We start from the raw sequence: 227141 nt of genomic DNA on the forward strand, positions 1-227141 counted from the left end.
CGCCATGCCAAAGCTGCGCCCTGTGCGCATTGCGGCGGGGGTGTTGGGCGACGATGTGCCGGACGAGGATCTGATTGTCTCGCCTGAGCACCGCGTTCTGGTCAAAGGTGCTGTGGCTCAGGATTTGTTCAACACACCCGAGGTGCTGGTCGCAGCCAAGGATCTGATTGATGGCACAGGGATCACGGTAGATATGAAGCTGCGCGAAGTGACTTATGTGCATCTGCTTCTGGACCGGCATCAGGTGATGTGGGCCAACGGGGTAGAGACAGAGAGCTTCCATCCGGCTTCAGCTGCACTCAGCACATTGGATGAGGGTGACCGGGCGCGGCTGCTCGCCACGCATCCCGAGCTTGAGTTTGATCCGCATACCTACGGCAGCTTTGCCCGGCGCAACCTGTCCGCGTCAGAAGCGGCGATTCTCAGGCACGCAGCCTGAGTGCAGGTGCGGAACGCGCGGTCAGCTGTCCGCGCGGCTGTCGATCAATGCCTTGATGATGGATTTGGCGCTGTCGCTGTCCCATTTTGCGTCGCCGCGTAGGCGGGCGATCTCGCGTCCTTCGGGGTCGATGATCACACTGATCGGCAAGCCGAATATGCCCATCTGTGCAGCCAGTGCCTGTTTGGGGTCTTGGTGACGGGGCAGGCTATCAACGCCCGCTTCTTTGAAGAATTTGATGATGCCTTGCGGCGAGTTGCGGCCCGTGGCGATGGTCAGCACTTCAAAATCATCGCCGCCGAATTCCTTTTGCAATGCGTTCAGCTGCGGCATTTCCTTGCGGCAGGGTGCACACCAGGTGGCCCAAAAATTGACCAGCACATATTTGCCGCGCCAGTCTTCAAGCGTGGAGGTGCCTGCATCATCCGCCAGATTGAACGCCGCATCCGATGTAGATTCAGGCGTATCATGCACAACGAGTTTCTTCATATCACCGTCACGCAGGGGCAGAATGTCGGGGCCTGCGGCAAGGGCAGGGTTTGCACCTGCCAAAAGGGCCGTATACACGAGGCCGAATATTACTTTTCTCATCTGTCCCTCCGAGGGTTCTGACATGACTGATCACACGTCCAACAAAATGTGGGGCGGCCGCTTTGCCGCTGGTCCCGATGCCATCATGGAGGCAATTAACGCCTCTATCGGTTTTGACAAGCGCATGGCGGCACAGGACATCGCAGGCAGTCGCGCACATGCTGCGATGTTGGCCGCAACCGGCATCATCACTGATAGCGACGCCAAAGCGATCCGGGAAGGCTTGCTCACGATCTTGTCAGAGATTGAAGGCGGGACATTCGAATATTCCACAGCGCTTGAAGACATTCATATGAATGTCGAGGCGCGGCTGAAAGAGGTGATTGGCGAACCGGCGGGCCGGTTGCATACGGGCCGGTCGCGCAACGACCAAGTGGCGACCGATTTCAAGCTCTGGGTGCGCGATCAGCTCGATGCTTTCGAGGGTGGCCTCCTCGCGCTTATTCAAGCGCTCCTCGGACAGGCCGAGGCTGGTGCGGATTGGGTCATGCCGGGCTTTACCCATCTGCAGACGGCACAGCCGGTCACCTGGGGTCATCATATGATGGCTTATGTCGAGATGTTCGGGCGCGACCTGAGCCGGGTGCGCGATGCCCGCGCACGAATGAACGAAAGCCCTCTTGGTGCGGCTGCTCTGGCAGGCACGTCCTTTCCAATCGACCGGGAGATGACGGCGCAGGCGCTGGGCTTTGACCGTCCTGCGGCAAATTCACTGGATGCGGTCAGCGACCGGGATTTCGCGCTGGAGTTTCTGGGGGCTGCCAGCATTTGTGCCATGCACCTGAGCCGCTTTGCCGAGGAATTGGTGATCTGGTCGTCAGCCCAGTTTCGCTTTGTCGCCCTGTCGGACCGGTTTTCAACCGGGTCCAGCATTATGCCGCAGAAGAAAAACCCTGATGCCGCAGAGCTGATCCGTGCCAAAGTCGGACGCATCTTTGGCGCGAACACGGCGCTGATGATGGTGATGAAAGGTCTACCGCTGGCCTATTCCAAGGACATGCAGGAAGACAAGGAACAGGTCTTTGACGCCGCCGATAATTTGATGCTGGCGCTGGCCGCTATGGAAGGCATGGTGCGCGACATGACCGGACAGCGCGAGAACCTCGCGGCCGCAGCAGGCAGTGGATTTTCCACCGCGACCGATCTTGCCGATTGGCTCGTGCGGGTACTGGGACTGCCGTTCCGGGACGCGCATCACATCACCGGCGCGCTCGTTGGCATGGCCGAAACGCAGGGCTGTGATCTGCCTGACCTGACGCTGGCGCAAATGCAATCTGTGCACGACGGGATTACGGAGGATATTTTCGGCGTTCTGGGCGTGGAAAATTCGGTCAATTCGCGTATGTCTTACGGCGGTACAGCCCCTGCGCAGGTGCGCGCACAGATCAAGCGCTGGAAGGACCTTTTGGCATGAGATGGATTTTGGCTATGGGTTTGGGCACGCTCTGTGCGGCTTGTGGCGCTGACGGTGAGCCGGTTCAGCCCACACGGAATGCGACAATTACTCTATCGGATGCTGGCGTGTCGGGCGGGCTTGGACTTGGGATGACGCAAGGTCCCGTTTCGGTATCTGTAGGGTTAGGATTGTGAAAGGGCTACTTATCGCTGCACTTTTCGCCCTTGTCGCATGTGGTCCGCTGCCGCGTGCCGAGCGTAGCAACACAGATCCCGCATCGCGGCAGCAACCCAGCGTGGCAACACCTGGCGTACATGTCTCGGGTCATGCCACTGTCGGCGTTGCGAGGGCTTGGTGATATGTCGCCTTTGCGGATGATTTTTCTGGCGCTGGCCCTCTGGGGCGCGATCCATCCGATGTACTATTTCATCACCTGGTTCAACGCGAACGGCTACGACATCATGGCGATGGTGGATGCCTGGCACGCCAATACAGCGTCCAGCGGTCTAGTCTGGGATCTGACCATTGCGGCTGTCACCCTGACCGTCTGGATCCTGGCCGAGGTCGCCGTGCGGCGGAACTGGTTCGCCCTGATCGCGATCCCTGCAACCTTTTGCATTGGGGTTTCTTGCGGCTTGCCGCTCTATCTTTTTCTGCGGACTGCGCCCGTTAAATAGGGTGCACTACGGTATATAAGGCCAAAAAGAGAATGGATCATTTCCTTTATCGCGACGGTGCGCTCTACGCCGAGGATGTCGCCATCTCCGAAATTGCGGCGGCGGTTGGCACACCATTTTATGTGTATTCCACCGCAACGCTGTTGCGCCATTTTCACTTGTTTGATGATGCGCTCGACGGGATGGAGCACTTGGTCTGTTATGCGATGAAGGCCAATTCCAATCAGGCGGTTTTGCAAACTCTTGCGCAGGCAGGGGCCGGCATGGATGTGGTGTCTGGCGGAGAATACCGCCGGGCACGGGCGGCTGGTGTGCCCGGAGAGCGAATCGTTTTCTCCGGTGTGGGCAAGACGCGAGACGAGATCAGGCTGGCGCTGGAGGGGGGCATCCGGCAGTTCAATGTCGAGAGCGAACCGGAAATGGCCATTCTCGATGCGGTCGCACAGGAATTGGGCGTTGTTGCGCCGATCACGGTGCGGGTAAACCCCGATGTGGATGCCAAGACCCATGCGAAGATTGCGACCGGCAAATCCGAGAATAAGTTCGGCATTCCCATTGCCCGTGCGCGTGAAGTCTATGCAATGGCCGCTGCGATGCCGGGGTTGGATGTCATCGGTATTGATGTGCACATCGGGTCCCAGCTGACCGACCTCGCCCCGTTCGAGCAGGCCTACCTGAAAGTTGCGGAGCTGACCGAAACCCTCCGGGCTGATGGGCACCGCATCACGCGGCTTGATCTTGGCGGGGGCCTGGGCATCCCTTACGAGCGAAGCAACGCCGATCCACCGCTCCCTTCGGACTATGGTGCCTTGGTTCAACGGACGCTGGGCCATCTGGGCTGCGAAATCGAGATCGAGCCGGGACGCTTGATTGCCGGTAATGCCGGGCTGATGGTCAGTGAGGTGATCTATGTCAAATCAGGCGAGGGGCGCGATTTCCTAATCCTGGACGGGGCGATGAATGATCTCATCCGGCCTGCGATGTATGAAGCTTATCACGACATTATTCCGGTGATTGAGCCTGCACCGGGCGTGGCACCCGAGCCCATCGATATCGTTGGTCCGGTATGCGAATCCGGCGACACTTTTGCAAAGCAGCGCAATATGCCGCCGCTTGTTGCAGGTGACCTTGTCGCGTTCCGCTCGGCCGGAGCTTACGGCGCGGTGATGAGCAGCGAATACAACTCGCGGCCCCTGATCCCGGAAGTATTGGTGAAAGAGGATCAATTTGCGGTTATCCGCGCACGGCCCACCTTTGACGAAATGATAAATCGCGATACCATACCTGAATGGTTGTAGGGCTATTCTGCCCGGCAACTGATGGGAGCCAAACGGAATGAGCACTTTCACCCCGGATGACGTAGGCAAGTCCCTCAGCAAACTGCGGTGGCCGCTGCGCATGACGCAGACGGGTATGCTGGCCGAACAGGTAGTGCAGGCGCTCTGGCCCTTGCTGACGGTTGTCCTGTTAACGCTGGCGGCACTGATGCTTGGCTTGCAGGATTCCGTCATGGTCGAGGTCGTTTGGGCCGCTGCGGTGGTGCTTGCGCTTTGCGGACTTCTGTCGATTGTCTATGCCTTCCGGCGTTTTGAATGGCCCAACCGGGCAGCCGCGATGGAGCGGCTTGATGCGAGCCTGCCGGGGCGGCCCATTCAGGCGATGTTGGATGATGCAGCGATTGGTGGCGATGATGATGCGTCGATGGCCGTATGGCGGGCGCATAAATCACGCATGGCGGCGCGGGCAGCGCAGGCTGGGCCGGTGGCGGCTGATCTGCGGGTATCAGACCGGGACCCCTATGCACTGCGCTATGTTGCGGTGCTGGCTTTCGCGGTCGCGTTGATATTTGGATCGGTCTGGCGCGTCGGATCGGTGGTTGGCATGGCCCCGACGGGTGCCGGCTTGGCCAGTGGACCAGTTTGGGAGGGCTGGGCTGAACCGCCGCGATATACCGGACGTCCAAGGCTTTACCTGAATGACTTGGATGCAGGGCCGCTGGATTTGCCAGCCGGTACTTTGATCACGTTGCGTTTTTACGGTGATGTCGGAGCGCTGACGCTGGCCGAGACCGTGTCAGGCAGGACAGTCGATTTGCCAGCCGCATCCGATCCCGCACAGGATTTCGCGGTGGTACAAGAGGGCAGTATCGCCATTGAAGGGCCGGGCGGGCGGTCCTGGTCCGTGACGATGCGGCCCGATACCGCGCCAGAAGTTAATATTCTGGGCGAAGCAGAGGTAGCAGCCCTTGGGGAAATGCGCCTGCCGTTCAGTGCGCAAGATGACTACGGCGTCGAAGCGGGCGAGGCGCGCTTTGTGCTTGATTTGACGGCAGTCGATCGGCGGCACGGTTTGACCATAGATCCAGATCCGCGTGCGCAGATAACGGTGCCCCTGCCGACGCCAATCTCTGGTGACCGCGCAACTTTTGAGGAAAACCTGATAGAAGATTTCTCCAAACATCCTTGGGCGAACCTGCCTGTGAAGCTGACGCTGGCGGTGCTTGACGCCGCAGAGCAGCAGGGTGAGACGCTGCCGCAGGATATGGTCCTGCCCGGGCGGCGGTTCTTTAATCCGTCTGCCGCAGCGTTGATCGAGATGCGGCGCGATCTGCTGTGGTCCAAGGCCAACGCATCGCGCACCGCACAGATTTTGCGCACCATCGCTTTTCAACCCGAAGACGTGATCCGCAGTGAAACTACGGTGCTGCGTCTGCGCCAGATCATCGAGCGGCTGGAAATTCGAGCTCGTTTTGGATTGGACGATGATGTGCAGGACGATCTGGCAGAAGATCTTTGGGGACTTGCAATCGAGTTGGAAGAGGGTGTGCTGGCCGACGCGTTGGAGCGGTTACGCCGTGCGCAGGAGCGGTTGCAGGAAGCAATGAAAAACGGTGCCTCAGACGAGGAAATCGCAGAGTTGATGGATGAATTGCGCCGTGCGACCGAGGAATATATGCGCCAGTTGCAGCGCCAGCAGGCCGAGAATGGTCAACAGGACGGGGAGCAACAGCAGCAGCAGGGCGAGTCCATGCAAATGACGCAGGATGATCTGCAGCGTATGATGGACCGTATCCAGGAATTGATGGAAGAGGGCCGGATGGCGGAAGCTGCAGAGGCGCTTCAGCAGTTGCAGGAAATGATGGAGAACATGCGCGTTACCGAAGGCCAGCAGGGACAGGGAAGCCAGTCGCCGGGTGAACAGGCGATGGAAGACCTCGCCGATACGTTGCGCCAGCAGCAAGGGTTGAGCGATCAGGCGTTCCGCGATCTGCAGGAACAGTTCAATCCCGGTGCGCAGGCGGGCGAAAACCAGGGCAATGAAGGGCGTAACGGGGGCCAGGGGCGCGGCCAAAGCCACGAGGGCCAGAACGGTCAGGGCCAGGGCAGCGATCAACAGCAAGGTCAGAACCAGCAAGGTCAAAACCATCAGGGCGGCAATCAGCCGATGCCGGAAGGTGGCGAGCAGGGCGATGGATTTGGTAAAGGCGAAGAGGGCTTGGCACAACGTCAGGAAGCCTTGCGCGACGAATTGCGCCGCCAGCAGAGTAATTTGCCGGGACAAGGGACGCCGGAGGGCGATGCGGCACGTGACGCACTGGACCGTGCAGGTCGTGCGATGGATCAGGCCGAAGAGGCCCTGCGCAATCAGGATCTGGCCGAGGCCATCGACAATCAGGCACAGGCCATGGAAGCCTTGCGCGAGGGTATGCGATCGTTGGGTGAAGCGATGGCGCAAGAGCAGCAACAGGACCAGCAGCCCGGTCAGGGCACGACGGAATCCGATCGCCGGGCGGAAAACCGTGACCCGCTTGGGCGCGAACAGGGCACCAACGGCGCCACTGGTTCAGAAGGACCGCTGGCGCTTGGTCCGGATCGCGGTGCCCGTGCACGTGAATTGCTGGATGAGATACGCCGCCGTTCGGGAGAGACGGCACGCCCTGAAGTGGAGCGCGACTATCTGAACAGGTTGCTGGATCGTTTCTAGCGGGCGATGGCTGCGCAAAAGGCGTTTACGGATGTCAAGCGCAGGACCATGCGGTCACCACATGGTCTTTTCAGCACGTGACGCCCAAGCGCTGTCATAAGGCGCGCCGCCTTCCTCCCCGCTGGTCATCTCGGCAAGGATATCTCCGATAGAGGGCAGATCAGCGCGCCGGTCGACGCCCTCCCATATTCCGGCACGCATCAACGCACGGGCACATTGGCTGTAAATCTCTGAAATTGTAATGACGATCACGGTTGCGGGTTGGTGCCCGTTCTTCTCAAACCGCGCCCTGAGGGTATCATCATCCGTCAGGATAGCCGTTCCGTTCACCCGCACCACATTGTTTGAACCGGGTACGATGAACATGCAGGAGATGCGCCCGTCTTCCACAATATTGCGCAGCGAATCCAATCGGTTATTGCCCCGCCAGTCCGGCATAGCAAGTGTCCGGGCATCCAGTTCCGTGACAACGGGTCCATCGTCCCCACGCGGGCTGCCGTCTACGCCTTCCGGACCAACGGTGCTGAGTACGCAAAGCTGCGATGCCATGATCCATATGCGATAAAGCGGCGTCAGCTCGGTCGCAACCTTGCGCAGCGCAGGTGCACTGGGCTTGCCGTAGAGCGCATGAAGCGCCGCAAGATCGCTTATCTTATGCATTTGCCCGATACCCTGCTTCGGCCAGCAAAGCATCGGATTCCGTTTCGATGGTCTGTTCAAGGGTTTTCATAAAGGCATCTTTGCTCAGGCCCGGTGCAATGGGATCGAGAAACTCAACGACCGCAAGCCCAGGGCGGCGATACAGGCCCCTGCGCGGCCAGAAGTACCCTGCATTCGTTGAAACCGGCACGCAGGACTGGCCAAGCTGGTCATAGAGGATCGCCGTACCCACCTTATAGCTTACCTTCGCGCCGGGGGCGACGCGGGTACCTTGCGGATAAATCACGATCTGGCCCGGTTCGATCCGGCCGGCGTTCACATCCTGCATCATCTGCTGGATGGCCTTGCCGCGCTTGCCGCGATCCACGGCGATCATCTGCATCCGTTTGGTGTATTGTCCGATGACCGGTGTCCATAGAATTTCGCGTTTCATGATGAACTTGGCGCGGGGCAGGGCGTGAAAAATCATCATGATGTCCAGAAACGACTGGTGTTTGGCTGCGACCAGCACTTCACCATCGGGCACCGTTCCACGGATCTCGCAGCGCAGGCCAATCATCCAGCGCGCAGTCCACATGCACCAGCCTGCATAGGATTTGCAGGCGGCATAGGCCCCGGTTTTGGAGAACATGGCCCAGGGTGCAAAGAGCAGTCCGATGATCGGCATCGCAATGGTTGCCTGGATGATAAAGAGGATCGAGCGCACCCACTGCAGCATCATGCAAGCTCCTTTAACGTGCGTTTGGCCGCTGCGCGGGTCGCGGCAAAGGCGACACCGGCTGCCAGTAGAGGGATCAGCAAAGGCAGCAGCCAATGGCTTCCCTGAAACCCGAGACCGGTCAGAAATCCGCCCATGTCGGAGCCGCGCGGCATCAACAACATCGCAAGCATCCCCAGAACCGTGCCCGCTGCGGCTCCAGACAGGGCGCGCAGCGTGAAGCGGCGGATGAAAGCGAGGGCGATGTAATCATCGGTTGCGCCGATCAAGCGCAGGACAGAGATCACCTGCGCGTTCGCGGCCAGTGCTGCATTGGCCGCCAGTGTGATCATCGCGGCCACAGCTGCGGTGATCAGGACGATCGACACCCATCCAAGCAGCCGCAAGCGCGTCGCGGCTTCAATCAAGGGCTGGCGCCAACGGTTGTGGTCATCCAGCACCGCGCCTGGTACTTCTGCCGCGAGGCGCAGGCGTAATCCCGCAGGATCCATGCCATCGGTGTCTTCAATCACTTCGATCAATCGCGGCACCGGCAGGCTTTCCAGCGCCAAATCGTTGCCAAACCACGGGGCCAGCAGATCGCGTTGTTCCTCGTCGCTCAGGGCGCGGGCACTCGCGATGCCGCGTGTCGTCTCCAGTATACGCAGGGCAGCATCGGTCTGGGCTGAACGTTGGTCGAGTGGAGCGACGATCCGGATGGTGGCGGACCGGGCAAGCTCATCCCCCCAGCGATCAGCCAACCGCCCCGAAGCGAGCGACAGCGCCAAAGCAAAAACGGCCAGAAAGGCCATCGCGCCAGCAGCAAAGACCGTCAGTTGCGCCGTGAACCCTGATGGCGGCACCACCCGGTCCGCGTTCCGGTCCCCTGCCAACAACGCGCGGAGGCTTCCCACATTCGGCCTCACAGATCCGCCCCCGCCAGTTGTATCCGCCGGTTGGCAATGCGCAACACGCGGGCCTGCACATGCGCTTTTGTGGCGCGGATCAGGCTGAGGTCATGGGTGGCGATCAACACGGTTTTGCCCATTTTGTTTAGCTCGATCAGCAACCGCAGCAAGCGTTGCGACATGTCCCAATCCACGTTGCCGGTGGGCTCATCCGCGAGCACCACATCGGGTGACATAATCACGGCCCGCGCAAGTGCCGCCCTTTGTCTTTCGCCACCTGATAGTTCGGGCGGCAAGGCGTCGGCACGGTTGGTCAGTCCGACCCATGACATCAACTCGTCCAGATCATTGCCTGCGGCTTCCGCATGACGGCCTGAAACCGTCAGTGGCAAACCGATATTGTCCGTTACATTCAGATGGTCGAGAAATTTCACATCCTGGTGCACCACGCCAACCCGGCGGCGTACAGCCGTGATATCGTCACGGTCCAGCCCACGGACATCCGCGCCGAACAGCCGGACATGACCGGCCGTCGGAAGCAAAGCCCCGTAGCACAATTTCATCAAGGTGGTCTTGCCCGCGCCCGAAGGCCCGGTCAAAAAATGAAACGAACCCGGCGCAAGTTTCAGCGAAATGTCAGAGAGCAATTCCCCCCCGCCATAGCTGTACGCCACATTTTCCAGTTCGATCACAATCTTAACCCCAATATCACCGCGCCTGTTGTGCCTGAGCATCGTTGCGGATTCAATGCAGCACTTGGCGGCCATGGCAACAGTTAACGCTTTTCCCGCATGACTGTTGATCATATGCTACCTAAGGTGTGCACCATCCGTTGTGAGTGAGCGAAGAAATACCTGATGAGGCTGACCTGTCCCAATTGTGACGCCCAGTACGAAGTACCGGACGAGGTGGTCCCAACCGCCGGTCGAGACGTGCAATGTTCAAATTGCGGCCAGACGTGGTTTCAACACCATCCAGATAATGCGCCCCCCGAAGAAGACGAGGAAACGCTGACAGTCGATGCGCCAAGCGAAGACGAGGAAGTCTCTCCGCCGCCACCTCCCGCACCGCCCCCCTCTGTCGGGCCTGAGCGGCGACAGCTTGATCCGGCCGTCGCAGATATTTTGCGGCAGGAAGCCGAAGCCGAATTCGAAGCCCGCAAGCGCCGGCAGTCAACGCCACTGGAAAGCCAGCCTGATCTCGGCTTGGATACAGGCGAGCCAACACCGCCACCGCGGCCAGATATGGATGAAGACGACGCGGATCGTCGCGCCCTAGAGGCGAAAAAGCGCATGGCCCGGATGCGTGGCGAAGCGGAGCCCGCCGCAGAGGTCGCTGCAACCGCCGCTGCCATGTCCTCGCGCCGTGAGTTGCTGCCGGACATTGAAGAGATCAATTCAACCCTACGCAATGACAGCAATACCACCGGTGTAGATGCCGATGTGCGCGAGGGTCTGGGTGCCGGTGGACAGCGCAAAAAAAGCGGTGGCTTCCGCCGGGGGTTCATCAGCGTGGTGCTGATCTTTGTGGTACTGGCGCTGCTTTATATCTACGCGCCCAAAATGAGCGCAATGGTGCCTGCGCTAGAAGGCGTGATGACAGCCTATACAGGGTTTATCGATCAATTGCGGATATCATTGGCAAGGGGGCTCAGGGCCTTGCTGACCTGGCTGGACGTGGTGGCAAGCCAATCAGAAGGTTGATGCAGTGGCCCTTGTTCAAGGGCCACCACAGGGGCGATCACATGTGGATCGGTCCGTCGCCGCAGGCAAGGGCAGCTTCACGAACCGCTTCGGAATAGGTCGGATGTGCATGGCATGTCATTGCCAAATCCTGAGCAGAGGCCCCGAATTCCATCGCAACGCAGACTTCATGGATCAGATCACCCGCTGACGGCCCGATGATGTGAGCACCCAGAATGCGGTCTGTTTCCTTGTCCGCAAGGATCTTCACAAAACCGTCGCCCGCGAAATTTGCCTTGGCACGGGCATTGCCCATAAAGCTGAATTTGCCGACCTTATAGGCACGACCCGCTTCTTTAAGGGTTTCTTCCGTCTCGCCCACATTGGCGACCTCGGGGTGGGTATAGATGACGCCGGGGATCACGCCGTAATTCACGTGACCATGTTTGCCCGCAATAACCTCGGCCACGGCCATGCCCTCGTCTTCGGCTTTGTGGGCCAGCATCGGCCCTTCGGTCACATCGCCAATGGCATAGATGCCTTTGACGTCTGTTTGCCATTCCTTGGTGATGGCAATCTGCCCGCGCTTGGTCAGACGGATGCCAAGCGATTCCAGATCGAGGTGGTCGTGGTAGGGTTTGCGCCCTGTCGCCACCAGCACTACATCGGCGTCCAGCACATGTTCGCTGTCATCCTTGCGCAGCTTGTAATGGACTTTGGCCTTGGTCTTGCTGGCCTCGGTCTTTTGCACTGCGGCGCCCATGATAAATTCCAGTCCCTGCTTTTTCAGCATCCGCTGGAAGGTTTTCTGTACTTCGGGGTCCATGCCCGGCGTGATCGCGTCAAGGAATTCAACAACTGTTACTTCAGCGCCCAACCGCGAATAAACGCTGCCCAGCTCAAGCCCGATGACACCTGCACCGATCACCACCATCTTTTTCGGCACCTTGCCCAGTTCCAGCGCCCCGGTGGAGGTCACAACAACCTTTTCGTCAACCTCCACGCCGGGCAGGGAAGCGGCTTCGGAGCCGGTAGCGATGATGATGTTCTTGGCCTCGTGCACGTCGTCGCCCACCTTGACCCTGCCCGCCTCTGGCACCGATCCCCAGCCCTTCAGCCAGTCGATCTTGTTCTTTTTGAACAGAAATTCGATGCCTTTGGTGTTGGTGTCGATGGTGGACTGCTTGTAGGCCTGCATCTGCTTCCAGTCGACCGAAGGGCTTTTCCCCTTCAGCCCCATTTCAGCAAAGTTATGCTCTGCCTCATGCAGCATATGTGAGGCGTGCAACAATGCCTTGGACGGGATACATCCCACATTGAGGCAGGTGCCGCCCAGCGTGTCGCGCCCCTCGACGCAGGCGGTTTTCAGACCCAGTTGCGCACAACGGATAGCAGCGACATAGCCGCCGGGGCCGGAACCGATCACGATGACATCATAGCTGGACATGGGGTGTCTCCTTGGAATGTGTGTTTGCCCGCAGGGTAGGGGCGTCAGAATAGAGCTGCAAGCAGCATAAGGAAGGTCGCCACAAGGCCCGCGAACCAGATATATGAGCGGGCCGGTACCCAGCCCCGAACATAGGCCGGGACATAGAGGATGCGAGCGATCAGGTAGGCAAAGGCGCAGGCGGCCGTAAAACCGGAGCTTTGGCCAGTGGTGTGAATGACGAGAGCCGCGATGGCAAAGAGGATAAGCCCCTGAAAGTGGTTGTCGAAGGCGCGGCCCAGACGGGCGGTGCGCTGCGACATCTCGCGGGAAGGCTCCCGGTCGCGCGGCGACATGGTGTAGCCGGTGCCAAGCTCGAGGTTTGCGGGCACCGCGTAGAGCGCAAACTGCACGATCTGCAGAATAGCCGCGAGGGTTAAAGCGGTGAGTTCGGGGGTCATCACGTTACTTTTCTAGCTAACGCAGGGCGGGAGATTTTTCCCGCCCTGCGATTGAAGATCGGACGGGACACGTCCCGCCGTATTCTTACAAATCCATCAGCAACCGACGTGGATCTTCCAGCATCTCTTTGACGCGGACAAGGAAGGTCACCGCGCCTTTGCCGTCGATGATGCGGTGGTCATAGCTCAGCGAGATATACATCATCGGACGGATTACGACCTCGCCGCCAATCGCCATCGGGCGGTCCTGGATTTTCGCCATGCCAAGGATACCGGACTGCGGCGGGTTCAGGATCGGCGCGGTCATCAGCGAGCCGTAAACACCGCCGTTGGAGATGGTGAAGGTGCCGCCGGTCATGTCGGCCATCGTCAGCTTGCCGTCGCGGGCCTTCTTGCCCATCGTGTTGATGCCTTTTTCGATCTCGGCAAAGGACATGCTGTCGACGTCGCGGATCACGGGCACCACAAGACCTGTGGGCGTGCCAGCGGCGACACCCATGTGGACGTAGTTCTTGTAGATCACATCGGTGCCGTCGATTTCGGCGTTCACCTCAGGAATCTCTTTCAGGGCGTGGCAGCAGGCCTTGGTGAAGAAGGACATGAAGCCCAGACGGACGCCATGTTTCTTCTCGAAATCCGCTTTATAGGCGTTCCGGATCTCCATCACTTCGGTCATGTCGACCTCGTTGAAGGTGGTCAGGATTGCGGCGGTGTTCTGCGCCTCTTTTAGGCGGCGCGCCATGGTCTGTTTCAGGCGGGTCATCTTCACCCGTTCTTCGCGAGAGGCGTCATCGGCAGCAGAGGGCGCGCGCGGTGCCTGTTTGGCTTCGGGAGTGGAGGCGGCAGAGGTGCCAGCCGCGATCGCTTTGGCCACGTCTTCTTTCATCACGCGACCGTCACGGCCGGTGCCGGTCACCTGATCACGACTGATCCCCGCTTCGGCCATCGCTTTTTTCGCCGAAGGCGCATCCTCAACATCCTTGCCGGTGTTTTCGGACGCAGCGGCGGGGGCCGGGGCCATTTCCTGTGCCGGTGCGGCAGCAGCACCGCCCGCACCACCGGAAATTACGGCCAGCTTGCCATTGGCTTCGACCGTGGCACCTTCATCCGCGATGATTTCTGTCAGCGTGCCAGCGGCAGGCGCGGGCACTTCAACGCTGACCTTATCGGTCTCAAGCTCGCACAGCATTTCATCCTGCGCGACGGTGTCACCGACCTTTTTGAACCAAGTGCTGACTGTTGCCTCGGTCACGCTTTCCCCAAGAGTTGGCACCATGACGTCAACGGATTCACCGCCGCCGTCGCTACTGCTATCGGCACCCGTATCCCCGTCGGAGGCTTCGCGTGCGGCCTGGCTGCTCGAAGCTTCGTCCTCGGCGCTTTCGCGGCCTTTGGGCGCGGCTTCGTTCCCGCCATCTCCTTCCGAGATATTGGCCAAAAGCGCATCAACTCCGACGGTGTCGCCTTCTTCTGCAACGATGTCCGACAGGGTGCCGGCCACGGGGCTGGGAACTTCGACAGTGACTTTGTCCGTTTCCAGCTCGCAGAGCATTTCGTCGACAGCCACAGTGTCACCTGGCTTTTTAAACCATGTGGCCACAGTTGCTTCGGTTACGGATTCGCCCAGCGTGGGTACGCGTACTTCGGTCATTTCTTCGATCCTTCAAGTGTCAGCGCCTCATCAACGAGGGCGGCTTGTTGTGCTTTGTGCTGGCTGGCAAGGCCCGTGGCAGGCGATGCCGCGGTGGCGCGCCCTACGTAGATGGGGCGTGTATTCTTGGCTTTGATCCGACCCAGCACCCATTCGATATTGGGCTCGATAAACGTCCATGCGCCCTGATTTTTAGGTTCTTCCTGACACCAGACCATCTCGGCGTTCTTGAACCGCTCCAGCTCCTTCACTGCGGATTGCGCGGGGAAGGGATAGAATTGTTCGAACCGCATCAGATAGACATCGTCAATTCCGCGCGCGTCGCGTTCCTCCAGCAGATCGTAATAGACCTTGCCCGAGCACATCACCACGCGCTTGATCTTGTCATCCTTGACCAGTTTGGTGTCGGAATTGCCTTGCTGCGCATCGTCCCACAGCACCCGGTGAAAGCTGGAGCCGGTGGTGAATTCTTCGGCCTTGCTGACGGCCAGCTTGTGGCGCAACAGGGATTTCGGCGTCATCAACATCAGCGGCTTGCGGTAGCTGCGGTGCAGCTGGCGGCGCAGGATATGAAAGTAGTTCGCAGGTGTGGTGCAATTCGCCACGATCCAGTTGTCGCCGCCGCACATGGTTAGGAACCGCTCAAGCCGGGCAGAAGAGTGTTCCGGTCCCTGGCCCTCGTAGCCATGTGGCAGCAGGCAGACCAGACCGGACATGCGGAGCCATTTCGACTCCCCGGAACTGATGAACTGGTCAAACATGATCTGCGCGCCGTTGGCGAAATCACCAAACTGAGCTTCCCACAGGGTCAGCGCGTTGGGCTCGGCCAGCGAATAGCCATACTCGAACCCCAGAACAGCGTATTCCGACAGCATCGAGTCGATAACTTCGTATTCGGCCTGTCCTTCGCGGACGTGGTTCAGCGGGTAGTAACGCTCTTCCGTCTCCTGATTGATCAGGGCGGAATGGCGTTGGCTGAACGTGCCGCGTGCGCTGTCCTGCCCGGACAGGCGTACCTTGTAGCCTTCGGTCAGCAGAGAACCAAAGGCCAATGCCTCGGCCGTGGCCCAATCAAAACTGGTGCCAGATTTGAACATCTCGGCCTTGGCATCCAACAAGCGGCCCACCGTCTTGTGCAAGGGGAAGTCATCGGGGGCGGTTGTCAGCGATTTGCCAACATCCTTTAGCGTATCTTCTCCAATTGCAGTCTTGCCGCGCTGGTATTTCTTTTCTTTGGACCGGTCGAGGTGAGACCATTTGCCATCCAGCCAATCGGCCTTGTTGGGACGGTATTCCTTGCCCGCTTCGAACTCGTCGTTCATGCGCTTCTGGAAGTCGGCCTTCATGTCCTCGATCTCGCCCTCGGGCACCAGACCGTCCTTGACCAGACGCTCTGAGTAGAGGCTCAGGGTGGTCTTCTGGCCTTTGATCTTCTTGTACATGATCGGGTTGGTGAACATCGGCTCGTCGCCTTCGTTGTGACCGAACCGACGGTAGCAGATGATGTCGAGCACCACGTCCTTGTGGAACTTCTGGCGGAATTCCGTTGCCACACGGGCAGCATGTACAACCGCTTCGGGGTCATCACCGTTTACGTGGAAAATCGGCGCTTCGACCACCAGCGCGTTGTCGGTGGGATAAGGCGAAGAACGCGAGAAATGCGGCGCTGTTGTGAAGCCGATCTGGTTGTTCACAACGATATGCATGGTGCCGCCGGTCCGATGCCCTTTCAGGCCGGAGAGCGCAAAACACTCAGCCACAACGCCCTGACCTGCAAAGGCCGCGTCGCCGTGCAGCAATACGGGCATAACCGCCACGCGATCCTTGTCATTCAGCTGGTCCTGCTTGGCGCGAACCTTGCCCAATACAACGGGATTTACAGCCTCAAGGTGGCTGGGGTTCGCCGTCAGCGACAGGTGCACGGTATTGTCGTCAAATTCGCGGTCTGAGGAGGCACCAAGGTGATATTTCACATCGCCTGAACCATCCACATCTTCGGGTTTGAAGCTGCCGCCCTGAAATTCGTTAAAGATGGCACGGTAGGGTTTCTGCATCACATTGGCGAGCACCGAAAGACGCCCCCGGTGAGGCATGCCGATGACGATGTCTTTGACACCCAACTGACCGCCACGTTTGATGATCTGCTCCATAGCGGGGACAAGGCTCTCGCCACCGTCCAGACCAAATCGCTTGGTGCCCATGTATTTGACATGCAGGAACTTCTCAAAGCCTTCGGCTTCGACCAGCTTGGAGAGGATCGCCTTGCGCCCGTTCTTGGTAAAAGCGATTTCCTTGCCATATCCTTCGATCCGTTCCTTGAGCCATGCAGCTTCGGTCGGGTTCGAGATATGCATGTATTGGAGGGCGAAGGTGCCGCAGTAGGTGGCTTTGACGATACCCACGATCTGCTTCATCGTGGCGACTTCGAGCCCCAGCACGTTGTCGATAAAAATAGGCCGGTCCAGATCATCGTCGGTAAAGCCGTAAGCCTTGGGATCAAGCTCCGGATGTTCGCCCATATCGCGCATGCCAAGCGGATCAAGATCAGCGGCCAGATGGCCCCGGATGCGGTAGGCGCGGATCAGCATGAGCGCACGAATGGAATCGAGCACCGCCTGCTTCACTTGCGCGTCGCTGATAGAGACGCCCTTTTCCTCGGCCTTTGCCTTGATCTTTTTACCTGCTGCTTCCGCCTCGGCGGGTTCGGGCCAGATACCCGTCAGCGCGCCCATCGTATCGCCCGCCGGAGCAGGTGGCCAATCTGATCGCGCCCAGGATGGACCTGCCGCTTCGGCTTCTACCGCTTTGCGCTCATCGCCCATCGCTTTGAAAAAGACATGCCACGCCTCGTCTACCGACGAGGGGTCTGAAGCGTATCTGGCATAGAGCTGTTCGAGATATTCCGCATTGTCCCCTTCCATGAAGGAGGAGGCGTGGAAATGATCGTTGGCTGGTTGTTCGGTCATGGCGTCACCTTTGGCTGGGCGGGACTTTTATTACGAAGCGGGAACGGGCGCAGGCCCGAAGGCATTGGTTTCGGGCTGGGAGGGGCGGGTAAGCCACCATAGGAAGACAAGGCTTACGATCAGCTGAATGATGCTGATCACACTGAACAGCGCCATGCCGCCCATATCAGGCATCACGCCGGACGCCATCTCTGCCTCTGTCGGGAATGTAGGGGCGATCAGCATTGTCACAAGGCTCAGCCCGAACGGTATGGCAATATACCAGCCGGGACGTCCAGTGTCTTGCAACCTGCGAAAGCCAGCAGAGAGCATTGGACAGATGAACGCGAGTGCGAAGACCAGGTAAAGCACCCACCAGATCAACTGGGTGATGACGGCGCCGATCAAAAAGGCCAGAAAGAACCACCAATATTCAGACCGTGAAGCGCGGCCTTGAAAGCTCGCGTATTTCTCCATCAGGCAAGTTTTGATTGCAGTTGGGAAATCCATTGTCATCTTTTTCCCCTTTCTATTGGGTCAGGCTGGTTGTGTCACCGCTGCGGCGCAACGCGAAATAGTTGAACGCCAAAAACGGATAGTTGCGGTATCTGGCAAAGGTTGCCGCATCAATTCAAGCATCGCAGCTTTATCTGCGCTGGCCTCGATCATGGCGTGCTGACCCTTGGGGGCCAGTTCGGCCATGCGGTAATAGGCGGATCCCAAGTGGGCACCGGCATCCAGACGATCCCATTCGGGTTTGATCCGCTGTGCCATTACGGCGTCCATCATCGCATCCTCGCGCAACAAAGGCCCCAGCACTGGGTGTCGAATACCGCGCATTCGGCGCAGGCCGTTCCGCACACGCCCCGCGACCCCGGCCAAAGGCGAGGTCGCGACACGGTGCTTGAACCGCAAACTGGAGGACAATGTTGTCATCCAGCCCGCAGTCTGTCGCACAAAGGAAAGGCGGTGTGGCCCATAATTAGCCCTTTTCGATGGCTTCTTTGACGGCTTCGCCCAAGGTAGCCGGGCTGTCTGCAACCACGATACCCGCGGCTTTCATGGCTTCGATCTTGTCCTCGGCGCCGCCTTTGCCGCCCGCAACGATTGCGCCGGCGTGACCCATGCGGCGACCGGGAGGGGCCGTACGGCCCGCGATAAAGCCGGCGGTGGGCTTCCAACGGCCTTTTTTCTTCTCATCCGCAAGGAACTGTGCGGCTTCTTCTTCGGCGGAGCCGCCGATTTCGCCGATCATGATGATGGACTGCGTCTCGTCATCTGCAAGGAACATTTCAAGCACGTCGATGTGCTCGGTCCCTTTAATCGGGTCGCCACCGATACCAACGGCGGAAGACTGGCCATAGCCCAGATCGGACGTCTGTTTGACCGCCTCGTACGTCAGCGTGCCGGAGCGCGAGACCACGCCGCAGGAACCGCGCTTGTGGATGTGGCCCGGCATGATGCCGATTTTGCACGCATCAGGTGTGATAACACCAGGACAGTTCGGGCCGATCAGACGGGACTTCGATCCTTCCAGCGCACGCTGGACGCGCATCATGTCCAGCACCGGGATGCCTTCGGTGATGCAGACAATAAGTTGCATTTCGGCGTCGATCGCCTCAAGGATCGAGTCAGCGGCGAAGGGGGGCGGGACATAGATCACGGAAGCGTTCGCTTCGGTCACATGCTTTGCTTCGTGCACAGAGTTGAAGACGGGCAGGTCCAGATGCGTCTGGCCGCCTTTGCCGGGGGTCACACCGCCGACCATCTTGGTGCCGTAGGCAATCGCCTGCTCGGTATGGAATGTGCCTTGCGAGCCGGTGAGGCCCTGACAGATGACTTTGGTGTTTTCGTCTACGAGTACGGCCATTGCGCGTCTCCTTCTGGTATTCTGTTTAGTGCTGCGGGACGGGCGTTACGCTGCCCGGCGCGATTAATCGATGATGGGGCGGGAGCCGTCGTTCTTGTGACCGCCGTGATAGCCCGTGCCGCAGTGTTTATGCGCAGCGCAAGGCGTGGTGACATTGATGACGGTGATCTGCTGAATGCTGGTCACCTGAGCGCGGGGACGTACAGCCCCGGCACCGGAGGCAAGCCGCGACGTGCTGGGGTGCACCTCTTGCGGGCCGGTGCGGACGCTGTAGTCGCTGCCGCAGGCGGCGAGGCTGGCCAGCGCGAACGCGGTCACGGTCAGGCGAAGTGGTGTCATGGTCTGTCCCTTTGTCTTGGCTGCCGGTCACGCGCAGGTGCCGGGGTTCATTCATGTTCAGTTTGTGCTGTGTGACGGCGCCAGCCGCTCTACCAGCATAAAGGTCTCAAGCGTGTTTGCCGCGCCCCTGGTCGCCACATGCACAACGGCCACACGGCGGGGGTTCAGGCGACGGGCCGCAAGGAGCGTTGTGGTCGCAGTCTCGGTATAAGACGCCGGCAGATCGGCAGGCTGCAAGATTTTCTCGACGGCCAATCCGCGCACTGCGGCCGACGCGGCATTCTCTGCATGGTCTCCGGCAAAAGAAACCTCGCACCGTCGGTCTGTGCCGGGCGTCACGGCGCGGCCTGTGGCGGGGGAGGGGGCTGCGCTGGAGAAAGGATCAAGATCATAGAAATCATGATCCACGCCTTTTAGCGAGAAGGTTTCCCGCGCCTTTGCCGCAGTCATGTACGGCGAGAAACAGTGGTCTGCAAAAAGCTGCATCGCCATGCGGGCGGTAGTCGGCGCACTGCCAGCGTTTGCAACGCTGGCAGACACCAACGTAGCGACTGCGATGCCAAGGAGCTTAGAACAATGCATCATCATCCTCGACCAACTCATCCAGTGCCCGCACGATGATCAGACCTGCACCCATCACCAGCAACGACCGTCCAATCGAGCCGGTCATATTGCGTGGTAAGACCGCCGCCACACCGTCACGGGATCTGCGAGCCACTTTGGCGACGCCGCGGTCGCGGTGACTGCCGGTGTCGGGCTTGTCCGGCAGCGACAGCGCACGCGGCTGCCACCGACGCACAAGCAGGCCCATACCCAAAAGGGCAAGGCCAGCCAGAATAGGCGCGTTTGCAGGGGCGGGCTGTTCAGACACAGGACGGATCAGCCCTTGACCGCTTTGACGATCTTCTGCGCACCATCCTTCAGGTCTTCGGCGGCAATGACATCCAGACCGGAGTTGTTGATGATGTCTTTGCCCTGCTGGACATTCGTGCCTTCGAGACGCACGACCAGCGGCACCTGCAGGCCCACCTCTTTGACCGCAGCAACCACACCTTCTGCAATCACATCGCAGCGCATGATGCCGCCAAAGATGTTCACAAGGATGCCTTTGACCTGCGGATCAGACGTGATGATCTTGAACGCTTCGGTCACTTTTTCCTTGGTTGCACCACCGCCCACGTCGAGGAAGTTTGCGGGTTCCGCACCGTAGAGCTTGATAATGTCCATCGTGGCCATTGCGAGGCCCGCACCGTTGACCATGCAGCCAATCTCGCCGTCCAGCGCGATGTAGTTCAGATCGTACTTGGAAGCCTCAAGCTCTTTGGGGTCTTCTTCGGTGGTGTCGCGCAACTCGGCAATGTCATTGTGGCGATACATGGCGTTGCCGTCAAAAGAGACTTTCGCGTCGAGCACCTTTAGGTCACCCCCTTCGGCGACGATGAGAGGATTGATCTCGAGCATCTCCATGTCTTTTTCCATGAAGGCTTTGTAAAGCAGACCCATGAGGCCCACGCATTGTTTGACCTGCTTACCTTCCAGCCCCAGTGAGAAAGCGATGCGTCGGCCGTGGAATGCCTGATAGCCTGTCGCGGGATCGACAGAAAAGCTCAGGATCTTTTCAGGTGTGGAAGCCGCGACTTCCTCGATGTCCATGCCGCCTTCGGTGGAGCAGACAAAGGAGACGCGCGATGTCTGGCGATCGACCAGCAGGGCGAGGTACAATTCGGTCTCGATGCCGGATCCGTCTTCGATGTAGATGCGGTTGACCTGCTTGCCCGCGGGGCCGGTCTGATGTGTGACCAACGTGCGGCCCAGCATCTTCTTGGCCTGCTCGGCGGCTTCTTCCACGGATTTGGTAAGGCGCACACCGCCGGCCTCACCAGCATCGGCTTCCTTGAACTTGCCCTTGCCCCGTCCGCCTGCGTGGATCTGCGCCTTGACCACCCAAAGCGGGCCGTCCATTTCGCCAGCCGCAGTCTTGGCGTCCTCGGCCTTGAGGACGACACGGCCGTCAGAGACGGGCGCGCCATAGCTGCGCAAAAGGGCTTTCGCCTGATATTCGTGGATGTTCATGAAAACGGTCCCGTTTTTGTTCAAGTCGCCGAGCGTCTGTCCGGTGAGTCTTATGGTTCGGAGGAAGCTTTCAGGACTTTTCGTCACATTGCTAGGGTAAAGCGACATTTGTGATCACGCGGCGAAAACGTGTGATCACAAAGGGTTCATAATTTACATTTTCTTAGGGGAATCACGGGTTGCACGGCGCGCTTCTTGCCGGTAAATCCTGCAAAAATGCTGAAAATATGCGGCAAAACCGGGTAATTTTGCCGCAATCAGGGTGTAATTGCGGTTGCGCTAGATCGGCAGCAGCGCCCAATAGTCCAGGTCGAGCAGAACCTCAGGCAGGTATTTGCCATCTTCGCCGCGCAAGGCAAAAGCGTCACCGCCTTTGGTCGCGACCAGACGCAAACGGATCGCCCCCACGCCGGGCGCAGAGGTCTCGGCTTTGTCCAGTACCTCTGACCATGCGCGCACAGTGTCTCCAGCCAGACAAGGGTTGGCATGTGCGCCACCGTTCAATCCGACAATCATTTGCGCATTCGCGAGCCCGTTGAAGGACAGCGCCCGCGCCATAGAAATTACATGGCCGCCATAGATCAAACGGCTGCCATCTAGCCGCGCGGAGGTGTCAAAATGCACTTTCGCCGTATTCTGCCACAGCCGCGTGGCCATCATGTGCTCGGCTTCCTCGATGGTGACACCATCAACATGGTCGATCTTCTCTCCCACTTCATAGTCGCCCCAGCGGTGCGGTTCTCCGGCAAGGGTGAAGTCGTAGTTGCTGAAATCGAGGCCTTTCGGGATAACCAACTGATCCGGGCTGAGCGCCTTTGGCAGATCGGGTACAACCGTCTCGGGCGCAGGGGCATCCGCGTCGCGTTTGCGCACCATCACCCAGCGCACATATTCCAGCACCGCTTCATCATGTTGGTTCAGCCCAGTCGTGCGGACATAGACAACGCCGGTACGCCCATTAGAGTTTTGCTTGAGGCCAATCACCTCAGACTGGCTGCGCAGCGTGTCGCCGGGCCAGACAGGAGCCAGCCAGCGGCCCTGTGCATAGCCAAGGTTTGCTACGGCGTTCAAAGACACGTCCGGCACGGTTTTGCCAAAAACGATATGAAAAGCGATCATATCATCCAACGGGCTGAACGGCAGGCCGCAGCTTTGCGCGAATTGATCCGAGGAATAGAGCGCATGGCGCGCAGGGTAGAGCATGTGATAGAGCGCTCGTTCGCCCATTTTGACGGTACGCGGTACGGCATGGTGGATCGTTTCGCCGACGGTGTAATCCTCGAAGAAGCGCCCTGCGTTGGTCTTGGCCATCAGTGTTCTCCCAGTTTGGTGTCAGGTGAATAGGTGCCGGGGGCGTCTTTCGTTACGGCTTGCCCACACCGCATCACACCAGCGGCGTGATCCCATGTTTGCGTCGGCGTGCCGTACAGCTCCCAGCCCTTGTTGAGGGCATCGGTTACTTTGTGACAGAAGGCGGATGTGTCCTCTTCAGAGAGGAAGCGGAAAAGTTTCATAATTTCGGACCCAAAGGTTCAGGAAGGGAAAGGCCAGACGCCCAGCCAGGTGTGGATGGCAGTAACAATGGCGACCATGACAAGCGTGATCACCGCCAGCCGGATGTAAGTGGGGCGGCCCGCGTGCGCAGGTGGCACCCAATCGGGTTCGGCGCGGTTGATCAGGATGACGCTGCCCACTGCCCAAGCCAGAAGGCCACCGAACAACAGGATGGATGCCAGATCACCGTTCACCAGCAAATGCGCGATGGCCCATGTTTTAACCGCCAGCAATTGCGGATGGCGGGTCTTGTAGGCGGGCCATGCCTTGGCCCCTTTGGCGGCAGAAGAGCCGTAGATCCAGAATGCGATGATCATCAACAGGTTGTTAAGGTGCACCAAGAAGCCGGGCGGTTGCCAGATCGGAACAAAAGCTGCAGCGCGATAGCCGATGATCATCAGCACCAGCGACAGCACGATGGCCACCGCAATGATCCCCTTGCCCGGCTTGCCCAACGCGGCGCGCGAGTCAGGCGCGAGGCGCCTGTAATAGTGTGCGCCTGACCAAAGGATCAGGCCGAGGATCAAAAGCAACATATCAGGTCTCCGCGTTCAGGGCTGCGATTGCATCCAGCTTTGCCAGTGTTTCGTGTGCCGTGGCAACGTGCAAATTCTCGACGATCTTGCCGTCAACCACCGCAACCCCCTGACCGGAGGCTTCGATCTCTTCCAGCGCGGCGATCTGGCGACGGGCCAAATCGACCTCTTCTTCGGAAGGGGAGAAGGCGGCATTTGCCACATCGAGTTGCGCGGGGTGGATCACCGTCTTGCCATCAAACCCCATATCGCGGCCTTGATCGCATTCTACCTTATGTCCCTCATCGTCTTTGAAGGCATTATAAACCCCGTCGACGATCGCAATGTCATGCGCCTTTGCTGCCAAAACGCAAAGTCCAAGACCCGTCATCATCGGCAGACGGTCGGCGCGGTGGCGGGTTTGCAGGTCTTTGGCCAGATCATTTGTTCCCATGACCATAGCCTGCAATTGCCGGTGACCAGCGATGGCAGGCGCGTTCAACATGGCACCGGGGGTCTCCATCATCGCCCACAACGGTATATCGCCGACGATTTCGGCCAACGCCTCAAGGTCTGCGGGGCTTCCGACTTTCGGCAATAGAATCGCGTCGGCGTTCATCTTTGCCGCTGCCGCGGCATCTTCAATGCCCCAAGGTGTGTCGAGCCCGTTAATCCGGATCACCTTGTAGCGGTTGCCATAGCCGCCTTGCTCCAGTGCGGCGGCAAGGGTCGCCCGTGCGGCGGGCTTTTCATCCGGCGTTACCGCATCTTCAAGATCGAAGATGATTGCATCGCAGGGCAGGTTGCGTGCCTTGTCCAAGGCCCGGTCTTTGGAACCGGGGATATAAAGGACAGAACGCAGGGGCCGGGTGAGTTTAGACATGAGGTCATCCTTTGAGTCATAATGTTGCGCGCAAAGGGCCATTAATTGCGCAAAAGTTCAAGCCCAATCGCGCCGCAGCGCAGCAAATATCAAATTTGGACGGTCAGAGGGCGCGGCGTTAACCAATACTTCAGCCTCACGCCGCAGAGTGATCGCAGTTGCAGCCCAAGGGGAGCGCCGCGTCGGCAAGGCCGCCGGTCAAAGCGGTACGGGATGTGCAACCAATGTCATAACCTGGGCCACCCAGGTCCCGCCGGGAAAACCCGGGGTTGGTCCGAGGACCGTGGGTGCGGCCTTTCGAATGAAGGCATATAGGATGAATAGATTTGGTAAGAAGTTCAATCTGGGTGCGCTGACGGCGGCAGCTGTGGTGTATTTGATCACGACCTCTGATGTGGTGGCCCAAAACGGGCGCAACTGTGCTGCCCGCGAGACTGTGGTCGAACGACTGCATTCTGGCTATGGGGAGGTGCGGCAATCGGTTGGCCTTGGGGCCAACAACGCGGTGGTTGAGGTGTTCGCCTCTTCCGAAACAGGCACATGGACAATTACGGTCACGGCACCCGGTGGCCCCACCTGTCTGGTGGCTTCCGGTCAATCGTTTGAGGCCGTGACTGATGTGCTGCCCGCCAAGGGTTCGGACGCCTGACACCGTTCCGATATAGTAGTGACTGATCTTTTGAAGGCGGGCCGGTGGCCTGCCTTTTTTAATATCCAAATGTGATCCAGCAGCTCAGGTCAGCCCGTCCCAGATCAGCTTGCAACCGGTGACCATAAGCAAGACATAAGTAATGCCGAAAAACACCCGCTCGGGCACAAGATGGTGGGCGCGTACGCCGACCCATGTGCCCAATAGCGCAAAGGGGGCGAGCACCAGATTGGCCATGAACGTCTGTGCGGTGAACATCCCCAAGGCGGCATAGGGAATGAACTTCACGATATTCAGTATCCAGAACAGCAGCACCGTGCTGGCCTGGAACTGTGTCTTAGACAGCCCCCGGCTGAGCAAGAACACAGCAACCGGTGGGCCGCCTGCATGACTGATGAAAGTGGTGAACCCCGCGATGCAGCCGAAAAACACGCCTGCCCAGTCTGGCATGCGACTGCGTACCAGCCTGACCAGCCCGGTTGCCAGTGAAAGCTGCCACAGCACAAACCCTACTGATACGCCGCCAATCAGTAAACGGAGCAGATCCGGTGCGGCCACGCGGTAGAGCAGCGCCCCGGCCACGACCCCCGGCAGCCCGCCGATGACCAACAATCGCACGTCTGGAAGGCTCCATTTCCGCCAGTAGGGCTTTAACGACGTGACATCGATCAGCATCAGCATCGGCAGCATGATTCCGAGCGCCAGACCCGGCTCCACCACCAATGCCAGAATGGTGGCCGAGGCAAAAGCAGCACCCGACCCAAAGCCCGCCTTAGAGACCCCGGCAAACAGAACCGCAGGGCCGGCAACAAGAAAGAAGAACAAATCGAGATTGAGCATGTCTTAGATTATAGGGACGTAGATTTTTTCAGATTTTGCGGAACTTAGTCACTCACGCTTTGTTGATTATCCAGACGAGCGAATGGCGCTCGAAAGTGACTTAGGAGTATAAGATATGAAACGTTTTCTTAGCACAACAGCAGTTCTTCTGGCCCTGTCAGGTACCGCCTATGCGGACGCACATTCTTCCGGCATGGGAACTGTAACATTCGAACAAAGCGACTTCTATGCCTCTGATTTGATTGGCATGCGGGTCTATAATTCAGAGACCGAAATGGATGACGGCGCGATGATCGACGCCGGTGGCGAAAAAGAGTGGGATGACATTGGTGAGATCAATGACATCATCGTATCGCAGGATGGCGAAGTACGTGGTGTGATCCTCGGCGTCGGTGGCTTCCTTGGCATGGGCGAGCGCGATGTGAGCATCTCCATGGACCAGATCAATGTCGTTCAGCAGAACGGTGACATGGGCGACCGTTTCTTGGTCGTGAACACCACCAAAGAGATGCTGGAACAAGCGCCAGAGTATGAGCGCGACGACAACGACGACATGGGGGCAACTGACAACGCAGCTTCCACAACAATGGACAGCTCCGACAGCACCGTCGCGATGGACGAATCCAACGATGCAGAAGCAATGGAAGAATCTGAGAACGAAACCACAGCAACAGACATCGAAACAACGATGTCCGACAGCGACAATGCAACGGCAAACACCGATACTGCAATGGGCGACAACGACCTGATGCGCCCGACGATGACATACGACGGTTACTCGGACGCAGATACAGCTGAAGTTGAAAAGCTGACCGCTGAGCGTATCGAAGGTTCATACGTCTACGGTGCCAATGACGAGACAGTCGGTGAGATCGACACGCTCGTGATGTCCGAGGATGGCAAAGTGAACAGCGCCGTGATCAATGTCGGCGGTTTCCTTGGCTTGGGTGAAAAGCCGGTCGCCGTGGATTTTGAGAAAATCCAAGTGCTGCGCAACGAAGATGGTGACGAGTATCGCTTTTACATCGACAGCACAAAAGAGAAGCTGGAAGCGCTTCCAGAATACGAGAACTAGTCTTGTTTCTCTGACCTAACGAGAAAGGCCGCCCTTTGGGGCGGTCTTTTGCATTGGGGCGGTCCTGAACGACCGCGTGAGGCTGAACTTGCAGGCTTCCCAGCATTTCGCTATGCCCCTGCCAACGAAACCCTCACGGAGATATTACAATGGCCAGACCCAAAATCGCGCTGATCGGCGCGGGGCAAATCGGCGGCACACTTGCACATCTTGCTGCACTCAAGGAATTGGGCGACGTCGTTTTGTTCGACATCGCCGAGGGGACACCGGAAGGCAAAGCGCTCGACATCGCTGAATCCGGGCCATCCGCCAAGTTTGACGCAACCATGTCCGGCACGCAGGATTACGCTGATATTGCTGGTGCTGACGTTTGCATCGTCACCGCTGGCGTGGCGCGCAAGCCCGGCATGAGCCGTGATGACCTGCTGGGCATCAACCTCAAAGTCATGAAGTCTGTGGGCGAGGGCATTGCCGCACATGCGCCGGATGCATTTGTGATCTGTATCACCAACCCGCTGGACGCGATGGTCTGGGCGCTGCGCGAATTCTCCGGCATGCCGCATCACAAAGTCTGTGGCATGGCCGGCGTGCTTGATTCGGCACGCTTCCGCCATTTCCTAGCGACAGAGTTCAACGTCTCGATGAAGGACGTCACAGCCTTTGTTCTGGGTGGTCACGGTGATACGATGGTTCCACTGGTCCGCTATTCCACAGTTGCGGGTATCCCGTTGCCTGACCTGGTCAAAATGGGCTGGACCACGCAGGACAAACTGGACGCAATCGTTCAGCGTACCCGCGACGGTGGCGCGGAAATCGTTGGTCTGTTGAAAACCGGATCGGCTTTTTACGCCCCTGCCACCTCGGCAATCGAGATGGCGGAAAGCTATCTGAAAGACCAAAAGCGTGTTCTACCATGTGCCGCATATGTTGATGGTGCCTATGGCCTGAACGGGTTTTACGTGGGCGTACCCACGGTGATCGGTGCCGGTGGTATCGAGCGCGTGGTCGAGATCTCGATGGACAAGGACGAGCAGGCGATGTTCGACAATTCTGTCAACGCGGTCAAAGGTCTGGTTGAGGCCTGCAAAAGTATTGACGAAACGTTGGCCTAAGTCTCGGCCAAATAGACTACAGAACGCGCCCCGTTTTCGGGGCGCGTTTTGCGTTTAAAGATGGCAGCCGATGCTCTGCTGTGAAGGAAGATCGCTATGGTCCTGGGCTATGTACGAGATAGCCGCAATGCGCCAACGTGATCACAGACAGTGCGCATATGGGAAAAACGCGCAAATGCGCCCCGAGCAAAAGCATTAGATTTTAGAACATATCGGACGGGACGTGTGGGCCGGACTCCATGTGATCACACTGATCGCGGCTGTGATCACAAATTGGCGGACATTTTTAGCTTAGCCTGAATTTGCGGGAAAAACCCTGCAAAAGCATGCGGCAAATGTGCCATACCCCGTGACACCGGTGTAGAATCCGCTATGACTAATGCTAGCCAACGAAGCAACCACAGCCACCTAAAGGACCCTGCCATGGCCGATGTAAACCGGGGCAACCGTCCCCTGTCGCCACATCTTTCGATTTACCGACCGCAACTGACGTCAATCACGTCGATCCTGACACGGATTACCGGCAATGCGATGCTGATCGCAGCGTTGATGATTGTGTGGTGGTTTCTGGCTGCCGCCAGTTCCGCAGACTATTTCGCAATCGCGAACGGCTTTGTTACCAGCTGGTTCGGCGATCTGGTCATGTTCTTCTCGCTGCTGGGCCTGTGGTATCACACGCTCGCCGGGGTGCGGCATTTGATCTGGGACAGCGGATATGCGCTGGACCTGCCAACAGCTGAAAAGCTGGGCTGGGCCTGTTTGGTCGGATCTGTCGTCCTGACCATCATCACCGCAATCGCGATCCAGTAAGGGGCACATCATGGCATATTTGACAGATCGCAAACGCGCTGAAGGTCTCGGCTCTGCCAAGTCGGGAACGGCACATTTCTGGTCGATGAAGGTCAGCTCCGTTGCGTTGCTGATCCTGATCCCGCTGTTCGTCTTTACATTCGGTGCGGTACTTGGTGGTACCTATGAAGAGATCACCGCCTATTACAGCCGTCCTTTCCCCGCGATTGTCGCGGCATTGACGCTGGTTGTAGGCTTCAAACACTTCAGTGACGGGTGTCAGACGCTGATCGAGGACTATGTCCACGGGACAAGCCAGAAGGTCGCGATCATTCTGGTGACCTGCCTCAGCTATGGTGCTGCCGCGACGGGCGTTTTCGCCATCGCGAAGCTGGCACTCTAAATAATTCATTCCCACGGAGGGACTAAAATGGCCGCATATGATTATGAAACCCACGAATTTGACGTGGTTGTTGTGGGCGCCGGCGGGGCCGGATTGCGTGCGACACTCGGCATGGCAGAACAAGGGCTGCGCACGGCCTGTATCTCCAAAGTGTTTCCGACGCGCTCGCACACTGTTGCGGCACAGGGCGGCATCGCCGCCAGCCTAAGCAACATGGGTCCGGATAACTGGCAGTGGCATATGTATGACACGGTCAAGGGCTCTGATTGGCTGGGCGACACGGACGCGATGGAATATCTAGCGCGTGAAGCACCCAAGGCGGTCTACGAGCTTGAGCACTACGGTGTGCCATTCTCGCGCACTGAAGAGGGTAAGATTTACCAGCGGCCCTTTGGCGGGCACACCACGGAATTTGGTGAAGGCCCGCCGGTACAGCGTACCTGTGCTGCCGCTGACCGCACGGGCCATGCGATCCTGCACACGCTGTATGGGCAAAGCCTCAAGCAGAACGCGCAATTCTACATCGAATATTTCGCCATTGACCTGATCATGTCAGAAGACGGTGCATGCCAGGGCGTGCTGTGCTGGAAGCTGGATGATGGCACCATGCATCTTTTCAGCGCCAAAATGGTGGTGTTGGCGACCGGTGGCTACGGCCGCGCCTATTTCTCGGCCACTTCCGCGCATACCTGCACCGGCGACGGTGGCGGTATGACTGCACGCGCCGGCCTGCCATTGCAGGATATGGAATTCGTGCAGTTCCACCCCACCGGTATCTACGGCGCGGGCTGTTTGATCACCGAAGGGGCGCGGGGCGAGGGCGGATACCTCACCAACTCCGAAGGCGAACGGTTCATGGAGCGTTACGCGCCAACCTACAAAGACCTTGCCAGCCGCGATGTTGTGTCGCGCTGTATGACAATGGAAATCCGCGAAGGACGCGGCGTGGGCGAGAAGGGGGATCACATCCACCTGCACCTCAACCACCTGCCACCTGAAACGCTGGACCTGCGTCTGCCGGGTATCTCCGAATCCGCGCGCATCTTCGCCGGTGTCGATCTGACGAAAGAGCCGATCCCGGTACTGCCGACCGTGCACTATAACATGGGTGGAATTCCGACGAACTATTGGGGCGAGGTGTTGGCCCCGACCAAGGATAATCCCGACAATGTCTCTCCCGGTTTGATGGCTGTGGGTGAAGCTGGCTGTGCCTCTGTGCACGGCGCAAACCGTCTTGGCTCGAACAGCCTGATCGATCTGGTGGTGTTTGGCCGCGCCGCAGCGATCCGCGCCGCCAAGATTGTAGACCCCAGCACACCTGTCCCAACCCCGAACCAGCGCTCGATCGAAGCGGCGTTTAGCCGGTTTGACGGTCTGCGTTATGCCAAAGGGCATGTGCCCACCGCGGAACTGCGCCTCGAAATGCAGAAAACGATGCAGGACGACGCGGCGGTGTTCCGTACGGACAAGACATTGGCCGAAGGCGAAGAGAAGATGAAAGGCGTGGCAGGCAAGCTCGACGATCTGCATGTCACCGATACATCGCTGGTCTGGAACTCAGACCTGATGGAAACGCTGGAACTGACGAACCTGATGCCAAACGCGGTCGCCACAATCACTGCCGCGGCAGCGCGTAAGGAAAGCCGCGGTGCACATGCCCATGAGGATTATCCCGACCGCGATGACGAGAACTGGCGCAAGCACAGCCTGATCTGGTTCAAGGGCAATGAGGCCTCACTGGGTTTCCGTGGGGTGCACACGCAACCATTGACCAGCCACAACGAAGGCGGGATTGATCTGAAAAAGATCGCTCCGAAGGCACGGGTGTATTAATGGGCTGTTCTTTGAAAACCCTCGCCGGTGCTGCTTTGGCCACTGTCATCGCTTTCCCTGCTTGGTCCGAAGGTCATACCGATGAATACATCGGTGCCAAAGGGTACGTCGGGGAAAAAGGCTACGTCGGTGAAGTGGCTGCACCGCAGCCCAAAGTGCAAGTGACCTATACCACGCACCGCAAACGCCTGCGTCACGTCCAGCAGTTTACCGTGCCAGGTTGTCCTCCACGTTTTACCGGCCCGTTTCGCGGTACATTGTACTGTGTGAACGGGCGGCCGATGCCGTGAAGCAGGGCGTTGCCTGATATGAAGATACTTGCAGGTGCCATTCTTGTGCTGGCGCTCACGGCCTGCGCTCCAGTGCAACAGGCCGTGGACAATACGGCCCGCGCGGGGGCCAAAGGCGTGGTGACAGAGACGCTGGCAACCCGGTTCCCACAGGTGCCGAAACAACTGATCACGCCGTTCACGGACTGCATCATCGACAATGCCTCTGCTCTTGAAATCCGGGATTTCGCCCGCGCCGCTGTGGTCGGTGTGGACGATCAGACTGTGACGACGATCCGTACAGTCCTGTCGCGACCCGAAACCGCGCAGTGTTTGCAAGCCCGCGCCCTGAGCAGCGGGCTGGTCTGAACGATGAATGCGATGACGACACCCTCGTTTGACAGTGCCGATACCGCCCCCGGTGCCGATGCGCTGCGCGAGGTATTTCGGACAGCAGACAAGGCGACGCGGCAACGGCTTGTACCGATCCTGCCGCCTCAGGTGATCGAATTCGCGGGCGTCTCCATGTACGTGGATCCACGCGACAATTACACCGACCGGATGATCTGGCGTGACGGACTGCCGCCCGAAATCAAATCTCTCACGGCGCTGACTGAACTGGTCGAAGGGCGCGATGCGTTCATCCTTGATATCGGCGCGAATTCCGGTGCCTTCACCATTCCACTGGCCGCTGCCGCCGGACCGGGTAGCAGGGTTATCGCGTTTGAGCCAAGTCCGGTGATGATTGGCCGTTTGGGTCACAACGTCAGACTGAACAATCTGGGCGAGGTCGTGCGGATCGAAGGCTGCGCGCTGGGCGATGAGGCAGGTGAGGCGATCCTGAACTTTCGCGAACGGAACTTTGGACAAGCCTCTCTGCTGCCGATCAAGGAGCGCGTCCGCGACGGCGGCACATTGGTTCCGGTACGCCGGTTTCTGGATTACACAGGTGAGGCCGAAGGCCACGCAGTCTCTGTCCTCAAGATCGACGTGGAGGGGGCTGAAGTATCGGTGCTTGGCCCACTTCTGGATGCCGGCGGCTGGCTGCCCGACGCGATGCTGATCGAAACCGATCACGCCGAGGAATGGGATACCGATCTGGTGGGCCAGATCACATCATTGGGTTATGAAGTGAGACTTCAGGCCGAACAAAACACGCTGTTTGTCCGCAAGCGTGCAGCATAGATGAAACGGGCAAGCCTCTGCCCCAACCACGGAGAAGCGACATGGTTCAGCTGACACTCCCCAAGAACTCCCGCATGACAAGCGGTAAGACCTGGCCGAAGCCGGAAGGTGGAACCAATCTCAAGGAATTCCACATCTATCGCTGGAACCCTGACGACGGCAAAAACCCGGCGTTGGATACATATTTTGTCGATCTGGATACCTGCGGCCCGATGATCCTCGACGCGCTGATCAAGATCAAAAACGAAATTGACCCGACCCTGACGTTCCGCCGCTCCTGCCGCGAAGGTATCTGTGGTTCCTGTGCGATGAACATCGACGGGATCAACACGCTCGCCTGTACCTACGGCGTGGCCGAGGTCAACGGCGTGGTCAAGATTTACCCGTTGCCGCATATGCCTGTCGTCAAGGACCTGATCCCCGATCTGACGCATTTCTATGCGCAGCACGCCAGCATCCAGCCCTGGCTTGAGACGGAAACGCCAGAGCCGGCGAAGGAATGGAAGCAGTCTGTCGAAGACCGTGAGAAACTGGACGGCCTCTACGAATGCATCATGTGTGCCTGCTGCACCACCTCTTGCCCCAGTTACTGGTGGAATGGCGATCGCTATCTTGGGCCAGCAGCCTTGCTGCATGCCTACCGCTGGATCATCGACAGCCGTGATGAAGCCACGGGCGAACGTCTGGATGATCTCGAAGACCCCTTCAAGCTGTACCGCTGTCACACTATCATGAACTGCGCCAAAACCTGCCCCAAAGGGCTGAACCCGGCTGCGGCGATTGCCAAGATCAAAAAACTGATGGTCGAGCGTACCGTCTGATTGTTTTGCGTTCCGCCTTTGGCTGGCCACCGCTTTTCTACGGGCGAGGGCAGTCAAAGGCTGGACGGGGGCCTCTGCCGCCCCGTAGTCTCCTGATGAACAAGGGGACCTTATGACCGATAACGCATTCACACCCGATATCATTATTATCGGCGCTGGCCTTGCGGGCATGGTCGCAGCGCACGAGGCCGTGTTGCGCGGCCGCAAGGTATTGATACTGGACCAGGAAGCACCGCAGTCCTTGGGCGGGCAGGCATTCTGGTCGCTGGGCGGGTTGTTCATGGTCGATACGCCTGAACAGCGCAGGCTGGGCATCCGTGACAGCCGCGAACTGGCCCTTCGGGATTGGATGGGGTCGGCACAATTTGACCGACCGGAAGACAAAAACCCAAAGAAATACGCCGAAGCCTTTGTGGACTGGGCTGCGGGCGGCATGCGGGGTTGGTGTCATGACATCGGCATGCGCTGGTTTCCGGTTGTGGGCTGGGCGGAACGGGGCGGCGCGCAGGCCGCAGGGCACGGAAATTCCGTGCCGAGGTTCCATATCACTTGGGGGACGGGCACGGGCGTGGTGGCCCCCTTTGTCAAACGGATGACGCAATACGCTGCTGATGGCCAAGTGAAACTCGGTTTTCGCCGCCGCGTGACGGAGTTGCTGACCGCAGGCGGCGCAGTCACGGGTGTCCGGGGGGAGGTCCTTGAAGATACCAATGCGGCACGAGGGCAAAGTACATCACGCACCGCAACGGGCAGCTTTGAATATCATGCCGAGGCGGTAATCCTTGCCACGGGCGGCATCGGCGGCAATCCGGCAATGGTGCGCAAGAACTGGCCTGTCGACAGGCTGGGCAAACCGCCAGGCAAGATGGTCGCGGGGGTGCCGGATTATGTGGATGGCAAGATGCACGGGATTGCGCGCAAAGCGGGCGCAGGGCTGATCAACGAAGACCGCATGTGGCATTATTGCGAAGGGGTGAAGAACTGGAACCCGATTTGGCCGAACCACGGCATACGCATTCTGCCGGGGCCGTCCTCGATCTGGTTCGACGCAAAGGGTGTGCGGATGGAAGCGCCCTGTCTGCCGGGCTTCGACACGCTTGGCACCCTCAAGCGCATTCTGTCTGCGGGCGAGCACAGTTGGTTCATCCTCACGCAAAAGATCATTGAAAAGGAGTTCGCCCTGTCAGGATCCGAGCAGAACCCCGATCTGACAGAAGGCGGATGGATGGATGTGATCAAGGCCCGATTGGGCAAGGGGGCCACGCCCGCGGTCGAAGCTTTCAAGCGGGAAGGCGAAGATTTTGTTGTCGCAGATGATCTTGAAACGCTGGTGGCCGGCATGAACAAGATCACGCCAGAACACCCTCTGACCGTCGACGTCTTGCGCCCACAGATCGAAGCGCGGGATGCGCAACTGGACAATCCATTTGCCAAGGATGCACAGATCACCGCCATTCGGGGTGCCCGCGCGTATAAGGGGGACAAGCTGATCCGTACGGCGAAACCCCATGCCATCCTCGACAAGGCCAACGGTCCGCTGATCGCTGTGCGGTTGAACATCCTGACACGGAAATCACTGGGTGGAATACATACGGACATTGACGGCCGTGTGCTGACACCAGCAGGAGAAATTTTGCCCGGTCTCTTCGCTGCGGGCGAGGTTTGCGGCTTTGGCGGTGGCGGTTATCACGGTTACAACGCGCTTGAGGGGACGTTTCTGGGCGGATGTCTGTTCTCGGGCCGACGTGCGGGGCAAAACGCATGAAAGGTTCAATGCCATCCGATGCCCAAGCCCGCCGCGATATTGAGCCGGTGATTTGTTATCCGGTCGAAACGCTCCCGCAGCCTGATATGGCGCTCCTGCATGAAGCTCGCCAAACGCTGGCCAAGGTGGATGAAGTCATCGTGCCGCCCCGTGACGCACGCTGTTTTAGCGTGCCTGCCGGACATTTCTTTCGCATCACATCTGTTGAGGGGGCGCAGGTCGGTGATTTGAACCTGTGGAACGCGCATGATCTGAATGAGCGGTTCTATTCCGGCAAAACCCGCGCTCTGCATGGCACCCATATCACCACCGGAGAGCGTATGTGGTCCAGCTTTCCCGCGATGCGGCCGATGGCGACGATCACCCATGACACGCTGGGCTGGTACGGCATCGACGCCTATGGCGGATCGGTCCATGATGTGATTGGCACGCGCTGTGACCCATACACGCACCACTTGTTGAAGGGTGGGCAGTACCATCACTGCTGCCACTCAAATCTTACCCGCGCCTTGTCCGAGCATTTGTCGCTGCCGCTAACAGAGGCGGAAGCCCATGTGCACGACGTGCTGAATGTCTTTATGTGTACTGGTTTTACCCGTGATACGGGTCAGTACTTTATGAAGGCCAGCCCGGTTCGGCCCGCCGATTATCTGGAGTTCTTTGCAGAGATTGACCTGCTCGGCGGTCTTTCGGCCTGCCCCGGCGGGGATTGCTCTGCCGAGCATTCGTCGGATGTGGCGGCGTGCTTTCCTTTACAGGTCGAAGTATTCAAACCCGAAGCCGATTTGCTAAGCCAAATGAATGCATCGAGTCCGAGCGGATACGACAGAAGCCACGGCACCTGATACGCAGCGTTCACCCGCTTGCGAATGCGGCTTCCAACGCGATTTCGACCATATCGCCAAACGTCTTTTCGCGGTCTTCTGAAGGCAGCGCTTCGCCGGTTTGCAGGTGATCCGAAACGGTCAATACCGCCAGCGCCCGCCGTCCGTGCCGAGCCGCAAGCGTGTAGAGTTCTGCGGCCTCCATCTCGACCCCCAGAATACCGTGCCGGACCATCTGCTCGTCCAGATCAGGCCGCTCTGCATAGAACACATCGGAAGAATAGATGCCGCCCACATGGGTGGTCGTATCTCTCGCCTCAGCGGCAGTTACCGCCGCACGGAGCAGAGACCAGTCCGCCGAAGGCGCGTAGTTGATCTCGCGGAAAATACCGGAGGAGGGCGAGGTGATGGTGCTGGCGGTCATGGCGATGATCACATCGCGGATGCCCACATGCGGTTGCATCCCACCACAAGAGCCGATGCGGATAAGCGTCTGCGCATTGTAGCTGCTGATCAATTCGTTGGCATAAATCGAGAGCGATGGCATGCCCATGCCCGACCCTTGAATTGTTACCCTGTGCCCTTTCCAGGTGCCGGTAAAGCCAAGCATCCCGCGCACCTCGTTCACCAGTTTGGCATCGTCAAGGAATGTTTCGGCCGCCCATTTCGCGCGGTAAGGATCGCCCGGCATCAAGACGGTTTCGGCGATGTCATCCGGGGCGGCACCTATGTGAACTGTCATTCTATTCTCTCTCTAACGGTGTGGTGCATATGCAAATACACTCTGTGCGGGCCGAAAGTGCGAGGCGGAAAATCGCCTGTTGAGGGAGGCAATATGCATAGCCGCAACCAAAGGGAATAGTCGCCCCGCCACTTTGTCGAATCACCATTGGAATAAATGGCGGCGTTTGCCGCGCTTTATCCGGTAAACTGGTTAACAAGTATAACGGGAGCGGGTCAGATTTCCAGAGACTCTGGCGAAGCGCCTGCTGCGATCTGTTCTTTAAACCAATTTGGCTGACGCCCTTTTCCGGTCCAGGTCTGAGAGCTATCAGCTGGGTTCGCATATTTCGCGACAGATTTCACTTTCGGCTTTTTCGCCTTTGATTTCTTGGCCTTCGGCTTTGCCACGTCTTCTTCTGACAATTCGGATAGGGAATAGCCAAATTCGGCTGCTGCTTTTGCGGCGGCTTTTTTGGCTTCTCGCTTGTCGCGCGCTTCGGCATTTTTCAGCGCGCGCTTTACATCCATAAGATGTTTCTCAAGCTGCTTGCGGCTGAGTGTAGAAAGGTCGATTTGCATAGGTTCAATCCCTTTTTATGCAGATTATACTACAGGGAATTAACCATCCGCTAACGGATTAAAAGACGCAATTTCCCTCACAGCCACTGATCGGGATACAGGAGAGCCAATTCGGCAGCCTGATTTAACGGGTGCCTCGTTATTGTGCAGCGACTGCGGTTGGATCAGCCAAAACAACGATATCCTGCATGATCGTGTTCAGCTCGAAGTCCTTTGGCGTATAGACTCGCGCGACACCCATTGCTTTTAGCCGGGCGGCATCATCATCGGGAATGATACCGCCGACGATAACGGGGATATGGCCGAGGCCGGCGTCACGCATTTGCGCCATCAAGTCTTCTACCAGCGGAATATGCGAGCCGGAAAGGATGGATAGGCCAACCACATGTGCGTCATCTGCACGCGCGGCTTTCACAATCTCTGCCGGGGTCAGGCGGATCCCCTCATAGGCGATGTCCATCCCGCAATCACGAGCGCGTACCGCAATTTGTTCGGCACCATTTGAATGGCCATCAAGGCCCGGCTTGCCTACAAGAAACTTCAAGCGGCGGCCCAGCTTGTCGCTGACTGCATTCACCGCTTCGCGCAGATCATCCAATCCTTCGGTTTTGTTCGACTGGCCCTTGGCCACGCCTGTGGGGCCACGGTATTCGCCATGCACGGCCCGCATCTGCGCCGCCCATTCACCTGTTGTCACCCCGGCTTTGGCTGCAGCGACTGACGCGGGCATCACATTGCGCCCTTCCGCGGCAGCGGCCCTGAGCTCGGCCAGAGCGGCAGTGACCGCCGCCTCGTCGCGTTCGGCACGCCATGCGTTCAAGCGACCGATTTGGTCAGCCTCTACCGCCGGATCGACCACCATGATGCCGCCATCGCCGGTCATCAGTGGCGATGGTTCGCCTTGTTGCCACTTGTTCACACCAACGACGACAGTCTCGCCTGCCTCAATACGGCCCAGACGGTCCGAATTGCTTTCGACCAGGCGGCCCTTCATATAGTCGATCGCATCAATCGCGCCGCCCATGCCGTCAAGCAGCGCCAATTCTGCGCGCGCGCCGTCTTTCAATTCCTCGACTTTGGCATCGACCGCAGGGTTGCCATCAAACAGATCGTCGAATTCCAGCAGATCTGTTTCATAAGCCAGAATTTGCTGCATCCGCATGGACCATTGCTGATCCCAGGGGCGCGGCAGACCTAAGGCTTCATTCCACGCGGGCAATTGTACGGCACGGGCTCGGGCCTTTTTCGAAAGGGTCACCGCCAGCATTTCGATCAGAATACGGTAGACGTTATTCTCGGGCTGCTGTTCGGTCAGTCCCAGTGAATTGACTTGCACACCATAGCGAAAGCGCCGGTATTTCGGATCAGTCACGCCATAGCGGGTCTCGCAAATCTCGTCCCACAGATCGACAAATGCGCGCATCTTGCACATCTCGGTCACGAAACGGATGCCGGCGTTCACAAAGAAAGAGATCCGTCCTACGAGGGCAGGGAAGTCTTTTTCCTCGACGCGCGGGCGCAATTGATCGAGCACGGCGGTCGCTGTCGCGAGTGCAAAGGCCAGTTCCTGTTCGGGCGTCGCACCTGCCTCTTGCAGGTGGTAGGAACAGACATTCATCGGGTTCCATTTCGGAACATTTGTATAGCAATATTCGGCAACATCCGCGATCATCTTGAGCGATGGTGCAGGTGGGCAGATATAGGTACCGCGCGACAGGTATTCCTTGATCAGGTCGTTCTGAACCGTTCCCTGCAATTGCGAAATATCGGCACCCTGTTCTTCGGCCACTGCAATATAGAGCGAAAGCAACCAAGGCGCAGTCGCGTTGATCGTCATCGAGGTGTTCATCTGATCCAGCGGAATATCGCGGAACAGCATCCGCATATCACCCAGATGGCTAACAGGCACACCGACCTTGCCCACTTCACCCCGCGACAGAATGTGATCGCTGTCATAGCCGGTTTGCGTGGGCAGATCGAATGCCACCGAAAGGCCGGTCTGGCCTTTTGCAAGGTTCGAACGATAAAGCGCATTAGACGCTTCTGCGGTCGAATGACCGGCATAAGTGCGGATCAGCCAGGGACGGTCTTTGGTTTGGTTGGACATGGTCGGCTCCTTGGCTGGGCTGAATCAGAATAGCAATATTGTTGCGTTGATTGCTGTTTAGGCGACAGATTATGCCAATGTCAATTCGCCTTGCTGCATTGCGGCATGATGCGGCGGGATTGAATGCATGGCAATAGGGAGTAACGCGGTGCGACACCCCAGTGTGAGTGCGCATATCTGCCCTTATTTTGAGGCGATCCACCGGCTGACAGCCAGCGATATCGGATATTGTCCTGAGGCGCAGAGCCTGAAAAGATAAGCTATGACGCAAACCGTGCAGCTTCCGCTCTGGCTCTTTATTCTGATCATGCTCTTTGCGACCGTGACAGCGCTCAGCCACTTTCTTTTGCCCTCGGTGCGCTGGTTCTTTCGCCGTCGGTTGGAAAAAGCGGTCAAACGGCTGAACACGCGGCTGAAACGCCCGATTGAGCCGTTCAAGCTGGCCAGACGCTATGATATGATCCAGCGTCTGATTTACGACCCCGAAGTCACACGCGAAATTGTGAATTACGCCCGCACCCACGATGTGCCTGAAAACGTGGCATTTGAGAAAGCCCGCGTATATGCCCGCGAAATTGTGCCCAGCTTTTCTGCGTTTGCCTATTTCAGTTTCGGCATCCGTGTGGCGCGGCTGTTGGCGAAATCTGTTTACCGAATTGAAACTGCGCGAGGCAATGATGCGGTGTTCACCGCAATCCCCAAGGATGCCACCGTGGTCTTTGTGATGAACCACCGCAGCAATATGGACTATGTTCTGGTCACCTATCTCGCGGCCCGCGATACGTCGCTTTCTTATGCGGTGGGTGAATGGGCGCGGGTCTGGCCGCTCAGTTGGCTGATCAAATCGCTCGGTGCCTATTTTATCCGTCGCCGCTCGCGCGGGAACCTCTACCGCAAGGTGCTGGCACGATATGTCCAGATGGCCACGGCAGGCGGCGTCAATCAGGCGTTCTATCCCGAAGGGGGGCTAAGCCTGACGGGCAAGCTGCAGCCGCCCAAACTGGGGCTGATGTCCTATTTAGTGGAAGGGTTCGATCCGGAAGGTGCGCGAGATGTGGTCTTTGTCCCGGTTGCCATTAATTATGACCGCGTATTGGAAGACCGGGTGCTGATCGCCGCCGCTGAACGGGGCGACCGGCGGTTTGGCGCACGGATCACCGTGGTTGTTGGCTTTATCCTCCGCAAATTCTGGCAGCGGATGACACTACAGGAAACACGTTTCGGAACGGCAGCCGTCGCTTTTGGTGCGCCCCTCTCCCTGCGCGGCGCAGGGCAGGAGGCCGAAATCGAAGGGTTGTCAGAGGATTTGATGGGCCGGATAGCAAAAGCGATGCCGGTGCCAATTGTGCCGGTCATCGCGCATATTCTTTTGAAGGAAGCCGTAGCGCCCGATGCCTTGGGGGCGGAAGTGGCAAAAGTCTTTGATCGCGTGCCGCATGCGAACCGGGTTGTAGATGCCGAAGACATGACAGTCGAAGTCGACCGGGCGACGAAGGGCCTTGCAGACCGCGGCTTGATTGAAAAACAGGCGGGGCAATGGACCATTGCCGACGGTCAAATCTCGGTACTGACCTTCTATGCAAATTCGATTGCACATTTTATGCATGACGACCAGTCTGAGAATGCTGCGCCTGCACAAGAAATTTCTGCATCTGCTGGGTTATAAAATTTCAAAAAATGCGGGTCGGCGGTTGCATTGTTGCGTGTGTGGTCATATCCCACCAGTATAACTTCGCGATTCTGCATCGCGGCAATTGAGCAACGAACCCTTCAGGAGGCCCCCCATGGCACTCGACATCACCATTGCGCAGTATGACGCACCCGAAAAGGACCTCTATGAATTGGGCGAAATGCCCCCGATGGGCCATGTCCCCAAGCAGATGTATGCCTGGGCGATCCGCCGGGAGCGGCACGGGGAGCCGAACACGGCGATGGTCGAAGAGGTCGTGGACGTGCCGGAGCTGGACAGCCAGGATGTGCTTGTCCTCGTGATGGCGGCGGGTGTGAACTACAATGGCGTCTGGGCGGCCCTTGGACAGCCGATCAGTCCATTTGACGGCCACAGACAGCCCTACCATATCGCGGGCTCTGATGCTGCCGGCATCGTTTGGGCCGTGGGTGACAAGGTCAAGCGCTGGAAGGTCGGCGACGAGGTCGTAATCCACTGCAACCAGGACGATGGCGACGACGAGGAATGCAACGGTGGCGATCCTATGTATTCGCCCACGCAGCGCATCTGGGGCTACGAGACTCCGGACGGATCCTTCAGCCAGTTCACCCGCGTGCAGTCACAGCAGTTGATGCCGCGTCCCAAGCATCTGACCTGGGAAGAAGCGGCCTGCTATACGCTGACACTGGCCACCGCCTACCGGATGCTTTTTGGTCACGAGCCCCATGACCTGAAGCCGGGCCAGAACGTGTTGGTCTGGGGCGCGTCAGGCGGTCTTGGCTCCTATGCGATTCAGCTCATCAACACTGCTGGGGCGAACGCCATCGGCGTGATTTCAGACGAAAGCAAACGCGACTTTGTCATGGATCTGGGTGCCAAAGGCGTACTGAACCGCAAGGATTTCAATTGCTGGGGTCAATTGCCCAAGGTGGGCAGCGAGGAATACGCCACATGGTTTGCCGAGACGCGCAAGTTTGGCAAGGCGATCTGGGACATCACCGGCAAGGGCGTGAACGTCGACATGGTGTTTGAACACCCCGGCGAAAGCACATTCCCGGTTTCGACCTTTGTTGTGAAAAAGGGCGGCATGGTCGTGATCTGTGCGGGCACCACCGGGTTCAACCTGACATTCGACGTACGCTATATGTGGATGCACCAGAAGCGCCTTCAGGGCAGCCACTTTGCCCATCTCAAACAGGCATCAGCTGCCAATAAACTGATGTTAGAGCGCCGCCTTGATCCCTGCATGTCAGAAGTTTTCGCTTGGAACGACCTGCCGGAGGCGCACATGAAGATGATGCGCAACGAGCACAAGCCGGGCAACATGGCGGTGCTGGTGCAGTCGCCAACCACGGGTCTGCGCACGTTGGAAGATGCGCTGGACGCCCGCAAGTAACCTTTGATTGTTTTCGCTTTGGAAACCTCGCCCGCGAATCATTGAATTGGTTCGCGGGTATTTCTTTGCGGACATCCAGCTTCCTGCCAGTTCAAATAGTTAGAAATTCCGGTCTCGCCATTTTTGGGGAGTAGAAACCAGCGAATTTCTTGGAAAAAGCCCTACATGCTATAGTTGTGTTAATACTCTGTTAACTATTAAAGGGCGACTCTTGCTATGCGAAGTGACTGGATTTTGGACGTTCTGGCCGACCTGAAAACTTTTGCATTGTCGATGGATTTGCCCGGCCTTGCCGAGCAACTAGACGACACTGCCCTTGTTGCAATGGCCGAGATCGCTTCCCTTGAAGAGAGGCTGCAAGCGCAAGCAAATGGGCAAAACAAATCAACTGGAGTCCATTCTGGAGAGCTTGGAGCAAGCTGACGCTCTGGCAGGACTTCAAGAGGCCACTGAAGCACTGCAAAACCATTTCAATGTCGATCACATCGCCTACCATTGGGTCGATTCCGCGGGGGACCAATACGGCTGCGGTACATACTCTAAAGACTGGCAGGACCGCTACATCGCGCAGAACTACCAAAGGATCGATCCGGTGGTCATCGGCTGCTACCAGCGCTTTCATCCCGTTGACTGGAAGCAATTCGATTGGTCATCCAAAGCGGCGCGCGCTTTTCAACTCGAAGCAATCGAATACGGGATCGGCAATCAGGGATATTCTGTTCCGGTACGCGGACCCAACGGACAGTTCGCCTTGTTCACCGTAAACCATACCTGCGATGATGACGCATGGGCAAATTTTTCGGAAAACCACCGGCGCGAATTGATCCTGATCGCCTATTACCTAAATGAAAAAGCGCTGGAGTTTGAACCCGAACGTAGACCAGAGGCCGCGCAAGCGCTTAGCCCTCGCGAAGTGGACGCGATCACGCTGCTAGCCATCGGCTATAACCGCGCACAGGTGGCCAATACGCTGTCGATCTCGGAGCATACGCTGCGCGTCTATATCGAAAGCGCGCGGTTCAAACTTGGCGCGTTGAATACGACCCATGCCGTGGCCCGCGCTCTTAGCCGGGGCTTGATCGTCGTATAGGCGACTAGCAGGGCCTACCGCGACTTGTCCGCCTTTCCTGTTGCGCATTTATCCAGTCTTACGAACGCTGCCTTGCGCCCGCGTTAAGGGACGGCAAAGTAACTCTTTGGTCATACCTCAACCAGACCGGAGAGCCTTATGCTGCGTTACCTCAATGCCGATCAACTGCACCAGCATCCTGACCTTGCACGCGGCATGTTTCAAGACCGGGCGGACCAGTTCAAAGCCCGTCTGGGTTGGGAGGTGAGCGTTGATGCGGCGGGCGAGGAACGCGACGACTATGACGCAAAAAACCCGCTTTATGTGATCTGGGAAGAACCCGATGGCAGCCACGGCGGCTCGATGCGGTTTTTACCCACCACTGGCCCGGTTATGGTGAACGATCACTTTGGCGATCTGATCGAAGGACCGATCGCCAGCCCCCTGATATGGGAATGCACGCGTTTTTGTCTGCGGCGCGGCGCGGGCGCACATGTGGCGGCAGCGCTTATGTTGGGCGGGGGCGAAATCATGCAAGGCTTTGGCATCAAACACTTTGTCGGCGTGTTCGACGCGCGCATGGTGCGTATTTACCGGATGATCGGTTCCTCGCCCGAGGTACTGGGTAGCCAAGGCACGGGCCGCGACCAGATTTCCGTGGGCCTGTGGAATTTCACGGATGAAGCACAGACGCAGATATTAGCCCGCTCTGGTGTTACCCCTGAACAATCGCGGTTCTGGTTCGATCAGGCGATGGGCGGTTTTCGCCATCAGCCTTGGGCAAAAACCGCCTGAAAAGCGTCGATCCTGCTGGTCCCTGTGCAGCGCCTTGCGTAGACAGGGACCATGACACCTGCGCTCACTTATTCCGATGATCAGGCGACCGCCTATGATGGCGTGGCCGAAATGCTGCGCAGCGCGGGCATTGATCTGTCAGACAACCTCTTGATGCCGCCGTCCAGTGGGGCGGATCAGGTAATGGCCATCACGGGCAAGGCCGGATCCGGCAAGACCTTGCTGTTGGCCGAGCTGTACAAAGCGCTTGAGGCGGCGGGCGTCAACATCGTCTCTGGCGATTACGAAAGCCGCAAAAAGGGCGACAAGCGCACGCTGGCGATCCTGGCACCCACGAACAAAGCGGCGAGCGTTTTGCGCCTACGCGGGGTACCCGCGACGACCATTCACCGCATTCTTTATACACCGGTCTACGACCCCGAATACGAACGCATCGCTGAATGGCTGGCGGGTACCGGAGAGCGGCCCGTAGATGTCGAGGGCCTGACCGAAATTGCGCTGGATCGCGCGGCGGCGTTCTATGCGGGCAATAAATCCATCCCCGGTGCGCTGGCTGCCGCTGGCCTACGCGGATCGGACTTTATCACCGGCTGGAAACGCCGCGAAGAGCCGCTTGATATTGGCTTCGTCGATGAATCCTCCATGCTGGATGACAAGCAATTCGAAGACCTCAAGGAAATTTTCCCCACCCTGCTGCTCTTTGGTGATCCCGCACAGCTGGCACCAGTGAACCAGTCCGGCACCATGGTGTTCGAAAAGCTGCCCGAAAAACGCGTGATGAACCTGAACCGCATCTTCCGGCAGGACGCGGGCAACCCGATCCTTGATCTGGCCCATGCCCTCGCCGATCCCGATCTGGGATTCGAGCAGTTCGAGCGGATGGTCGAAGAGGCGAGCAAAAAAGATGATCGCATCGTCTGGGGCCAGCGGGTTGAAGTTGATCTGATGGCGCGCTCGCCCGTGCTGGTCTGGCGCAACGCTACCCGTATCCGATTGATCAACGCCTTTCGCAATGTACATGGTGCGCCCGAAGATGCGCTGCTGGCTGGCGAGCCGCTGATCTGTGACGGCATCGAGCTGCCGCTTAAACACCGCAAGAAACGGTTGGATCTTGAGGCGCGGGGATTGATCAAGGGCGCTCAGGTGATCTTTCTAGGCGACGGGCGCAAACCGGGTTTCAGCCGCCTGCATGTGATGGGGGCCGAAGACCCGCAGGTCAGTGCCGCCTCTATCGTGAAAATCGAAAAACCGGATGAGGAAGAACCATTTATCCCCTTCGCTGCACGCATGGGGGCCACATTCCTGCACGGGGCCGCCGTCACCATCCACAAGGCGCAAGGCTCGCAATGGGAAACGGTGCAGGTGTTTGCGCCCGACCTTTATGCTGCCGCCCGGATGGGCCGGATGGAAGCGGGTCAGGCGTTGTGGAAGCGGCTGGCTTACGTCGCGATCACCCGCGCCCAAGAGCGGCTGGTGTGGGTCGTGCGCAACCGATTGTCAAAACCCAGCGGACCTTTGCAGGTCGATGATCTGCGGGCCACCCCCGCAGCGCCGCTGACATTGGACGCCCCGGAAGCAGAGGATTTTCTATGAAAAGCATTATGATCACGGGCGCGAGTTCCGGCATTGGCCGCGCCACGGCAGAGGCATTTTTGGCGCAGGGCTGGCGCGTAGGCCTCATTGCGCGACGCGCGGATTTGCTGAATGAGATCGCAGCGGCGAACGAAAACGCGGTGGCCTTGCCCGCTGACGTCACCGATGCCGCCGCGATGCAGGCCGCTTATGACCGCTTTGGGTGGGTGGACGTGCTGTTCAATAATGCCGGCATGTTCGGCCCCAGCGCCCCGATCGACGAAATCGCGGTGGCGGACTGGGAACAAGTGATGCTGGTCAACCTGCACGGTATGTTCATCGCCGCGCGTCTGGCATTTGCGTCAATGCGCAAGACAGGCGGTGGGCGGATTATCAACAATGGGTCTATCTCGGCGCACACACCGCGCCCCGGATCCGTCTGCTATACGACGACCAAACACGCGATCACTGGGATGACCAAATCGCTGTCACTGGACGGACGCCCCTTTGACATTGCCTGTGGCCAGATCGACATCGGGAACGCAGAAACGGACATGGTCGCAGGACTGAAAAAGATCAGCCCCGAAACGGAAACGATGGCCGTAGAGCACGCGGTGAATGCGGTCCTGCACATGGCGGAGTTGCCGCCAGAGGCGAATGTTCAGTTCATGACCGTGATGGCGACAAAGATGCCGTTCATCGGGCGGGGGTAGGGGATCTTCCAGGGCCGCTCTGCGGACTTTGCGGCCGTTAGTCAGGTCTGAACCATTGTCCGCTTGCGTACTTCAGTAGCAGCTTCCGACTCGCAAAAAAGTGGTTTAGGATTCGTAGCATGGAACCATTTGCCTTAGCTATTTTCGCCGCCGCCCTCATTCTGAATGCCGGAACTCCCGGCCCCTCAATTGCCGCCCTTGTCTCACGCGTGATTTCGCGTGGCTGGGCTGATGTTGCGCCCTTTGTAGCCGCGATGTGGATCGGAGAAATCATCTGGTTGTCGTTGGCCATGGCGGGCCTTTCAGCATTGGCCGAGACATTTCACGGTGCGTTTTTGATCCTGAAGTACCTGGGAGTGGCCTATCTGATTTACTTGGCCTGGAAGATGTGGACCGAACCTGTGAACACTGACGAGAGTTCACTGCCTAAACGGCAATCGGCGGGGTCTATGTTCTTTGCCGGATTTGCGCTGACCTTGGGCAATCCGAAAATTATGGTCTTTTATCTCGCACTCTTGCCGTCACTGATTGATCTGACCCAACCGAGTTTGGGCCTTTGGGCGATAATTGCGGCAGTCACTGTTGCAAGTTTGGCTGCGGTTGATCTCTTTTGGATTGCATTGGCACATCACGCTCGCTCGTTTCTGAAAACGCCGAAGGCGATCAGGGTTGCAAACCGCGTCGGCGCGACTGCGCTCGGCGGCGCTGCGGGCGTCATAGCTTCAAGGTAATCGCATGGCGCTTGAAGGCATAGTCAGCAAACAAATCGCTTCTCTGACGTTCAAATTCGAGCCGCCATCGCCAATGGAATTCATCAAGTTCCGCGCGGATTGTGGTTGGGGAGAAATTGGAGAAGACACGGCGCAAGCAGCCTTGGACGCGAGCGTCCTCGACGTGACATGTCGGTCCGGCGAGGAGCTTGTAGGTTTCGCCCGCGTCGTGGGCGATGGGATTTTGTACTTCTACATTCAAGACGTCATCGTCAGTTCGGATTGGCGCGGACACAGGATCGGCCAAAAGATAATGAGCATCCTGATGAAACGCCTAGAGGAGCGTGTGCATGACGGTGCCACCATTGGTCTAATGGCTGCGGATGGGAAAGAGTCTTTTTATGAACACTTCGGGTTTCAAGCCCGCCCCACAGATCGCCTCGGCGCTGGCATGACCCAGTTTGTCAAAAAGAATAACTAACGTAAATATTCAATAGCTGCCATTCATGCTTCACGCAGCATCAGTAACTCTGGGCTCATTCCAGACATCTGCCAATTATCACCCTAAATGCGGAGCGCGTCCTACCAGACTCTACCGCCTGAAGGCCGTGAACACCGCTGATGCGCCCCAGCCTGCGGCAATTGCAATCGCCAGCGACATGAGGCCATAGAGAAACGCATTCTCCCGCGACAGCGCATAAAGCCAGCGTTCCATCCCTACCTTGCGCACGTAAATGCTGGTCTCGTATTGCGAGACGACGTCGCCGCCGCGAGTCAGGAAGATGCGTGTGGCGTAATCACCTTCGGTCAACGCGGCGGGCAATTCGACCGCGGTGCGGAAAAGGGTTTGTTCGTCCACGCTGACCGTGCCTTCGTTCAATTGATACTGGTCCGACGCTGACTTAATGCGGATCAGCGCGTCAGTGAAGCTTTCGCTGTCCATGATGTTCATCGGTGCCCCAACAGAGCGGATGGCACGGGGGATGGATACGCGGTGGCGTTGGTCCTCTGTCTCGGAAATGGACAGTCCCAACAGCGTACTGCTCGACACCGCATAGAAACTCGGTGCGCGGTCCACCTCAACGGCATCCACGTTGACCCAGATGCCGAACCGCTTTTCCTTCCGGCGCACGGTCACAGGCTCGGACGGGCCCGCTACGGTCACGATCACTTCCAGAGGCGCGCCGTCCGGAATGGTATTTTCACGCTTAACCGCACCAAAGATCAAAATCTCGGAGCCATCGAAATTGGTGTTGATCGATACCTGTTCCTTGCTCAGACCCAGCACGACCTCTTCAGCCAGCGCTGGCAGCCCATGCAACAAAGCACATGCGAGAAGCAGCCTCCGCATCAATGCCCCCCCGCCGCACCGAGCGAGTAGAGCTCGGTCGGTTGTACCAGCAGATCGAAGGCCAGTTTCCCGCAGACGGCCAGCACCATGATGGCCAGCAAAATGCGCAGCTGTTCGGCCTTCATCTTGACCCCGATGCGCGTGCCGACCTGTGCACCGATCACACCCCCGACCAGCAGGAGCACGGCCAGCACAACGTCCACGGTAAAGTTCGTGGTGGCGTGCAGCATCGTGGTAAAGGCAGTCACAAAAATGATCTGAAACAGCGAGGTGCCGACGACGACCTTGGTGGGCATGCCAAGCAGATAAATCATGGCCGGCACCATGATAAAGCCGCCGCCGACCCCCATGATTGCCGCAAGGATGCCTACGGCGATGCCGACGACAAGCGGTGGGATCACCGATATATAAAGCCCTGACACACGAAACCGCATCTTGAACGGCAACCCGTGGATCCAGTTGTGTTTCTTGCGGGGGGCGGCTTTGCCCTTTTTGGTGTTTCGGATGGCATTCAGCGATTCAATGAACATCAGCCCGCCGATGACACCCAGAAAGACGACATAGCAAAGCTTGACCAGCAGATCGACCTGTCCCTGCGCCTTGAGATAGTTGAAGACCATCACACCCAAGGCCGCACCGATCAAACCGCCGATCAGCAGAACGGTGCCCATCCTGAGGTCCACCGTCTTTCTCTTGAAATGCGCCAGCACGCCGGAAAAGGAGGACGCAACGATCTGGTTCGCTTCTGTCGCCACGGCCACCGCAGGCGGGATGCCGATAAAGAACAAAAGCGGCGTCATCAGAAAACCGCCGCCCACTCCAAACATACCTGAAAGAACACCCACCAGCCCGCCAAGCCCCAGGAGGAGGAAGGCGTTGACCGAAACTTCGGCGATGGGAAGGTATATCTGCATGGGTTCCCTTAGCTTGGGGTGGGGCTCAAATCAACGGGTCTGGGTGCCTTGCAGCATGCAGGACCGATGAGGCCCCGCAAACTGGTCTTATCAGCGTTCTTTGACATAAGCCTCGCCGCCTGCGCGGGGCGGAATGGCTTTGCCGACAAAACCGGCCAGAATAACCACGGTCATCACATAGGGCAGGGCGCCCAGCAATTGTCCCTGTACCTTGATCCCAATCACGGCTTCGATCACGTCGGGCCGCGTTTCGAGTGCGCCGAAAAGACCAAAGAGCAGCGTCGCCCAAAGTGCGTACCAAGGTCGCCATTTGGCAAAAATCAGCGCCGCAAGCGCGATAAACCCGCGGCCCGCCGACATGTCCTTGACGAACCCCGCCTGCAACGCGGTGCTGAGGTATGCGCCCGCGATGCCACACAAAACGCCACAGATCGCCACCGCGGCGTAGCGCAGGCCGACCACGGAAATGCCTGCGGTATCAACGGACGCGGGATTCTCGCCGACCGCCCGTACCCGCAGGCCAAAGCGCGTGCGATAGAGCAGCCACCATGTCAGCGGCACAGCGGCGAATGCCATGTATACAAGGACCGAGTGGCCCGAAATCAATTCCGCGTAGAACGGACCAAGATAAGGCACATCGGCCAGCGCATCGGCGAAGGGCAGGGTGATCCCCTCGAACCGCCCGCCGCCCATCAGCGAGGGCGTGCGCCCGCCCTGTTGGAACCAGTCTTGCGCGATAAGGACGGTCATGCCCGCGGCCAGAAAGTTGATCGCCACGCCAGAAATCAGCTGATTGCCGCGAAAGGTGATGCTGGCGAGACCGTGCAGCGCCGACAGCGCCAGCGACGCGCCGATGCCAGCAAGCAGACCCAGCCAGACGTTCCCACTAAGGGCTGCGATGGCCGCGGAGAAAAAGGCCGCCGCCAGCATCTTGCCTTCGAGCCCGATGTCGAAAATGCCTGCTCGCTCGCTGAACAGACCCGCGAGGCAGGCCAATAGCAAAGGCGTCGCAAGCCGCACGGTGGAATCGAGCAGTTGAATGAGCGTGAGATAATCCATTATTCCGCAGGCTCCACCGGTTTGCGCTCCGGCTTGGGCGCACGGGCGCGGCGGGCTGCAAGGAATAGTTTTTCCAAGGGCATGCGGACCATGTTATCCAATGCGCCCGTGAACAGGATGACCAGCGCCTGGATGACCACGATCAATTCACGCGGGATCGAGGTCCAAAGCGCAAGCTCTGCACCGCCTTGATACAGAAAACCAAAGAGGATCGCAGCGATGAACACACCCAGCGGATGCGAGCGGCCCATCAACGCCACGGCAATGCCAATGAAGCCCGCTCCTTCGGTGGAATTCAAAACCAGCCGCTCTGCTTCGCCCATGACGTTGTTGGTTGCCATCATCCCCGCCAACGCGCCCGAGATGATCATCGCGATCATGGTGATTTTTACCGGTGAGATGCCAGCGTATTTCGCAGCCGATTCAGAATGGCCGTAGGCGCGGATCTCGTATCCTAGTCGGGTGCGCCAGATCAGCAGCCACAGACCGAAACAGGCGGCGATGGCGACCAGGAGAGAGACATTCGCTGGCGCGGCTTTGGAAAAGGCGATGCCGACGGGGGCCAGCAGATCGTGCAGTGTCGGCAGGTTGGTCGCCTCGGGAAAGCGCTGTGTCGCCGGGTCCATCTGGCCTGCGGGGCGCAGAAGATTGACCAACACATAATTCAGCAAAGCTGCGGCGATGAAGTTGAACATGATCGTCGTGATCACGATGTGGCTACCGCGTTTGGCCTGTAACCACGCAGGGATCGCGGCCCAGATCGCGCCCAGCAATCCACCCATCATAATCGCGCCCAAAAGCGCCAGCGTCCAATGAGGCCACGGCACATAGAGGCAGGCAAGAGCCACCCCCAGCCCGCCCAGCATCGCTTGGCCCTCTCCCCCGATGTTGAACAAGCGCGCATGAAATGCGATGGCAACAGCCAGCCCGGTGAACATAAAGTTGGTGGCGTAGTAAAGCGTGTAGCCCCAGCCGTAGGTCGAGCCGAGCGCTCCCGTCACCATCAGCTTTGCCGCCGCAATAGGATCTTCGCCGATGGCGAGGATCACAAGTGCCGAGATGACGCCGGCCAAAAGCAGGGAAATGAGCGGCACGAGGATCACCTCGGCCCATTTAGGCATCACGTCCATGCGATGCCCTCCGCCAGTTTCGGCGTTTCAGAAAAAGTTTCACAGCAGCTACGATGACCAGTGTTACGCCAGAGCCGACAACAAAAGGATACCAACGGGTTTCGCTGGCGATCTTTGATGCTCCCGCGATGAGCTTGCAGATTTCCGCATCCATCCTGCGGTGCAATGCCTCGCGTTCTGCCGAAGTCATGGGGTTCGTGCTTCTGACGCTCCATCAAATACACACCTACACTACCGAGATTTCAATTAACGAAAGGTGAAACATGAGTGTCATACCTCCTTCGACGCATTGCCATGCACATGCGCCAAATTGGCCTCGACCTCTGCCACGCTATGCGGCGCATCGGTGTCCGTGATCCCCGCCATCAGCAACCCTAACTCTTTCTCGTCGGTTTGATCGGGCAGACGTTCTCCCATGATCTGACCATCGAACATTACCGCAATCCGGTCGCTCAACGCCAGAATTTCCTCCAATTCGACCGAGACCAACAAGATCGCCTTGCCCTGATCCCGAAGAGCAACGATTTGCTGGTGGATGAACTCGATCGCACCGATGTCCACGCCGCGGGTGGGTTGGCCGATCAGCAGCAAGTCGGGGTTACGCTCGATCTCGCGGGCCAGAACGATCTTTTGCTGGTTCCCGCCGGAAAAATTCTTGGCCGCAAGTTTGGGGTTTGGGGGGCGCACATCGAAACGGGCCATCTTGTCAGCGGTGTCTTCGCGGATGGCGGCATTGTCCATCAGCACGCCAGCCCGGTAAGCGGGGTCGTGATGATAGCCAAAGGCGGTGTTCTCCCAAGCCTGATACTCCATGATCAGACCCTCGCGCTGTCGGTCTTCGGGCACATGGGCCACACCACGGCCGCGTCTGGATTGCCCGTCCGAATGGCGTCCTGTCAAATCAAGCGGTTCGCCCAGCAGGCGCACATCTCCTGTCGCGTTTTGATAGCCGCCCAGCACCTCGAGTAGCTCTGACTGGCCGTTCCCGGCCACACCGGCAATGCCCAGTACTTCACCCGCCCGCACATGCAGATTGACCCCGCGCAGACGTTCGACACCCTTATCGTCCAGCACTTTCAGGCCTTTGATATCCAGCACTACGTCACCGGGTGTCGCTGGTGTTTTGTCTACCCGTAACAAGACCTTGCGGCCCACCATCAGCTCTGCCAGCTCGGGGGGGGAGGTCTCGGCGGTCTTGACCGTTGCCGTCATCTCGCCGCGTCGCATCACGCTGACCGTGTCGGTGATCTCCATGATCTCGCGCAGTTTGTGGGTGATCAGAATGATCGTCTTGCCCTCGGACCGCAGGCGGCCAAGGATGCGGAACAATTGATCCGCCTCTGCGGGTGTCAACACGCCAGTGGGTTCATCCAAAATGAGGATATCCGCCTGCCGGTAGAGCGCCTTCAGGATCTCGACCCGCTGTTGCATGCCGACGCCAATGTCCTGAATCAGCGCGTCAGGATCGACGTTCAGCCCATAGTCCGCAGCCAACTCGACCAAAGAGGCCCGCGCTTTGGCAAGGGAAGGGCGCAGCATCATGCCCTCTTCGGCCCCCAGAATAATATTCTCGAGCACCGTAAAATTCTCGACCAATTTGAAGTGCTGGAACACCATCCCGATGCCTGCGGCAATGGCCGCCTGACTGTCGGTGATATTGGCTTTCTTGCCGCCGATGAAAATTTCGCCAGCGTCCGCTTTGTAAAAGCCATAGAGGATCGACATCAGCGTGGATTTCCCCGCGCCGTTCTCCCCAATGATCCCGTGGATCGTGCCGGGCATCACGCGGATGGAGATGTCTTTGTTGGCCTGCACCGGGCCGAAGGCTTTGGAGATGCCTTTCAGCTCGATCGCTGGCACCGATGGAGCGGCAGTTCCCTGCCGCTCCGATGTCGTTTCAGCCGTCACTTAGAAGCTCAGCGCTGGGCAGCTGTCATCAGACGTATAGTCGTGCACGGTCAGGGAGCCGTCAGCGATCTTGGCCGCAGCTTCGTCCACAACCGCCTGCATGTCCGCGGTCACGAGCGCCTCGTTGTGTTCATCCAATGCATAGCCGACACCACCGTTGGCGAGCGACATTGTGAAGTTGCCTGTCTCAAGGTCCACACCCTGTGACATCGCGTCGAACACAGCGTTATCGACACGTTTCATCATAGAGGTCAGGACCTTGCCCGGGTGCAGGTGGTTCTGGTTGCTGTCTACGCCGATGGAAAGGATATCTTCATCCGCGGCAGTCTGCAAAACGCCGACGCCTGTACCACCAGCGGCGGCAAATACCACGTCAGAACCCTGACTGATCTGCGCCTTGGTCAACTCTGAGCCTTTCACTGGATCGTTCCAGGCGGCAGGGGTAGTGCCGGTCATGTTGGAAACGACCTTGATTTCAGGATTTGCGGCTTTGGCACCTTCGGCATAGCCACAAGCAAACTTGCGGATCAGCGGGATATCCATGCCGCCGATAAATGAAACGGTACCCGTCTTGGAGGCCTGCGCTGCCATCATGCCGACAAGGTAGGACCCTTCATGCTCGGCAAAGCCTACGCCGCGCACGTTGGGCAGGTCGAGCCAGTTCACGTCAATCACGGCAAATTTCGTGTCGGGATAGTCAGGGGCAACCTGGCTGAGGGCATCAGCAAAAGCAAAACCGGTCATCACGATGGGGTTCGCACCCGATTCAGCAAAACGGCGCAGGGCCTGCTCGCGCTGCGCTTCAGACTGCAATTCGATATCGCGGAAAGAACCACCGGTTTCATCGGCCCAGCGCTGCGCACCATTAAAGGCTGCCTCGTTGAAGGATTTGTCGAATTTGCCGCCCAGATCAAAGATCAGCGCGGGCTCGGCCAATGCGGCCCCGGCGCTGAGGGCAAGTGCGGCAGCCGCACCCATGAATTTCGTCATAAGGGTCATGTTATGTCTCCCAGGTTTTTCAGTTTTGGGGCGAAGCCAGCGATGGCCCTTGCCCGAGATCAAAAGATCAGTGCCAAATTAGGCGGCAGCAGGCGGGCAGGGTCAACCGCTTTTTAGCGGTCGGGCTGCTGAATCTGGGACTGACGAAGGGTCAAAGGCCGCTGCATGACGATTGCATCCGCCGCCGCTGAATTTTTGCGCGCATAATAGGCAGGGCGCCTGGCGACGGCTGTAAAGCCCAAAGCGGCGTAAAGAGCCTGCGCCGCTTCATTGTCCGATGCGACCTCAAGAAATGCGGTGTCCGCGCGTCCCGCAAGGCTGACGATCCATTCCTCTATCAGGTGCCTGCCAACGCCTTGGCGTTGATGAGCAGGATCAACGGCGAGGGTCAACAGTTCGCTTTCGCCCACCACGGTGCGTGTCAGGGCAAAGCCTGCGGGATGGGTAAATACCTGCACATGGGGTGAAGCCAGAAGTGCCGCGAATTCCTGCGCTGTCCATGCGCGTTCCGCAACGAATGCGGCGCTGTGCACGCGCGCGAGGGCTTCGGGGGTCACGTCAGGATCTTGGGCGGCGTGTCGCGCGCCGGTGCGGCATCGGGTGCCCGGACATAAAGCGGGGCCGGGCGCGTGTCGATGTCGTGTTTGGCTGCGAGCTTCCATAGCGCCATGCGCACCAGCTGTTCGGCGGGATTATGAATTTCCGGCAGATGGGCCGTGGCTCCAAAATGCTTGGCAATCTCCTCTGCGCGAAAGCCCGTGACCATCATATTGTCTTGCTGCAACTCTCGGGGCGGAGCCTCAGGGTCGATCATCATTGGGGTATCTGTCGGTCTGCCATACCGGAATTGCTGGGCATATGCAGCGCCGCGCGGAGCCTCTACAACAACAAGCTCGGCGGCGTTGGCCGCTGGTCCAAAAGGATCGCGCAGCATTTCAAAGGCCGAAACCGGAATGGCCGGAATGCCCAGACCCAAGGCCAGCCCGCGTGCCGCTGACACAGAAATACGTATCCCCGTGAAATTGCCGGGGCCCACACCGACGGCCAGCGCTGTCAGATCCTGGTAAGACAGATTTAAGGCGGCCAGCACTTCCTCGCACAGCCCTAAAATACGTTCTGCCTGTCCCTTAGCCATCGGTTCGACAATGGCCTGACGCACCGCACCACCCGCAAACACAGCAGCCGCGCAATGCGCGGCTGAGGTGTCGAAGGCCAGGATGGCCGGTTCAGAGTTCACGCCCACGTCAGGCGACAGGGCGGACTTCGGTTACTTCGGGAATGTAATGGCGCAGCAAGTTCTCGATGCCCATTTTCAGCGTCAGTGTGGAGGACGGGCAGCCCGCGCAGGCTCCCTGCATGTGCAGGTAAACCACGCCCCGTTCAAAGCCGTGGAACGTAATGTCGCCGCCATCCTGCGCCACCGCAGGGCGCACGCGGCTGTCCAGCAGCTCGGTGATCTGCGACACGATCGCACCATCGTCGCCAGTATGCTCCGCGTGACCGGAGGTTGGCTTGTGGTCGTCACCCATCACCGGTTGACCGGACTGGTAGTGCTCCATAATGGCACCCAGCAAGGCGGGTTTGATGTGATCCCATTCAACGGCGTCGTCCTTTGTCACGGTGACAAAGTCGATGCCAAAGAAAACGCCGGTGACGCCTTCAACCGTGAAAAGACGTGTGGCCAGCGGCGATCCGGCCGCAGCTTCCGCTGTGGGAAAATCGGCGGTGCCTACGTCCAGCACGGCCTGTCCGGGCAGGAATTTCAACGTGGCGGGGTTTGGCGTGGATTCGGTCTGGATAAACATGCGTGCGTCCTTATCAGCTTGCACCAGATATGCGGATTGGCGGGGCACAAGTCAAGGGATTGGAATGATTCTAAGTTGGGTGAATTGATACACCCGTCAGCCGATTGCTGCCAAATCCGAACTAGCGCTGCACGTTCTGCAGGCCGACCTGATCCTTAGGTAATTGCCTCAAGCTTTTCTTTGCTGAGATCGCCGGGCACGATAGTGATCGGCACCGGCAAAGACCCCGCAGAGCGCGACATCTGCGTGACCAGCGGCCCTGGTCCCTTTTTCTTGTCCGCAGAGGCACCCAGCACCAACACACCGATATCAGGATCCTCTGCGATATGAGCGATGATTTCATCAATCGGCTCGCCTTCACGAATCACGAGGCCGGGGTCCACCCCCTGTTTGTCGCGCATCCATTTGGCGAAGACCTCGAAATGCACCTCGATCCGCTCGCGGGCTTCTTCGCGCATGATGTCCCCGACACCGATCCAGTGGTTAAATTCATCAGGCGGGATCACAGCCAGCACATCCACCCCGCCGCCCGTACGGTTCGCCCGAAGCGCGGCAAAGCGCATGGCATTCAGGCATTCGGTGCTGTCATCCAGCACAACGAGGAACTTACGCATCGGTCATCTCCCTTGCCGCGGATCATGGCGTTCCCAGCGCCCTCACGCAATCGCAATCTGCAGGATGGGTCGTCTGGTATAGCCTCGCTGTTATCTTTCGGAGGCAGCCCAATCCCAATACATCTCGCGCACCCGGCGGGTCACCGGATTGGCGTTTGCACCGACCTCGTAGGTGGTGTCGTCAAAGGCGGCCACGGGTGTCACTTTCATCATGTTGCCTGACAGAAAGACTTCGTCTGCGTCGTGGAAATCTTCGAAGGATAAAACTGCTTCGTGCACTTTCATACCGTCCGCTGTCATGTTGATCATGTGGCGTTCTCGGGTGATGCCTGCCAGAAAGGTGCCATTGGGAACGGGGGTGAACACCTCACCATCCTTGACCATGAACACATTGGCAGAGGCGGTTTCGGCCACATTGCCAATGGCATCTGCAACCAAAGCATTGCCAAACCCCTTGGCGCGCGCCTGCGCCATCATGCGGGCGTTGTTGGGGTAAAGGCATCCTGCCTTGGCGTTGACCACATTGTCTTCCAGCACGGGGCGGCGAAAGGTGGTGCGGGTCAGTGTGGTGGCGGCGTCTGGCTGGGCCATCGGGATTTCTTCGAGGCTGATGGCAAATCCTGTCGCACCGGGGCGCGGTACTATGCCCAATTCGTCCCCCTCAAGCGCCCAATACATCGGTCGAATATAGACCGGCTGGTCTTTGGCATAGCTGGCCAAGCCCTCGCGGATCATCGCCACCATATCATTCGTGCTGACCGTGGGGGTGATCATCAAAGCCTCGGCCGACCGGTTGATCCGGGCGCAGTGTTTCTCAAGATCGGGCGAGAGCCCGTCAAACAGACGCGCGCCGTCGAATACAGTCGTGCCCAGCCACGCGCCATGATCGGCGGCGTTGATCACCATGCGGTCACCATCATGCCATGCGCCGTCGTAATAGGTTTTGATATTGGTGCCAGTGGCCATGTGCTGTCCTTACTTGGGGGCGCTGCGGTAGATGCCTTCGGGCAGGTTCAGCGCCGCGGTCAGATCGCGAAGCTGCTCAGGGGACAGGGTAATCCGCGCAACCTTGTCGGTTCGCGGGTCCCACTGCTCAAAGGTAACTTCGCTGTCAAAGGCCTGCACTGTCACATCCTCGCGCAGCGGGCTTTGGCCCTCATCGACCAGCGTGATGACCGAGGCATCAAATTCGTGTTCAATCGTAAACATGATGCGAACCTGAGGCTTTCGGCGGATCATTGCAAGACTGTGATGTGATTGTGCGCCAAACGGGCTGGCCCCCCGCGCTGCCCGTGATATTATCATGGGAAACGTCCGTCTTAGGAACCATCCATGATTTACAAAACCATGATCATTCTTGTTGCCGCCCTTGGTCTTGCGGCCTGCGATGTGGTGCCGGTGCAGCAAGCCCCCGGCACGCCTACGCCTGTGCAGCCCACATCGTCGGGGCCGACCCTATCGGCCAACCAGGCGGCCCGCAGTTTCGTAAGTGTCGTACAGACGGTGGAACCTGTGGCGGAACGCGAGTGTCGCACGCGCACCTCCGGGGTGAACTGTGATTTCAACATCGTGATCGATGACCGCCCTGGCCAGCCCGCGAACGCCTTTCAAACGCTGGATAAGCAGGGCCGCCCCGTGGTGGCCTTTACCCTCGCGCTGATCGCGGATGCACGCAACGAAGACGAACTTGCCTTTGTTCTGGGGCATGAAGCCGCCCACCACATTGCGGGTCACATCGGCCGCCAGCAGCAGAACGCGGTGGCGGGTGCGGTGATATTCTCAGGTTTGGCGACCCTTGCCGGTGGCGGGGCAGAGGCGGTTCGGTCGGCCCAGCAGCTGGGGGCGACAGTCGGCGCGCGCAGCTATTCCAAGGACTTTGAGCTGGAGGCAGACGCGCTGGGCACAGTGATCACCAAACGCGCAGGCTACAACCCCATTCGCGGCGCAGAATTCTTTACCCGTATCCCGGATCCGGGCGACAAGTTCCTTGGCACCCATCCGCCCAACGCCTCGCGCATCGACGTGGTACGCCGCACTGCCGCAGGCCTGTAAGGCATCGGGGTGGGAGATGACCTGCGCAAGCTCGGTATCATCCTGACCGACAAGGGATCGAAGTACGCTGTGTCCGGCGCGGCCGTCGCTGACCGTGCCGGGGTCGATGCTGCATTGAAATCGCTCAAGCGCGAGAAGTCCTATGCCAAGGCGACCCATAACACCTGGGGCGTGCTTTTGCCTGACGGCACACCGCTCAAAGGGGATGACGGAGAGGCCGGCGCGGGTATGATCATCCTGCGGATGCTGGAACGGGCAGAGCGTGTCGGTGAGTTGATTATTGTCACCCGCTGGTACGGGGGCAAACATCTGGGCGGCGACAGATTCCGCCATGTCCAGACCTGCGTCAGTGCCTACCTAGACGCTGAGAGCAATGGCGGCAAAAAGACAGACTGACGCGAGCAGCACGAAGCTGTGCCAGATGGCGTTCTGAAAACGCATCCCCGGATGGGCATAGACCTTGGTCCCCAGCGAATAGATCAGCCCCCCGATCACGACCAAGGCGACGACCATTCCGTTCAGGTTCTGCCACATCGGCCAGAGCAGCAAGGAAGACAGCCAGCCCATGCCAAGGTAAAGCGCCAGCGAGCCCTTGGAATCCGTGGGCCAAAAGGACAGTTTAGCCACCGCTCCAAACACCGCAAGCCCCCAGACCAGAAATAGAATGCCGAGGGCAAAGCCCGTACCGATGACGAAAACGATGGGGGTGTAGGAGCCTGCAATCTTGAAATAGATTGCCGCATGATCGATCCGGTGCAGGATGGGCCGCAACCGGTCCAAGGGGCACAGGTGATAGATGGCCGAAGCGGCGAAGGCCAAAATCAGACAGGCAGCGTAGACTGTCGTTGCGGTAAAGGCCGATCCCGGCGTTGAGGCCGCATGGTTTATCAACAAAGCGCAGCCCGGTATCGCAAACGCAAGTCCCGCCGCGTGAACCGCGGCATCTGCTAGGGTTTCTGCTTTGGAATAGGGGTAAGCCATGCGAAAACGCCTACCACGCTGATGTTAAGAAAAAATGGCAGGACCGTGCTGTCATTGCGTCAAAAATCGTGCTGCCGCCTGAGGTGCAACTGGTACAAAAGCGGTGCCGCCGCATGGTCGTAAACTTTGATCGCAAGCCAGTTAATACCGGGCAAGCTGACCAAACGGGCCAACCAGCGGGTCTGCGGTATCTCCTGCCACAGTACGACAAAAGCCGGAATGCCACCGTACAGGACCCCGTTCTTGCGCACATGAAACCGCTTTGCCGCGTCTTCCGGAGTAATGCCCCAAACGCGCAACTCTTCCTGGTCTGTAGCGTCATCATAGCGCACCGCCACAGCCGCCTTGCAACTCAGCTTGGCATAATGATCCACCTCCCGACGACAGATCGGGCAACTCGCGTTATATAGGACTTCGGTTTCATCACTCATGCGCAGACAAATAGGATGCCGCCTGCGCGCTTCAAACTCTCAGCGTGGTTTGTTGCTATCAATCCAGCGCGACATAAGGGTGCGATCCTTGAAGCACTCCGGCGGCACCGGGTTGCGCTTGAGCCGTGCGATGCGTTCGGCAAAGGCCACCTGTTTGGATGATGGATAGTCCGAAAAGCGCCCCTGCGGTGCCGGAGCCTTATGCGCGTCGATCCACTTGGACAGAGCTGCGCGGTCTGCGGTGATCCCTTCGGGCAGCGGGTCGCCCGATTTGGCGGCCAACATTGTGGCATAGGCGATCTGCTTTTCCGTGGCGGGCAGCATTGCGCCAGTCGGAACGGGCTGAGCGCCCTGTGCGGGTGAGAACAGACCGGGGAAGGTGGGCTGAAAGGACATGGAATATTCCTTGCGTTCTACTGTGTCTTAACTCTTGGTTAATATATAGAACAGATGGGGAACATTTTCAAGTGTTCTTGATATGTACCTTGTTGCACGCACTCCACGCGCTGCGCAGAGACTGCCCCTGGGGTGGCGCATCCGATGTGGGTTCGGGGCAGTTTATGGTGGCTATGGTAGTCGTCTATTTGAGCAGAGCGCATGTGTCTGCCAAAGCGCCAGCCCGTGGGAGGGGCTGACGCTGCGCGGCGGCTGCAGGCAGCCTTGATTCCGTGCGTTCCAAGTATTCGAAGTCTTTGAAATTGCTAATCCTGACAAATCTCAGCCATCTGACTCACCGATAGGGTTCCGCAAAAGCGTTTGCAGCTCACCTAAACGATCAATTTTGCTCTCAAATACCGCATCAAGATGAAGCTCTAAGGCCTCAAGGACGTCAAGGAGTGTATCTGTCTTTATCTCTTCGCCATGACTTCCTGCATTGAGGATGGGACGGAATAGGTCGAAGAGTTCGCCGTAATTCGGGTTTGTCTTTATCAGGGCGTCTATCCGGGTCGCTAACGGTAAGCGTTTGCTTTTTGCTGATAGCCGAGGGGCTCCATGGAAATCCAATAAAGCTTCTACCGCCTGCCGTGTTGCGTTTGCGCACAGCTGCTTGTTGTTCCAAAAGGTTTCAAAAGCAGCTAAGAGCGGTCCCTCGATAGGTTCGGGTAAGCTAGAAGGTAGTTGGATAATACGCGGCGATGGATGAACCGCGGTAATCCGGAATACAGCCTCGTAGTATTGTTCATTCCTTTCGTTCGCGTTCCACTCTAAGCTTCCAGCAGCATGAAAAACTGATAGCTGACCACATGAGAGTTTTGAGCATTTCAAAGTGCTGATAAGCTGTAGCGTTGTCCATTCGGGCTCATAAGCAAAATGTGAGGTTGAGTTCACAGAATAAGGTGGTTCATAGCTATCTGGTTTCTCGAGAGGTGCCATCGTTCCTTCGTGGCACCGAGGACACCTCAATGTCGGAAAATCTTCTAAATTGAAGAAGCCAGAAAGAACTTTTCGGTCAATCACTGTGTACTTTCAAACAACCCGCCCCCACAGATCATATTCCCCCGCTTCCTCCACCTCGACCGTGACGATATCCCCCACGGACACGCCCTCGAACCCTTCGTCGATAAACAGGTTCCCGTCGATCTCGGGCGCATCCGCCATCGTGCGGCAGGTCGCGGCCTCGTCGTCGATCTCGTCCACGATCACATCCATCCGGCGGCCTACTTTGGCTTCCAGCTTGGCCTCGGAAATCGCCTGCGCCTTGGCCATGAATCGGTCCCAGCGGTCTTGCTTAACCTCTGCATCCACATGATCGGGCAGGGCGTTTGACCGCGCACCCTCGACATTCTCGTATTGAAAACACCCAACGCGATCCAGCTGCGCCTCGTCCAGCCAATCCAGCAGGGTCTGGAACTCGGCCTCCGTCTCGCCGGGATAGCCGACGATGAAGGTGGAGCGCAGGGTGATGTCGGGGCAGACGCCGCGCCAGGCGGCGATCTCGTCCAGCGTGCGCGACGCCGCTGCGGGGCGGGCCATGCGTTTCAGGACATCGGGGTGGGCGTGCTGGAACGGGATGTCGAGATAGGGCAGCACCAGTCCCTCCGCCATCAGCGGGATCAGCTGGCGCACATGCGGGTAGGGATAGACGTAGTGCAGACGGATCCAAGCGCCCAAAGACCCCAGATCACGCGCCAGATCGGTGATATGGGCGCGGTGGCCCCGATCCTCGGCATGTTTGATATCGACACCGTAGGCAGAGGTGTCCTGGCTGATCACCAGCAACTCCTTGACGCCGCTGTCGACCAGCCGCTCGGCCTCGCGCATCACCGCGTGGGCGGGGCGCGATTGCAGGCGGCCGCGCATATCGGGAATGATGCAGAACTTGCATTTGTGGTTACAGCCTTCAGAGATTTTCAGATAGCTGTAATGGCGCGGCGTGAGTGACACCTGTTGCGCGGGCAGCAGATCGATAAACGGATCAGGCGCGGGCGGTACGGCAGCATGTACGGCATCCAGCACCTGCTCATATTGGTGCGGCCCCGTAACGGCCAGAATGCGCGGATGATGCTCGCGGATGTAGTCCGGCTCAGCCCCGAGGCATCCCGTGACGATCACGCGGCCATTCTCGGTCAATGCCTCTCCGATGGCATCAAGGCTCTCGGCCTTGGCGGAATCGAGGAACCCACAGGTGTTTACGATCACCGCATCAGCACCGGCATAATCGGGCGAGACACCGTATCCTTCGGCCCGAAGCCTCGTCAGGATGCGCTCTGAATCAACCAAAGCTTTGGGACAGCCCAAAGACACCATGCCGATGGTCGGCTGGCCGGGGCGGCTGGGATCACTGATTTTCGCGGCAGGCGCGAGATCGGGGCGCAGATTGGGTGGGTTTGTGCTCATGAATGTGCCTATAGTCGATGCAAAGCGGCTGCGAAAGCCTGCGTGTGAGGCCAGAGAGAAGGAACCTGTGATGAAGTGGACCCTGCGGATTATCGGCCTTTTGGTGCTGATCGTGGTGCTGTTTGGCGTAAGCATCCTGTTTCTGCCCGCCGACAGGATCGCGAAGATCGGCACGGACCAGTTGAGCAGGATCACCGGACGCAATGTGAGTGTGACTGGCGATGTGTCCATGACCTTCTGGCCGGTTCTTGGTGTCAGTGCCGCCGGACTTGAAGTGGGCAATGCAGACTGGGCCAAGGACGGTGCGATGCTGAGCGCGGCGCAGGCGACAATCGGGGTCGATGCCATGTCGCTGCTGCGGGGAGATATTCGCATCACCAATATCGAGGCGACCAGCCCGACGATCCGATTGGAAAGCCGTGCGGATGGCCGGGCCAGTTGGCAATTCACCGATGGCGGCGGCACTGCGCAAATCGAGACCGAGACAACAGCCGACACCCCGGCGCGTCAGGTCACGATTGAACGGCTCGTGATCAATGATGCAACCTTGATCTATGATGCCGAAGGGGGGGATCTGGTCTCTTACAATGGTGTCGATCTTGCGCTGGACTGGCCGGAACCTGCGGGTGCCGCGACGATCAAGGCGGCGCTGCGCCCCGCAGGTGGACAGATTTCTGTCGATGCGGTGATCGAGCGGTTTGCAGGATTTCTGAACGGTGATGTGCAGCCTGTGGCGCTGGACGCCAGTGCAGGGGGCGGCAGCCTGGCACTGAAGGGTCGCGCCTCGCTTGAGGGCGCAGTCGCGGGCAGTTTGCGGCTGACGACGCAGGACACGGCGGGCTTCCTTGCCGCACTTGGTGTGGCGGGCGTCGATTTGCCCGCAAGGCTGGGCCGACAGATTGATCTGCAAACCGATCTGACGCTCACGCCCGACCGCCGCCTTGCCCTGCGCGATCTCAGTGCTGATCTGGGCGGCAATCGGCTGAGTGGTGCAGCCGACATTGTGCTGAACGGCACGCCGCAGGTGAATGCACAGCTGACCGCCGGGGCGCTGGATCTGCGCAGTCTGACAGCGGGTAGCGAGGGCGGCTCCAGCACGACCTCAGGGGAAGCGGGTTGGCCCACAGACCGCATCGACGCTTCGGGCCTTGCCGCGTTTAACGGGGCTGTGTCGCTCAAGGCCGAACGTGTCGATCTGGGCGCGCTCACGCTGGGGGCCACACGGGTGCTCTTGACCAACGACCGGTCACGCATGGTGTTCGAGCTGCGCGAGGTACAGGCCTACGGTGGACAGCTTACCGGCGAGTTTGTGATGAACAACCGCAACGGGCTGTCCGTAGGCGGGGCTTTGCGTGCAGCGGGCGTCCAGATGAACCCACTTTTGACCGATTTGGCAGGAATTGACCGTTTCACCGGAGCAGGCGATGCGGAAGTCTCGTTCCTTGGGTCTGGTTCAAGCGTCGATGCGATCATGCGTTCGCTGTCGGGCAAAGGCGCGCTGAACATCGGGCGCGGCTCGATTGCGGGGATCGATCTGGATAATCTGCTGGGCTCGTTTGATGTGGCTGGGGGCACTACGGTTTTTGACGCAATGACCGCCAGCTTTGCGATCGAGAACGGGGTGCTGGTGAATGACAACCTAATGATGTCACTGACAAACTTCGAGGCCAGTGGGGCCGGGCAAGTGAACCTCGGGGCGCAGACCCTAGATTACACCGTCACCCCGCGCGCATTGCGGGTGAACGATGATCGCGGCTTGGCGGTGCCGGTCCGCATTGTCGGGCCTTGGGCCGACCCGAGCATACAGCCCGATCTCAAAGCGGTCATCGATCTCAATTTCAAGGAAGAACGGCAAGCCGCGGAAGAACGGGTAAAGCAACAGGTCGAGCAAAAGCTTGAGGAAGAACTGGGCATTGTACGCGAGGACGGCCAATCGGTTGAAGATGCTATCAAGGACCGCGTTGAAGACAAGCTGAAAGAAGAGCTGTTCAGGATTTTCGACTAAACCGCGTCGAGTAGGCGCGGTGCGATTGGTCGCATGACGGCACTTCACAATATGCAAAACCCGCCTTTCGCCTGAACCCCGGCTGCGTTATGGGATTGGCCAGACCTTTCGCAGGAGACAGCACATGGCCAACGATCTTTTCAACAGCTTTATGACTGGCCCGGACGAGAATGGCCGTTTTGGTGATTTTGGCGGACGTTTCGTGTCCGAAACACTGATGCCGCTGATCCTCGAGCTGGAAGAGCAATACGAGATTGCCAAGACCGACGAGACCTTCTGGGCAGAGATGCACGACCTGTGGACCCATTATGTGGGACGCCCAAGCCCGCTTTATTTCGCCGAGCGTCTGACCGACAAGCTTGGTGGGGCCAAAGTCTATATGAAGCGCGATGAGCTGAACCACACCGGCGCGCATAAGATCAACAACGTGTTGGGACAGATTATTCTGGCCCGCCGCATGGGCAAGAAGCGCATCATCGCCGAGACCGGTGCGGGCCAGCATGGTGTGGCCACGGCCACCGTCTGCGCCAAATTCGGTTTGAAATGCGTGGTCTATATGGGCGCGCATGATGTGGAGCGCCAGGCGCCCAACGTTTTCCGGATGCGACTTTTGGGCGCTGAAATTGTGCCGGTAACCTCTGGTCGGGGCACGTTGAAGGACGCAATGAACGATGCGTTGCGCGATTGGGTGACCAATGTGCGCGACACGTTCTATTGCATCGGGACCGTGGCGGGGCCGCACCCCTATCCGGCGATGGTACGCGATTTCCAAAGCATTATCGGCAAGGAAGTGCGCGAGCAGATGACTGCCGCCGAAGGGCGCCTGCCCGATACGCTGATCGCTGCGATTGGCGGCGGGTCAAACGCCATGGGCCTCTTCTACCCGTTCCTTGATGACAAGGAAGTGGGTATCATTGGCGTTGAAGCGGGCGGTAAGGGTGTGAACGACAAGATGGAGCACTGTGCCTCGCTGACCGGTGGACGACCCGGCGTGCTGCATGGCAACCGTACGTATCTGCTGCAGGACGATGACGGGCAGATCCTGGAAGGGTTTTCCATCTCGGCGGGTCTGGATTATCCCGGAATCGGGCCCGAGCATGCCTGGCTGCACGACATTGGCCGTGCGCAATATGTTTCGATCACGGACAAAGAAGCGCTTGCAGCGTTTCAGGTGTGTTGCGAGTTGGAAGGGATCATTCCTGCGCTGGAGCCAAGTCACGCGCTGGCGCATGTGATGAAGATCGCGCCGGAACTGCCAAAGGATCATATCATTTGCATGAACATGTGCGGGCGCGGGGACAAGGACATCTTTACCGTTGCCAAGGCGCTGGGTTTCGAGATGGGCGAATTTGCCTGAAGCATCTACAGCGCCTGATTTCGCCTGTGGTGCGCGAGGCAGATGATCCGCTACGGTATATAGGGCCAAAAAGAGAAAGGGGTGTCGGGTGCGGCACCCTTTTTGCTGTGGGGAGTGCCGGTCTAGAGCGCGTGTTCTTTCAAGATGTCCAGCGGCACGATGTCGAGCGCACGTTTGTGTGTGGCTGCGAGGTTGACCTTGGGGCCGCAGCCTTCGTCGGCGGCTTGCAAGAAGCGACCTGCGCACAAACACCACGGGTCGCCGGGGGTGAGGCCGACAAAGCCGAACTCTGGGCGGGGAGTGCTGAGATCATTGCCGACGTATTTTGAATAAGCCAGAAACTCTTTGGTCATGATGGCGCAGACGGTGTGGCTCCCCTGATCGGCAGCACAGGTGTTGCAGTGACCATCGCGGAAAAAGCCGGTGACGGGATCTGTGCCGCAGACCGCAAGCGTTTCGCCAAGTACGTTTATGCTGTCTTCGGGGTCCATATCTCTCTCACAAGGATTGTGCGATTGCGCGGAAAATCTCGATGTTCTGTTCGGCAACGCCGGGGTCACGGAACCGGCGGTCGGCAGCGTTGCTGGCAATGACCACGCCGCGGCTTGTATCAACATAGACGTACTGGCCATAGATGCCACGGCCCATGTATTCGCCGGGGGCAGACCCCACGGGGATCCACCATTGATAGCCATAGCCTATGGCACCCGGATCGGTGGGCGCGCTGGCTTGCGTAGAGGCGGCGACCCAGTCACGAGGAACGACTTGCTGCCCTTGCCATGCGCCGCCCTGGGCGAACATCTGACCAAATCGCGCATAATCGCGTGTTGTCATATTCAGCCCGCCCAGCACGAAAGCGGTGCCAACCCCGTCGGTCAGGTAGTAGGGGGCATACTCCAACCCCAGCGGTTGGATCACCTTTTCGCTGAGCAAGTCAGCGACGGACCGTCCGGTGGCACCGCGCACCACCATGCCGACCACATGGGTGTCGATGGAGACGTATTTCCAGGTTTCGCCCGGTGCGGCGAAGGTCTCGGTCAGGGCGGTGGTGAAATCATCCATCTTGCCGCCCAACGCCAGAACCCGGCCCATTTTGTTGATGTCAGAGCTTTGGTCGAGGTAATCCTCGTCGAACGTGACGCCGCTGGACATTTGCAACACATTGCGCAGCGTCGCCCCGTCATAGGCGGTGCCGCGCAGGCCGGGTACATATTTGATCACCGGATCATCGATCGAGGCAATGGCCCCTTCGTCGATCAGAATGCCGACAAGCGCCGAGAGATAGCTTTTGGCGACAGACCAGCTGATCCGGCGGTCCGAGGCTGTGGTGCCTTGGAAATAGTCCTCATAGACGATGGCACCCTCCTTGAGGACGACCAAAGCCGTGACAGTTCTGTCGGTGATCCAATCGGCGACTTGTGGTGGCAATTCGGTTTCCGGACCGTAGGGGAGTTCGGACGTGGGGCCGGTGCCGCGATCAATGGAGGTATGGAGGAATGCGGCGTCCATATTGCTGAAATTACTGACGATCTCTTCTTCGGAGAAGAGCGACAGAACCGCCATAAGGCGTGTGATCTCGTCCCGCTTCCACAGGCCGATGGCGAGTGCTGCGACGGCAAGCACCAAAAGGATGCGCCCCAGCCATTTTCCGAATGTTCGCATGATCTGTGCCCCTTTGTGGTTGCTCTTCATTGAACCACAGCAGACCTGCGCGGACCAGCGTTCATCGGGAACAGGGCTGATAGGTCCAGTTGATCCAGCGTCCGTGAAAATCGACCCGCCCGAGATTTAGGGTGACGTCACCGGGCCAGAGGCGCAGCGTGAGGGCGGCGCCATGCTTACCGGTCGTGTCGCCGTCGGTTTCCATGTACAGCCACGCCAACGGGCGGTTGCGGGTCGCGCGCGCGCCAGCCGCTTCGATCAAGGCGCGACCATGGGCCTGTACCTTGGCAGGAAAATACTGCCATGCGACGGTGTGCTGGATCAGATGCAAGCGGCCTTGAGGCGCACCTGCCAGACGTGGCCCAAGCCAGTCGATGGCATCGCCCATGGCAGGCACCACGTTCGAGACCGAAGCGGCGGCGCGTGTCATCGTCAGTCTGTGCGGCTGATCCGGCCAGAGATACGCGGTGAGGCGCAACAGGTGATCGCCACGCGAAGGGTCAAGCGGGTTAAGATCAACGCCAGCGCGGCCCGCGATGGTGGGTCGCGCGTTGGGGGGCAGGGGGCCTTTCCATTCAGGTGTCAGCAAAACCGCCGGCATGTTCTGGCCAAAGCGTTCGCCGTGAATTTCCAGCGCATATTGATCCCACATCAGGTTCAGACCCCCGCTGGCCCCCAGTTCTGACAGATGGATCGGCAGATCGAAATGCTGCAAGGCCACATGCGCCCCGGCTATGAGCGCAGCAGAGCGGCGCACCTCGTTGGTTTGCGGCGCATGAGAGGTCCACTCCAGCAGGAAAGCCTCATGCTTGGTCAGGGCTGCAATCACGCCAGCGCGCAGCGCGTCATCGCTGACGGTTTTAGGAGGATATAGCGCCACCAGTTCCGGTGCGGTGCGGGTCAGGACCAGCGCATGCAAGCCGCCGGCAATGCGCAGGGGCAGGGAATGACCTGCCGGGCCAATGTCCCCTTCGTATTGGGCGAACTTGCGACCCAGAGCACTGTCATGCGGCCAGTCCTCGGCCAGAATCCCAAGCAGCTGACCCATGAAAGGAGAGCCCATCGCAGTGCAGCTGGCTGCCTGAGCGCGAAACGCATCGTTGATGTTCATTTGAAACGGTCCATCAATTTTTGAAGCGAGGACTTTTGGGTATTGTCCTGAGCTTGTTCCGGGGGTGTCGGTGCCGAGGTGGTGTCTTTCGGTGCTACGTCTTTGGGTGCGGCCTTTTGCGGACCCTTGGTCCCTGTACCTGACCGTGGCGGGTTCACGCGCATAGCCACGGCATTCAGAAACTTGGCCGTATCGCCACTTGCCAGTGCTCCCGCCCCGTCACTGATACCGCGCAGCACATCATCCAGCCAGTTTTCGTCTACCTTCGGAAAGTCGCGCAGCACGTAACCGGGTACCGCGTCCTTGTGACCTGGATGGCCAACGCCCAGCCGCACGCGGTCATAGTCGGCACCGATATGGGCATGGATTGAGCGCAGCCCGTTGTGGCCCGCATGGCCGCCACCGGATTTGCATTTCACTTTTCCGGGGGCCAGATCAATTTCGTCATGCAGCACCACAACATCTGCCGGATCCAGCTTGTAAAAGCGCATTGCGGCCTGCACCGACTGGCCGGAGTTGTTCATGAAGGTCTCGGGCTTGAGCAATATCGCGCGTTCCGAACCGAACCGGCCCTCGCTGATCGCGCCCTGATGTTTGCCTTTCCACGGACCAAACCCATGATCAGACGCCATACGGTCTAGTGCCATAAAGCCGATGTTGTGTCGATTGCGGGCATATTTAGCGCCCGGATTGCCAAGGCCGACGATCAATTTCATGGATGGCTCCTGTCGTTTTGCCACAGTCTATCAGTCTTGTGAATTGAGCTAAATCCCTGACGTCCGCGGGACATTCTTCTGCCTGTTTGACAGGCTGAAACAAAAAACGGGGCCGTATGACACGACCCCGTTTCCGGCTTGCTCCGAAAGGAGTGGTTTAGCTCTGCTCACCATCCGGTGGACCCATCTCGCTTGTGGGCACTTCGTCAGCGGCTGTATCGTCGTCGTCATCATCCTGGCTGGCAAGACCCGACGGCGCAGAGACCTGAGCGATCACGAAATCACGGTCGATGACTGGCTTGGCGCCTTCCGGCAGCGTCACGTCGGAAATTGTGAGGCTGTCGCCAATCTCAAGACCGGATACGTCGATCACGATGCTGTCAGGAATATCCGCAGCCGTCACAACGAGTTCAACCTCGGGGCGTACCAGTGTCAGAACGCCACCCTTCTTGATGCCGGGTGCTGTGTCTTCGCCTGTAACTTCGACGTTGATGAACAGGTTGATCTTGGTTGTGCGCTTAAGGCGCATGAAATCAACATGCGTCGGCAAGTCTTTGACCACGTGACGCTGGACATCGCGGCAGATGACACGGACGTCATCGTGGCCTTCGACCTTCATGTTGAACAATGTCGCTTTGAAGCGGCCCTTGCGCAGCATGGTCAGCAGTTTGTTGAACGGGATGTTGATCGGCAGCGGGTCTACGTCGCCACCAAAAACAATCCCTGGTACCATGCCATCACGGCGTGCCTGACGAGCGGCGCCCTTGCCTGTCCCCGTCCGTACCTGGGCTTCAAGATCTGGAATCTCTCCGGCCATTTTGTAATCTCCAATATATAAGGGCGGGAATCCTCCAAGGCTGTATCCCCGCGTGAAGCCGTGCCTATAGAACGGTTTGAGCGATGTGAAAAGACCTAAACGCACCGCAGTCTATGGCGGAGGGGTCGCGCAGCCTGATCCTAGGTCGCCTGCAGGTGGCCACCCATCGACATCACTGTCTCATAAAGCATGAAATCCTCGGCGCGCACTTCGCGAAGCAGTGCCAGTGTCGCGGGGTCCAACGGCGCGTCAACTTTGGGAGATACATTTTTGGGTGCAATCTCCACCGGATGCTGCAAATGCTCTGACAAAAACATCAAGAATGCTTCTTGCGCCTCGTAAGCGAAAATATGGTCGGCCATCACCCTGGTTTTTCCGTCGGTGAGGAAGTTGAACTGGCGCCCGATCTGTGCCCGTTCCGGCGGATCGTCAGACACGACCTCACGCACGAATTGGTCAAAACTGATACCCTTGGTACTCAGCTTGGTGCCATCAAGCCTCTGTTGGCTGCGGTATTTGTACCAGCTTCGGATCTGGTCCACCGGCTCTCGCATCACGGCGACAGAAGCTGGACGCACTCCAAAAGTATCCTCCAGAAAAGGCGCGATCTTGTTGGCATAGCGTAGGGCAGTGATGTGTTTGCGGTTTTTCGAAAACACGATCTCTGCCCGCGACTTCAACGCCATTTCCACGGCAGTTGTCCCCGTTTTGGGAGTCGCGAGAAAAGCGATCTTGTGGCGGAGGAAAACGAGCATAACCCAGCCCTATCTCAGTCTTAGCCCGCCTGCCAGCGTCCGCCAAAGTCTTCAGGGATCAGAAGGTTGTGCTTGCCCAAATTGCCGACATTGGTTTCGCCGCACAGAGCCATGGTTGTGTCCAGCTCTTTGTGGATCACCTCGAGCGCTGTCTGCACGCCTTTTTGCCCCATCGCCCCCAACCCATAGATGAAAGCGCGCCCGATGTAGGTGCCCTTGGCCCCCATCGCCAGTGCCTTGAGCACGTCCTGACCCGAGCGGATGCCGCTGTCCAGATGCACTTCGACCTGATCACCCACGGCGTCCAGAATGGAGGGCAGGGCGCTGATGGAACTGACCGCACCATCAAGCTGTCGCCCGCCATGGTTGGACACGACAATGGCGTCCGCACCGACCTTCAGCGCCATCTTGGCGTCTTCCGCGTCCAGTATGCCCTTGAGGATGACTTTGCCGCCCCATTGCTCCTTGAGCTTGGCAATCTTGGCCCAATCCAGTGTCAGATCGAATTGTTCTGCAGTCCATGCGCCAAGGCTGGATGCATCCGAAATGCCATCGACATGGCCAACAATGTTGCCAAACTCGCGCCGTTTGGCGCGCAGCATCTCGATGCCCCAAGTCCATTTGGTCGCCAGATTGGCGATGGTCTTGGGCGTCAGCTTGGGCGGGGCGGAGAGACCGTTTTTCAGGTCTTTGTGCCGTTGGCCGAGAATTTGCAGGTCCAGCGTTATGACAAGGGCAGAGCAGTTGGCGTCTTTGGCTCGCTGGATCAGACGGCTGACATAATCCGCATCGCGCATGGTATAAAGCTGGAACCAGAAGGGCGCGTTGGTTGCTTCTGCCACATCCTCGATCGAATTGATCGACATGGTGGAAAGCGTAAAGGGCACGCCAAAATCACGCGCGGCTTTCGCGGCTTTAATCTCGCCATCGGCGTGTTGCATCCCCGTCAGTCCCACAGGTGCCAGGGCGACGGGCATCGCCACATCCTCTCCGATCATCTGCCCTTTGGTGCTACGGCCCGACATATCGACCGCGACACGCTGGCGCAGGCGCAGCTTGTCAAAGTCCGAGGTGTTCTCGCGGAATGTCAGCTCCGTCCAACTGCCGGATTCGCAATAATCAAAGAACATGCGCGGCACGCGCCGTTCATAGATGCGCTTGAGATCGCCGATGTTGGTGATGACGGGCATGGGACGCCTCCATATTGGTCATCTTTGCTTACCAATTTCCCAGAATACGGTCAATTCAAAGAATCTCTTGAGTGGTACGATATCGTACTATGAATACTGGTGCGATATTGTACTACAATGGAAAAATGAGATGACCTTATCCCGACGCAAAACTCTGTCCCTCATTGGTGGTGGGACGGTTCTGGCTGCCTCTGCCACATTTGGTGGATTTGCCGCAACACGTACCCCGCATGATGCAATCGCTCCTTGGGGGTTGGCAGGGACCTATGAAGATCCGCGCCTGAATGCGCTCAGCTACGCGCTGCTGGCTCCAAGTCCGCATAATATACAGCCTTGGCAAGTGCGCCTTGAGGGCGAGAATGCGCTGACCCTTTACCACGACGGCATCCGGACTTTGCCGCATACCGATCCTGACGGGCGGCAGATCATGGTCGGCATGGGCTGTTTTCTGGAGCAGATGGTGATTGCAGCCAGCAGTGCCGGACAGGGGGTCGACCTCACGCTTTTTCCCGAAGGTTCGGGTGGTCCGGTTGCCCACGCAGTGTTTACCGGCGATGCAACCCCCGATCCACTGGCCGCGCACATATTGGAACGCCGGTCTTGCAAGAAGCCTTTCTCGGATACGCCTGTGCCAGACGCGCTCGTCAACGAGCTGGAACAGAGCGCCGATATCTACACGGATGCGGCAACGGTGCAGCGCCTGCGCGATCTGAGCTTTGAAGCCTTTTTGATCGAAACGCTGACGCCTGGCACAATGAAGGAAAGCGTCGATGTGATGCGCATGGGCAAGGCCGAGATCAACGCCACGCCCGACGGCATTGATATGGGCGGGACATTTCTTGAAACCCTCATGCTGGCTGGTATGCTGAACCGCGAGATGCTGACCGATCCTGACGATCCCGGATTTCAGCGGGCCATCGACATCTATGCCAAGATCATGTCGAGCACGCCAGCTTATGCCGTGTTGACCACGCCGGGGAACACATCGCTTGACCATATTGATACGGGCCGTCGCTGGTTGCGGCTGAACCTGACGACAACGCGCATGGGGCTGTCGCTGCACCCGATCAGCCAGGCGTTGCAGGAGTACCCCGAGATGGACGCGCTTTATGCGACTGCGCATGACGTTTTGGCACCAGAGGGGCATACGGTTCAAATGCTTGGGCGTCTGGGTTATGGTCCGGCCATTCCGCGCACTCCGCGCTGGCCGTTGAAGGCAAAGTTGATTGACGCATAAACCGGACCCCCGCACGCTATTTCAAGTATTTAAAGAGATCGGGATCATTGAACAGCTCAGCCGCGCCCGACTTGAGGCACGGCTGCCCGATGGGTTGATCGCCCCGCATTTTGCGGTGTTGAGCCATTTGATCAATCGGGGCGACGGTGCGGTGCCCATCGACATGGCGCGCGCCTTTCAGGTGCCCAAGACGTCGATGACACACACGCTGAAAGGCCTTGCCGCGAAGGGGCATGTCGAATTGCGCGCCAATCCGCAGGATGGGCGGTCCAAGACCGTATGGCTGACCGACAAGGGACGGGCCTTGCGAGAAGAGGTTATTCAGGCTCTCGCGCCCGGGTTCGGCGACATGATGCAGCACATCGATCCGGACGAGTTGGCCCAGATGCTGCCGACCCTGATCAAGCTGCGCAGCTATTTGGACGCCGCGCGCAATGGCGAGGGAAAAACCTAGGCAGCGTGTGCGCCGTCAGAGAGCGTTTTGACAAACGCAAGCACGTCCGCAACGCTGTCGCCTTTGGCAATCCGCGACACGATAGCCGAGCCAACCACGACACCATCTGCAACTTCGGCAATGGCCTGTGATTTCTCGGGCGTGTTGACACCAAAGCCCACAATCACAGGCAAGCCGCTGGCCTTGCGGATGCGCAAGACTTCGGGTGCCACATCACCTGCGTCCGCTTCGGCAGAGCCGGTGATGCCGGTGATCGAGACATAATAGACAAAGCCGGAGGTGTTTTGGGCCACCCGCGGCAGACGCTTGTCGTCGGTGGTGGGGGTGGCAAGCCGGATAAAGTTCAGCCCGGCCTCTTGCGCGGGCAGACAAAGCTCACTGTCTTCTTCGGGCGGCAGATCAACGATGATCAAACCGTCGATGCCTGCCGCTGTGGCAGCCTCCAAAAATCTCTCTACCCCCATGGAATAGATCGGGTTGTAATAACCCATCAGCACAATCGGGGTCGTGTCATCGTCTTTGCGAAAGGTCGCCGCCATCTCAAGCGTTTTGGTCAAGGTCATCCCGCCGTCCAGCGCGCGCTGCCCTGCCAGTTGGATTGTCGGGCCATCAGCCATCGGATCAGTAAAGGGCAGACCCAATTCGATCACATCCACACCCGCGCCGGGCAGTCCGCGCATAATCTCAAGCGAGGTCGCCATATCAGGGTCACCGGCCATGATATAGGAAACGAATGCTTTTTTACCTTGGGATTTGAGGTCAGCAAACTTTGCGTTGATACGGGTCATGGCAGGGCCTTTTCTTCGGATTTGATACTGCCAATGCCCAACCTCGCGCCGGAAATCAATGCAGGACAGCGCAGAGGGGGGGCTGAAAAGTCGCATTTTCCGACTTCCGCAGCACTCCTCAGCGCCTCATGCCCTTGCACAGCACCCCCGCCCGCCATAGGACAGCGCAAATTCTGCTGGTTGAAGGATCAAGGTCATGGGTTTCAAAATGGGTATCGTCGGTTTGCCAAACGTGGGCAAATCCACCCTGTTCAACGCGCTCACCCGCACGGCTGCGGCTCAAGCTGCAAACTTTCCCTTCTGCACCATTGAGCCGAACGTCGGTGAGGTCGCCGTGCCGGACGCACGCCTTGACCAGCTTGCCGCAATCGCCGCATCTAAATCCATCATCCCAACGCGCATGACATTCGTGGATATTGCGGGCCTCGTTAAAGGAGCCTCCAAGGGCGAGGGTCTGGGCAACCAGTTTCTGGCCAACATCCGCGAGGTCGACGCCATCGCCCACGTACTGCGCTGCTTTGAGGATGGCGATGTGACCCACGTCGAGGGCCGCGTGGATCCGGTGGCAGACGCCGAAACCATCGACACCGAATTGATGCTGGCAGATTTGGAGTCCATCGAAAAGCGCCGCGCCGGACTGGTGCGCAAGATCAAGGGCAGCGACAAGGAAGCGGTGCAACAAGACCGCTTGCTGGCCATGGCGCAAGAGGCCATTGAAGGCGGTAACCCCGCCCGCGTGGTCGAGGTGGACGAAGATGACGCCCGCGCCTGGCGCATGCTGCAACTGCTGACCACGAAACCGGTGCTGTACGTTTGCAACGTCGGCGAGGCGGAAGCGTCAGAAGGCAATGCATTTTCCGCCGCCGTCGCCGAAATGGCCGCCGCGCAGGGCAATTCCCACGTCATCATCTCGGCCCAGATCGAAGAAGAGATCAGCCAGCTTGAGGCCGAAGAGGCAGAGATGTTCCTTGAGGAAATGGGTTTGAAAGAGGCTGGCCTCGACCGCCTGATCCGCGCAGGCTACGAACTTCTGCACCTTGAGACCTACTTCACCGTCGGCCCCAAAGAGGCCCGCGCCTGGACCATCAAATCAGGCACCTCCGCGCCCAAAGCCGCAGGCGTAATCCACGGGGACTTCGAGAAAGGCTTCATCCGCGCCGAGACGATTGCATTCGACGATTTCGTGGCCTTGGGCGGTGAAGGCCCTGCGAAAGAGGCGGGCAAGATGCGGGCCGAGGGCAAGAGTTATGTGGTGAAAGACGGAGACGTGCTGCATTTCCTGTTCAACACCTAAAGGGCTAAGCCGCATCCCGTGCCAACACGATTGGCACCAGAACTTCGTCACAGCAGTCCGCGAGAAAGTCGTAGGGCCCAACTCACGACGAGACCCACTGAGTAGCTTCTCACTCCCCTTTTCGAAAAGAATGGGTTCTTTCCGAGTGCTAACTGACCTACCTCGACTTTCCCAGTCCTTCCATCCTGTTCGCCACTCAGCGAAGTCTGATGCAATTCTCATTCAGCCTGAATTTGCGTCCGACTTTCGGCCCTGCAAATGGAAGAGACCGCGAGACATCGATTTTCACCTCAAAAGCATGGATTCAGCTCTTGCTCCTTCGGCATCCCGTAGCTAAACGGGTCAACGGAGACGTGGCCGAGTGGTCGAAGGCGCTCCCCTGCTAAGGGAGTAGGCCCGGAAGGGTCTCGAGGGTTCGAATCCCTTCGTCTCCGCCACCCAACTCATAAAGTAGCAACCCGATCTAGGGACATGTCGTTGTTTTAAAGCGATATTTCCCTCAATCCGTTCTGCGCAACGCCCCGGGCATAGGGGTATATTGCTACATGAACTGCTACATTCGAGAGGTTTTCAATGGCAGCCGTGGGCACGGGCACCTATCTGCTGGGTATCCTGCGCCATATCGCCGAGCAGGTTGAGGCGGACCTTGGCGCGGGCGCGGTCCCCGGTGTGATGGAAGCGATGTCCCGTCGCCTCATCGGGTTCGAGTAACAGTTCGGCCCCTTTGTCGTGGCCCAACTTCGCCTATTGAGCGAGTTGCTTGAACTGACCGGGTCCACAGCGCTTCACCCCAGACTGTTCGTCACCGATACGCTCTTCGACCCCGAAGAATCCCGGGCTCGTTTGCCATCTCTCTTTGCCCCCCTCACCACCAGTTATGAGGAGGCCAACCGCATCAAAGGAGAAGAGCCGATAACCGTTGTAATCGGCAACCCACCTTACAAAGACAAAGCAAGGGGAAGAGGAGGATGGGTCGAAAGCGGTCGCACAGGTGAAACAGGTCCATTAGCAGACTGGAATACTCCACAGGAATGGAGGGCGGGCCCTCACCTAAAACACTTAAAAAAACCTCTATGTTTACTTTTGGCGGTGGGCGACTTGGAAAGTCTTCGGAATTCCACCCGAGGCCGACGAGGCTCCGCGACCCGACCGTAGAGGGGTCGTTTGCTTTATTACAGCGGCGGGCTTCTTGAATGGTCCGGGCTTTCAGAAGATGAGAGCGGACTTACGAAGGGACGCGGATGAGATATGGGTTATCGACGCCACGCCAGAAGGCCACCAGCCACCGGTCAACAGCAGAATATTTCAGGGCGTCCAACAACCCGTCTGTATTGTAATTGCTTCGAGGAATAGCAACGAAGGTTCTGACGAACCTGCCCAAGTCAGATATCGCCGTTTACCTGTCGCACATCGGGAGCAAAAATTTGAGGCCTTGGCGGCCATAACTTTGGATGACTCTGGTTGGGACATAACCCACAAACGGCACACGCCATTTCGATAGCGCGGAACCAAGGGGCGCCGATCGGGTTAGTCTTCCAGACCCTGACCAATCTGGAGAAAATTCCTGTGCAGACAAACCTGATGATCAATGGCACGCAGCAGCAGTTGGAGCTCGATCCAAGAACGACCTTACTCGATGCGCTTCGCCATCACCTGGGGCTGACGGGAACGAAAAAGGGGTGCGATCACGGACAATGCGGCGCTTGCACGGTCATGGTGAACGGACGGCGCATCAATTCCTGCCTAACGTTGGCTTGCATGCATGATGAGGATGAGGTGACCACGATCGAGGGCATTGGTCAGCCCGACAACCTAAGCGCATTGCAAAAGGCTTTTGTCAGCGAGGATGGTTTTCAGTGTGGCTACTGCACACCGGGACAAATCTGTTCCGCCACGGCGATGCTGGAAGAAGTCAAAAACGGCTGGCCAAGCCATGTTACCGATGATCTTGATGGGCAAGCCGACCTTTCGACCGAAGAAATATCTGAACGAATGAGCGGTAACCTTTGCCGGTGCTCGGCTTACCCCAACATTGTCGAAGCCATCCGAAAAGCGGCGGGGGAGGGCGCATGAGACCTTTTGAATATATCCGCGCGCAGAACCCTAATGATGCAACCCAAAGTGCCGCAGATGGTGCGATCATTATTGCCGGAGGTACGAACCTCTTGGACCTTATGAAACTTGAAGTCATGGCACCTGATGCGCTCATTGACATCAATCACCTTGAACTCAACCAGATCGAAGAAACCGAGAACGGCGGATTACGGATCGGCGCGTTGGTAACAAACAGCGAACTCGCCAACGATATTCGCGTGCGCCGCAATTGGCCGGTGCTTAGCCGTGCTCTGCTCGCTGGGGCGAGCGGGCAGTTGCGCAACAAGGCGACCACCGGGGGCAATCTACTGCAACGCACGCGATGTCTGTACTTCTACGATCGCGCGATGGCGTGCAACAAACGCGAGCCGGGAAGTGGTTGCGCTGCACGTGAAGGGTTCAATCGTATCTTGGCCGTTCTGGGCACATCGGAGCATTGCATCGCTACGCATCCGAGCGACATGGCCGTTGCCATGCGGGCGCTTGGAGCGGAAGTGGAGACGTTGAAAGAGGGCGGCACCACTCGGCGGCTTGACCTCGATGAACTTTATCTACTCCCCGGCGACCGGCCCGACCGTGAAACGGTGTTGGAGCCCGGCGAATTGATTACCGCCGTCGTCCTGCCCGCGCCAGTAGAGGGACGTCAGACCTACCGCAAGGTACGCGACCGGGCCTCGTACGCCTTTGCGCTCGTGTCCGTCGCGGGCATTCTGAAAATAGAAGACGGTCGCATTACCAGAGCAGATTTGGCTTTTGGTGGTTTGGCCCCGAAACCTTGGCGGGATACGCAAGTCGAGGCGATCTTGGTTGGCAACAGGCCGACCGAAGAGCTTTTTGAGCAGGCTGCTGACCAGCTTCTCGCGGAGGCACAAGGCCTTGGTGACAACGATTTCAAACTTCCGCTTGCCCGACGCACGCTCGTGTCGGTGCTTACCGAACTGACGCAGGAGGCACGGATATGACCGAGCATTTCAAAATGGACGCGCCCGCCACGGACCGGCGATTGGACGATATGGCGCAGGGGCTTGTCGGCGCGCCACTGGACCGGCCGGAGGGACCGCTAAAGGTATCGGGGACTGCGACCTATGCAAACGAATGGCAAGTCGACGGTATGGTACATGGCGTGATGGTACGGGCACCTACCAACTCGGGGCGCATCGTGCTTTCCAACCGTGATGAAGTGGCAAACCTGCCGGGGGTCTTGTCGGTCATTCAAGACGAACGTCTGCTGAGAAACCCCGCACAAGGCACGGCCAACCAAGCCCCCGTTCAAGGGGCGCAGCACGCCGCTTATGTCGGCCAGCTGATTGCAGTTGTGGTGGCGGAAAGCTTTGAACAGGCGCGTCATGCTGCCCAATCGTTGCAGGTCGTCCTCGAGAACGGCGAATTAATGCCTGTCGATCCGGTCACCGCAGCCGTTGAAGCGCAAGAGGATCAGGCACTCGATCAGGGCGATCTAGAAGGGGCAATAACGGGTGCGGCGCATAGCGTTGATGTTACCTATACCACCCCGTCGCATTCCAGTTCACCGATGGAGCCGCATGCATCCATCGCATCTTGGGACGGAGATGATCTGACGCTGCGCGGCAGTTACCAGATGTTAAAATACAACCGCAACGAGCTCGCGGATGCATTGGGCGTTCACCCCGACCGGGTACGCATCATTTCCCCTTATGTGGGTGGTGGTTTCGGCTCGAAACTTGGACTGGCCCCGGAGGCAGTTGCCGCTGCTATTGCTGCTAAAGAGCTGGGGCGTCCCGTTTCGGTCGCCCTGCAACGTCAGCAGGTATACGAGGCAACGATGCGCCGCTCAGAGACCAGCCAGCGGGTGCGGCTCGCTGCGGATGCAGAGGGACGGCTGAACGGTTTGGGCCATGACGCCCGCGTGTCGAACCTGCCTGGTGAGACATTTGCCGAACCGGTGCTTCAGGCGTCGCACTTCTTATACGCTGGCGAGAACCGGCAGATGTCGATGGAACTGGCGCGGCTTCACCGGCTTTGCGCCGGTTCGGTGCGCGCACCGGGCGAGGCTGTCGGTGTCACCGTGCTGGAGAATGCGATGGACGAATTGGCGCACGAGGCTGGAATTGATCCGGTGGAATTGCGCCTGCGAAACATCCCCGAGAAAGACCCGGAGAGTGGCAAAGAGTTTTCGTCCCGCCGGTTTCGCGATGCGCTGGAGAGTGGAGCGCGCGCGTTTGGCTGGTCAAAGCGGCCGGGTGTCATGGAACGACGCGAGGGTGAATGGCTGATCGGTTACGGGATGGCTTCTGCCGCACGGATCAACGTGCTGATGGACAGTCAGGCCCGCGTTGCCTTGCAACCTGATGGTAGGGCGCGGGTTGAAACGGATATGACTGACATCGGCACCGGCACATATGCGATTCTTGGTCAGATTGCAGGCGAAATGCTTGGCCTGCCACGCGACCGAATTGATGTCGTTCTGGGCGACACTGATCTGCCGCCAGCGGCAGGTTCCGGCGGGTCCTGGGGTGCCACATCCAGCGGGACTTCGGTCTATGTCGCATGTCAGGCCATTCGCCGCCAGTTGGCTGAGCGTTTGGAGGTAGAAGAGCAGGATTTGTTGTTGAAAGACGGTCGTGTCACCTATGCCAATCAGACCAAAGCTCTTGGCGATGTGCTGCAAGGCGACGAAATCGTGAAGCTGGGCTACGTACAGCCGGGCGACACATCTGAAGCGGTGCGGCAGGCAACATTCGGAGCCTATTTTGCTGAAGTCGCCGTCCATGCAGCCTCTGGCGAAACGCGTGTGAGGCGCATGCACGGTAGCTTTGCTGCAGGCCGGATTTTAAACGCCAAAACAGCACGGTCGCAATGCATTGGCGGCATGACCTTCGGCATCGGAATGGCGCTTACCGAAGAACTGGCCTTTGACCCGCGCGACGGGCATGTCGCTAATCATAATCTGGCCGAATACCACATCCCGGTGAACGCTGACGTGCCGCAACTGACAGTAGAGCTACTGGAAGAGCGCGACGATTGGGCGAGCCCTTTGCAAGCAAAAGGGATCGGCGAGCTAGGCATTTGCGGTGCAGCGGCGGCAATCACCAATGGCATTTTTAACGCCACCGGCGTGCGTGTCCGGGACTATCCAGCGACATTGGATAAGGTAATTACAGGGATGTGATGCATATGAGCGGGTAGGCAGCGGTGATCCAAGTCGTCAGATTACCGCACGTTCAACAAAGGGTGTGGCATGATCGATCCGGCCGGGGCTGAAAGCCGCTAGGTCAAGGCTTTGATAAGAACCATAGGCGATCCATTCAGCCACACCGCGCCCCAAAGCTGGGGATTGTTGCAGCCCGTGGCCAGAAAAGCCGTTCACGAAGATGAAGTTGCGGACCTCGCCGTGTGGCCCGACAACTGCGTTTTGGTCAAATGTGTTATAGGCATAATGGCCAACCCATTCGTTTATCAGCTTCACCTGTTCAAACGCGGGCACGCGGGTCGCGACTGCAGGCCAGACCTTGTCTTCCCAAATGCTGTGATCAAAGCTGAAGTCATCTACCGCGACATCTATATCGTCATGCGGGGGGCATCCGGCCAGATAGTATTTGCCTTCACTGCGCACATGCACCCCTGACGGATCGATTGTCAGCGGTAGGTCCTGCGCCAACGGTTCGGCTGCATCAAAAACAAACGTATACCGCTTTCGCGGGCGCACGGGCAGGTCCAGCCCGGCCATACGTGCGGTTTCAGATCCACGCGGACCGGAGGCGTTCACAACCGTACCGCAGCCAACAGTCTCGCCCGACTTCAGTGTCACGCTCTGAACCGCTGTGCCAACAGGGTTCAGCAACATCGCGGTCACTTCGTCGTGGATATACTCGACGCCGTTGCGACGGGCCATGCGTTTGAACCAATCGAACATGGTGCCGCCGTCAAAGTAGCCTTCATCGACCAGATTGTGATTGCCTGCGAGGATGTCATCAAGCTGGTAGAACGGATAAAGGGCGGCGATTTCGGCGCGGGTCATATGCCGCGTATGTGCACCCTCGGCGGCTTGTATGGCCTGACTTTGGCGCAGGTCCTCCGCAGCTTGGGGTGTATCGGCGAGATAGAGGTAGCCATAGCTTTGCAGCAGCAAATGCGGCACCTCGGGGTCGCCGCCCATAAAGTCGCGGAACCCTTTGATAAAGGTCGCGCCGAATTGCGAGATACGGATATTAATGGGGTTCGAGAACTGTTGCCGGATGCATGAATTCGTATGGCTGGTTGAGGCGAACGTATAACTGGGATCACGTTCAACAACGAGAACGCGCCCCTGAAACCCTGGCATCTGGGTCAACCACCATGCTACAGCCGAGCCGTAGATTGCGCCGCCGACAATGATCACATCATAGGTTTTATGCTCTACCATGCTGCCTGTGCCGCCTTATGTTGCGAAGGGCGTTTTCAACGCCCGCTCTACCATTTCCAGCCGATCCTGCCCGTAAAACATATCCCCGTCTACAAAGTACGTCGGAGAGCCAAAGACTGACCGTGCAACCGCTTCATCGGTATTGGCCTTGTGCTGTGACTGAACCTGCGTGTCGAGGGCACGGGCAAGCAGTCTGTCCCCGTCCAGCCCGACCTCATCGGCCAAACGGCGCAGGGTCGGCTCGTCCGCAAGATTTGCATCGTCGCGCCAATGTGCTTGCAGGATGGCACGGCTCAGCGCGCCCGCGTGAGGCCCTGCCGCGATGATCGCACCATTCGCCAGCGCAAGGGAATTGTCATGATGGGTGGGGCGGTGTGCGATCATGGGTAGATCGCGTATTTCCGCCCAGCGCCGCATGTCGCGGCCAAAGAAATAGGCGATATGTGCGGCACTGCGCTTGGCGAAACCCGGTGCACCGGCGGCAGCGATAACTGGCACAAAGTCAAACGGGCGGTGGATCACCCGCGCCCCCGCATCCCGCGCGATACGGTCAAGCTGCCACGCGCCCAGATAGGCATAGGCAGAATGGGCCGAGTAGAAGTATTCAATTGTCTTACCCTTTGGCATTGTCTTTCCTTTCAGCAGTTTGCACTGCCAGTGCCTCAATGAACGCTGGCTTGGCGATTGAGCTTGACTTATATTCGGGCAATCGCAGGTCATAGTGTTATGACGTTGCCGAAAAATACAGCGCTAATGCCAGAGGATAAGTGCCGATGACGGACCGCGAAGAGATTGAAGACCTCATTGCGCGTGTGGCTCTCAAGGACCGCGCGGCGTTTGAGGAACTCTATGATCGGGTGTCTGCGAAACTATTCGGCGTCTGCCTGCGTGTCTTGAACAAGCGAGCGGCAGCAGAGGACGCGATGCAGGACACATTTGTCAAAATCTGGAACAACGCAGACCGGTATCGCGCGAATGGGCTGTCGCCCATGACCTGGCTGATTACCATCGCCCGCAATACGGCCATCGACCGTTTGCGCGCCCGCAAGGCAGGTCATCAGGACGTCAACAAACCGGGGTTCGAGTTGATCGCACCCGGCCCGTCGCCTGAGGACGCCGCCGTCGCTTCATCCGAGGCATCGAAACTCACCGGATGTCTGGATGAGTTAGAGGCCGACCGCGGTGCGGCCATTCGAGGGGCCTACCTTGACGGCATGTCCTATGCTGATCTTGCCGGCAAATTTGACGTACCGCTTAACACGATGCGAACCTGGCTGCGGCGCGGGCTCATCGCCTTGCGAGAGTGTATGAGCGCATGAGCGACGAGACCTTGCCCCCCCGCGACGAAGACGATCTGCAAGCGGCCGAATACGCGCTTGGTGTTGCAGAGGATTCGGCACTGGACGCGGCTCGCGACCGTACCCGCTTTGATGCCGCTTTTGCGCAACGTGTCGCCGGGTGGCAGGAACGCTTTGTCGTGATGGCTGAAGGCATTGACCCGGTAACCCCGCCCAAGAAAGTGAAGCGGGCCATCCTGAGTGCGCTGTTCCCGAAAATGCGGGTGCCTTTGATGCAGCGGCTTTGGGTCTGGCAAGGCATCGCATTGGCCGCAATGGCTTTGGCTGCCTATCTGGCCGCACCGTTGTTGCAGCCCGCACCCGATACAGTACCGCGTGATGTCTATGCCACCTATATGGCTGGGGACGTGGATGACCTTGAGTTGATCGCCGTGGTCGACACCACCGGCGATATCGCCTTGCGCCGCGTTTCCGGTCAAGCTCCCGAAGGCCGCGTGTTGCAGCTTTGGGCGGTCTTGCCAGACACCGCGCCGATCTCATTGGGGGTTCTGCCGTCTGATGAGACAACCCGCGTGCGCTTGCCGCAGGCTTTGCAGGCGCAAATCGGTGTGATGACGCTGGCAGTGTCCGATGAACCACCCGGTGGTGCACCCGGCGCGGCACCAACAGGGGCCATTCGCGCGGCCGGGGCAATCAACGAGCTTTAGTATGATCAGTGCTCAATGGGCCGCACTGGCCTGACCCTGACGCGCTTTTGCGTAGCGAATTGTCGCGTTCGGCATTGAGCGAGCGCTAAGAGAGAGCCATAGTGGTGTGATGAAAGCGCCACTGATCGACAACCTGCAATACGCCAATTTCTCGCCGCGTATCTTTGAACAGATGCGCGCGGGCGGTGTGGACGCAGTGCATGTGACCATCGCCTATCACGGAAGCTTTCGCGAAATGGTGCTGAACCTGGAGCGCTGGAACCGCTGGTTCGAGGACCATTCCGATCTGATCTTCAAGGGCACAACCGCTGCCGACGTGATCCGCGCCCAGGAAACCCAGCGCACGGCGATATTCTTCGGCTTCCAGAACCCAAGCCCGATTGAGGACGACATCGGTCTGGTCGAAATCTGCCATCAGTTGGGCATCCGTTTCATGCAGTTGACCTACAACAACCAGAGCCTGCTGGCGACGGGCTGTTATGAGGACGATGACACCGGCCTCACCCGCATGGGCCGCGCCGTTGTCACGGAAATGAACCGCGTCGGCATGGTCATCGACATGAGCCATTCGGCGGAGCGCTCCACCCTCGAAGCCATCGACCATTCCACACGTCCCATCGCCATCACCCACGCCAATCCGCATTGGTGGCACGCCGCTCTGCGCAACAAATCTGATACTGTGCTAAAGGCATTGACCGGAGCAGGGGGGATGCTCGGGTTTTCCGTTTATCCGCATCACCTCGCGGGTGGCAGCGACTGCACGCTTAAGAGCTTTTGCGCGATGATTGCCGAGGCAGCATCCCGCTATGGCGCAGAGAATCTCGGGATCGGCACAGATTTGTGTCAGGATCAGCCGGACAGTGTGGTAGAATGGATGCGCGTCGGTCGCTGGACCAAGGGCATCGACTACGGCGAAGGATCGGCAGGCCAGGCGGGCTTTCCGCCAATGCCGATCTGGTTCAACGATAACCGCGACTTTGGCAATATCCGCAGCGGTTTGAGTGCCGCCGGCATGAACCAGAAAGAAGTTGACGGCATCATGGGCGGCAACTGGCTCCGCTTTTATGAACAGAGCTTTGGTGCGTTATGAGAGACGAACTCAGCATTCCGCAAACGGCTTTGCGCCCCGCCGATGAGGTGATGCGCCTCAGCCGCATGGGCGCCATGTTTCCCACGCGTCTGTCTTTTTTGCGCAGCCTGATGCGCCGACTGTCGGTTGAGCAAGTAACAGTTACCCGCCCTGTCTGGGAAATGTGTTCTGATGGCTTTGGCCACGCTGTCTATTCTCTTGAACTTGGCGGACACAGTTATTCGTTGGTCGCAGTGTCGACCGATCTGCCACCCGATCAACGCACAGACCGCGTGATCGCAACGGCCTGGGACAGCGCCTATGTGCTCTATGATGGTGTCCCATCGGCGGAGGAAATCGCCCGGATCGTGGCCAGCGCCCCGAAGCAGGAAGCTGCGCGGTTCACCGAACGCGACCTGATCCTCAGCCGTGCCAACAAATCTGTGCGCTTGTTTGATCATGTGGTCACAGCATTGCGAGCAGGGCACCAACCCAACGCAGGTATGATCCGCGAGGTCGGGTATTTGATGCGGACGACTGCCGTCTACGGCAACGGCAAGTTCGGCATCGCCGACCGCAACCTGATTGAAAATCGTTCCGGCCTCGAAGGCCCCTTTGCCGCCGAAATGCTGACCGTCTGGCTAATCCGGCATTTCACCCATGATTTGGTGGAACACACGGGGCGTGGCAGGCTTGACCCCGGCTTGAAACGCCATCTCGGCATCGGCAATTCCACGGGGTTAGGGATGGCCCCGTTTCTGGTCAATCACCCCGTACTGCTGAACAATTGGATGCACGCCCGCGAAACCGCCCTGGCACGTGTGCGTGCGATCCCGCAACTGACGCCCAATGAACAGCGTCGCCTTGTAGCGCTGGCTCAGCGTGCCACTCAGCATCTGGCGGAATGGCGCGTGCCGGACCCGGTGCATCAAGCGCGCATTGACCAACTGCGCAAGCATTGGCGCACCGCTTGCGCAGGGTTCGACTTTTCCGCCGAGTTGCCGCTGGATCATGCGATGAACAGCGTTGCTGGCGCTTCATGCGATGTGGAAGAGCTGACCGCAGCGCTCGTAATCGAACCGTTCGGTGATCTGGTGGATGAGCTTTGCGATTGTATGGCCGATCCTTTTGGTACCCTGGCACCGGCACCGCGTGATGTGGCGCAATTGCGCCTATTGATCGAACGCCACTTCGCATGGTCCATCGCGCCTGATTACGACGACCCAGAGCACTGCGGCCAGTTCTGGTATGTCTCTGAAGCCAAGCAGGAACCCCGTCTGGGTTCGCGTTTTTCCGATGCGGGGGCGGCCCTCGAAAGCCCGTTGGACATCGGTCGGCGGATCAAGGCGCTCTATTCTGATCTGGAAGGGGCCTCAGGCGCGACCTCTGCTTTTCTCGAAGTATATCCCGACCATGCGCTCGCGGTGGAACGCGTGGCCCTTGCGCCGCTGCATCCATACGCCGAAATTCGCGACAACCTGATTGCCACAACCTGCCTGCACATCGACATGCTGCGCTGCAAATTGTCCTTCTTCGGCGCGTCTAGATTCGACCCGAAGTCTGACCGCTGGACCCGGATCACATTGTGCCAGGGTGCGCCGCTTGCGGATGATCTGGCCGGGAACGCAGATGATTGGTGGCTGCCGGTCTTTGCGCCATGATGTGCTCTGCCAACGAAGTCGTGACCCTTGCGGCTAAAGCCGCGCGCGGCGGCGGAGCACCACCGGCCCAAGCGACAGCCTTTGGCAAAGCAGCACTTAGCCATCTTGGCGCAGGTTGTGCCGCCGAAGACATTGCCGCCGCCCTTGATGGTTTGCCGGACGGGCCAGTCTTGGCGCTGCCCCTCCGACTTGCCACAGTATTAGAGAAAAATAGCGGCGAGATCGTCGATCACATGATCTCGCCCGGTCCCTTCGCGGCGCTGGAGCTAAGCTATTGTTATGCTAAGCGTTTTGCCGTCACCGGGAAGACGCAAGGCACAGATATCCATGTACGAATGTATATCAATCAACCGACAAAACCCCCGCCGATGCCGCGTGTCGCGGTGCCGGACGAACTGATCACGAAAATGCAGCAACTCGCGGCAAAGACCCTTGTCCCTGAATCCGATGCGTCGCGCATTTCGGGCGCAGGGGCGGGCCTTACTGATAACGACTAGGTCCCACGCCGCTTGGCTCGCAGCGTCGGGTCCGCCTGCGTCGGATCTTCGGGCCAGGGGTGGCGGGGATAGCGCCCGCGCATGTCCTTGCGCACATCCGCATAGGAACTGGCCCAGAACCCCGGCAGATCCATCGTCACCTGCACCGGCTTTTGGCCGGGCGACAGCAACGTGATCTTAAGCGGTTGCCCAGCCACCTTTGGATGCCGTGTGACGCCGAACAACTCTTGCAAGCGCAGGGTGATTTCAGGGACGTCTCCGGCGTAATCAATGGCGATCTTGCGGCCCAGCGGGGTTTCAAAATGCGCAGGGGCGGAGGCGTCCAGTGCGCGTTGCTGGTCCCAATCCAACCGCGCCTTGAGCGCGGGCAGCAGATCATAGTTTTTCCAGTCTGCGGTGCTGCGCACACCGCCAAGATGCGGCAGCAGCCACTCCTCCAAAGTCTGCATCAGGTGGGCTTCGCTGTAATCGGGAAAGCCTTCTCCCATCAGACGCGCTCGTGCCAAGAACAGCACTGCAGCCTTGCCCGGCAGCAGACCCAACTGGCGCACGCCGTCCAGCATAGCGCGGGCGATGTCGTCCTCCGGTGCGTCAGACCAGATGCGATCTTCCAACACCAAAGCGCCGAAACATTCCTGCTTGCGGGCCAAGACCTTGCCCCCGCGCCGCGACCACGCGCAAAGGTGATGCCAAACGATCTGATCTGCAAAAAGCGCGCGTAGTTCTGCCTCACTCAGCCGTGCAGCTTGCCGCACCTTCGCCTCGCGTGGGTCGCCGTCCAGATCGGTGGCTACAATCAGGCGCTCGCCTGCCAGTGCGTCGCCTTCGGGCAGGACCGCACCCTTGCCCCCCGACAGTACAAAGCGGGGTGCATCGCCTTTGCGGCGCAAGCCGATGCGGTCAGGATAGGCAAGCGCGGCCAACTGTCCGATGCCCTCAGGCCCCCCACGGTTTTGTCCACGGGCCAGTCGTTTCGCCTCTTGCCGGATACGGGCGATGGTTGCGGCGTGCGCCTGCGCAGCAGTGCGTTTGCCCTCTACTGCATCCATGCGCATGGCCAGATCGACGCCAGCACCGCGCATCGGATCACGCTCGGCCAAAAGGGCAGCAAGGGGCGCAGCCCGCGCCCCGCCGCGGCTGACCATATGTGCGAGACGCGGATGCAATGGTAGCCGCGCCAAAGCCCGACCGTGATCGGTGATGCGCCCGTCTGTGCCCAATGCACCCAACATCTGTAACACCGCCCGCGCTTCGGCTAGGCGGCCTTCGTGTGGTGGCGTGACGAAAGCAAGCTCCGCCGCCTCCGCCCCCCATACCGCCAGTTCCAAAGCAAAGCCGCTCAGATCGCCAGCTTCGATCTCGGCAGGGGGATAAGCGGCCAGCGCGCCTTCTTCGCCTTTGCTCCAGAGTTTATAGGCCACCCCTTCGGACATGCGCCCGGCGCGGCCCGCGCGTTGTGTGGCTTCGGCCCGCGTGACCTTTTCGTTGACCAGACGGGACATGCCGGACGCCGGATCGAACCGAGCCCGCCGCGCGCGGCCTGCATCAACAACGATGCGAATACCTTCGATGGTCAGGGACGTCTCGGCGATAGAGGTCGCGAGCACCACCTTCCGCCCCTGCGTTGCAGGCTGGATCGCCCGGCGCTGGGCGGCAAAGTCCATCGCGCCGAATAGCGGGGTGAGGGTGCAGTCGTCCGGCAATTGTAATTTCAGCAGCCCTTCGACGCGCCTGATCTCCCCTTCACCCGGCAGAAACACCAGCGCCGAACCGGGGGCCTCGGCCAAGGCCCGCAGCACCAGATCAGCGGTGGCCTGTTCAATGCGCTGGGTGCCGATGGGTTTGGACAGCCATCGCGGTGTCACAGCAAAACTGCGCCCCTCAGAAGTTACAATCAGGGCCTGCATGATCTCCGCGACGGGAGCGGCGTCAAGTGTGGCGGACATCGCGACCAGCAGCAAATCGTCGCGCAGAACCCCCGCCACCTCAAGGCAAAGCGCCAGGCCCAGATCAGCATTCAGCGAGCGTTCGTGAAATTCGTCAAAGACCACCGCACCGACACCCGGTAAATCAGGGCTGTCCTGAATCATCCGCGTCAGGATGCCTTCCGTCACCACTTCGATCCGCGTTTGTGCGCTGATGGCAGAGGCGCCGCGCACGCGGTAACCTACTTTCTCGCCAGCCTTTTCGCCCAAGGTCTGCGCCATCCGTTCGGCTGCGGCCCGCGCGGCAAGGCGGCGGGGTTCCAGCATGAGGATCCGGCCTTGGGTCAGACCGGCCTCCAGCATGGCGAGCGGCACGCGGGTTGTTTTACCTGCACCGGGCGGAGCTTGCAGCACAACGCGCCCGGTTTCGCGCAGCGCGGCGATCACCTGCGGCAGAACGGCATCGATGGGCAGGGCGTCTGACATAGGCAGCTTATCCGCCAAAGGCGGGCTCAGGCCAAGGGCAGGGATGGACATTTTGTACGTCATTGGCAAAACATGCCGCATGGATATTACCGACCTTGCCACGCGCATCAGCGCTCAGGAGCGCCGCGCTTTGGCCCGCGCCATCACGCTGGTGGAATCAGGGCGCGATGATCACCGCACGCAAGCGGCCGCATTACTGGCTGCATTGCCGCAAGACCGCCAAGCGCTGCGCATCGGCTTGTCCGGCACGCCGGGGGTGGGCAAATCCACCTTCATCGAAAGCCTTGGCATGATGCTGATCCGAAGGGGTCTGCGGGTGGCGGTGCTGGCGGTTGACCCGTCGTCTTCGCGCTCGGGCGGCTCGATCCTCGGGGACAAAACGCGCATGGATTTGCTCAGCCGTGAGGCGGACGCCTTTATCCGCCCCTCGCCCAGCCAGACCCATCTGGGTGGTGTCGCCCGCCGCACCCGCGAAGCCGTGCGTCTGTGCGAGGCAGCAGGTTTTGACGTCGTGCTGATCGAAACGGTCGGCGTGGGCCAGTCCGAGACTGTGGTGGCAGAGATGTCTGATCTGTTTCTGCTGTTGCTGGCCCCGGCGGGCGGGGATGAGTTGCAGGGCGTGAAACGCGGCATAATGGAAATGGCCGACATCATTCTGGTCAACAAGGCCGATGGTGATTTGAAAGCCGCAGCCAACCGCACCTGCGCCGATTATGCCGGTGCGCTGCGCTTGTTACGCAAACGCGCTCAGGACCCCGACGGCTATCCCTGTGCCATGACCGTGTCCGCGCTTCAGGAAGACGGGCTTGATGCTGCATGGGAACGGATCGAGGCGCTTGTCGAGTGGCGGCGGCAAAATGGCTTTTGGGAGCGGACGCGAGCAGCGCAGGCGCGGTATTGGTTCACCGAAGATGTAAAACAGCGCTTGCTGGCGCAGCTGCAGATGCCAGAGGCGCGGACGGCGCTGGCCGCATTGGGGGATGAGGTTGCTGCGGGTGAGGTGGATCCGTCTGTCGCGGCGCAACAGTTTGTGGACGAATTGGGGCGGTAGCCAAAGGTGCGGAAACCTACAAAGTTTCCGACCGATTTCTTTAAAAGAAATCGACCCCCTGCAACCGCTCACCCCGCCCTGGGATGGGCGCGGTTGTAGACTTCCATCAGGCGTGCCGTATCGACCGCCGTATAGGCTTGTGTGGTCGACAGGGATGCATGGCCCAGCAGTTCCTGGATCGCACGCAAATCACCGCCCGCATCCAGCAGATGGGTGGCAAAGCTGTGGCGCATCGCATGGGGTGTCGCCGTTGCAGGCAGCCCCAGTTGCATCCGCGCATCCGCCATCACCGATGCGATCGCACGGGCTGACAGGGGACCGCCCCGGATCGCACGGAACAGCGGCGCATCCGCATCCTGCGCATAGGGACACAGCCGCAGATAGGCATCCACCGCATCACGGGCGGCGGGCAGCACCGGCACCACGCGTTCTTTGCCGCCTTTGCCGAAAATGCGCAGGCTTTCGGCCAACGGCGCATCGCGGCCCGTGAGGCTCAGAGCCTCGGATATACGCAGACCGCAGCCCCAGAGCAGGGTCAGCACAGCCACATCACGGGCGGCGACCCAGGGGCGCTCGGATTGCAATTCGACACAATCAATCATAGCCTTGGCCGCATCTACCGCCAAGGGGCGCGGCAGCTTCTTGGGAAACTTCGGCGCACGGGCAGACAGCACCGCCGTTGGCTCAAACCCCTCGCGCTCTGCGAGCCAGCGGTAGAATGCCTTGACCGCCGACAGCTTGCGCGCCATCGAGCGCGGCCCGACATTCGGCCCCCGCGTATGCGCCATCCAGGATCGCATGTCGGTGATGGTGATCCGCGCCAACGCCCCCAGCCCTTGGGTCTGGGAGGTGTGCACCGTCATGAAAGCCAGAAAATCTGCCACATCACCCTGATAAGCGGTGATCGTGTTTTCGGCCGCCCCTTGCAGGCTGCGCTGGTGATCCAGCCATGTTTGCAAAGCATCGCGGGCGGCAGGGCTGATCAGCCCGGTGTCGGCGGCTGTCTGCGCGCGGCTCAAGACAACCAGCGGCGCATGGCACGCTCGAACACGCCGGTGAAAAAGGTCAGCAGATCGGTGCCTTGTTGCGGCCCGAACATATGCGGGTCTTCGGCCCCCAGCACCAGCAAACCGGGCAGGCGGCCCGCGCCGAAATCGAGTTTCAGGCAGGCCTCTGACCGGATCCAGTCGGCCTTCTCTGAGTAAATCTGTTCGGTCCCGTCCTGCACGCCGCGCAGGGTCACCTGACGCGGAATGCCACCACGGCCCTGGGTCAGATAATCATCAATAAACCCGGGCTCCGCCACGCTCAGCACATCCCCCAGCCGTTGCACCGCCGGATCGTTGTCATTCTGCACTGATTCCAGCACCAGCTTGACCACGTCGACCCGCAGGATGTCAGCCACTTCGCCACCAAGATCACGCAGAAAGCTCTCGAACTCCACCGGGTCCAGCATCCGCAGGATAGCGCGGTGAATTTGGTTGGTGCCGGCAAGGTTTTCGTAAGCGGCGGCAATCACACTGCGGTGGGTATCTTCCAACCGGTCCAGCCGCGCCTCAAGCCGCTCCATCGCGATGCCGCGCAGATCGACGATATTGCCCCCCATCGCACGTTCGTTCGCGGCAATAAGGGCCTGCATAACGTCGCCGTCATCCAGAATAACATCAGGCTGAGAGATAATGGCCTCGCGGAGGGCATCATCAATTTTCGGATTGCTGCTCATATCAGTCTCGTGCTGTTTGGAAGGCTCAATAACATGCGATGATCCATCGGTCTGCCCCTGATTGCAGAAAATTAGATCAGCGTTGCGGATTTGCGGTGGGCGCGGGAACAAATGGATGCAGACCGCGTTTGCTGTCGAACGCCAGCATGGCGTGTCCCGTAAGCAGGGGGAGCCTCTTCTGCGCTACATGTATTCAAGGCATGGAGTTCTTCCATTGGATACCATTTCAATCGATCTTTGGGCCGCCAATCTTCAGCACGACATTGCATCACTCGACAGTTGGATCGACAGCGTCGCGCAGCGCACGGCGGCCGCGGCCGAGCGGGGCGCGCGCATTCTGGTGTTGCCTGAATTCGCCTGTGCGCAATGGCTGAGCTTTGCACCCCAAGATCTTCCCGCGACCCTTCATCTTGAGTGGCTGGCCGGTCTCACTCCGACAGCGATTACCGCGCTCAAGGGTATATCCACCACCTATGGTGTCGCGATTTTGCCCGGCACCTTTCCCGTCGCAGGTCACAGTCCCACAGGCGCGAACGGCTTTTACAACCGCGCGTTCTTCCTGACACCCGAAGGCGAAGAGCATGTGCAGGACAAGATGTCGCTGACGCCGCTGGAAGAGCAGGGCGAGGGTGGAGATACCCTGCATGGGACGGAAATAAACATCATCTCGTGGCAAGGATTGCGCATCGCGATGCCGATTTGCCTTGATACGGAATACACCGCGCTGTGGAGCAGACTGGGCAAACTGGACCTTGATCTGGTGCTGATCGCGGCAAAAACGGACATGATCACGGGGTATTCGCGGGTATTTGGCTGCGCCCATGCGCGTGCGATCGAACTTCAGACCGTAGTCTGTGTGGTCGGTGCCGTAGGTGCGCCGCTCACACCTTGGGCGCTGGACACCGGAATAGGCGGTGCTGCAGTATATCTGCCCTGCGATATCACGGTGAGTGAAGGTGGCGTGTGGCAGTCCCTGCCAGCGCAATCAGCTCAGGAGGGGTATGACATCGCATTGCACGCTGAAGCCATTCCTGTGGGTGCCGTCCGCGCGATCCGCAGAGGCGGGGCAGAAGCAGAGTTGCGGCCCGCCTCATGGACGGCGGACCACCTTTTCATCAACGATCAGACGGCAGAAGCCGCGTGACGCTTAAAGGATGTTCTGACCGGTCTTGGCCCAATCCGACATAAACTGCTCTAGCCCCGCATTGGTCAGCGGGTGCGTTGCCAGCTTCTTGATTACTTCAGGCGGTGCCGTCATCACGTCGGCACCGATCAGCGCACAGTCCTGCACATGGGCGACCGAGCGGATGGACGCTGCGAGGATGTTCGTTTCGAAACCGTAGTTGTCATAGACAGTGCGAATGTCCTGAATAAGGTCCATCCCATCAATATTGATATCATCCAGCCGCCCGATAAAAGGCGAGATAAACGTGGCACCGGCTTTCGCCGCCAAGAGCGCCTGATTGGCAGAGAAACACAGGGTCACATTGACCATATGCCCATCACCGGTCAGGATTTTGCAAGCTTTCAACCCGTCCCATGTCAGCGGCAGCTTGATCGCGATGTTATCGGCAATCTCGGCCAGTTTGCGGCCTTCGGCGATCATCGCGTCTGCTTCCAGTGCGACGACCTCGGCCGAAACAGGCCCGGAGACGATACCACAGATTTCGCGGGTGACTTCCATGATGTCACGGCCTGATTTCAGGATCAGCGAGGGGTTGGTCGTCACCCCATCTACCATGCCAAGATCGTTAAGCTCGGCGATGGCGTCAATTTCGGCAGTATCTACGAAGAATTTCATGGGACGTCCTTGCGGTTGGTATGGGATGCGTTGATCTTGGGTCTAGCCTATGATCTGGCGGCCTGAAACCCTCTTTTGCCGATATGGAGCCCTCAGTGGACAGTGCGGAATTCTTCGATCATGGCGATCTGGTGGCGGTGCTGAGTACCCAGCCCTTAGGCCGGGCCTTGGATTATCGCGCCCCGGAAGGCGGTTGCCATTTGGGGGCTTTTGTCGAAGTACCGCTTGGCCCGCGAAAGGTACTGGGGGTGGTTTGGGGACCAGGCAAAGGCGATTATGATCTGAGCAAGATCCGCCATGTGATCCGGGTGCTGGATGCCGCTCCCATGCGGGCCGAGATGCGGTCGTTTCTCGAGCGCGCGGCGGCCTATACGCTGACACCGATGCCCGCCATGTTACGCCTTGCCACACGTGCACCGGGCTTGGGCGACCCGCCGTCGATGCGCAAAGTCTACCGGCGCGGAGAGGCGGAACCGTCCAAGATGACGGATGCGCGGCGCAGGGTATTGGGCACGCTGGATGAATATGGCGACTTGTCCTTTACGCTCAAGGAGCTGGCCGACCTGGCGGGGGTGACACCTTCGGTCGTGAAAGGCCTGGTGGCACAGGATGCGGTGCGCGAGGAAGACAGCCCGCGAGATCTGCCCTTTCTGCCCATGAATCCCGCTTTACCGAGCAAAGAATTGACGGAGGATCAGGCCACTGCTGCCGCGGCCCTTGCGGAAGGGGTGCGCGCCGAAACCTACGCCACAACCTTGCTGCGCGGGGTGACCGGATCGGGCAAGACCGAAGTGTATCTGGAAGCAGTAGCCGCGGCGTTGCGTGCCGGACGTCAGGCGCTTGTGCTGCTGCCAGAGATCGCATTGACCGAACAGTTTCTGGCCCGCGTGCAGGAAAGGTTCGGGGCAAAACCGGCTGAGTGGCATTCAGGTGCCACGATGACCGAACGCCGCCGCATCTGGCGCATGGTGGGCCAAGGGCAATGCCAAGTGGTGATCGGGGCGCGGTCGGCATTGTTTCTGCCCTATCAAAACCTTGGTTTGATCGTGGTCGATGAAGAGCACGACACCTCCTATAAGCAGGAAGAGGGGGTGCTGTATAATGCGCGCGATATGGCGGTGCTGCGGGCGGCGATCTGCGGCGCGCAGGTGGTGCTGGCCTCTGCCACGCCGTCACTGGAAAGCTGGGCGAATGTGGAGGCGGGCAAGTACAACCGCCTGGAGCTGACCTCGCGCTTTGGCCCGGCGGTGATGCCCAAGATGGGGGCGATCGACATGCGCGGGGAAGGGTTGCCCAGTGACAAATGGGTGTCGCCGAGTTTGCAGGCGGAGGTGAACACGCGGCTTGAGCGGGGCGAGCAGGCGATGCTGTTCATCAACCGCCGCGGCTATGCGCCGATTACTCTGTGCCGCGCTTGCGGCCACCAGATCGGCTGTGACGATTGCGATGCGCGGATGGTGGAGCACCGGTTCTTGAAACGCCTGATCTGCCACCAATGCGGCGAAAGTAAACCGATGCCTGAGGCTTGCCCGTCCTGCGAGGCAGTCGGCAAGCTGGCCCCCGTGGGCCCTGGCGTGGAACGGCTGGGCGAGGAGGCGGCGGCGATCTGGCCCGATGCCCGGATCGCGACGTTGAGTTCGGATATGTATGGGTCCGCCCGCGCGCTGAAAGCCGAGATTGCAGGGATCGCGGAAGGTGCTGCGGATATTGTGATCGGCACGCAGCTGGTGGCGAAGGGGCATAACTTTCCCAATCTGACCCTCGTTGGCGTCATCGACGCCGACCTTGGGCTGCAGGGCTCTGACTTGCGGGCGGCTGAGCGTACTTTTCAGTTGATGCGCCAAGTGGCAGGCCGTGCGGGCCGCGCCGAAGCGCCTGGAACCGCTTTGTTGCAAACGTATCAGCCCGAGCATCCGGTGATCCGCGCCATTCTGGCAGGGGATGAGGAGAAGTTCTGGACAGCGGAAGCGGCGGAACGCAAGCAGGCGGGGGTGCCGCCCTATGGCCGCATGGCTGGCATCATCCTGAGCGGTCCGGATGTGGCGCAAGTGTTTGATGCCGGTAATTTTCTGGCCCAGCGTGACGCCCCGCTGCGTCAGATTGGTGCCCAGGTGTTCGGCCCGGCCCCTGCGCCGATCGCACGGGTGCGGGGGCGGCACCGTGTGCGGTTGTTGGTCAAAGCAGAGAAGACGGCCCTTTTGCAGGACGCGCTTGCTGTCTGGATTGCCCAGTTGCGCTTGAAAGGCGATCTGCGCTTGGCCGTAGATATTGACCCCCAGAGTTTTTACTAGCGGCGCATGCGCAGCATGCTGCCGAGCGGGAGGCAGCGGGTTTCCTTTAAACCCGCGTTCCCGCCCCCTCTCAATGCAGCGCCAAACCCGCTCCACCTGCAACCGACACCGCCTGCAGCACCTGTGGACGGTATATAAGGCCAAAAAGAGAAAGGGGGGATGTGCGCAATTGCATATCGTCTTTTTCGTGGGACGGGCGTAAGGGTGACGGATGGCACAGTATATCACCCTTGAAGCCGCCAAGGCGCTGCCGTTCTGGCGCAGGCCGGTTGCGCTGTTGTTTTTGATGGCGCTGGGCATGCCGATTGCCTTTAACACCTGGTCGGCGTTGCTGAATAACTTCGTGATTGAAGTCGCGGATTTCGATGGGTCCGACATCGGGCTATTGCACACCGTGCGCGAGATACCCGGATTTCTGGCAGTGGGCGTGATTGCCATCATCATATTCGTGCGGGAGCAGGTGCTGGGGCTGGTTTCCCTTGTCCTGTTGGGCGTGGCGACGGCGGTGACGGCCTGGTTCCCTTCGATGGGCGGTATTTTGACCATCACCATGCTCAGCTCTATCGGGTTTCACTACTATGAAACGGTGAACCAGTCTTTGCAACTGCAATGGTTGAAGATCGAAGACGCGCCGCGCATGCTGGGGTGGTTGCTGGCGGCGGGGTCTTTCGCCACACTGATCGCCTATTTGCTGATCATGTCGCTGTGGGAAACGCTCGACCTGTCCTACAGCACCGTCTATCTGGCAGGCGGCGGTGTCACGGCGGTGATCGCGCTGGTTGCCATGATCGCCTACCCCCAGTTCGAGGCTCCGACGCCGCAGAACAAGAAAATGGTTCTGCGACGGCGCTATTGGCTGTACTATGCGTTGCAATTCATGGGCGGTGCGCGGCGGCAAATCTTTGTGGTTTTCGCAGGCTTTATGATGGTCGAGCGGTTCGGCTTTGAGGTCCATGAGATCACCGCATTGTATCTGGTTAATCTGGTGGCCAATATCGTCGTTGCGCCATTGATGGGCCGGGCCGTGGGCTATTTCGGAGAGCGGCGGACGCTCGGGTTTGAATACATTGGTCTGGTGCTGGTGTTCCTGAGCTATGGCGGCGTCTATTATCTGGGCTGGGGCGTGATGGTGGCGGCGGTGCTTTATGTGCTGGATCATCTGTTTTTCGGCCTCGCGCTGGCGATGAAAACCTATTTCCAAAAAATCGCCGATCCTGCCGATATTGCACCCACAGCGGCGGTGGCCTTTACCATCAACCACATTGCGGCGGTCTTCCTGCCGGTGGGGCTTGGGCTTTTGTGGTTGGTGTCGCCTGCGGCAGTGTTCTTTCTGGCGGCAGGCATGGCCGGTATTTCCTTTGCTCTGGCCATGTTGATCCCACGCCATCCGACTCCGGGGAACGAGACGATCTTCAGCGCGGGCTTGCCTCAGGCGGCCGAATAGGATGCAGCAGGGGCGTTTCCTGAGCGGTGGCACCATGGGTCATGTGGTCCGCATGACGGCCACAGGCGCGATGGGCATTACCTTTGTTTTCCTGGTCGATGCGGCCAATCTGTTCTGGGTCAGTCAATTGGGAGAGCCGCAGCTGGTCGCGGCCATCGGCTATGCCTATGCGGTGCAGTTTTTCTCGGTCTCCATCGCGGTGGGGCTGATGATTGCGGCCACGGCGGTGATTTCGCGCAGCATTGGAGCGGGCGAGCGCGATCAGGCGCGCAGGCAGGCCGGGGCAGGGGTGGTCATTGCGGCAAGCATTCTGGCGTTTGTGTCTTTGTTAATTGTGGGGTTCCGGCACAACCTGATCGCAGTCACAGGTGCCGAGGGAGAAACCGCTCGGCTGGCCGCACGGTATCTGGGCATCACCATTCCATCACTGATCCCGATGTCGGTGGCCTTGGTTCTGTCAGGCGCGTTGCGTGCGGATGGCTATGGGGCAAAGGCAATGTATATCACCCTGTCCGGCGGCACATTGCTGATGCTGATTGATCCGGTGCTGATCGTCTGGATGGGTCTGGGGCTGGATGGGGCGGCCATCGGGCTGGTGCTGTTTCGCTGTACGCTTTTGACGGCGGCGGTGTTTTTTGCGGTTATCCAGATGAAACTCGTGGAACGCCCGACCCGCCGGACCCTGCGCAATATCGCTGGACCTTTTTTGGTCGTCGCAGGCCCGGCGATCGCTACGCAGATGTCGACGCCAGCAGGTAATTACCTGCTGACTATTGCGATGTCGGCCTATGGGGACGAGGCGATGGCGGCTTGGGCCGTGGTCGGGCGGTTGACGGTTGTTGTCTTTGGCGGAGTGTTCGCGCTGTCCGGGGCCATTGGCGGCATCTTCGGCCAGAACTATGGCGCAGGCCAGATGGAGCGGGTACGCAGCACCTATCGCAATGCGCTGTTGTTCTGTCTGATCTACACGCTCGTCGCATGGGGGCTGATGTTGCTGGTCACGCGCTATGTCGTAGCGGCCTTTGCCCTGACGGGTGTCGGCGTCGAGGTCTTGCGCTCTTTCACTCTGGTCGGCGTGGGCGGTTTTGTCTTTATTGGCGCGTTGTTTGTGTCAAATGCCGCCTTCAACAATTTGGGGCGGCCCGCGTGGTCGACGCTGGTTAATTGGTGCAAAGACGGCGTGCTCAGCTATCCTGCGGCGATCTGGCTGGCTACCACGTTTGGCGCATCCGGGGTGATCTATGGCCAGGCGCTGGCGGGGTCGGTCATGGGCATCATCGCGGCGACCTGGGGCTGGTTCTATGTCAAAGGCCTGCGCGCACCGGACGATGTCACACTTGACCCCAGCTATCCGCGCCCCTACCCGAACCCCGATAGATACCGGAGACGATGATGACGACATTTACCGCACTCACGACACTCACAGGGCGCGATGCTGCCTATGCGCTGGGCGAAGCGATGGAGCGGCTGGAGCCGGAACCCACGGGCGTTGGCGTCTTCGAGATGGAAGACGGGTCGGGCCTGTGGGAGGTTGGCGGCTATTTCGAGGCAGCCCCCGATGAGACGGCGCTGACGGTGCTGGCTGTGGCGATGGGGGCGAAACCCTTTGTTGTTTCCGAGCTGCCAGAGACGGATTGGGTCGCCCATGTGCGGCGCGAATTGGCACCTGTCGCGGCGGGTCGGTTCTTTGTCTACGGATCGCATGTTGCCGATCAGGTGCCCGAGGACTGCGAGCCATTGCTGATCGAGGCGGCGATGGCTTTTGGCACCGGGCACCACGGTACCACGCTGGGCTGTCTGCGTGCGCTGGACCGGATTGCCGGGGACGGGTTCGTTGGCAAACGCGTGGCTGACATCGGCTGTGGTACGGCCGTGCTGGCGATGGCGGCGGCCCGGATCTGGGAGGATCCGGTCCTTGCCAGCGACATCGACGAGGTCGCGGTGGACGTGGCGCAGGCAAATGTGGCGGCAAACGGGCTGACGGGGCGTGTGACCTGTGTCGAAGCGGCGGGCTTTGATCATCCCAGCCTTGCAGCGGCCGCGCCCTTCGATCTGGTATTCGCCAACATATTAAAGGGTCCGCTGGTCGCGCTGGCCCCCGATATGGTCGAGGCAATGCAGCCGGAAGCCTATGCGATTCTTTCGGGGATTCTGAATGAACAGGCGGACGAAGTTGTGGCGGTTTATGCACGATCCGGCATCAATCTGACCCACCGGGAAAGCATTGGTGACTGGACGACATTAACGCTTCAAAAAAAGACCTAAATTGAACGGGTTTTAAGGTGAAAGCGGGGCAGTTGCCCAGATTTTGCCACATTCCTTGGCTAATACTTTCTTAACAACGGTGGGGGCCGATTGTTAACGAAAGACCACTGCTATGGTTGAGACCCACAATGATTTTGCGCAGCGTTTGAAACAGCTGGGCCGCAAGCACAATAAGATGACCCATGGCTACACTACCAAGGTGACCAAGGACGGGCTGATTGTTGTAAAACCTCGTGCGCGCCGGGTGCGTGGCATGGGAGGGATCAAGCTTTTGCTGATCGTGGCGGTCGGGTTCATCGGCTTTAAAGCCTTCACCCTCGCGAGCGTTGGGCCGGTGACCTACAACGAACGTCTGTCAGAGCTGCAAAACGGCTCTGCGGTTGAACAGGTTGGGGCCAAAGTATTGGCGATTGATCCGGTCACATCAGCTCTTGTCGAAGGGGTATCCCCCGCAATTCGCTAGACACTTTCCGCCGCGCAGCTTGCTGTTGCGGCGGGATCCATCATTGCTTTCTCTCCAAGGCATGAAAAAGCCGCGCTTCTGTGGGTCAGAGCGCGGCTTTTTTAATATGGAAGCGCAGGTATTGACCTGCACTGTTCTGTATCAACGAATAAAGCTGCTTTGCGCTACTGCGTCGATGTCGCCACGGACCAATCCGATGTCTTCAAGCTCGCGGTCTGTGAGCGATGACAGGGATTTGCGGGTGATCCGTGCGTCGTTCCACGCGGAAACGGCACCGAACATGCGCGAGAACAAAGTGGATACGGCCGTGGACGAGCCGTAGGTGGGGCGGGTGGTTTCAAAAGCTGCCATCGGGCTATCCTTCGGTTTAAAGTTTCGCCAAAAATCTTGGCAGTATGATCGCCAAATAGGCAGCAAAAAAATTCTTTGCAATGGCTCTGATTGCATGTGTGATCTGCAGAAAACGCATAGGTCCAAAGCGTGGTTAACCTCTAGTAAACTATGGCAAAATCGGGGCAGCGGGCGTGTCGTTTTTGACCTCAGGAGTGTCCCGAACAAGCCTTGGCTCACCATAGCGACACAGGTGATGTCGCAAATAGAACGTGGCGTGGAAAAGCTTGGCGGATGTTCTCCTTTCGTGCTAATGCATCAAAAAAGCAACAATTTTACTAATCAACAAGCAGAGCAGGGTCGGATGCGGGTAATTGGAATTGATCCGGGGTTGCGCAACCTCGGATGGGGGGTGATCGACGTGTCCGGCAGCCGATTGCGGCATGTGGCCAACGGGGTCTGTCATTCCGAAGGCGGTGATTTGGCGCAGCGGCTTTTGTCATTGCACACACAACTCACCAAGGTCTTTCATGCTTATCTGCCGGATATGGCCGCAGTGGAGCACACCTTTGTAAACAAGGATGGAGCGGGGACGCTGAAACTGGGGCAGGCGCGGGGCATTGCAATGCTTGTGCCAGCGCAGGCGGGTCTACCGGTCGGTGAATACGCGCCCAATTCGGTGAAAAAGACGGTGGTCGGTGTAGGCCACGCGGATAAGGCGCAGGTGATGCATATGGTCAAAGTTCAATTACCGGGGGTCGAGATTTCAAGCCCCGATGCAGCGGATGCTTTGGCAATTGCGATTTGTCATGCCCATCATGGTGGCGCAGGGGCACTGGCCCGTGCTGTGAAAAAGGCCAGCGCATGATTGGCAAGATTACCGGCAGGATCGACTACCGCAGCATCGATCATGTGCTGATCGACGTGCGCGGCGTGGGCTATCTGGTCTATTGTTCAGAACGGACAATGGCGGCGCTGCCCGGTGCAGGCGAGGTAACAGCGCTCTTTACCGATTTGGTGGTGCGCGAAGACCTGATGCAGCTGTTTGGCTTCCAAACGCTTGTGGAGAAGGAGTGGCACCGCCTGCTGACTTCGGTGCAGGGAGTGGGGGCGAAGGCATCGCTGGCCATTCTTGGCACGCTTGGTCCTGATGGGGTCAGTCGGGCGATTGCGCTTGGCGATTGGAACGCAGTCAAAGCGGCCAAGGGGATCGGCCCCAAGATCGCGCAGCGTGTGGTGCTGGACCTGAAAGACAAGGCGCCGTCGGTGATGGCGATGTCCGGCACCCTGGCCGAAGCGCAGGGCGAGGTGGAGGCGGAAGTGCTGGAACCGGTTGTTCCGCAGCCGTCCCGCGCCGTGCCGAATGCATCCGCACAATCCGAAGCGCTGTCGGCGCTGGGCAATCTCGGGTACGGTCCCGGCGATGCGGCGGGCGCGGTGGCGCAGGCGGCAGGCGAGATGGAGGGGGCAAGCACCCCCGATCTGATCCGGGCAGCGTTGAAACTTCTCGCGCCGAAAGGCTAAACTGCATTTGTCTCGCCGATGCTCATCAAGCCCTGACGGGTTTTCTTCGCTTAAAGGACGCCAGTGACCCAAATTGATCCAACCGTGCGGCCAGAGCCGATGCCGGAAGACATTGACCGCGCCTTGCGTCCGCAAATGCTGTCGGAGTTTGTGGGGCAGGCCGAAGCGCGGGCCAACCTTGCGGTGTTCATCCAATCGGCCAAACAACGCGGCGAGGCGATGGATCACACGCTGTTTCACGGCCCGCCCGGTCTGGGCAAGACCACGCTGGCGCAGATCATGTCGCGCGAGTTGGGGGTGGGGTTCCGCATGACCTCTGGCCCCGTGTTGGCCAAAGCGGGCGATCTGGCCGCGATCCTGACGAACCTAGAGGCGCGCGATGTTCTGTTTATCGACGAGATTCACCGCCTGAACCCCGCGGTCGAAGAGGTGCTTTATCCCGCGCTTGAGGATTTCGAGCTGGATCTGGTGATCGGTGAGGGGCCTGCGGCCCGCACTGTACGGATTGAATTGCAGCCTTTCACGCTTGTGGGGGCCACCACGCGCATGGGCCTGCTGACCACGCCACTGCGGGACCGGTTTGGCATTCCCACGCGCTTGCAGTTCTACACCGAGGACGAGTTGTTCATTATCGTGGATCGCAATGCCCGCAAGCTGGGTGCACCCGCCGATGAAGCGGGCGCACGCGAGATTGCGAAACGGGCACGTGGGACACCGCGTATCGCAGGCAGGCTCTTGCGCCGCGTGGTGGATTTTGCGGTGGTCGAGGGCGATGGCCGGGTGACACGCGAATTGGCCGACATGGCGCTGACGCGACTTGGCGTTGACCATCTGGGTCTGGACGGCGCGGATCGGCGCTATCTGCGATTGATCGCCGAGAACTATCAGGGCGGTCCCGTGGGGATCGAGACGATGTCGGCGGCCCTGTCGGAAAGCCGCGATGCCTTGGAAGAAGTGATCGAGCCGTTCCTGTTGCAGCAGGGTTTGATCCAGCGCACACCCCGCGGGCGGATGTTGGCGCAGAAAGCATGGACGCATTTGGGCATGACGCCGCCCAAGTCGCAGACGGATTTATTCGGGTGATCTGGTGTGTCGGGTAGTTCAGAAAGGGTGAATATGGGGCCGGAAGACGTTGAAACCTTGTTCACACGAGGCGATGGCAGATTCGTTTTTGCGCGTTGGGGGCGGCCTGTCTGTCCGGTGGTCTTTGGCGTGGATGATGCAACGCTGGCGGTTGTAAAATCAGCGATTGAGGCGACCTGCGAACTGGCCGGGCACGAAATGGGCGAAATGGATGCCGAGCTTGGCTCCAATCTGATGATGTTCTTTTTCCACGACTGGGCGGAATTGCCGGAGGTGCCGGGACTGGACCGGCTTGTGCCTGATCTTGGGCCATTGGTAGAGCGGTTGACGCAAGCGGAGGCCAATCAGTACCGGTTTTTCCGTTTTGACGAGAGGGGTGCGATCAAGGCCTGCTTTGTGTTTCTGCGGATGGACCAGCATTTAAGCGCGGTGCCTGCTCATACGCTTGCGCTGAGCCAGATCGTGCAATCCATGCTCTTGTGGTCCGATAGGGCCTTTCAGGACCGCTCGCCCCTTGCTGTTGCAGGGGAGACAACGGTTCTGCGCCCCGATATCGCGGCGCTGATGCGCGCGGCTTATGATCCGGTGCTCCCTCATGCGGCCCAGGACAGCGCCCATGCGTTGCGGTTGGCCGCACGGATCGGAGCGCTGCAATGAGCCATTCATTTCCGGTGCGCATCTTTTATGAAGACACCGACATGGCGGGGATCGTCTATTACGCCAATTACCTCAAATACATAGAGCGGGCGCGGTCTGATATTGCCGAACAGCTGGGCGTGGACCAGCGTGCCATGCGAGATGAGGATGTGGTGTTTGTGATCACCCGGGTCGAGGCGGATTATCTTGCTTCCGCACGATTTGGCGACCGGTTGGAGGTGCGTACGATCCATTATGCAAAAGGGGCCGTACGCTGGATGTTCGACCAGGAGGTTCTTTTAGAAGATCGCGTGATTTTCCGGGCCAAGGTTACCGCCGTTTGCATGACAACGTCGGGCAAACCCAGGCGATTGCCAGCAAAACTCCGCTCACAATTGGAGGCAGCGGCGCAATAGCGCCAATGCACTGGCAATCATACGCGTAACCCGCTAGATTCTGCGCAAATGAGCCTCGACAAATGAGGCCAAGAGGCAGACAGCCGACAAGCGCGGCATAATTAAGAGCGGGAATATGGAAGCAGAGACGCTGGCATTGGCCAAGGAGATTGATTTCTCCATGTGGGGATTGTTTGCGCGTGCGACGCTGACAGTGAAACTGGTGATGATCCTGCTGATCCTCGCCTCTTTCTGGTCGTGGTCGATCATCATTCAAAAGACGATCCAGTATCGGGCAGCCAAATCGGACGCAGAACGGTTTGACCGCGCCTTCTGGTCAGGAGAGCCTCTGGACGGGTTGTTCGATCAGATCGGCCCTGATCCTGGCGGGCCTGCGGAAAAGGTCTTTGCTGCCGGGATGACAGAGTGGCGCCGCTCGCACCGCGAGGATGGGGGATTGATCCCCGGGGCGACGGCCCGGATCGACCGCAGCATGGATGTGGCCATCGCCAAGGAAACGGACCGGCTGCAAAAGGGCCTGACCGTGCTGGCGACTGTAGGCTCTTCGGCACCTTTTATCGGACTTTTCGGCACTGTGATCGGGATTATGAACGCCTTTATCGAGATTGCGGAGCAGCAGAACACCAATCTGGCGGTTGTCGCCCCCGGCATCGCAGAAGCCTTGCTGGCGACGGGCCTGGGCCTTTTGGCTGCGATCCCGGCGGTAATCTTTTACAATAAACTGAACGCGGACAGCGAGCGTATCATCGGCACCCATGAAGCCTTTGCCGATGAATTTGCCACTATCCTCAGCCGCCAGTTGGACAGCTGAGCCATGGCAGCGGGCGCAATCAAGAAAAAGAGCGGCGGTGGGCGCGGCAGGCGCAGAGGGCGCAGTCAGCCCATGGCCGAAATCAACGTCACGCCCTTTGTTGACGTGATGTTGGTGCTCTTGATCATATTTATGGTGGCGGCCCCCTTGCTGACAGTCGGGGTGCCTGTGGAACTGCCGAAATCCGCCGCAGGGGCGCTGCCGACAGAGACAGAAGAGCCGCTGACTGTGACGATCACGGGCGACGGCAGCGTGCAGATCCAGACGACAGCTGTGGAGCGCGAACAGCTGGTGACGCGCCTGCGCGGCATCGCGGCGGAGCGGGCCAGCGACCGGGTGTTTTTGCGGGCTGACGGGGCTGTGCCCTATGCGGCCGTGATGGAAGTGATGGGTGCGCTGAATGCAGGTGGATTTTCGAACATCGGTCTGGTGACCGACATCGGTGGTCCGGCACTGGACGGCAGCGCGACATCGGGGAACTGATCCGTGAACACCGGGCAGTATATCTCTGGCGCGGGACACATCGGGTTGATTGCCTGGTTGCTGCTGGGCGGGCTTTTCACACGAGAGCCCGAGCCATTTGAGATGACCGAAGTCTCGGTGATTTCTGGTGCGGATTTCGACGCACTGATGGCTGCCGCCCGCCCGCCACAAAGTACCACTGAGGTGGCACAGCCCGCCCAACCTACAGAAGCACCCGAGACACCGGAGCTGACCTCGGAGCCCGATACAGACATCCGGCAGCCTGCGCCATTGCCGACCGATACGCCGCCAGAGGATACCCCGCCAGAGCTGGCAGAGCAGACCCCGCCACCAGAAGCGCCTGTTCAGGATCCGCCGCCCGATCTGGCCGAGCCTGTAGGTGATGTTGCAGTTCTGGCACCGGATGTGGCCCCCGAAGCTGCACCGCGCCCTGTAGAGCGTGTGGCACCAGAGCCAGTAGCTCAGCCTGAACCCGAAGCCACGCCCGACCCGGTGGAGCAAGAGGCAGTAACCCCTGATTCTACAGGCGAGGCGGTTGAGCAGGAAACGCAGGAAGCGACAGCCCCAGAAGAGGCCGTGAGCGAGATTGTGACCGAAGCGACCGCAGCTCCGGCCGCGTCATCGCGTCCACCGGGGCGCAGGCCTGCCGCACCGGCACCGCGCGTGGCCGAAGCGCCAACCGAGACAGTCGAGACACCGGCACCGGCAGCAAGCGACCCCGCGCCGTCCGTGAACAACGACGACGTTCTGGCCGCCTTGGCTGCAGCGCAAGAAGCCGTGGCCGCTCCTACGCCAAGCGGGCCACCCCTGTCGGCAGGTGAAAAGGACGCGCTACGTGTTGCAGTATCGCAGTGCTGGAACATCGGCGCGTTGAGTTCCGAGGCGATGGAAACAACAGTCGTGATCGGCGTACAGATGAACCGCGATGGCACACCGGTAATCGACACCATCCGCATGCTGTCATCTTCTGGTGGGTCTGATGCTGCCGTACGCAGTGTCTTTGACAGCGCGCGGCGTGCAATTGTTCGGTGTGGCTCCAGGGGTTACAGCTTGCCCGAAGAGAAGTTCAGCCAATGGCAGAACATCGAAATGACTTTCGACCCCAGGAAGATGGGCTTTTAATGCGCCAATCTTGGTCCACAGCACCCGTGCGGTCCCGATCTTGTGAGTACGACACGGCAGATCTTTGCCGTCTCGGGTTTGCATCAGGCAATTTTCCCCTGATACGCCAGCGGCAATTGCGCAATATGATTTACAGGTACACTCCCGAAAGGATGCATGCCCCATGACACGTTTTCTGCTGAGCCTTTGTGCCGGTCTGGCCTTGATGTTTTCTGCCCCCGCGCAGGCGCAGGAACCGCTGCGGATCATCATTGATGAGGCAATCATCGAGCCACTGCCTTTCGCAGCGCCCGCGTTTCAGGCGGAAAGTCCTGCTGCGGGACAGATGGCAAGCGATCTCGCAAGCGTCGTTGCTGCCGATCTGATAGGCACGGGCCTTTTCCGCGAGATCCCGTCATCGGCCTATATCTCGACCGTCAACGACTTCAACGCGCCTGTGCAATACGCCGACTGGAAGGCGATTAACGCCCAAGCGCTGGTCACAGGGGCCGTGAACGTGCAGGGCAACAACCTGAACGTCAAATTCCGCCTCTATGATGTCTTCTCCGGTGCGGAGCTGGGCAGTGGTCTGCAGTTTTCCGGCACCGTGGATGGCTGGCGGCGCATGGCGCATAAAGTGTCTGATGCGGTATATGCGCGGATCACGGGCGAGGGGCCATACTTCGACAGCCGCGTTGTCTACGTCTCCGAGACCGGGCCGAAAGACGACCGCAAGAAACGGCTCGCGATCATGGATTATGATGGTGCCAATGTGCAATACCTGACCGATTCAGGCGCAATCGTGCTGGCACCGCGCTTTTCGCCCTCCGGCGACCGGGTGCTGTATACCAGCTATGAAAGCGGATTTCCGCGCATCTATGTGCTGGATATCGGCTCTGTGTCGCGCCGCGTTCTGGAAAGCGCAGAAGGCACGATGAGCTTTGCCCCGCGCTTTTCGCCTTCGGGTCAAACCGTGGTTTACTCGCTGACACAAGGCGGTAACACGGATATCTTCCAAATGGACATCGCCTCTGGGCAATCCGTACGCCTGACCAACACGCCAGCGATTGAAACCGCGCCCAGCTATTCGCCAGATGGCAGCCGTATCGTATTCGAGAGCGACCGCTCTGGCACACAACAGCTTTATGTAATGCCCGCAACAGGGGGCGAAGCACAGCGGATTTCTTTTGGAGAAGGGCGCTATGGCACGCCGGTCTGGTCGCCGCGCGGCGATCTGGTGGCCTTTACCAAGCAGAACAAAGGGCGCTTTCACATCGGTGTCATGCGGCTTGATGGCTCGCAGGAGCGTTTGCTCACCGCGTCGTTTCTGGATGAAGGCCCCACATGGGCCCCCAATGGTCGTGTAATTATGTTTGCGCGTGAGACCCAAGGTGCATCCGGCTCGTCCACGCTGTATTCGGTGGATATTTCCGGGCGTAACCTGCGACCAGTCAGCACGCCTTCCGGTGGGTCCGATCCTTCATGGTCTCCCTTGCAGAAGTGATCACAGTGAAGCGAGACAATTCCAAAATGCGGCGTCCTGTGATAAACAGCGTGCAAAATGAAAAAAGGCAAATTGAGATGAAACGACTAATGATAAGTGGCCTGCTGGTGGCGGCGCTGGCGGTAACGGCCTGTACAAACCCCGACCGGTTTGGAGCCGATGGCACAGGGGCCGGTCTGGACGCGAATGCAGGCACCACAGGCGGGATCATTCCGGGCAGTGCGAATGATCCAAGCTCAACCGCATTTTTCCAGCAGTCTATCGGGGATCGCGTGCTGTTCGAGGTTGATCAGTCAACCCTGACCGCCACGGGGCGTGCCACGCTGGACGGTCAGGCACAGTGGCTGATGACCAATTCGGACTATCAGGCCATCATCGAAGGCCATGCCGACGAACAGGGTACGCGTGAATACAACCTCGCGCTCGGTGCGCGCCGGGCCAATGCGGCGCAGGAATATCTGATCTCCAAGGGTGTGCCATCGTCGCGCTTGCGGGTGGTAAGCTATGGTAAGGAGCGCCCTATCGAGATCTGCTCGAACGAGGCCTGCTACGCCAAGAACCGGCGTGCGGTCACAGTGCTGGCCGGTGGGCTGACAAGTTAAGGACGCAAGATGATGTTGAAAATGCGATTTGCTGCGGTGCTCGCGGTTGGGCTGGTGCTCAGCCCGCTGACAGCATCTGCGCAGGATGATCAGACGCTGGCAGATGTGCGTCAGGAACTGACCATTCTGTTCACCGAGGTGCAAAAGCTCAAACGAGAACTGTCCACCAGCGGTGGGGCAGGCGTAAATGTGGCGGGTACTTCGGTGCTGGAACGTGTCGGTGCCATGGAAAGCGAGTTGCAACGTCTGACTGCCAAGAGCGAAGAACTGGAAAACCGCATCAACCGGATCGTGGCCGATGGCACGGCCCGCATCGGCGATCTGGAATTCCGTTTGGTAGAACTTGAGGGCGGCGATATCTCGACCCTTGGACAGACAACAACACTGGGGGGCGCAGGCCAGACCACAACAGCGGCACCGCTGACCGCCCCGGCCACACCAACCGATCAGGCCTCTCTAGCGGTGGGTGAAGCGGCAGACTTTGAGCGGGCGCAGGAGGCGCTCGCATCCGGTGACTTTCGAGCCGCCGCTGACCTCTTTGCGACCTTCAATCAGACCTATCCGGGTGGACCGTTAGCCGCCGAAGCCGATTTGCGCCGCGGTGAAGCTTTGGACAAAACCGGCGATACCCGCGAGGCTGCACGCGCCTTTCTGGCCAGTTTCAGCACCGATCCGGAGGGAGCTGTTGCACCTCAGGCCCTCTTCGAATTGGGCCGCACCTTGGGCGTTTTGGGCCAGACCCAGGAAGCCTGCGTGACACTGGCCGAAGTCGGGACACGCTTTGCAGGCAGCCCCTATGTGACCCAGGCGGAGGACCAGCGCCGCAATATCGGCTGCAGCTGACCGATGCCCGAGCGGCTTCTTGAACATATCTCTCAAGCGCTGCTTCCAGCCCCCCCGGACATTCTGGGCGTCGCCGTATCGGGCGGCGGTGATTCGGTTGCTCTACTGTCTGTCTTGCGGGATTTCTGTAATATCCATGATATCTCTTTGCACGCCGTGACTGTCGATCATGGGTTGCGGGCAGCGTCGGCTGCCGAAGCCCGGGAGGTTGCAACCCTATGTCAGGCATTGAACGTGCCGCACGATATTCTTGTCTGGTCTGAGTGGGACGGGACTGGCAATCTGCAGAATGAAGCCCGCAAAGCCAGATATAGAAAGATCGCCGATTGGGCAGGCCGGCTAGGCATTACAACGATCTGTGTTGGTCATACCGCAGATGATCAGGCGGAAACCGTGCTGATGCGGTTGGCGCGAAGTTCTGGCGTGGACGGGTTATCTGCCATGCAAACCAGTACCCTGCGGGATGGCATCAATTGGGTCCGCCCCTTACTGGCTGTACGACGCGAAAAATTGCGCAATTATCTGCGGCTGCGCGACATGAGCTGGAGCGAGGATCCGAGCAACACCGATGAGCAGTTTGCCCGTATCAAAGCCCGTAGGGTGCTTGAGGTTCTGGCCCCTTTAGGCATTGATACCGACATTTTGTGCGATGTGGCGGATCACATGCAAAGATCGCGCAAGGCCTTGGACTGGCAGACATTCTTGGCGGCCAAGAAGGTTATCACGATCGAGGCCGGTGCCGTGGTGTTGGACGAAGCCTTGTTCGAGTTGCAGCCCGACGAAATTCAACGTCGTTTGCTGGTTCGGGCCATCAACTGGGTCAGTGGCAGCAGCTATCCTCCGCGTAAGGCGGCACTATCGAATGTAAAGCAGGCGCTGCGCAACGGACAGGCAAGCACCTTGGAGGGCTGTCACATCCGCCGTATCGGCGGAAACATTTGGATCTTTCGCGAACACAAAGCGGTCAGCTTTGTCGAAACCGAAATCGACATGCCGTGGGATGGCCGCTGGGTCTTGAAAAGCGATTTGTCCGGCAAAGTGTCGCACTCTCTCAGGCTGCGGGCCTTGGGGCCTTCCGGTCTGGAGCAATGCCCGGATTGGCGTGCAACAGGTCGGCCTTATGTCGTGCTGCAATCCACTCCAGCGGTCTGGGATGGGCAGCAATTGGTAGCGGCTCCCCTCGCGGGTTTTCCGCAATATTGGCGCGCAGAACTGAATTTAGACGAAGATACCTTTTTTGCCGCACTATTATCGCATTGAACCTGCGGCCATCCTCTCTATCTTTAGAGAGAACAGGCACATATGTGTGCCGGTGGGCTGGTCGGTGTAGACGGGTCCGAAGCATTTAGGAGAATTCCGTTGGGAAATGTGCGTAACCTCGCCTTTTGGGTCGTTTTGATGCTGCTCGTTTTGGCACTGTTCAATTTGTTCAGTGGTTCGAACGGCAACCTACAAAGCAATGAGATCACTTATTCCGAGTTTGTGAACTCCGTCGAGAACGGCGAAGTGCGCAACGTGACGCTCGACGGGGAGCAGGTACGTTTTCGCAAAACCGATGGTGCCGACTATGTCGCGATCAAACCTGAGGATGCCGAGATCACGAATCTGCTGATCGACAACAACGTGCCCGTGCAGGCGCGACCACAGCAACAGTCGGGCTTCCAGACCTTCTTGGTCTCGCTGCTGCCCATCGTTCTGCTCATCGGGGTTTGGATCTATTTCATGAACCGGATGCAGGGCGGCGGTAAAGGCGGCGCGATGGGCTTTGGCAAATCCAAGGCCAAGATGCTGACCGAAAAGCACGGCCGCGTTACCTTTGACGATGTGGCAGGCATTGACGAGGCGAAAGAAGAGCTGGAAGAGATCGTTGAGTTCCTTCGTAATCCGCAGAAGTTCTCGCGCCTTGGCGGCAAAATCCCCAAGGGTGCGTTGCTTGAGGGCCCTCCCGGTACTGGTAAAACATTGCTGGCACGTGCCATTGCGGGCGAGGCGGGCGTGCCGTTCTTCACCATCTCCGGTTCCGATTTTGTCGAGATGTTCGTGGGTGTCGGTGCAAGCCGTGTGCGCGACATGTTCGAGCAGGCGAAAAAGAATGCGCCTTGTATCGTGTTTATTGACGAGATCGACGCGGTGGGCCGTCACCGGGGTGCCGGCTATGGCGGCGGCAACGACGAGCGTGAGCAGACGTTGAACCAGCTTTTGGTCGAGATGGATGGTTTTGAAGCCAATGAAGGCGTGATCATCATCGCCGCCACCAACCGCAAAGACGTGCTGGACCCGGCCCTCCTGCGCCCCGGTCGTTTCGACCGTCAGGTGACTGTCGGGAACCCGGACATCAAAGGCCGGGAAAAAATTCTTGGTGTGCACGCACGCAAAACCCCACTTGGCCCTGATGTGGATCTGAGGATCATTGCGCGCGGTACGCCCGGCTTCTCGGGTGCGGATCTGGCGAACCTTGTGAACGAGGCCGCACTTGGTGCCGCCCGTTTGGGCCGCCGTTTTGTCACCATGCTGGATTTTGAATCCGCCAAGGACAAGATCATGATGGGGGCCGAGCGCCGCTCGATGGTGATGACCGCCGCGCAGAAGGAAATGACAGCGTATCATGAAGCCGGTCACGCACTGGTTGGGATGCTCCTGCCGAAATGCGATCCGGTCTACAAGGCGACGATCATTCCGCGCGGTGGTGCGTTGGGTATGGTAATGAGCCTACCCGAAATGGATCGCCTGAACATGTTCAAGGACGAGTGCAAACAGCGTCTGGCGATGACCATGGCGGGCAAGGCCGCAGAGATCCACAAGTACGGCGAAGACGCCGTGTCGAACGGTCCTGCGGGCGACATCATGCAGGCGTCCGGACTTGCACGGGCGATGGTCCTTCAGTGGGGCATGTCTGACAAGGTCGGCAACATCGACTATTCCGAAGCGGCCCAGGGCTATCAGGGCAGCACCGGTGGGTTCTCCGTCTCTGCCAGCACCAAGGAACTGGTCGAGAAAGAGGTCCAGAAGTTCATTCAGGACGGCTACGAATGGGCGGTCAAGCTGATCAAAGAGAACGAAGAGAAGTTCGAGCGCCTCGCACAGGGCTTGCTGGAGTACGAAACCTTGACGGGTGGCGAAATCCAGCGTGTGATGGATGGCCTGCCGCCGGTTGCGGAGAAAGACGACGACGATAGCGACAAGGGCAACAAACCCAGCTTGACAGCCATTCCAAAGGCCAAGAGCAAAGGCAAAAAGACGCCGCCAACCGATGGTGGACTTGAGCCGGAACCCTCTGTCTGATGGTGGTGTTAAGTTATGACATAAGCCTTGGGTTTGTTTCGAGGTAAAGGTAAAGGCCCTCATTGGTATGAGGGCCTTTGTGATTCAGGTGATGCGTTTGACGTCGAAGATTATGGAAAAGCGGATACCCATTCTGCTGATATACGTTTTGATTGTTTGTGCTGTGTCAATTTCAATGCAGGGCATGCGTGCGGTCGAAACCGAAGCGGGTGGCGTCGAACTGATGTCTGCCTACGCGTGGTTCTGCGCTTTAATGCTGTTCAGCGCTACCTATGGAAAGAACGCAGTCACGAAATATTGGTACGGCGCACTTCTCCTGTGCGCCTTGCTCGCCCGCGAGCTTGATATGGACAAGGCGTTCTTTGAATCCGGTATCCTCAGCCTCCGGCACTATTCCGGCGCGGCACCGCTCTGGCAAAAGGTGATTGGCGCGACTGTGGTCCTCGGCCTTCTGCTGTCGGGTATCCTGTTGATCGTAAGAGGGTCTGCGCCCTTTGTGCGCGGTATCAGAAATGGCGAGAGGGGCCAGATTTTGATACTGGTGGCCATCTGTCTGACGGTCATTGGCAAAACGCTCGACGGGTTGTTTCGAAAGCTTTGGGGCGTCGGTATCGAAATTTCGACAAAAACCATGCAGATCGCGCAAATCGCAGAGGAATCGGCTGAACTCGCCGCGTCTTTGTGCGTAATGTCAGCGGTGACGCTTTTGCCCCTGGCAGCCCGGGGGCGTGCCTGACCCGAAGGATGCATTCATGCCTGAACTTGTGCCCACCGATCACCATGCTGAGATCGTCTGGATGGGCATGGTCCCGCAGGACCGCACCGATATTCGAGCAAAGTCCATCGACAGCGCCTTTGCCAGCTACAGCGGGTTTGAAGGCGACTTTCATGCAGGGCTGACCCGCGCATCCTGTGTCCGGGTTAAATCACAACACCCTCAAGGTACCGAAATTCGAAACGTCCGCCAATTCTCGATCCTGTCGGCCGAGGAACTGGCCGGGATTGCCGCTGACATCGGGGTCGAGGTGCTTGACCCAGCCCTTCTTGGCGCATCCATCGTTCTGCGAGGCATCGAAGACTTCACCCATCTGCCACCCAGTGCTCGGCTTCAGGCCGAGAACGGCACGACCCTTGTCGTTGATATGCTGAACGGCCCCTGCAATTTGCCCGCCCGCGAGATCGAAAAGGACCTGCCGGGACATGGCAAAGGTTTCAAGGCGGCTGCCCTGGGGCGACGTGGCGTCTGTGCCTGGGTCGAGCGGGAAGGGACGCTGCGTGTGGGCGACACCCTGCGTTTGCACATCCCCGGACAACGGGCGTGGAAGCACCTCTAGGCGTAGATGCGTTTCCGAAACGAAACCGGACTGCGGCACTGCGCCGCATCGGAGAGCGGAAATGTCGGAAACGCGCCCTCACTTTTGGCGGCTGCCCCTGTATGACAAGGAAAATAACGATGCCTTTTGGCAGGAGAGGATTCCCGGATGGGCTATAAAACCGATATCGAAATCGCACGCGAGGCGCAGAAGCGCCCCATTCAGGAAATCGGTGCCAAGCTGGGCATTAGCAGCGATGATCTGCTGCCCTACGGCCACGACAAAGCCAAGGTCAGCCAAGGGTTTATCAACTCTGTGCAGGACCGCCCCGATGGCAAACTGATCCTTGTCACCGCAATCAATCCGACACCCGCAGGTGAAGGCAAGACGACAACCACAGTGGGTCTGGGTGATGGTCTGAACCGCATTGGTAAAAAGGCCGCCGTTTGCATTCGTGAAGCGTCGCTTGGGCCGAACTTTGGCATGAAGGGTGGGGCCGCAGGCGGTGGTTACGCTCAGATCGTTCCGATGGAAGAGATGAACCTACATTTCACAGGCGACTTCCACGCGATCACTTCCGCACATTCCCTGCTAAGCGCGATGATCGACAACCACATCTATTGGGGCAACAGCCTTGAGATCGACACACGCCGTGTAGTCTGGCGCCGTGTGGTGGATATGAATGACCGCGCTTTGCGCCAGATCACCGCCAGCTTGGGCGGTGTCGCCAACGGCTTCCCGCGCGAGACGGGTTTTGACATCACTGTGGCGTCTGAAGTCATGGCGATCCTGTGTCTGTCCAACAACCTGACCGATTTGCAAAAGCGTTTGGGGGACATGATCGTAGCCTACCGCCGCGACCGCAGCCCGGTGTTTGCCCGCGATATCAAGGCCGATGGCGCGATGACCGTGCTGCTGAAAGATGCGATGCAGCCGAACCTTGTGCAGACACTGGAAAACAACCCGGCCTTCGTGCACGGCGGTCCTTTCGCCAATATCGCGCATGGCTGTAACTCTGTTATCGCCACAAAAACCGCGCTGAAGCTGGCGGATTATGTTGTGACTGAAGCGGGCTTTGGTGCTGATCTCGGGGCCGAAAAATTCCTCAACATCAAGTGTCGCAAGGCGGGGCTGGCCCCGTCCGCTGTGGTCGTCGTGGCGACCGTCCGGGCGATGAAAATGAACGGCGGCGTGGCCAAGGCCGATCTGGGTACAGAGAACGTAGAGGCGGTAGAGGCGGGCTGTCCGAACCTTGGGCGCCACATCGAGAACCTCAAGTCCTTTGGCGTGCCTGTCGTGGTCGCGATCAACCACTTCGTGACCGACACAGATGCAGAAGTACAGGCGGTGAAGGACTACGTCGCCACCCAAGGCTCCGAAGCTGTGCTGTCGCGGCACTGGGAGCTTGGCTCCGAAGGCTCTGCCGATCTGGCGACAAAGGTGGTCGAGACGATCGAGAAGGCCGAGGCCAATTTTGCCCCGATCTACCCCGATGCCATGTCACTGGCCGACAAAATTACTACCATCGCCACGAAAATCTACCGTGCAGATGGCGCACAGATGGATCAGAAGATCCTCAACCAGTTGAAAGACTGGGAAGATCAGGGCTACGGCGATCTGCCGGTCTGTATGGCCAAAACGCAGTACAGCTTTACCACCGATCCAGAGCGGCGCGGCGCGCCGACGGGCTTTGATATTCCGGTCCGTGAAGTGCGGCTGTCTGCCGGAGCCGGTTTCATCGTTGCCATCTGTGGGGAGATTATGACCATGCCTGGTCTGCCCCGCGTCCCGTCGGCCGAGAATATCCGCCTGAACGCGGATGGCGACGTCGAAGGATTGTTCTAAACGGGTGGCGGGATCAGTCCCGCCCTACGGATTGAGGTAGGGCGGGGTTTTCCCCGCCTTCCGCATTGATGAGGAAAGAAATATGACAGCAAAGATTATCGACGGTAAGGAATTTGCCGCCCGCGTACGGGGACAGGTTGGTGAGCATGTCACACGTCTGAAAAACGATCACGGCATTACGCCGGGCTTGGCTGTGGTATTGGTGGGCGAAGATCCTGCATCACAGGTCTATGTGCGTTCCAAAGGCAAGATCACGGTTGAAGTCGGCATGAAGTCTGTCGAGCGGCGGATGGATGCAGACACGTCAGAGGCCGATCTATTGGCTGTGATTGAAGAGCTGAACAATGATTCCGAAATCCACGGCATCCTGTGCCAACTGCCCTTGCCCAAGCACTTGAACGAAGATCTGATCATCAATTCCATATCACCGGCCAAGGACGTCGACGGTTTTCACATCTCGAATGTGGGGCTGCTGGGCACGGGACAGAAATCAATGGTGCCCTGCACGCCGCTTGGGTGTCTGATGATGCTGCGCGACCATCACGGGTCCCTTTCGGGGATGGATGCGGTGGTCATTGGCCGTTCGAATATTGTGGGCAAACCTATGGCGCAGCTGCTCTTGAACGACAGCTGCACCGTGACCATCGCGCACAGCCGCACCAAAGACCTTCCAGACGTCGTGCGGCGCGCGGATATTGTGGTCGCGGCCGTAGGTCGCCCCGAAATGGTGCCGGGTGACTGGATCAAGGAAGGGGCCACCGTGATCGACGTTGGCATCAACCGGCTAGACGCGCCTGAAAAAGGCGAGGGCAAAACCAAGCTGGTGGGCGATGTTCACTTTGAGTCCTGTGCGGCGCGCGCGGGGGCGATTACGCCTGTGCCGGGCGGTGTCGGCCCGATGACCATCGCCTGCCTGCTGGCCAATACGGTGACGGCTTGTTGCCGCGCCAATGGGCTGAGGGAGCCTGAAGGGCTAACCGCCTGAGATCACCTGAAACATCGTGCGGCCGGGCAGCAATGTGAATGCACCGGCCACCACCAAAGCTCCGAAAACCATGCCGCGCATCATTCGGCGATGTTGCTGCACTTGGCCGCTGCGTACGGCACGGACGGCAAAAACCAGCTGAACGAGGACAAAGACCGACAGCAGATGGATCGGACTATAGGGGCCGATCAGTCGAAGCTCGAAAATCCAGAAACTGCTGAGTGCGACACCGGCCATTGCAATCACCCAGGTGCAACCCAACACGCGGTGCGCCGGACTGCCCCGCCGGATCGAGAAAATTGCAACTGTCAGCGCCACGGCAAGTAAAGCTAGGGCGGTATGTATGTGGATCACGGCGGAGGCGTTGAGAAGGGGGGCAAGGTCATGGGAAAGCTCCGGTTCGATATGTTCCTTGGGCCTCGTATTTCTTGGTGCTACACCGCCAGTACCGTTTCGTGAATTGCGCGGAGACTGCGTGTCTGCCCCGACTGACTGACACCCTGCATTTGGCGCTTCGTGAAAAACGCAGCATTACCGTGTTATTTGTGATCTGGGGTATTGCGACAGTAATCTGCACGATTGCCGGTCCCTTTGGCGCCGATGCGGCGCTCAGCAGAATGGCACGCTTTGCCTATTGGGCTGGGGTGACGGGCCTCTGTGTGGGCGGAAGTGTACTGGTGTCGCATTGGGCCAGTGGGCGGGCGCCTACGGCAAGTCTGGCCCTTTGGCTGTGTTTCACGCTGGTCCTTAGCTGCATGGTCTGGGCGCAAAATTTCTTCCTGTTCGACGGGTGGGACTCATTAGCGCTCTTCGGAAGCTTGATATTAAACGTCGCTATCGTGGTTGTGGCAGTTCAGGCGCTTTTTGCTCTGGTAAAATACACCCGCCCGGACACGGTTGAACCCGAAGCGGATCCGCAGTCCCGCTTTCTGCGCAGGCTGCCACTGGCCGAGCGCGGACCATTGGTGCGCATCGAAGCGCAGGACCACTATTTAAAGGTTGTCACCGACAAAGCCGCACCCTTGATCCTGATGCGGCTTGGCGAAGCCGTTGATGCGTTGGAAGGCGCTGCTGGATTGCAAGTGCACCGCTCGCGCTGGGTGGCCCTTGATGCGGTGCGCAGCCACCGGCGTAAAAAACGGGCGCGACCTGTTGTTGATGGGGATGGCACCGAAGTGCCGGTCAGCAGAAGATACCGTCCAGCTGCCAAGGCCGCGGGATTGTTTTGATCCTTCTCATGCGGGAACGGGCACCATGGTACCTTGCAAAATTGCGATAAGGGTCGATGCGCCGTTATGTTCTGCATGGACTTCGGATGTGACGACGCAGAGGCGCTTGCCGGGTTTGACAACCCGGCCCGTGGCCACCAACCGGTCGCCGCGCGCAGGGGCCAACAGGTTGATCTTTATCTCGGCGGTGACGACCTCATTGTCCGGAGGCAGCATGGTCAGCGCCGCATAGCCCGCTGCGGAATCCCCGATGGCAAATGTCAGACCCGCGTGCCCAAACCCTTGCTGTTGTTGGCTACCGGGCAGGATCGGGGCCGCAATCCGTATCAGCCCCGCGTCGATCTCGATCAATTCGGCACCCAGGGTCGCCATCATGGTCTGCGCGGCGAAACTGCTGCGGATACGGGCGCGGGCGCTGTCTTCCATCGGGTAAGTTCCTACCTTGGCATCGGTACCGCCATCGCGGTCCTGCCCGTCAGCACAGCACAGGCATCCGGGCGCATCAAGGGGTGAAAGACCGGCGACCGGCTGTCTAAGCCGCCGGTATAGGTGCCATAGGCGGGCATGATCAGACGGTTTTGGTCAAATAGGAACGCGGGACGGCTGATCACCCGACCCCTGAGCGCCAGACGCACCTTGGGATGGTAATGACCGGAGATTTCACCGATTGCGCCGACCTCGGCAATGTGGCGAAAAATCAGGGGCGTGTCGACATATTCAGCCAGATGCGTGCCGCCCATGTCGATCGGGCCGGGATCATGATTGCCTTCCACCCAGATCCACTGGCGACCAGCCTGCAACCGGGTGATCCATTGTTTCTCTTCCTCGGGCAGCGCCTGCGCCGCGCCCAAGTCATCGAAGCTGTCACCCAGACATATGACCGTGCGTGCCTGTGTTGACGCCAGATCAGCAGCAAGGCGGGTCAGCGTATCGCGTGTTTCATACGGTGGCAGGGGGCTGCCGCCGCGCCGCAGAATGCGTTCGGATTTGCCAAGATGCAGGTCGCTGACGCACAAAAGCGCCCGATCCGGAACCCAAAGAGCACCGGAATTGAGGGCCTTCAGAGCCGTGCTGGCAAGGTTGAAATCATGCGCGTTCATTCTTTGTTCATGTTTTAAAACCGTGACCTTGGCAAGTGCTGCCGTAGCGGAGCCGGTCCGGTTTGTCTGCTGTTCAGTCGGGTATTTTTAAAAGGGTGAAACGGGATCGTTTACGCTTCATTAGGGATGTTGTGCTGAATTCTGTGGGCGGTACAGGCTGTGGAGCCGATGACCGCAAAGGGTGAAGGGCGCGCTGATGTGCCAAGGCAGGATCTTGGGCGGGGCGCGCCTTCCATTCACCCTTTTATAAATACCCGATACACCGCTGGCATCGCAGTGCATCTTTCGTGTTTCAGTACCCCATCCGCCATTTCGGCTTGTCCGAGGGGGCTGGTGTGATCTGGGCCAATCCGGATGTTTCCATCAACCGCGCGGCTTCTTCGGCCAAAAGGCGTTCTTCAGCCTCGCCTTTCACCGGAACGCGGCCCATTTCCAGAAACAGGGGCGCAGCCAAGGGGGTGACGCGGGTCAACTGGCGATGGTCGATGCGGTTTTCGACACGCTCCACCATCTCTTCGATACGACTGAAGTCCACCAGCCCGCGCAGAGCTTCCTCGCGGGTGATCTGCAGCACGAGGTGATCAGGGTCGTAGCGGTGCAGCGTATCATAGAGGATATCGCTGGAGAATGTGGCTTGCCGCCCCGATTTCCGCGCCTGCGGCGAGTTGCGTTCGATCAACCCGGCGATTGTGGCGGAGGCGCGGAATGTGCGTTTCATCACCGCATTTCCGGCGAGCCATGTTTCCAAGCCCTCTTGCAAGGCGGTCAGGTCAAAGAGCGGCGCGGGATCTGTGACGGCATCTAATCCCCAGATCAGCGTGGCATAGTCCGTCGCCACAAATCCGAGTGGATGCAGGCCGAGTTCTTCCATACGTTTGGTCAGCAAAAGCCCCAGCGTCTGCATACCGTTGCGCCCGGCAAAGCCGTAGACCACCGTTTGTTCGCGCCCATCATGGGGAAAGCTTTCGATCAGGAGCCGTCCGGGTTGGGGTAACTGGCTGACCTCGCGCTGCAGATGCAGCCAATCCGCGGTATGAGCGGGCAGTTCCGGCCAGCTTTCCTGGGTAAACATCTGCTGCACGCGGGCCGACAGTTGGGTAGAGGTGGCGAATTTGGTTCCGGCAAAGGTGGCGATCTTGGGCTTCTTGGCCGCATCGCGGCTTACCTCGACCGTCATTTCACGCAGGCCTTCGTATTTCACGATTTGCCCGCCGATCAGGAATGTATCGCCCGGCGTCAGCGTGGCGGCGAACCCTTCCTCGATCTCACCCAACGGTTTGCCACCGCGATTGCGCCGCATGCGGACCTTAAGCGTATCGGTGTCCTGAATCGTGCCGATGTTCATCCGTATATTGCGGGCCGCACGGGGGTCGCGAAGTTGCCAAAGACCATCCGGGCGCTGGATCAGGCGTTTCCATTTGTCATAGGCCCGCAGGGCATAGCCGCCGGTCGCGCAGAAATCGAGGCAGGCGTCAAAATCGGCGCGGCTGAGCGCGCTGTAAGCGCCGGCGGAGGTGAATTCGGCATAGAGATCGTCAGCATCGAAGGGACCGGCGCAGGCGGTAATCAGGATGTGTTGGCACAGCACATCGCGAGGGCCATGACCCCGTGGGTCGCCGTCCAATTCACCCGCCAGGACGGCATCAAGAGCGGCGACACATTCGACCACTTCGAACCGGTTTGCGGGGACCAGCAGCGCTTTGGAAGGCGCGTTATAGCGATGGTTGGCGCGACCAATCCGCTGCACAAGGCGCTTCACGTTTTTGGGCGCACCAATCTGGATCACCAGATCCACATCGCCCCAGTCGATCCCCAGATCGAGCGATCCGGTACAAACGATGGCCCGCAGATCGCCGCGCACCATCGCGGCCTCGACGCGGGTGCGTTGTTCGCGGTCAAGCGAGCCGTGATGGATGCCGATGGGCAGACTGTCTTCATTGGCAAGCCAGAGGTTGTGAAAGAAAATCTCCGCCTGGGCGCGGGTGTTGTGAAAGATCAGCGTGGTCTTATGCTGTTTGATCTGCTCCAGCACCGCCGGGATCGCATAGGCCGCACCGCCACCGGACCAGGGCGGGGCTTCTTCGGTGCGCAGCATCTGGATGTCGGGGGCAGGGCCGGGATCCGCCATCAGGATTTCGCAGGGATCGGGATGGCGGGCCATGAAATGAGCGATGGCGGCCGGGTCTTCGACCGTCGCCGAAAGCCCCACACGCTTGAGGTTGGGGCAAATCGCGTTCAGCCGCGCCAGCGCCAGCATCATCTGATCGCCGCGTTTGCTTTCGGCCAAGGCGTGGATTTCGTCGATCACCACGCGCTTGAGGCCCCGAAACATGCGCGGCGCATCCTCATAGCTGACCAGCAAGGCGAGGCTTTCGGGCGTTGTCAGGAAGATATGCGGCGGATCGGCCCGTTGGCGTTTGCGCTGGGTCTGCGTGGTATCGCCGGTGCGCGCGCCGATGGTGATGGGCAGCCGCATTTCTTCGACCGGGGTGGTCAGGTTGCGCTGAATATCCGCCGCCAGCGCCTTGAGGGGAGAGATGTAGAGTGTGTGCATCCCTTCATGCGTGCCATCCGCAAGATCAATCAGCGTGGGCAGGAACCCCGACAGTGTCTTGCCGCCCCCTGTCGGCGCGATCAGCAGCAGGGCGGGCACATCGGCACGGTCCAGCATCTTTTGCTGATGAGGGTGGATCGACCAGCCTTTGGCGGCGAACCAGTCCTGGAAGGTTTTGGGGAGCGCTGACATTCCAAGTTAGATAGCATTGCGCGCACCAAGAGCCAGCCCCGATAGGGAGCTACTTGCAGATCGACGCGTAGCTATCGCGGTTTACTTGACGATATGCTCTTCTTTTACGAACATATTTGCCCATGCACGGTCCATCAGATCGGGTGACATCTGATAGGGGATGCCTTCAAATTCGCAAATCGCGATCATCTGATCGATCAGGAAAATAGGCTGATAGTTCGCATAGATGTTATCGATAGTCGGGTATTTCACCTTGAGCAGGTGAACCAGCGTCGCTTCATCCAGGGGCATGCCGCGTTTCTTGGCAACCATGGCAAAAATCTTAAGAAAGTTCGCCTGATTGGGACCGTCGATTTTGATCTTGAAGAAGATACGGCGCAGGGCGGCTTGGTCGAAAATCTCGTTCGGGTGGAAGTTGGTGGAAAAGATGACCAACGTATCGAAGGGCACCTCGAATTTCTCGCCCGATTGCAGGGCGAGGATGTCTTTGCTTTCTTCCAGCGGCACGATCCAGCGGTTGACGATGGATTGCGGAGATTCCTTCTGGCGACCAAGGTCGTCGACGATAAAAATGCCGCCCGAAGATTTCATCTGCAGCGGTGCCTGATAGGTCCGCGCAGTGGCGTTGTAGTTGAGGTCAAGCATATCGACCGTCAATTCGCCGCCTGTAATTACCGTGGGCCGTTCGCAACAGACATAGCGCGTATCAAAGCGTGTGACACGGCGTAGGGCGTTGGGGTCTTCTACGTTTTCTTCTGCCTTGGTGTGCACAATCGGGTCAAAGACGGTGATGACCTGAGACGCATATTCGATGGCGTAAGGGACATAGACCTTGTCGCCCAGGGCATCCCGAATGCCGTTGGAGATCGAGGATTTACCGTTGCCCGGCGGGCCGTACATCAGAATGGACCGGCCTGCAGAAACAGCAGGGCCAAGGTGGTCAAGCAGGCTGTCAGGCAGTACCAAATGACCCATCGCGCCCAGCAATTGATTGCGGGTGACCTGAATGTTACGCACGGACTGGCGTTTGACCTGTTCATTATACACATCAAGCGGCACAGGCATCGGGCCGAAATATTCCGACTGCGCCAGCGCATCCAGTGCGCGGGCCTTGCCCGCATCGGTCAGTTGATAGCCCATCTCGTTACCGCTGCCCGCGCTCATTGTACCGGTTGCTTCAAGCAGGCGCTGGGTCCGTGCCATATCGACCAGCTCTTGTGTGACTGGGATCGGCAGGCAGACGGCAGCAGCCAACTCGCTAACCAGCTCGACGTTCTTGCGAAAGATTGTCTTGAGAATGATGTCGCGCATCATCACGATGGGCAGTTTCATGTCCTCCAGCCGCTTGGGCGGAGGCGGGTTCATCACGGTGCTGGTTTGCATGTTCATTTTGCGTCTCCTTCGGGCCGGACTGCGCGAGGTTTGCAGGATAAGTGCTGAATATGGCGTTTATCAGGCGCCATAGAGGGCACCGAAAATAAGATAGATCGCCAACGTTGGACCAAGGGCAAGGCCCATGGGAAACTTCTTGCCCTTCTCCCAACTGACCCAATGCGGGGCCAGCCGGCGCAGCGGCGTATATTGCGCCGTCTTATGCGCCACCACGGCGGCCAGTAGGGTGGTCATGAACAACACAATCACCGGCATCAGGTCTCCCAGTGCGATGAAGGGCGCGGCGGCGGCGCAGAACTTTGCGTCGCCCGCACCGAAAGCACCGGCAAAGTTTAAAATGATCCCGACGACCAGCACGATCACCAATGCTGCCAGACGCCAAAGATAGACATCGAAGGGAAACAGAAAGAACCCGATCACGACAAAGACCAGCGCCAAGAGCACAACAGCCTGATTGGTGATCTTCATCCGCGACAGATCCGTGAAAACGACATACAGGCAGATGGGCAGCACAAAGGGCAAAAACCACATCGCATGTGTGGCCATGATCGCCATCGGTCAGCCGTTCTCAAGCGCACGCAAAGAGCGCACAGCGGCCTCAAAATGCTGCGGATGGGTGTCGATCGCCTCGCGCAGCAGACCTTTACCGGTTGTCACATCGCCTTTCTTGATTGCCGATAGGGCCATCGTGTGCAGCAGTTGTGCGCGTTCGGTCTGATCCATCGGGATCACTGGCAGCGTGTAGTCCCGCTGTGCGGCGCGGGCCAGAACGAGGTTGTTCTTTGCCGTGAACAGCCCGCTGTCCTGCCGGATCGCATCCGAGAATAGCTGCTCTGCCCCTTTGTAGTCGCCGCGCGTCAGTTTGGAATAACCCCAGTTGTTCATCACCGAACCGGGCGTCGTGGTCAGGCCAACGGCGGTTTGATAGAAACTATCGGACTTCTTCCATTCCTTGTTGCTGTCCGCAACAAGTGCCTCAAGCCGGTAGCGCTTGAAGGTTTCATGTGTGGGCGGCACCTTGTCGAGCACCTTTTCCGCCGACGCCCAATCACCGGAGCGGATCAGCGCATCAGCATATTCAACGCTGTCATCCGAGGTCGCGCCGGACATTTCGGTGACCTTTTTCCATGCGTTCGCTCCGTCCGCTGCACGTTTCGCACGAATCAAAGAGGCCGCAAGACCGCGTTGGTGCGCGATGTTGTCAGGCTTTTCGGTGGTGACGCGCTGGAAATAAATCACAGCTTCATTCGGATCCGCAACGGTCAGCATAACATCGGACAGGTCGTTGCCATCCAATGCGTTCACGTCTTCAAAGGCGCGTTCTACTGTTTCGTTCGGGTCTTTTTCAGCGCAGCCTGCAACTACGCTTGCGCCTGCAATGCAGACGGCCAGAAGGATAGGGTGGCGCATTTTAGCGTCCTTTTTACTGCTCTGCCTCGATCTTTGCGATCATAGTGGGTCGCTAATGAGGTAATCGCCCCCGCCGCGCCGCACCAATTTATAATTATCGTCGTCAACAATTAACGTATCAGAATTTTCCGATTTTGCGAGTGCTAAGCGCAGATTGTCCCGGATTGCGTCACTTTCGCCATTGTCGAGGGCATAAGCGCGTTTAAAGACCTGTTCTGCCTCATGTGTTTTGCCCCGTTCCATCAAGACAACTCCGAGGTTGTTCCAGACCTCAGGCTCTGCGGCGTCTTCCTTGACCGCGCGCCGCAACAGGGTCTCGGCCTGTCCCAGACGCCCCAATCCCAGGTTGGCGCTGCCCAGACCCGACAGCACATCGACGTCGATCCCGCTGGCCAATGCAGCCCGGTTGAACGATTTAATGGCCAATTCGTATTGACCCGCCGCAATCAAACGGTGACCCACGTCAATCCCGTCTTCGGCTGTAGCGCGCTGGTCCACACCGGGGGCATAGACCTGGTCACCCGCCGCAGAAAAGCCGCCCGGTGAACAGGCGGCCAATCCAAATGTTGCTGTCAGAACCAGAGCGCCGGCGAGGCGACGTCTGTCATCGGATATCATCAGTTGCCACCGGCTCCCATTTTGCCCAGCTCCGTGATGCCAAGAACCGAAGGTCCGACCAGAATGATCAGAAGCGGCGGCACCGTGAGCATCATAGTGGCAAGTGTCATCTTGGTTGGCAACTTGTTTGCGGCTTCTTCAGCGCGCATCACACGTTTGTCCCGCATCTCGGCGGCGTAGACGCGCAGGGCATCTGAGATCGACGTACCGAAAGCTGCCGACTGGACCAGCACGGTCACGAAGGACGAAACATCCTGGACGCCGCAGCGTTCGCCCATGTCGTTCAGCACGGTAATTTTGTCCTTACCGGCCTTCATCTCATAGGCAACGACCTCAAACTCTTCGGACAAGGAGCGGTAGGAGGCCTTCAATTCGGACGCGACGCGCACAATGCACTGGTCGAGCGATTGGCCCGCTTCGACGCAAACCAGCATCATATCCAGCGCATCTGGGAAACCACGGGTGATCTCTTCCTTGCGGGCATCGACGCGCTTTGTGATCCAGTACTTCGGCAGGTAGTATCCGACGCCGCCGGGACCGATGGTATACATCATCGTTTTCTGGGTGCTCAGACCTTCTCCGCCGCCCAGAAAATTGACATAGATCACGCCGCCCAAAAGCCCCAAAAGGCCAAGTGCCATCTGAGCGAAATAAAACATCCGCACCGCATCGCGGCTTTGATAACCCGCCTGGCGCAGCTCAAGCTGCTTTGCGGACAGTTCGTTGACGTCTTCCGGCTCCAGAAACTTGGCAAATTTCTGTAGCTGCTGGTTGCCACTGGCCTGCCGCAATGTGGCTTTGCCATCGGCATCCACTTTGCGGGAAGAATTGCGCTTCAGCTTTTCCAGCGGATCCTCGGGCTGGCGCAGCATCATCACCACTGTCATCGCAACAAGGATCAGGCCAAGCACGCCGACGATGATGATCAAGCCCATCGGGCCAAGCAAGGCCGTAATCTGGTCGTTGATGTTTGTCAGAAATTGCATGTCCGACCCCTACACTTTGATGTCTGTGAGAACGCGCATGACATAAAGGTTCACCGCGAGGAAAATGCCGACCAGAAAGCAAGCCGGGATGAAATAGGCGTGCTCCATGACCTCGTCATAATAGTGCGGATCATTCACGTTGATGACGATGAGTGCCAGAATGGGGAAGGCCGACAGAAACTTGCCGGACCACTGTGCTTCGGCGGTGATCGCCTTGACCCGGCGGAACAGCCGGAAACGTGCGCGGATCACCTTGGCCAGGCCGGCGAGAATTTCTGCGAGGTTACCACCGGATTGCTGCTGGATCGTAACGGCAACTGCTAGAAAACGGAGATCCTGGATGTTGAGCCTTTCGGCCATATCCTTGAGCGCTTCGCCCACGTCACGACCGTAGGCTGCCTCATCCGCAATCACACCAAATTCGGAAGCCAGCGGATCCTGCACTTCCTTGGATACGATTGTAATGGCGTTGGAGAAAGGATGGCCCACCCGCAAGGACCGCACCATCAGCTCGACCGCGTCGGGCAACTGCTCCTCAATCATTCCAATGCGCTTGCTGGCCTTGCTGGACACCCAGAAGAACACGGCACCGACACCGATCAACACTGAAATCACGCCGCGTATGGCGACGTCTGTTTCGGTGCCGATTGTCAGCCCCAAAAAGGCAACCACGGCAAGCCCACCCATAAGCATAATCAACTGCTGAGGGGTAAAGGCAATCGCGGCTTTTTGTGCCCGTTCCGACAAAAGCGAGTAAAGCGGAATGGATTTGCTGTCCATGTGCTGGCGCATTTCCTTGCGCAGCTTGTCCAGCACCTCTTCGCGCCGCGAGCCTTTTTCCAGTAGCTCGAGCCGGCGGTTCACACGGCTGTTGAGGCTGATGGACTTGCCAAAAACCACAAGATACAGACCCTCGACCAGCACAAGAACGCCGACGAAAATCAGACCGTAAATGATGAGTTCAGTAGACATTGAAATCGTCCTTATTGCGCCGCGATGGGTTCGTAGATCGATGACGGCAGATCATAACCCCACATACGGAAGCGTTCTGCATAGTGGCTGCGGACGCCGGTCGCCGTGAAATGACCAATGATCTTGTTGTCTGGCGTCAGGCCAACACGCTGGTAGCGAAAGATTTCCTGCATGGAGATGACGTCACCTTCCATGCCGGTGATCTCGGTGATCGAGGTCATGCGGCGCGAGCCGTCCTGCAGACGCGAGGCCTGCACGATCAGGTTCACAGCGCTTGAAATCTGCGAGCGGACCGCTTTGAGCGGCATCTCGATCCCGGCCATGGCGATCATGTTTTCCAGTCGCGACACACCATCGCGGGCGGAGTTCGCGTGGATCGTGGTCATGGACCCGTCGTGACCGGTGTTCATGGCTTGCAGCATGTCGATAACTTCTTCGCCACGGGTTTCACCCACGATGATCCGGTCAGGGCGCATCCGCAGAGCGTTCTTCAAGCAGTCGCGCGGGGAAACTTCGCCTTTGCCTTCGACGTTCGCGGGGCGGCTTTCCATCCGGCCCACATGGGTCTGCTGCAGCTGGAGTTCCGCAGTATCCTCGATGGTCAGAATGCGTTCGGCGTTATCAATGAAGGACGATAGGGCGTTAAGCGTTGTCGTTTTACCCGAACCTGTACCGCCCGATACGATCACATTCAAACGCGTGGCAACGGCGGCCTGAAGGTATGCGGCCATTTCCTCGGTAAAGGCACCGAAGTTCACCAGATCGTCGATCCCGAGCTTGTCCTTTTTGAATTTCCGAATGGAAACAAGGCTACCGTCCACAGCAACGGGTGGCACCATCGCGTTGAAACGCGAGCCATCCTGCAAGCGGGCGTCAACGTAAGGGTTGGATTCGTCAACACGACGTCCCACCGCCGACACGATCTTGTCGATGATGCGCAGCAGGTGCCGTTCGTCCTTGAACGTAATATCTGTCAGTTCCAGCTTGCCGTCGCGTTCGACAAAGATCTGCTGCGGGCCATTGACCAGAATATCGTTGACCGTCTCGTCCTTGAGCAATGTCTCAAGCGGGCCAAGGCCTGTCACCTCGTCATAAAGCTCGGAATTCAGGACCATCCGGTCTTCGCGGTTCAGAACAATCGCTTTTTCCGAGAGAATTTCTGCGGAGATATCGTTGATTTCCTGACGCAGGTCTGACTCTGTCGCATGTTCAAGGGCCGCAAGGTTCAAGTTGTCGAGCAATGCGCGGTGCAGCTCAAGCTTGATGTCCGACATCCGCTGCTTGCGCTTGATCTCTTTATCAATCGGGGCCGCCGCTGCGGGGGCGAGCGCTTTGCGCATTGACGGGCTGGGTTTCTTTTCCTCGAAGGAAGTGACGTTGTCGATTACCTCGACCGCTGGTTTTGCAGGGGCTGCGGCGGATGGCTTTTTATACTTCGAAAACATATGCGTCTCTTTCAGTCAGGCTCAGGCCGCTTCGGCTTGATCGCCTTTAAGGTCATGGATCGACATGGCAAGTTTCATCAGTTCCTTGCGCAACGGGCTTTTGGGTGCGGAATTGGCCAGCGGCAGACCGTGATCATTGGCCTGGGTGATCGGCTTGCCGCCATCGGGCAATTGCAGGTCGATAGAAATCGACAGCGATTCAGCCATCCGCTTGACGCGGCTCTTGGCGCTCAGATCGGTAAACTTCGGCGCGCGGTTCAGGACATAACGCAGTTTCTCCACGGGCAGTTCTTCGGACTGCAGAGCACGCTTGAACCGGAGCGTGTTCTGCGCGGACCGCATGTCGAGCTCAAGCATGGCAAAATAGATATGCGCTTTGTTCAACACCGCCTCGGACCACTGCACAAGGGTCGAAGGCATGTCGACGATGACATAGTCGAACTGGTTGCGTGCCATATCCAGAATGCGGTTCACATCCTCGGATGTGATCAGATCTAGCGGTAGCATATCGGCAGGGGCTGTCAGAACCTGCAAATGTTCGTCAAAGGTCAGCAGAGCTTGACCAAAGATTTCCTCGTCCATGTTCTCGGTCTCGGAAAGCATTTCATAGACCACTTCACGGCGGGGCAGGTCCAGAAAGGTCGCCACAGACCCGTATTGCAGGTCAAGATCCAACAGGCAGACCGACGGTGCTTCTGTTTTGCCGACATTGGCCAGCTCCCATGCAAGGTTGACCGCCATTGTGGTCGAGCCGGTGCCGCCAGCCAGACCATGTACCACGATCAATGCGCCATCCTTTTGCGCACCCGCCTTGAGTTGCGGGGCCGAAGGTTCGGCCGCGGGCGCTTCGTCTTGTTTGCGCACGCGGGTAATTGCCTGCGCCAGTTCGTTTTCGGGAAGCGGGTAGGGGACAAATTCGTCGGCACCCTTGCGCAGTAAAGAATGGAGTGCTGCTGGTGTGACGTCTTCGGCGATCAGGATCACCTTGATATGGCGTGCCTTGGCCTGGGTGATGATCTCTGCCATCAGCACCAGATTTTCCTCGTCGGTTTCGTCCATCGCAAGTGCGATGAACTCCATCGCCTCGGCCTCTGGTTGCCCAAAGAAAGCCAGCGCCTCGGCAAAACCCAGATCGCCCCAGCTTTCTCCCAGCACATCTTCCATGTCCTCGATCAACAGATCGAAGTTCTGGACATCACGGCTGACGGTGCAGGCCACAATGGGCGCTGCTTGGGGTTGTGGCATACTGCTGCTCATGGCGTTATCCTTTGCTCACGATGGGCTTGGCAAAGGTGCATGCTGCATCTGATGTGCAGATTTCCACCCTTTGCGGTCGCCCGTGCCTGGCATTTTGCTCAGACACAATTGTCCTATAGGGCGTGATATCGCAGCCAACTGGGGCGAGATTGGGGCCAAAAGGTTTCGATTGTAGGGTATGTTGAAACGATCAGCCCGTAAGCGGGCGATTGATCAGGCACTTAAAGTCAGCGCCTGACCCATAGGATCGTTTGAAAGAGAGCGGTCAACTGCCGCTTACTGGACTTCGCCCAGCTGCGATTCCGACAGGGCCGTCGGTGCCGTGGCACTGGCAACATAGTCGCGATAGATGATCTGCGCGTATTTGCCGTCCATCACCGTTGGATGACGGTCCACAAATCCGTTCACCTCGGTCACAGTGCGCCGGTTGCGGCGTTCCTGGCCTTGGGTGACGATCAATGGTTGTGTTTCACCATAGGAGACTACGGCTTCAAGCCTGCTGCGGCTGATTCCCATGGATGTCAGGTAACGCACCACAGCATTTGCGCGGCGCTTGCCCAAAGCACGGTTGTAGGCAGTCGATCCGACAGCGTCGGTGTGGCCATAAACACGGAAGCGGACTTCGGGAAACTGCGAGATCCATCCGGCCTGCTGGCGCAGCACGGCCTGTGCGGTGCCATCCAACTGAGCGGAATTAAACGCAAAAGTCACCGTCGAATTCACTTCAGAAGCAAATCTGTTCGCAAGATCAAAGGTATACTGGCGTTGTCCTGTCATCACGAGCACATTGTTCTGCGTCGCATTACCGAAATAACCGGTGTCGGTCAGAACGCCCGCTTCGCGGTAAAACTGCGTGTAGACGGGATCGGAACCGGGCGCACAGCCCAGCAAGGTCGCCACTCCGGCAGCGATACCCGTGATTTTCAGTTTTCTGCGCATTTGGGTTTTCATCGGTTTAGTCCAGTACATACCCATATGACCCGCCAAAGTCTTGCTTGGCAACCTCTCCTGCACCACCTTGCTGTGGGGTACGTGTCCCCTCGGATGTGCGGCCAAAGAGAAAAAGGTCTTTTTCGGTTGGCGGTTTGATGCGGTCAGTGGGCAGGGCCAAAGCCTCGCCCCGCGATGGTGTGACCAGATGTGCGGTAACAATGATCACCAATTCGGTCTGGCTGCGCTGGTAATCTGCCGAACGGAAAAGGGCACCCAAGACCGGCACATCGCCGATCCACGGCAGCTGGCTGGAGTTGTCGGTGAAATCATCGGTCAGCAGACCGGCAATGGCAAAGCTTTCGCCGTCGCGCATTTCAACAGTCGAAGAGGTCTCGCGGCGGGTAAAGGCCGAAATCTCGATCCCGTTGCCCAATGAGATGGAATTGGTCGGGTCGATGGCCGAAACCGAGGCTTTCAGCTCGAGATTGATCAGATCCTTGTCCACTACGCGGGGGATAAAGTTCAGCTCCACGCCGAAAGGTTTGAACTGCACCGAAATATTGCCGTTGTCCTGTGACACGGGCACCGGATATTCGCCGCCTGCTAGAAAACGGGCTTCCTGCCCCGAGAGGGCCACCAAGTTCGGCTCCGCCAGAAAACGGACAACGCCTTTTTGCTCAAGCGCTTCCAAGAGAAGGCCGACCTGCGTCGATCCGGCGTTGAAGCCAAAGAGTACTGCACCGGCGTTTTGGTTGCTTGGAGGAATGTTTCCGCCCAGCGACGTCGCCACACCGCCTGAATTGTTCGTAACACCCGTACCTGCATTCAATCCGGTGCCGCCGATGGCACCGTTCAACGACAGGGAAGAGCTGAGAGATTTGGACACGTTGCGCTGCATTTCGGCAAAACGAACCTTCATCATCACTTGCTGGATGCCGCCCACGCTCATCAGATTAGAGACGCGTTCAGGCGCATAGCGTTCGGCCAGATCAAGGGCCCGCTGCAAGCGCTGCACCGACGATACTACACCGGATAGGACGATCCCGTCATTGGCAGTCCGCACTTCGATCTTTTCACCCGGCAGGATCTGGCGCAGGCGCTCCTTGAATTCGGAAACATCCGCCGCGACCCGCACGTCAACGTTGGTGATCAACTGACCGCTGGCGTCAAGAAGGGTGAGTGTCGTCAGACCGGGCGATTTGCCCAGCACATAGATGGTGCGATCTGACAGCGATGAAATATCTGCGATACCCGGGTTGGCGATGCTCAGCTCCGCGAAGGGAATGTCGCTTTCAACCACAACGGCCCGGTTCATCGGGACGTTCAGGGTTGCGTTCGTGCCCTTCTTGACCACCCGCAGTGTATCCGCCTGAGCCATGCTCGGGAAGGACGCCACCATTGGCATGGCCGTCAGGGACAACCCGAGAAGGGCTGCTTTGAGAAATCTATCAATTTTCATGTGACCTGCCTTTTTGATCACGCCTCAGAGATGGGTCTTAGCGCCCGTCGTTTGGATCACTCTGCGTCAGTTTCAATTTTATTGCAAGAATCAACGTGTTCGCTGCAACAGCTTATGTGGGTTAATGGCAACATAGCCTTGAAAACAAAAACGACGCCGCAGGGATGCGACGTCGTAAATCTTGGGAATTGATCAAGAATTTCACACTTTAGTTGGTGCAGGGGATGGGCAGTTCGACAACCTCGGCGCCGCGGCGGGTCCGGATGGTACAGACCTTTTCCTGTGCCACTTCGGCTTTCACCTCCTGGCTGGCGATGCCCAGCAGGGCCCGCTGATCAACTTCAATGGCAGATGCAACCGTGTCATCTTCGGCACCGACCAATGACAGGGACAGGTTCCCGGTGCTTTGTGCTTGGGCCAGACCAGCGACCTGTTGGGGGCTGACTGATACAGTGACAGTCCGCGCGATTGTCGCCTCGTTCAGGTCACCGCCTGCGCTTTGGTCAATCGCGATCAGTTTGACACCGGCTTCGATCAACTTTGTCACGTCACCGTTGTTGTCATTGTCACGGTTCACATTCACACGGCCGGTCCAGTAGACGTCGACCTTGTCACCGGGGCGCAGGAAGCCGGATACGCCGCTGGAGACGTCAACCTTGATCGTAAAGGCACGCTGTCCTCGTTCCAGTCGGGAGGTCAGGCCGGTATCTTCACCGGGTTCCGTCACCTTCAACGCCATGATGGCTTCGTCTTTTTCGATAGCACGCAATACCACGCGTAGCTCATCTGTATTCTCGGGGAACAATTCTTCGATGGTCGCGAATGTACCCTCGGGGATCGCATCTTCGGGCCAGTTCACGGCCCTTACGTCCTCTTTGGTCAATTTCTGCCCGTATTTGAGGGGACCTTCAGCTACGAAAACAGGTTTCGTCGCAACGACCTGCGCAAGGGCTGCCTGCGCACGTGCGTTCGCAGCCTGATACTGCGCGATCCGATCCTTGGCCAGATATACTGCCCCGCCGGCAAGCGCGATGCCTACCAAAAGGACGAGTCCAAATATCATCCGCATGTCATATTCCTCTTGCTTCTCGTTGCTCCGGGAATGGTCCCGGCGCCTCTGTGCGTCTCGACATTTACCTGTCGATTATGGCTATTCTTAGCCGCGATGGTGGAAAGGCTGCGGCAGCCCTGTGTGCTGATCCACGAGGATACAACACAAAGAGCCGGCCCGAGGGCCGGCTTCTTTGGCGACTTGTCTTAGTCTCCTGGCGTGTAACCGGAAAGGTAGTTGCCAACACCGTCGCCGACATCGTCTGTCGGACCCTGGATGGCAAAGATCACTGTCACGGCAAGCCCGACCACAGCTGCGGTCAGTACAACCCAGTCAACGGTAACAGCACCCTCTTCGGCGGAGAAGAAATTCTTGATCTTATTGAACATGGTGGTTCCTCGTTAAGATGGGGGTAGGTTCTGATATGAACAGAAAAAGGGTCGCGCTCTGATAGGCAGAGCGCGACCCCCCCAAAGCTTTAAGTCAAGCTTGTGGTCCCGGACCTATTACAGGTTAGGGTCACGCAGGTCGAGGAAGGTGCCGGTGTTCGTGGTCAACGTGGATGCGCCGGTTTCGATGGACGAGTATGCAGCAACGGCCAGACCAACAACAGCAGCTGTCAGCACAACCCAGTCAACAGTCACGGCACCGTCTTCGTCTTTGCGGAAGTTTTTGATAAAGTTCATCATGGTATGTCCCTCCAAGGATCATGTAAGTTTAAGTTCCAACCCCGCCGTCCGTTGTGGCAACCGTTTCTCTCAGTTGGCTGCCTGTCCGACTTGGTATGACGCTATATACACATCCGATTGGGGCGCGAATTTGGCGGCAATTGTGACTTTTCCGTTTATGCAGCGAAAGTTCAGGGATAATATTTCAACCGACTGAAATATAACGATAATAAACTTGAAAATTTGATTTATCTTGCGCGATATGCGTGTTTCCGAGGACAAATAAGGCAAAATCGCCACGTTCTGCGCCATGATTTACTGGTTTGGAGGGGATGTTTGTGGGATATTCCGAGCAATCGAGCCAAAAAAGCAGAACAAAAGCAGGCAGGCATGATCCGATTTTTTACATTTGCGCTGGTCACAGCGTTATTAGGTGCGTCTGTTGTATCAGCAGAGGGACCAAAGCCGTTCCCGGATTTCAGCGCGAAACGTGTGAAACCGCCAAAGTCGGGCAGCAGCAACCGCATCACAATCCAGATAGATCCGGCAGCACCGACCTTGCCGTCACAACAAACCGCGGCGGTGTCATTGGCACCAACGGGCAATGTCAGACGGCAGACGCCGGGGCAATACGATTGGTTCTGGGAAAAGGTGTCACCCGATGCGGCGCAAAGCGGGCCGGGGCGCTTGCAGGGCGCAGCCACTGTTCTGGCCGGTGCCAGCAGCAAGGTGCCCGCCCCACGTTTGCAGCATATGCAGGACATCGCCCGCACCAATGGCGTAGATATCCTGCGCTCCACCATCGGGACACAGGTCTCGCCGGCACTGGTTCTGGCGGTAATCACGGTTGAATCAGCAGGTAAGTTTGATGCGGTGAGCGGGGCAGGGGCGCAGGGGCTAATGCAATTGATGCCCGATACCGCAGCCCGCTTTGGCGTGACCGACAGCCTGCAACCACAGCAGAATATCTCGGGCGGGGTCAAATACCTCAATTGGCTGATGGAAGAATTCGACCGCGATCCGATCCTCGTGCTTGCGGGATACAACGCAGGGGAAGGGTCAGTGCGCAAATACGCAGGCGTGCCGCCTTTTGCAGAAACCCGTGACTATGTTCCCAAAGTGCTGGCGGCGTTTCAGGTTGCCAAGGGCTTGTGCAAGACACCGCCCGAGCTGATCACGGACGGCTGTGTATTTGCTGCGCTGAACTAATGCGCGGGTCGAAGAGGGCCCGAAGGCCTTCTTCTATACTATAGCGTAAGAACAGGCGTCAGACCAAAGTGGCCTGTGTTGACGCCCGCAACTCGTCCTCGGAAACGCCATCGGCACATTCAACAATGCGCAGGCCACCTTCGACCACATCCAGAACACCAAGGTTGGTGATGATCCGGTCCACGACACCTTTACCGGTCAACGGGAGAGTGCACTCTTTCAGCACTTTGCTGTCGCCGTGTTTGTTGGTGTGGTCCATCACGACGATTACGCGGCCCACGCCCGCGACAAGATCCATCGCGCCGCCCATGCCTTTGACCAGCTTGCCGGGGATCATCCAATTGGCCAGATCACCGTTCTCAGCGACTTCCATGGCACCCAGGATTGCCGCAGCAATCTTGCCACCACGGATCATGCCAAAAGATGTCGCACTGTCGAAATAGGCGGTGCGGTTCAATTCGGTGATGGTCTGCTTGCCCGCATTGATCAGATCGGCGTCTTCTTCGCCTTCAATCGGGAAAGGGCCCATGCCCAGCATACCGTTTTCAGATTGCAGCGTGATGTCCTTGTCGCCGACATAGTTGGCAACCAGCGTCGGAATACCGATACCAAGGTTCACATACATGCCGTCTTCAAGTTCCTGTGCCGCGCGCGCAGCCATCTGGTTTCGATCCCAAGCCATGATCAAGCCTCCTCGCGCTTGCGGGTTGTACGTTGTTCGATACGCTTCTCATGATCGCCTTGAACGATCCGGTGCACATAGATGCCGGGCAGGTGGATCTTGTCAGGATCAAGCGAACCTGTGGGCACGATCTCTTCGACCTCGGCAATACATACCTTCCCACACATCGCTGCGGGCGGGTTGAAGTTGCGTGCCGTCTTGCGGAACATCAGGTTTCCGGTCTCATCCGCTTTCCAGGCCTTCACGATGCTCAGATCGGCAAAGATACCTTCTTCAAGGATATACTCCTCGCCATTGAACTCTTTAACCTCTTTACCTTCGGCAATGACTGTGCCCACGCCGGTCTTGGTGTAGAACCCCGGAATACCGCATCCACCTGCGCGCATCCGCTCGGCCAATGTGCCCTGAGGATTGAACTCAAGCTCTAGCTCGCCGGACAAATACTGACGCATGAACTCGGCGTTCTCGCCCACATAAGAGCTGATCATCTTTTTGACCTGACGGGTCTGCAGCAGGATCCCGATGCCGAAATCATCCACCCCGGCGTTATTGGATGCAAAGGTAAGGTTCTTGGCCCCGTTCTCCTTGATCGCCTGCAAAAGCAATTCGGGAATGCCACAAAGGCCAAACCCTCCCGCTGCGATCAGCATGCCATCTGACAGCACACCTTCCAGCGCCTCGGTTGCTGATCCGTATACTTTTTTCATGGGCGTTCCCCTCTCGAAGGTGACTGAAGTTGTCTCGTTTGTGACGCCGTGGGGGGGCGGTGTCAAACGCTTCGAAAGGGAAATGGCCTGTTCGAAATCAGATGATACGCACCTGAGTGCCAACGGGGCAGAGCGCAAAGAGTTCTTCGATCTTTTCGTTGTAAAGACCGATACACCCGTCCGAGGACCTACGCCCGATCTTGCGCGTGTCATGCGTGCCGTGAATGATATAGGCAGGCCAACCCAGATACATGGCGTGTGTGCCAAGAGGATTGCCCGGGCCGGGCGGCATGTATTTGTATTCGGGGAACCGCTCCATCATCGACTGCGTCGGCGTCCAGTCCGGGCCGACCTTTTTGCGCACGATTTCAGTGTATCCCCGTCTGGTCAGCTCTTCGGTCGCGGGGACGGAAGTGGGGTAAACCCTGTAGTCGCTGCCATCCGCGTTCCAATAGTGCAGCGCGCGCGATGTGGTATCGGCAACCACCGCAGCCTTGCCAAGGCTGTCGAAGTGATCGCGCCAGTCTTGCGCCATAAAGCTGGTTGCATTGCGCCGAACGCTTTCCAGATCCGATGTCTGGGCGCGCAAGAGGGATGGCACCGCAAGGGAGGCCGCGCCCCCCAACAGTACGGTGCGCCGTGGGAATGATCTTTGTGTCACTGCTCTGCCTTTTGTCTTTTCTGCAAGGCCGAACTGACACCTCTATCAGCGCCATTCAAATCACAAATAGATGAAGTGGCTCTATTCGCTCTTTGTTGCCGCAGGTTTTTTCGGCGCTGCTTTCTTGGCCGCGGGCTTTTTGGCGGCGGTTTTCTTCTTTGGTGCCGCTTTCTTCTTCGCAGCAGGCTTTTTCTTGCCTGCTTTCTCGGCACGTTCGTCGATCAGATGAACAGCCTGCGCCATGGTCAGCTCTTCAGGCTCGATTGTGTCCGGGATCGTCGCGTTGATCTTCTCCCATTTCACATAGGGTCCGTATTTCCCCTTCATCACATTGACCGGACCGCCCGCTTCGGGATGTTCGCCCAATTCGCGCAGAGGTTTTGCGGCCTGACCGCGCCCACCACGGCTGGCGACTTTCTCGGCCAGCAGTTGCACCGCGCGGTTCATGCCAACGGTGAACACTTCGTCAATGTCACTGAGGTTGGCATTGGTGCCGCCGCGATCAGACGTGCTGGGCGCGTGTTTCAAATAGGGGCCATAGCGCCCGATGTTGGACCAGACCATGATCCCGTCCTCGGGGTGAGGTCCGATTTCGCGCGGCAGGCTCAGCAGCATCAACGCACGCTCCAACTCAAGCTCCTCCGGCTCCCAGTCCTTGGGAACCGACTGGCGCGGCGGCTTTTTGTTTTCTTCCGTTACCTCGCCGCGCTGCACATAGGGGCCAAAACGCCCCTTGAACACGCGGATCTCATCGCCTGCATCCTCGCCCAAAAGTTTTCCTTCGGGCGGGATCGCAGAGGCTTCAGCCTCTGGATTGGGCGGACCAAAGGGTCGGGTGTAGCGGCATTCGGGATAAGCAGAGCATCCGATGAACGCGCCACCTGATCGTGCAGTCCGCATCGACAAACGACCTTTCCCGCAATTGGGGCAAAGGCGCGGGTCGCCGCCATCTTCGAGCGGTGGGAAAAGGTGAGGCTCCAGCACCTCGTTGATCTTTTCGAGGACTTCGGTGATGCGCAGATCAGAGGTTTCGGCAATGGCTGCGGAAAAATCATCCCAGAACCGATGCAAGACCTGTTTGTAGTTCGCATCATTGGCCGAGACTTTATCCAGCTGGTCTTCAAGATCAGCAGTGAAATCATATCCGATGTATTTGCGGAAATAATTCTCGAGGAAGGCCGTGACCAGCCGCCCCTTGTCCTCGGGGATTAGCCGTTGACCCTCGCGGCGGACATAGCCGCGATCCTGAATTGTGGTGACGATACTGGCATAGGTCGAGGGGCGGCCGATGCCCAGCTCTTCCATCCGCTTGACCAGCGTTGCTTCGGTGTAGCGCGGCGGCGGCTGGGTGAAATGCTGTTCCGGCATGACGGCGCGCTTGTCCATCTTGTCGTCTTGCGTGATCTGCGGCAGACGCTTGTCGTCCTCGTCAACCACATCATCGCGACCTTCTTCATAGACGCGCAGAAAACCGTCAAAGGTCACGACCTGGCCATTGGCCCGCAGGCCGACCTGTCCGTCTTTGCTGCCCACTTCGACAACCGTCCGCTCCAGCCGCGCGGATTCCATCTGGCAGGCCAGCGTGCGCTTCCAGATAAGATCATAGAGCTTGGCTTGATCCTCTGACAGCTTCAGTGCGGCTGCATCCTTTTCCATATCCGTGGGCCGCACGCATTCGTGGGCCTCTTGCGCATTCTTGGCTTTGTTCTTGTAGATGCGTGGCTCTTTCGGGACGTATTCGGCGCCGTATCGATCCTTGATCGCGTCGCGGGCCATGGCGACGGCTTCGGGGGCCATGTCGATGCCATCTGTCCGCATATAAGTGATGTGCCCGGCCTCATAGAGACGCTGGGCCGTCGACATCGTCGCTTTGGCCCCCATGCCGAACTTCCGGCTGGCTTCTTGCTGCAGGGTCGATGTCATGAACGGGGCGGAGGGGTTACGGGTCGCTGGCTTCGCCTCGACGCTGGTCACGGTCAGGTCGCGACTGTTGATCGCGGCCACGGCCATTTCTGCCTGCGTCTGATCGCCCAGATCGAATTTATCGAGTTTTTTGCCCGCCAATGTGACCAAACGCGCCTCAAACTCCTGACCGCGCGGCGTGGCCAGCAGCGCCTTGACGCTCCAGTATTCGCGGTTGCGGAACGCCTCGATCTCCATCTCGCGCTCAACGATGATGCGCAGGGTGACCGACTGCACACGGCCCGCAGACTTGGCCCCCGGCAACTTGCGCCACAGAACTGGCGACAGGTTGAACCCCACCAGATAGTCCAGTGCGCGGCGGGCCAGATAGGCCTCGACCAGCGGCATATCGACCTGTCGCGGGTTTTCCATCGCCTCGGTCACGGCTTTTTTGGTGATCTGGTTGAACACCACGCGGCTGACGGGCGTGTCTTTCTTGATGGATTTGCGCTTGGTCAGCGCTTCTTGCAAATGCCAGCTGATCGCTTCGCCCTCGCGGTCGGGGTCAGTTGCGAGGATCAGGGCATTATCTTCGGCCAGCGCATCGGCGATCGCTTTGACATGCTTCTTGCTGTCGCTGGCGACCTCCCATTTCATGTCGAATTCATTGTCGGTATCGACCGATCCATCTTTGGGCGGCAGATCGCGAACATGGCCGTATGAGGCGAGAACAGTGTAATTATCGCCTAGATACTTGTTGATCGTTTTGGCCTTGGCCGGGGATTCGACAACAACTACGGGCATGAAAATAAACACCTTACATGAAGAAACAGGGCGATGGTCGCCTTGTCACATGTGGGATTGCAGTGGGTATTGTCAATGCACCTGCTGCGGTTGTGGCGCCAAGCCTTGCGATCACGTGGGGCGAATGGAAGTGCCTCTGGGGTGGGTGAAAGAGGAGGTGTCTGATTGCCTCGACGCCTAGACGACCCGTGCCAGCAAGCCGCCCGGCCGGCGCGTGATCTGGCCTTCAAGCTCTAGATCAACCAGGGCCGGGGCAACGTCGGATGCCGGGGTTGCCAGATCACGGATCAGTTGATCTTCGGCCAGTGGGGAAGGGCCAAGACGCGACAGTATCATTGTGTGCAAATCCGCCGTTTCGCGCAGGCTGCGTTCCGGTGGGGCGCCCGGCGGCTGGTCCAGCGGCAAACTGGCTTGCTTTACGGGGCCGAGCACCTCCAGCACGTCAGCGGCCGACCGGATCAAGGTTGCGCCGTCGCGCAGCAGCATGTTGCACCCTGAGGCGCGTGCATCGAAGGGATGGCCCGGTACGGCCAGCACTTCGCGCCCTTGATCCAGCGCATCGCGGGCTGTGATCAGACTGCCGGACTTCGCCGCAGCCTCAACCACAATTGTAGCCCGCGACAGGCCTGAGATGATCCGGTTCCGGCTGGGAAAATGCCGCGCCATAGGCTGCAGGCCCATTGGCTGTTCGGACAGGCGCAGGCCGGATGAAGCAATAGACATGGCCAGCTCGGTGTTTTCTGCCGGGTACATGACGTCGACACCACCTGCCTGCACCGCGATGGTGCCCGTGTCGAGCGCTGCCAGATGGGCTGCTGCATCGACCCCGCGGGCAAGACCGGAGACCACCACAAAGCCTGCGGCACCCAGATCACGCGCCAGCGATTTGGCCATGCGGGTCCCTAAAGACGAAGCATTGCGTGCGCCGACGAGCGAGACCATCGGGCGGGCCAGCAAAGATGTATCGCCCAAGGTCCATAGGAACGGGGGGGCATCGTCAATATCGGCCAATGCGGTTGGATAGTCTTTGTCGCCGTAAGCAATCAGGCGCGCACCCAATGTGCGCCCCGCTTTAACCTCTGCATGCACCACGCCTTCGGGACAAATGCGGTAATCTGAAACGCCCGCGGCGCGCGCTACTTCAGGTAGCGCGGCCAGCGCGTTCTGCGCAGTGCCGTGTTCAATCAGCAGTCGTTTATACGTCGCTATGCCGACCCGGCGCGAGCGCAACAGACGAAGGCGGGAAAACCGTTCATCTTCCGGGGTGGGTGGGAGTGGGGGGTGAGTGGAAGAAGGATAGTCGTCCTTGTCAGTCATCCCGATGCTCCGTCCGTTGCAAGAATCAGATATACTGAGACCTGGTTAACAGGGGATGAATCGATTGAGGCCAATGCCTGCTAGCTTTGAACGGTTTGGGTAACGCCTTGTTGAAATATTTCAGGCAGCAGAGCCCCCGACAGTCAACCCGCCAATCATCAGCGTAGGCTGGCCCACGCCAACAGGTACCCATTGGCCTTGCTTGCCACAGTTCCCCATCCCTGGATCAAGCGCAGGATCATTCCCGATCGCGCGGATCTGTTTCAGCGCAGTGGCGCCATCGCCGATCAGGGTTGCGCCCTTGACGGGGGCGCCGACAATACCGTTCTGCACGCGGTAAGCCTCGGTACAGGAAAACACGAATTTGCCGTTGGTGATATCCACCTGTCCACCGCCAAAGCCCACAGCATAGATACCGTCCTTCAGGTCGGCCACAATATCACCGGGGGCCACATCACCGCCCAACATATAGGTGTTGGTCATGCGCGGCATCGGGATATGCGCATAGGATTGCCGCCGCCCATTGCCCGTGCTGCGCACGCCCATCAGCCGCGCATTCTGCCGGTCTTGCATATAGCCAACCAGCTTGCCGTTCTCGATCAACACGTTTTTCGCGCTGGGCGTGCCTTCATCATCAACCGAGATAGAGCCGCGCCGGTCAGGTATCGTGCCATCGTCCAGCACCGTTACACCAAGGGCCGCGATCTGCTGGCCCATCAACCCGGCAAAGGCGGAGCTGCCTTTGCGATTGAAATCCCCCTCAAGTCCGTGACCAATTGCTTCGTGCAGCAAGATGCCGGGCCAGCCGGGGCCAAGCACCACATCCATGACGCCGGCAGGGGCCGGCACAGCTTCGAGATTGACAACAGCGATGCGCAAAGCTTCGCGGGTCTTTGCCTGCCAGTCGGCAGGGTCGAGCAGCCCATTAAGACCCATGCGCCCGCCGCCACCCGCACTGCCGCTTTCACGCCGTCCGTCCTGTTCAACGATGACCGCAATATTGACCCGCGTCATCGGGCGGATATCGCGCACGGAGGTGCCTTCGGGGCGCAATATCTCTACTTCTTGCAGGCTGGCGGCAATGCTGGCGGTCACCTGCACTACGCGTTCGTCCAGACTGCGGGCAAAATCATCCATCTCGCGCAGGGTGTCGACCTTGACCGGAAAGGCTGCCCCTTCGATCGGGTCAGCATCGGTATAGAGCTTGAGGTTGGTGCCTTCGGGCGCATCGGCCCATGTGCCACCCCCGTCGCCCACCGCCAAGCGTGCGGTTTCCGATGCCCGGCGCAGAGCAGATTCGGAGATCTCGGTGGAATGGGCATAGCCCGCCACCTCACCGCGCACCGCACGCAAGCCGAATCCTTCTGATGCGTCATAGCTGGCAGTCTTAAGCCTGCCATCATCAAACATCAGCGCCTCTGAACGGCGTCGTTCAAAGAACAATTCGCCATCGTCAGCACCCGCCACCGCGTCGCGCAGCACGCGCAATGCGGTTTCGCGTTCCAGATCGGTGTCAAATGGTGAAAATGGCGTTTCAGTCATGGGGAGCATATCCTATTTTACGAAGATTCCGGTGCTTCGCGTCCGTTTGACGCAATCGAAAGACTTTATCTTGGGGATAGAATATGATTGTAAGCATCAAGAATACAACGGCAGGGGGCACAAACAGCTCTTTCGCCATGAACACGTAGCCAAATTCGGTCAAAAGATCAGGACGACACATGAAAAATCTTCTCTCCCTCAGTGCGCTAATGGCCAGCTTTTCCGCCTTGCCCGCAATGGCGCAGGACGCGTTGCGGATCGATGACCTGGACGTGATCGGAAGGCCCACGAATGGCGAAATGGGTTTTCAGCCCGCAGCGACTCGGCTTGCTCAGGACATTCACGATCTCGACTGGCTGATTCTGGTGATCATCACCGTAATCACCCTCTTTGTGACAGCCCTGATCCTTTGGGTCTGCATCCGGTATAACGCCAAGCGCAACCCCGAGCCTGCTTCCTTTACGCACCACACGCCTGTTGAAGTGGCATGGACCGTTGGTCCGATCCTGATCCTGGTGCTGATTGGTGCCTATTCGTTGCCTATTCTGTTCCGCCAGCAGGAAATTCCAGCAGCCGACATCACGATCAAAGTGGTCGGTCATCAGTGGTACTGGAATTACGAGTACGTCGACAATGGGTTCGCTTTTGACAGCTACATGATCGGTGCACCCGCCACGATTACAGCAGCCGACGAAGACGCGGGCGCAATCGCCAACCGTCTCGACGATGTGATGGTCGCCAAGCTGGAAGAAGCGGGCTACTCACGTGACGAATGGCTTTTAGCCACTGACACTGCGGTTGTTGTGCCCGTTGGCAAGACCATCGTGATGCAAGTCACCGGTGCTGATGTGATCCACTCTTGGACCATCCCGGCCTTTGGTGTGAAGCAGGACGCTGTGCCAGGCCGTTTGGCCGAACTGTGGTTCTCTGCTGACAAGGAAGGTGTCTACTTTGGCCAGTGTTCCGAGCTTTGCGGTCAAGCGCACGCTTATATGCCGATCACGGTCAAAGTTGTGTCCCAAGAGGTCTACGACGAGTGGCTGGGCAATGCGATCGAAGAATACGCGGGCATCCCTCAGCCATTGACGATCGCCTCGCGCTGAACTGCGTCAACCTTGGGCCACGAGGCCCAAGGTATTCTTAACGTCGATAGCTGATACAGGGAGCTGTGCTTCGTGTATTTCGCCAAGATTTAAGGTGACCTATGACAGATATCACCAATACACCTGCCGCTGAATATGACGCGCAGCTGGGCGACTATTTCGCTCTGTTGAAGCCGCGCGTGATGCAGCTTGTGGTCTTTACCGCTGTGGTAGGCATGCTGGCGGCACCGGTGTCGGTACATCCGGTGATCGGCTTTGCGTCGATCCTGTTCGTCGCCATCGGGGCAGGGGCCTCGGGTGCGCTGAACATGTGGTGGGACGCCGATATTGATGCAGTGATGCGGCGTACCGCGAAACGTCCTATCCCTGCGGGAAAGGTACAGCCGGGCGAGGCACTGGCCCTTGGTGTTGGGCTGTCCTTCCTGTCGGTCATGATGCTGGCGCTCAGCGCCAATCTGCTGGCCGCGGGGATGCTGTTGTTCACCATCCTGTTCTACGCGGTCTTCTATTCCATGTGGCTCAAGCGCGCCACTCCGCAGAATATCGTCATTGGCGGCGCGGCGGGCGCTTTTCCACCCGTTATCGGTTGGATCATCGCCACAGGCAGCTTCTCGGTTGAGGCATGGTTGATGTTTGCGCTGATCTTCATGTGGACACCGCCTCACTTCTGGGCGCTGGCATTGTTTATGCGCTCTGACTATGACGACGCGAATGTGCCGATGCTGACAGTAACGCACGGCCGCCCTTCTACACGCCGTCATATCCTTGCCTATACAGTTTTGCTGGTCATCCTTGCCGTCGGCACCGGGTTCACAGCTATTGGTGGCTACATCTATCTTGCCACAGCCGTTGTCCTGAATGCGCTGTTCCTGCTTGGGGCCTATCGCATCTGGCAGCGCGACGAGGTGATGGCAGAGGAAGACAATTACGCGGTTGAGCGTAAATTCTTTCGGTTGTCGCTCTATTATCTGTTCCTGCACTTCGGCGCGATCCTGATCGAAGCCACCTTGCGTCCATACGGGCTGGGAGGCTGGTAATGGGCATCCGTACCGAACACGAACTGCATAGCCGCCGCAAAGGCCGCAATGTGGGTGTCGGCATTATGTTGGCCGGCTTTGTGGTGCTGATCATGCTTTTGACCTTCGTCAAAATCACCCAGACCGATTTCGCCCGCGCGCCGGGCACCGCCACACCGGCAACTGGATCGGAGGCAAACGACTGATGGCACTCTCTGGACCTGCAAAAACCGTTGCTCAAACCGTATCCCTCGTCGTGGTCATGGGCGGACTGGCATGGGCATCTGTCCCCTTCTACGATTGGTTCTGTCGCGTCACCGGCTTTGGCGGCGTTCCGGGCCAGGTCGAGGTGTCATCCGATGAAATTCTGGACCAAACCATCAAGATCCGCTTTGACGGCACGTTGAATGACAACATGGCGTGGGAATTCAAGCCGGTCGAGCGCGAGATGGAAATTCGCATTGGTGAAACAGGGCTCGCCTTTTACGAGGCCTACAACCCGACCGACCGACCCATCGCCGGACAAGCAAGCTACAACGTCACGCCCTACACCGCAGGCGCGTTTTTCGACAAGATCGATTGCTTTTGCTTTACCGAACAGGTTTTGGCCCCCGGTGAGCGCGTACAAATGCCCGTCAGCTTCTTCGTTGATCCCGAAATCGTCACTGACCGCGACGGACAGTATGTACACACCATCACGCTTTCCTATACATTCTACGAAATTGATCTGCCCGAGGGATACGCCTCCCTTGACGCAGAGACCACAACAGACCTGAACTAAGAAGGGACCGCCAGTTATGGCAAACGCAAAGAACCACGATTACCATATTCTCGCACCGTCCAGCTGGCCCCTGCTGGGTTCGCTTGCCGGTTTCGTTATGCTGTTTGGCGCTGTGCTGTGGATGCACGGGGTCACGCCCTTCCTGTTCTGGGGCGGTTTTGTCGCCGTTCTTTATGTGATGTTCGGCTGGTGGCGCGAAGTTGTGCTGGAAAGCCGTGTGGGCGACCACACCACCGTGGTCCGCATCGGCCTGCGCTATGGCTTCATCCTGTTCATCATGTCCGAAGTCATGTTCTTTGCCGCGTGGTTCTGGACCTTCTTCAAACAGGCGTTCTATCCGATGAACGAATATGTGGGGTCGGAATACGTGCCCCCGGTCTTTGATCCGGTAAACGCCTTTCACCTGCCGCTGATCAACACGCTGATCCTACTCCTTTCGGGCTGTGCCGTGACCTGGGCCCACCATGCGCTGGTCCATGAAAACAACCGCAAGGACTTGATCACCGGACTGGCCATTTCGATCGTGCTGGGTGTCTTCTTTACCGCGCTTCAGGCCTACGAATATGCCGAGCTGATCCTGCACCACGATTGGGTGTTTGGTGGCGATGCGTTCTTCTCGGCCTTCTTCATGGCGACAGGTTTCCACGGCATGCATGTGATTATCGGTACGATCTTCCTGGGCATTTGTCTGATCCGCGCCATGCGGGGCGACTTTACGCCTGAAAGACATGTCGGTTTCGAAGCAGCGGCCTGGTACTGGCACTTCGTTGACGTGGTTTGGCTATTCCTGTTCTTCGCCGTCTACGTCTGGGGTGTCCCGTCACACTAAGCGGGCTCTGTCATCAGACAGTCGCACGGGGTTGCATCTGCGGCTCTGATATCTGAAAAGCCAAGCGCGCGAACATTCTGCTTCGCGCGCTTTTTCGTCTGTTCGAGTGTTGCTATGAACCGCGTTCTTTTCCTCATCCTGATCGGCCTCGGCGGCGCTGCCATTCTGGTGTCGCTGGGCGTCTGGCAAATCCAGCGGCTGGCCTGGAAAGAAGGCGTAATTGCAGACATCGACGCGCGTATCCTCGCGACGCCCGTGGACTTGCCCGCCAGTCCCGATCCCGCCACAGATGCCTACCTGCCTGTGCAGGCGACCGGCGTGATGGCCGGGGACACCTTGCGCGTGTTGGTCTCGCAGAAAGACATCGGTGCGGGCTACCGCCTGATCACGGCGTTCGAGAACGCCGGGGTGCGTGTCTTGCTTGACCGCGGGTTCATTGCCGTTAATGCTGCGCAGCCTGACAGTCCGGCAGCAGAGGTTACCGTCACCGGCAATCTGCAGTGGCCACAAGAAACGGATGATTTCACGCCAGAGCCGGATATCGCCAACAATATCTGGTTCGCCCGCGATGTGCCTGCGATGGCAGCCGCCCTCGACACCGATCCGGTGCTGATCGTCGCACGCAGTGTTTCACCTGCTGAAAGTGGCGTCGCCCCTTTTCCGGTCGACACCAGCCGTATTCCGAACGACCACTTGCAATACGCCATCACCTGGTTCTCACTGGCGGCCATCTGGCTGGCCATGTCTCTCTTGTTCTTGCGCCGCCGCCGCGCCTCCTCATCCGAAAGCTGACCAAAAATGCGCTATATCTCCACCCGTGGCACAGCCCCCGTTCTGAGTTTTGAAGAAGCGATGCTGACCGGCCTTGCCCGCGACGGTGGCCTTTATGTGCCCGAGACGATCCCGACGCTGACCCACGACCAGATTGCCGCGATGAATGGCCAATCCTACGAGGATATCGCGTTCACTGTAATGCGCCCTTTCATCGGAAACACGTTTACCGACGCGGAATTCCGCCAATTGATCGCCAACGCCTATGGCGGCTTTGGTCACACCGCGCGTGCGCCGCTGGTACAGCTTGCGCCGAACCATTTCCTGCTTGAGCTTTTTCACGGTCCTACGCTGGCGTTCAAGGATTTCGCCATGCAATTGATCGGCCAGATGTTCCAGCTGGCTTTAGGCCGAAAAGGCGAGCGCGTGACCATCGTCGGTGCCACCTCTGGCGATACCGGTTCTGCCGCGATTGAGGCATTTCGGGGCTTGGACAATGTGGATGTGTTTATTCTCTACCCGCACGGGCGTGTGTCGGATGTGCAGCGCCGGCAGATGACCACACCGACAGAATCCAACGTGCACGCCCTGGCCGTCGATGGCGATTTCGATGACTGTCAGGCGCGACTGAAGGATATGTTCAACGATTTCGAATTCCGCGATGGTGTGAAACTGGCAGGCGTCAACTCGATCAACTGGGGCCGGGTGTTGGCGCAGGTGGTCTATTACTTTAGCTCTGCCGTGTCGCTTGGTGCGCCTGCACGCGAGATCAGCTTTACCGTACCCACGGGCAATTTCGGGGATATTTTCGCGGGCTATATCGCCAAGCGGATGGGTCTGCCGATCAAGGATCTCGTTGTGGCAACCAACCAGAACGACATTCTGGACCGGTGTTTGAAAGGGCAGGGCTATCACAAGGGCAGCGTGCATCCCTCGATCAGCCCTTCGATGGACATTCAGGTCAGCTCCAACTTTGAACGCGCTCTTTTTGATGCCTATGACCGCGATGGGAATGCTGTCGCGCAACTGATGACCGAGCTGAGCGAAGGCGGGTTTGACGTGAGCCAAGGTGCGATGCAGGTCCTGTCCGACACGTATTCATCGGGCCGCGCATCAGAGGCGGAAACCACGGCCACGATCAGCGACCGGCTCAAGACCACCGGCGAGTTGCTTTGTCCGCATTCTGCAGTCGGCGTCAAAGTGGCCGATGAACAGCGCGAAGAGGCCACCCCGATGGTTACCCTCGCCACCGCGCATCCCGCGAAATTCCCTGATGCGGTCGAGGCTGCCACCAGCATCCGCCCACCCCTGCCGCCTCGAATGGCCGATCTTTTCGAGCGTGAGGAGCGCCTGACACGTGTCGCCAATGACATGGACGCATTGAAATCACATATCAAAGGGGCGCTTGGCCTATGAGCCTGAACGAACACCGCCTGCCAAACGGCTTTCGCATCGTTACCGAACATATGCCCGGGCTGGCGTCGGCCTCCATCGGCATCTGGGTCAATGCAGGCGGCCGTCATGAGACGCCCAAGCAAAACGGGATCGCGCATTTCCTTGAGCATATGGCGTTTAAAGGAACCGAACGGCGCACCTCCTTGCAAATTGCCGAAGCGATCGAGGATGTAGGCGGCTATATAAATGCTTACACCAGCCGCGAAGTCACCGCCTATTACGTTCGCGTGTTGGAAAACGACGTGGCGCTTGGCCTTGATGTCATCGCGGACATCCTGCGCAACCCGGTGCTGGACCCGAACGAGATTGAGGTCGAGCGCGGTGTGATCCTGCAAGAGATCGGGCAGGCGCTTGATACGCCGGACGATGTCATCTTTGACTGGTTGCAAGAGCAAGCCTATCCGGGTCAGGCGCTTGGCCGTACGATCCTTGGACCCAGCGAACGCGTGTCAAACTTTGGTCGCGCCGATCTGCAGGGATTTATCGCCGATCATTATGGACCCGAGCAGATGGTGCTGGCTGCCGCCGGTGCGGTGGATCACGATGCCATCGTCAGACTGGCCGAAGAACTTTTTGGCGATATGCCAGCCAAACCTTTGTTTCAGATGGACAGCGCCAGTTTCAAAGGCGGCGAGTTCCGGCAGGACAAATCGTTGGAGCAAGCCCATTTCGCGCTGGGGTTTGAATCGCCCGGCTACAGTGCCGACGATATCTATGTGGCGCAAATTTATGCCTCGGCTTTGGGCGGCGGCATGTCCTCGCGCTTGTTTCAGGAAATTCGCGAGAACCGCGGCCTGTGCTACACAATCTTTGCGCAGGCCGGTGCCTATGCGGATACCGGCATGACCACGATTTATGCGGGCACTTCTGCAGAACAGCTGCCCGAACTGGCTGAAATCACGATTGACGAGATGAAACGCGCGGCCAGTGATATGTCCCCGGCCGAGGTCGCACGCGCACGTGCGCAGATGAAAGCGGGCTTGCTCATGGGGCTGGAGAGTCCGTCGAACCGGGCCGAGCGTCTGGCGCGGCTCATTCAGATCTGGGACCGGATCCCGCCCCTGTCGGAGACCATTGAAAAGATTGATGCTGTTACCACGGGGGACGTGCGCGATCTGGCCGAGCGGATGGCCGGTTCGGCACCGGCGGCGCTGGCGCTTTACGGGCCGGTCGAAGGAGCACCCAGCTTGCAAAACCTTGAGGAGCGTCGCGCTGCCTGATGCTGTCGCTCAAACGGAAACTGCGGATTGAAACCGAACGGCTGACCCTGCGCGCCCCGCAGCATGCCGATTATCGCACATGGACTGCCCTGCGGGTCAAAAGCCGTGATTTTCTCACCAAATGGGAGCCAATCTGGGCTGACGATCACCTCAGCCGCAAGGCGTTCACCAATCGTGTCTATTGGTCCCAAAGGTCGATCACCTCCGGCTCTGCGGTGCCACTTTTCCTGGTGCGGCGCGAGGATGAAGTGTTGATGGGTGCGATTACGTTGGACAACATCCGACGAGGGCCTGCGCAGTCGGGCACACTGGGCTACTGGACCGGCGAGCAATTCGCGCGCCAAGGCTACATGCGCGAAGCGATCCATGCGCTGGTACATCATGCCTTCACCCGCCTCGATCTCAGCCGTATTGAAGCAGCTTGCCTGCCTGAGAATACCGCCTCGCGCGGGCTGCTGGAAAAGACCGGGTTCAAATACGAAGGTGTCGCGCAAAGTTATTTGCAGATCGACGGGCGCTGGCGCACCCACGTTCTTTATGCAGCCCTGCGCAGTGATCGGCGCGGGAAGACGGATGTGGGTTAGGCGTCAGCCACCGACATAGTGCAGGCTGGTAAACTCGGACCGAAAGGCGCGGGTTTGTGAGGCAAGCGCTGCGGCACCATCGGTCTGAAGCGCCTGCGCGATCAAATCGGCCAGCCTGTCCACATGATCCAGACCCACACCCCAGCGCACTAATTCCGGCGTTCCCATGCGCAGCCCGTTCATATCGCCCGCGACCTCTGGGATAGGCAGGCCAATGCCGCATGCCAGAAACCCGGCTTGGCGCAGTTTTTTCGATGCCGCCTGCCCACCGCCATAAGTCGCGGCCTCCAATGCGAATTGATGCGAATTGGTGATGCCATTTGCGGTGCGGAACACCGGCACGCTGCGCGCGTCCAAAGCTTCCGCCAAGGCCTGCGCCAGCGCAATCATCTGAGCCGCGTATTCGGCACCGAAGTCGAGCCAGTCGAGCATGGTCAACGCCAGAGCAGCGGATTTTGCGGCGTCGAAGTTGGCTGTCATGCCGGGAAAGGCGATGGCATCCAGCCGTTCGGCCAGATCCGCATCGTTGCTGACGATCAGCCCACCCGGAGGCCCACCAAGGCTTTTATAGGTGCTCATCGTCATCAGATGCGCGCCCTCAGTCAGCGGATTATGCCACACGCGGCCCGCGATGATCCCGCACTGGTGTGCCGCATCGAACAGCAGTTTCGCGCCCACCTCATCCGCGATGCCGCGCACTGCGGCCACGGGATGCTCGAACAGATTGAGTGAGGCACCGATGGTGATCAACTTGGGTTTCACCTTATGTGCCAGTTTGCGCAGCGCGTCGATGTCAACGGTATAGCCATCTGCATCCATGGGCGCGGTCACAGTGGTCAGTCCGAACAACCCCGCACAACCTGCTGCATGATGGGTTACATGCCCCCCGATGCTGGCAGGCGGCGCAATAATGGTATCGCCGGGTTTGCAGGTGGCCAGGAAACCGTAAAGGTTCGCCATCGCACCAGACGGCACCCTGATTTCGGCAAACTGCGCATCGAATACCTGCGCGCAAAGCTCGGCGGTGATCACCTCGATCTCTTCGATGGCTTCCAGCCCCATTTCGTATTTATCGCCCGGATAGCCCAGCGAGGGCCGTGTGCCGATGCCGGAGGCCAACATCGCTTCGGCACGCGGCGACATAACATTGGTGGCGGGATTGAGGTTGAAGCATTGCCGTTCGTGGATTTCCCGGTTTTCCTCGGCCAAGGCCTGAAGGCGTGCTGCTATGGTTACGCTGTCCTGCCCGGCGGTGCGGGCGGCCAGGGACTGCACAAGGGTTTCGCTCTGCGCGGGCACCCATGAACGCGATTGAAGCATCTTAACTCTCCTGCATCATATTCAAGCGCAGTAGCGCCGCAAACGCGGCAAATGCCAAGTCGGAATGTCGCAGGATGCCAGTCTTTTGGTGATCTGGCACGAACCTGTGTTAAGCTCGAGCCAAAGGAGACCGCCGATGATCCGCAGCTTTCTGATTGCTTTTCTCGCCCTCACATCCCCCGCCTTCGCGCAGGCCGACCGCACGCCCAGCCATTGCATCGCTCTGGCGCAATCGGCACCCGGCATGGCCTATGTCACCCGTGCCAACCTACCCGATGTGGCCGAGGAAACCGTGCTGCTGCACTACATCGCCCATGCGTCATTTCTGATCCGCAGCCATGCAGGGCTGAACATGGTCACCGATTTCACGGGCTTCACCGGCACGTTGCCCTTCGTGCCGGATGTGGTCACAATGAACCACGCGCATGACAGCCATTGGACCCCGTTTCCCGATCCTGCCATTCCCCATGCACTGAAAGGCTGGGGCGAATTTGGCGAAGGGGTCGATCATCATGTCGATCTGGGCGAGGTGCTGGTGCGTAATGTCTCCACCGACATCCGGTCGCAGTTTTCGGGGGTGGAGCCGAAGGGCAATTCGATCTTCGTGTTCGAGATGGCAGGTCTGTGCATTGGCCATCTGGGCCATTTGCATCACGCGCCGGACCCCGCGCAATATGCGGCACTCGGGCGGCTTGATGTTGTGATGGCCCCAGTTGACGGTGGCTATACGCTGGACCAGCCGACGATGATCTCGGTGCTGAAGCGGCTCAAATCCTCCATCGTGATCCCGATGCATTGGTTTTCGCAGTTTGCGCTGGATGACTTTCTGATGGGCATGCGCGACGAGTTTCAGATTGTCGAAACCGGCGGCCCTTCGCTGATCGTGTCGCTGGACCGTCTGCCGTCGCGCCCGACGATCATGGTCCTGCGCCCGTCTTATCTGAATGTGCCAAGATAGCATCTTGCATCCAGCCCGCTGGTGCCGGATCAATACAGCATGACATTACACCCTGCCGATAACGACTTTCGCACCCGCCTTGCCGCTGACCTGCCAGATGAGGTGTTCCGCCCGATCGAGGACCGCTATCTTGAGGAACCGCGTGGCCGTTACGCCGGGCAGACGGCCCTACTGGCGCAGCCGCGCTCCGTGCAAGAGGTCTCAACCTTGATCCGTCATGCGTCAGAAGCGGGGGTGGGTGTGATCCCCTATGGTGGCGGTACCGGGTTGGTCGGCGGACAGATCGCCTCAGACGGGCCGGCGCCGTTGATCCTGTCGCTCGAGCGGATGAGCAAAGTGCGCGACGTCTATGCGGATGAAAACGTGCTGATCGCCGAAGCGGGTGTGGTGCTGGCCGATGTGCAGGACGCAGCGGACGCGGTGGACCGGCTGTTCCCCCTTTCCTTGGCATCGGAAGGCACGGCCCGGATCGGCGGCAATCTGGCCACGAACGCAGGCGGCACCGGTGTGCTGCGCTACGGCAATACCCGCGATCTATGTTTGGGGCTCGAGGCTGTGCTGCCCGATGGGCAAATCTGGAACGGCCTGACGCGGCTGCGCAAAAACAACACCGGCTATGATCTGCGCCATTTGCTTATCGGGGCCGAAGGGACATTGGGCGTGATCACCGCCGCAGCGCTCAAGCTGTTTCCCAAACCCGCAAGGACCGGCACCGCGCTGATGGTGGTGCACAGCCCCGCAGCGGCCCTCGACCTGCTGACGCTCGCCAAAAGCCAAGTGGGTGAAATGGTCAACGCCTTTGAATTGATCCACCGCCAGGGCTTTGATTTTCTGGCCGAAGTTTTGCCCAGTGCGCCACAGCCCTTCGATACACCGCCCGAATGGTGCGTTCTGATCGAACTGGGGATGAGCGCCGATCTTGATCCGGCAACGGCACTTGAGGCGCTCTTCGTGGCGGCCCATGAGGCGGGGTTGGTGCCAGATGGCCTCATCGCGCAGAACGCCGCCCAAGCTGCGGATTTCTGGAACGTGCGCGAGATGATCCCCGAAGCGAACCGCCGCATCGGCTCAGTCTCAAGCCACGATATTTCAGTGCCGATAAGCGCCATTCCCGATTTCATCAGAAAAGGCGGTGAGACCCTGGCCCGGATAGGCGACTTCCGCATCAATTGTTTCGGCCATGTGGGCGATGGCAACCTGCACTACAACGTCTTCCCCATGCCCGGCAAATCCCGAAGCGACCATGAAAACCAACGCCCCGCGATCAAAGCGGCCGTGCATGATCTGGTGCATGACATGGGCGGATCAATCTCGGCAGAACATGGCATCGGGCGGGTCAAGGTCGCCGATCTGGAACACTACGGCGATCCGGCCAAGCTGTCGGCGATGCGGGCCATCAAAGCCGCGCTTGATCCAAAGGGGATCATGAACCCCGGTGCGGTTCTACGGTCCTTGTGATCACCCTTTGAAGTAGCACGAATCCCCGCGGCTTTCGATGGCGGCCGAGATCCGCTCGACCGCTATGGCATAGGCCGCGTCGCGCATTGAGCTGCCGTCCTTCTCGGCGCGGTCGAAACACTGCGGCGCAATGCGGTCAAATCGCGCTTTAAGCCGGTCGTGCACCTCTTCGGCGCTCCAACGATCGCCCGTGCGGCCCTGTATCCATTCATAATAGCTGACCGTCACACCACCGGCATTGACCAGAACATCCGGCAGCACGGTTACACCGCGGCCATAAAGCGTGTCATCCGCATCGGGGCTGACGGGACCATTGGCGATTTCAAGGATCACTCCGGCCTGGATGTCGCCGACGTTGTCCACTGTCACCGCGTCTTGCAGGGCGGCCAATGCCAGCACGTCGACGTCAAGCGCCAGTAGTTTGTTGGTTTCAAGTTCTTGGTGGTCCTTGCCATCCCTAACGGATGTATCGGAATAGACCTTGTCCAACCCTTTGCCTTTTTCCTTCTCGGTATGGATTGGTTCAGGGTCCAGCCCCTCTTTGGCATAGATCGCGCCGCCGGAATCCGATACAGCAACAATCTTGAACCCGGCCTTGTGGGCCAGCATCGCAAAATGCGCTCCTGCATTGCCAAACCCCTGCACGGCAACGGTGATGTCTTTGGGTTTCTTGTCGCTGCGTTTGGCCCATTCCTGCAGCACATAAAGCGCTGCCTGTCCGGTGGCCGCCACGCGCCCTTCGGAGCCACCAAGGGCCAGCGGTTTGCCCGTGATCGCGGCCGGGGTGCGCGCGCGTGCGATCTGGTCGTATTCATCGGCCATCCAGCCCATGATGCGCGGGTTGGTGTTCACATCGGGTGCGGGAATATCGGTGTCCGGCCCCATCAGATTGTGCAGCTCGCGCACGAAAGACCGGGACAAACGTTCCAGCTCTTGCCGCGACAGGCTTTTCGGATCGACCTGAATGCCGCCCTTGCCGCCGCCAAAGGGCAAGTCCATGAGCGCGCATTTGATTGTCATCCAGCGGGCCAACTCGGTCGCTTCTTCAAGGGTCACGCCCGGATGAAACCTTACGCCGCCCTTGGCCGGACCCAGCACCGTGTTGTACTGGACGCGCCAGGCCAGAAAGACCTCTAACGTGCCGTCGTCACGCCGGATCGGCACAGACATCTGGATGCGCTTGTGGGCGTGCTGCAGCATCTTGCGCGCATCATCAGACAGATCAAGTCGTCCTAGTGCGCGGTCTAGGATGGGCGTGCTTTGTTCGGACATGGGGACTTCCTTTCTGCTGGTCCCCGATGAACCTAGTGCGCGTTACGCGCCCTCAAAGGCACAAAGTGCTTGTACTTCCATCCCCATGGCTTCGAGCCGCTTGCGGCCACCTAGATCGGGCAGATCAATGATGAACGCGGTCGAGATAATCTCGCCACCCAACCGTTCGATCAGTTTGATCCCGGCCTCTGCGGTACCGCCCGTTGCAAGCAGATCATCCACGACCAGAATTTTCTCACCCGGCTGGATGGCATCATCGTGGATCTCTACAATCGCCTCGCCATACTCCAACGTATAGTCTTGGGAGATCGTGCGCCCGGGCAGCTTGCCCTTCTTGCGGATCGGTACAAACCCGACGGACAGTTGATGCGCAATCGCACCGCCCAGGATAAAGCCGCGCGCCTCAAGCCCCACCACCTTGTCGATTTGCATTCCGGCATAGGGGTGCAACATCTGATCAATCGCCATGCGAAACCCGCGTGGATCGGCAAACAATGTGGTCACATCGCGAAACATGATCCCCTCATGGGGGAAATCGACGATGGTGCGGATATAATCTTGGACCTGTTTCATGCGGTGCTCCGGCGCAGGGTGGCTGTAAGAATGCCCATCGCAATCAACGCAGCACCACCGCCACGGGTGATCCAGGTGATCACGAAAGGCCGTGCAATGACGCGCCGCAAACGATCGGCCATCAGCGCATAAGCAAAGGCGTTGAGGGCTGCAAGGCCTACGAAGGTAGCGATCAGAATGGCGAATTGCGGCAGCAGCGGTGCCTCGGGGCGGATAAATTGCGGAACGAAAGCGATGAAAAACGCAATCGACTTAGGATTCAGTGCTGTCACCGCCGCCGCATGGCCGAAAACCTGCCGCCCTGAAATATCCGCGCCGTCCGGCAGCGCAAGTCCGTCCGACGGTGCAGAGCGGATCAGCTTCACACCGAGCCAGACGAGATACACCGCACCGACCCACTTGAGCAGGGTAAATAACCCCGCGGACGCCAGTACCAGCGCGCCAAGTCCCGCCAAAGAAGCGCTCATCGCGATGAAATCGCCCAATGCGACCCCCGCCGCTGAAGCGACAGCTACGGATCGCCCCTTGCTCAGCGCATAGCTGAGCACCAGCAAAACCGTGGGGCCGGGGATCAACAACAAAGCGGTCGAAGCCGCGACAAACGCCAGCCAAAGGTCAAATGACATCGCGCACCTCCCGATAAACCCTGCCAGCAAAGACACGGCCTCCCGCGCAGTTCAAGTGCAATCCCTTCAGCTTCACCCTTTTCCAAATACCAAAGTACACCGCTGCCACCGGCGCAAGGCTTCAGATAACGCGCGCAGCAATGGCATCCAGCTTGGCCATCACCGCAGGGTCGCGGGCATCGGGTTGAGTCATGATGGCAAACTCGAGGGCGCGGTCACAGCCATGCGGGCAGGGTGCCCGTGTCTCTCCGAGAAGCGCTGGCAGGCCAGCGACGAGGGTCCGCGCCTTATCAGCATTGCCCATCAGCGTAGCGATGATCGCCGTGACATCAACCTCGCCATGGTCGGGATGCCAGCTATCATAATCCGTGATCATCGCCACCGAAGCATAACAAAGCTCCGCCTCGCGGGCGAGTTTTGCCTCGGGCATATTGGTCATGCCAATCACATCCGCCCCCCAACTATCCCGGTACATTTTAGATTCCGCCAGGGTCGAAAATTGCGGCCCCTCCATAGCGAGATAGGTGCCGCCGCGATGGACGTTTATGCCAGAATCCCGCGCCGCAGTCTCGCAGGCATCGCCCAGTCGCGGGCAGGTGGGGTGGGCCACGCTCACATGCGCCACACATCCGGTGCCAAAGAACGATTTCTCCCGCGCAAAGGTCCGGTCGATAAACTGGTCGACGATGACAAAGTCACCGGGTGCCATCGCTTCACGGAAGGAGCCACAAGCTGAAACAGAGATTACGTCGGTACAGCCCAACCGTTTGAGAGCATCAATATTGGCGCGGTAGGGCACAGTTGTCGGGCTATGGACATGCCCCCTCCCGTGCCGCGGCAGAAATGCCATCTCTACCCCGTCCAGCGTTCCGGTCAGGATTGCATCCGACGGCGTGCCCCAGGGGCTCTCAACCGTCACCCATTCCGCACCGGTTAGACCGTCGATGTCGTAAATGCCTGATCCACCGATTACGGCGATTTTTGTTTGTGTCATGATGATTCCTTTGCGCACCCGGCACCCAGCGCCGCTCTTTCGCCGCAGCAAGTCAGAGGGTTCCATCAAGTGCAACCCCCTTGCGATTGAATTAAGCGCCTGGTCGCGATGGGTCCGCGCCTTTAGATGTACAAAATGCTGAAGTGCGCCCCGGCCAATCAATCGCACCGTTTGACGACCCTCGGCATGGTCGAAGACCAGCAGTTCAATCCGCACTCTTGGCAACCGCGAACAAGTGGTATAGCGAGCGCGAAATACTGATTTCCCAGACAGACCCATGCAAAGGATGCCCGATGGCGCGTTCGCTCTTTCATAGTTTCACCAAAAACCTCGAAGTCACCGACCTGCGCTGGATGGCCGAGGACGGGTTTTCGGTGGCACGGTTGCGCATCGAACTGCTCTCCGGTCTGACGGTTGCGCTGGCGCTTGTACCCGAAGCGGTGGCCTTTGCTTTTGTTGCCGGGGTGCACCCGCTTGTTGGTCTTTATGCGGCCTTTCTGGTCGGTCTGATCACCGCCTTGATCGGCGGCCGGCCGGGGATGATTTCTGGTGCGACGGGTGCGTTGGCCGTTGTCATGGTGGCGCTGGTGGCGCAACACGGTGTTGAATATCTTTTTGCTACGGTGGTCCTGATGGGGCTGCTGCAAATCTTTGCTGGCATCATGCAATGGGGTAAATTCATTCGCCTTGTGCCGCATCCTGTGATGCTGGGCTTTGTAAACGGTCTCGCTATCGTGATCTTTCTGGCCCAAATGGGCCAATTCAAGGTGCCCGGTACCATGGTCGATACCGGACATGGCATGAGCGGGGGCGAATGGCTGTCCGGCACACCCCTCTATCTGATGCTGGCCCTCGTGGCGGCGACGATGGCGATCATCTGGATCATGCCCCGGATCACCAAGCTGATCCCTGCGCCTTTGGCAGGTATTGGCATTGTCGCAGCAGTTGTGATCCTTACCGGCATGGATGTACCTCGCGTCGGCGATCTGGCCTCTATTGAAGGCGGCTTGCCGATGCCGCACATCCCCTTTGGCGACGGCTTGGGCCTTTACGGGACAGCGCTTGCGCCGCTGACGCTTGAAACGCTCTATATCATTCTGCCCTATGCGGTAATCCTCGCCGCCATCGGCCTGATTGAATCGCTGCTGACGCTCAACCTTGTGAGCGATATGACCAACACCCGTGGTGGGGCGTCACAGGAATGTGTGGCGCAAGGCGTGGCCAATACGGTCACCGGATTCTTCGGCGGCATGGGTGGTTGTGCGATGATCGGCCAATCCATGATCAACGTCAAATCGGGTGGCCGCACGCGGGTCGCAGGCATCGCCGCGGCAGTTTTCCTGCTGCTGTTTATCCTTGTCGGATCGTCCCTGATCGAACAGATCCCGCTGGCCGCTTTGGTCGGCGTGATGTTCATGGTGGTGATCGGCACCTTTGCGTGGAACTCCCTGACCATCCTGCGCAAAGTGCCGCTGACGGATGCTTTCGTGATCCTGCTGGTCACTGTTGTCACAGTCTATGAAGACCTTGCAGTCGCGGTGGTCGTTGGGGTGATCGTCTCGGCGTTGGCCTATGCCTGGAACAACGCACGGCGCATCCATTCCAAAACCTACATCACCCCAGAAGGGGCCAAGGTGTACCAAATCCAAGGCCCGCTTTTCTTTGGCTCTGCCGAAGGCTTTACGGAACTCTTTGATGTGCACCAGGATCCGTCATTGGTGGTAGTGGATTTCGCAGACAGCCGCGTGGTGGACCAATCCGCGCTGCAAGCGATTGAAGCCATTGCAGGCAAGTACGAAGGCGCAGGCAAGCGCATCGAGCTGCGCCACCTTAGCCGCGATTGCCACAAACTGCTGAAAAAGGCAGGCCATTTGATGGTCGATAGTGACGATGATCCCGATTACGCGCTGGCGGTGAATTATCAGGTACGTACCGGAGTGCTTGGCGGGCATTAAAAGGCGAATGAGGCCGGGTTGTTTGATCCGAGCCTCGCAATACCTTACGCGCCAAACACGTTCTAATGATCGTCCAGATCAAGGTCTGACGCGCTCGTGCTGCAATAGCATGAGCGCAGATCTTCTGATCGCCTTTTACACTTGGCTATGCCCGAAAGTGGATCGCAGTCCTGAGGTGCCAAAAGTGCGCGGCATTACGCCTCTATTTCATGATTGCAACCCATTCCCGAGATGGACCAGCCTACCAAACGGCTAAAGTGACGTACCGTTTGTACCGTCAAACCCGACTTGCGGAACGATGTTCCGGCAAGCGGTATTGGCAGGGGAAAATTTTTAGGTTTAACTCATTTCTGGTGAGGTCGGATTGCTTCGGGAGGAAGCACCGCCTTTGAAAACTATCAGATGTTACTGATGGCTTTCAACCATGCTGGGAAAGGAAACCAGTTCGGGGAGGTTCAATTGTTGAACGTAAACGTATGCGCTCAAACGCCTCTTCTTGCTCGAGTTCCTGACCGGACAAAGGAACGTTAAAAGGGAGAGACGTGAAATGAATAAGTTTATATTGTCAGCCAAGGTCGCCGTTGGGTCGGCCATTCTGGCAACCGGGCTGTCACATGTTGCAATGGCGCAGGATTATGACTGGCCACGCCTGATGGTGATTGCGACACCGGGGACATCGACGGGCAGCTTTGCCTCCACCAACGGTTGGGGTCCGGTATTCCAGAAAGAGACCGGCACCACGGTACGTATCGTACCCGAAGACAGCGAATTGATGCGGAACCGCCGCCTGACCGAGCGTGAGGACGTCGCGATTGCATCTGTGTCCGCCGCCGAGATGGCCTCGCAGACAGAAGGCGTTGGCGGCTATGCTTCAGCGCGTGCCATTCCACAGCGGATCTTGTGGCACCACAACGATACGCCCTGGGGTTTCGTTGTTGCGGGCGATTCTGAAATCCAGTCGCTTCAAGATATTGCCAAAGGCGGTGTGCGCGTGACCGAAGGCGTGTTTTCGCCCGCGATTGTTTCGGTTGTCACGGAAGCACTGCCCGGTTTCATTGGTCTGTCCCCCGAACAGGCGCAGGAGCAAATCGAATATGTGCCCGCCTCCAGCTACGGTGAAAACTGCCGCTCGGTTGTCGAGGGTAAATCCGATGTCGCCTATTGCTCGCCGATCTCTTCGGTGCTGTCTGAAATGGAAGGCGCACCGGGAAGCATCCGCTGGCTGCCCATGGATCCCTCAGACAAAGAAGGCTGGAACCGCTTTCTTGATTTCCGCGGTATGACAATCCCGTCGAAAGTCTCGATGGGTGTGAAAACAGCGAACGGTGTGGACTCAATGACGTCCAACTTCGTTTATGCTGTTCCCGTGACCGCAGATGTCGATTTCACCTACAACATGGCAAAATGGCTGCACCAGTCTTATGACGCGTACAAAGGCACGCATGCGCTTGCCACGCGTATGTCTGTCGAGCAGTTCCGTCAATTTCTGAACGCCAACCCGATCCCGGTGCATGAGGGTACAGTCAAGTACCTACGCGAGATCGGCCAGTGGAGCGACGAAGACGACGCATGGAACACTGCCGCAATCGAGCAGATGGATGCATGGATTGCTGCACGCCAGGCCGGTATGAAGGCGGCGATGGAGCAAGGTCTCGAAATCAACTTCGAAAACGAAGAGTTCTTGAACCACATGGGCGAGTATACCAAAGACCTCTCGCCATTCCGCTCGCGCCTATAATCGGCTTTTGAAAGCATGACCGGCGGAGCGGTTCTCCCGCTCCGCCACTTTTCGAAATCGCGCAACAGAACGCCATACCCGGAATCACAATATGTCAGACCAACAATCAAACACAGCCCCCCACCCCAGCGACGAGGATGCAATCCAGTTGGGTCGGCTCGGCGGCCTTTTCTCATGGACAAGCATTGCATTCGTTGTGCTCTGTACGGGCGGTATCTCGCTTGGGCTGGCCTATGCCTTTGGCGTACCGGTGGCAGGGCAGCGCTTGATTGAAGGGCAGTATTACTGGGTCTTTATCGGCATCTTTCTCGCGGCGTCATTCATTGCCTTGCCAGCAAAGGCGAACCAGTTTTCGGTGCCGATCTATGATTGGATCGCGGCAGCCGTCGCACTGGGAATTTGCCTTTATTTCTCTACCCACGCTTGGGAAATTGTTCAGGCGGGCTGGACCAATATCTACGCAGGTGCGGTCTTGTGGGTCTTGATGCTCGAGATCGCGCGGCGGTCAGGTGGACTGCCTTTCCTGCTCGTGGTCTTCTTGCTGGGGCTTTACCCGATTGTTGCGGATTACTTCCCCGGGTTGCTGATGGGTATTCCCTACACCTTTGACCGTATGATCGAGGCCCACGTCTTCCGAACCGAAGGATTGATGGGGATCACCACCAAGATTGTTGCGGAAATCGTTCTCGGGTTTTTGGTATTTGCCGGGGTGTTGATCGCAACGGGCGCGGGTAAGTTCTTTATTGATATCGCAAATGCGGGTTTCGGTAAGTATCGCGGCGGCTCTGCCAAGGTATCTGTTGTCGCAAGCGCATTCTTCGGCTCGCTGTCAGGATCCATCTTTTCGAACATCGCGGGCACAGGCTCAATCACTATCCCAACGATGAAAAAGGCCGGATACCCACCGCATTATGCGGGCGCGATCGAAGCCTGCGCCTCCACGGGCGGTGTTGTGATGCCCCCCGTGATGGGTGCAATTGCTTTTGTCATGGCGATCACAATCGGCGTGGATTACGCGACAATTATGATCGCCGCGATCCTGCCGTCATTCCTGTTTTACTTCGGTCTGCTTATGCAAATCGACGCTTATGCAGCGCGCAACGGTTTGGTCGGGGCCGCGCCTGAAAACCTGCCATCAGCGCGTGAAGTCATGAAGCGCGGTTGGCCGTTTCTGATTGTCATGATCTTTCTGGTCTGGGGTCTGCTGTGGATGCGCTGGGAGTATTACGCCCCGTGGTACGCCAGTGCGCTGATGATCGGTCTCAGCTTTTTGCAGCGCGAGACGATGATGACCCCGCACCGCTTTTTCCAGACACTTCGGCAGGTGGGCCTGCTCGTTACGCAGACAGCTGCCATCATCATGCCGATTGCCTTTGTTGTCAGCGCGCTGACCATTACCGGCGTGACCGGCTCCATGACCTCCGGCCTCGTCGCTTTGGGTGGGGATAACGTGTACCTGATTATCGCGCTGGGCGTACTGGCCTGTTTCATTATGGGCATGGCTGGCTTGGCGATCGTGGCTTATATTTTCCTCGCTGTAACTCTCGCACCTGCCATCATCGAGATTGGCGGCCTCAACACCATCGCGGTCCACTTCTTCATCGTGTATTACGCGATGCTGTCCGTAATAACCCCGCCGGTCGGTGCGGCCGCTTTCCTTGCCGCGACGATCGCGGGGGCCAAGCCGATGAAGACCTCCTTCACGGCGATGCGGTTGGGGATCGTCATCTACTTTGTGCCTTTGTTCTTCATGTTCCAGCCCGCGCTGGTACTGCAAGGCGATCTGATGCCTCTGATCTACGTACTTCCGTCGATCTTGATCGGCATCACGCTGCTGGCTGGCGGTCTTGAGGGATATCTGATCGGGTTCGGCGCGGTGCGTCCTGTTCTGCGGCTTCCGCTCGCAGCTGCCGGTTTTGCCTTCAGCTTTCCCGGATTGACCACCACCTTGGTCAGCGCGGTCATCGCCTTGCTTCTGGTCGTGCTGATCCGCCGGGATAACTTCAAGGCGGAAGTGGCAGCCTCGTAGGTTTGCGTCAAAGCGTTAAGAAAGTGTCAGGCCTTTAATTATGGCCTGACACTGCCCAAACCTCCGTTGAGGAGGTTACAACGATGGTGCCGATCAAATTCGGATAGCCCCTTCGCCATGACGGTCCTGCGATGCAGAGCGCTGGTGGCATGGCCCGTTACGAAGCCTCGGTAGCTGTGGGGGGATGTCAGCGGGTCTCAATCACACCGCCAATCATCCGCCTGACTTAATAATCACCGGCGTTGCAACTCGTCGCGGATCCGTGCCGCCCCTTTAATCGTCGGGACGAATGATCTCGAAGACTTCGCGGACTGCCGTGTAATCGCGATAACCCAGCCGTGACAGGGGCACAAACTTTGTCACGTCGAATCGGCCATCCACAACGCAATCGTCGCGCATGTGAACGCCGACAACTTCGCCAAAGACGACGAAATTCGCGGCACCTTCGATCTGGATAATTTGCGTCATACGGCATTCCAGCGCTGCGGGCGCGTCCGCCACACGGGCGCAATCAATCACGTCGCAAGCGGCTTTTTCCACGCCGGCATGGGCGAATTCATCGACGCCATGGCCCAGCGTCGCAGAAGAGGCATTCATCGCATCGCGGGCGGCGTATTCGACGATGTTCACGCAAAACACCCCCGTCTCGCGGATATTGGCGACTGAATCCTTGGTGCCGTCCACATCATCCTTCACCCCGGTAGAGGCGAACATGACTTGCGGCGGCACATAAGCCACAGCGTTAAAAAAGGAATAGGGTGCCAGATTGTCATGCCCTGCGGTGTCGCGCGTCGAAATCCATCCGATAGGGCGCGGCGTGACGATGGCATTGAATGGATTATGGGGCAGGCCGTGGCCTTCTTCGGGGCGGTAAAACATGCGGGACTTCCTTTGTTGGTTTGCGCCTATGGCTACCCCCATGCTAGGGCGGATGCCACCGTAAACCAGAAAGAGCCGCCCGTTGTACCAGTTGATCCCAGAGAGTGCGGCAGACCATTGGGAAGTCGAGGCGCTGTATGACACCTGCTTTGCGCCGGGACGCGAGGCGCTGTCTTCTTACCGGTTGCGCGATGGAATCGCGCCGGTCGCGGGGCTAAGCCATGTGGCGCGGGATGGTGATGGTATCCTTGGGGGCGCGATCCGTTATTGGCCGGTCCGCATCGGTGAGTATGAGGCGCTGCTTTTGGGACCCGTAGCCGTGCACCCGACACGGCAAGGTGAAGGATTGGGCCGTGCCCTGATCGAGGAAAGCCTGCGGCATGCGACGCCTCCGACATGGGATCGGGTGATGCTGGTGGGCGATGCGCCCTATTACAGCCGTTTCGGGTTCCGCCTCTTGCAAGGCGTGATCATGCCGCCGCCCACAAACCCCGAACGCGTTCTTGGCCGCGCTCTTTTGCCCGGCGCGTGGGACGGGGTTGAGGGCGAAGTGCGGCGCTGGGTGGATTGAATTACAGCCCGCCGCGCCCCACATAAGGTCAAAGAAGGATCGCACATGCAAACTAACAGCACCCTCCCGACCCCCATTGACGTTGATGCGCAGCTGGATGCGCTGGCAAAGCGCTACAAAGCGGCGGGGGGCGTCGGGATCAGCGTTCTGAACGTAATTGGCAGTTCTGCAGATAATCTTCTGGATCACTTGCCCGAAACCATTCGTCGCAATCTGGAGACAGCAACGGTCGCCGCGTTGAATCAGGCGATGCGCGCCGCTCATTCCAGCCGCTCGGTGGTGCCGGATCAGAAAAGCTGGCTTAATCAGGCGGTAACCACAGCCATGGGTGCGGCCGGCGGGGCAGGTGGGTTGCCCACGGCGCTGGCCGAGTTGCCGGTCACGACCACGCTTCTATTGCGTGTGATCCAAGGTGTCGCGGTCGAGCACGGGTTCGATCCAGAAGCCGAAAATGTGCAGTTTGACTGCGTGCAGGTGTTTGCTGCGGCGGGGCCACTTTCAGGAGATGACGGGGCCGATCTAGGCTTTCTGTCGGCGCGCATTGCTCTGTCGGGCAAGGCGATGCAGGCGGTGATCCACAAGGTTGCACCCAAGCTCGCTGTCGTGCTGGGTCAAAAGCTGGCGGCGCAGGCGGTGCCGGTGCTGGGCGCAGTAGCGGGTGCTGCGACCAACTATGCCTACACGAGCTACTATCAGGACGTGGCCCATGTGCATTTCGGCCTGCGCCGCTTGGCCATTGATGGTGACGTGCCGCATGACGAATTGCTGCGCGGTTTGGCACAACGCATGGGCAGGCCTGCGGTCAAGGGCTGACGTTTAGCGCCCGATGCTTTCGGGTGCCACGCTGGTGGCTTTGAGAATTGCATAGCATTCCGCCCCCTCGGTCAGGGCCATCTCGGTAACCGCGCGGGCGGTGATCCGCGCGATCAGCCGATCACTGCCCGCTTGCAGCGCGATTGCAGCACCCGGACCCTCTCCGGGGTGGATGCCTGTTACCGTCACCGGCAGAATATTGAGCGCCGAAAGCCCGGCAGGGTGCGTGCGCGACAGCATCACATCTTGCGCCAGAACCCGCAGTCGGATCGTCGTACCCACGGGCGCCTGCACTCCCGGCAGGTGCAAATCCCCTGCAGAAATACGCAATCGCGTTAGGCCGTCCGCGGCATGGGAAACCACTTGCGCCTGCAGCACGGCACCTGCTTCGCGCACACCCAGAACGGGCAGCACGGCAGGGTCAGCCATCACGTCAAACAGAGGGCCTGTTTGCTGCACTTGGCCTTGGCGCAACAGAACGATCTGATCCGCCAGACGGGTGATTTCATCAACTGCATGGCTAACATAGAGGATCGGCAGGCCGAGCGGGCCATCGCGCAACCGCTCGAGATAGGGCAGGATTTCGAGCTTGCGTGGTCCGTCCAGACTGGCCAAAGGCTCGTCCATCAACAGCATTTGCGGCCGGCTGAGCAAAGCACGACCCAAGGCGACACGTTGCTTTTCACCACCCGATAGCTTGGCCGGAGCACGGTCCAGCAATGGCTGAAGACCCAGCAAGTGGACAACGTCGTCGAGGTCTGGCCCCGCAACCCCACGCGGTGCGTAGCGGATGCCAAAGGTCAGGTTCTCGGTCACGCTGAGGTGAGGAAACAACCGCGCGTCCTGAAAGACATAGCCCAGCCTGCGCTGCGCGGGCGGCATGAAGCGACGTGTGGCGCTGTTGAAAAAGGTTTGATCACCCAACGAAATTGTGCCGTTGTCCGGTCGGAGCAGCCCCGCCACCGCGTTAATCACTGTGGTTTTGCCCGCGCCGGAACGGCCGAATAACGCGGTGATCCCGGCACCCACTTCAAAGGCGACCTTGAGAGAAAAGCCATCAAACTCGTGACTGATGTCGACCTTCAATGTCATGTGCCAGCGATCCGGGCCGCGACCCGTCGTGCCAGCACTTCGGACAGTAGGACCGCGCCGATCGCCACGGCGCTGGCCATCAGCACCATGGTGATGGCCTGTCCTTCACCGCCCGGTATTTGCAGTGCGGTCCAGATTGCGCTGGGAAGGGTCTGTGTCTGGCCGGGGATGTTCGCGACAAAGGTGATGGTAGCCCCGAATTCACCCATCGCCTTGGCAAAGCCCATCACTAAGCCCGCCAGAATGCCGGGTGCAATTAAGGGAAGCGTGACGCGGCCAAAGACCGACCAGCGTGGTGCGCCCAAGGTGGCAGCGGCTTCTTCCAGCTTGGGGTCGACCGCTTCGATAGCCAACCGCATGGCGCGGACCATCAGCGGAAAGCCCATGATAAGGGCCGCCAGCACCGCGCCCGTCCAGTGAAAGGCGAGTGTGACACCAACGGCGTCCAAGGACCGTCCCAAAGGCGCGGTGCGGCCAAACGCCATCAGCAGCAGATAGCCTGTGACAACGGGTGGCAGGACCAGCGGCAAATGCACAAGAGCGCTGAGCATGGCTTTGCCGCGAAAGCGCCCCCGCGCCAGAAGCCATGCCACCCAAAGCGCCAGTGGTACGGCCAACACCGTGGCCCAGACAGAGACCCAGATCGACAGGCGCAAGGCCTCCCACGCGGCGGCGTCGGCGGTCATGGTGCCACCGGTACAAAACCGTGGGCGGCAAAGATACGGGCGGCGGATGTGGTGCCCAGCTGATCAAGCGCTGATTCTCCGGCCGGGGTGAGGGCGGCGGCAAGGTAGCGGATAGGTGCATGATGATCGGCGGGGATTTCGTAGATCACATCGACAGCAGGCTCCGCTGCGGCATCGGTGGCATAGACCACACCGGCAGGCGTTTGACCGCGTGCGACCAGCAGCAAAACAGCACGGACATTGTCGGTCTCGGCCAGTTGTGTGTTGAGTGCTTGCCAAAGTCCGACTGTCTCGAGCCACTGGCGTGCATAGTTTCCTGCTGGCACCGCATCGCGCTGGCCCATCGCCAGACGCTCACCTTTTAGAAGGGAGTGAAGGTCCTTAGGTGCGTCGAGCGGCGGCGTGCCAGCCGGTGCAATCACCACCAACGCGTTTTGCGCCACCACTTTGGCCGCGCCCATGGCCCCGATACCCTGTGTTTCCAGCCAGTCCATCCATTCTTCATTGGCCAGCACTACAAGATCGGCTGGCGCACCAGCGGCAACCTGACGGGCCATGGTGCCGGAACCGCCAAAGGACATCACAAAGTCAACTTGGTTCTCTTGGCTGATTTCTTCCAAAACGCCGCGTAGGCTGGCGGCGGCGAAGACGGTGGTTTGGGCCGCTACCATGAGAGGGAAAAAAGCGGCGAGCGTGAGGATCAAAAAGCAGGCAAGGCGTGTCATTGCTGCACTATTAGCGATGGCCAGACGCCCTTCAAGCGGATTGGCACGGGTGGTGCTCTTGCGCATCACGGTTCTGCGGGTCATTTGTTGCATGCAATCAAGGAAACCCATGATGGTCAAGCAACCGCCACTCTCCCTGAACGGGGCCCGCAAGGGCGAGGTCCGCACGCAGTTCGCGGCACTTTGCTATCGGGTGCGGCGCGGCAAAGTGCAGATATTGCTGATCACGTCGCGCGGGTCAAAGCGCTGGATTGTGCCGAAGGGCTGGCCGATGGACGGGAAAACCCCTGCTGCATCCGCCGCGCTCGAGGCGTGGGAAGAGGCAGGGGTAACGGGCAAAGCTGCACAAACCTGTCTGGGTGTCTATACCTACGACAAAGACGTCGGGCTGGAGGATGATCTGCCCTGTGTTGTCATGCTCTATCCTTTGGAAGTCACGGCACTGGCAAAAAAATACCCTGAATGCGGGCAGCGGCGCAGGCGCTGGGTGTCGCGCAAAAAGGCAGCGCAGGCGGTAAAGGAACGGGATCTGTCACGGCTGATCGCGGCCTTCGACCCCACACCCCGGCCAACGCGGGCTTGACCTGCGCAGGGGTTCGGCACATCTGTGATCAAAGGATGCAGCACGCGCAATGACCCCAGAATGATCCAGTACACACTCAAATGCGAGAAGGACCACCGCAGCGAAAGCTGGTTCCAGTCAGCTGCTGCTTTCGATGCTTTGGCACGGGCGGGACATCTGAGCTGTCCGGTCTGCGGGAGTGGTGAGGTCTCAAAAGCCTTGATGGCACCCCGCGTGCTCAAGGGGGGGGATAGGGCACAGGTGGCTGAGGGGGCGGCCCGAACCGGCGAGGCCCTGCCTGCGCTGAGCGCACCGGAAGGTCAGGCCGAAGAGGCACTGGCTGCATTGCGCAAAAAGGTCGAGGAAAACGCAGACTACGTTGGTACGCGTTTTGCCCAAGAAGCGCGGGCGATGCATCTGGGCGATGCGCCTGAACGGGCCATCTATGGCGAGGCGCGGCTGGACCAGGCCAAAGAGTTAATCGAGGATGGCGTGCCGCTGATGCCGCTGCCTTTTCGTCCCAAACAGAAGCTCAGCTGAGTAAAGGAACACCCTATGACAATCGTGATCACCGGTGCGAGCCGGGGCATCGGTGCCGCGTTGGCCGGAAAATACCATGCGGCAGGCGAGGATGTGATCGGCACGGGACGTTCGGTGTCATCGCAACTGCAACTGGATGTGACCCGCCCCGCGAGCCACTCGGAGATGGCACAAGCGCTGGAGGGGCGCGCGATTGATTTACTTGTCTGCAACGCGGGTGTTTATCTCGATAAGGGCGATGAACTCGATACCGGCTATGGCGCGAATCTCTGGGCACAAAGCTTTGCGACGAATGTTACGGGTGTATTCCTGAGTATTCAGGCGCTTTTGCCGAATTTGCGGCAGGCGGGCTCATCGAAGATTGCCATTATCTCTTCGCAGATGGCCTCGCATACCCGTGCACCGGGGGGCAGCTATATTTACCGCGCGTCCAAGGCGGCAGTGCTGAACCTTGGGCGCAATCTGGCGACTGACCTGAAGGCCGAAGGTATTGCGGTGGGTATCTATCATCCCGGTTGGGTGCAGACCGATATGGGGGGCAGTTCGGCTGCGATCACGGTGGAGGAATCGGCTGATGGTCTGATGGCGCGTTTTGCCGATTTGAGCCTTGAGACAACAGGTTGTTTCGAGACCTGGGACGGTCGCGCGCATGACTACTGAGGGTGCCGTTTTTTTTTTATGTGCATTTGAAAAGCTCAAATGCGCTGGGGCGCTGCCCCAGACCCCGCGGGATATAAGGCCAAAGAGAGGAGCAGTCTTGCCCTTGGGCCATGTAGCGCGTAAACGGCGCGGGATTGATTGGGGCGCGTGACTATGCCGGTACTTGTGATGAAATTCGGGGGCACTTCGGTGGCCACCCTTGACCGGATCCGCCGCGCGGCCAAGCGTGTGGGCGTTGAAGTGTCCAAGGGCTATGATGTGATCGTGATTGTCTCGGCCATGTCGGGCAAGACCAATGAATTGGTCGGCTGGGTAAATGAAACATCCCCCATGTATGACGCCCGCGAATATGATGCGGTGGTGTCCAGCGGCGAGAATGTCACCGCAGGGCTGATGGCGCTGACCCTGCAGGAGATGGATGTGCCTGCGCGGTCCTGGCAAGGATGGCAGGTGCCGGTCAAGACCACATCGGCGCATTCCGCAGCACGGATCGAAGAGATACCGTCAGATAACATTCTTGCGAAGTTCGCCGAGGGTATGAAGGTTGCTGTGGTAGCAGGATTTCAAGGGGTGAGCCCCGAAGGCCGCATCACCACATTGGGGCGCGGCGGGTCAGATACAACGGCTGTCGCCTTTGCCGCTGCCTTTGAGGCCGAACGCTGCGATATCTATACGGATGTGGACGGGGTCTATACCACCGATCCGAGGGTCGAATCCAAAGCGCGCAAGCTGGACAAGATCGCCTTTGAGGAAATGCTGGAGCTTGCCTCGCTTGGCGCGAAGGTCTTGCAGACGCGGTCGGTCGAATTGGCGATGCGCTATAAGGTCAAGTTGCGCGTGTTGTCGAGTTTTGAAGAACAATCGGACGAGGCCGGAACGCTCGTGTGCGATGAGGAGGAAATCATGGAAAGCAATGTGGTGGCAGGCGTGGCGTTCAGCCGCGAAGAGGCCAAGATGACGCTGGTATCGGTCGCCGATCGCCCCGGCATTGCGGCAACGATTTTCACAGCCCTGTCGGAAGCGGGCGTGAACGTTGACATGATCGTGCAGAACATCTCGGAAGAGGGGCGCACCGACATGACCTGGTCCTGTCCCGTCGATCAGGTCAGGCGCGCGGAAAAAGCGATGGCAGAGGCCAAATCCGGCGATGTGTTCAACTTTGGTGAACTACTGGCGGACACGGATGTGGCCAAGGTCTCGGTCGTTGGGATCGGCATGCGCAGTCATACCGGCGTGGCCGCCAAAATGTTCCAGGTCTTGTCCAACGAGGGCATCAACATTCAGGTCATCACCACGTCCGAAATCAAGATTTCCGTCCTGATCGACCGCAAATACATGGAACTGGCCGTGCAAGCTCTGCACGATGCGTTCGAGCTGGACAAAGCGGCCTGAAGCCGGCCAGCTTTCAACTAAAAAGTGCATCGCGGTACGCATTCAGACATTTCGCTTTTGCGCGGCCTGTGGTCTAAGCTGGCCTTGGTTTGAATAAGGACGCAGGCAATGGTCGATCGGACAGAGACAGAGAGCCGCAAGCTGCTCGGCCGTCTGCGCGATGCGATGGCCGGCGACGAAGCCGGTCAGGAACGGCTGAACAAGATCACCCATCTGATTGCGACCTCGATGGGGTGCGAAGTGTGTTCGATCTATCTATTTCGCGATGCCGAAACACTGGAGCTTTGCGCGACTGAAGGCCTGAATGAAGAGGCCGTTCACGAGACACGCATGAAAATGGGCGAGGGTCTGGTTGGACGCGTGGCCCGGCGCCGTAGCGTGATCAATACCCCTGATGCGCCGCAATCCCCCGGTTTCCGCTATATGCCCGAGACGGGAGAAGAGATTTACTCTAGCTTCCTCGGTGTGCCTGTCCAGCGGTTGGGCGAAGCCTTGGGCGTGCTAGTGGTGCAGTCCAAGATTGCGCGGGAATTTTCGGCCGATGAGGTCTATGCGCTGGAAGTCGTGGCCATGGTATTGGCCGAGATGACCGAATTGGGTGCTTTTGTCGGCGAAGGCGCCGCCATGTCCGCACGCCATCAGCAGCCTATATTGTTGCGCGGGACGGTAGGGCAGGAAGGTGTGGCCGAGGGCCATGTCTGGCTGCATGAGGCGCGGGTCGTTGTGTCGAACCCGATTGCCGATGATCCGGAGCGCGAGACCGAGCGGTTGACCGAAGCCGTTGACGAATTGCGCGTGAGTGTCGATCAGATGATGACGATGGCATCGGCTGACAAAGAACAAAAGCAGGTGCTCGAGACCTACCGCATGTTCGCGAACTCCAAAGGCTGGATGCGCCGGATGGTCGAAGACATCCAAAGCGGTCTATCCGCCGAAGCTGCGGTGGAAAAAGAGCAATCACTTGCCCGCGCACGCATGAGCCAGTCGACCGATTCTTACCTGCGCGAACGACTAAGCGATCTGGACGACCTTTCCAACCGGCTGCTGCGCATTTTGACTGGGCAGGGCAGTGACACCGGCGCGGAAATGCCACCGGACCCTATTCTGGTCGCGCGCAACATCGGTCCCGCTGAGCTGCTGGATTATGGGCGCAACCTCAAGGGGATCGTGCTCGAACAGGGCTCCGTCGGGTCGCATGCGGCAATTGTGGCGCGCGCCTTGGCTATCCCGTTGGTGGTGCATGCGGGGCGGATCACCAATGATGCGCTGAATGGCGATCATATCATGGTGGATGGCGAACAGGGCATCGTGCATCTGCGCCCGGATGATACGGTGGCTTCGGCGTTTCGCGACAAGATCGCGATGCAAGCGGCTGCCCAGGCGCGCTATGCATCAATTCTCGACCTGCCGGCACAGGCGAAATGCGGCAGTGTGGTCGCTTTGCATATGAATGCAGGTTTGATGGCCGATCTGCCTTCCTTGCAAGGTTCTGGCGCGGAAGGGGTCGGGCTTTTCCGGACTGAACTGCAGTTTCTGGTCCGCAACCAGATGCCCAAACGTTCCGAGTTGTCAGCGCTTTACGCCCGCGTGTTAGATGCGGCAGGCGGCAAGCGTGTGGTGTTCCGGACGCTGGACATCGGGTCGGACAAGGTCCTGCCCTATATGAAGCCCAATGATGAGCCGAATCCGGCTTTGGGTTGGCGTGCAATCCGCGTAGGCTTGGACAAGCCCGGCGTGATGCGGATGCAATTGCAGGCGCTGATCCGTGCGGCGAACGGCAGACCGCTGACCGTGATGTTCCCCTTCGTTGCACAGTTCGAGGAATTTCGCGCAGCGAAGCTCGAAATGGATAAAACCTTGTCGCGAGAGGCGCGTCTGGGCCATGTCCTGCCTGCGTCGGTCGAGGTGGGAGCCATGCTCGAGACACCAAGTCTTGCCTTTGCGCCGCGCAAATTCTTTGAAGAGGTCGAATTTCTGTCGATTGGCGGGAACGATCTGAAGCAGTTCTTTTTCGCCGCCGACCGCGAAAACGAACGGGTGCGCCGCCGCTATGACACGCTGAACGTCAGCTTTTTAACCTTTCTGGAAAACATTGTGGATCGCTGCGCCGAGACCCAAACCCCGGTGTCGTTCTGCGGCGAAGATGCGGGCCGGCCCGTCGAGGCGCTGTGCTTTGCCGCCATCGGTTTGCGCACCCTGTCGATGCGCCCGGCGTCCATCGGTCCTGTCAAAAGCCTGTTGCGGCGCTGTGATCTGAACGAAGTCCGCGACATCATAAACAACGCCCGCGACCGCGGCGAAATGTCAGTCCGTGCCGACGTTGTGGACTATGTAAAAGCCCAGCATCAGACCTGAGCGTAGCCAGCTGCAGCTGCGGGAAACATCGCGATCAGCAGTCGTTGAGCAACGTGTTAGCCCAGCTTGATCAGGTTGAAAATGCGCTGGAGCTATTCGCACTAGGCATGATTGTCCTTGGTGCAGAAAATATGGAGGCGAGTACCGGAATCGAACCGGTGTACACGGATTTGCAATCCGCTGCGTAACCACTCCGCCAACTCGCCGACCAGTGGTTTTTGTGTGCTATATGATGTGATCTGCGGCTGCAAGATGCATGATGCGCGAAAGTGTGCCGCAGACCGTTGCTGAGCGGCGCGGGTTGTGGCACATCTTGCCGTATAGAATCTGAACAGATGAGTTTAGCCCATGGTCGATTATACTGCCCGCCGCACGATGATGGTCGATACGCAGGTGCGTCCCGCGGATGTCACCAAGTTCAACATCATTGACGCGATGCTTACCGTGGCGCGTGAGGAATTTGTGCCGGCCGCCCAGCGTGAGGCGGCCTATATGGGTGAAAATCTTGATCTGGGGCAGGGCCGTGTGGTGCTGGAACCGCGTACACTTGCCAAGATGCTGGATGCGCTGGCCGTTTCGCGCTCTGAACTGGTGCTCGATGTGGGCTGTGCCATGGGCTATTCTGCCGCTGTCATAGCGCATATGGCCGAGGCTGTTGTCGCACTTGAGCAAGACGAGGCTATGGCCGCCGAAGCCCAAGAGGCTTTTGTGGCCACCGGTGCTGATAATGCCGTCATGCATGTCGGTCCATTGGCCGATGGGGCCCCATCACACGGACCTTATGATGTTATCGTGATCGAAGGCGGCGTCAGTACCGTACCCGAAGCCCTGCTGGACCAGTTGAAAGATGGCGGGCGGATTGCTGCGCTGTTCATGGATGGTGAGCTGGGCGAGGTGCGTATTGGCTACAAGCGCGGCGATACGATAAGTTGGCGCATGGCATTCAATGCAAGCGCGCCGGTTCTAGACGGGTTTAAACGCGAAAAGGCGTTTCAGCTTTAGGCGACGGACGGTCGCTGCACCCCGAGGTGTCAACGCAGTACAACAAGAAAGAGGTCATAGACCCATGCGGATCAATTCAAAGTATTTTGGTATGCGCATTGTCCTGAGCGCAAGCGCGATCGCGCTAAGCCTGATCAGTACAAAGCCCGCCAGTGCAGAGACATTGGCGGATGCGCTGGTCGGTGCTTATACCAACTCCGGCCTGTTGATCCAGAACCGCGCTTTGTTGCGCGCTGCTGATGAAGATGTGGCAACCGCGGTCTCGACACTGAAACCGGTATTACGCTGGTCTGCGTCCTTGACGCAAAGCTATGGCAGAGCACGGACCACAACGAACCCCAATCCGATCGACACCGATGATCTGACGGCAGCGATCAACCTCGCCGCCGATCTGGTGCTTTATGATTTCGGCGCTCGGCAATTCCGCGTCGAGGCTGCAAAAGAAACTGTGTTGGCCACCCGCGAAGCGCTCTTAGATCTGGAACAACAGATTCTGCTGCGTGCTGTAAGCGCTTACATGGGCGTGATCGAGGCGTCGGAATTCGTCGCTTTGAGGCAGAACAACGTGCGTTTGTTGACGCAAGAACAGCGTGCGGCCACCGACCGGTTCGAGGTGGGCGAAGTGACCCGCACGGATGTCGCACTGGCCCAGGCGCAACTGGCGCAGGCGCGCAGCGGTTTGGCAGCAGCACAGGGTGATCTGGTCGCCGCTATAGAAGAATATCGCAACATTGTGGGGCGCAAGCCCGGACGTCTTGTCACGCCGCGCAGCTTGCCGACGACAGATGCCAGCGTCGAGGCGGCAAAATCCATTGCCGTGCGCCGGCATCCTTCAATTCTCGGCGCACAGCGGCAGGTGGCTGCGGCCGATTTGCTGGTCCGTGCGACAGAGGCTGACATGAAGCCAAGCGTCAGCCTGACGGGACGGATCGGCCTGTCCGAAGGCCTGAGCGAGAGCGAATACAGCCGTAATGGTAGCATCGGCATCGAAGCCGGACAGACAATCTATCAGGGCGGGGCGCTTTCGGCGCTTGCACGTCAGGCCAAAGCACGTGCCGATGCGCAGCGCGGCAATTTGCATGTGGTACGCTTGAATGTGCAGCAGGATGTCGGCAACGCTTATGCCACACTGAACACGGTGCGCGCGCAACTCGCTGCGTCCGAGCGTCAGATTCGCGCAGCCCAGATCGCCTTCAACGGGATTCGCGAAGAAGCCTCTCTTGGTGCACGCACGACACTTGACGTTCTGGATGCCGAGCAATCCTTGCTTGACGCGCGATCTTTGCAAGTATCTGCCCGTGCTGCGCTTTATGTGGCGGCGTACCGCATTCTGGCGTCGACCGGACGTTTGACAGCGAAAGACCTGCAACTGCCGGTGCAGATTTATGATCCTGCGGCCTATTACAATCTGGTCAAGGACAGCCCAGCGAAAAAGTCAAAACAGGGCAAAGACCTGGACCGTGTTTTGCGGGCCCTGCAAAAAGACTGACAATTTTCGCGGCCCCATTGATGGAATCTTTCTTTGGCGCTACTCTTATGCCGAGCAATGAGTGGTAAATAATATGCCCGACCGGGTTACAAACGCTGAGGTGGAGGACGTACTTTCTTCGATACGCCGTCTGGTGTCAGAGGATAAGCGACCGATACAGGCATCCAGGACCCCGCCAAAAACGGACCGTCTGGTTCTGACACCGGCGCTGCGTGTTACGGATGAGGTGAAGGTCGAAGAGGCTTCTGTCGCTGCGACGCCTGCGGCTGATAAATCCGAACCTGCCAAGCCCGACGCACCCACGCTTAGCAGTTTGATCAGCGACGATGTGCCACTTAACGTCTATGGCGATGAGGAACGCACCGAAACGCCGATGTCCGATTTTCTGACGGCAGATGACGATATCCCGGAAGTTGAAGACATTGATGCCGACAACTACGATGACGCGCATCTTTTCGATGATCCGGCGCATGATTACTCAAGCGACCCTTACAATTTCGACGACGAATCTGACGCCGACGGCGAAGGGGACGCAAACCTGCCGCGCGATTTGACCACGGCACCCGAGCAGGACACAGAAGCGACTGTGGCCGATGGGGGTAGTGTTGAAGAGGCTGACATGTCTCAAACGGCAATCCTGATGCCGGAGAACTCTTCAGATGAGGCACCCGTCGAGAGGTATGAGAACAAGACGCTTGAGGGAGATGCTCAAGGGTCTGTGATGCCGGAGGACGAGGCGCAGGCCTTGGACGCGTCCGAGCCCGAAGAGCCAACCGAGCCTTCAGCGCGCTTGGCTGAACCGAAGCCCGACAGCGTGAAGGACCGGTCAGGATCGATTGCCCTGACGGCAAAAATTGCCGCGCTTGAAACCGCAATTGGCCAGATCTCCGAGACTTGGGAACCTGACGAAGCAGGTGAAGACGAATTTGCGGGCACCGAGACAGAGGCGATGGAGTGGGAAGACGATATGCCCGATTCAGCCATTCTGGCACGGATGAACAAACCCGCGGCACCGGACCAAACCGAACCCCAAGCTGCCCCGCAAGAGAGCCTTGAGACATCGGCAAAGCTTGCGCCCGAGCAGGAAGAGCCCCGACAAACGGAAGCAGCTGCGCAGCCTGAGGCGAAGAAAGGCGACGGTTTCGACTACGCTGATGAAGAACAGCTGATCGACGAAGAAGCGTTGCGCGACCTTGTGTCTGATATTGTGCGGGCCGAGCTGCAGGGCGCGTTGGGCGAACGGATCACGCGAAACGTGCGCAAACTGGTGCGCCGCGAGATTCACCGTGCATTGACTGCGCAGGAAATGGACTGACCTCAGACCTCGCCGGCCAGCTGCAGCATCAGATCAATGTCAAAATACTCTTCGACATGGCGCGCCAAAGCATCCAGCGTGGCGTCGATATTCACGTCGAATGCCAGATCGCTTTCCGCGCCCAACTCCATGAGATAGGCCGCCCGAAAGCTGTCTGCATTAAATAGCCCATGCATATAGCAACCCTTCACCCGACCATTCGCACTGGTGGCCCCTTCGGGCTTGCCGTCGAAAGATAACCATGCGCGGCTGGTGTCTGGTCCGGTGGTTTCCCCGATATGAATTTCATAACCTGACAAGGAAGTGCCAGTTGCCGGGTGCAATCCGGTTTTCAATGATAAATGTTTGACAGGTGCCATAGTGGTGTCGATGTCCAGATGCCCAAGCCCCGCCACTGATCCTGGCTCTCCTTCGATCCCGTGAGGATCGTTGATGCGTTTGCCCAGCATCTGATATCCGCCGCATAGGCCCAAAACCTGTCCGCCGCGCCGAATGTGAGCAGCCAGATCAATGTCCCATCCTTCGGCCTTAAGCGCGGCAAGATCGGCGATCGTCGCCTTGCTCCCCACCAAGAGAACCAAATCCGCATCGGCGGGCAGGGGGGTGCCGGGAAGGATCAGGCGCAATTCGACCCCAGGCTCTGCGGCCAGCGGATCAAGGTCGTCAAAGTTTGAAATGCGCGGCAGGCGTGGCACTGCGATCACGCATCCTTGTCCGTCGGACCGCGCACGGGCCGGCAAGTCCATCACATCTTCGGCCGGCAAACGATGGGCCATATCGAACCACGGGATCACCCCGAGGCTGGGCCATCCCGTACGCCGCGAGATGTCATCACGCCCCCCGTCAAACAGGCTCCGGTCACCGCGAAACTTGTTCACGGCGAACCCGCGCACCATCGCACAGTCGCCAGCTTCCATCACCGCTTGCGTCCCCACGATCTGGGCGATGACACCCCCACGATCAATGTCTCCCATTAGGATCACCGGCACCCCGGCCGCAGTTGCAAATCCCATGTTCGCAATGTCACCACTGCGAAGATTGGTTTCTGCGGGGCTGCCCGCACCTTCGACAACGATCAGGTCGCATTGTCCCGCAAGCCGTTCAAAAGATTGCAAAACTGCAGGCATAAGCGCTGCCTTGTTCTTTCCAAAGGCGGCGGCATCTTGTTGGCCTGCGATCTGGCCCTGTACAATGATCTGCGCACCAGTCGACGACTGTGGTTTCAGCAAAATGGGGTTCATATCCGTATGCGGCGCGACCCCTGCCGCACGGGCTTGCAAAGCCTGAGCGCGACCTATTTCGCCGCCATCTTCGGTCACGGCGGCGTTGTTGGACATATTCTGCGGCTTGAAAGGGCGCACGTTCATGCCGCGTTGAACGCAAGCGCGAATAACGCCCGCAACGATCATCGATTTACCGACATTGCTGCCGGTGCCTTGGATCATGATGGCTTTGGTCATGGAATGCTCTTGCGCCGTTTTGGTCAAACTGGCGCATATTGCGGGCAGATGGAAGGGCGCTTGCGCCTCTGATAGTTGCTCCTGCGCCGCCTGAACTGCGGCAACCAATGCTTTGAGTTTGACAAAAAAAACGCGGCCTAAGGGGCCGCGTCTTTTTCAATGTGTGCAATCAGTTATTAAGCAGCTTCGGCTTGCTGTGCTGCCTGACGACGCTCGGATTCTTCACGCGACAGAGCGACGGATGTACGCACGCCCTTGCCAACGAATTCCATAAGGCCGGACACAACACGCTCGTTCGGGTCGATCCCGGCGCAGCTCAGCACTTCGCGCCCATCGCGAGAGCGTGCCCAGCGTGCAATCTGCTCAGGACCATTGCCATACTTCTTGTCGTCAGCGATGGCATCATCCAATGCAGCCAGTACCACAGCTGCGAAAAGTTTACGGGCTCGGTTGCCTTGTTCGTTATTAAAGGCTGTACCGTCAACGAAATCTCTCAACTCGTCGTCCTTTCTATTATTCTTGCTCTTGTCATTTTCGGCGTGTCGCCTCTTATGACGGATATCCTACGATTCGGATACCACAATTTCGCATATCTACCATGCGCTTGGCGCATATCGGGTTCTTCACGTTCTACGACATATCGGTGCCTTGCAGGGCCGACACACCCCAGATATAGGGTGCGTTATAGTTTCATCAACCTTTTGCCATGGTTTTGCCACATGCCTAAAATTAACGGAAACGAGATCAGACCGGGAAACGTCCTGGAGCACAACGGTGGCCTATGGGCTGCCGTCAAAGTGGACCACGTCAAACCCGGTAAGGGTGGTGCCTTTGCACAGGTCGAAATGCGCAACTTGCGTAACGGGTCAAAATTGAACGAACGCTTCCGGTCTGCCGACAAGGTAGAGCGTGTGCGGCTTGAGCAGAAAGACCAGCAATTCTTGTATGAAGACAGTGGGATGCTGGTCCTGATGGACACGGATACATACGATCAGGTGCAGCTTCCTGCAGAGCTTTTGGGCGATCGCCGTCCGTTTCTGCAGGACGGTATGATGGTTGTTGTGGAGTATAACGGGGATGAGGCGCTGAACGCATCCTTGCCGCAGAAAGTGGTCTGCAAAGTGGTGGAGACGGAGCCTGTCGTCAAAGGTCAGACCGCGGCCAATTCATTCAAGCCTGCCATTTTGGACAATGGGGTCAAAGTCTCAGTACCGCCATTTGTTGGTCAGGATGAGGACATTGTCGTAAATACCGAAACCATGGAATACGTTGAGCGGGCGTGAATGCGCCCGCCAAGCTGACGTTTGGTAATCTTTCATTAACGGCTCAAACGAGCTTCGGGCCGTTAACGCATGGTCGATAGTCCAGACAATCTTAGGTAGTTTCTGGCATATCCACCCTTTCCACTTCGGCATTTCCTGCGGACATGAGACCTTTGGCCCGGTCAAAACGCAGATAGGCGATTCCTTTTCCTTGTGATTGAGTAAATAAAGTGCCCGCAGCTTTGCCGTCTGCGGTTAATTCCGTGCCGGGGTCCGCAGCGCCTGTGACACGCACTGCGGCCAACCCTTTGCGTAATTCTGTCTTGTGCTTCATCCGCGCAGTCACCTCTTGGCCGACATAGCAGCCCTTGCGGAAGTCCACGCCGTGCAGTCTTTCAAATCCTGCTTCGAGAATGAAAGTGTCCGGAGTCAGTTCAACCCCTGTCTCCGGCACCAGATGTGCCACACGCAGCGCGTCCCAATCGACCGTATCGTCTTGTTGAGCGATATCACGGTACGCCCGCCAGCCAAGCGCACTGTGCCGTGGATCGGCAAATCCGTCCGTCGGCACCGCGCCCAAGCCGCGATGGAGGTGCAGAGGCACAGTTTCAATCGTGACCGCCGCGCGCAGTTTGTACATCGTCAACCGCTGTACCAGCATATCGCCAAGCGTCTCTGCCACATCAAGCAGAACAGCATCCCCATCGGACACCAGAAAGAAATCAGCGAGATATTTACCCTGAGGCGTCAGGATCGCGGCATAGACCGCCCCTGTGTCGAGTTTACGAATGTCATTGGTGATCAGGCCTTGGAGAAAATCCCGAGTGTCAGCCCCGGTCAGGCGCAGAATACGGCGATTGGTCATACGTGCTGTCCTTTTGCGCTGGTTTGCGATACCTTGGTGTCACGTCATACCAAAAGGGGCAAGCATGCGCGCGCCGATCTCTGTCATCATTCCGACCCTTAACGCCGCAGACAGCTTGCCCGACTGTCTTGAGGCTTTGATGGAAGGGTTGGAAGCGGGGCTTATCCGCGAGTTAATTGTGTCTGACGGCGGATCAAGCGATGCAACTGGGGCGATTGCCCAAGCTTGGGGGGCGGATGTGCTGCATGGCTCCCCATCGCGTGGCGGACAATTGCGCCGGGCCTGTGGGCAGGCGAAAGCCGACTGGATGCTGATCATCCATGCCGACACAAAGCTGCAACCGGGCTGGGCGAAAGCTGTGCAAGCGCATCTGGGGCAACCCGACAAAGCCGCATGGTTCAAGCTGGCCTTTGATCACCGCGGATTGGCGGCAGATATCGTGGCTGGTTGGGCTAATCTGCGCAGCGCCTTCGGCCTGCCTTACGGCGACCAGGGCCTGTTGATTTCAGCCGCACTGTATGCGCGGGTAGGGGGATATGAAGATGTCCCTCTTATGGAAGACGTGGCGCTTGCGCGCGCGCTGAAAGGCAAGCTGACATCGCTTGATGTAACCGCACTCACCTCTGCGGACAAATATACCCGGCAAGGCTGGATCAAACGCGGTGCACGTAACCTCTGGACGCTCTTAGGCTATTTCGCCGGACGCGACCCTGCGTCACTGGCGGATGCCTATCGCCGTTAGCAATCAGCCAAAAACTCTGCGCCAAAGACTGCGGCGGGCAGGGGGACTTCCATCTTTGGTTTCGTCCTGAAATTGCATGCGGTACAGATCGGCATATAGCCCCCCGCGTTCGATCATTTCGCTATGCGTGCCCTGATCCACCACACGCCCCTGATCCAAAACTATGATGCGGTCCGCAGACCGGATCGTCGCCAAACGGTGCGCAATCACAATCGTGGTGCGCCCCTCAGACAGGCGATCGAGGGCTGCCTGTACGATCTGCTCCGATTGCGCATCCAGCGCGCTTGTCGCCTCGTCCAGCAACAGGATCGGCGTGTCACGCAGCAAAGCGCGGGCAATCACCACTCGCTGACGCTGCCCGCCGGACAGGGCAGAACCGCGCGGGCCGACCATCGTCTCCAACCCGTTTTCGAGGTTGGGCAAAAAGTCCGCCACATGAGCTGCCTCCAGCACCTCCTGCAACCGGGCATCGCTAACGTCTTTCTGGTCCAGCACGATGTTTTCGCGCAAGGACGCGTCGAACAGCAAGGCTTCTTGGGTGACTACGGAAAACAGCTGGCGCAGGTCGGCCAGCGCCATGTCGGTGGTCGCCACACCGCACAGTGTCACTTCTCCTTGCTGCGGGTCGATCAGTCGGGTCAGTAGATTGAAGATCGTCGACTTGCCCGCACCTGACGCGCCAACCAGCGCGGTGGTTTGTCCGGCCTCGGCGGTCAGGCTGAGACCGCGCAGCACTGGGGTGTCGCCATAAGAAAGCGCGACATCTTTCAGCACAATTTCCGGCGTTCCCTGAGGTGGTGCCACGGGATGCGCCGGATCGCGCAACCGCAGGGGCGCATCGAGCAATTCGCGGATACGTTCAAGCGCAGCGGCAGCGATCTGCCACAAGCCGCTGATCCCGCCCAAACGCCGCAGCGGGCTGAAGGCAAAACCCATCGCGGTGAAGAATGTCATGAACTGGCCGATGGTCTTGTCGCCCGAGATGATCTCGGAGCCGCCGTATAGGATGACTGCCATAAACCCGATGCCTGACAGAATATCCACCATGCCGGGGATTGCGGAATTGCCAAAGGCGGCGCGGACTTCGGTGTTGACAAAGCGGCCCGTCAAATCGCGGTACTGCCGGGTCTGATAGGTCTCGAGCGCGTTCAGTTTAACCTGCACAATGCCGTGAAACACCTCGTCCAGCCGCGTCGCCAGATCGGCCCCCAGATCACGCGCCTCGCGGGCACGGCGACGTACAAACCGCTGTGCTACAGCCGCAGGCAGGACCATCACAGGGATGCCCACACAGGCCAGCAGCGCCCAAACGGGATCAATCGAAATCGCAACGCCAAGCAGCACCAGAAGGCCAATAAAGTCGCGTCCCGCACCGGTGATCACGGCACGCCAGACATCACTCACCGCATTCACATCCGACTGCACCCGCTGGATCAGGAAGCCCGGTGGGTGGGTTTGGTGAAAGGCACCGTCCTGCTTCATCATCCGCTCCAGCAGATCAATCCGCAGGTCGGCCGCCGTGCCTTGCGCCACACGGGTCAGCAGCACTTTTTGGCTGACCCCCGCAATGGCCCGCAGCACAAAGATGCCAATCAAAGTCAAGCCGACCCAGAGCAGCGCGTCCTCTTGTCCGGCCACGAACACCCGGTCAAACATCGGCTCCATCAGCCGCGCGAGCGCACCCAGCGTGCTGCCCTCGATCACCATGAACACCACAGCCAGCGCCATCAGGCCAAGATGTTTGCGCAAATAGTCGCGCCAGAGCCAGCGCAGCAATTCTTTTGACGTATAGGTCTGGGTGTTCTTTTCGTCCGGCATTCGGCTTTGGCCAATGTTGGGGCAAGATAGGGGACACATCTACGCAAGCGCGGGCAGCGGGGCAAGCGGCGCATTGGGCGGTTGACCTTGCAAAAGCTGAGCCTAATGTCGCCTCACAACTAGTGCGAAAGGCAGCGCCATGAACAAAACTCCGAATTTGGCGCAAGGCCGCCCCTATCTGGCGATCCCCGGTCCCTCGGTCATTCCAGATGCCGTGTTGCAGGCGATGCACCGCGCGGCGCCGAATATCTATGCGGGGGAATTGGTCGAGATGATGCCGGGGCTGACGGCGGACCTGAAACGCATCGCTCGCACCGCGCATCATGTTGCGATGTATACGGGCAACGGCCATGCGGCATGGGAAGCGTCACTCGCCAATGTCATCCAACCCGGCGACAAGGTATTGGTACCCGCCACAGGCCGCTTTGGCATCGGTTGGAGTGAATGTGCGCGCTTGCAGGGTGCCGAGGTCGAAGTGCTGGATTTTGGCAAGCAATCCCCGATGGACATGGAAAAGATCGCCGACGCTCTGCGCGCCGACAAAGCGCATGAGATTAAAGCGGTGCTGGCGGTGCATGTCGATACTTCCACCTCGATCCGCAACGACATTGCCGCGCTGCGCGGCGTGTTGGACGCGGAAGGCCATCCCGCGTTGTTGATGGCCGACTGTATCGCATCGCTAGGCTGTGACATCTTCGAGATGGACGCATGGGGCGTTGATGTGATGGTTACGGGCTGCCAAAAAGGATTGATGGTGCCACCCGGCATGTCCTTCGTGTTCTTCAATGACAAGGCCGAGGCGGCGCGTGCGAAATTGCCCCGCGTCAGCTGGTACTGGGATTGGACACCACGGGCCCATGCAGAAGAGTTCTTTCAGTATCACGCAGGCACCGCACCCACGCACCATCTCTATGGTCTGCGTACCGCGCTCGATATGATCCACGCGGAAGGTGTCGAACAGGTTTGGGCACGCCACGCGACACTAGCCCGCGCCGTCTGGGCAGCCTGCGAGGCATGGAGCACAGGCGGCAGTTTTGCCATGAATGTCTCGGATCGGGCGCATCGCAGCAATGCGGTGACCTCTCTGCGCCTGCAATCGCCCAACGCCACAGCCCTGCGCGATTTTGTCGAAAGACAGTTGGGGCTGACCCTTGGCATCGGGCTGGGCATGGCACCACCCGGTGATCCATCATGGCACGGGTTTTTCCGATTGGGCCACATGGGCCATGTGAACGGACATATGATCATGGGCATGCTCGGCGGGATCGAGGCCGGTCTGCGCGGTTTGGGTGTCGATCATGGGGCCGGTGCGCTGGATGCGGCGGCGGATGTGATCGGCGGCAACGCCTGAGTTAATGCCGTGCCAATCCGATGCGAGTGATGATCTGATTAAGTACCCATCCGGTGACGGCGACCGCAAGAATGCCCCAAATAGCCCAGATCATTATGAAAACCCATGCAAGGTTGACACCGAACATCACGACGCAGGCTTGCGTGTAATTCGGGGCGGAAGGGCGGTCACTTGTGTCGCGCATCGGGGCTGACCTTCAATTTCTCAAGCTAGACTATAGCCCGGGAAACGCCCCCGTCAGCCCTTTTTTGCGTCAGACAATGCGGCGGGCAAGGCTGCGGCGAAGGCATCAAGTTGCGCAGGCGTGCCGCAGCTGACGCGAATACAGCGGTTTTGCGGCGCGGCAAATGGCATGCGCACGAAGATGCCCCGCGCGACCAAACCGTCCAGCACAGCCTTGGCGAAAGCCGCATCGCGCTTGCAGTCGATCGCCACGAAATTTGCCGCCGACGGCAGGGCGGTGAGGTCGTTGTCCCGGGCAATCGCGGTGATGCGGATACGGGCATGTTCGATCTGGTGCAGCACCGTTTTGAGCCAGCTTTGATCCTTGAGGGCTGCGAGCGCACCGGCCTGAGCGGCACGGTTCATGCCGAAGTGGTTGCGTACCTTGTGAAAGGCCGTGATCAGCTCAGGCGCTCCAAGCGCATAACCGACACGCGCGCCTGCCATGCCATAAGCCTTTGAGAAAGTGCGCATTCTGATAACGCGCGGGTCGTCGAGCGGAAGAGGCAGGGCGGTGCCCTCAGGAGCCGTGTCGACATATGCCTCATCCAGGACCAGCAGCGTACCTTGAGGCAACTCTTCCATCGCTTTCACGATGTCATTGCCCTTGTGACAGGACCCCATCGGATTGTCAGGATTTGCCATGTAGACCAGTTTGGCGTCCACTTCAGCCGCCTTGGCAAAAAGTGCTCCGGGATCTTCGTGATCGTCGCGATAAGGAACTTTGTGCAGGATGCCGCCAAAGCCTGCGACATGGTAATTAAAGGTCGGATAGGCCCCGTCTGAAGTGACCACCGCATCACCCGGCTCCACGAAAAGACGGACAAGATAGCTTAGCAGCCCGTCAATGCCCTCGCCCACAACAATGTGATCCATTGTCGTGTTATGATGGACCGCAAGGGCCGCGCGCAGATCAAAGCTTTCGGGATCGCCGTACATCCACTGATCGGCCTCTGCCATGGCTTTGATCGCCGCCGGGGACGGGCCGAAGACATTTTCATTGGCCCCCAGTCGCGCTTCGAAGGGACGTTTTTGCAGGCGTTCCTGCGTCTCCGGTCCCACAAAAGGAACCGTTGCAGGCAAGGATTGGGCGAGGGGGGTGAGGCGATGTTCTGTCATGTCACGGTGATAGGGCGGGGCAGTGATTTGAGCAAGTGACTGGATTTCTGGTGCAACCATAGGTATGTGAGAATGGTTCGCAACTAAGGGGGCGAGAATGCCAAAATTATCAAGACGCGGTTTCATTGCAGCCACACTGGCGGCGGGCACGGTGCGCACACTGCCGGTGATCGCGACCAAACCGCCCGCACGGCAAATCCTGACGCTGGTCTATGACAAGAGCCTTGGTATGATGCGCGCGGTAGAGCGATTGGCCCCTTAAGGCCGGTTGCCTGAGGCCGGGGCAATTGCCGCCACGTTTTGCTGGTCTGGCGCGCTCTGATGCGCTCAGGTACCGTAAAACAACCGGAGGATCCCATGACCCGCGTCACTGTAACCTATGAAAACCACATTGCCTTTGTTCGTCTGACACGCGCCGACAAGATGAATGCCGTAGATCAGGAAATGATCGACGGCATTATCGCCGCCGGGCAGGAAGTCGCGGCATCTGATGCCCGCGCTGCTGTGGTCTCCGGCGAGGGCAAGGCCTTTTGCGCAGGCATTGATATCACCGGGTTGGCCGGGATGGTGGGGAAAGACCCTGCCGATGTGCTGATGCCACGCACTCATGGCGATGGGACGACGAACCAGTGGCAGGAAGTTGCGATGATCTGGCACCGGATGGAAATCCCGGTGATCGCCGCGATTCACGGGGTGTGTTTCGGCGCGGGTATCCAGTTGGCGCTGGGCGCGGACATTCGCATTGCGGCACCGGGCACGCGGTTTGCGGTGATGGAGATGAAATGGGGAATTGTCCCTGATATGGGCGGCATGGCCCTGCTGCCCAAACTGGTGCGGTCCGATGTGCTGCGTCGAATGACCTATACCGCCGAGCAGATTGATGCGGAGCAGGCGGCGGCCTGGGGTATTATCACCGAGATTGCAGAGGATCCTCTGGCGGCAGCGACCGATTTGGCGGGCGTGATTGCCGGAAAAAGCCCGTCAGCGGTACGGGCTGCCAAGCGGTTGATCGCAATTGCGGAATCTCAGGACGATGGGGCGATCCTGGACGCGGAGTCCCGGATACAGTCGGAATTGATAGGCAAGCCGCATCAGATGGAAGTGATTGCAGCTGAGATGGGGAAACGGCCCGCTGTCTTTAAATAGGACAGCACACTGCGTCTTCTGTGGATGGTATTTTTAAAAGGGTGAAATTAGGATGGAGCGCCCCCTGTCTGCAGGGGGCGCTTTTTGCTATCCGATTTCGGCCAGACGGTCGAGAGCGGCCTGCAACTGGTCTGCTTCTTCTTGCCGTGCATCAAGGTTGGCTTGGGCTTCGGCAACGACCTCTTCCGGCGCGGAGGCGGCGAATTTGGGGTTGTTCAGACGCCCCTTCAGGCCACCGATCTCCTTGCCCAGCTTGTCGAGCGACTTTTGCAGACGCACCTTTTCAGCGTCGATGTCGATGATCCCTTCAAGCGGCAGACCCAAAGACGCGGCGCGGGCGGGGATGGAGGCGGTCCCTTTGGGGAAAGCCGCCACTTCGCTCAGGCTTTCGACGCCAGCCCGGCGGGCGATCAGGTCTTTGTTGCGTTCCCATGCCAGTTTGCCGGCGGCGTCGATCTCGGTATAGACCATATCGACCTTGGCGCTGCCCGGCACACCCATCGCCACACGGGCAGAGCGGATGTTCTGGATAAGCGCGATCACCCAGTTCAGCTCGCCATCTGCCTCGGCGTCGAGCATTTCGGCTTCCGTGTAAGTTGGCCAATCGGCATGTACCAGCATCTTGGGGCGCTCTTTGAGGCCCCAAAGCTCTTCGGTGATGAAGGGCATGATCGGGTGCAGCAGGATCAGGCATTGGTCCAACGCCCAGCCATAGGTCGCGCGGGTTTCTGCGATAGCAGCGGCATCGTCGCCGTCAAAAATCGGCTTGGTGAATTCAAGATACCAGTCGCAGAAGGTGCCCCAAACGAAGGCGTAAAGCGTATTGGCAGCGTCGTTGAACCGGTACTGGGTCAGCGCGGTATCGACGGCCTCGCGGGTCTTGGCGATCTCGCCTTTGATCCATTTGTTCACGGTCAGCGTCGTCTCGGGCGCTGCATCGCTGTGCGGCACCTCAAGCACGCCGTTGCGTTCGGCAAAGGCGGTGGCGTTCCAGATCTTGTTACCGAATTTACGGTAGCCGTCGATACGCGCAGTGCTGAGCTTCAGGTCGCGCCCCATCGCCGCCATCGAAGTCAGCGTAAAGCGCACCGCATCAGCACCGTATTCGTCGATCAGTTCCAGCGGGTCGAGTACGTTGCCTAAAGACTTCGACATCTTCTTGCCTTTCTCGTCACGCACAAGCGCGTGGACATAGACAGTGTCGAAGGGTTTCTGGCCGACCACAGCGTATTGCATCATCATCATCCGGGCGACCCAGAAAAAGATGATGTCGAAGCCGGTGATCAGAACAGAAGTCGGGAAGTACTTTTCCAACTCCTCCGTCTGCTCGGGCCAGCCCAGCGTGCCGATGGGCCACAGGCCAGAGGAGAACCATGTGTCAAGGACGTCAGGGTCGCGCCATACAGGATAGAGGATATCTGTAGGATCCTGACTGCCTGTATAGATCGCAAGGCTTTCAGCTAGAACATGCATGGCGTCGCTGCGCGAGGAAACTTCGACCACGCGGGCGAGGTTGAGGGGGGTGGGCAGCTTTGCAAGAACGTCAGCGAACTTGTCTGTGACAGCGCCAAAATCGGCAGCGCAATGATGGTGGTCGCTTGTTTCTGGCAGAGATTGGTTCAGCAGCAGGCGCGATATCTCAACCATATCGAGTGCGCCGTCGCCCTCGTCGTCGGTGAAACCCGCGCCGGTGAGGTCTAGACCATACCATACCGGGATCTGATGACCCCACCACAGCTGGCGCGAGATGCACCACGGCTCGATATTCTCAAGCCAGTGGAAATACACCTTCTTGTCCTGCTCGGGCAAGATTTGCGTATCGCCGTTGCGCACAGCGTCCAGCGCGGGGCCGACGATCTTGTCGGTGTCCACGAACCATTGATCCGTGAGCGCTGGCTCAATCACCACCTTGGAGCGGTCCCCGAAAGGCTGCATGATCTTTTTCGCCTCGACCAGCGGGACAAGGGTATCTTCCCGCGCTTCGCCGCCTTCTTCGGGGGCAAGAGTTTTGATCGCAGCTTTGCCCAGACGCGGATCATGAGCTTGCGTCATTACGGCCAGACCTTCGGCGGTGATGTCTTCGATCACCTTCTTGCGGGCATCGAAACGGTCCAGACCACGGTAGTCTTCTGGCACGAGGTTGATCTCGGTCGCATCCGCAGGAGCATCCTCGCGGCCTTCGGCGATGGCTTGGGCGCGGGCAGCAGCCTGATCATAGGGGAGGCCATCGGCACGCATGGCACCGCGGGTGTCCATCAGCGCGTAGAGGGGAATGTTGTTGCGCCTTGCGACTTCGTAGTCGTTGAAATCATGCGCCCCGGTAATTTTGACCGCACCCGAGCCAAAGTCAGGATCGGGATAGGCGTCCGTGATGATCGGGATCAGTCGGCGATGCTCTTTCGGCCCCACGGGAATTTCACACAGCTTGCCCACGATGGACGCATAGCGTTCGTCGGACGGATGCACCGCAACCGCACCATCGCCCAGCATGGTTTCGGGGCGGGTGGTGGCGATAGAGATATAGTCGCGCTCCTCCTCGAACAGGACCGCGCCGTCTTCGTCTTTCTCGACGTAGGTGTAGGTGGCACCGCCCGCGAGCGGGTATTTGAAATGCCACATATGGCCGTCAACTTCAGTGGATTCGACCTCCAGATCGGAGATTGCGGTTTCAAACTGCGGGTCCCAGTTCACCAACCGCTTGCCGCGATAGATCAGGCCTTTGTTGTACATATCAACAAAGACTTTGATCACAGCATCGTGGAAATTGCCGTCTTCGCCTTCCGGCGCACCCGGTGCACCGGACATGGTAAAGGCATTGCGGTCCCAGTCACAGGACGCACCAAGACGTTTGAGCTGTTCGATGATCGTGCCGCCGGACTGCTTTTTCCAATCCCAGATTTTTGCTGTAAATGCTTCGCGGCCCAACTCGCGGCGGGTCGTGTTGCCTTCGGCTGCAAGCTGACGCTCTACCACCATCTGCGTGGCGATGCCGGCATGGTCCTGCCCCGGCTGCCACAGCGTGTCGAACCCGCGCATCCGGTGCCAGCGCGTCAGGATATCCTGAAGCGTGTTGTTAAAAGCATGACCCATATGCAGCACGCCCGTCACATTAGGCGGCGGGATCATGATCGAAAACGTCTCGGGGCGCGAGGCATTGGCCCCAGCCGAAAAGCACCCAGCTTTTTCCCATGCGGCATAAAGGCGGGCTTCGGCCTCGGCGGCGTTGAAAGTTTTGTCCAGAGCCATGATTTTGATCCTCAAAACAGCGTTATCGCCCGATCTAACGGAGGATTGCGCAGAGGGAAAGGGCGGGCTGGACAATGGGGCCGTGGTGGTTATGTCATTACGGGTAAATTCCAACCAGCGCGAGGCATTGCATCATGGACAAGTTCGGTAAAAGTCAGGCGGTCAAACGTACGGAAGACGTGCGGTTTCTGACCGGCGAAGGCCAGTATGTCGATGATATCGCCCCCGAGGGTGCGCTGCACGGGTTCTTCTTCCGCTCGCCTATCGGGCACGGTGTGATCTCCGAACTCGACGTGGCAGATGCGGCGGCGGCGGATGGTGTGCATCTGGTCCTGACGGCGGCTGATATGGAAGCGGCAGGCATGGACATCGCAATGGCCGGTGCCCTGGTCGACAACCGCGACGGCAGTAAAGGCGCGGCTCCGGTCCGCCCAATGTTGGCCAAGGACAAAGTGCGTTATACGGGCGAGCCTATCGCGCTGATTGTGGCGGACACGATGGCGCAGGCCCGTGATGCGGCGGAACTGATCATGTTTGACGCCGAGGATCTGCCCGCCAAGATCGACACTGCACCGGGGGGCGAGACGTTGCACACTGAGGCACCCGACAACAAGGTTTTTGACTGGGGCATGGGCGACGAAGCCGCGACCGAGGCGGCTTTCAAAGCGGCGGCCCGCACGGTCGCGCTGGATGTCGATGACAACCGGATCATTGTGAATTCGATGGAGCCGCGTGGCTGCTACGCCGAATGGACCGATGGCCGCGTGCATGTGGCGCAAAACGGGCAGGGCGTCTGGGTGCACAAAGGATATTTGGCTAAAGCCTTCGGGTTGGAGCCAGAGATGGTGCGTGTGACCAACCCCGATACGGGCGGCGGCTTTGGTATGAAGGGCATGACCTACAACGAATATTTCTGCGTGGCGCAAGCGGCCCGCGTGCTGGACCGGCCTGTGCGCTGGATGTCTGAGCGCACGGAGGCGATGCTGAGCGACAATGGCGGGCGCGACCTGACCTCGCTGGCGGAGTTCGCCTTTGACGCCAATAACAAGATCACTGCCTATCGGGTCACCAGCAAATGTAATCTCGGGGCTTACAACTCGCAGTTTGCGCAGTTCATCCAGACCCAACTGTTCAGCCGTGTATTGATGGGTGTCTATGATGTGCAAACGACGTGGCTGCAGGTCGATGGCTTTTACACCAACACCGTGCCCGTCGATGCCTACCGTGGTGCCGGCCGGCCCGAGGCGATCTATGTGCTTGAACGGCTAATGGACCGTGCCGCACGTGAATTGGGCGTGGATCCATGGGAGCTGCGCCGGATCAACTTCATCAAGCCCGATCAGTTTCCCTACACCGCCGCCACAGGCGAGACATACGATGTGGGCGATTTCAACAAAGTGCTGGCCCGCGCCGCTGCGCAAGCGGACCGCAAGGGGTTCGAGGCTCGTAAAGCAGCAGATGCCGAGCGCGGTCTACTGCGCGGGCAGGGGCTTTGCTATTACATCGAAAGTATCCTTGGTGACCCCTCTGAAGGCGCAAAGGTCGAATTCAACGCGGATGGCACCGTCAACATCTATGTTGGCACCCAGTCCAACGGGCAAGGGCACGAGACGGTCTATGCTCAGTTCCTGAGCGACCAATCGGGTATTCCGGCGGATAAGATCACCGTCATTCAGGGGGATTCCGACCTGATTGCGCAGGGCGGCGGTACGGGTGGATCACGCTCTGTAACCACACAGAACAACGCGACGCTGGCCACCGTCAGCAAAATGACCGAGGCTTTCACCGCCTTTCTGGCGGACGAGATGGGCGTGCCTGCGTCCGAGATCAGCTTTGACGACGAACGCTTCCGCGCCGAGGGGTCAAACCTCACGCCAACAATGCTTGAGGTGGCAGAGATGGCCCGCGAGAAGGGGCGCGATGATCTGCTGACCCATCACGAACGCGCCACCTTGCCCGCACGCAGCTTCCCCAACGGTGCGCATGTGGCCGAAGTGGTGATTGACCCCGAAACCGGGATCGTGGTCACAGACCGCTATACGGTGGTGGACGATTTCGGCAATCTCATCAATCCAATGCTCGCCGAAGGTCAGGTGCATGGCGGTGTGGCGCAGGGCGTTGGCCAAGCAGTGCAGGAACGTGTGGTCTATGACGTTGACGGTCAATTGCTCACGGCGTCCTTTATGGACTACGCCATGCCGCGTGCCGCTGATCTGCCGTATATTTCCTTCACCTCAGAGCCTGTGCCCTCGACCGCGAATGTGATGGGCATGAAGGGCTGCGGCGAGGCGGGCACTGTTGGGGCGCTCGCCGCGGTTTCCAATGCCGTGCAGGATGCTTTGTGGGAACATGGGGTGCGTCAGGCGGATATGCCGTTTACGCCACACCGCGTTTGGGAGATGATGCATGCGGATCGGATCGCTGCCGAATGAGGTTAAGGGCCGCCCCCGGGCGGTCCATGTTATCATTCTGGACGGCACACTTTCCTCGCTTGAACCGCTCCACCAGACCAATGCCGGGCGAAGCTACACGCTGCTGCGTGAAATGGGCTCGGCGGTCTCGCTCTATTACGAACCGGGGTTGCAGTGGCGCAACTGGCGGTCGATCCGCGACGTGGCGATGGGCAAAGGCATCAATCGCCAGATCCGCCGCGCCTATGGTTGGCTGGCCTCGCGGTACCGGATCGGGGATCAGATATTTTTGTTCGGATATTCGCGTGGTGCCTATGCGGTGCGATCCCTCGCCGGGGTCATCGACAGGATCGGCCTGCTGCGCAGCGAAGCCGCGACCGTACGCAACATCCGCGCTGCCTATCGCCATTACGAGGCAGACCCGGAGGCACCGGCGGCCCGCGCATTTGCGACGGCGCATTGCCATAGCCAGGTCGAGATCGAGATGATCGGCGTCTGGGATACGGTCAAATCCCTCGGTCTGAACGCACCTGTTTTATGGCGGCTCTCAGCGCATTTGCATGCCTTCCATAACCATGACCTGAGCCCCGTCGTGAAATCAGGCTTTCACGCCTTGGCCCATGATGAGACGCGGATGGCCTTTGCGCCGGTGCTGTGGACCAGCGAAGACGGTTACGAAGGCAGATTGGAGCAGGTCTGGTTTCCCGGTGCCCATGGCGATGTAGGCGGCCAGTTGGGCGGGTTCGAGGCGGCGCGGCCCCTGGCGAATATCCCGCTGGTGTGGATGCTGGAGCGGGCAGCAGAACACGGGCTTGCTTTGCCGGAAGGGTGGGCGGACCGGATGCCGCAGGATCCTTTGGCACCTGCGCGCGGCACGTTGCGCGGACACGGGAAGGTGCTGATGACCCGCAGGCGACGCAACATCGGTGCGGACCCGTCAGAAAGGTTGCATGAAAGCATTGCGCTGCGTCAGGGGATCGAGGGACTGCGCAACATGTCGGAGGTCTAGGATCAGCAGGCTGCCGGGACTTCGGATCGGCCCCATTGAGCGCAACCGGAAGGCTGTATCAGACGATCTTCATCACAATGCAGGTGGTTGATCCGGTTGCATACAGCTTGTCATCCGCGATGCCCCGAATCTCTCCATGGGCCACACCCGTCGACCGCCCGACGTGGTCGGTGACCCCGATACAGGCCACTTCAACGCCCAATGGGATGCTGCGCAGAATGTTAATCTTGTATTCCAGCGTGGTATAAACCGACCCGCGCGGGACCTTTGTCATCACTGCGCAAGCCATCGCGGAATCGAGCAAGGTGCCATACCAGCCGCCATGCACTGTGCCCATCGGATTGGTGACATTGAACTCTGGCGTGCCGCGAAATTCTGCCCGGCCTTCGGCGACGCTGTGCAGGCGGTAGCCCATGGTGACCGAGATCGGTGGACCGGGGTTTTTGCCGTCGATCATGGACTGCATAAATTCCAGCCCCGTCAATTCAAGCGCCTCCGCTTGGCTAAGCAGATCGTCGGGGGATGAGGCGGTGGGGGGCATAGGCGGTCTCCGGAAATTTGACCTGATGGTAGTGCCCGGTGGCGCGCCTTGCCAAGCTGTTACGCCACGTCCCGTACTGCAACCTCGGGCGTGACGCCCAAAGCGCGGCAGACATTGCGGGTCAGTTCCGCCTTGTTCAGCGTATAAAAATGCAGATTTTCCACACCTTCACAGATCAGAGTGTCGCAAAGCTCTGTGCACATTGCGGTCGCCAGCAAATCATGCCGGTCGTCGCGAACCGCCGCGTCAAAAGCTTCATCCACCCAAGCAGGAATTGTCGTGCCGCAGCGAATGGCGAATTTGCGCGCGGATTTCCAGCTGAGGATCGGCAGGATACCGGGCGTGATCGGCTTGTCGATACCCGCCGCCGCACAGGCGTCACGAAAGCGCAGGAAGCTTTCGGGCTCGAAGAAAAACTGCGTGATCGCCTCGTCCGCACCTGCTTCGAACTTGCGCTTGAGCCATTGGACGTTGGCATCCATATCTGCCGCTTCGGGGTGGCTGTCGGGGTACGCGCCAATGCGAATGTTGAACTTGCCTTTCGCAGCCAGCGCTTCGATCAACTCGCAACTATCGGCAAACCCCTCGGGATGCGGTGTGAACGTGTCGGCCCCGTTTTCGGGGTCGCCCCGGAGGGCTACGATGTCGGTCACACCAATTTCCGCAAAACTGTCAGCCACTTCAAGGGTTTCCGCCCGGCTGGCACCGACACACGTCAGATGCGCGGCCACCGGCAAACCGGAGGTGCGGCGCAAGACATGGGCGGCATCATGGCTTAGGTCGCGTGTCGTGCCACCCGCACCATATGTGACCGAGAAGAAACGGGGGGCCAACGGGGCCAGCGCCTGCGCCGTATCCCACAGATTGAAGGCCGCATCGACATTGCGGGGCGGGAAGACTTCGAAAGAGACATTGGGCGTGGCCATTGGGACGTTCCTGTTTCTGATTTGGTCTCTTGTCTCATATTTATTGATGTGAGACAAACTCATAACTTTCACATTGAAGATGAGGGTGCCCTCACATGCACATCGAGTTCCGCCATTTGCGCACCATTCAAGCGATCCATGAAGCGGGTGGACTGGCACGGGCGGCAGAGCAGATGAACATCACCCAATCGGCGCTGAGCCATCAGGTGAAAGGGCTAGAAGATCAAGCCGGCGTAGAGCTTTTTGTGCGCCGCTCGAAGCCGTTGAAGTTGTCGCCTGCGGGCCAGAGGTTACTGAAGTTGGCGCAGCAGGTTTTGCCACAAGTGCAGGCCCTACAGGATGAATTTACCGGACTTCGGGCGGGCAGCACAGGTCGGATGCACATCGCTATCGAATGTCATGCCTGCTTTGAATGGCTTTTTCCGGTGCTGGAACAGTTTCGCCGGTCATGGCCGGATGTGGACGTCGACATTCGGCCCGGCCTGGCCTTCGATGCGCTGCCGGCTTTGCTGCGCGAAGAAGTCGATCTGGTGGTCTCCTCCGACCCCGAAAACCTGCCAGGCGTCGAGTTTGTTGAGCTGTTTGACTATAAGGCGGTATTTGTCGCGGCGAGCACCCATCCACTGGCGGCAAAACCCTACGTCGAAGCAGCGGATTTTCGGGGCCAGACGCTTATCACCTATCCGGTTGAGCGGTCGCGGCTTGACGTGTTCAGCCAGCTTCTGATCCCCGCCAAGGTGGAACCCGCCGCGATCCGCCAGGTCGAGTTGACGGCGGTGATCCTTCTGCTCGTCGCGAGCAACCGGGGCGTCAGCGTCCTGCCCGATTGGGTGGTGCGCGAGGTAAAGTATTCCTCCGACTACGTTACCCGCCCCCTGACAGAACAGGGCATAACCCGCAGACTCTACGCCGCAGTGCGCAGCGACGATCTGGGCAAGCCGTTCATGGACCAACTCCTGGACTTGGCCAGAACAGAGGCGCGTAAACTGCAGGCGGAGTAGGGGGAGTGATGGCCGGTGCGAGGACGGGCATCACGATACGGCATTGTGTAGCACGGGCGAAAGATCGAGCATTCGTATCGAGTGCCCCACGGATCGGACATCGAATGCGCGTAATGTGGATAATCCGGCCTATTGCACTTGCGCCTATGGTTCATGCCAAAAGTTGTTGTTTAGAAAAATTTACGCGACGCGTTAGCAGATCTGTTGGCCCAGTTGTTAAGAACCACTCAGTAGTGGGTCGGTCTAACCAGGGTGTATCCCGATGAAGTGATACGCTCGCTCCATCCTCTAGGCCGTTGCCGGGGAAAAGTCAGAGAAACCGGTTTAGCACGTTCTGGAAAACGGCTTTCACGTCTTCCTGCGATTTCGGCGAAGACCCGAACTGGCCTTGCATCAAAAAGCGGAAAGCGCCGTCAAGCAGCGCGTAGGCACACTCGACATCTGCTGGATTGGCCTGCCCGGCTTGCTGGAAGGCAGAGCGCACGACCCCTATCAGTTTGCGTTCGATGTCTTCCACTTCCGGGCGAAAAGCCTCGTCAAACATCGCCTGGTTGCGAATGTCATACCAAAGCCGGTGGGTCTGTGCGTTGTTGACGATCGACGCAGATAACACGTCGCTAAATGCATTGACCACGCTCTCGCGTCCCTTGGCCGCCTCAAGGGCACGGGCAATTTCTGCTACGAAACCCTGCTTGTAACGGGACACGCAAAAAACGATCAGGTCAGCGCGGTCTTCAAAATAATAGTGCAGCATCCCCAGCGACATGTCGCTTTTCTCGGCGATGTCGCGCAGACTGGTGTTTGCATACCCAAGCTCGATGAGCGCCTTGATCGCGCTTTCCGCGATTTGCTGCTTTTTCAAACCCCGTTTGGCGTTCTTGCGGTCGGAGCGAGCTTTTAGTTTTGGGGACATTTCATTCATAGGTGCTAGATGCTCTTTGTGGCGCCCGAGTGCAAGTTTTTGCACCCGGACATTGGTTCAGCCCAATAGCGCGTTCAGAAAGATGCGGGGCAATTTGAACCAGCTGGGCTTGTACTGGAAATCGGTCAGCAATGCGCCAACCTTGTCCTGTTTGCGGTTGGTGATGAACCACGGCGGACGCGGCAGTAGGGTAAAGCTGCCCGAGAGCAGATTGCGCGGGAACGGGCTCCACGGAGCCTGCACCACACATCGTTCCGTGTTTTCCAGCATGAATGTGTTGTGCACCGTGCCAATGCCGGATTGAACATCCTCGGGTGTATGGCCCGGGAACGCGCCCCATGGGCAAGCGGTCGCAAGAAAAGCTAGTCCTGTCCATGCATTGATTGCAATGGCACCATAGCGCAGATCGGCGATGATTTCCTCAAAGCGTTTCTTGCCAATTTGGCGGATGGTTTTGGGATGGATCAGGACATTGGCCCCGAGGGTGCCGTGCAATTGATCGTTGGCATAAGTGATTGCGGCCTTCAAATAGCTTTCGGCATCCGGCGCGTCCATTTCGTGTGTGGACATGGCAGGCGCAAAGACTTCGTTTTCGCGGAACCATTCGGCGTCATCAACGCTGTTGATGATTGCGGCGGGGGCGGTGCCGCGCGCGACAGCATCGACGCTTGCAGCATTGCCCTTGAAGGTATCCAACCGGTCCGCAGCGCCCGGGTAATACGCCAGCCGGGTCGAATTCGCGATCACCTTGCGCAGGTTGTCCATCAGGGTTTCGCCCTTGTCCCAGCCTTTGGGCATGATCAGCACCTGACAGGCGACGCAATTGAAACCGGAGTTATGCAGCTTCTGCGTTGCAATATGTTCGGCCTGAAACTTGAGATCTGCCTTGGACCACGGGCCGGGTACAACGATGGTGGGACACACCGCACCAAGTTCGGATGTGAAGCGTTTGTTGTTTTTGGGTGTCCCCGCCTTGCGGTTCTTTTCGCCTTCCGCGCCTGTGCCCCAGACAATCGCATCATGGGTCGAGGCAGCACCCGTGATATGCAGCTCTTCGATGATCGGATGTTCGGTCAGATAGGCACCGGCAGCACCATCGCCTTTGACGATGCGCACAAAATCACGGTCAATGAACGGTTTGAGCGCAATCCGCAGATAGTCCGTCAGATAATCGTTGACCGGATTCATTTTCAGGATGACGACCTGATTTTCGATCATCAGTTTTTGCAGCACATCAAGCGGCGCGATCGATGCAATATTGCCTGCCCCCAGAACCAGAGCCACCTTGCCTCTACGCTGCGATGCGGGTTCGTCATAAACCAGCGCGGCGTTCTTCCCTAAATTAGCAGCGTTCACACCTTTCTGCATCCAGACCTCGGCCTTGACGCCGGAGAGCAGCAGGTGATCCCAGATCGAATGCGGCAGCACTTTCACTGCGGTTTGACCTGTCGGCAATATGCGCGTTGGCAGATGGTCCAGATATGTCTTTCCCTCCATCCCGCTCAGCGTTTGGATGAAGCCGTTGCAGCCGGACATGAGGGCATAGGGTCCGGACGTCCATTCTTCCCCGATCAGTGGCGAGCCTTCGGGGATTTGTTTTTTGCGTGCGGCGGTTTCTGCCCAGCCCTGCGCCACGCTCTTGAGGTTGTCTTTCACTTGGCCAAGCAATGCGATCCGCGTAGCGGTGTCGGTCTGTGCCCATTTGTTTTTGGCGGCGTCCAGCGCGTCAAGCGCCGCGTCATATTCCTCGACAAATAGGGGTGTCATCGAACCATCCATTATTCAAACTCCCTTTTCGATCAGTGTGTCGCCAAACTGCTCGCGCAGTTTGTTTTTCAGCATTTTTCCCGTCGCGTTCAGCGGGATCGCGTCGGTAAAGACCACCGCGTCCGGTATCTGCCAGCTGGCGACCTTTCCTTCGAACATCGCAAGGATTTCGGCTTCGCTGGGGTTTGCGCCCTCGGCCCGGACTGCGATGATGATAGGACGTTCATCCCATTTGGGATGGGTCGCACCGATCGCTGCGGCCATTGCCAAGCCCGGGTGCGCGATTGCGATGCCTTCCAGATCAACGGAAGAAATCCATTCGCCGCCGGATTTGATGATGTCTTTCGTGCGGTCACGGATCACCATGAACCCGTCTGCATCGATGGTTGCTACATCGCCGGTGTCAAACCAGCCATCCTCCGAGACCGCGCTTTCGCTGGTGCCGAAATAGGTGTCGACAACCCAATGACCCTGACACTGCAACGCGCCCTCGGTTGTCCCGTCATTAGGCAGCACATTGCCGTTGCCGTCGACGATCCGCAGGTCAATACCGAATGGCGGGCGTCCTTGGCCCGACCGCAGATCGGCCATCGCTTCTGCTTCGAGGTCCAGATGTTTGGCCTTGATCTGGTTGGCGGTTCCCAAGGGCGAAGTTTCCGTCATCCCCCAAGCGTGGATTGTTTCGCAGGCGTATTCATCGCGGAACGCGGCAATCATCGACGGTGCGGCGGCGGAGCCCCCGATCACGTTGCGCTCCAGGCTTTCCATCTTGGAACCGGATTTCTCAGCGGCAGCCAACAACATCATCCATATGGTCGGCACGCCCAAGGCCAAAGTAACCTTGTAGGTGTCAATCAATTCCAGCAGGCTGTCACCATCCAGGCCCGGCCCCGGCATCACCACTTTGGCACCGGTCATCGCAGTCGCATATGGAATGCCCCAGGCATTGGCATGGAACATCGGAACCACTGGCAAAATGATGTCGCTCGCGGAAAGCCCAAGCGAGTCCGGTAAGCTGATCGAGAAGGTATGCAGCATTGTCGAGCGGTTGGTGTAGAGCACGCCCTTGGGGTTGCCTGTCGTTCCGGAGGTGTAGCAAAGCGAACATGGCGTTTCTTCTTCAAACTGGGGCCAGACGTAATCATCGGCACCGGTTTCAATGAGTTCATCAAAGAAAAGCGCATCGGGAATGGCGGCCAGCACATCTTCATCTCGGGGACCCATATAGACAAAATGTTTGATCGTTTTGAGGTGCCCGCGCGTGCCCTTGATCAAAGGCATGAAGGTTTTGTCAAAGAACATCGCCTTATCATCGGCATCGTTGCAGATGAATATAAACTGTTCCGGGGGCAGCCGCGGGTTCAGTGTGTGGCACACCATGCCGCCACCCGAGACGGCAAACCAGATTTTCAGATGACGGTGGTTGTTCCACGCCAGCGTTGCCACGCGGTCCCCCTGTGACAGCCCCAGCTTGGACAGCGCCGAGGCCAATTGACGCGAGGCATCGCTTACCTCACCCCAGTTTGTCCTGTGCATCTCGCCGGTTGTTTCGCGTGAAATGATCTCGGTATCGGCGTGGTATTTGCCCGCGTGGACAATCAAGTTACTGATCAGCAACTCCTGCTTCATCATCGAACCCAACATTCTTCTCTCCCATAGATAATTGGTTGTGCGGACCCCGCGCCAAACGGCCCTGCGGGGTCTGATTTGCGCTTAGGCGGCGTGTTCGGCCTTGATCATGTCAGCGCATTTTTCGGCAATCATGATGGTGGGCGCATTGGTGTTGCCCCCGATCAGCGTCGGCATGACCGAGGCATCGACAACGCGCAGCCCGTTCATTCCGTGGACCTTCAATTGCGGGTCGACCACGGCGAGGTCATCGGTGCCCATCTTACAGGTGCCGACGGGGTGATAGATCGTGTCGGCGCGGGCGCGAATGTGTTTTTCCCATTCCGCGTCAGACATGTTGTCGACAACCCCGAACAGCTCTTTCTTTTTGAAACCTGTCATCGGGTGGGCCTCAAGAATTTCGCGGGTCATTTTGGCCCCCTTGATCGTGGTTTCCAGATCGCGGCGATCCGAGAGAAACTTCGGATCAATGCCGGGGTCTGCTAGCGGGTCGGCACTTTGCAGGAAAACCTCGCCTCGGGAATGCGGCCGCAACGCGCAGATGTGGCAGCTATAGCCATAGCCGAGGTGCAGGCGCTTGGCGTGGTTGTCCACCACCGAGATCACAAAGTGCAACTGGATGTCGGGCCGGTCCAGCGCGGGATCGGTTTTCAAAAACGCCGCGCCCTCGGCGAAGGGCGTGGCGATCATGCCTGTCCCTTTGCGCCACCATTTCAGGATCGCGCTGGTCAAACGCGCTGTCCCCCGCAACCCGATACCGAAATTGTCCGTGTCGCTGGTCTTGTTGGCAAGGATGAAATCAAGGTGGTCCTGCAGGTTTTGTCCAACACCGGGCAGTTCATGCACCATATCGATGCCATGCTGGGTGATATCCTGCGGGCGCCCCACGCCTGACAATTGCAACAATTGCGGCGACTGGAATGCACCACCGGAGAGGATGACTTCCTTGTCGGCCCGTACTTCCTTTTCTTGCTTGCCCTGCCGGTAGGCGACCCCCACCGCGCGCTTGCCTTCAAACAGGATCTTTGTGGCGCGGGCTTTGGTGATGACAGTGAGGTTCGGTCTGTCCATGACGGGATGCAGATACCCTGCAGCAGCCGAACAACGCTCGCCATTCTTACCTTTGCCGTGGAATTGGGTGACCTGATACAGACCGACACCTTCGTTATCGCCGGTGTTGAAGTCCTCCCGGCGGCGGTGCTGAAGGCTCTCTGCGGCCTCTATAAAGGCATGGGTGATCGGGCGCGGTTCTGTCTGATCGGACACCTGCAAGGGTCCGCTATCGCCGTGAAACGCGTCTTCGCCTTTTTCGTTATTTTCCGATTTCTTGAAATAGGGAAGGCACTCGTCCCAGGACCATCCTTCGCAGCCCGCTTCGGCCCAGCCGTCGTAGTCGGACTTGTGCCCGCGGACATAAAGCATGGCGTTGATCGCCGAAGATCCACCAAGCGCGCGGCCGCGCGGCTGATAGCCACGTCTTCCGTTTAGTCCCGGCTGGGGCACTGTGTTGAAGGCCCAGTTAAACATCTTTCCGTGCCCCGGCATGACCGCGACAACACCAGCGGGGGCGCGCAGAAGAATATTCGTCCCCTTTCCACCCGCTTCCAACAGACACACCGAAAATTTCGGGTCTTCGCTCAGCCGCGAAGCCATCGTCGCTCCCGCAGACCCTCCCCCGATGATGACAAAATCATATCCCATAGTGTTCTCCCTGGTTTCCTCCGCGCTCTTTCGGACGGAACCGCCCAGAATCACGCTCTCAATTTTGAGACGGTTGTATTAGACGAAGTTTCTGGACGTTTGTCCAAAAAAATTCGACGGATAGGAAATTTGCTATTCTACGCAGCCCGCTCAGTCGCGTGGGAACGACGCTCATATATCTCAGCCCATCAGTATAGTCAGTTTGTGCGTGATTAGGTGAAATCGGCCGGATTGGTACCGAGCGGCTTTGGTGTCCCATCACCCTGTGGGAGCAAAGCTGGGAGGTATACGCCCTTCGCACGATCATCATGCTGTGACGCTTTTGCTTGGCCATCCCAAAGTTGGAAGCACGGTGCGTTACCCCGGTACTAGGCTTGAATGTGCCTTGAGTATTGCAGAGCGCGTCGAACGCAAAGGATACCAGCGACCCCGCTGAAGTGACCGTTCAGGCCTTGCACTTCAATTTTCGCTGTCGAGCGTTGGCCATGCGGATAAGATGCCGTTCAACGCATGGCCAGATCGTCTGGGCACTTCTTAGTTAAGCAAAGCCCGAACCAATAGGGTTGCAGCTGCCGCAAGATAGATATCGTTGCCATTTGCGACGTAAATTTCTCCGCGGCCGGGGCGTGGAAGGCCGCGTTTTCGCCAATCCTTTACAACGACCACATCTTGCTTGCGGAAACGGTGACCAACGGCGTGCCGATGGCGCTGCTGTTTCACAACCTTCACCTTGGCACCGTGGCCATAGGCGCTGTGCTTGACAACTTTCCTGTCTGCCATGGCCGTCACCGGCACGACAGCCACTGCTGCGGTTGCCAAGACAAAAATAGTTGCGCATCGTTGCATCAGTTTCTGCATTTGATCCATCCTTGTTGCTTACTCCTTATTCAACATTGGCCCGGCGAATTTCCGTCGCTGAAACTTTGGAAAGCATGAAGCTACGCGTTGACAGTCTCCTTCACTTCCGAGCGCAGCCTGTGCGCTGCGGCACCCGGGGCCGTGCCCCAGACTGCAACCCAGCGGTAGAAAATCGGCGTGAGGAACAAGGTAAATACGGTTGCAAAACCCAGGCCTCCGACAATTACCCAACCTACGGCAATGCGCGCCTCGGCCCCTGCACCGGACGTCAGGATCAGGGGGAGGCCACCGAACACTGTGGAAACCATTGTCATCATCACCGGCCGGATGCGCAGCCGCAGTGCGTTTCGAATGGCTGTGTCAATATCTTCGCCCGCTTCGCGCAACTGGTTGGCAAATTCGACGATCAGGATGCCGTTCTTGGCCATGACCCCGATCAGCATGACAAGACCGATCTGGCTGTAATAGTTAAGCGAACCACCGGTCATCGAGATGGCGAGCACCGCTGCGGCAAGGCCAAAGGGCACTGTCATCATAATAACCACCGCGCTGGAAAAACTCTCGAATTGGGCAGCCAGCACCAAAAGCACCACAATCAAAGCCACGCCGAAAACCATGTAAATGCCGCCTTGACTATCGTCGAGCGTCGCGGCCTCTCCGGTAAAGGTGATTCCCATACCGTCGGGCAAGACCTCGTCGGATATCGAAAGCACCCGGTCCATCGCAGTCGAAAGGTCAACACCCTCTCCAAGGTTTGCCTGCAACGAGATTGACAAGGCACCGCCCAGACGTTCGATCTGGGCGTCGCTCACCACCATGTCGAGCGACGCGACGGTAGAGAGCGGAACATAGGCGCCGCTGTCGAGGCGGATAGACACGGACGCAATATCGGATGGATCATCGATCGGAGGTCCGCCGGGCACGACATTGACGTCTATCTCAACCTCATCGGAAAAGACGCTGACCGCCACATCGCCTTGCACCATCGCACGCACGAGGCTGGTCACATCCGCGCTGTCGATCCCCATGTCACGCGCTGCACCGGCGTCAACGGTCACTTCCAATTGGGCAAGGACGCTGTTGTTTGACAGTTGCGGGTTCAGGAAAGTGGCATCCTGCGACATCGCCGCGGCGAGGGCGGCGGCGGCTTGAGTCATATTCTCGAGATTGGTCCCCGTCACGGCAAAGCTCAAGCCCCCACCCGCGCCGCGGATGTTCAGGCTGTTGGTGGAGCGGGCGCTGACCTGCACGCCGGGGACAGAGGCCAATTGGCCACTGATCTGGGCAATCAACTCTTGCTGTGAAAAGTCGCGCGCGGTCCAGTCTGGCAGGCGGACGACGGTAAAGGCACTGGTGCCGCCACCAACACCGACGATGCTTTGCACAGTCTCGATCTGGCCGCTCTGCTGATAAGGCGCAAGAATATCCTCGACCAGCAGAACCTGTGTATCGAGATAGTCGATCGTCGTGTCCGACGATCCGCGCGCCTGCACAAGAAAGAAGCCACGATCCTCTTCGGGGGTCACGCTAGAGGGCAACGTCATCGCAGCACCCATGGCGATGAGGGCAAAACCAATGGCGACCGACAGAACCAGGAGGGGCGTTCGGATCGCGAAATCCATGACACGGTCAAAGCTGCGTGAAAGGGCACCGGGTTCGGCCGGCTCGGCGTTGTTCAACGTCTTACCGGGGTCCAGAAGGGCCGACAGGACTGGCGCAAGCGTCAATGCGGTAATCGAGGACAAGGTGACCGCGAAGGCCAGCACAAAGCCGAATTCGGAAAAGACACCGCCTGCCTGACCGGGCAGGAAAGAAATCGGAATGAAAACCGCCGCGAGCGTGGCTGTCGTCGAGATAACGGCGAAGAACACTTCATTGGTGCCGGATGCAGCGGCGGCAAACGCGCCCATGCCCGACTTGCGCTTGCGCACGATGTTTTCTACCACGACGATTGCATCGTCCACCACCATACCGGTTGCAAGAACCAAGGCGAGCAAGCTGATCGTATTGACGGAAAACCCCGTAAGCCAGATCGCAGCGAGCGTGCCGATCAAAGCTACGGGGATTGTGACCGCAGGAATGAGGGTCGCCCGTACGGAGCGCAGGAAAAGGAAGATGACGACAATCACGATGCCGGTCGCCATGAGGATGGATTTAACAACCTCATTGATTGACCCTTCGATGAATATACCGTCGTTTGACGTCACCAGCAGTTGCACCCCCTCGGGGAGCTGATCGCGCAATTCTTCCACGGCGATGGCTACGTCGCGCGAGATTTCTAACGTGTTGCCAACCGATTGTCGCGTAATGTCGAGACCGATAGCAGTCTCACCGTTCACGCGGGTGTAGACACTCGTGTCCTCGGGGATCAGTTGGACAAAGGCGATGTCGGCAACTTGGGTTGTGGCATTGATCGGCAACTGGTTGATGGTTTCGACCGTGACATCTTCGTTGCCAACCCGGAGCGAGAGGGTCTGGGACTCACTCGACAGTGCCCCAAGGGCGGTATCATCGCGCAACTGTGCAAGCGCGGTAGAAACGTCAAAGATCGTCAAACCGCGGCTGAGCAGCGACGGTATGTTCACCGCCACGCGGAATTCATTGGCACGATCACCGCGCAGGGTCACTTCGGCGATGCCGTCGATCAGGGACAGACGTTCGTAGATCGCGCCTTCGGCGATCTGGGTAAGCGTGTCGAGACTTGCATCCCCCAGCAGTGCAAGGCGGATGATCGCATCAGCGTTACTGTCGCTTTTGCTGACGCTGGGGTCTTCGATATCATCAGGCAGGGAGCGCAAGGCACCCGATACGATCTCGCGCGCCTCATTGGCGGCGACGTTGACATCCGTCCCGTCAGACAGGTCAATGGTGATACGGCTGGACCCTGTGCTGGACGTCGACTCAATAAAAGACATCCCGTCAAGCGCGCTCAGCGCGTCTTCCAGAACCTGGGTCACTTCGGTATCTACCGTGCTTGCCACGGCACCGTCGTATGTGGTCCTGACAGAAATCACGGGGTTGTCAACGTCCGGCATTTCACGGACATCAACGCTGGTGAACGCCGCCAGACCTGCGATGATGATAAGCAGGTTCAAAACGATCCCGAAGATCGGCCGCGCGACGAAAACATCGGCGAACCCGGCTTTGTGTGCACTTTTCTCGAAACTCATGCGTCCGGACCTTTGCGGGTGCGCGCCGTTGTGATGAGCGCCCCTTCGCGCAGCTTAGATGCGCCTTCGGTTACAATCTGGGTGCCTAACGGGGCATCTGTTTCAACCCAGACCCGATCCCCTTCGCGGTAGCGGATGGCGACAGGGACGCGGCGGGTGCTGCCGTTCTCGGCGATCCAGATGCCCGCACCGGTGCGATCCCACGTGATTGCCGTCGCGGGCACAACGGGCAAGGGGTCGGTCTCCTCCGTCATGCGGATGGCGAAGGTCATGCCAGCCAGCAACAACCCATCAGGGTTTTCGATCTCCGCCTGTACGGTGGCGCTGCGGGTCACACTGTCGAGCCGACTGTCAAACGCAGTGATATTGCCCTCGAAAATACGCCCCGCATACGTCGGCGTCGAGACGAGGACCGGCTTGCCCTCAGCCAAAAGGCCAATGGAGCGTTCCGGCACCTCGAATGTGGCGAGCAAGCTGGTGGTGTCGTCAATCGTCACGATCGACTCCCCGCTTGACAGGCGGTCGCCCACGCTGACGTCGCTAAGTCCAAGCCGGCCGGATATCGGTGCCACGATCGTGCGGTCATCCAGCGCAACTTTGGCAAGACCGACATTGGTTTCGGCCAGACGCAACGCCACGCGCGCCTCCGACAGCTGCACATCGGTCACGACAGAATTGCCATTGCTGCGCAACCCTTCATAGCGGGTCACTGTGGCTTGCGCCTGATCGCGGTTCGCATGAGCAATCTCGAGGGCCAATTGTTCCGTGCGATCGTCCAGACGCAAAAGGACAGCGCCCTTTTTAACCATCGCATTCGAACGCAGCGCGGTTTCGACCACTTCTCCTGCGTCGCTCGCGGTGACTTCGGTGCGGTGGAGCGAGACAGCACTGCCAATGGTCCGCAAAACGAGTGTGTATTCGCGGGCTTCCAGCGACGTCAGAACCACAGTCGTCGCCCGACCTTGTCCCCGTTGCCCCCGTTTCGCGGCATGAGGGGCATCGGCTGTCTCGGCCGGCACATCGCTCCAGATCTGTGAAATTTGACCGGGCACCCCGAAAGCAATGCAATAAGCACCCGTGATAATGATAAGTGAAAGAATGGCTAAAACTGAATTTTTCAAGGTCAAAGGTGCTCCCTAGAGGCGCTGTCCCTTCGGACAGTTTGTAGTGTTTCTTGCTCGTTGTCGTGATGCGTCAGAGCACCATCACTTCTGTGGTGAGATTTCCAGACGATAGCTGAAGCGCGATACCGCTTGTCATTCTGCCGCATTTGGCAACGCCAAATCGGTCAGGCTGGCTGAAGATTTCATCATGATAGGTATCGCCTGTTGTTCTTGTCCCTACTGATACGGACAACAAAACGCTTTCCGTCGCACGGTTCAAAATTTTTTCGTATCGATTTTTGAGGGGTGGAAAAGGGTCTCTCGCTCTGAGTCAAACCCGCGGCAGCATACGCGAAACATTGTGGCTTGAACATTGGCATCGCTGGCCATCGCGATTTGCGAACCGAGGCAATCAACAAGAAAACCGGATCAAATTCCTTTCGCCCAGGTGCGCATTCAGCAGCCTATAGTGCCCCGCAGGCAGCAGGAAATAAAGGAGCGTAGCGGACTGAACCATGCGGCTACTACGCCACATTAATACCATCCTGTAGATCCAGCTAGCGACCGCTCCTAGCCTATAAACCCTGTCGCTGCGCTGGCACCGTACTCAAGGCGGACACATTTTTCGAGTAAGGCAAAGACTGCTTCGTGCCGCAGAGCAGTCTTCAAACCCCCAAGGCCCGGAATGAAATTTATATCATCACGGCACCTTGAGTATCTTCTGACGGAGAGGTCTCCGCCCTACGGTTCTACGACACCTTCACAATCGCTTTGCCGGTGTTGCCGCCGGTTAGCAGGTCGATAAAGGCTTGTGGTGCGTTCTCCAGCCCCTCGGTGATGTCTTCCTGCACCGCGATCTCGCCACTGGCGACTTTCGGCGCAACATCGGCGAGGAATTCTGGGAAGCGGTTCCAGTGGTTCGAGATGATGAAGCCGTTCACGCTGAGGAAGTTCACCAGAATGGTGCGCCAGAGCTTGGGGGCGGTGATGCCTGCACCTGCGTTCTCGCCCAATCCACCTTCGTTATACCAGGCGATCATGCCGCAGATCGGGATGCGGCCGAACTGGTTCATCATCGGGATCACCGCCTCAAGCACCTTGCCGCCGACGTTTTCGAAGTAGATATCGATGCCCTTGGGGCAGGCTTCTTGCAGGGCGGCACGCAATGCTTTGGCGTCGTCATAGGCGCGGTGATCGAGGCATGCGTCAAAACCGAAGTGATCAACCGCGGTTTTGCATTTGTCCGCACCCCCCGCGATCCCGACAACGCGCAGACCTTTGGACTTGGCGATCTGGCCGACCATTGACCCAACGGGCCCGGTGGCTGCGGCGACGACAAGCGTCTCGCCTTCCTTAGGGCGGCCGTATTCCATCAACCCGTGCCAACCGGTCAGCCCGGGCATGCCCAGCACACCCAGTGACGTGGTGATCGGTGCCTGATCAGGGTTCAGTTTGCGGCACATTTTGGCGTCAGCCACGGCATGGGTGGCCCAACCGAAAGGACCAAAGACCATGTCACCTTCCTTGAGGTCTGCTGCGTTCGACGCAATCACCTTTCCCGCGCTGCCACCTTCCATCTTGCCGCCAATCGGCACAGGGGCAGCGTAGGACTTCGCATCATCCATGCGGCCCCGCATATAGGGGTCCAGCGACATATACTGCACTTCAACCAAGACTTCGCCTTCGCCGGGGGTCGGCATGGCAGCGGTTTCAAGGCGAAAGTTCTCCGGGGTAGGCGCGCCGTCGGGTCGGCTGGCCAGAACAATCTGTTTCATCTCGGTGCTCATCGGTGTCTCCTCCTGATTACGTTGCGCCTAGACTGACCAGATCACGGCGAAGCACAAGTGCCAGCTGTTCTGACGTCACGGTGTTGCGGCATCATTAAGCCAGATCACACGCATCGAAACGCAGCCCTTGGCAATTGCGGCGATGGGGCATAAAGGGTGCACTGTTCGCGGCAAAGGAACTTGGGCAATGGTTGGCAGTGCAAATCTTAACATCATGATCAAAGCGGCGCGCAAGGCGGGGCGGGCTTTGATGAAGGATTTCCGCGAGGTCGAGAACCTTCAGGTTTCGGTCAAGGGCGCGGGGGATTTCGTGTCGAAAGCCGACATTGCAGCCGAGCAGATCATCAAGAGCGAATTGATGAACGCGCGCCCGACTTATGGCTGGCTGGCCGAAGAGGGCGGTGCCGAGGAAGGCGCGGACCCCACGCGCCGCTGGATCGTGGATCCGTTGGATGGCACCACGAACTTTTTGCATGGCCTGCCGCATTGGGCGGTCTCCATCGCGCTTGAGCATAAGGGCGATGTGGTGGCGGGCGTGGTCTATGACCCCTCCAAGGACGAATTATTCTTTGCCGAGAAGGGCGCGGGTGCCTGGATGAACGAAAGCCGTCTGCGTGTCTCCGGCCGCAACCGGATGATCGAGAGCATCTTTGCGACGGGACTGCCCTTTGGCGGACGCGCCGATCTGCCTGAAACTTTGCAGGAACTGGCGCGGCTTTTGCCGGTTTGCGCGGGTGTGCGGCGCTGGGGTTCTGCCGCGCTTGATCTCGCCTATGTCGGGGCCGGTCGCTACGATGGTTTCTGGGAACGGCGCTTGAACGCATGGGATCTGGCCGCCGGTCTGGTCATCGTGCGCGAAGCGGGCGGGTTGGTCGAGCCATTGCAGAAAGGCCGCGATATTATCGGCAACGGTCAGATCATCTGCGCGAACGAGCCGATTTTCTCAAGCTTTGCCAAGGCTGTGCGCGGCTGATCTTTACTGATCCGAACTGTGGTTGATGCCATCTGTCCAGCGGATCGGATCATGCTCCCACGGGTGCGCGCCCGCGATACATCCCAGATTGATGCCGCATTGCGCAGGGTCCGAGCGGCGCTGGTGATGCATGTAGATGCCACAGGTCTTGCAGAAATAATGCTGCGCGGTCTGCGTACCCCATGTGTAAAGGCTTGGATTGCCAGCTCCCTGAGTGACGTTGACAGACGCGGTTGTCGCCGTGACCGCTGCCGCCTGCCTGCGGGCGCAAAACGAACAGGTGCACCGCGCGATGTCGTCAAAGCCGTAGGGAAGGGTTGCCGTTTAATGCACAGTCCCGCAGTGACAGCTTGCCATGATGTCCACCGGGGCGCTTATTTGCGTTTGACCTTTGGGATGCCACTGGCGCGCAAAGCGGGGTAGGTCGCATCGGGATGCGGTGGATGACCGTCCGTGCGCCGCCAGAACCCGACACCGCCGCGCTTGAGCCAGACCGGGATCGCGCCCAACACTCCGGCTACAAAACCACCTGCATGCGCCCAATAGGCGACCCCGCCGGCGTTGGGGTCAGACCCGATGCCGCCCAAAAACTGCATCCCGAACCACAAGGCCAGCAGGATCCAGGCGGGCAGCGGGAAGATGCGGAAAAACACGATGAAGATGATCAACACATCAACCTTGGCCTTGGGGAATAGCAGCAGATAGGCCCCCATGACCCCCGCGATGGCCCCCGACGCGCCGACCATCGGCACACGAGACGAAGGCTCGAATGCGACTTGCGTGAGGCCCGCAGCGATGCCAGCGGCAAGGTAGAACAGCAGATAGGGAACGTGGCCCATCTCGTCCTCGATGTTGTCGCCGTAAATATACAAAAACAACATGTTACCTGCGAGGTGCATCCAGCCGCCGTGCAGGAACATGGAGGTGCCCAGCCCGTAATACCCCTGTCCCGCCTCGATGCGGGCGGGCACCAGCGCGTAGGCATTGTAAAACGCATAAAGGGCTTGGTCGTCGCTAAGGATCGGCAAATAGCAAAGGAATATACCGATGTTCAGCGCCATCAGCGCATAGGTAATATAGGGCACGCGGCCCGACGGATTATGATCGCGGATGGGAAACATATGTCGCCACGCTGGGCGATTGGACGGGCGGGGTCAAGAGGCCCCGCCGCGCCAAGTTGTCTTAGCTAGCCGCGCCCAAGAGGGCCGCATTGCCACCCGATGCGGTGGTATCTACACAGACGTGACGTTCCGCACGCACCCGCGCGGGATCGGGTAGGCCACAGATCAGCGGAATGATCATGCCTTTGCGCGTCGCCAATGCCGTTTCGATCGCGCGGCCCGTGTCAGCATCGCCCCACCACAGCACGCCGCCATAGTCGGGGCCGTCTGCCAGTGCTGCAGGATCAATCTGGCCCTCAGCTGCAAGGGCAACACCGCCCAGCGCTTCAACAGCGCGGACCTGAGCGGCGGCCGCCTCTTTGCCCGGCCCCATGCACAAAAGTGCGGCGCGGGGCAGGGTGCTGAGCCGGTTCGATTCGCCGGTTGGGCCAGGCATCGAAAGCGTTTCGATCACGCGGTAGTCGCCGTGTTCGGGCAGCGCAGGCAGATCGGACTGCGGTTTGTCCCATGCTGCATCGACAATTTGCACATCAGGTGCCGAAAAGCGCGGCAGATAGTTCGGCCCGCCCGCCTTGGGACCTGTGCCCGACAGACCTTCACCGCCGAAAGGCTGGCTGCCCACGATGGCACCGATCTGGTTGCGGTTGACATATATATTGCCCGCCTCGATCCGCTCGGACACATGCTGTACCCGATCGTCAATGCGCGTGTGCAAGCCAAAGGTCAGCCCATATCCGGTGGCGTTGATCGCGTCGATCACGTCATCCAGCTGATGCGATTTGAAGGTCGCGACATGCAGGATCGGCCCGAAGATTTCGCGGGTCATATCGCTGATGCCCTTCACCTTGAGGATCGCAGGTGCCACGAAAGTCCCCGTTTCGGGCGTTTTCAATTCTGCCACCAGACGCCCTTCGGCGCGGGCGGCTTCGACGTGATCGGTGATAATCTTGGCCGCAGCTTCGTCGATGACCGGGCCAACGTCGGTGCTCAGCTCCCATGGGTTGCCGATGTTGAGCGCTTCCATCGCGCCGATCAGCATCTTCTGCAAATCGTCGGCGATATCTTCCTGCACATAAAGGCAACGCAGCGCGGAACACCGCTGACCCGCGGACTGAAAGGCGGATTCAACGATGGCCTGCACGGCCTGTTCGGGCAGCGCGGTTGAATCGACGATCATCGCGTTCAATCCGCCGGTCTCCGCAATCAGCGGCGTGCCGGGGGCGCAATGCTCGGCCATGTTTGCGCGGATGCGCTGGGCTGTGGCGGTAGAGCCGGTGAAGGCCACACCATTGATGCGCTTGTCGCCTGTCAGCGCCGCACCAACGTCACCACCCCCCGGCAGCAATTGCAGCGCGGCGGCGGGGACGCCAGCCTTGTGCAGCAGCTTTACGCATAGATGTGCGACAAGCGGTGTTTGCTCGGCTGGTTTAGCCAGCACCGCGTTGCCAGCGGCAAGCGCTGCGGAAATCTGGCCCACAAAGATCGCCATCGGGAAGTTCCACGGCGAAATGCAGGTAAAGATACCGGCTGGCGGCTCTCCGGTGGCCTGGGCGGCGTAGTAGCGCAGGAAATCCACGCCTTCGCGCAGTTCGGCCACACAATCCGGGAGACCTTTGCCCGCCTCGCGGGCGAGGATCGCAAATATCTCGCCGAAGTTTTCCTCAAAGATGTCAGCTGCTTTCAGCAGCACCTGACGCCGCTCTGACAAGGGGGCGACCCAGGGTGCAGCGTTATCAAGAGCCGTCGCCACATCAGCAGATGACGCATTGCGCACGGTGCCCGGAGACTGTGCAGGATCAGCGGGGTTTGCCACATCTACCGCCGCTTCGGGCTGGGCTTTGCCGGCAAGCAGCGGTGCCGCTTCCCATTTGTGATCCTTAAAGGCGTCCCGCGCGGTATTCACCTCGTCCAATGACTGAGTGTGGGTCAGGTCGAACCCACGCGCGTTTGCGCGGACAGGGGCGAAGACCTCCGGTCCTGTGGCGATGCTTTGATTGGTGGGCTGACCCAGCTGTTCAAAGGGGTCGGCGGCCACGACTTCGGGCGGCACATTTTCGTCTACGATCTGGTTCACAAAGCTGGAGTTCGCGCCGTTTTCCAACAGGCGGCGCACCAGATAGGCGAGCAGATCCTTGTGTGCGCCAACAGGCGCGTAGATGCGACAGCGGCTGCCGTGCTCTTTCATTACAATGGTGTGCAACGTCTCGCCCATGCCGTGCAGACGCTGGAATTCATAGGTTTCTTTATCCGCACCCATATGTAGAACCGCAGCGACCGTGTGGGCGTTGTGGGTGGCGAACTGCGGATAGATGCGGTCGGTCATGCCCAACAGCCGCCGCGCGTTGGAGATATAGCTGACGTCGGTCGCGGCCTTCTGGGTGAACACCGGAAAGCCTTCAACCCCCTCAACCTGAGCGCGCTTGATCTCCGTGTCCCAATAGGCACCTTTGACCAGCCGCACCATGATTTTGCGGTCATAGCGATTTGCCATATCATAAAGCGCGTCGATGACCGTCGCGGCGCGGGGACCGAAGGCCTGTACCACAACGCCGAAACCATCCCAGCCTGCCAGTGCTGGCTCTGACATGACGCGGTCGATAACCTCAAGGGAAAGGGCAAGACGGTCGGCCTCTTCTGCGTCGACATTCAGACCCATGCCCGCAGATTTCGCCAGCAAGCACAGCGCCCGTAAACGTGGGACCAGCTCTGTCATGACAGAGTCTTCCTGCGCCACTTCATAGCGTGGATGCAGCGCCGAAAGCTTGACCGAGATACCGGGGTTCTTGCGGATGTCGCTGTCTGTGCAGGCCGTTGCAATGGCCGAAATGGCGCGTGAATAGCTCAGGTGATAGCGTTTCGCGTCCGCTTCGGTGCGGGCCGCTTCGCCGAGCATGTCGTAACTGTAGGTAAAGCCCTTTTTCTCCATCCCCGCAGCGCGTTTCATGGCGGCGTTGATGTCTTCACCCAGAACGAACTGGCGGCCCATCTCTTTCATTGCGCGGCTGACCGCAGTGCGGATCACCGGTTCGCCCAAACGCTTGATCGCGGCACGCAGATGGCGCACCGGGCTGGGTTGATCATCGTCCAGCACCCGGCCCGTCAACATCAACGCCCAAGTGGAGGCATTTACCAGCGAAGAGGTGGAGTGGCCCATGTGGCGGCCCCAATCGGAGGGCGCGATCTTGTCTTCGATCAGCGCGTCGATGGTATCAGCGTCGGGTACCCGCAAAAGCGCCTCGGCCAGACACATCAGTGCCACACCTTCATCAGTGGACAGACCGTATTCGGCAAGAAAGACTTCCATAAGCCCCGGTTGCGTCGTGCCGCGAATGGCGCGGACCAGATCGGCCGCATTTGCGGAAATGGCGGCGCGGTCATCGGCAGGCAGCTTGGCGTCAGTGACCAGCTTGTCCAATGTAGCTTCGGGGTCGGCGTACATGCCCGCGTCGATTTCGTGCCGCAGGGTCGGGGGGGTGTCATAAGCCATGGGATTCTCCATCAGGAACAACACTTACTATATTCTAGCGTGAAAAGACGTTCTGCCTTATGTTTGCCTAAACCGAAGTCCAAACGATACGTTTAGGGGAGATTTTAATGAAATCTGGACAGCCGGACCTTGATCGCTTCGACGCATCGATTCTTTCTGTGCTGGCCGAAGACGGCAGGATCAGCATCACCGATCTGGCAAAACGCATCGGTTTGTCCAAATCTCCGACCCAGGCGCGGTTGCGCCGGCTGGAGGAACAAGGCGTCATTCTGGGCTACCGTGCGTTGCTTGATCCGATCCGGCTGGGTCTGGATCATGTCGCCTTCGTCGAAGTGCGCCTCAACGATACCCGCGAAAAAGCACTGCGCGCTTTTAACACTGCTGTGGCAAAGGTGCCCGAGATTGAGCAAGCGCATATGATCGCCAGCCACTTTGATTATCTGCTCAAGATCCGCACCCGTGACATGACCGCCTATCGTCGCTTTCTTGGCGAGACGATTTCGTCCTTGCCGCATGTCGCCAACACATCGACCTATGTCGCGATGGAAGCGGTCAAGGAAATGGTACTGGCTGATCAGACTTGAGCGACGGCAGAGGGGTATCGGGTGAAATGTGGAAAGGCTGATTGCGGGCCACTGGGTCTGCCGGTCGAGGAATTATAGATCGCAGAGGCGCAAGAGGCACCCGGGCCTGTATCAGGGCAGCGGCAGGCCCAAAGCAGCGGCTTTCTTGTTGAGATGGACGCTGACTTCGGTTTCTAGCGCGTCTTTTTTTGCTTTGAGAAGTTTCTTGCCCACCGCGTCGAATTCCTTGCTTGAGAGAAAGTCGTCAGCAAACTCTTTAGAGAGTTTCTCGGCATCCACCTTGCCCTTGAACGTGGTATTCTTGAGCTTTTTCGATGTGAATTTTTCGACCGCCGCCTTGATCATCTTTTCACGTTCACTTTGAGATGTCTTTTTCAGTACCGACAGGATCGCCTTTTCATCCGTACTCTTGCGGGTCTTCAAAAGGGTATTGATCGCTTTCGCGTTCTGCTCTCCGTTCTTTTGCACATCTTTGGTCAGATCGGCGTAGAACTTATCCAGCTCTGACGAGCCGTACTTCATCAATTGTTTCGACGGGGTCCCTATCGCAATCCTGCCCGCGACGTTTGTTGTTACCTTGCTAGCAAGGCCGCTGCCCAGCATCCCGATGCCCAGACCTTCGGCCGTATCCTTGGATACCCGCGCCCAAGAGTCGCCGTCGCCGACCTTTTCTCCGCCCGTCCAGCGCCCGATCTCGGTTGAATAGGATTTGACGAAGGCAGCACCGCCGCCTGCCACGCCCCCCGCCAGCACAGCGCCATAAGCGGGTGCGAGGGCCACACCGCCCATGACACCCAGAGCGATGAAGCTCGCATCACGGGTGATTGCGAAAGCGTCGCCGATCGAGCCCGCATTGCCGGTGATTTCATCAATCCATTTGTGAAGCTTGTCTCTGTATTTGTTGATTTCCTTTTCGGCAATGCCGGCGTTTTTGACAAAAGCGGCGGTATCGCCCTTTTCGGCATTTATCTTTGCCAGCTTGGTTGCGGTTTTCGCCTTCAGCTTCGAAGCAGTAGGGGCAGGGGTGCTGAGTGTGATGCCGGTAATGCCCGCCGCGATCCAGTGTTTGTCGTTGACCTCGTCCTGAAGCTCATGGCGGTGTGCAGTCTTGTCGTAGGCGCGTTCGATTTCCCCGGCCATAGCGATCATGGTCGTCTTGGTATGCTTCAAGAGCGCCTCGTAGTCGCTTTGCGAAATAAGGACGGTCTTGCCCTTGTGTTGTACCACTCCGACCTTGGCCTTGGGATCGGGGAATGAAAGAACGTCACCCTTCGCGAAGGCACCGTTCTTGTCATATTTGCGCTGAAGTTTCTTGTTGTCGCCAAAGGTCCAGATCAATTGCGGCTTCTTGATCTTGTGTGTTTTCGCGAGGGTTTCGATTGTATCGCCCTGGGCGGTCCTGATGCTTGTCCACATGAGTATGCCGATAAAAAAAGAAAAAGGAATAATGCCCGCAATTACACCATAAACGGGAGAAAATCAAGTTTTGCGACCAGCGGCATCAGGGACGGTCGCGCATCTGAACATCCCGATCCGGCGAGTCTGGCCTTCTTTTCCCATGTCTGCGACTTTCCATTTACACCGCCCGTGCCTTCGGTTTAGGTGCATTCCAGATGCGGGCGTGATGGAATGGTAGACATACCAGACTTAAAATCTGTTGGGGCGTAGCCCCGTGTGGGTTCGAGTCCCACCGCCCGCACCACTGGTTCTCGCGCAGCCGAAAGTTCAATCAAAACAATGCTTGGCTGCGAATGCCCTGCTTGCTCGGTGACAGCCGCGTTGCCTGCTATTTTTGCAGATGGCGCTGAACCGCGCAGGTCTGCGCCAGGCCACCAGCTCGGTATTACATGACTCATGCAACTTTATCGTGGCGTTGCAGGTGACTTTTGTGCCAGCCTTGCGAAAGCGCTTTCCGCGGAAAGTTTTACAGTAGGATCGATTGACCATGGCCCGTGACTACCTGAAAAAAGCTTCCTTGACCGCCAAGTCGGATGCGACCGAGACCCACGCTACCGTCAAGCAAATTCTGGATGAGATCGAAGCGGGTGGCGATGCCAAGGCGCTGGAGTACGCGCTTGAATTCGACCAATACGACGGCTCGGTGATCCTTAGCCAGCAAGAGATCGACGCCGCCTGTGCCCAGGTGTCTGAAAAGCTCAAGGCAGATATCCGGTTCGCCCATGACAACGTCAAACGTTTTGCCGAATTGCAAAAGAGTACTGTCGCGGATGTTGAAATGGAGATCGCGCCGGGCTTTGTCGCGGGGCAAAAGGCGATCCCCGTGGACGCGGCAGGGTGTTACGTGCCGGGCGGCCGGTACAGCCATATCGCTTCGGCCATTATGACAGTGACCACAGCCAAGGTCGCGGGCTGTCGTCATATCGCGGCGTGTTCGCCACCGCGCCCCGGGAAGGGCGTGAACCCAGCCATCATCTATGCTGCGCAGTATTGTGGCGCGGACAAAATCATCGCAATGGGGGGCGTGCAGGGGGTGGCCGCCATGACCTTTGGTCTGTTCGGCCTGCCAAAAGCCAACATCCTTGTCGGTCCCGGCAACCAGTTCGTCGCCGAAGCCAAACGCATCCTGTTTGGACGTGTCGGCATAGACATGGTTGCAGGCCCCACGGATAGCCTTGTCCTGGCAGACAAATGTGCGGACCCCCATGTGGTGGCAACGGACCTCGTGTCCCAAGCTGAACATGGCTACAATTCGCCTGTGTGGTTGGTCACGGACGACCACGCTCTCGCCAAAAAGGTGATGGAACTGGTCCCCGGTCTGATTGATGATCTGCCGGAAATGAACCGCCAGAACGCAACTGCCGCCTGGCGCGACTATGCTGAGGTGATCGTCTGTGCCGACCGCGAGGAAATGGCCGCCTGTTCAGATGATTACGCGCCGGAGCATCTGACGGTGCAGGCCGAAGACCCGGACTGGTGGTTGAACCGTCTGACCTGCTATGGCTCCCTGTTTTTAGGCGAGGAAACCACCGTGTCTTATGGCGACAAGGTTGCGGGCACGAACCACGTTCTGCCCACCTCCGGCGCGGCGGGCTATACCGGCGGATTGAGCGTGCACAAATATATGAAGATCGTCACCTGGCAGCGCAGTACCCGTGAGGGGTCAAAGGATGTGGCGGTTGCGACGGCCCGCATTTCGCGACTGGAAGGGATGGAAGGTCATGCCCGCGCCGCAGACGTGCGTCTGGCCAAATATTTTCCGGGCGAGAGCTTTGATCTTGCCGCGTATGAGTGACCAGCTTGATCGCGTCCTGCGCCAGGCCGGCGGGACCAACCAAAGTCACCGTAAATCAAACACTCTGCAATATTAGTTAGAAAGGCAAACCTATGAACATCGACAAGAAGATCGTTGATGATCTTGTCGCCAACGATATCTCTTTTGTGACCACCGTGCCCTGTAAACAGCTGGCTGGCGTCATCGAAGAAGTCGAAAACCGCGACAAGATTTTCCACATTCCTTCAAACAAGGAAGACGAAGGCATGGGGCTGTGCGCCGGGGCTTTCATGGGCGGCAAACGTCCGGCGATCATCATGCAGAACACCGCCATCGGCGTGACCATCAACACCTTGGCCACGCTCACGCAATTCTACCGTCTGCCCTTGCCGATGATCATCTCCTACCGCGGAGAGCTGCGCGAGCCTGTGGCCTGTCAGGTGGAGATGGCCGTGCATACCAAAGCGCTGTTAGCCCAGCTAAACATCCCCACCTACCACTTCCACTGGCAAAAGGATGTGGAGGAGTTCGACAATATTCTGAAGTATACTTTCATGTGCAACAAACCCGTGGCGATCCTGACAGACGCCAACTTCTGGGGAGGCTATGGCGACCAATGATCCGTTCAGAAATCTTGAAAGAAATCGCTCCTATCCTCAATCCGCATCTTGTGGTCTGCAACATCGGGCTTCCCTCGCAGGAACTCCATATGATCGACGACAACGAGCGAAACTTTTATATGCTGGGGACAATGGGTCTGTCGTCATCCATCGGCTTTGGTCTGGCCCTTGCGCAGGACAAGCCCGTGATCTCGATTGACGGGGACGGATCGGTTTTGACCAATCTCGGTACGCTGCCCACCATCGCCAATAACGCAACGGGCAACTACACGCTGCTGATCATCGACAACGGCTCTTACGGTTCCACCGGGGATCAGCCGACCTATGCCGGCAAGAAAACCTCGCTGGCTGCGGTGGCAACTGCCTGTGGCTGTGACAATGTGATCGAGGTTCAGGATAAGGACCTTGGCCCTGTGCTGCAGTCGGCCATCGACAGTGACGAGATGACTGTCATCGTGTGCAAATGCGACAGCGGTAATATCAAACTGCCCGTTATCACGCTTGACCCGGTTGTCATCCGGCACCGCTTTATGGAAGCCGTCAAAGCGTAGGGCCGGCAGAACGATCCTTGACGCAGGTGCCGCCAACCAAATGGTGTCGGCGCGCCTGCAACTCGGAAATTCACGCCGTAGCGATCAGTTTCCCCTGTCAATTGTGCGCTCCTGCCATAGCTTTGAAGGCAACGAAAGGGACGCCATGCTGCTTGAGATTGACGCCATCACCAAATCCTTTCCAGACAGCGAAGGCCGCGTGCCGGTTTTGCAGGGCGTCAGTCTTGGGCTTGAGGCGGGACAAACGCTGGCGCTCACAGGGGATTCCGGCAGCGGCAAGAGCACTTTGCTGCACATCGCGAGTGGCCTGGAACAGCCCGACACCGGTGCCGTGAGGTTGGATGGTACAGATCTTACACAGCTTGATGACAGCGCCCGCGCCCTTCTGCGGCGCAACGACATTGCCTTGGTGTTCCAGCAGTTCAACTTGATCCCTTCGCTGAACGTGGCGGCTAACATCGCCTTTCAGGCGCGGCTCGCGGGTCGGGCAGACAACGCACATATAAAGACGATCACCGCCGCCTTGGGGCTCGATCCCTATCTGGGCAAATACCCGGAAACCCTTTCCGGCGGGCAACAGCAAAGGGTGGCCATCGCCCGCGCTTTGGCCGCCAAACCCAAAGTGCTGTTGGCAGATGAGCCCACCGGCAATTTGGACGAGAATACCGCCGAAGATGTGCTGGCTCAGATGATGGAACTGGTGGCACAAACCGGTGCCGCATTGATGGTCGTAACCCATTCACCCCATGTGGCCGGACGCATGGACCGGCAAGTGCATCTGCGCGGCGGCGTGATTGGATGATACGCACCGTTCTGGCCGCGCTGGCATCGCACTGGCGGCATAACCCGTTACAATTGTTTGCTTACCTTTCGGGCCTCGCTCTGGCCACTGCGCTTTGGTCCGGCGTGCAGGCGATCAACAGCGAAGCCCGTGCCAGCTATGATGCGGCAGCCGATACACTGGGCGAAGGGCAGTTTGATCAGCTTTTGCCGCTTCAGGGCGACCGGATCGCGCAGGCTGACTATATCGCGTTGCGGCTTGCCGGATGGCGGGTATCGCCGGTGATAGAAGGGCGCCTTGGCGACATCAGATTGGTGGGCATAGATCTGGTCACTTCACCCAACGGCTTGGGCGGAGAGCAAACGGACGACCTGCCTGCCTTGACCTTCGCCGGTCCCGCGCAACTGTTGGCCAATGGGCAAACCGCAGATGATCTGCCGAAGGACGCTCAGGTTACGGTTGATGCATCCGTGGCACCCGGTGTTGCAATTGGCGACATTGGCCATGTGCAGCGTCTGCTGGAACGCGATGACCTTTCGCGCTTGATCGTGCTGCCGGAACAACCAATAGGCCGTCCGGCGCTGGGCAATGTGGCACCGGGACTGCGCGTGCAAGCAGCACAACAGACCGCTGACATCGGGCAGTTGACCGACAGCTTTCATCTCAATCTCACCGCCTTTGGTTTGCTCAGTTTCGCGGTGGGGCTTTTCATCGTGCACAGCACTATCGGTCTGGCGTTCGAGCAGCGGCGTGGGATGATCCGCACCTTGCGAGCGCTTGGCGTGCCACTCCGCCCCCTGGTCATCCTGATCGCGGTCGAGATGCTGACCCTCGCGGTTCTCGGCGCGGCGATTGGCATCATCGCAGGCTACTTTATCGCCGCTCTGCTGCTGCCGGATGTAGCGGCCACGCTCCGCGGCCTTTACGGCGCGGATATATCAGGCGCATTGCAGATCAGAGCCGAATGGTGGCTTTCAGGGCTGCTTATTGCGCTTCTTGGCACGGCGGCCGCATTGGCGGGGCGGCTGTGGCAGATCGCAAAAATGCCGCTCTTGGCCAGCGTACGCCCCCGTGCATGGGCCATGGGATCGGTCAATCGAAGAGGGGTTCAGTCCTACGTGGCAGTCGGATTGCTGACCATCGCCGCAGCGCTGGCAATCTTCGCGAGTGGCCTGATCGCGGGTTTTGCCTTGCTGGGTTGCCTGTTGATCGGCGCGGCACTTGCCTTGCCGCCTTTGGCTGAACGGGCGCTCACACTGTTGGAACGCGGCGCAAAGGCCCCGCTGTGGCAGTGGTTCTGGGCCGACACACGCCAGCAATTGCCCGGACTCAGCCTCGCGTTGATGGCCCTTCTGCTGGCGGTATCAGCCAATATCGGTGTCTCGACAATGGTATCGAGCTTCCGGCTGACTTTCGTCGGGTTTCTGGATCAACGGCTCGCGCCGGAGCTTTTCCTGTCTTTGGACAGTGCTCAGCAAAGTGAGGAGGTTGAAGCCTATTTAATCGCAAATACCGATGAGGTGTTGCCACTTCTGTCAACGGACGGACGGGTCGCTGGACAACCGGTTGAGATTTATGGTGTGCGTGTCGGACAGACCTACCGCGAAAACTGGGTGTTTCTTGAGGCCAGCGCGACACCATGGGATGTCGTCGCGGCGGGGCAGGGCGTGGTGGTCAACGAACAACTCGCCCGCCGTGCTGATCTATGGGTGGGCGACAGTGTTCAGATTGCGCCAGACATCAACCTGCCGATCGCAGCAGTGGTGGGCGATTACGGCAACCCCCAAGGGCAGGTCGTGCTGACCGAAGAAATCTTCGAGCAGCTATACCCCACCCTCAAGGCGCTCAATTTCGGTATTCGCACCCGTGATGCGCAGGCAGTGCGCGCGGGTCTTACAAACGATCTAGACCTGCCATCCAGCGCGATCATCAACCAGGCTGCGGTCAAATCACTGTCCATCGAAGTCTTTGAACGGACGTTTAGGGTCACCGCTGCCCTAAACGCGCTGACCCTCAGCGTCGCAGGTTTTGCCATCCTGATGAGCCTGCTGACACTGGCCGATCTGCGGGTGCCACAACTGGCACCGGTCTGGGCACTTGGCATGACGCGCCGCTCGCTGGGATTGCTGGAGATGGGCCGCGCGGTGGCCCTCTCTGCGCTTGTGTTTGTCTGCGCCCTGCCTTTGGGATTGGCGCTGGCTTGGGTGCTGCTGAGTGTCATAAACGTCGAAGCCTTTGGGTGGCGTTTGCCGATGTTCCTCTTTCCGCTCGATTATCTAAGGCTGGGTGCCTATGCCCTGCTTGCCGCATTTGTCGCTGCGTGCTGGCCTGCGTTACGCCTGATGCGCAAACCACCCTCAGCGCTGCTCAAGGTCTTCGCCAATGAACGTTAAGCTTTTGATTTTCCTGTGCCTGTGGCCCTTCGCAAGTCTGGCGCAGGGTTTCTCTGGTCTTGGGACTGATGCCACAGGCTTTGCCACACCGCAGTCTGAACCGGTCTTTGACTTTCCGGCCGATCACGGTGCGCATCCTGACTACCGCATCGAATGGTGGTATCTGACGGCCAATCTACAAGGCCCCGATGGCACGCCTTACGGTTTGCAATGGACGCTCTTCCGCTCTGCGCTTGCACCGGGCGAAGCGCCGGGCTGGCAATCCCCACAGGTCTGGTTTGCCCATGCTGCGGTTACAACGCCTGACATGCATCTGGCCACAGAGCGGTTTGCGCGGGGCGGGATCGGGCAGGCGGGGGTGGAGCCCGAGCCATTTCGTGCGTGGATTGATGACTGGTATCTGCGTGGTCCCGACTTCGATGAACTGACGCTGCGGGCCACGGGGCCTACGTTCGCCTATGATATGGCACTGACGGCTCAGGGGCCTTTGGTTTTTCACGGAGAAGGCGGGTTTTCGGTTAAATCGGCAGAAGGGCAAGCGAGCTATTATTACTCCCAGCCTTTCTATAAGATCAGTGGGACCCTGACCTTGCCCGAAGGGGATGTGGACGTAACCGGCAATGCTTGGCTGGACCGTGAATGGTCCTCGCAGCCCTTGTCCGACAACCAGTCGGGTTGGGACTGGTTTTCGCTGTCTTTCGACAGCGGGGCCAAGTTGATGGGATTTCTGCTGCGCCAAACAGATGGCACCACCTTTTCCTCTTCCACATGGATCGCGCCGGATGGGGCGACAACGGCCTACCCCGACGGCGCTTTTGCAGCAATGCCCTTGCAGCAAAGCACTGTCGCGGGGCGGGCCGTGCCGACCGGTTGGCAAGTGACACTGCCCGACAGGGATCTGGATGTAACGGTCAGCGCACTGAACCCGTCTGCTTGGATGGACCTGTCAATTCCTTATTGGGAAGGGCCGGTCAGTGTGATGGGGTCTCATAGAGGGACAGGATATCTGGAGATGACAGGTTATGAGTGATCCAAACGATCTGCGGGCATTTCTGAAAGAAGCCTGGCAGCATCTGGGGCGCGGCGTCACCGACAGCCGCTCGCCCGCGCGCTATCCGACCTTTGCTACCACGGACTCGAACGGCACGCCGCAGGCCCGCACTGTGGCGCTACGCGGTGCCAGTCAGTCTGGAGCCACTGTCGAGGTACATACCGATACGCAGACCGACAAGATCGCCAGTCTGCGTCAGACCCCATTGGCGGCGCTGCACATTTGGCTGCCCAAGGCGGATTTGCAGATCAGGCTGACCGCTGAGGTCGAGATTTTAACCGGTGATGCAGTTGAGGATGCCTGGGCCAAGGTACCCGAAGGGTCGCGCGTTTCTTATGGCACCGAGCCTGCACCCGGCACTCCAATTGATCATGTCTATGCCTACGAAAAGCCCAGCAAGCGCAGCCG

The 227141-nt window shown here is 58.7% G+C and carries 219 protein-coding genes, 3 tRNA genes and 1 pseudogene (2 of these 223 only partly in view); 112 read left to right on the forward strand and 111 right to left on the reverse strand.

Going from position 1 to position 227141, the window contains the following annotated elements:
• A protein-coding gene (locus tag Z945_RS0110700; RefSeq protein WP_025052100.1) for a Hint domain-containing protein crosses the window boundary here: on the forward strand, positions 1 to 439 show its end. The gene continues 638 nt to the left of window position 1, outside the view; 439 of the gene's 1077 nt are visible here — the last part of the coding sequence; the start codon falls outside the window, past its left edge; its stop codon occupies positions 437 to 439.
• 21 nt (positions 440 to 460) lie between these two features.
• On the opposite strand, the gene Z945_RS0110705 is transcribed toward Z945_RS0110700, so the two are convergent.
• Positions 461 to 1030, reverse strand: coding sequence for a TlpA disulfide reductase family protein (locus Z945_RS0110705; RefSeq protein ID WP_025052101.1), 570 nt, complete (start codon positions 1028 to 1030; stop codon positions 461 to 463).
• A gap of 22 nt (positions 1031 to 1052) precedes the next feature.
• On the opposite strand from Z945_RS0110705, the gene argH reads away from it, so the two are divergent.
• The 5 genes from argH to Z945_RS0110725 all read left to right on the forward strand — a co-directional run bounded on the left by argH (position 1053) and on the right by Z945_RS0110725 (position 7087).
• On the forward strand, positions 1053 to 2444 hold the full coding sequence (gene argH, locus Z945_RS0110710) for an argininosuccinate lyase (protein ID WP_025052102.1): 1392 nt from the start codon (positions 1053 to 1055) through the stop codon (positions 2442 to 2444).
• The gene (locus Z945_RS20330; RefSeq protein ID WP_081780997.1) at positions 2441 to 2620 is read left to right on the forward strand and encodes a hypothetical protein; all 180 of its coding nucleotides are present in this window, start codon (positions 2441 to 2443) and stop codon (positions 2618 to 2620) included. Before argH ends, Z945_RS20330 begins: the two co-directional genes overlap by 4 nt.
• Before the next feature lie 165 nt (positions 2621 to 2785).
• Positions 2786 to 3103: a DUF2834 domain-containing protein gene (locus Z945_RS0110715; protein ID WP_037971006.1), complete on the forward strand. Its 318-nt coding sequence runs from the start codon at positions 2786 to 2788 to the stop codon at positions 3101 to 3103.
• Between the two features lie 32 nt (positions 3104 to 3135).
• Positions 3136 to 4401 carry a diaminopimelate decarboxylase gene (lysA, locus tag Z945_RS0110720; protein ID WP_025052104.1) on the forward strand — a complete coding sequence of 422 codons (1266 nt, stop codon included), beginning with the start codon at positions 3136 to 3138 and terminating at the stop codon, positions 4399 to 4401.
• 37 nt (positions 4402 to 4438) lie between these two features.
• A complete protein-coding gene (locus tag Z945_RS0110725; protein WP_025052105.1) occupies positions 4439 to 7087 on the forward strand; it encodes a TIGR02302 family protein in 2649 nt (882 codons plus the stop codon).
• Positions 7088 to 7141: 54 nt separating this feature from the next.
• Here the strand turns inward: Z945_RS0110725 and Z945_RS0110730 are convergent, their stop codons facing one another.
• From Z945_RS0110730 to Z945_RS0110745, 4 genes are read right to left on the reverse strand one after another with little or no spacing between them, the layout of a single operon-like run.
• Positions 7142 to 7747: a pyridoxamine 5'-phosphate oxidase family protein gene (locus Z945_RS0110730; RefSeq protein WP_025052106.1), complete on the reverse strand. Its 606-nt coding sequence runs from the start codon at positions 7745 to 7747 to the stop codon at positions 7142 to 7144.
• Positions 7740 to 8465, reverse strand: a complete 726-nt coding sequence (locus tag Z945_RS0110735; protein ID WP_025052107.1) for a lysophospholipid acyltransferase family protein — start codon at positions 8463 to 8465, stop codon at positions 7740 to 7742. Before Z945_RS0110735 ends, Z945_RS0110730 begins: the two co-directional genes overlap by 8 nt.
• Positions 8465 to 9358 (reverse strand): cell division protein FtsX, encoded by an 894-nt coding sequence (locus tag Z945_RS0110740; protein ID WP_037971008.1) that lies wholly within the window; start codon positions 9356 to 9358, stop codon positions 8465 to 8467. The genes Z945_RS0110735 and Z945_RS0110740 overlap by 1 nt, the downstream gene beginning before the upstream one ends.
• An 8-nt stretch (positions 9359 to 9366) precedes the next feature.
• Complete coding sequence (locus Z945_RS0110745; protein ID WP_025052109.1) at positions 9367 to 10044, reverse strand: cell division ATP-binding protein FtsE; 678 nt, start codon at positions 10042 to 10044, stop codon at positions 9367 to 9369.
• A gap of 165 nt (positions 10045 to 10209) precedes the next feature.
• Between Z945_RS0110745 and Z945_RS0110750 the strand changes: the two genes are divergently transcribed.
• Positions 10210 to 11055 (forward strand): zinc-ribbon domain-containing protein, encoded by an 846-nt coding sequence (locus Z945_RS0110750; RefSeq protein WP_025052110.1) that lies wholly within the window; start codon positions 10210 to 10212, stop codon positions 11053 to 11055.
• 37 nt (positions 11056 to 11092) lie between these two features.
• On the opposite strand, the gene lpdA is transcribed toward Z945_RS0110750, so the two are convergent.
• From lpdA to Z945_RS0110825, 15 genes are all read right to left on the reverse strand, one after another.
• Positions 11093 to 12481 (reverse strand): dihydrolipoyl dehydrogenase, encoded by a 1389-nt coding sequence (gene lpdA / locus Z945_RS0110755; protein ID WP_025052111.1) that lies wholly within the window; start codon positions 12479 to 12481, stop codon positions 11093 to 11095.
• A gap of 44 nt (positions 12482 to 12525) precedes the next feature.
• Positions 12526 to 12921: an MAPEG family protein gene (locus Z945_RS0110760; RefSeq protein WP_025052112.1), complete on the reverse strand. Its 396-nt coding sequence runs from the start codon at positions 12919 to 12921 to the stop codon at positions 12526 to 12528.
• Positions 12922 to 13006: 85 nt separating this feature from the next.
• On the reverse strand, positions 13007 to 14572 hold the full coding sequence (gene odhB / locus Z945_RS0110765) for a 2-oxoglutarate dehydrogenase complex dihydrolipoyllysine-residue succinyltransferase (RefSeq protein ID WP_025052113.1): 1566 nt from the start codon (positions 14570 to 14572) through the stop codon (positions 13007 to 13009).
• Positions 14569 to 17538, reverse strand: coding sequence for a 2-oxoglutarate dehydrogenase E1 component (locus Z945_RS0110770; protein WP_025052114.1), 2970 nt, complete (start codon positions 17536 to 17538; stop codon positions 14569 to 14571). Before Z945_RS0110770 ends, odhB begins: the two co-directional genes overlap by 4 nt.
• A 30-nt stretch (positions 17539 to 17568) precedes the next feature.
• On the reverse strand, positions 17569 to 18033 hold the full coding sequence (locus tag Z945_RS0110775) for a DUF805 domain-containing protein (protein WP_025052115.1): 465 nt from the start codon (positions 18031 to 18033) through the stop codon (positions 17569 to 17571).
• 21 nt (positions 18034 to 18054) lie between these two features.
• Positions 18055 to 18453, reverse strand: coding sequence for a hypothetical protein (locus Z945_RS0110780; protein WP_025052116.1), 399 nt, complete (start codon positions 18451 to 18453; stop codon positions 18055 to 18057).
• Positions 18454 to 18499: 46 nt separating this feature from the next.
• Positions 18500 to 19387 (reverse strand): succinate--CoA ligase subunit alpha, encoded by an 888-nt coding sequence (gene sucD / locus Z945_RS0110785; protein WP_025052117.1) that lies wholly within the window; start codon positions 19385 to 19387, stop codon positions 18500 to 18502.
• 63 nt (positions 19388 to 19450) lie between these two features.
• Positions 19451 to 19726: a hypothetical protein gene (locus tag Z945_RS0110790; protein WP_025052118.1), complete on the reverse strand. Its 276-nt coding sequence runs from the start codon at positions 19724 to 19726 to the stop codon at positions 19451 to 19453.
• A 57-nt stretch (positions 19727 to 19783) separates the two neighbouring features.
• Positions 19784 to 20308 carry a succinyl-CoA synthetase subunit beta gene (locus tag Z945_RS0110795; protein WP_152541112.1) on the reverse strand — a complete coding sequence of 175 codons (525 nt, stop codon included), beginning with the start codon at positions 20306 to 20308 and terminating at the stop codon, positions 19784 to 19786.
• The gene (locus Z945_RS0110800; RefSeq protein ID WP_025052120.1) at positions 20295 to 20597 is read right to left on the reverse strand and encodes a hypothetical protein; all 303 of its coding nucleotides are present in this window, start codon (positions 20595 to 20597) and stop codon (positions 20295 to 20297) included. Before Z945_RS0110800 ends, Z945_RS0110795 begins: the two co-directional genes overlap by 14 nt.
• A gap of 8 nt (positions 20598 to 20605) precedes the next feature.
• Positions 20606 to 21799: an ADP-forming succinate--CoA ligase subunit beta gene (sucC, locus tag Z945_RS0110805; RefSeq protein ID WP_025052121.1), complete on the reverse strand. Its 1194-nt coding sequence runs from the start codon at positions 21797 to 21799 to the stop codon at positions 20606 to 20608.
• 279 nt (positions 21800 to 22078) lie between these two features.
• The gene (locus tag Z945_RS0110810) at positions 22079 to 23110 is read right to left on the reverse strand and encodes a MaoC family dehydratase (RefSeq protein ID WP_025052122.1); all 1032 of its coding nucleotides are present in this window, start codon (positions 23108 to 23110) and stop codon (positions 22079 to 22081) included.
• Entirely contained in the window at positions 23110 to 23313 is a 204-nt protein-coding gene (locus Z945_RS0110815) for a DUF1737 domain-containing protein (protein WP_025052123.1), read from the reverse strand. The genes Z945_RS0110810 and Z945_RS0110815 overlap by 1 nt, the downstream gene beginning before the upstream one ends.
• Positions 23314 to 23331: 18 nt before the next feature.
• On the reverse strand, positions 23332 to 23889 hold the full coding sequence (locus tag Z945_RS0110820; protein WP_025052124.1) for an NnrU family protein: 558 nt from the start codon (positions 23887 to 23889) through the stop codon (positions 23332 to 23334).
• Position 23890: 1 nt separating this feature from the next.
• Positions 23891 to 24751 carry an HpcH/HpaI aldolase/citrate lyase family protein gene (locus Z945_RS0110825; RefSeq protein ID WP_025052125.1) on the reverse strand — a complete coding sequence of 287 codons (861 nt, stop codon included), beginning with the start codon at positions 24749 to 24751 and terminating at the stop codon, positions 23891 to 23893.
• 316 nt (positions 24752 to 25067) lie between these two features.
• Between Z945_RS0110825 and Z945_RS0110830 the strand changes: the two genes are divergently transcribed.
• The gene (locus Z945_RS0110830; protein WP_025052126.1) at positions 25068 to 25400 is read left to right on the forward strand and encodes a hypothetical protein; all 333 of its coding nucleotides are present in this window, start codon (positions 25068 to 25070) and stop codon (positions 25398 to 25400) included.
• Positions 25401 to 25484: 84 nt separating this feature from the next.
• Here Z945_RS0110830 and Z945_RS0110835 read toward each other — a convergent pair whose 3' ends face one another.
• A complete protein-coding gene (locus Z945_RS0110835) occupies positions 25485 to 26240 on the reverse strand; it encodes a sulfite exporter TauE/SafE family protein (RefSeq protein WP_025052127.1) in 756 nt (251 codons plus the stop codon).
• Between the two features lie 115 nt (positions 26241 to 26355).
• On the opposite strand from Z945_RS0110835, the gene Z945_RS0110840 reads away from it, so the two are divergent.
• The 11 genes from Z945_RS0110840 (at position 26356) to Z945_RS0110890 (ending at position 36337) form a co-directional block, all read left to right on the forward strand.
• Positions 26356 to 27315 carry a PRC-barrel domain-containing protein gene (locus Z945_RS0110840; RefSeq protein ID WP_025052128.1) on the forward strand — a complete coding sequence of 320 codons (960 nt, stop codon included), beginning with the start codon at positions 26356 to 26358 and terminating at the stop codon, positions 27313 to 27315.
• 149 nt (positions 27316 to 27464) lie between these two features.
• Complete coding sequence (gene mdh / locus Z945_RS0110845; protein WP_025052129.1) at positions 27465 to 28427, forward strand: malate dehydrogenase; 963 nt, start codon at positions 27465 to 27467, stop codon at positions 28425 to 28427.
• 423 nt (positions 28428 to 28850) lie between these two features.
• The gene (gene sdhC, locus Z945_RS0110850; protein WP_025052130.1) at positions 28851 to 29237 is read left to right on the forward strand and encodes a succinate dehydrogenase, cytochrome b556 subunit; all 387 of its coding nucleotides are present in this window, start codon (positions 28851 to 28853) and stop codon (positions 29235 to 29237) included.
• 10 nt (positions 29238 to 29247) lie between these two features.
• Complete coding sequence (sdhD, locus tag Z945_RS0110855; RefSeq protein ID WP_025052131.1) at positions 29248 to 29619, forward strand: succinate dehydrogenase, hydrophobic membrane anchor protein; 372 nt, start codon at positions 29248 to 29250, stop codon at positions 29617 to 29619.
• 27 nt (positions 29620 to 29646) lie between these two features.
• The gene (gene sdhA, locus Z945_RS0110860; RefSeq protein WP_025052132.1) at positions 29647 to 31452 is read left to right on the forward strand and encodes a succinate dehydrogenase flavoprotein subunit; all 1806 of its coding nucleotides are present in this window, start codon (positions 29647 to 29649) and stop codon (positions 31450 to 31452) included.
• 11 nt (positions 31453 to 31463) lie between these two features.
• The gene (locus Z945_RS0110865; protein ID WP_152541113.1) at positions 31464 to 31742 is read left to right on the forward strand and encodes a hypothetical protein; all 279 of its coding nucleotides are present in this window, start codon (positions 31464 to 31466) and stop codon (positions 31740 to 31742) included.
• An 18-nt stretch (positions 31743 to 31760) separates the two neighbouring features.
• Entirely contained in the window at positions 31761 to 32090 is a 330-nt protein-coding gene (locus Z945_RS0110870) for a hypothetical protein (RefSeq protein ID WP_025052134.1), read from the forward strand.
• Between the two features lie 12 nt (positions 32091 to 32102).
• Positions 32103 to 32906: an FkbM family methyltransferase gene (locus Z945_RS0110875; RefSeq protein ID WP_241434497.1), complete on the forward strand. Its 804-nt coding sequence runs from the start codon at positions 32103 to 32105 to the stop codon at positions 32904 to 32906.
• 41 nt (positions 32907 to 32947) lie between these two features.
• The gene (locus tag Z945_RS0110880; protein WP_025052136.1) at positions 32948 to 33727 is read left to right on the forward strand and encodes a succinate dehydrogenase iron-sulfur subunit; all 780 of its coding nucleotides are present in this window, start codon (positions 32948 to 32950) and stop codon (positions 33725 to 33727) included.
• 112 nt (positions 33728 to 33839) lie between these two features.
• Positions 33840 to 35492 carry an FAD-binding dehydrogenase gene (locus Z945_RS0110885; protein WP_025052137.1) on the forward strand — a complete coding sequence of 551 codons (1653 nt, stop codon included), beginning with the start codon at positions 33840 to 33842 and terminating at the stop codon, positions 35490 to 35492.
• Positions 35489 to 36337, forward strand: coding sequence for an urea carboxylase-associated family protein (locus Z945_RS0110890; protein WP_025052138.1), 849 nt, complete (start codon positions 35489 to 35491; stop codon positions 36335 to 36337). The genes Z945_RS0110885 and Z945_RS0110890 overlap by 4 nt, the downstream gene beginning before the upstream one ends.
• A gap of 10 nt (positions 36338 to 36347) precedes the next feature.
• Here Z945_RS0110890 and deoD read toward each other — a convergent pair whose 3' ends face one another.
• The 3 genes from deoD to Z945_RS0110905 form a co-directional block, all read right to left on the reverse strand.
• Positions 36348 to 37058, reverse strand: a complete 711-nt coding sequence (gene deoD, locus Z945_RS0110895) for a purine-nucleoside phosphorylase (RefSeq protein WP_025052139.1) — start codon at positions 37056 to 37058, stop codon at positions 36348 to 36350.
• Positions 37059 to 37273: 215 nt separating this feature from the next.
• Positions 37274 to 37618, reverse strand: coding sequence for an H-NS histone family protein (locus tag Z945_RS0110900; protein ID WP_025052140.1), 345 nt, complete (start codon positions 37616 to 37618; stop codon positions 37274 to 37276).
• 139 nt (positions 37619 to 37757) lie between these two features.
• Positions 37758 to 39725, reverse strand: coding sequence for a protein meaA (locus Z945_RS0110905; protein ID WP_025052141.1), 1968 nt, complete (start codon positions 39723 to 39725; stop codon positions 37758 to 37760).
• A gap of 262 nt (positions 39726 to 39987) precedes the next feature.
• Here Z945_RS0110905 and Z945_RS0110910 point away from each other — a divergent pair, with 262 nt between their 5' ends.
• The 8 genes from Z945_RS0110910 to Z945_RS0110950 all read left to right on the forward strand — a co-directional run bounded on the left by Z945_RS0110910 (position 39988) and on the right by Z945_RS0110950 (position 48130).
• Positions 39988 to 41391 (forward strand): 1-acyl-sn-glycerol-3-phosphate acyltransferase, encoded by a 1404-nt coding sequence (locus tag Z945_RS0110910; protein WP_025052142.1) that lies wholly within the window; start codon positions 39988 to 39990, stop codon positions 41389 to 41391.
• Positions 41392 to 41509: 118 nt separating this feature from the next.
• Positions 41510 to 42790 carry a crotonyl-CoA carboxylase/reductase gene (ccrA, locus tag Z945_RS0110915; RefSeq protein WP_025052143.1) on the forward strand — a complete coding sequence of 427 codons (1281 nt, stop codon included), beginning with the start codon at positions 41510 to 41512 and terminating at the stop codon, positions 42788 to 42790.
• 370 nt (positions 42791 to 43160) lie between these two features.
• The gene (locus Z945_RS0110925) at positions 43161 to 43880 is read left to right on the forward strand and encodes a helix-turn-helix transcriptional regulator (protein ID WP_025052145.1); all 720 of its coding nucleotides are present in this window, start codon (positions 43161 to 43163) and stop codon (positions 43878 to 43880) included.
• Between the two features lie 138 nt (positions 43881 to 44018).
• Entirely contained in the window at positions 44019 to 44654 is a 636-nt protein-coding gene (locus Z945_RS0110930; RefSeq protein WP_025052146.1) for an acyl-homoserine-lactone synthase, read from the forward strand.
• 51 nt (positions 44655 to 44705) lie between these two features.
• The gene (locus Z945_RS0110935; RefSeq protein ID WP_025052147.1) at positions 44706 to 46247 is read left to right on the forward strand and encodes an ATP-dependent DNA helicase; all 1542 of its coding nucleotides are present in this window, start codon (positions 44706 to 44708) and stop codon (positions 46245 to 46247) included.
• Positions 46244 to 46939, forward strand: a complete 696-nt coding sequence (locus Z945_RS0110940) for an SDR family oxidoreductase (protein ID WP_025052148.1) — start codon at positions 46244 to 46246, stop codon at positions 46937 to 46939. Before Z945_RS0110935 ends, Z945_RS0110940 begins: the two co-directional genes overlap by 4 nt.
• A gap of 119 nt (positions 46940 to 47058) precedes the next feature.
• Complete coding sequence (locus Z945_RS0110945; RefSeq protein ID WP_025052149.1) at positions 47059 to 47670, forward strand: LysE family translocator; 612 nt, start codon at positions 47059 to 47061, stop codon at positions 47668 to 47670.
• A 4-nt stretch (positions 47671 to 47674) separates the two neighbouring features.
• Positions 47675 to 48130, forward strand: a complete 456-nt coding sequence (locus Z945_RS0110950) for a GNAT family N-acetyltransferase (RefSeq protein WP_052862648.1) — start codon at positions 47675 to 47677, stop codon at positions 48128 to 48130.
• A gap of 111 nt (positions 48131 to 48241) precedes the next feature.
• Here Z945_RS0110950 and Z945_RS0110955 read toward each other — a convergent pair whose 3' ends face one another.
• From Z945_RS0110955 to Z945_RS0111015, 13 genes are all read right to left on the reverse strand, one after another.
• Positions 48242 to 49000 carry a TIGR02186 family protein gene (locus Z945_RS0110955; RefSeq protein WP_037971015.1) on the reverse strand — a complete coding sequence of 253 codons (759 nt, stop codon included), beginning with the start codon at positions 48998 to 49000 and terminating at the stop codon, positions 48242 to 48244.
• The gene (locus Z945_RS0110960) at positions 49000 to 49914 is read right to left on the reverse strand and encodes a sulfite exporter TauE/SafE family protein (RefSeq protein ID WP_025052152.1); all 915 of its coding nucleotides are present in this window, start codon (positions 49912 to 49914) and stop codon (positions 49000 to 49002) included. Before Z945_RS0110960 ends, Z945_RS0110955 begins: the two co-directional genes overlap by 1 nt.
• A 90-nt stretch (positions 49915 to 50004) precedes the next feature.
• Positions 50005 to 50973: an ABC transporter permease gene (locus Z945_RS0110965; RefSeq protein ID WP_025052153.1), complete on the reverse strand. Its 969-nt coding sequence runs from the start codon at positions 50971 to 50973 to the stop codon at positions 50005 to 50007.
• Positions 50973 to 52103 carry an ABC transporter permease gene (locus Z945_RS0110970; protein ID WP_025052154.1) on the reverse strand — a complete coding sequence of 377 codons (1131 nt, stop codon included), beginning with the start codon at positions 52101 to 52103 and terminating at the stop codon, positions 50973 to 50975. Before Z945_RS0110970 ends, Z945_RS0110965 begins: the two co-directional genes overlap by 1 nt.
• Entirely contained in the window at positions 52087 to 52293 is a 207-nt protein-coding gene (locus Z945_RS20700) for a hypothetical protein (RefSeq protein ID WP_025052155.1), read from the reverse strand. Before Z945_RS20700 ends, Z945_RS0110970 begins: the two co-directional genes overlap by 17 nt.
• 80 nt (positions 52294 to 52373) lie before the next feature.
• Complete coding sequence (locus Z945_RS0110980) at positions 52374 to 54011, reverse strand: ABC transporter ATP-binding protein (RefSeq protein ID WP_025052156.1); 1638 nt, start codon at positions 54009 to 54011, stop codon at positions 52374 to 52376.
• Complete coding sequence (locus tag Z945_RS0110985) at positions 54012 to 55010, reverse strand: BMP family lipoprotein (RefSeq protein ID WP_025052157.1); 999 nt, start codon at positions 55008 to 55010, stop codon at positions 54012 to 54014.
• Positions 55011 to 55123: 113 nt separating this feature from the next.
• A complete protein-coding gene (rimI, locus tag Z945_RS0110990; protein WP_025052158.1) occupies positions 55124 to 55567 on the reverse strand; it encodes a ribosomal protein S18-alanine N-acetyltransferase in 444 nt (147 codons plus the stop codon).
• Positions 55564 to 56247 carry a tRNA (adenosine(37)-N6)-threonylcarbamoyltransferase complex dimerization subunit type 1 TsaB gene (gene tsaB, locus Z945_RS0110995; protein WP_025052159.1) on the reverse strand — a complete coding sequence of 228 codons (684 nt, stop codon included), beginning with the start codon at positions 56245 to 56247 and terminating at the stop codon, positions 55564 to 55566. Before tsaB ends, rimI begins: the two co-directional genes overlap by 4 nt.
• A gap of 7 nt (positions 56248 to 56254) precedes the next feature.
• Positions 56255 to 56815: a NifU family protein gene (locus Z945_RS0111000; protein ID WP_025052160.1), complete on the reverse strand. Its 561-nt coding sequence runs from the start codon at positions 56813 to 56815 to the stop codon at positions 56255 to 56257.
• Between the two features lie 155 nt (positions 56816 to 56970).
• Positions 56971 to 57429, reverse strand: coding sequence for a universal stress protein (locus Z945_RS0111005; protein ID WP_025052161.1), 459 nt, complete (start codon positions 57427 to 57429; stop codon positions 56971 to 56973).
• Positions 57430 to 57519: 90 nt separating this feature from the next.
• A complete protein-coding gene (locus Z945_RS0111010) occupies positions 57520 to 58395 on the reverse strand; it encodes a branched-chain amino acid aminotransferase (RefSeq protein WP_025052162.1) in 876 nt (291 codons plus the stop codon).
• Between the two features lie 9 nt (positions 58396 to 58404).
• On the reverse strand, positions 58405 to 58638 hold the full coding sequence (locus Z945_RS0111015) for a hypothetical protein (protein WP_025052163.1): 234 nt from the start codon (positions 58636 to 58638) through the stop codon (positions 58405 to 58407).
• 123 nt (positions 58639 to 58761) lie between these two features.
• On the opposite strand from Z945_RS0111015, the gene Z945_RS0111020 reads away from it, so the two are divergent.
• Both Z945_RS0111020 and Z945_RS0111025 read left to right on the forward strand, forming a co-directional pair.
• A complete protein-coding gene (locus Z945_RS0111020; RefSeq protein ID WP_037971018.1) occupies positions 58762 to 59481 on the forward strand; it encodes a M48 family metallopeptidase in 720 nt (239 codons plus the stop codon).
• Between the two features lie 21 nt (positions 59482 to 59502).
• The gene (locus Z945_RS0111025) at positions 59503 to 59877 is read left to right on the forward strand and encodes a YigZ family protein (RefSeq protein WP_025052165.1); all 375 of its coding nucleotides are present in this window, start codon (positions 59503 to 59505) and stop codon (positions 59875 to 59877) included.
• Here the strand turns inward: Z945_RS0111025 and trhA are convergent.
• The 5 genes from trhA to rimO all read right to left on the reverse strand — a co-directional run bounded on the left by trhA (position 59839) and on the right by rimO (position 63731).
• Complete coding sequence (trhA, locus tag Z945_RS0111030) at positions 59839 to 60462, reverse strand: PAQR family membrane homeostasis protein TrhA (protein WP_025052166.1); 624 nt, start codon at positions 60460 to 60462, stop codon at positions 59839 to 59841. The genes Z945_RS0111025 and trhA overlap by 39 nt on opposite strands.
• A gap of 59 nt (positions 60463 to 60521) precedes the next feature.
• The gene (locus tag Z945_RS0111035; protein ID WP_025052167.1) at positions 60522 to 60893 is read right to left on the reverse strand and encodes a thiol-disulfide oxidoreductase DCC family protein; all 372 of its coding nucleotides are present in this window, start codon (positions 60891 to 60893) and stop codon (positions 60522 to 60524) included.
• Positions 60894 to 60932: 39 nt separating this feature from the next.
• Positions 60933 to 61289 (reverse strand): hypothetical protein, encoded by a 357-nt coding sequence (locus Z945_RS0111040; RefSeq protein WP_025052168.1) that lies wholly within the window; start codon positions 61287 to 61289, stop codon positions 60933 to 60935.
• Between the two features lie 321 nt (positions 61290 to 61610).
• Positions 61611 to 62267 carry a DUF4145 domain-containing protein gene (locus Z945_RS0111045; RefSeq protein WP_025052169.1) on the reverse strand — a complete coding sequence of 219 codons (657 nt, stop codon included), beginning with the start codon at positions 62265 to 62267 and terminating at the stop codon, positions 61611 to 61613.
• Between the two features lie 93 nt (positions 62268 to 62360).
• Positions 62361 to 63731, reverse strand: a complete 1371-nt coding sequence (gene rimO / locus Z945_RS0111050) for a 30S ribosomal protein S12 methylthiotransferase RimO (protein ID WP_025052170.1) — start codon at positions 63729 to 63731, stop codon at positions 62361 to 62363.
• A 70-nt stretch (positions 63732 to 63801) separates the two neighbouring features.
• Here rimO and Z945_RS0111055 point away from each other — a divergent pair, with 70 nt between their 5' ends.
• Positions 63802 to 65736, forward strand: a complete 1935-nt coding sequence (locus tag Z945_RS0111055; protein ID WP_025052171.1) for an AsmA family protein — start codon at positions 63802 to 63804, stop codon at positions 65734 to 65736.
• A 124-nt stretch (positions 65737 to 65860) separates the two neighbouring features.
• Positions 65861 to 67093 carry a tryptophan synthase subunit beta gene (trpB, locus tag Z945_RS0111060; protein ID WP_025052172.1) on the forward strand — a complete coding sequence of 411 codons (1233 nt, stop codon included), beginning with the start codon at positions 65861 to 65863 and terminating at the stop codon, positions 67091 to 67093.
• A 122-nt stretch (positions 67094 to 67215) separates the two neighbouring features.
• Here trpB and Z945_RS0111065 read toward each other — a convergent pair whose 3' ends face one another.
• From Z945_RS0111065 to Z945_RS0111095, 7 genes are all read right to left on the reverse strand, one after another.
• Entirely contained in the window at positions 67216 to 67584 is a 369-nt protein-coding gene (locus Z945_RS0111065; protein WP_025052173.1) for a DUF2237 family protein, read from the reverse strand.
• Between the two features lie 7 nt (positions 67585 to 67591).
• Positions 67592 to 68755: a serine hydrolase domain-containing protein gene (locus Z945_RS0111070; protein ID WP_025052174.1), complete on the reverse strand. Its 1164-nt coding sequence runs from the start codon at positions 68753 to 68755 to the stop codon at positions 67592 to 67594.
• A 61-nt stretch (positions 68756 to 68816) separates the two neighbouring features.
• Positions 68817 to 69866, reverse strand: a complete 1050-nt coding sequence (locus Z945_RS0111075; RefSeq protein ID WP_025052175.1) for a DUF2332 domain-containing protein — start codon at positions 69864 to 69866, stop codon at positions 68817 to 68819.
• Complete coding sequence (gene pth, locus Z945_RS0111080; RefSeq protein WP_025052176.1) at positions 69863 to 70582, reverse strand: aminoacyl-tRNA hydrolase; 720 nt, start codon at positions 70580 to 70582, stop codon at positions 69863 to 69865. Before pth ends, Z945_RS0111075 begins: the two co-directional genes overlap by 4 nt.
• Before the next feature lie 157 nt (positions 70583 to 70739).
• Complete coding sequence (locus tag Z945_RS0111085; RefSeq protein ID WP_025052177.1) at positions 70740 to 71399, reverse strand: 50S ribosomal protein L25/general stress protein Ctc; 660 nt, start codon at positions 71397 to 71399, stop codon at positions 70740 to 70742.
• A 140-nt stretch (positions 71400 to 71539) separates the two neighbouring features.
• A complete protein-coding gene (locus tag Z945_RS0111090; RefSeq protein WP_025052178.1) occupies positions 71540 to 72154 on the reverse strand; it encodes a hypothetical protein in 615 nt (204 codons plus the stop codon).
• A 20-nt stretch (positions 72155 to 72174) separates the two neighbouring features.
• Positions 72175 to 73344 carry an alpha-hydroxy acid oxidase gene (locus Z945_RS0111095; protein WP_025052179.1) on the reverse strand — a complete coding sequence of 390 codons (1170 nt, stop codon included), beginning with the start codon at positions 73342 to 73344 and terminating at the stop codon, positions 72175 to 72177.
• A 130-nt stretch (positions 73345 to 73474) separates the two neighbouring features.
• On the opposite strand from Z945_RS0111095, the gene Z945_RS0111100 reads away from it, so the two are divergent.
• Both Z945_RS0111100 and Z945_RS0111105 read left to right on the forward strand, forming a co-directional pair.
• Entirely contained in the window at positions 73475 to 74581 is a 1107-nt protein-coding gene (locus Z945_RS0111100) for an Acg family FMN-binding oxidoreductase (RefSeq protein WP_025052180.1), read from the forward strand.
• Positions 74571 to 75035, forward strand: coding sequence for a MarR family winged helix-turn-helix transcriptional regulator (locus tag Z945_RS0111105; RefSeq protein ID WP_025052181.1), 465 nt, complete (start codon positions 74571 to 74573; stop codon positions 75033 to 75035). Before Z945_RS0111100 ends, Z945_RS0111105 begins: the two co-directional genes overlap by 11 nt.
• On the opposite strand, the gene trpA is transcribed toward Z945_RS0111105, so the two are convergent.
• Complete coding sequence (trpA, locus tag Z945_RS0111110; protein ID WP_025052182.1) at positions 75032 to 75823, reverse strand: tryptophan synthase subunit alpha; 792 nt, start codon at positions 75821 to 75823, stop codon at positions 75032 to 75034. The genes Z945_RS0111105 and trpA overlap by 4 nt on opposite strands.
• A gap of 196 nt (positions 75824 to 76019) precedes the next feature.
• Between trpA and ychF the strand changes: the two genes are divergently transcribed.
• From ychF to Z945_RS0111140, 6 genes are all read left to right on the forward strand, one after another.
• On the forward strand, positions 76020 to 77117 hold the full coding sequence (gene ychF / locus Z945_RS0111115) for a redox-regulated ATPase YchF (RefSeq protein WP_025052183.1): 1098 nt from the start codon (positions 76020 to 76022) through the stop codon (positions 77115 to 77117).
• Positions 77118 to 77464: 347 nt separating this feature from the next.
• Positions 77465 to 77554: transfer RNA gene (locus tag Z945_RS0111120), tRNA-Ser, on the forward strand.
• Between the two features lie 136 nt (positions 77555 to 77690).
• Entirely contained in the window at positions 77691 to 77828 is a 138-nt protein-coding gene (locus Z945_RS20615; RefSeq protein ID WP_161634089.1) for a hypothetical protein, read from the forward strand.
• Positions 77829 to 78683: 855 nt separating this feature from the next.
• The gene (locus tag Z945_RS0111130) at positions 78684 to 79190 is read left to right on the forward strand and encodes a 2Fe-2S iron-sulfur cluster-binding protein (protein ID WP_206537304.1); all 507 of its coding nucleotides are present in this window, start codon (positions 78684 to 78686) and stop codon (positions 79188 to 79190) included.
• A complete protein-coding gene (locus tag Z945_RS0111135) occupies positions 79187 to 80173 on the forward strand; it encodes an FAD binding domain-containing protein (RefSeq protein ID WP_025052185.1) in 987 nt (328 codons plus the stop codon). Before Z945_RS0111130 ends, Z945_RS0111135 begins: the two co-directional genes overlap by 4 nt.
• The gene (locus tag Z945_RS0111140) at positions 80170 to 82359 is read left to right on the forward strand and encodes a xanthine dehydrogenase family protein molybdopterin-binding subunit (RefSeq protein WP_025052186.1); all 2190 of its coding nucleotides are present in this window, start codon (positions 80170 to 80172) and stop codon (positions 82357 to 82359) included. The genes Z945_RS0111135 and Z945_RS0111140 overlap by 4 nt, the downstream gene beginning before the upstream one ends.
• 36 nt (positions 82360 to 82395) lie before the next feature.
• Here Z945_RS0111140 and Z945_RS0111145 read toward each other — a convergent pair whose 3' ends face one another.
• Together Z945_RS0111145 and Z945_RS0111150 are read right to left on the reverse strand one after the other, a co-directional pair.
• On the reverse strand, positions 82396 to 83592 hold the full coding sequence (locus Z945_RS0111145) for an NAD(P)/FAD-dependent oxidoreductase (RefSeq protein ID WP_025052187.1): 1197 nt from the start codon (positions 83590 to 83592) through the stop codon (positions 82396 to 82398).
• 15 nt (positions 83593 to 83607) lie between these two features.
• A complete protein-coding gene (locus Z945_RS0111150) occupies positions 83608 to 84219 on the reverse strand; it encodes a 2-hydroxychromene-2-carboxylate isomerase (protein WP_025052188.1) in 612 nt (203 codons plus the stop codon).
• 146 nt (positions 84220 to 84365) lie between these two features.
• On the opposite strand from Z945_RS0111150, the gene Z945_RS0111155 reads away from it, so the two are divergent.
• From Z945_RS0111155 to Z945_RS0111175, 5 genes are all read left to right on the forward strand, one after another.
• Entirely contained in the window at positions 84366 to 84911 is a 546-nt protein-coding gene (locus tag Z945_RS0111155; RefSeq protein WP_025052189.1) for a sigma-70 family RNA polymerase sigma factor, read from the forward strand.
• A complete protein-coding gene (locus Z945_RS0111160) occupies positions 84908 to 85597 on the forward strand; it encodes an anti-sigma factor (protein ID WP_025052190.1) in 690 nt (229 codons plus the stop codon). Before Z945_RS0111155 ends, Z945_RS0111160 begins: the two co-directional genes overlap by 4 nt.
• A gap of 109 nt (positions 85598 to 85706) precedes the next feature.
• Positions 85707 to 86687, forward strand: a complete 981-nt coding sequence (locus Z945_RS0111165; RefSeq protein ID WP_025052191.1) for a membrane dipeptidase — start codon at positions 85707 to 85709, stop codon at positions 86685 to 86687.
• Complete coding sequence (locus tag Z945_RS0111170; RefSeq protein WP_025052192.1) at positions 86684 to 88327, forward strand: hypothetical protein; 1644 nt, start codon at positions 86684 to 86686, stop codon at positions 88325 to 88327. Before Z945_RS0111165 ends, Z945_RS0111170 begins: the two co-directional genes overlap by 4 nt.
• Positions 88303 to 88824 carry a hypothetical protein gene (locus tag Z945_RS0111175; RefSeq protein ID WP_152541114.1) on the forward strand — a complete coding sequence of 174 codons (522 nt, stop codon included), beginning with the start codon at positions 88303 to 88305 and terminating at the stop codon, positions 88822 to 88824. The genes Z945_RS0111170 and Z945_RS0111175 overlap by 25 nt, the downstream gene beginning before the upstream one ends.
• Here the strand turns inward: Z945_RS0111175 and hrpB are convergent.
• Complete coding sequence (hrpB, locus tag Z945_RS0111180) at positions 88821 to 91235, reverse strand: ATP-dependent helicase HrpB (RefSeq protein ID WP_025052194.1); 2415 nt, start codon at positions 91233 to 91235, stop codon at positions 88821 to 88823. The genes Z945_RS0111175 and hrpB overlap by 4 nt on opposite strands.
• A 79-nt stretch (positions 91236 to 91314) precedes the next feature.
• On the opposite strand from hrpB, the gene meaB reads away from it, so the two are divergent.
• Positions 91315 to 92286, forward strand: a complete 972-nt coding sequence (gene meaB / locus Z945_RS0111185) for a methylmalonyl Co-A mutase-associated GTPase MeaB (RefSeq protein WP_025052195.1) — start codon at positions 91315 to 91317, stop codon at positions 92284 to 92286.
• A 68-nt stretch (positions 92287 to 92354) separates the two neighbouring features.
• Here meaB and Z945_RS0111190 read toward each other — a convergent pair whose 3' ends face one another.
• Together Z945_RS0111190 and Z945_RS0111195 are read right to left on the reverse strand one after the other, a co-directional pair.
• The gene (locus Z945_RS0111190; protein ID WP_174412332.1) at positions 92355 to 93305 is read right to left on the reverse strand and encodes a tyrosine recombinase XerC; all 951 of its coding nucleotides are present in this window, start codon (positions 93303 to 93305) and stop codon (positions 92355 to 92357) included.
• Positions 93302 to 94009: a DUF484 family protein gene (locus tag Z945_RS0111195; RefSeq protein ID WP_025052197.1), complete on the reverse strand. Its 708-nt coding sequence runs from the start codon at positions 94007 to 94009 to the stop codon at positions 93302 to 93304. The genes Z945_RS0111190 and Z945_RS0111195 overlap by 4 nt, the downstream gene beginning before the upstream one ends.
• A 214-nt stretch (positions 94010 to 94223) precedes the next feature.
• Here Z945_RS0111195 and Z945_RS0111200 point away from each other — a divergent pair, with 214 nt between their 5' ends.
• Positions 94224 to 95153: a nitrilase-related carbon-nitrogen hydrolase gene (locus Z945_RS0111200; RefSeq protein ID WP_161634090.1), complete on the forward strand. Its 930-nt coding sequence runs from the start codon at positions 94224 to 94226 to the stop codon at positions 95151 to 95153.
• Positions 95154 to 95156: 3 nt separating this feature from the next.
• Here Z945_RS0111200 and fsa read toward each other — a convergent pair whose 3' ends face one another.
• Positions 95157 to 95810, reverse strand: a complete 654-nt coding sequence (gene fsa, locus Z945_RS0111205; protein WP_025052199.1) for a fructose-6-phosphate aldolase — start codon at positions 95808 to 95810, stop codon at positions 95157 to 95159.
• An 83-nt stretch (positions 95811 to 95893) separates the two neighbouring features.
• Here fsa and Z945_RS0111210 point away from each other — a divergent pair, with 83 nt between their 5' ends.
• The 5 genes from Z945_RS0111210 to Z945_RS0111230 all read left to right on the forward strand — a co-directional run bounded on the left by Z945_RS0111210 (position 95894) and on the right by Z945_RS0111230 (position 102273).
• A complete protein-coding gene (locus tag Z945_RS0111210; RefSeq protein ID WP_037971022.1) occupies positions 95894 to 98101 on the forward strand; it encodes a primosomal protein N' in 2208 nt (735 codons plus the stop codon).
• Positions 98102 to 98312: 211 nt separating this feature from the next.
• A complete protein-coding gene (locus tag Z945_RS0111215; RefSeq protein ID WP_025052201.1) occupies positions 98313 to 99545 on the forward strand; it encodes an MFS transporter in 1233 nt (410 codons plus the stop codon).
• A 1-nt stretch (position 99546) separates the two neighbouring features.
• Entirely contained in the window at positions 99547 to 100938 is a 1392-nt protein-coding gene (locus tag Z945_RS0111220) for an MATE family efflux transporter (protein ID WP_241434498.1), read from the forward strand.
• Positions 100938 to 101810, forward strand: coding sequence for a 50S ribosomal protein L11 methyltransferase (locus Z945_RS0111225; protein WP_025052203.1), 873 nt, complete (start codon positions 100938 to 100940; stop codon positions 101808 to 101810). Before Z945_RS0111220 ends, Z945_RS0111225 begins: the two co-directional genes overlap by 1 nt.
• Before the next feature lie 112 nt (positions 101811 to 101922).
• Positions 101923 to 102273, forward strand: coding sequence for a hypothetical protein (locus tag Z945_RS0111230; protein ID WP_025052204.1), 351 nt, complete (start codon positions 101923 to 101925; stop codon positions 102271 to 102273).
• A 141-nt stretch (positions 102274 to 102414) separates the two neighbouring features.
• Here Z945_RS0111230 and Z945_RS0111235 read toward each other — a convergent pair whose 3' ends face one another.
• Positions 102415 to 102624 (reverse strand): DUF1127 domain-containing protein, encoded by a 210-nt coding sequence (locus Z945_RS0111235; RefSeq protein ID WP_025052205.1) that lies wholly within the window; start codon positions 102622 to 102624, stop codon positions 102415 to 102417.
• A gap of 343 nt (positions 102625 to 102967) precedes the next feature.
• Between Z945_RS0111235 and ruvC the strand changes: the two genes are divergently transcribed.
• The 17 genes from ruvC to folD all read left to right on the forward strand — a co-directional run bounded on the left by ruvC (position 102968) and on the right by folD (position 119031).
• Positions 102968 to 103471: a crossover junction endodeoxyribonuclease RuvC gene (ruvC, locus tag Z945_RS0111245; RefSeq protein WP_025052206.1), complete on the forward strand. Its 504-nt coding sequence runs from the start codon at positions 102968 to 102970 to the stop codon at positions 103469 to 103471.
• Complete coding sequence (ruvA, locus tag Z945_RS0111250) at positions 103468 to 104127, forward strand: Holliday junction branch migration protein RuvA (protein ID WP_025052207.1); 660 nt, start codon at positions 103468 to 103470, stop codon at positions 104125 to 104127. Before ruvC ends, ruvA begins: the two co-directional genes overlap by 4 nt.
• Positions 104128 to 104190: 63 nt before the next feature.
• Entirely contained in the window at positions 104191 to 105210 is a 1020-nt protein-coding gene (ruvB, locus tag Z945_RS0111255) for a Holliday junction branch migration DNA helicase RuvB (protein ID WP_025052208.1), read from the forward strand.
• Between the two features lie 33 nt (positions 105211 to 105243).
• Complete coding sequence (locus tag Z945_RS0111260) at positions 105244 to 105867, forward strand: hypothetical protein (protein WP_025052209.1); 624 nt, start codon at positions 105244 to 105246, stop codon at positions 105865 to 105867.
• The gene (locus Z945_RS0111265) at positions 105864 to 106262 is read left to right on the forward strand and encodes a YbgC/FadM family acyl-CoA thioesterase (RefSeq protein ID WP_025052210.1); all 399 of its coding nucleotides are present in this window, start codon (positions 105864 to 105866) and stop codon (positions 106260 to 106262) included. Before Z945_RS0111260 ends, Z945_RS0111265 begins: the two co-directional genes overlap by 4 nt.
• A gap of 115 nt (positions 106263 to 106377) precedes the next feature.
• Positions 106378 to 107073 (forward strand): protein TolQ, encoded by a 696-nt coding sequence (gene tolQ, locus Z945_RS0111270; protein WP_025052211.1) that lies wholly within the window; start codon positions 106378 to 106380, stop codon positions 107071 to 107073.
• A 3-nt stretch (positions 107074 to 107076) separates the two neighbouring features.
• The gene (gene tolR, locus Z945_RS0111275; protein ID WP_025052212.1) at positions 107077 to 107556 is read left to right on the forward strand and encodes a protein TolR; all 480 of its coding nucleotides are present in this window, start codon (positions 107077 to 107079) and stop codon (positions 107554 to 107556) included.
• A 3-nt stretch (positions 107557 to 107559) separates the two neighbouring features.
• Complete coding sequence (locus Z945_RS0111280) at positions 107560 to 108678, forward strand: energy transducer TonB (protein WP_025052213.1); 1119 nt, start codon at positions 107560 to 107562, stop codon at positions 108676 to 108678.
• Between the two features lie 163 nt (positions 108679 to 108841).
• The gene (tolB, locus tag Z945_RS0111285; RefSeq protein ID WP_025052214.1) at positions 108842 to 110161 is read left to right on the forward strand and encodes a Tol-Pal system beta propeller repeat protein TolB; all 1320 of its coding nucleotides are present in this window, start codon (positions 108842 to 108844) and stop codon (positions 110159 to 110161) included.
• 77 nt (positions 110162 to 110238) lie between these two features.
• On the forward strand, positions 110239 to 110763 hold the full coding sequence (pal, locus tag Z945_RS0111290) for a peptidoglycan-associated lipoprotein Pal (RefSeq protein ID WP_025052215.1): 525 nt from the start codon (positions 110239 to 110241) through the stop codon (positions 110761 to 110763).
• Between the two features lie 21 nt (positions 110764 to 110784).
• Positions 110785 to 111606 (forward strand): tol-pal system protein YbgF, encoded by an 822-nt coding sequence (gene ybgF, locus Z945_RS0111295; RefSeq protein ID WP_025052216.1) that lies wholly within the window; start codon positions 110785 to 110787, stop codon positions 111604 to 111606.
• Positions 111607 to 111609: 3 nt separating this feature from the next.
• Entirely contained in the window at positions 111610 to 112866 is a 1257-nt protein-coding gene (gene tilS, locus Z945_RS0111300; protein ID WP_025052217.1) for a tRNA lysidine(34) synthetase TilS, read from the forward strand.
• A 99-nt stretch (positions 112867 to 112965) separates the two neighbouring features.
• Positions 112966 to 114888, forward strand: coding sequence for an ATP-dependent zinc metalloprotease FtsH (gene ftsH / locus Z945_RS0111305; RefSeq protein WP_025052218.1), 1923 nt, complete (start codon positions 112966 to 112968; stop codon positions 114886 to 114888).
• A 67-nt stretch (positions 114889 to 114955) separates the two neighbouring features.
• Positions 114956 to 115624, forward strand: a complete 669-nt coding sequence (locus Z945_RS0111310) for a hypothetical protein (protein ID WP_025052219.1) — start codon at positions 114956 to 114958, stop codon at positions 115622 to 115624.
• A gap of 16 nt (positions 115625 to 115640) precedes the next feature.
• Positions 115641 to 116222: an MOSC domain-containing protein gene (locus tag Z945_RS0111315; RefSeq protein WP_025052220.1), complete on the forward strand. Its 582-nt coding sequence runs from the start codon at positions 115641 to 115643 to the stop codon at positions 116220 to 116222.
• Between the two features lie 147 nt (positions 116223 to 116369).
• Complete coding sequence (locus tag Z945_RS0111320) at positions 116370 to 118046, forward strand: formate--tetrahydrofolate ligase (RefSeq protein ID WP_025052221.1); 1677 nt, start codon at positions 116370 to 116372, stop codon at positions 118044 to 118046.
• A gap of 82 nt (positions 118047 to 118128) precedes the next feature.
• Complete coding sequence (gene folD, locus Z945_RS0111325; protein WP_025052222.1) at positions 118129 to 119031, forward strand: bifunctional methylenetetrahydrofolate dehydrogenase/methenyltetrahydrofolate cyclohydrolase FolD; 903 nt, start codon at positions 118129 to 118131, stop codon at positions 119029 to 119031.
• Here folD and Z945_RS0111330 read toward each other — a convergent pair.
• Complete coding sequence (locus Z945_RS0111330) at positions 119020 to 119385, reverse strand: DUF2306 domain-containing protein (RefSeq protein ID WP_025052223.1); 366 nt, start codon at positions 119383 to 119385, stop codon at positions 119020 to 119022. The two genes, folD and Z945_RS0111330, sit on opposite strands and share 12 nt — an antisense overlap.
• A gap of 182 nt (positions 119386 to 119567) precedes the next feature.
• Between Z945_RS0111330 and Z945_RS20090 the strand changes: the two genes are divergently transcribed.
• Complete coding sequence (locus tag Z945_RS20090) at positions 119568 to 120260, forward strand: LytTR family DNA-binding domain-containing protein (RefSeq protein WP_152541115.1); 693 nt, start codon at positions 119568 to 119570, stop codon at positions 120258 to 120260.
• Positions 120261 to 120266: 6 nt separating this feature from the next.
• Here the strand turns inward: Z945_RS20090 and Z945_RS0111340 are convergent, their stop codons facing one another.
• From Z945_RS0111340 to Z945_RS0111415, 16 genes are all read right to left on the reverse strand, one after another.
• Positions 120267 to 120686, reverse strand: a complete 420-nt coding sequence (locus tag Z945_RS0111340) for a PaaI family thioesterase (protein ID WP_025052225.1) — start codon at positions 120684 to 120686, stop codon at positions 120267 to 120269.
• An 11-nt stretch (positions 120687 to 120697) separates the two neighbouring features.
• A complete protein-coding gene (gene pdeM, locus Z945_RS0111345; protein WP_025052226.1) occupies positions 120698 to 121360 on the reverse strand; it encodes a ligase-associated DNA damage response endonuclease PdeM in 663 nt (220 codons plus the stop codon).
• Between the two features lie 292 nt (positions 121361 to 121652).
• Complete coding sequence (locus Z945_RS0111350; RefSeq protein ID WP_025052227.1) at positions 121653 to 124106, reverse strand: ligase-associated DNA damage response DEXH box helicase; 2454 nt, start codon at positions 124104 to 124106, stop codon at positions 121653 to 121655.
• A gap of 81 nt (positions 124107 to 124187) precedes the next feature.
• A complete protein-coding gene (locus Z945_RS0111355) occupies positions 124188 to 125495 on the reverse strand; it encodes a P-loop NTPase family protein (protein ID WP_025052228.1) in 1308 nt (435 codons plus the stop codon).
• Positions 125496 to 125558: 63 nt separating this feature from the next.
• The gene (locus tag Z945_RS0111360) at positions 125559 to 126053 is read right to left on the reverse strand and encodes a prepilin peptidase (protein WP_025052229.1); all 495 of its coding nucleotides are present in this window, start codon (positions 126051 to 126053) and stop codon (positions 125559 to 125561) included.
• A gap of 3 nt (positions 126054 to 126056) precedes the next feature.
• On the reverse strand, positions 126057 to 126908 hold the full coding sequence (locus Z945_RS0111365; RefSeq protein WP_025052230.1) for a tetratricopeptide repeat protein: 852 nt from the start codon (positions 126906 to 126908) through the stop codon (positions 126057 to 126059).
• A gap of 39 nt (positions 126909 to 126947) precedes the next feature.
• A complete protein-coding gene (locus Z945_RS0111370; protein ID WP_025052231.1) occupies positions 126948 to 127526 on the reverse strand; it encodes a tetratricopeptide repeat protein in 579 nt (192 codons plus the stop codon).
• The gene (locus Z945_RS0111375) at positions 127526 to 128512 is read right to left on the reverse strand and encodes a type II secretion system F family protein (protein ID WP_025052232.1); all 987 of its coding nucleotides are present in this window, start codon (positions 128510 to 128512) and stop codon (positions 127526 to 127528) included. The genes Z945_RS0111370 and Z945_RS0111375 overlap by 1 nt, the downstream gene beginning before the upstream one ends.
• Positions 128513 to 128521: 9 nt before the next feature.
• On the reverse strand, positions 128522 to 129484 hold the full coding sequence (locus Z945_RS0111380) for a type II secretion system F family protein (protein WP_037971028.1): 963 nt from the start codon (positions 129482 to 129484) through the stop codon (positions 128522 to 128524).
• A gap of 11 nt (positions 129485 to 129495) precedes the next feature.
• The gene (locus Z945_RS0111385; RefSeq protein ID WP_025052234.1) at positions 129496 to 130929 is read right to left on the reverse strand and encodes a TadA family conjugal transfer-associated ATPase; all 1434 of its coding nucleotides are present in this window, start codon (positions 130927 to 130929) and stop codon (positions 129496 to 129498) included.
• 21 nt (positions 130930 to 130950) lie between these two features.
• Entirely contained in the window at positions 130951 to 132186 is a 1236-nt protein-coding gene (locus Z945_RS0111390; RefSeq protein WP_025052235.1) for a CpaE/TadZ family protein, read from the reverse strand.
• A 276-nt stretch (positions 132187 to 132462) separates the two neighbouring features.
• Entirely contained in the window at positions 132463 to 133155 is a 693-nt protein-coding gene (locus tag Z945_RS0111395; RefSeq protein WP_025052236.1) for an OmpA family protein, read from the reverse strand.
• The gene (locus Z945_RS0111400) at positions 133142 to 134578 is read right to left on the reverse strand and encodes a type II and III secretion system protein family protein (RefSeq protein ID WP_025052237.1); all 1437 of its coding nucleotides are present in this window, start codon (positions 134576 to 134578) and stop codon (positions 133142 to 133144) included. The genes Z945_RS0111395 and Z945_RS0111400 overlap by 14 nt, the downstream gene beginning before the upstream one ends.
• A gap of 208 nt (positions 134579 to 134786) precedes the next feature.
• Positions 134787 to 135647, reverse strand: coding sequence for a Flp pilus assembly protein CpaB (gene cpaB, locus Z945_RS0111405; protein ID WP_025052238.1), 861 nt, complete (start codon positions 135645 to 135647; stop codon positions 134787 to 134789).
• 188 nt (positions 135648 to 135835) lie between these two features.
• Complete coding sequence (locus Z945_RS0111410) at positions 135836 to 136018, reverse strand: hypothetical protein (protein WP_025052239.1); 183 nt, start codon at positions 136016 to 136018, stop codon at positions 135836 to 135838.
• A gap of 117 nt (positions 136019 to 136135) precedes the next feature.
• A complete protein-coding gene (locus tag Z945_RS0111415) occupies positions 136136 to 136318 on the reverse strand; it encodes a Flp family type IVb pilin (RefSeq protein WP_025052240.1) in 183 nt (60 codons plus the stop codon).
• A 369-nt stretch (positions 136319 to 136687) separates the two neighbouring features.
• On the opposite strand from Z945_RS0111415, the gene Z945_RS0111425 reads away from it, so the two are divergent.
• A complete protein-coding gene (locus tag Z945_RS0111425) occupies positions 136688 to 137506 on the forward strand; it encodes a lytic transglycosylase domain-containing protein (RefSeq protein ID WP_025052242.1) in 819 nt (272 codons plus the stop codon).
• 58 nt (positions 137507 to 137564) lie between these two features.
• Here the strand turns inward: Z945_RS0111425 and Z945_RS0111430 are convergent, their stop codons facing one another.
• From Z945_RS0111430 to tldD, 6 genes are all read right to left on the reverse strand, one after another.
• Positions 137565 to 138188, reverse strand: coding sequence for a 3-oxoacid CoA-transferase subunit B (locus tag Z945_RS0111430; RefSeq protein WP_025052243.1), 624 nt, complete (start codon positions 138186 to 138188; stop codon positions 137565 to 137567).
• Positions 138189 to 138190: 2 nt separating this feature from the next.
• Positions 138191 to 138895 carry a CoA transferase subunit A gene (locus Z945_RS0111435; protein WP_025052244.1) on the reverse strand — a complete coding sequence of 235 codons (705 nt, stop codon included), beginning with the start codon at positions 138893 to 138895 and terminating at the stop codon, positions 138191 to 138193.
• A 97-nt stretch (positions 138896 to 138992) separates the two neighbouring features.
• Positions 138993 to 139556 (reverse strand): L,D-transpeptidase, encoded by a 564-nt coding sequence (locus Z945_RS0111440; protein WP_025052245.1) that lies wholly within the window; start codon positions 139554 to 139556, stop codon positions 138993 to 138995.
• Between the two features lie 81 nt (positions 139557 to 139637).
• A complete protein-coding gene (gene topA, locus Z945_RS0111445) occupies positions 139638 to 142262 on the reverse strand; it encodes a type I DNA topoisomerase (RefSeq protein ID WP_025052246.1) in 2625 nt (874 codons plus the stop codon).
• Between the two features lie 177 nt (positions 142263 to 142439).
• Positions 142440 to 143579 (reverse strand): DNA-processing protein DprA, encoded by a 1140-nt coding sequence (dprA, locus tag Z945_RS0111450; protein WP_025052247.1) that lies wholly within the window; start codon positions 143577 to 143579, stop codon positions 142440 to 142442.
• A gap of 120 nt (positions 143580 to 143699) precedes the next feature.
• The gene (gene tldD / locus Z945_RS0111455) at positions 143700 to 145121 is read right to left on the reverse strand and encodes a metalloprotease TldD (RefSeq protein ID WP_025052248.1); all 1422 of its coding nucleotides are present in this window, start codon (positions 145119 to 145121) and stop codon (positions 143700 to 143702) included.
• 179 nt (positions 145122 to 145300) lie between these two features.
• On the opposite strand from tldD, the gene coxB reads away from it, so the two are divergent.
• The 9 genes from coxB (at position 145301) to Z945_RS0111505 (ending at position 152880) form a co-directional block, all read left to right on the forward strand.
• Complete coding sequence (gene coxB, locus Z945_RS0111465) at positions 145301 to 146224, forward strand: cytochrome c oxidase subunit II (RefSeq protein ID WP_025052250.1); 924 nt, start codon at positions 145301 to 145303, stop codon at positions 146222 to 146224.
• Between the two features lie 101 nt (positions 146225 to 146325).
• Positions 146326 to 147261 carry a heme o synthase gene (gene cyoE, locus Z945_RS0111470; protein ID WP_025052251.1) on the forward strand — a complete coding sequence of 312 codons (936 nt, stop codon included), beginning with the start codon at positions 146326 to 146328 and terminating at the stop codon, positions 147259 to 147261.
• A complete protein-coding gene (locus Z945_RS0111475; RefSeq protein WP_025052252.1) occupies positions 147261 to 147446 on the forward strand; it encodes a hypothetical protein in 186 nt (61 codons plus the stop codon). The genes cyoE and Z945_RS0111475 overlap by 1 nt, the downstream gene beginning before the upstream one ends.
• Entirely contained in the window at positions 147446 to 148021 is a 576-nt protein-coding gene (locus Z945_RS0111480) for a cytochrome c oxidase assembly protein (protein ID WP_025052253.1), read from the forward strand. The genes Z945_RS0111475 and Z945_RS0111480 overlap by 1 nt, the downstream gene beginning before the upstream one ends.
• A gap of 16 nt (positions 148022 to 148037) precedes the next feature.
• Positions 148038 to 148850, forward strand: a complete 813-nt coding sequence (locus Z945_RS0111485; RefSeq protein ID WP_025052254.1) for a cytochrome c oxidase subunit 3 — start codon at positions 148038 to 148040, stop codon at positions 148848 to 148850.
• 114 nt (positions 148851 to 148964) lie between these two features.
• Positions 148965 to 149642, forward strand: a complete 678-nt coding sequence (locus Z945_RS0111490) for an SURF1 family protein (RefSeq protein WP_025052255.1) — start codon at positions 148965 to 148967, stop codon at positions 149640 to 149642.
• Positions 149643 to 149648: 6 nt separating this feature from the next.
• Complete coding sequence (gene thrC, locus Z945_RS0111495) at positions 149649 to 151037, forward strand: threonine synthase (RefSeq protein ID WP_025052256.1); 1389 nt, start codon at positions 149649 to 149651, stop codon at positions 151035 to 151037.
• Positions 151034 to 152296 carry a M16 family metallopeptidase gene (locus tag Z945_RS0111500; protein ID WP_025052257.1) on the forward strand — a complete coding sequence of 421 codons (1263 nt, stop codon included), beginning with the start codon at positions 151034 to 151036 and terminating at the stop codon, positions 152294 to 152296. Before thrC ends, Z945_RS0111500 begins: the two co-directional genes overlap by 4 nt.
• Positions 152296 to 152880 carry a GNAT family N-acetyltransferase gene (locus Z945_RS0111505; protein WP_025052258.1) on the forward strand — a complete coding sequence of 195 codons (585 nt, stop codon included), beginning with the start codon at positions 152296 to 152298 and terminating at the stop codon, positions 152878 to 152880. Before Z945_RS0111500 ends, Z945_RS0111505 begins: the two co-directional genes overlap by 1 nt.
• A 3-nt stretch (positions 152881 to 152883) precedes the next feature.
• Here Z945_RS0111505 and Z945_RS0111510 read toward each other — a convergent pair whose 3' ends face one another.
• Complete coding sequence (locus tag Z945_RS0111510) at positions 152884 to 154200, reverse strand: serine hydroxymethyltransferase (protein WP_025052259.1); 1317 nt, start codon at positions 154198 to 154200, stop codon at positions 152884 to 152886.
• A gap of 136 nt (positions 154201 to 154336) precedes the next feature.
• Here Z945_RS0111510 and Z945_RS0111515 point away from each other — a divergent pair, with 136 nt between their 5' ends.
• Complete coding sequence (locus tag Z945_RS0111515; RefSeq protein WP_025052260.1) at positions 154337 to 155158, forward strand: MBL fold metallo-hydrolase; 822 nt, start codon at positions 154337 to 154339, stop codon at positions 155156 to 155158.
• A gap of 39 nt (positions 155159 to 155197) precedes the next feature.
• The gene (locus tag Z945_RS0111520) at positions 155198 to 156616 is read left to right on the forward strand and encodes an FAD-binding oxidoreductase (RefSeq protein ID WP_025052261.1); all 1419 of its coding nucleotides are present in this window, start codon (positions 155198 to 155200) and stop codon (positions 156614 to 156616) included.
• Here the strand turns inward: Z945_RS0111520 and Z945_RS0111525 are convergent, their stop codons facing one another.
• The 4 genes from Z945_RS0111525 to Z945_RS0111540 form a co-directional block, all read right to left on the reverse strand.
• On the reverse strand, positions 156617 to 157888 hold the full coding sequence (locus Z945_RS0111525) for a Glu/Leu/Phe/Val family dehydrogenase (protein WP_025052262.1): 1272 nt from the start codon (positions 157886 to 157888) through the stop codon (positions 156617 to 156619). It abuts the gene before it with no gap.
• Positions 157889 to 157930: 42 nt separating this feature from the next.
• Entirely contained in the window at positions 157931 to 158461 is a 531-nt protein-coding gene (locus Z945_RS0111530; protein ID WP_025052263.1) for an adenine phosphoribosyltransferase, read from the reverse strand.
• A complete protein-coding gene (locus tag Z945_RS0111535; protein ID WP_025052264.1) occupies positions 158458 to 159087 on the reverse strand; it encodes a LysE family translocator in 630 nt (209 codons plus the stop codon). Before Z945_RS0111535 ends, Z945_RS0111530 begins: the two co-directional genes overlap by 4 nt.
• A gap of 121 nt (positions 159088 to 159208) precedes the next feature.
• Positions 159209 to 160081 (reverse strand): S-methyl-5'-thioadenosine phosphorylase, encoded by an 873-nt coding sequence (locus tag Z945_RS0111540; RefSeq protein ID WP_025052265.1) that lies wholly within the window; start codon positions 160079 to 160081, stop codon positions 159209 to 159211.
• 293 nt (positions 160082 to 160374) lie between these two features.
• Between Z945_RS0111540 and Z945_RS0111545 the strand changes: the two genes are divergently transcribed.
• The 3 genes from Z945_RS0111545 (at position 160375) to Z945_RS0111555 (ending at position 165803) form a co-directional block, all read left to right on the forward strand.
• Positions 160375 to 162036: a SulP family inorganic anion transporter gene (locus tag Z945_RS0111545; RefSeq protein ID WP_025052266.1), complete on the forward strand. Its 1662-nt coding sequence runs from the start codon at positions 160375 to 160377 to the stop codon at positions 162034 to 162036.
• Positions 162037 to 162583: 547 nt separating this feature from the next.
• A complete protein-coding gene (locus tag Z945_RS0111550) occupies positions 162584 to 163774 on the forward strand; it encodes a TAXI family TRAP transporter solute-binding subunit (RefSeq protein ID WP_025052267.1) in 1191 nt (396 codons plus the stop codon).
• Between the two features lie 91 nt (positions 163775 to 163865).
• Positions 163866 to 165803 carry a TRAP transporter permease gene (locus tag Z945_RS0111555; protein WP_025052268.1) on the forward strand — a complete coding sequence of 646 codons (1938 nt, stop codon included), beginning with the start codon at positions 163866 to 163868 and terminating at the stop codon, positions 165801 to 165803.
• A 273-nt stretch (positions 165804 to 166076) separates the two neighbouring features.
• Here the strand turns inward: Z945_RS0111555 and Z945_RS0111560 are convergent, their stop codons facing one another.
• On the reverse strand, positions 166077 to 166682 hold the full coding sequence (locus tag Z945_RS0111560; protein WP_025052269.1) for a flavin reductase family protein: 606 nt from the start codon (positions 166680 to 166682) through the stop codon (positions 166077 to 166079).
• A gap of 82 nt (positions 166683 to 166764) precedes the next feature.
• Between Z945_RS0111560 and Z945_RS0111565 the strand changes: the two genes are divergently transcribed.
• Both Z945_RS0111565 and Z945_RS0111570 read left to right on the forward strand, forming a co-directional pair.
• Entirely contained in the window at positions 166765 to 167253 is a 489-nt protein-coding gene (locus Z945_RS0111565) for a GNAT family N-acetyltransferase (RefSeq protein ID WP_025052270.1), read from the forward strand.
• A gap of 45 nt (positions 167254 to 167298) precedes the next feature.
• Positions 167299 to 168066, forward strand: a complete 768-nt coding sequence (locus Z945_RS0111570; RefSeq protein WP_025052271.1) for an EcsC family protein — start codon at positions 167299 to 167301, stop codon at positions 168064 to 168066.
• 3 nt (positions 168067 to 168069) lie between these two features.
• Here Z945_RS0111570 and modC read toward each other — a convergent pair whose 3' ends face one another.
• Genes modC through modA form a run of 3 tightly spaced genes read right to left on the reverse strand, consistent with a single transcriptional unit; the run spans position 168070 to position 170653 of the window.
• On the reverse strand, positions 168070 to 169158 hold the full coding sequence (gene modC / locus Z945_RS0111575) for a molybdenum ABC transporter ATP-binding protein (RefSeq protein WP_025052272.1): 1089 nt from the start codon (positions 169156 to 169158) through the stop codon (positions 168070 to 168072).
• The gene (modB, locus tag Z945_RS0111580; RefSeq protein ID WP_025052273.1) at positions 169155 to 169844 is read right to left on the reverse strand and encodes a molybdate ABC transporter permease subunit; all 690 of its coding nucleotides are present in this window, start codon (positions 169842 to 169844) and stop codon (positions 169155 to 169157) included. The genes modC and modB overlap by 4 nt, the downstream gene beginning before the upstream one ends.
• On the reverse strand, positions 169841 to 170653 hold the full coding sequence (modA, locus tag Z945_RS0111585; RefSeq protein WP_241434500.1) for a molybdate ABC transporter substrate-binding protein: 813 nt from the start codon (positions 170651 to 170653) through the stop codon (positions 169841 to 169843). The genes modB and modA overlap by 4 nt, the downstream gene beginning before the upstream one ends.
• A gap of 28 nt (positions 170654 to 170681) precedes the next feature.
• On the opposite strand from modA, the gene Z945_RS0111590 reads away from it, so the two are divergent.
• The 5 genes from Z945_RS0111590 (at position 170682) to ptsP (ending at position 176078) form a co-directional block, all read left to right on the forward strand.
• Complete coding sequence (locus tag Z945_RS0111590; protein WP_025052275.1) at positions 170682 to 171152, forward strand: NUDIX hydrolase; 471 nt, start codon at positions 170682 to 170684, stop codon at positions 171150 to 171152.
• Positions 171153 to 171212: 60 nt separating this feature from the next.
• The gene (locus tag Z945_RS0111595) at positions 171213 to 171671 is read left to right on the forward strand and encodes a DUF1178 family protein (RefSeq protein ID WP_025052276.1); all 459 of its coding nucleotides are present in this window, start codon (positions 171213 to 171215) and stop codon (positions 171669 to 171671) included.
• Between the two features lie 15 nt (positions 171672 to 171686).
• Positions 171687 to 172331, forward strand: a complete 645-nt coding sequence (locus tag Z945_RS0111600; RefSeq protein ID WP_025052277.1) for an SDR family NAD(P)-dependent oxidoreductase — start codon at positions 171687 to 171689, stop codon at positions 172329 to 172331.
• Between the two features lie 153 nt (positions 172332 to 172484).
• Positions 172485 to 173723: an aspartate kinase gene (locus Z945_RS0111605; protein ID WP_025052278.1), complete on the forward strand. Its 1239-nt coding sequence runs from the start codon at positions 172485 to 172487 to the stop codon at positions 173721 to 173723.
• 108 nt (positions 173724 to 173831) lie between these two features.
• Complete coding sequence (ptsP, locus tag Z945_RS0111610; RefSeq protein ID WP_025052279.1) at positions 173832 to 176078, forward strand: phosphoenolpyruvate--protein phosphotransferase; 2247 nt, start codon at positions 173832 to 173834, stop codon at positions 176076 to 176078.
• 132 nt (positions 176079 to 176210) lie between these two features.
• Here the strand turns inward: ptsP and Z945_RS0111615 are convergent.
• Positions 176211 to 176284 (reverse strand) — tRNA-Cys (locus Z945_RS0111615).
• A gap of 142 nt (positions 176285 to 176426) precedes the next feature.
• On the opposite strand from Z945_RS0111615, the gene Z945_RS0111620 reads away from it, so the two are divergent.
• The 3 genes from Z945_RS0111620 to Z945_RS20095 all read left to right on the forward strand — a co-directional run bounded on the left by Z945_RS0111620 (position 176427) and on the right by Z945_RS20095 (position 179884).
• Positions 176427 to 177080 (forward strand): protein-L-isoaspartate O-methyltransferase family protein, encoded by a 654-nt coding sequence (locus Z945_RS0111620; protein WP_025052280.1) that lies wholly within the window; start codon positions 176427 to 176429, stop codon positions 177078 to 177080.
• 64 nt (positions 177081 to 177144) lie between these two features.
• Positions 177145 to 178569 carry a TolC family outer membrane protein gene (locus Z945_RS0111625; protein ID WP_025052281.1) on the forward strand — a complete coding sequence of 475 codons (1425 nt, stop codon included), beginning with the start codon at positions 177145 to 177147 and terminating at the stop codon, positions 178567 to 178569.
• Between the two features lie 73 nt (positions 178570 to 178642).
• Positions 178643 to 179884, forward strand: coding sequence for a prolipoprotein diacylglyceryl transferase (locus Z945_RS20095; RefSeq protein WP_025052282.1), 1242 nt, complete (start codon positions 178643 to 178645; stop codon positions 179882 to 179884).
• Positions 179885 to 179886: 2 nt separating this feature from the next.
• Here the strand turns inward: Z945_RS20095 and Z945_RS0111635 are convergent, their stop codons facing one another.
• Both Z945_RS0111635 and Z945_RS0111640 read right to left on the reverse strand, forming a co-directional pair.
• Positions 179887 to 181344, reverse strand: coding sequence for a cobyric acid synthase (locus Z945_RS0111635; RefSeq protein WP_025052283.1), 1458 nt, complete (start codon positions 181342 to 181344; stop codon positions 179887 to 179889).
• Positions 181345 to 181520: 176 nt separating this feature from the next.
• Entirely contained in the window at positions 181521 to 181841 is a 321-nt protein-coding gene (locus Z945_RS0111640) for a DUF6280 family protein (protein WP_025052284.1), read from the reverse strand.
• Between the two features lie 222 nt (positions 181842 to 182063).
• On the opposite strand from Z945_RS0111640, the gene efp reads away from it, so the two are divergent.
• Positions 182064 to 182627 (forward strand): elongation factor P, encoded by a 564-nt coding sequence (gene efp / locus Z945_RS0111645; protein WP_025052285.1) that lies wholly within the window; start codon positions 182064 to 182066, stop codon positions 182625 to 182627.
• A 91-nt stretch (positions 182628 to 182718) separates the two neighbouring features.
• Here efp and ygfZ read toward each other — a convergent pair whose 3' ends face one another.
• The gene (gene ygfZ, locus Z945_RS0111650; protein ID WP_025052286.1) at positions 182719 to 183471 is read right to left on the reverse strand and encodes a CAF17-like 4Fe-4S cluster assembly/insertion protein YgfZ; all 753 of its coding nucleotides are present in this window, start codon (positions 183469 to 183471) and stop codon (positions 182719 to 182721) included.
• A 64-nt stretch (positions 183472 to 183535) separates the two neighbouring features.
• Here ygfZ and Z945_RS0111655 point away from each other — a divergent pair, with 64 nt between their 5' ends.
• On the forward strand, positions 183536 to 184213 hold the full coding sequence (locus tag Z945_RS0111655) for a TIGR04283 family arsenosugar biosynthesis glycosyltransferase (protein WP_025052287.1): 678 nt from the start codon (positions 183536 to 183538) through the stop codon (positions 184211 to 184213).
• 3 nt (positions 184214 to 184216) lie between these two features.
• Here the strand turns inward: Z945_RS0111655 and Z945_RS0111660 are convergent, their stop codons facing one another.
• Positions 184217 to 186031, reverse strand: coding sequence for an ABC transporter ATP-binding protein (locus Z945_RS0111660; RefSeq protein WP_025052288.1), 1815 nt, complete (start codon positions 186029 to 186031; stop codon positions 184217 to 184219).
• Positions 186032 to 186170: 139 nt separating this feature from the next.
• Between Z945_RS0111660 and Z945_RS0111665 the strand changes: the two genes are divergently transcribed.
• The gene (locus tag Z945_RS0111665) at positions 186171 to 187382 is read left to right on the forward strand and encodes a pyridoxal-phosphate-dependent aminotransferase family protein (RefSeq protein WP_025052289.1); all 1212 of its coding nucleotides are present in this window, start codon (positions 186171 to 186173) and stop codon (positions 187380 to 187382) included.
• A gap of 1 nt (position 187383) precedes the next feature.
• Here Z945_RS0111665 and Z945_RS0111670 read toward each other — a convergent pair whose 3' ends face one another.
• The gene (locus Z945_RS0111670; RefSeq protein ID WP_025052290.1) at positions 187384 to 187566 is read right to left on the reverse strand and encodes a hypothetical protein; all 183 of its coding nucleotides are present in this window, start codon (positions 187564 to 187566) and stop codon (positions 187384 to 187386) included.
• Positions 187567 to 187619: 53 nt separating this feature from the next.
• On the reverse strand, positions 187620 to 188723 hold the full coding sequence (locus tag Z945_RS0111675) for a pyridoxal phosphate-dependent aminotransferase (RefSeq protein ID WP_025052291.1): 1104 nt from the start codon (positions 188721 to 188723) through the stop codon (positions 187620 to 187622).
• A gap of 97 nt (positions 188724 to 188820) precedes the next feature.
• Between Z945_RS0111675 and Z945_RS0111680 the strand changes: the two genes are divergently transcribed.
• Both Z945_RS0111680 and Z945_RS0111685 read left to right on the forward strand, forming a co-directional pair.
• Entirely contained in the window at positions 188821 to 188985 is a 165-nt protein-coding gene (locus tag Z945_RS0111680) for a hypothetical protein (RefSeq protein WP_025052292.1), read from the forward strand.
• Between the two features lie 95 nt (positions 188986 to 189080).
• On the forward strand, positions 189081 to 189869 hold the full coding sequence (locus Z945_RS0111685; RefSeq protein ID WP_025052293.1) for a crotonase/enoyl-CoA hydratase family protein: 789 nt from the start codon (positions 189081 to 189083) through the stop codon (positions 189867 to 189869).
• A gap of 87 nt (positions 189870 to 189956) precedes the next feature.
• Here Z945_RS0111685 and Z945_RS0111690 read toward each other — a convergent pair whose 3' ends face one another.
• Positions 189957 to 193115 carry a valine--tRNA ligase gene (locus tag Z945_RS0111690; protein WP_025052294.1) on the reverse strand — a complete coding sequence of 1053 codons (3159 nt, stop codon included), beginning with the start codon at positions 193113 to 193115 and terminating at the stop codon, positions 189957 to 189959.
• A 134-nt stretch (positions 193116 to 193249) separates the two neighbouring features.
• On the opposite strand from Z945_RS0111690, the gene Z945_RS0111695 reads away from it, so the two are divergent.
• Entirely contained in the window at positions 193250 to 195547 is a 2298-nt protein-coding gene (locus Z945_RS0111695; protein ID WP_025052295.1) for a xanthine dehydrogenase family protein molybdopterin-binding subunit, read from the forward strand.
• Positions 195522 to 196535: a DUF2235 domain-containing protein gene (locus tag Z945_RS0111700; RefSeq protein WP_025052296.1), complete on the forward strand. Its 1014-nt coding sequence runs from the start codon at positions 195522 to 195524 to the stop codon at positions 196533 to 196535. Before Z945_RS0111695 ends, Z945_RS0111700 begins: the two co-directional genes overlap by 26 nt.
• Before the next feature lie 58 nt (positions 196536 to 196593).
• Here Z945_RS0111700 and Z945_RS0111705 read toward each other — a convergent pair whose 3' ends face one another.
• Positions 196594 to 197076 carry a PaaI family thioesterase gene (locus Z945_RS0111705; RefSeq protein WP_025052297.1) on the reverse strand — a complete coding sequence of 161 codons (483 nt, stop codon included), beginning with the start codon at positions 197074 to 197076 and terminating at the stop codon, positions 196594 to 196596.
• Between the two features lie 59 nt (positions 197077 to 197135).
• Positions 197136 to 198002: a methylenetetrahydrofolate reductase [NAD(P)H] gene (metF, locus tag Z945_RS0111710; protein ID WP_025052298.1), complete on the reverse strand. Its 867-nt coding sequence runs from the start codon at positions 198000 to 198002 to the stop codon at positions 197136 to 197138.
• 95 nt (positions 198003 to 198097) lie between these two features.
• On the opposite strand from metF, the gene Z945_RS0111715 reads away from it, so the two are divergent.
• Complete coding sequence (locus Z945_RS0111715) at positions 198098 to 199003, forward strand: LysR family transcriptional regulator (protein WP_025052299.1); 906 nt, start codon at positions 198098 to 198100, stop codon at positions 199001 to 199003.
• A gap of 310 nt (positions 199004 to 199313) precedes the next feature.
• On the opposite strand, the gene Z945_RS19640 is transcribed toward Z945_RS0111715, so the two are convergent.
• The 8 genes from Z945_RS19640 to Z945_RS0111755 all read right to left on the reverse strand — a co-directional run bounded on the left by Z945_RS19640 (position 199314) and on the right by Z945_RS0111755 (position 211940).
• Complete coding sequence (locus tag Z945_RS19640; protein ID WP_025052300.1) at positions 199314 to 199925, reverse strand: TetR/AcrR family transcriptional regulator; 612 nt, start codon at positions 199923 to 199925, stop codon at positions 199314 to 199316.
• A gap of 57 nt (positions 199926 to 199982) precedes the next feature.
• A complete protein-coding gene (locus Z945_RS0111725; RefSeq protein ID WP_241434501.1) occupies positions 199983 to 201692 on the reverse strand; it encodes an aldehyde dehydrogenase family protein in 1710 nt (569 codons plus the stop codon).
• A gap of 15 nt (positions 201693 to 201707) precedes the next feature.
• Positions 201708 to 203336 (reverse strand): long-chain-fatty-acid--CoA ligase, encoded by a 1629-nt coding sequence (locus Z945_RS0111730; protein WP_025052302.1) that lies wholly within the window; start codon positions 203334 to 203336, stop codon positions 201708 to 201710.
• 69 nt (positions 203337 to 203405) lie between these two features.
• Positions 203406 to 205022, reverse strand: coding sequence for a GMC family oxidoreductase (locus Z945_RS0111735; RefSeq protein WP_025052303.1), 1617 nt, complete (start codon positions 205020 to 205022; stop codon positions 203406 to 203408).
• Between the two features lie 534 nt (positions 205023 to 205556).
• Positions 205557 to 205880: an RcnB family protein gene (locus Z945_RS0111740; RefSeq protein WP_161634091.1), complete on the reverse strand. Its 324-nt coding sequence runs from the start codon at positions 205878 to 205880 to the stop codon at positions 205557 to 205559.
• An 80-nt stretch (positions 205881 to 205960) separates the two neighbouring features.
• Positions 205961 to 209050 carry an efflux RND transporter permease subunit gene (locus Z945_RS0111745; protein ID WP_025052305.1) on the reverse strand — a complete coding sequence of 1030 codons (3090 nt, stop codon included), beginning with the start codon at positions 209048 to 209050 and terminating at the stop codon, positions 205961 to 205963.
• Entirely contained in the window at positions 209047 to 210177 is a 1131-nt protein-coding gene (locus Z945_RS0111750) for an efflux RND transporter periplasmic adaptor subunit (protein ID WP_241434502.1), read from the reverse strand. The genes Z945_RS0111745 and Z945_RS0111750 overlap by 4 nt, the downstream gene beginning before the upstream one ends.
• A gap of 725 nt (positions 210178 to 210902) precedes the next feature.
• On the reverse strand, positions 210903 to 211940 hold the full coding sequence (locus Z945_RS0111755; RefSeq protein WP_025052307.1) for an NADP-dependent oxidoreductase: 1038 nt from the start codon (positions 211938 to 211940) through the stop codon (positions 210903 to 210905).
• Between the two features lie 187 nt (positions 211941 to 212127).
• On the opposite strand from Z945_RS0111755, the gene Z945_RS0111760 reads away from it, so the two are divergent.
• Positions 212128 to 212913 carry an inositol monophosphatase family protein gene (locus tag Z945_RS0111760; protein ID WP_025052308.1) on the forward strand — a complete coding sequence of 262 codons (786 nt, stop codon included), beginning with the start codon at positions 212128 to 212130 and terminating at the stop codon, positions 212911 to 212913.
• Positions 212914 to 212916: 3 nt separating this feature from the next.
• Here the strand turns inward: Z945_RS0111760 and Z945_RS19645 are convergent.
• The 3 genes and pseudogenes from Z945_RS19645 to putA form a co-directional block, all read right to left on the reverse strand.
• Positions 212917 to 213270 (reverse strand): annotated as a pseudogene (locus Z945_RS19645) (GFA family protein).
• A 17-nt stretch (positions 213271 to 213287) separates the two neighbouring features.
• Positions 213288 to 214034: a rhomboid family intramembrane serine protease gene (locus Z945_RS0111770; RefSeq protein ID WP_025052309.1), complete on the reverse strand. Its 747-nt coding sequence runs from the start codon at positions 214032 to 214034 to the stop codon at positions 213288 to 213290.
• A 61-nt stretch (positions 214035 to 214095) separates the two neighbouring features.
• Positions 214096 to 217521 (reverse strand): bifunctional proline dehydrogenase/L-glutamate gamma-semialdehyde dehydrogenase PutA, encoded by a 3426-nt coding sequence (gene putA / locus Z945_RS0111775; protein WP_025052310.1) that lies wholly within the window; start codon positions 217519 to 217521, stop codon positions 214096 to 214098.
• A 107-nt stretch (positions 217522 to 217628) separates the two neighbouring features.
• On the opposite strand from putA, the gene Z945_RS0111780 reads away from it, so the two are divergent.
• Complete coding sequence (locus Z945_RS0111780) at positions 217629 to 218105, forward strand: Lrp/AsnC ligand binding domain-containing protein (RefSeq protein ID WP_025052311.1); 477 nt, start codon at positions 217629 to 217631, stop codon at positions 218103 to 218105.
• 111 nt (positions 218106 to 218216) lie between these two features.
• On the opposite strand, the gene Z945_RS0111785 is transcribed toward Z945_RS0111780, so the two are convergent.
• On the reverse strand, positions 218217 to 219521 hold the full coding sequence (locus Z945_RS0111785; RefSeq protein WP_025052312.1) for a hypothetical protein: 1305 nt from the start codon (positions 219519 to 219521) through the stop codon (positions 218217 to 218219).
• 199 nt (positions 219522 to 219720) lie between these two features.
• Between Z945_RS0111785 and Z945_RS0111790 the strand changes: the two genes are divergently transcribed.
• The 8 genes from Z945_RS0111790 to Z945_RS0111825 all read left to right on the forward strand — a co-directional run.
• Positions 219721 to 219807 (forward strand) — tRNA-Leu (locus Z945_RS0111790).
• Between the two features lie 243 nt (positions 219808 to 220050).
• On the forward strand, positions 220051 to 221358 hold the full coding sequence (hisD, locus tag Z945_RS0111795) for a histidinol dehydrogenase (protein WP_025052313.1): 1308 nt from the start codon (positions 220051 to 220053) through the stop codon (positions 221356 to 221358).
• A 92-nt stretch (positions 221359 to 221450) separates the two neighbouring features.
• Complete coding sequence (gene comD, locus Z945_RS0111800) at positions 221451 to 221957, forward strand: sulfopyruvate decarboxylase subunit alpha (protein WP_025052314.1); 507 nt, start codon at positions 221451 to 221453, stop codon at positions 221955 to 221957.
• Positions 221954 to 222508: a sulfopyruvate decarboxylase subunit beta gene (gene comE, locus Z945_RS0111805; RefSeq protein ID WP_025052315.1), complete on the forward strand. Its 555-nt coding sequence runs from the start codon at positions 221954 to 221956 to the stop codon at positions 222506 to 222508. The genes comD and comE overlap by 4 nt, the downstream gene beginning before the upstream one ends.
• Positions 222509 to 222653: 145 nt before the next feature.
• Positions 222654 to 223310 carry an ABC transporter ATP-binding protein gene (locus Z945_RS0111810; protein ID WP_025052316.1) on the forward strand — a complete coding sequence of 219 codons (657 nt, stop codon included), beginning with the start codon at positions 222654 to 222656 and terminating at the stop codon, positions 223308 to 223310.
• Positions 223307 to 225682, forward strand: a complete 2376-nt coding sequence (locus tag Z945_RS0111815) for an ABC transporter permease (protein ID WP_025052317.1) — start codon at positions 223307 to 223309, stop codon at positions 225680 to 225682. The genes Z945_RS0111810 and Z945_RS0111815 overlap by 4 nt, the downstream gene beginning before the upstream one ends.
• Positions 225672 to 226712, forward strand: coding sequence for a lipocalin-like domain-containing protein (locus Z945_RS0111820; protein ID WP_025052318.1), 1041 nt, complete (start codon positions 225672 to 225674; stop codon positions 226710 to 226712). Before Z945_RS0111815 ends, Z945_RS0111820 begins: the two co-directional genes overlap by 11 nt.
• A protein-coding gene (locus tag Z945_RS0111825; RefSeq protein WP_025052319.1) for a pyridoxamine 5'-phosphate oxidase family protein crosses the window boundary here: on the forward strand, positions 226705 to 227141 show its 5' portion. Its footprint extends 118 nt past the window's final position; only the first 437 of its 555 coding nucleotides appear in the window; its start codon is at positions 226705 to 226707; its stop codon lies off the right edge, out of view. Before Z945_RS0111820 ends, Z945_RS0111825 begins: the two co-directional genes overlap by 8 nt.

Origin of the sequence: Sulfitobacter noctilucae, assembly GCF_000622365.1 — a bacterium.
Classification (GTDB): Bacteria; Pseudomonadota; Alphaproteobacteria; order Rhodobacterales; family Rhodobacteraceae; genus Sulfitobacter; species Sulfitobacter noctilucae.

Excerpts from the sequence above, each read along its gene's own strand:
- Z945_RS0110705 (WP_025052101.1), bottom strand. The coding sequence starts at position 1,030 with ATGAGAAAAGTAATATTCGGCCTCGTGTATACGGCCCTTTTGGCAGGT.
- argH (WP_025052102.1), top strand. The coding sequence starts at position 1,053 with ATGACTGATCACACGTCCAACAAAATGTGGGGCGGCCGCTTTGCCGCT.
- Z945_RS20330 (WP_081780997.1), top strand. The coding sequence starts at position 2,441 with ATGAGATGGATTTTGGCTATGGGTTTGGGCACGCTCTGTGCGGCTTGT.
- Z945_RS0110715 (WP_037971006.1), top strand. The coding sequence starts at position 2,786 with ATGTCGCCTTTGCGGATGATTTTTCTGGCGCTGGCCCTCTGGGGCGCG.
- lysA (WP_025052104.1), top strand. The coding sequence starts at position 3,136 with ATGGATCATTTCCTTTATCGCGACGGTGCGCTCTACGCCGAGGATGTC.
- Z945_RS0110725 (WP_025052105.1), top strand. The coding sequence starts at position 4,439 with ATGAGCACTTTCACCCCGGATGACGTAGGCAAGTCCCTCAGCAAACTG.
- Z945_RS0110730 (WP_025052106.1), bottom strand. The coding sequence starts at position 7,747 with ATGCATAAGATAAGCGATCTTGCGGCGCTTCATGCGCTCTACGGCAAG.
- Z945_RS0110735 (WP_025052107.1), bottom strand. The coding sequence starts at position 8,465 with ATGCTGCAGTGGGTGCGCTCGATCCTCTTTATCATCCAGGCAACCATT.
- Z945_RS0110750 (WP_025052110.1), top strand. The coding sequence starts at position 10,210 with ATGAGGCTGACCTGTCCCAATTGTGACGCCCAGTACGAAGTACCGGAC.
- lpdA (WP_025052111.1), bottom strand. The coding sequence starts at position 12,481 with ATGTCCAGCTATGATGTCATCGTGATCGGTTCCGGCCCCGGCGGCTAT.
- Z945_RS0110760 (WP_025052112.1), bottom strand. The coding sequence starts at position 12,921 with ATGACCCCCGAACTCACCGCTTTAACCCTCGCGGCTATTCTGCAGATC.
- odhB (WP_025052113.1), bottom strand. The coding sequence starts at position 14,572 with ATGACCGAAGTACGCGTACCCACGCTGGGCGAATCCGTAACCGAAGCA.
- Z945_RS0110770 (WP_025052114.1), bottom strand. The coding sequence starts at position 17,538 with ATGACCGAACAACCAGCCAACGATCATTTCCACGCCTCCTCCTTCATG.
- Z945_RS0110775 (WP_025052115.1), bottom strand. The coding sequence starts at position 18,033 with ATGACAATGGATTTCCCAACTGCAATCAAAACTTGCCTGATGGAGAAA.
- Z945_RS0110780 (WP_025052116.1), bottom strand. The coding sequence starts at position 18,453 with ATGACAACATTGTCCTCCAGTTTGCGGTTCAAGCACCGTGTCGCGACC.
- sucD (WP_025052117.1), bottom strand. The coding sequence starts at position 19,387 with ATGGCCGTACTCGTAGACGAAAACACCAAAGTCATCTGTCAGGGCCTC.
- Z945_RS0110790 (WP_025052118.1), bottom strand. The coding sequence starts at position 19,726 with ATGACACCACTTCGCCTGACCGTGACCGCGTTCGCGCTGGCCAGCCTC.
- Z945_RS0110795 (WP_152541112.1), bottom strand. The coding sequence starts at position 20,308 with ATGCATTGTTCTAAGCTCCTTGGCATCGCAGTCGCTACGTTGGTGTCT.
- sucC (WP_025052121.1), bottom strand. The coding sequence starts at position 21,799 with ATGAACATCCACGAATATCAGGCGAAAGCCCTTTTGCGCAGCTATGGC.
- Z945_RS0110810 (WP_025052122.1), bottom strand. The coding sequence starts at position 23,110 with ATGGCCAAGACCAACGCAGGGCGCTTCTTCGAGGATTACACCGTCGGC.
- Z945_RS0110815 (WP_025052123.1), bottom strand. The coding sequence starts at position 23,313 with ATGAAACTTTTCCGCTTCCTCTCTGAAGAGGACACATCCGCCTTCTGT.
- Z945_RS0110820 (WP_025052124.1), bottom strand. The coding sequence starts at position 23,889 with ATGTTGCTTTTGATCCTCGGCCTGATCCTTTGGTCAGGCGCACACTAT.
- Z945_RS0110825 (WP_025052125.1), bottom strand. The coding sequence starts at position 24,751 with ATGTCTAAACTCACCCGGCCCCTGCGTTCTGTCCTTTATATCCCCGGT.
- Z945_RS0110830 (WP_025052126.1), top strand. The coding sequence starts at position 25,068 with ATGAATAGATTTGGTAAGAAGTTCAATCTGGGTGCGCTGACGGCGGCA.
- Z945_RS0110835 (WP_025052127.1), bottom strand. The coding sequence starts at position 26,240 with ATGCTCAATCTCGATTTGTTCTTCTTTCTTGTTGCCGGCCCTGCGGTT.
- Z945_RS0110840 (WP_025052128.1), top strand. The coding sequence starts at position 26,356 with ATGAAACGTTTTCTTAGCACAACAGCAGTTCTTCTGGCCCTGTCAGGT.
- mdh (WP_025052129.1), top strand. The coding sequence starts at position 27,465 with ATGGCCAGACCCAAAATCGCGCTGATCGGCGCGGGGCAAATCGGCGGC.
- sdhC (WP_025052130.1), top strand. The coding sequence starts at position 28,851 with ATGGCCGATGTAAACCGGGGCAACCGTCCCCTGTCGCCACATCTTTCG.
- sdhD (WP_025052131.1), top strand. The coding sequence starts at position 29,248 with ATGGCATATTTGACAGATCGCAAACGCGCTGAAGGTCTCGGCTCTGCC.
- sdhA (WP_025052132.1), top strand. The coding sequence starts at position 29,647 with ATGGCCGCATATGATTATGAAACCCACGAATTTGACGTGGTTGTTGTG.
- Z945_RS0110870 (WP_025052134.1), top strand. The coding sequence starts at position 31,761 with ATGAAGATACTTGCAGGTGCCATTCTTGTGCTGGCGCTCACGGCCTGC.
- Z945_RS0110875 (WP_241434497.1), top strand. The coding sequence starts at position 32,103 with ATGACGACACCCTCGTTTGACAGTGCCGATACCGCCCCCGGTGCCGAT.
- Z945_RS0110880 (WP_025052136.1), top strand. The coding sequence starts at position 32,948 with ATGGTTCAGCTGACACTCCCCAAGAACTCCCGCATGACAAGCGGTAAG.
- Z945_RS0110885 (WP_025052137.1), top strand. The coding sequence starts at position 33,840 with ATGACCGATAACGCATTCACACCCGATATCATTATTATCGGCGCTGGC.
- Z945_RS0110890 (WP_025052138.1), top strand. The coding sequence starts at position 35,489 with ATGAAAGGTTCAATGCCATCCGATGCCCAAGCCCGCCGCGATATTGAG.
- deoD (WP_025052139.1), bottom strand. The coding sequence starts at position 37,058 with ATGACAGTTCACATAGGTGCCGCCCCGGATGACATCGCCGAAACCGTC.
- Z945_RS0110900 (WP_025052140.1), bottom strand. The coding sequence starts at position 37,618 with ATGCAAATCGACCTTTCTACACTCAGCCGCAAGCAGCTTGAGAAACAT.
- Z945_RS0110905 (WP_025052141.1), bottom strand. The coding sequence starts at position 39,725 with ATGTCCAACCAAACCAAAGACCGTCCCTGGCTGATCCGCACTTATGCC.
- Z945_RS0110910 (WP_025052142.1), top strand. The coding sequence starts at position 39,988 with ATGACGCAAACCGTGCAGCTTCCGCTCTGGCTCTTTATTCTGATCATG.
- ccrA (WP_025052143.1), top strand. The coding sequence starts at position 41,510 with ATGGCACTCGACATCACCATTGCGCAGTATGACGCACCCGAAAAGGAC.
- Z945_RS0110925 (WP_025052145.1), top strand. The coding sequence starts at position 43,161 with ATGGGCAAAACAAATCAACTGGAGTCCATTCTGGAGAGCTTGGAGCAA.
- Z945_RS0110930 (WP_025052146.1), top strand. The coding sequence starts at position 44,019 with ATGCTGCGTTACCTCAATGCCGATCAACTGCACCAGCATCCTGACCTT.
- Z945_RS0110935 (WP_025052147.1), top strand. The coding sequence starts at position 44,706 with ATGACACCTGCGCTCACTTATTCCGATGATCAGGCGACCGCCTATGAT.
- Z945_RS0110940 (WP_025052148.1), top strand. The coding sequence starts at position 46,244 with ATGAAAAGCATTATGATCACGGGCGCGAGTTCCGGCATTGGCCGCGCC.
- Z945_RS0110945 (WP_025052149.1), top strand. The coding sequence starts at position 47,059 with ATGGAACCATTTGCCTTAGCTATTTTCGCCGCCGCCCTCATTCTGAAT.
- Z945_RS0110950 (WP_052862648.1), top strand. The coding sequence starts at position 47,675 with ATGGCGCTTGAAGGCATAGTCAGCAAACAAATCGCTTCTCTGACGTTC.
- Z945_RS0110955 (WP_037971015.1), bottom strand. The coding sequence starts at position 49,000 with ATGCGGAGGCTGCTTCTCGCATGTGCTTTGTTGCATGGGCTGCCAGCG.
- Z945_RS0110960 (WP_025052152.1), bottom strand. The coding sequence starts at position 49,914 with ATGCAGATATACCTTCCCATCGCCGAAGTTTCGGTCAACGCCTTCCTC.
- Z945_RS0110965 (WP_025052153.1), bottom strand. The coding sequence starts at position 50,973 with ATGGATTATCTCACGCTCATTCAACTGCTCGATTCCACCGTGCGGCTT.
- Z945_RS0110970 (WP_025052154.1), bottom strand. The coding sequence starts at position 52,103 with ATGGACGTGATGCCTAAATGGGCCGAGGTGATCCTCGTGCCGCTCATT.
- Z945_RS20700 (WP_025052155.1), bottom strand. The coding sequence starts at position 52,293 with ATGACTTCGGCAGAACGCGAGGCATTGCACCGCAGGATGGATGCGGAA.
- Z945_RS0110985 (WP_025052157.1), bottom strand. The coding sequence starts at position 55,010 with ATGACCCTTATGACGAAATTCATGGGTGCGGCTGCCGCACTTGCCCTC.
- Z945_RS0111000 (WP_025052160.1), bottom strand. The coding sequence starts at position 56,815 with ATGTTTATCCAGACCGAATCCACGCCAAACCCCGCCACGTTGAAATTC.
- Z945_RS0111005 (WP_025052161.1), bottom strand. The coding sequence starts at position 57,429 with ATGCGTAAGTTCCTCGTTGTGCTGGATGACAGCACCGAATGCCTGAAT.
- Z945_RS0111010 (WP_025052162.1), bottom strand. The coding sequence starts at position 58,395 with ATGGCCACTGGCACCAATATCAAAACCTATTACGACGGCGCATGGCAT.
- Z945_RS0111015 (WP_025052163.1), bottom strand. The coding sequence starts at position 58,638 with ATGTTTACGATTGAACACGAATTTGATGCCTCGGTCATCACGCTGGTC.
- Z945_RS0111020 (WP_037971018.1), top strand. The coding sequence starts at position 58,762 with ATGATTTACAAAACCATGATCATTCTTGTTGCCGCCCTTGGTCTTGCG.
- trhA (WP_025052166.1), bottom strand. The coding sequence starts at position 60,462 with ATGGCTTACCCCTATTCCAAAGCAGAAACCCTAGCAGATGCCGCGGTT.
- Z945_RS0111035 (WP_025052167.1), bottom strand. The coding sequence starts at position 60,893 with ATGAGTGATGAAACCGAAGTCCTATATAACGCGAGTTGCCCGATCTGT.
- Z945_RS0111040 (WP_025052168.1), bottom strand. The coding sequence starts at position 61,289 with ATGTCCTTTCAGCCCACCTTCCCCGGTCTGTTCTCACCCGCACAGGGC.
- Z945_RS0111045 (WP_025052169.1), bottom strand. The coding sequence starts at position 62,267 with ATGGCACCTCTCGAGAAACCAGATAGCTATGAACCACCTTATTCTGTG.
- rimO (WP_025052170.1), bottom strand. The coding sequence starts at position 63,731 with ATGAGCACAAACCCACCCAATCTGCGCCCCGATCTCGCGCCTGCCGCG.
- Z945_RS0111055 (WP_025052171.1), top strand. The coding sequence starts at position 63,802 with ATGAAGTGGACCCTGCGGATTATCGGCCTTTTGGTGCTGATCGTGGTG.
- trpB (WP_025052172.1), top strand. The coding sequence starts at position 65,861 with ATGGCCAACGATCTTTTCAACAGCTTTATGACTGGCCCGGACGAGAAT.
- Z945_RS0111065 (WP_025052173.1), bottom strand. The coding sequence starts at position 67,584 with ATGGACCCCGAAGACAGCATAAACGTACTTGGCGAAACGCTTGCGGTC.
- Z945_RS0111070 (WP_025052174.1), bottom strand. The coding sequence starts at position 68,755 with ATGCGAACATTCGGAAAATGGCTGGGGCGCATCCTTTTGGTGCTTGCC.
- Z945_RS0111075 (WP_025052175.1), bottom strand. The coding sequence starts at position 69,866 with ATGAACATCAACGATGCGTTTCGCGCTCAGGCAGCCAGCTGCACTGCG.
- pth (WP_025052176.1), bottom strand. The coding sequence starts at position 70,582 with ATGAAATTGATCGTCGGCCTTGGCAATCCGGGCGCTAAATATGCCCGC.
- Z945_RS0111085 (WP_025052177.1), bottom strand. The coding sequence starts at position 71,399 with ATGGCCGGAGAGATTCCAGATCTTGAAGCCCAGGTACGGACGGGGACA.
- Z945_RS0111090 (WP_025052178.1), bottom strand. The coding sequence starts at position 72,154 with ATGCTCGTTTTCCTCCGCCACAAGATCGCTTTTCTCGCGACTCCCAAA.
- Z945_RS0111095 (WP_025052179.1), bottom strand. The coding sequence starts at position 73,344 with ATGCCCGTCATCACCAACATCGGCGATCTCAAGCGCATCTATGAACGG.
- Z945_RS0111100 (WP_025052180.1), top strand. The coding sequence starts at position 73,475 with ATGACCTTATCCCGACGCAAAACTCTGTCCCTCATTGGTGGTGGGACG.
- trpA (WP_025052182.1), bottom strand. The coding sequence starts at position 75,823 with ATGACCCGTATCAACGCAAAGTTTGCTGACCTCAAATCCCAAGGTAAA.
- ychF (WP_025052183.1), top strand. The coding sequence starts at position 76,020 with ATGGGTTTCAAAATGGGTATCGTCGGTTTGCCAAACGTGGGCAAATCC.
- Z945_RS20615 (WP_161634089.1), top strand. The coding sequence starts at position 77,691 with ATGGCAGCCGTGGGCACGGGCACCTATCTGCTGGGTATCCTGCGCCAT.
- Z945_RS0111135 (WP_025052185.1), top strand. The coding sequence starts at position 79,187 with ATGAGACCTTTTGAATATATCCGCGCGCAGAACCCTAATGATGCAACC.
- Z945_RS0111140 (WP_025052186.1), top strand. The coding sequence starts at position 80,170 with ATGACCGAGCATTTCAAAATGGACGCGCCCGCCACGGACCGGCGATTG.
- Z945_RS0111145 (WP_025052187.1), bottom strand. The coding sequence starts at position 83,592 with ATGGTAGAGCATAAAACCTATGATGTGATCATTGTCGGCGGCGCAATC.
- Z945_RS0111150 (WP_025052188.1), bottom strand. The coding sequence starts at position 84,219 with ATGCCAAAGGGTAAGACAATTGAATACTTCTACTCGGCCCATTCTGCC.
- Z945_RS0111155 (WP_025052189.1), top strand. The coding sequence starts at position 84,366 with ATGACGGACCGCGAAGAGATTGAAGACCTCATTGCGCGTGTGGCTCTC.
- Z945_RS0111160 (WP_025052190.1), top strand. The coding sequence starts at position 84,908 with ATGAGCGACGAGACCTTGCCCCCCCGCGACGAAGACGATCTGCAAGCG.
- Z945_RS0111165 (WP_025052191.1), top strand. The coding sequence starts at position 85,707 with ATGAAAGCGCCACTGATCGACAACCTGCAATACGCCAATTTCTCGCCG.
- Z945_RS0111170 (WP_025052192.1), top strand. The coding sequence starts at position 86,684 with ATGAGAGACGAACTCAGCATTCCGCAAACGGCTTTGCGCCCCGCCGAT.
- hrpB (WP_025052194.1), bottom strand. The coding sequence starts at position 91,235 with ATGTCAGACGCCCTGCCCATCGATGCCGTTCTGCCGCAGGTGATCGCC.
- meaB (WP_025052195.1), top strand. The coding sequence starts at position 91,315 with ATGGATATTACCGACCTTGCCACGCGCATCAGCGCTCAGGAGCGCCGC.
- Z945_RS0111195 (WP_025052197.1), bottom strand. The coding sequence starts at position 94,009 with ATGAGCAGCAATCCGAAAATTGATGATGCCCTCCGCGAGGCCATTATC.
- fsa (WP_025052199.1), bottom strand. The coding sequence starts at position 95,810 with ATGAAATTCTTCGTAGATACTGCCGAAATTGACGCCATCGCCGAGCTT.
- Z945_RS0111210 (WP_037971022.1), top strand. The coding sequence starts at position 95,894 with ATGGAGCCCTCAGTGGACAGTGCGGAATTCTTCGATCATGGCGATCTG.
- Z945_RS0111215 (WP_025052201.1), top strand. The coding sequence starts at position 98,313 with ATGGCACAGTATATCACCCTTGAAGCCGCCAAGGCGCTGCCGTTCTGG.
- Z945_RS0111220 (WP_241434498.1), top strand. The coding sequence starts at position 99,547 with ATGCAGCAGGGGCGTTTCCTGAGCGGTGGCACCATGGGTCATGTGGTC.
- Z945_RS0111225 (WP_025052203.1), top strand. The coding sequence starts at position 100,938 with ATGACGACATTTACCGCACTCACGACACTCACAGGGCGCGATGCTGCC.
- Z945_RS0111230 (WP_025052204.1), top strand. The coding sequence starts at position 101,923 with ATGGTTGAGACCCACAATGATTTTGCGCAGCGTTTGAAACAGCTGGGC.
- Z945_RS0111235 (WP_025052205.1), bottom strand. The coding sequence starts at position 102,624 with ATGGCAGCTTTTGAAACCACCCGCCCCACCTACGGCTCGTCCACGGCC.
- ruvC (WP_025052206.1), top strand. The coding sequence starts at position 102,968 with ATGCGGGTAATTGGAATTGATCCGGGGTTGCGCAACCTCGGATGGGGG.
- ruvA (WP_025052207.1), top strand. The coding sequence starts at position 103,468 with ATGATTGGCAAGATTACCGGCAGGATCGACTACCGCAGCATCGATCAT.
- Z945_RS0111260 (WP_025052209.1), top strand. The coding sequence starts at position 105,244 with ATGGGGCCGGAAGACGTTGAAACCTTGTTCACACGAGGCGATGGCAGA.
- Z945_RS0111265 (WP_025052210.1), top strand. The coding sequence starts at position 105,864 with ATGAGCCATTCATTTCCGGTGCGCATCTTTTATGAAGACACCGACATG.
- tolQ (WP_025052211.1), top strand. The coding sequence starts at position 106,378 with ATGGAAGCAGAGACGCTGGCATTGGCCAAGGAGATTGATTTCTCCATG.
- tolR (WP_025052212.1), top strand. The coding sequence starts at position 107,077 with ATGGCAGCGGGCGCAATCAAGAAAAAGAGCGGCGGTGGGCGCGGCAGG.
- tolB (WP_025052214.1), top strand. The coding sequence starts at position 108,842 with ATGACACGTTTTCTGCTGAGCCTTTGTGCCGGTCTGGCCTTGATGTTT.
- pal (WP_025052215.1), top strand. The coding sequence starts at position 110,239 with ATGAAACGACTAATGATAAGTGGCCTGCTGGTGGCGGCGCTGGCGGTA.
- ybgF (WP_025052216.1), top strand. The coding sequence starts at position 110,785 with ATGCGATTTGCTGCGGTGCTCGCGGTTGGGCTGGTGCTCAGCCCGCTG.
- tilS (WP_025052217.1), top strand. The coding sequence starts at position 111,610 with ATGCCCGAGCGGCTTCTTGAACATATCTCTCAAGCGCTGCTTCCAGCC.
- Z945_RS0111310 (WP_025052219.1), top strand. The coding sequence starts at position 114,956 with ATGAGGGCCTTTGTGATTCAGGTGATGCGTTTGACGTCGAAGATTATG.
- Z945_RS0111315 (WP_025052220.1), top strand. The coding sequence starts at position 115,641 with ATGCCTGAACTTGTGCCCACCGATCACCATGCTGAGATCGTCTGGATG.
- Z945_RS0111320 (WP_025052221.1), top strand. The coding sequence starts at position 116,370 with ATGGGCTATAAAACCGATATCGAAATCGCACGCGAGGCGCAGAAGCGC.
- folD (WP_025052222.1), top strand. The coding sequence starts at position 118,129 with ATGACAGCAAAGATTATCGACGGTAAGGAATTTGCCGCCCGCGTACGG.
- Z945_RS0111340 (WP_025052225.1), bottom strand. The coding sequence starts at position 120,686 with ATGGAAGACAGCGCCCGCGCCCGTATCCGCAGCAGTTTCGCCGCGCAG.
- pdeM (WP_025052226.1), bottom strand. The coding sequence starts at position 121,360 with ATGAACGCGCATGATTTCAACCTTGCCAGCACGGCTCTGAAGGCCCTC.
- Z945_RS0111350 (WP_025052227.1), bottom strand. The coding sequence starts at position 124,106 with ATGTCAGCGCTCCCCAAAACCTTCCAGGACTGGTTCGCCGCCAAAGGC.
- Z945_RS0111355 (WP_025052228.1), bottom strand. The coding sequence starts at position 125,495 with ATGAACATGCAAACCAGCACCGTGATGAACCCGCCTCCGCCCAAGCGG.
- Z945_RS0111360 (WP_025052229.1), bottom strand. The coding sequence starts at position 126,053 with ATGGCGATCATGGCCACACATGCGATGTGGTTTTTGCCCTTTGTGCTG.
- Z945_RS0111365 (WP_025052230.1), bottom strand. The coding sequence starts at position 126,908 with ATGCGCCACCCTATCCTTCTGGCCGTCTGCATTGCAGGCGCAAGCGTA.
- Z945_RS0111370 (WP_025052231.1), bottom strand. The coding sequence starts at position 127,526 with ATGATATCCGATGACAGACGTCGCCTCGCCGGCGCTCTGGTTCTGACA.
- Z945_RS0111375 (WP_025052232.1), bottom strand. The coding sequence starts at position 128,512 with ATGCAATTTCTGACAAACATCAACGACCAGATTACGGCCTTGCTTGGC.
- Z945_RS0111380 (WP_037971028.1), bottom strand. The coding sequence starts at position 129,484 with ATGTCTACTGAACTCATCATTTACGGTCTGATTTTCGTCGGCGTTCTT.
- Z945_RS0111385 (WP_025052234.1), bottom strand. The coding sequence starts at position 130,929 with ATGTTTTCGAAGTATAAAAAGCCATCCGCCGCAGCCCCTGCAAAACCA.
- Z945_RS0111390 (WP_025052235.1), bottom strand. The coding sequence starts at position 132,186 with ATGAGCAGCAGTATGCCACAACCCCAAGCAGCGCCCATTGTGGCCTGC.
- Z945_RS0111395 (WP_025052236.1), bottom strand. The coding sequence starts at position 133,155 with ATGTACTGGACTAAACCGATGAAAACCCAAATGCGCAGAAAACTGAAA.
- Z945_RS0111400 (WP_025052237.1), bottom strand. The coding sequence starts at position 134,578 with ATGAAAATTGATAGATTTCTCAAAGCAGCCCTTCTCGGGTTGTCCCTG.
- cpaB (WP_025052238.1), bottom strand. The coding sequence starts at position 135,647 with ATGCGGATGATATTTGGACTCGTCCTTTTGGTAGGCATCGCGCTTGCC.
- Z945_RS0111410 (WP_025052239.1), bottom strand. The coding sequence starts at position 136,018 with ATGTTCAATAAGATCAAGAATTTCTTCTCCGCCGAAGAGGGTGCTGTT.
- Z945_RS0111415 (WP_025052240.1), bottom strand. The coding sequence starts at position 136,318 with ATGATGAACTTTATCAAAAACTTCCGCAAAGACGAAGACGGTGCCGTG.
- Z945_RS0111425 (WP_025052242.1), top strand. The coding sequence starts at position 136,688 with ATGATCCGATTTTTTACATTTGCGCTGGTCACAGCGTTATTAGGTGCG.
- Z945_RS0111430 (WP_025052243.1), bottom strand. The coding sequence starts at position 138,188 with ATGGCTTGGGATCGAAACCAGATGGCTGCGCGCGCGGCACAGGAACTT.
- Z945_RS0111435 (WP_025052244.1), bottom strand. The coding sequence starts at position 138,895 with ATGAAAAAAGTATACGGATCAGCAACCGAGGCGCTGGAAGGTGTGCTG.
- topA (WP_025052246.1), bottom strand. The coding sequence starts at position 142,262 with ATGCCCGTAGTTGTTGTCGAATCCCCGGCCAAGGCCAAAACGATCAAC.
- dprA (WP_025052247.1), bottom strand. The coding sequence starts at position 143,579 with ATGACTGACAAGGACGACTATCCTTCTTCCACTCACCCCCCACTCCCA.
- tldD (WP_025052248.1), bottom strand. The coding sequence starts at position 145,121 with ATGACTGAAACGCCATTTTCACCATTTGACACCGATCTGGAACGCGAA.
- coxB (WP_025052250.1), top strand. The coding sequence starts at position 145,301 with ATGAAAAATCTTCTCTCCCTCAGTGCGCTAATGGCCAGCTTTTCCGCC.
- cyoE (WP_025052251.1), top strand. The coding sequence starts at position 146,326 with ATGACAGATATCACCAATACACCTGCCGCTGAATATGACGCGCAGCTG.
- Z945_RS0111475 (WP_025052252.1), top strand. The coding sequence starts at position 147,261 with ATGGGCATCCGTACCGAACACGAACTGCATAGCCGCCGCAAAGGCCGC.
- Z945_RS0111480 (WP_025052253.1), top strand. The coding sequence starts at position 147,446 with ATGGCACTCTCTGGACCTGCAAAAACCGTTGCTCAAACCGTATCCCTC.
- Z945_RS0111485 (WP_025052254.1), top strand. The coding sequence starts at position 148,038 with ATGGCAAACGCAAAGAACCACGATTACCATATTCTCGCACCGTCCAGC.
- Z945_RS0111490 (WP_025052255.1), top strand. The coding sequence starts at position 148,965 with ATGAACCGCGTTCTTTTCCTCATCCTGATCGGCCTCGGCGGCGCTGCC.
- thrC (WP_025052256.1), top strand. The coding sequence starts at position 149,649 with ATGCGCTATATCTCCACCCGTGGCACAGCCCCCGTTCTGAGTTTTGAA.
- Z945_RS0111500 (WP_025052257.1), top strand. The coding sequence starts at position 151,034 with ATGAGCCTGAACGAACACCGCCTGCCAAACGGCTTTCGCATCGTTACC.
- Z945_RS0111505 (WP_025052258.1), top strand. The coding sequence starts at position 152,296 with ATGCTGTCGCTCAAACGGAAACTGCGGATTGAAACCGAACGGCTGACC.
- Z945_RS0111510 (WP_025052259.1), bottom strand. The coding sequence starts at position 154,200 with ATGCTTCAATCGCGTTCATGGGTGCCCGCGCAGAGCGAAACCCTTGTG.
- Z945_RS0111515 (WP_025052260.1), top strand. The coding sequence starts at position 154,337 with ATGATCCGCAGCTTTCTGATTGCTTTTCTCGCCCTCACATCCCCCGCC.
- Z945_RS0111520 (WP_025052261.1), top strand. The coding sequence starts at position 155,198 with ATGACATTACACCCTGCCGATAACGACTTTCGCACCCGCCTTGCCGCT.
- Z945_RS0111525 (WP_025052262.1), bottom strand. The coding sequence starts at position 157,888 with ATGTCCGAACAAAGCACGCCCATCCTAGACCGCGCACTAGGACGACTT.
- Z945_RS0111530 (WP_025052263.1), bottom strand. The coding sequence starts at position 158,461 with ATGAAACAGGTCCAAGATTATATCCGCACCATCGTCGATTTCCCCCAT.
- Z945_RS0111535 (WP_025052264.1), bottom strand. The coding sequence starts at position 159,087 with ATGTCATTTGACCTTTGGCTGGCGTTTGTCGCGGCTTCGACCGCTTTG.
- Z945_RS0111540 (WP_025052265.1), bottom strand. The coding sequence starts at position 160,081 with ATGACACAAACAAAAATCGCCGTAATCGGTGGATCAGGCATTTACGAC.
- Z945_RS0111545 (WP_025052266.1), top strand. The coding sequence starts at position 160,375 with ATGGCGCGTTCGCTCTTTCATAGTTTCACCAAAAACCTCGAAGTCACC.
- Z945_RS0111550 (WP_025052267.1), top strand. The coding sequence starts at position 162,584 with ATGAATAAGTTTATATTGTCAGCCAAGGTCGCCGTTGGGTCGGCCATT.
- Z945_RS0111555 (WP_025052268.1), top strand. The coding sequence starts at position 163,866 with ATGTCAGACCAACAATCAAACACAGCCCCCCACCCCAGCGACGAGGAT.
- Z945_RS0111560 (WP_025052269.1), bottom strand. The coding sequence starts at position 166,682 with ATGTTTTACCGCCCCGAAGAAGGCCACGGCCTGCCCCATAATCCATTC.
- Z945_RS0111570 (WP_025052271.1), top strand. The coding sequence starts at position 167,299 with ATGCAAACTAACAGCACCCTCCCGACCCCCATTGACGTTGATGCGCAG.
- modC (WP_025052272.1), bottom strand. The coding sequence starts at position 169,158 with ATGACATTGAAGGTCGACATCAGTCACGAGTTTGATGGCTTTTCTCTC.
- modB (WP_025052273.1), bottom strand. The coding sequence starts at position 169,844 with ATGACCGCCGACGCCGCCGCGTGGGAGGCCTTGCGCCTGTCGATCTGG.
- modA (WP_241434500.1), bottom strand. The coding sequence starts at position 170,653 with ATGACCCGCAGAACCGTGATGCGCAAGAGCACCACCCGTGCCAATCCG.
- Z945_RS0111590 (WP_025052275.1), top strand. The coding sequence starts at position 170,682 with ATGGTCAAGCAACCGCCACTCTCCCTGAACGGGGCCCGCAAGGGCGAG.
- Z945_RS0111595 (WP_025052276.1), top strand. The coding sequence starts at position 171,213 with ATGATCCAGTACACACTCAAATGCGAGAAGGACCACCGCAGCGAAAGC.
- Z945_RS0111600 (WP_025052277.1), top strand. The coding sequence starts at position 171,687 with ATGACAATCGTGATCACCGGTGCGAGCCGGGGCATCGGTGCCGCGTTG.
- Z945_RS0111605 (WP_025052278.1), top strand. The coding sequence starts at position 172,485 with ATGCCGGTACTTGTGATGAAATTCGGGGGCACTTCGGTGGCCACCCTT.
- ptsP (WP_025052279.1), top strand. The coding sequence starts at position 173,832 with ATGGTCGATCGGACAGAGACAGAGAGCCGCAAGCTGCTCGGCCGTCTG.
- Z945_RS0111620 (WP_025052280.1), top strand. The coding sequence starts at position 176,427 with ATGGTCGATTATACTGCCCGCCGCACGATGATGGTCGATACGCAGGTG.
- Z945_RS0111625 (WP_025052281.1), top strand. The coding sequence starts at position 177,145 with ATGCGGATCAATTCAAAGTATTTTGGTATGCGCATTGTCCTGAGCGCA.
- Z945_RS20095 (WP_025052282.1), top strand. The coding sequence starts at position 178,643 with ATGCCCGACCGGGTTACAAACGCTGAGGTGGAGGACGTACTTTCTTCG.
- Z945_RS0111635 (WP_025052283.1), bottom strand. The coding sequence starts at position 181,344 with ATGACCAAAGCCATCATGATCCAAGGCACCGGCAGCAATGTCGGTAAA.
- efp (WP_025052285.1), top strand. The coding sequence starts at position 182,064 with ATGCCTAAAATTAACGGAAACGAGATCAGACCGGGAAACGTCCTGGAG.
- ygfZ (WP_025052286.1), bottom strand. The coding sequence starts at position 183,471 with ATGACCAATCGCCGTATTCTGCGCCTGACCGGGGCTGACACTCGGGAT.
- Z945_RS0111655 (WP_025052287.1), top strand. The coding sequence starts at position 183,536 with ATGCGCGCGCCGATCTCTGTCATCATTCCGACCCTTAACGCCGCAGAC.
- Z945_RS0111660 (WP_025052288.1), bottom strand. The coding sequence starts at position 186,031 with ATGCCGGACGAAAAGAACACCCAGACCTATACGTCAAAAGAATTGCTG.
- Z945_RS0111665 (WP_025052289.1), top strand. The coding sequence starts at position 186,171 with ATGAACAAAACTCCGAATTTGGCGCAAGGCCGCCCCTATCTGGCGATC.
- Z945_RS0111670 (WP_025052290.1), bottom strand. The coding sequence starts at position 187,566 with ATGCGCGACACAAGTGACCGCCCTTCCGCCCCGAATTACACGCAAGCC.
- Z945_RS0111675 (WP_025052291.1), bottom strand. The coding sequence starts at position 188,723 with ATGACAGAACATCGCCTCACCCCCCTCGCCCAATCCTTGCCTGCAACG.
- Z945_RS0111680 (WP_025052292.1), top strand. The coding sequence starts at position 188,821 with ATGCCAAAATTATCAAGACGCGGTTTCATTGCAGCCACACTGGCGGCG.
- Z945_RS0111685 (WP_025052293.1), top strand. The coding sequence starts at position 189,081 with ATGACCCGCGTCACTGTAACCTATGAAAACCACATTGCCTTTGTTCGT.
- Z945_RS0111690 (WP_025052294.1), bottom strand. The coding sequence starts at position 193,115 with ATGGCTCTGGACAAAACTTTCAACGCCGCCGAGGCCGAAGCCCGCCTT.
- Z945_RS0111695 (WP_025052295.1), top strand. The coding sequence starts at position 193,250 with ATGGACAAGTTCGGTAAAAGTCAGGCGGTCAAACGTACGGAAGACGTG.
- Z945_RS0111700 (WP_025052296.1), top strand. The coding sequence starts at position 195,522 with ATGCGGATCGGATCGCTGCCGAATGAGGTTAAGGGCCGCCCCCGGGCG.
- Z945_RS0111705 (WP_025052297.1), bottom strand. The coding sequence starts at position 197,076 with ATGCCCCCCACCGCCTCATCCCCCGACGATCTGCTTAGCCAAGCGGAG.
- metF (WP_025052298.1), bottom strand. The coding sequence starts at position 198,002 with ATGGCCACGCCCAATGTCTCTTTCGAAGTCTTCCCGCCCCGCAATGTC.
- Z945_RS0111715 (WP_025052299.1), top strand. The coding sequence starts at position 198,098 with ATGCACATCGAGTTCCGCCATTTGCGCACCATTCAAGCGATCCATGAA.
- Z945_RS19640 (WP_025052300.1), bottom strand. The coding sequence starts at position 199,925 with ATGAATGAAATGTCCCCAAAACTAAAAGCTCGCTCCGACCGCAAGAAC.
- Z945_RS0111725 (WP_241434501.1), bottom strand. The coding sequence starts at position 201,692 with ATGACACCCCTATTTGTCGAGGAATATGACGCGGCGCTTGACGCGCTG.
- Z945_RS0111730 (WP_025052302.1), bottom strand. The coding sequence starts at position 203,336 with ATGTTGGGTTCGATGATGAAGCAGGAGTTGCTGATCAGTAACTTGATT.
- Z945_RS0111735 (WP_025052303.1), bottom strand. The coding sequence starts at position 205,022 with ATGGGATATGATTTTGTCATCATCGGGGGAGGGTCTGCGGGAGCGACG.
- Z945_RS0111740 (WP_161634091.1), bottom strand. The coding sequence starts at position 205,880 with ATGCAGAAACTGATGCAACGATGCGCAACTATTTTTGTCTTGGCAACC.
- Z945_RS0111745 (WP_025052305.1), bottom strand. The coding sequence starts at position 209,050 with ATGAGTTTCGAGAAAAGTGCACACAAAGCCGGGTTCGCCGATGTTTTC.
- Z945_RS0111755 (WP_025052307.1), bottom strand. The coding sequence starts at position 211,940 with ATGAGCACCGAGATGAAACAGATTGTTCTGGCCAGCCGACCCGACGGC.
- Z945_RS0111760 (WP_025052308.1), top strand. The coding sequence starts at position 212,128 with ATGGTTGGCAGTGCAAATCTTAACATCATGATCAAAGCGGCGCGCAAG.
- Z945_RS0111770 (WP_025052309.1), bottom strand. The coding sequence starts at position 214,034 with ATGTTTCCCATCCGCGATCATAATCCGTCGGGCCGCGTGCCCTATATT.
- putA (WP_025052310.1), bottom strand. The coding sequence starts at position 217,521 with ATGGCTTATGACACCCCCCCGACCCTGCGGCACGAAATCGACGCGGGC.
- Z945_RS0111780 (WP_025052311.1), top strand. The coding sequence starts at position 217,629 with ATGAAATCTGGACAGCCGGACCTTGATCGCTTCGACGCATCGATTCTT.
- Z945_RS0111785 (WP_025052312.1), bottom strand. The coding sequence starts at position 219,521 with ATGTGGACAAGCATCAGGACCGCCCAGGGCGATACAATCGAAACCCTC.
- hisD (WP_025052313.1), top strand. The coding sequence starts at position 220,051 with ATGGCCCGTGACTACCTGAAAAAAGCTTCCTTGACCGCCAAGTCGGAT.
- comD (WP_025052314.1), top strand. The coding sequence starts at position 221,451 with ATGAACATCGACAAGAAGATCGTTGATGATCTTGTCGCCAACGATATC.
- comE (WP_025052315.1), top strand. The coding sequence starts at position 221,954 with ATGATCCGTTCAGAAATCTTGAAAGAAATCGCTCCTATCCTCAATCCG.
- Z945_RS0111810 (WP_025052316.1), top strand. The coding sequence starts at position 222,654 with ATGCTGCTTGAGATTGACGCCATCACCAAATCCTTTCCAGACAGCGAA.
- Z945_RS0111815 (WP_025052317.1), top strand. The coding sequence starts at position 223,307 with ATGATACGCACCGTTCTGGCCGCGCTGGCATCGCACTGGCGGCATAAC.
- Z945_RS0111820 (WP_025052318.1), top strand. The coding sequence starts at position 225,672 with ATGAACGTTAAGCTTTTGATTTTCCTGTGCCTGTGGCCCTTCGCAAGT.